At 56.4% G+C, this 226,372-nt stretch carries 234 protein-coding genes, 3 tRNA genes, 1 pseudogene and 1 riboswitch (1 of these 239 only partly in view); of the genes and pseudogenes, 49 read left to right on the top strand and 189 right to left on the bottom strand.

The window, feature by feature from the left end; genetic code table 11:
- From MNODULE_RS05955 to MNODULE_RS05850, 22 genes are all read right to left on the bottom strand, one after another.
- On the bottom strand, nt 1-179 hold the beginning of the coding sequence (locus MNODULE_RS05955) for an NAD(P)H-hydrate epimerase (protein ID WP_202882122.1). It extends 598 nt beyond the left edge of the window; 179 of the gene's 777 nt are visible here — the first part of the coding sequence; it begins with the start codon at nt 177-179; its stop codon lies off the left edge, out of view.
- Nucleotides 158-1,714, bottom strand: coding sequence for a mercuric reductase (locus MNODULE_RS05950; RefSeq protein WP_238339222.1), 1,557 nt, complete (start codon nt 1,712-1,714; stop codon nt 158-160). Before MNODULE_RS05950 ends, MNODULE_RS05955 begins: the two co-directional genes overlap by 22 nt.
- A 58-nt stretch (nt 1,715-1,772) precedes the next feature.
- Nucleotides 1,773-2,816 carry a class 1 fructose-bisphosphatase gene (gene fbp, locus MNODULE_RS05945; RefSeq protein ID WP_168058532.1) on the bottom strand — a complete coding sequence of 348 codons (1,044 nt, stop codon included), beginning with the start codon at nt 2,814-2,816 and terminating at the stop codon, nt 1,773-1,775.
- Nucleotides 2,813-3,802, bottom strand: a complete 990-nt coding sequence (gene glk, locus MNODULE_RS05940; protein WP_168058531.1) for a glucokinase — start codon at nt 3,800-3,802, stop codon at nt 2,813-2,815. The genes fbp and glk overlap by 4 nt, the downstream gene beginning before the upstream one ends.
- A gap of 79 nt (nt 3,803-3,881) precedes the next feature.
- Complete coding sequence (locus MNODULE_RS05935; RefSeq protein WP_168058530.1) at nt 3,882-4,553, bottom strand: TVP38/TMEM64 family protein; 672 nt, start codon at nt 4,551-4,553, stop codon at nt 3,882-3,884.
- 178 nt (nt 4,554-4,731) lie between these two features.
- A complete protein-coding gene (gene pgl / locus MNODULE_RS05930; RefSeq protein ID WP_168058529.1) occupies nt 4,732-5,490 on the bottom strand; it encodes a 6-phosphogluconolactonase in 759 nt (252 codons plus the stop codon).
- A gap of 2 nt (nt 5,491-5,492) precedes the next feature.
- Nucleotides 5,493-7,058, bottom strand: a complete 1,566-nt coding sequence (zwf, locus tag MNODULE_RS05925) for a glucose-6-phosphate dehydrogenase (RefSeq protein ID WP_168058528.1) — start codon at nt 7,056-7,058, stop codon at nt 5,493-5,495.
- A complete protein-coding gene (gene gnd, locus MNODULE_RS05920; protein WP_168058527.1) occupies nt 7,039-7,935 on the bottom strand; it encodes a phosphogluconate dehydrogenase (NAD(+)-dependent, decarboxylating) in 897 nt (298 codons plus the stop codon). Before gnd ends, zwf begins: the two co-directional genes overlap by 20 nt.
- Before the next feature lie 25 nt (nt 7,936-7,960).
- Nucleotides 7,961-10,795 carry a bifunctional transaldolase/phosoglucose isomerase gene (locus MNODULE_RS05915; protein WP_168058526.1) on the bottom strand — a complete coding sequence of 945 codons (2,835 nt, stop codon included), beginning with the start codon at nt 10,793-10,795 and terminating at the stop codon, nt 7,961-7,963.
- Nucleotides 10,792-12,843, bottom strand: a complete 2,052-nt coding sequence (gene tkt / locus MNODULE_RS05910; RefSeq protein ID WP_168058525.1) for a transketolase — start codon at nt 12,841-12,843, stop codon at nt 10,792-10,794. The genes MNODULE_RS05915 and tkt overlap by 4 nt, the downstream gene beginning before the upstream one ends.
- A gap of 173 nt (nt 12,844-13,016) precedes the next feature.
- Nucleotides 13,017-13,334, bottom strand: coding sequence for a hypothetical protein (locus MNODULE_RS05905; RefSeq protein ID WP_168058524.1), 318 nt, complete (start codon nt 13,332-13,334; stop codon nt 13,017-13,019).
- 45 nt (nt 13,335-13,379) lie between these two features.
- Nucleotides 13,380-15,782, bottom strand: coding sequence for a glycoside hydrolase family 15 protein (locus MNODULE_RS05900; RefSeq protein WP_168058523.1), 2,403 nt, complete (start codon nt 15,780-15,782; stop codon nt 13,380-13,382).
- A gap of 18 nt (nt 15,783-15,800) precedes the next feature.
- Nucleotides 15,801-16,043, bottom strand: a complete 243-nt coding sequence (locus MNODULE_RS05895) for a glutathione S-transferase N-terminal domain-containing protein (RefSeq protein ID WP_168058522.1) — start codon at nt 16,041-16,043, stop codon at nt 15,801-15,803.
- Entirely contained in the window at nt 16,043-17,440 is a 1,398-nt protein-coding gene (locus MNODULE_RS05890) for a dihydrolipoyl dehydrogenase family protein (RefSeq protein WP_168058521.1), read from the bottom strand. Before MNODULE_RS05890 ends, MNODULE_RS05895 begins: the two co-directional genes overlap by 1 nt.
- A gap of 46 nt (nt 17,441-17,486) precedes the next feature.
- Nucleotides 17,487-18,467, bottom strand: a complete 981-nt coding sequence (locus MNODULE_RS05885; RefSeq protein ID WP_168058520.1) for a sugar phosphate nucleotidyltransferase — start codon at nt 18,465-18,467, stop codon at nt 17,487-17,489.
- A gap of 99 nt (nt 18,468-18,566) precedes the next feature.
- Nucleotides 18,567-19,076: a hypothetical protein gene (locus MNODULE_RS05880; protein WP_168058519.1), complete on the bottom strand. Its 510-nt coding sequence runs from the start codon at nt 19,074-19,076 to the stop codon at nt 18,567-18,569.
- Between the two features lie 440 nt (nt 19,077-19,516).
- The gene (locus MNODULE_RS05875; RefSeq protein WP_168058518.1) at nt 19,517-20,365 is read right to left on the bottom strand and encodes a DUF3047 domain-containing protein; all 849 of its coding nucleotides are present in this window, start codon (nt 20,363-20,365) and stop codon (nt 19,517-19,519) included.
- Nucleotides 20,366-20,428: 63 nt separating this feature from the next.
- A complete protein-coding gene (locus tag MNODULE_RS05870) occupies nt 20,429-21,151 on the bottom strand; it encodes a TVP38/TMEM64 family protein (protein WP_168058517.1) in 723 nt (240 codons plus the stop codon).
- 156 nt (nt 21,152-21,307) lie between these two features.
- A complete protein-coding gene (locus MNODULE_RS05865) occupies nt 21,308-22,018 on the bottom strand; it encodes a VTT domain-containing protein (RefSeq protein WP_168058516.1) in 711 nt (236 codons plus the stop codon).
- A gap of 91 nt (nt 22,019-22,109) precedes the next feature.
- Nucleotides 22,110-22,541, bottom strand: a complete 432-nt coding sequence (locus MNODULE_RS05860; RefSeq protein WP_168058515.1) for a hypothetical protein — start codon at nt 22,539-22,541, stop codon at nt 22,110-22,112.
- Between the two features lie 88 nt (nt 22,542-22,629).
- Nucleotides 22,630-23,280 carry a carboxymuconolactone decarboxylase family protein gene (locus MNODULE_RS05855; RefSeq protein ID WP_168058514.1) on the bottom strand — a complete coding sequence of 217 codons (651 nt, stop codon included), beginning with the start codon at nt 23,278-23,280 and terminating at the stop codon, nt 22,630-22,632.
- Nucleotides 23,281-23,466: 186 nt separating this feature from the next.
- Complete coding sequence (locus MNODULE_RS05850) at nt 23,467-24,153, bottom strand: Crp/Fnr family transcriptional regulator (RefSeq protein ID WP_168058513.1); 687 nt, start codon at nt 24,151-24,153, stop codon at nt 23,467-23,469.
- A 120-nt stretch (nt 24,154-24,273) separates the two neighbouring features.
- Here MNODULE_RS05850 and MNODULE_RS05845 point away from each other — a divergent pair, with 120 nt between their 5' ends.
- The gene (locus MNODULE_RS05845) at nt 24,274-24,522 is read left to right on the top strand and encodes a helix-turn-helix domain-containing protein (protein WP_168058512.1); all 249 of its coding nucleotides are present in this window, start codon (nt 24,274-24,276) and stop codon (nt 24,520-24,522) included.
- A gap of 57 nt (nt 24,523-24,579) precedes the next feature.
- Nucleotides 24,580-24,849: an STAS domain-containing protein gene (locus MNODULE_RS05840; protein WP_168058511.1), complete on the top strand. Its 270-nt coding sequence runs from the start codon at nt 24,580-24,582 to the stop codon at nt 24,847-24,849.
- Between the two features lie 27 nt (nt 24,850-24,876).
- On the opposite strand, the gene MNODULE_RS05835 is transcribed toward MNODULE_RS05840, so the two are convergent.
- The 66 genes and pseudogenes from MNODULE_RS05835 to MNODULE_RS05505 all read right to left on the bottom strand — a co-directional run bounded on the left by MNODULE_RS05835 (nt 24,877) and on the right by MNODULE_RS05505 (nt 74,426).
- The gene (locus tag MNODULE_RS05835; protein ID WP_168058510.1) at nt 24,877-25,395 is read right to left on the bottom strand and encodes a hypothetical protein; all 519 of its coding nucleotides are present in this window, start codon (nt 25,393-25,395) and stop codon (nt 24,877-24,879) included.
- Nucleotides 25,396-25,896: 501 nt separating this feature from the next.
- Nucleotides 25,897-26,133 carry an SHOCT domain-containing protein gene (locus tag MNODULE_RS05830; RefSeq protein WP_168058509.1) on the bottom strand — a complete coding sequence of 79 codons (237 nt, stop codon included), beginning with the start codon at nt 26,131-26,133 and terminating at the stop codon, nt 25,897-25,899.
- 85 nt (nt 26,134-26,218) lie between these two features.
- A complete protein-coding gene (locus MNODULE_RS05825; protein WP_168058508.1) occupies nt 26,219-26,401 on the bottom strand; it encodes a hypothetical protein in 183 nt (60 codons plus the stop codon).
- A gap of 300 nt (nt 26,402-26,701) precedes the next feature.
- Nucleotides 26,702-27,009 (bottom strand): annotated as a pseudogene (locus MNODULE_RS25415) (hypothetical protein); the annotation flags it as partial.
- 42 nt (nt 27,010-27,051) lie between these two features.
- Entirely contained in the window at nt 27,052-28,014 is a 963-nt protein-coding gene (locus tag MNODULE_RS05810) for an NHL repeat-containing protein (protein ID WP_168058507.1), read from the bottom strand.
- 9 nt (nt 28,015-28,023) lie between these two features.
- Complete coding sequence (locus MNODULE_RS05805; protein ID WP_168058506.1) at nt 28,024-28,956, bottom strand: transporter; 933 nt, start codon at nt 28,954-28,956, stop codon at nt 28,024-28,026.
- Complete coding sequence (locus MNODULE_RS05800; RefSeq protein ID WP_168058505.1) at nt 28,953-29,303, bottom strand: heavy-metal-associated domain-containing protein; 351 nt, start codon at nt 29,301-29,303, stop codon at nt 28,953-28,955. The genes MNODULE_RS05805 and MNODULE_RS05800 overlap by 4 nt, the downstream gene beginning before the upstream one ends.
- Before the next feature lie 10 nt (nt 29,304-29,313).
- A complete protein-coding gene (locus MNODULE_RS05795) occupies nt 29,314-29,577 on the bottom strand; it encodes a thioredoxin family protein (protein WP_168058504.1) in 264 nt (87 codons plus the stop codon).
- Between the two features lie 3 nt (nt 29,578-29,580).
- Complete coding sequence (locus MNODULE_RS05790; RefSeq protein WP_168058503.1) at nt 29,581-30,009, bottom strand: heavy metal-responsive transcriptional regulator; 429 nt, start codon at nt 30,007-30,009, stop codon at nt 29,581-29,583.
- Nucleotides 30,010-30,069: 60 nt separating this feature from the next.
- Nucleotides 30,070-31,734: a mercury(II) reductase gene (gene merA / locus MNODULE_RS05785; RefSeq protein ID WP_168058502.1), complete on the bottom strand. Its 1,665-nt coding sequence runs from the start codon at nt 31,732-31,734 to the stop codon at nt 30,070-30,072.
- A 143-nt stretch (nt 31,735-31,877) separates the two neighbouring features.
- The gene (locus tag MNODULE_RS05780) at nt 31,878-32,258 is read right to left on the bottom strand and encodes a carboxymuconolactone decarboxylase family protein (protein WP_168058501.1); all 381 of its coding nucleotides are present in this window, start codon (nt 32,256-32,258) and stop codon (nt 31,878-31,880) included.
- Nucleotides 32,259-32,280: 22 nt separating this feature from the next.
- The gene (locus tag MNODULE_RS05775; protein ID WP_168058500.1) at nt 32,281-32,649 is read right to left on the bottom strand and encodes a heavy-metal-associated domain-containing protein; all 369 of its coding nucleotides are present in this window, start codon (nt 32,647-32,649) and stop codon (nt 32,281-32,283) included.
- A 23-nt stretch (nt 32,650-32,672) separates the two neighbouring features.
- Nucleotides 32,673-33,335 carry an organomercurial lyase MerB gene (merB, locus tag MNODULE_RS05770; protein WP_168058499.1) on the bottom strand — a complete coding sequence of 221 codons (663 nt, stop codon included), beginning with the start codon at nt 33,333-33,335 and terminating at the stop codon, nt 32,673-32,675.
- A 121-nt stretch (nt 33,336-33,456) separates the two neighbouring features.
- Nucleotides 33,457-33,813 (bottom strand): mercuric transporter MerT family protein, encoded by a 357-nt coding sequence (locus MNODULE_RS05765; protein ID WP_168058498.1) that lies wholly within the window; start codon nt 33,811-33,813, stop codon nt 33,457-33,459.
- The gene (gene merF, locus MNODULE_RS05760; RefSeq protein ID WP_168058497.1) at nt 33,810-34,061 is read right to left on the bottom strand and encodes a mercury resistance system transport protein MerF; all 252 of its coding nucleotides are present in this window, start codon (nt 34,059-34,061) and stop codon (nt 33,810-33,812) included. Before merF ends, MNODULE_RS05765 begins: the two co-directional genes overlap by 4 nt.
- Nucleotides 34,054-34,425, bottom strand: a complete 372-nt coding sequence (locus tag MNODULE_RS05755) for an ArsR/SmtB family transcription factor (protein ID WP_168058496.1) — start codon at nt 34,423-34,425, stop codon at nt 34,054-34,056. The genes merF and MNODULE_RS05755 overlap by 8 nt, the downstream gene beginning before the upstream one ends.
- Before the next feature lie 191 nt (nt 34,426-34,616).
- Complete coding sequence (locus MNODULE_RS05750; RefSeq protein WP_168058495.1) at nt 34,617-34,760, bottom strand: hypothetical protein; 144 nt, start codon at nt 34,758-34,760, stop codon at nt 34,617-34,619.
- 101 nt (nt 34,761-34,861) lie between these two features.
- Entirely contained in the window at nt 34,862-38,716 is a 3,855-nt protein-coding gene (locus tag MNODULE_RS05745; RefSeq protein WP_168058494.1) for a DEAD/DEAH box-containing ATP-dependent helicase, read from the bottom strand.
- A 173-nt stretch (nt 38,717-38,889) separates the two neighbouring features.
- On the bottom strand, nt 38,890-39,315 hold the full coding sequence (locus MNODULE_RS05740; protein WP_168058493.1) for a PIN domain-containing protein: 426 nt from the start codon (nt 39,313-39,315) through the stop codon (nt 38,890-38,892).
- Nucleotides 39,312-39,554 (bottom strand): type II toxin-antitoxin system Phd/YefM family antitoxin, encoded by a 243-nt coding sequence (locus tag MNODULE_RS05735; protein WP_168058492.1) that lies wholly within the window; start codon nt 39,552-39,554, stop codon nt 39,312-39,314. The genes MNODULE_RS05740 and MNODULE_RS05735 overlap by 4 nt, the downstream gene beginning before the upstream one ends.
- 144 nt (nt 39,555-39,698) lie before the next feature.
- The gene (locus MNODULE_RS05730; RefSeq protein ID WP_168058491.1) at nt 39,699-40,499 is read right to left on the bottom strand and encodes a PRTRC system ThiF family protein; all 801 of its coding nucleotides are present in this window, start codon (nt 40,497-40,499) and stop codon (nt 39,699-39,701) included.
- Nucleotides 40,500-40,512: 13 nt separating this feature from the next.
- On the bottom strand, nt 40,513-41,133 hold the full coding sequence (locus MNODULE_RS05725; protein ID WP_168058490.1) for a PRTRC system protein A: 621 nt from the start codon (nt 41,131-41,133) through the stop codon (nt 40,513-40,515).
- Entirely contained in the window at nt 41,117-41,842 is a 726-nt protein-coding gene (locus MNODULE_RS05720; protein ID WP_168058489.1) for a PRTRC system protein B, read from the bottom strand. Before MNODULE_RS05720 ends, MNODULE_RS05725 begins: the two co-directional genes overlap by 17 nt.
- Entirely contained in the window at nt 41,820-42,710 is an 891-nt protein-coding gene (locus tag MNODULE_RS05715) for a hypothetical protein (RefSeq protein WP_168058488.1), read from the bottom strand. Before MNODULE_RS05715 ends, MNODULE_RS05720 begins: the two co-directional genes overlap by 23 nt.
- Nucleotides 42,711-42,835: 125 nt before the next feature.
- Nucleotides 42,836-43,252 (bottom strand): PRTRC system protein C, encoded by a 417-nt coding sequence (locus MNODULE_RS05710; RefSeq protein WP_168058487.1) that lies wholly within the window; start codon nt 43,250-43,252, stop codon nt 42,836-42,838.
- Nucleotides 43,253-43,263: 11 nt separating this feature from the next.
- Entirely contained in the window at nt 43,264-43,746 is a 483-nt protein-coding gene (locus MNODULE_RS05705; RefSeq protein ID WP_168058486.1) for a hypothetical protein, read from the bottom strand.
- 64 nt (nt 43,747-43,810) lie between these two features.
- The gene (locus tag MNODULE_RS05700; RefSeq protein ID WP_168058485.1) at nt 43,811-44,125 is read right to left on the bottom strand and encodes a hypothetical protein; all 315 of its coding nucleotides are present in this window, start codon (nt 44,123-44,125) and stop codon (nt 43,811-43,813) included.
- A 146-nt stretch (nt 44,126-44,271) separates the two neighbouring features.
- Nucleotides 44,272-44,481, bottom strand: a complete 210-nt coding sequence (locus tag MNODULE_RS05695; protein WP_168058484.1) for a hypothetical protein — start codon at nt 44,479-44,481, stop codon at nt 44,272-44,274.
- Entirely contained in the window at nt 44,478-44,888 is a 411-nt protein-coding gene (locus tag MNODULE_RS05690) for a hypothetical protein (RefSeq protein ID WP_168058483.1), read from the bottom strand. Before MNODULE_RS05690 ends, MNODULE_RS05695 begins: the two co-directional genes overlap by 4 nt.
- Nucleotides 44,869-45,090: a hypothetical protein gene (locus MNODULE_RS05685; protein ID WP_168058482.1), complete on the bottom strand. Its 222-nt coding sequence runs from the start codon at nt 45,088-45,090 to the stop codon at nt 44,869-44,871. Before MNODULE_RS05685 ends, MNODULE_RS05690 begins: the two co-directional genes overlap by 20 nt.
- Nucleotides 45,087-45,308 (bottom strand): hypothetical protein, encoded by a 222-nt coding sequence (locus MNODULE_RS05680; protein ID WP_168058481.1) that lies wholly within the window; start codon nt 45,306-45,308, stop codon nt 45,087-45,089. The genes MNODULE_RS05685 and MNODULE_RS05680 overlap by 4 nt, the downstream gene beginning before the upstream one ends.
- Before the next feature lie 46 nt (nt 45,309-45,354).
- Nucleotides 45,355-47,061: a ParB/RepB/Spo0J family partition protein gene (locus tag MNODULE_RS05675; protein ID WP_168058480.1), complete on the bottom strand. Its 1,707-nt coding sequence runs from the start codon at nt 47,059-47,061 to the stop codon at nt 45,355-45,357.
- Nucleotides 47,039-47,920 carry a hypothetical protein gene (locus MNODULE_RS05670; protein ID WP_168058479.1) on the bottom strand — a complete coding sequence of 294 codons (882 nt, stop codon included), beginning with the start codon at nt 47,918-47,920 and terminating at the stop codon, nt 47,039-47,041. The genes MNODULE_RS05675 and MNODULE_RS05670 overlap by 23 nt, the downstream gene beginning before the upstream one ends.
- Before the next feature lie 46 nt (nt 47,921-47,966).
- Nucleotides 47,967-48,383, bottom strand: a complete 417-nt coding sequence (locus MNODULE_RS05665; RefSeq protein WP_168058478.1) for a hypothetical protein — start codon at nt 48,381-48,383, stop codon at nt 47,967-47,969.
- Entirely contained in the window at nt 48,380-48,667 is a 288-nt protein-coding gene (locus MNODULE_RS05660) for a hypothetical protein (RefSeq protein ID WP_168058477.1), read from the bottom strand. The genes MNODULE_RS05665 and MNODULE_RS05660 overlap by 4 nt, the downstream gene beginning before the upstream one ends.
- Nucleotides 48,668-48,759: 92 nt before the next feature.
- Nucleotides 48,760-49,107 (bottom strand): hypothetical protein, encoded by a 348-nt coding sequence (locus MNODULE_RS05655; RefSeq protein ID WP_168058476.1) that lies wholly within the window; start codon nt 49,105-49,107, stop codon nt 48,760-48,762.
- The gene (locus MNODULE_RS05650) at nt 49,104-50,273 is read right to left on the bottom strand and encodes a hypothetical protein (RefSeq protein ID WP_168058475.1); all 1,170 of its coding nucleotides are present in this window, start codon (nt 50,271-50,273) and stop codon (nt 49,104-49,106) included. Before MNODULE_RS05650 ends, MNODULE_RS05655 begins: the two co-directional genes overlap by 4 nt.
- Before the next feature lie 82 nt (nt 50,274-50,355).
- Nucleotides 50,356-52,023, bottom strand: a complete 1,668-nt coding sequence (locus MNODULE_RS05645; RefSeq protein ID WP_168058474.1) for an ATP-binding protein — start codon at nt 52,021-52,023, stop codon at nt 50,356-50,358.
- 35 nt (nt 52,024-52,058) lie between these two features.
- Nucleotides 52,059-54,329, bottom strand: coding sequence for a class I SAM-dependent methyltransferase (locus MNODULE_RS05640; protein ID WP_168058473.1), 2,271 nt, complete (start codon nt 54,327-54,329; stop codon nt 52,059-52,061).
- A 352-nt stretch (nt 54,330-54,681) separates the two neighbouring features.
- A complete protein-coding gene (locus MNODULE_RS05635) occupies nt 54,682-55,701 on the bottom strand; it encodes a hypothetical protein (protein WP_168058472.1) in 1,020 nt (339 codons plus the stop codon).
- A gap of 81 nt (nt 55,702-55,782) precedes the next feature.
- Nucleotides 55,783-55,989 (bottom strand): hypothetical protein, encoded by a 207-nt coding sequence (locus MNODULE_RS05630; protein WP_168058471.1) that lies wholly within the window; start codon nt 55,987-55,989, stop codon nt 55,783-55,785.
- A gap of 13 nt (nt 55,990-56,002) precedes the next feature.
- The gene (locus MNODULE_RS05625) at nt 56,003-56,317 is read right to left on the bottom strand and encodes a hypothetical protein (protein WP_168058470.1); all 315 of its coding nucleotides are present in this window, start codon (nt 56,315-56,317) and stop codon (nt 56,003-56,005) included.
- A gap of 1 nt (nt 56,318) precedes the next feature.
- Nucleotides 56,319-56,513, bottom strand: a complete 195-nt coding sequence (locus tag MNODULE_RS05620; RefSeq protein ID WP_168058469.1) for a hypothetical protein — start codon at nt 56,511-56,513, stop codon at nt 56,319-56,321.
- Between the two features lie 42 nt (nt 56,514-56,555).
- Nucleotides 56,556-57,833 (bottom strand): AAA family ATPase, encoded by a 1,278-nt coding sequence (locus MNODULE_RS05615; RefSeq protein WP_168058468.1) that lies wholly within the window; start codon nt 57,831-57,833, stop codon nt 56,556-56,558.
- On the bottom strand, nt 57,830-57,991 hold the full coding sequence (locus tag MNODULE_RS05610; protein ID WP_168058467.1) for a hypothetical protein: 162 nt from the start codon (nt 57,989-57,991) through the stop codon (nt 57,830-57,832). Before MNODULE_RS05610 ends, MNODULE_RS05615 begins: the two co-directional genes overlap by 4 nt.
- Nucleotides 57,992-58,089: 98 nt before the next feature.
- Nucleotides 58,090-58,506 carry a JAB domain-containing protein gene (locus MNODULE_RS05605; protein WP_168058466.1) on the bottom strand — a complete coding sequence of 139 codons (417 nt, stop codon included), beginning with the start codon at nt 58,504-58,506 and terminating at the stop codon, nt 58,090-58,092.
- Between the two features lie 50 nt (nt 58,507-58,556).
- Nucleotides 58,557-59,018 (bottom strand): hypothetical protein, encoded by a 462-nt coding sequence (locus MNODULE_RS05600; protein ID WP_168058465.1) that lies wholly within the window; start codon nt 59,016-59,018, stop codon nt 58,557-58,559.
- A 29-nt stretch (nt 59,019-59,047) separates the two neighbouring features.
- A complete protein-coding gene (locus tag MNODULE_RS05595) occupies nt 59,048-60,901 on the bottom strand; it encodes an ATP-dependent helicase (RefSeq protein WP_168058464.1) in 1,854 nt (617 codons plus the stop codon).
- On the bottom strand, nt 60,888-61,892 hold the full coding sequence (locus MNODULE_RS05590; RefSeq protein ID WP_168058463.1) for a toprim domain-containing protein: 1,005 nt from the start codon (nt 61,890-61,892) through the stop codon (nt 60,888-60,890). Before MNODULE_RS05590 ends, MNODULE_RS05595 begins: the two co-directional genes overlap by 14 nt.
- A 54-nt stretch (nt 61,893-61,946) precedes the next feature.
- Nucleotides 61,947-63,665 (bottom strand): recombination directionality factor, encoded by a 1,719-nt coding sequence (locus MNODULE_RS05585; protein ID WP_168058462.1) that lies wholly within the window; start codon nt 63,663-63,665, stop codon nt 61,947-61,949.
- Nucleotides 63,662-64,081, bottom strand: coding sequence for a hypothetical protein (locus tag MNODULE_RS05580; RefSeq protein ID WP_168058461.1), 420 nt, complete (start codon nt 64,079-64,081; stop codon nt 63,662-63,664). Before MNODULE_RS05580 ends, MNODULE_RS05585 begins: the two co-directional genes overlap by 4 nt.
- Before the next feature lie 247 nt (nt 64,082-64,328).
- Nucleotides 64,329-64,646: a type II toxin-antitoxin system PemK/MazF family toxin gene (locus tag MNODULE_RS25410; protein WP_422666747.1), complete on the bottom strand. Its 318-nt coding sequence runs from the start codon at nt 64,644-64,646 to the stop codon at nt 64,329-64,331.
- 16 nt (nt 64,647-64,662) lie between these two features.
- On the bottom strand, nt 64,663-64,965 hold the full coding sequence (locus tag MNODULE_RS05570; RefSeq protein WP_168058460.1) for a toxin-antitoxin system protein: 303 nt from the start codon (nt 64,963-64,965) through the stop codon (nt 64,663-64,665).
- An 83-nt stretch (nt 64,966-65,048) separates the two neighbouring features.
- Nucleotides 65,049-65,327 (bottom strand): type II toxin-antitoxin system Phd/YefM family antitoxin, encoded by a 279-nt coding sequence (locus MNODULE_RS05565; RefSeq protein ID WP_168058459.1) that lies wholly within the window; start codon nt 65,325-65,327, stop codon nt 65,049-65,051.
- 24 nt (nt 65,328-65,351) lie between these two features.
- Entirely contained in the window at nt 65,352-65,570 is a 219-nt protein-coding gene (locus MNODULE_RS05560; protein WP_168058458.1) for a hypothetical protein, read from the bottom strand.
- Nucleotides 65,571-65,758: 188 nt separating this feature from the next.
- Nucleotides 65,759-66,214 carry a putative toxin-antitoxin system toxin component, PIN family gene (locus tag MNODULE_RS05555; RefSeq protein WP_168058457.1) on the bottom strand — a complete coding sequence of 152 codons (456 nt, stop codon included), beginning with the start codon at nt 66,212-66,214 and terminating at the stop codon, nt 65,759-65,761.
- A complete protein-coding gene (locus MNODULE_RS05550) occupies nt 66,204-66,467 on the bottom strand; it encodes an AbrB/MazE/SpoVT family DNA-binding domain-containing protein (RefSeq protein WP_168058456.1) in 264 nt (87 codons plus the stop codon). The genes MNODULE_RS05555 and MNODULE_RS05550 overlap by 11 nt, the downstream gene beginning before the upstream one ends.
- Nucleotides 66,468-66,875: 408 nt before the next feature.
- Nucleotides 66,876-69,155 (bottom strand): vitamin B12-dependent ribonucleotide reductase, encoded by a 2,280-nt coding sequence (locus MNODULE_RS05545; RefSeq protein WP_168058455.1) that lies wholly within the window; start codon nt 69,153-69,155, stop codon nt 66,876-66,878.
- Nucleotides 69,156-69,458: 303 nt separating this feature from the next.
- Entirely contained in the window at nt 69,459-69,905 is a 447-nt protein-coding gene (locus MNODULE_RS05540) for a hypothetical protein (RefSeq protein ID WP_168058454.1), read from the bottom strand.
- A gap of 46 nt (nt 69,906-69,951) precedes the next feature.
- Complete coding sequence (locus MNODULE_RS05535; RefSeq protein ID WP_168058453.1) at nt 69,952-70,119, bottom strand: hypothetical protein; 168 nt, start codon at nt 70,117-70,119, stop codon at nt 69,952-69,954.
- A 128-nt stretch (nt 70,120-70,247) separates the two neighbouring features.
- The gene (locus MNODULE_RS05530; RefSeq protein ID WP_168058452.1) at nt 70,248-70,559 is read right to left on the bottom strand and encodes a hypothetical protein; all 312 of its coding nucleotides are present in this window, start codon (nt 70,557-70,559) and stop codon (nt 70,248-70,250) included.
- A gap of 36 nt (nt 70,560-70,595) precedes the next feature.
- Nucleotides 70,596-70,745 (bottom strand): hypothetical protein, encoded by a 150-nt coding sequence (locus MNODULE_RS05525; protein WP_168058451.1) that lies wholly within the window; start codon nt 70,743-70,745, stop codon nt 70,596-70,598.
- Between the two features lie 53 nt (nt 70,746-70,798).
- Nucleotides 70,799-70,969, bottom strand: a complete 171-nt coding sequence (locus MNODULE_RS05520) for a hypothetical protein (protein ID WP_168058450.1) — start codon at nt 70,967-70,969, stop codon at nt 70,799-70,801.
- A 201-nt stretch (nt 70,970-71,170) separates the two neighbouring features.
- Nucleotides 71,171-71,644, bottom strand: coding sequence for an RES family NAD+ phosphorylase (locus MNODULE_RS05515; RefSeq protein ID WP_168058449.1), 474 nt, complete (start codon nt 71,642-71,644; stop codon nt 71,171-71,173).
- Nucleotides 71,641-72,087, bottom strand: coding sequence for a type II RES/Xre toxin-antitoxin system antitoxin (gene parS, locus MNODULE_RS05510; RefSeq protein ID WP_168058448.1), 447 nt, complete (start codon nt 72,085-72,087; stop codon nt 71,641-71,643). The genes MNODULE_RS05515 and parS overlap by 4 nt, the downstream gene beginning before the upstream one ends.
- Before the next feature lie 1,850 nt (nt 72,088-73,937).
- The gene (locus MNODULE_RS05505; protein ID WP_168058447.1) at nt 73,938-74,426 is read right to left on the bottom strand and encodes a thermonuclease family protein; all 489 of its coding nucleotides are present in this window, start codon (nt 74,424-74,426) and stop codon (nt 73,938-73,940) included.
- A gap of 73 nt (nt 74,427-74,499) precedes the next feature.
- Here MNODULE_RS05505 and MNODULE_RS05500 point away from each other — a divergent pair, with 73 nt between their 5' ends.
- On the top strand, nt 74,500-74,907 hold the full coding sequence (locus MNODULE_RS05500; protein WP_168058446.1) for a hypothetical protein: 408 nt from the start codon (nt 74,500-74,502) through the stop codon (nt 74,905-74,907).
- Here MNODULE_RS05500 and MNODULE_RS05495 read toward each other — a convergent pair.
- The 9 genes from MNODULE_RS05495 to MNODULE_RS05455 all read right to left on the bottom strand — a co-directional run bounded on the left by MNODULE_RS05495 (nt 74,893) and on the right by MNODULE_RS05455 (nt 82,849).
- Complete coding sequence (locus MNODULE_RS05495) at nt 74,893-75,732, bottom strand: hypothetical protein (RefSeq protein ID WP_168058445.1); 840 nt, start codon at nt 75,730-75,732, stop codon at nt 74,893-74,895. The genes MNODULE_RS05500 and MNODULE_RS05495 overlap by 15 nt on opposite strands.
- Entirely contained in the window at nt 75,722-77,431 is a 1,710-nt protein-coding gene (locus tag MNODULE_RS05490) for a CHC2 zinc finger domain-containing protein (protein WP_168058444.1), read from the bottom strand. The genes MNODULE_RS05495 and MNODULE_RS05490 overlap by 11 nt, the downstream gene beginning before the upstream one ends.
- A 56-nt stretch (nt 77,432-77,487) precedes the next feature.
- Nucleotides 77,488-79,260, bottom strand: a complete 1,773-nt coding sequence (locus MNODULE_RS05485; RefSeq protein ID WP_168058443.1) for a type IV secretory system conjugative DNA transfer family protein — start codon at nt 79,258-79,260, stop codon at nt 77,488-77,490.
- A gap of 3 nt (nt 79,261-79,263) precedes the next feature.
- Nucleotides 79,264-80,076 (bottom strand): hypothetical protein, encoded by an 813-nt coding sequence (locus tag MNODULE_RS05480; RefSeq protein ID WP_168058442.1) that lies wholly within the window; start codon nt 80,074-80,076, stop codon nt 79,264-79,266.
- 160 nt (nt 80,077-80,236) lie between these two features.
- Nucleotides 80,237-80,683 carry a hypothetical protein gene (locus tag MNODULE_RS05475; protein WP_168058441.1) on the bottom strand — a complete coding sequence of 149 codons (447 nt, stop codon included), beginning with the start codon at nt 80,681-80,683 and terminating at the stop codon, nt 80,237-80,239.
- Between the two features lie 22 nt (nt 80,684-80,705).
- Nucleotides 80,706-80,927, bottom strand: a complete 222-nt coding sequence (locus MNODULE_RS05470) for a hypothetical protein (protein WP_168058440.1) — start codon at nt 80,925-80,927, stop codon at nt 80,706-80,708.
- 44 nt (nt 80,928-80,971) lie between these two features.
- Nucleotides 80,972-81,970, bottom strand: a complete 999-nt coding sequence (locus MNODULE_RS05465; protein ID WP_181070935.1) for an SPFH domain-containing protein — start codon at nt 81,968-81,970, stop codon at nt 80,972-80,974.
- Nucleotides 81,970-82,425 carry an NfeD family protein gene (locus tag MNODULE_RS05460; protein WP_168058439.1) on the bottom strand — a complete coding sequence of 152 codons (456 nt, stop codon included), beginning with the start codon at nt 82,423-82,425 and terminating at the stop codon, nt 81,970-81,972. Before MNODULE_RS05460 ends, MNODULE_RS05465 begins: the two co-directional genes overlap by 1 nt.
- Nucleotides 82,426-82,444: 19 nt before the next feature.
- Nucleotides 82,445-82,849: a transglycosylase SLT domain-containing protein gene (locus tag MNODULE_RS05455; protein WP_202882119.1), complete on the bottom strand. Its 405-nt coding sequence runs from the start codon at nt 82,847-82,849 to the stop codon at nt 82,445-82,447.
- Nucleotides 82,850-82,967: 118 nt separating this feature from the next.
- Between MNODULE_RS05455 and MNODULE_RS05450 the strand changes: the two genes are divergently transcribed.
- Nucleotides 82,968-83,528 (top strand): Uma2 family endonuclease, encoded by a 561-nt coding sequence (locus MNODULE_RS05450; protein ID WP_168058437.1) that lies wholly within the window; start codon nt 82,968-82,970, stop codon nt 83,526-83,528.
- Nucleotides 83,529-83,752: 224 nt separating this feature from the next.
- On the opposite strand, the gene MNODULE_RS05445 is transcribed toward MNODULE_RS05450, so the two are convergent.
- From MNODULE_RS05445 to MNODULE_RS24625, 24 genes are all read right to left on the bottom strand, one after another.
- Complete coding sequence (locus tag MNODULE_RS05445; RefSeq protein ID WP_168058436.1) at nt 83,753-87,142, bottom strand: conjugal transfer protein TraG N-terminal domain-containing protein; 3,390 nt, start codon at nt 87,140-87,142, stop codon at nt 83,753-83,755.
- A 4-nt stretch (nt 87,143-87,146) separates the two neighbouring features.
- Nucleotides 87,147-88,571 (bottom strand): conjugal transfer protein TraH, encoded by a 1,425-nt coding sequence (locus MNODULE_RS05440; RefSeq protein ID WP_168058435.1) that lies wholly within the window; start codon nt 88,569-88,571, stop codon nt 87,147-87,149.
- 57 nt (nt 88,572-88,628) lie between these two features.
- A complete protein-coding gene (locus MNODULE_RS05435) occupies nt 88,629-89,489 on the bottom strand; it encodes a conjugal transfer protein TraF (protein WP_168058434.1) in 861 nt (286 codons plus the stop codon).
- A complete protein-coding gene (locus MNODULE_RS05430; protein ID WP_168058433.1) occupies nt 89,458-89,934 on the bottom strand; it encodes a S26 family signal peptidase in 477 nt (158 codons plus the stop codon). Before MNODULE_RS05430 ends, MNODULE_RS05435 begins: the two co-directional genes overlap by 32 nt.
- Nucleotides 89,912-90,214: a hypothetical protein gene (locus MNODULE_RS05425; RefSeq protein ID WP_168058432.1), complete on the bottom strand. Its 303-nt coding sequence runs from the start codon at nt 90,212-90,214 to the stop codon at nt 89,912-89,914. Before MNODULE_RS05425 ends, MNODULE_RS05430 begins: the two co-directional genes overlap by 23 nt.
- 28 nt (nt 90,215-90,242) lie before the next feature.
- The gene (locus tag MNODULE_RS25235) at nt 90,243-91,340 is read right to left on the bottom strand and encodes a TrbC family F-type conjugative pilus assembly protein (RefSeq protein WP_168058431.1); all 1,098 of its coding nucleotides are present in this window, start codon (nt 91,338-91,340) and stop codon (nt 90,243-90,245) included.
- Nucleotides 91,330-92,337, bottom strand: a complete 1,008-nt coding sequence (locus MNODULE_RS05415) for a TraU family protein (protein WP_168058430.1) — start codon at nt 92,335-92,337, stop codon at nt 91,330-91,332. The genes MNODULE_RS25235 and MNODULE_RS05415 overlap by 11 nt, the downstream gene beginning before the upstream one ends.
- Nucleotides 92,338-92,347: 10 nt before the next feature.
- Nucleotides 92,348-92,929, bottom strand: a complete 582-nt coding sequence (locus MNODULE_RS05410; RefSeq protein WP_168058429.1) for a hypothetical protein — start codon at nt 92,927-92,929, stop codon at nt 92,348-92,350.
- Nucleotides 92,930-92,960: 31 nt separating this feature from the next.
- On the bottom strand, nt 92,961-94,040 hold the full coding sequence (traN, locus tag MNODULE_RS05405) for a conjugal transfer protein TraN (protein WP_168058428.1): 1,080 nt from the start codon (nt 94,038-94,040) through the stop codon (nt 92,961-92,963).
- On the bottom strand, nt 94,037-95,890 hold the full coding sequence (locus tag MNODULE_RS05400; RefSeq protein ID WP_168058427.1) for a hypothetical protein: 1,854 nt from the start codon (nt 95,888-95,890) through the stop codon (nt 94,037-94,039). Before MNODULE_RS05400 ends, traN begins: the two co-directional genes overlap by 4 nt.
- Nucleotides 95,847-98,327 (bottom strand): TraC family protein, encoded by a 2,481-nt coding sequence (locus MNODULE_RS05395; RefSeq protein ID WP_202882118.1) that lies wholly within the window; start codon nt 98,325-98,327, stop codon nt 95,847-95,849. The genes MNODULE_RS05400 and MNODULE_RS05395 overlap by 44 nt, the downstream gene beginning before the upstream one ends.
- A gap of 12 nt (nt 98,328-98,339) precedes the next feature.
- On the bottom strand, nt 98,340-98,792 hold the full coding sequence (locus tag MNODULE_RS05390) for a TraV family lipoprotein (RefSeq protein ID WP_168058426.1): 453 nt from the start codon (nt 98,790-98,792) through the stop codon (nt 98,340-98,342).
- Nucleotides 98,780-99,964: a TraB/VirB10 family protein gene (locus MNODULE_RS05385; protein ID WP_168058425.1), complete on the bottom strand. Its 1,185-nt coding sequence runs from the start codon at nt 99,962-99,964 to the stop codon at nt 98,780-98,782. The genes MNODULE_RS05390 and MNODULE_RS05385 overlap by 13 nt, the downstream gene beginning before the upstream one ends.
- Nucleotides 99,964-100,707, bottom strand: a complete 744-nt coding sequence (locus tag MNODULE_RS05380) for a type-F conjugative transfer system secretin TraK (protein WP_168058424.1) — start codon at nt 100,705-100,707, stop codon at nt 99,964-99,966. The genes MNODULE_RS05385 and MNODULE_RS05380 overlap by 1 nt, the downstream gene beginning before the upstream one ends.
- Nucleotides 100,708-100,711: 4 nt before the next feature.
- Nucleotides 100,712-101,263: a type IV conjugative transfer system protein TraE gene (locus tag MNODULE_RS05375; protein ID WP_168058423.1), complete on the bottom strand. Its 552-nt coding sequence runs from the start codon at nt 101,261-101,263 to the stop codon at nt 100,712-100,714.
- Between the two features lie 11 nt (nt 101,264-101,274).
- Nucleotides 101,275-101,544: a type IV conjugative transfer system protein TraL gene (traL, locus tag MNODULE_RS05370; RefSeq protein WP_168058422.1), complete on the bottom strand. Its 270-nt coding sequence runs from the start codon at nt 101,542-101,544 to the stop codon at nt 101,275-101,277.
- A 58-nt stretch (nt 101,545-101,602) separates the two neighbouring features.
- On the bottom strand, nt 101,603-101,917 hold the full coding sequence (locus tag MNODULE_RS05365; RefSeq protein ID WP_168058421.1) for a hypothetical protein: 315 nt from the start codon (nt 101,915-101,917) through the stop codon (nt 101,603-101,605).
- A gap of 50 nt (nt 101,918-101,967) precedes the next feature.
- Nucleotides 101,968-102,687: a DsbC family protein gene (locus tag MNODULE_RS05360; RefSeq protein ID WP_168058420.1), complete on the bottom strand. Its 720-nt coding sequence runs from the start codon at nt 102,685-102,687 to the stop codon at nt 101,968-101,970.
- The gene (locus MNODULE_RS05355) at nt 102,677-103,234 is read right to left on the bottom strand and encodes an OmpA family protein (RefSeq protein WP_168058419.1); all 558 of its coding nucleotides are present in this window, start codon (nt 103,232-103,234) and stop codon (nt 102,677-102,679) included. The genes MNODULE_RS05360 and MNODULE_RS05355 overlap by 11 nt, the downstream gene beginning before the upstream one ends.
- Nucleotides 103,235-103,389: 155 nt before the next feature.
- Entirely contained in the window at nt 103,390-103,809 is a 420-nt protein-coding gene (locus MNODULE_RS05350; RefSeq protein ID WP_168058418.1) for a response regulator, read from the bottom strand.
- Between the two features lie 517 nt (nt 103,810-104,326).
- Nucleotides 104,327-105,823: a sigma-54-dependent transcriptional regulator gene (locus MNODULE_RS05345; RefSeq protein WP_168058417.1), complete on the bottom strand. Its 1,497-nt coding sequence runs from the start codon at nt 105,821-105,823 to the stop codon at nt 104,327-104,329.
- A 19-nt stretch (nt 105,824-105,842) separates the two neighbouring features.
- Complete coding sequence (locus tag MNODULE_RS05340) at nt 105,843-107,021, bottom strand: hypothetical protein (protein ID WP_238339220.1); 1,179 nt, start codon at nt 107,019-107,021, stop codon at nt 105,843-105,845.
- 474 nt (nt 107,022-107,495) lie between these two features.
- Complete coding sequence (locus MNODULE_RS05335) at nt 107,496-107,753, bottom strand: helix-turn-helix domain-containing protein (protein ID WP_202882117.1); 258 nt, start codon at nt 107,751-107,753, stop codon at nt 107,496-107,498.
- Between the two features lie 254 nt (nt 107,754-108,007).
- A complete protein-coding gene (locus MNODULE_RS24625; protein WP_238339218.1) occupies nt 108,008-108,394 on the bottom strand; it encodes a TraU family protein in 387 nt (128 codons plus the stop codon).
- A gap of 352 nt (nt 108,395-108,746) precedes the next feature.
- Here MNODULE_RS24625 and MNODULE_RS05320 point away from each other — a divergent pair, with 352 nt between their 5' ends.
- From MNODULE_RS05320 to MNODULE_RS05270, 11 genes are all read left to right on the top strand, one after another.
- On the top strand, nt 108,747-109,103 hold the full coding sequence (locus tag MNODULE_RS05320) for an ArsR/SmtB family transcription factor (RefSeq protein ID WP_168058413.1): 357 nt from the start codon (nt 108,747-108,749) through the stop codon (nt 109,101-109,103).
- Nucleotides 109,104-109,218: 115 nt separating this feature from the next.
- Nucleotides 109,219-111,549: an efflux RND transporter permease subunit gene (locus tag MNODULE_RS05315; RefSeq protein ID WP_168058412.1), complete on the top strand. Its 2,331-nt coding sequence runs from the start codon at nt 109,219-109,221 to the stop codon at nt 111,547-111,549.
- Nucleotides 111,546-112,346, top strand: a complete 801-nt coding sequence (locus MNODULE_RS05310; protein ID WP_168058411.1) for an outer membrane lipoprotein-sorting protein — start codon at nt 111,546-111,548, stop codon at nt 112,344-112,346. Before MNODULE_RS05315 ends, MNODULE_RS05310 begins: the two co-directional genes overlap by 4 nt.
- Before the next feature lie 58 nt (nt 112,347-112,404).
- On the top strand, nt 112,405-113,625 hold the full coding sequence (locus MNODULE_RS05305) for a DUF1302 family protein (protein ID WP_168058410.1): 1,221 nt from the start codon (nt 112,405-112,407) through the stop codon (nt 113,623-113,625).
- Nucleotides 113,594-114,367 carry a class I SAM-dependent methyltransferase gene (locus MNODULE_RS05300; protein ID WP_238339216.1) on the top strand — a complete coding sequence of 258 codons (774 nt, stop codon included), beginning with the start codon at nt 113,594-113,596 and terminating at the stop codon, nt 114,365-114,367. Before MNODULE_RS05305 ends, MNODULE_RS05300 begins: the two co-directional genes overlap by 32 nt.
- Before the next feature lie 3 nt (nt 114,368-114,370).
- Nucleotides 114,371-114,721, top strand: a complete 351-nt coding sequence (locus MNODULE_RS05295) for a DsrE/DsrF/TusD sulfur relay family protein (protein WP_168058408.1) — start codon at nt 114,371-114,373, stop codon at nt 114,719-114,721.
- 16 nt (nt 114,722-114,737) lie between these two features.
- The gene (locus MNODULE_RS05290) at nt 114,738-115,892 is read left to right on the top strand and encodes an NAD(P)/FAD-dependent oxidoreductase (RefSeq protein WP_168058407.1); all 1,155 of its coding nucleotides are present in this window, start codon (nt 114,738-114,740) and stop codon (nt 115,890-115,892) included.
- A gap of 10 nt (nt 115,893-115,902) precedes the next feature.
- On the top strand, nt 115,903-116,139 hold the full coding sequence (locus tag MNODULE_RS05285) for an SHOCT domain-containing protein (RefSeq protein WP_168058406.1): 237 nt from the start codon (nt 115,903-115,905) through the stop codon (nt 116,137-116,139).
- A 13-nt stretch (nt 116,140-116,152) separates the two neighbouring features.
- Complete coding sequence (locus tag MNODULE_RS05280) at nt 116,153-116,818, top strand: hypothetical protein (RefSeq protein ID WP_168058405.1); 666 nt, start codon at nt 116,153-116,155, stop codon at nt 116,816-116,818.
- Between the two features lie 105 nt (nt 116,819-116,923).
- Nucleotides 116,924-117,400: a MerR family DNA-binding protein gene (locus MNODULE_RS05275; RefSeq protein ID WP_168058404.1), complete on the top strand. Its 477-nt coding sequence runs from the start codon at nt 116,924-116,926 to the stop codon at nt 117,398-117,400.
- Nucleotides 117,397-117,720, top strand: a complete 324-nt coding sequence (locus MNODULE_RS05270; RefSeq protein WP_168058403.1) for an antibiotic biosynthesis monooxygenase family protein — start codon at nt 117,397-117,399, stop codon at nt 117,718-117,720. The genes MNODULE_RS05275 and MNODULE_RS05270 overlap by 4 nt, the downstream gene beginning before the upstream one ends.
- A 243-nt stretch (nt 117,721-117,963) precedes the next feature.
- Here MNODULE_RS05270 and MNODULE_RS05265 read toward each other — a convergent pair whose 3' ends face one another.
- From MNODULE_RS05265 to MNODULE_RS05245, 5 genes are all read right to left on the bottom strand, one after another.
- Nucleotides 117,964-119,325, bottom strand: a complete 1,362-nt coding sequence (locus MNODULE_RS05265) for a sigma-54-dependent transcriptional regulator (protein ID WP_168058402.1) — start codon at nt 119,323-119,325, stop codon at nt 117,964-117,966.
- 45 nt (nt 119,326-119,370) lie between these two features.
- Nucleotides 119,371-120,900, bottom strand: a complete 1,530-nt coding sequence (locus MNODULE_RS05260) for a sensor histidine kinase (protein WP_168058401.1) — start codon at nt 120,898-120,900, stop codon at nt 119,371-119,373.
- Nucleotides 120,897-121,835 carry an ABC transporter substrate binding protein gene (locus MNODULE_RS05255; protein ID WP_168058400.1) on the bottom strand — a complete coding sequence of 313 codons (939 nt, stop codon included), beginning with the start codon at nt 121,833-121,835 and terminating at the stop codon, nt 120,897-120,899. The genes MNODULE_RS05260 and MNODULE_RS05255 overlap by 4 nt, the downstream gene beginning before the upstream one ends.
- A 72-nt stretch (nt 121,836-121,907) precedes the next feature.
- Nucleotides 121,908-124,025, bottom strand: a complete 2,118-nt coding sequence (locus MNODULE_RS05250) for a M1 family metallopeptidase (protein WP_168058399.1) — start codon at nt 124,023-124,025, stop codon at nt 121,908-121,910.
- A gap of 46 nt (nt 124,026-124,071) precedes the next feature.
- Nucleotides 124,072-125,958 (bottom strand): TonB-dependent receptor plug domain-containing protein, encoded by a 1,887-nt coding sequence (locus tag MNODULE_RS05245; RefSeq protein ID WP_168058398.1) that lies wholly within the window; start codon nt 125,956-125,958, stop codon nt 124,072-124,074.
- A 91-nt stretch (nt 125,959-126,049) separates the two neighbouring features.
- On the opposite strand from MNODULE_RS05245, the gene MNODULE_RS05240 reads away from it, so the two are divergent.
- Nucleotides 126,050-126,328, top strand: a complete 279-nt coding sequence (locus tag MNODULE_RS05240; RefSeq protein ID WP_168058397.1) for a hypothetical protein — start codon at nt 126,050-126,052, stop codon at nt 126,326-126,328.
- A gap of 168 nt (nt 126,329-126,496) precedes the next feature.
- Here the strand turns inward: MNODULE_RS05240 and MNODULE_RS05235 are convergent, their stop codons facing one another.
- Entirely contained in the window at nt 126,497-126,823 is a 327-nt protein-coding gene (locus tag MNODULE_RS05235; protein ID WP_168058396.1) for a helix-turn-helix domain-containing protein, read from the bottom strand.
- A gap of 530 nt (nt 126,824-127,353) precedes the next feature.
- Here MNODULE_RS05235 and MNODULE_RS05230 point away from each other — a divergent pair.
- On the top strand, nt 127,354-127,878 hold the full coding sequence (locus MNODULE_RS05230; protein WP_168058395.1) for a 3'-5' exonuclease: 525 nt from the start codon (nt 127,354-127,356) through the stop codon (nt 127,876-127,878).
- Here MNODULE_RS05230 and MNODULE_RS05225 read toward each other — a convergent pair.
- The 5 genes from MNODULE_RS05225 to MNODULE_RS05205 form a co-directional block, all read right to left on the bottom strand.
- The gene (locus MNODULE_RS05225) at nt 127,871-128,143 is read right to left on the bottom strand and encodes a hypothetical protein (RefSeq protein WP_168058394.1); all 273 of its coding nucleotides are present in this window, start codon (nt 128,141-128,143) and stop codon (nt 127,871-127,873) included. The genes MNODULE_RS05230 and MNODULE_RS05225 overlap by 8 nt on opposite strands.
- Before the next feature lie 688 nt (nt 128,144-128,831).
- Nucleotides 128,832-129,227: a hypothetical protein gene (locus MNODULE_RS05220; protein WP_168058393.1), complete on the bottom strand. Its 396-nt coding sequence runs from the start codon at nt 129,225-129,227 to the stop codon at nt 128,832-128,834.
- On the bottom strand, nt 129,224-131,155 hold the full coding sequence (locus MNODULE_RS05215; RefSeq protein ID WP_168058392.1) for an AAA family ATPase: 1,932 nt from the start codon (nt 131,153-131,155) through the stop codon (nt 129,224-129,226). The genes MNODULE_RS05220 and MNODULE_RS05215 overlap by 4 nt, the downstream gene beginning before the upstream one ends.
- On the bottom strand, nt 131,152-131,325 hold the full coding sequence (locus MNODULE_RS05210; protein ID WP_168058391.1) for a hypothetical protein: 174 nt from the start codon (nt 131,323-131,325) through the stop codon (nt 131,152-131,154). The genes MNODULE_RS05215 and MNODULE_RS05210 overlap by 4 nt, the downstream gene beginning before the upstream one ends.
- 20 nt (nt 131,326-131,345) lie before the next feature.
- A complete protein-coding gene (locus tag MNODULE_RS05205) occupies nt 131,346-133,496 on the bottom strand; it encodes a DEAD/DEAH box helicase family protein (protein ID WP_168058390.1) in 2,151 nt (716 codons plus the stop codon).
- A gap of 195 nt (nt 133,497-133,691) precedes the next feature.
- On the opposite strand from MNODULE_RS05205, the gene dndB reads away from it, so the two are divergent.
- Genes dndB through dndE form a run of 4 tightly spaced genes read left to right on the top strand, consistent with a single transcriptional unit; the run spans nt 133,692 to nt 138,574 of the window.
- A complete protein-coding gene (dndB, locus tag MNODULE_RS05200) occupies nt 133,692-134,807 on the top strand; it encodes a DNA sulfur modification protein DndB (protein ID WP_168058389.1) in 1,116 nt (371 codons plus the stop codon).
- Between the two features lie 2 nt (nt 134,808-134,809).
- Complete coding sequence (gene dndC / locus MNODULE_RS05195; protein ID WP_202882116.1) at nt 134,810-136,207, top strand: DNA phosphorothioation system sulfurtransferase DndC; 1,398 nt, start codon at nt 134,810-134,812, stop codon at nt 136,205-136,207.
- Entirely contained in the window at nt 136,204-138,231 is a 2,028-nt protein-coding gene (gene dndD, locus MNODULE_RS05190) for a DNA sulfur modification protein DndD (RefSeq protein WP_168058388.1), read from the top strand. The genes dndC and dndD overlap by 4 nt, the downstream gene beginning before the upstream one ends.
- Entirely contained in the window at nt 138,218-138,574 is a 357-nt protein-coding gene (gene dndE, locus MNODULE_RS05185; RefSeq protein WP_168058387.1) for a DNA sulfur modification protein DndE, read from the top strand. The genes dndD and dndE overlap by 14 nt, the downstream gene beginning before the upstream one ends.
- Before the next feature lie 59 nt (nt 138,575-138,633).
- Here dndE and MNODULE_RS05180 read toward each other — a convergent pair whose 3' ends face one another.
- From MNODULE_RS05180 to miaA, 13 genes are all read right to left on the bottom strand, one after another.
- Entirely contained in the window at nt 138,634-139,878 is a 1,245-nt protein-coding gene (locus MNODULE_RS05180) for a DNA sulfur modification protein DndB (protein WP_168058386.1), read from the bottom strand.
- Nucleotides 139,879-139,889: 11 nt separating this feature from the next.
- A complete protein-coding gene (locus tag MNODULE_RS05175) occupies nt 139,890-140,396 on the bottom strand; it encodes a hypothetical protein (RefSeq protein ID WP_168058385.1) in 507 nt (168 codons plus the stop codon).
- A 582-nt stretch (nt 140,397-140,978) separates the two neighbouring features.
- A complete protein-coding gene (locus MNODULE_RS05170; protein ID WP_168058384.1) occupies nt 140,979-142,454 on the bottom strand; it encodes an argonaute/piwi family protein in 1,476 nt (491 codons plus the stop codon).
- Between the two features lie 2 nt (nt 142,455-142,456).
- Nucleotides 142,457-143,827, bottom strand: coding sequence for a DUF4365 domain-containing protein (locus MNODULE_RS05165; RefSeq protein ID WP_168058383.1), 1,371 nt, complete (start codon nt 143,825-143,827; stop codon nt 142,457-142,459).
- Nucleotides 143,828-143,983: 156 nt separating this feature from the next.
- Nucleotides 143,984-145,189: a sigma-70 family RNA polymerase sigma factor gene (locus MNODULE_RS05160; RefSeq protein WP_168058382.1), complete on the bottom strand. Its 1,206-nt coding sequence runs from the start codon at nt 145,187-145,189 to the stop codon at nt 143,984-143,986.
- A gap of 72 nt (nt 145,190-145,261) precedes the next feature.
- Nucleotides 145,262-146,293 carry a tyrosine-type recombinase/integrase gene (locus tag MNODULE_RS05155; RefSeq protein WP_168058381.1) on the bottom strand — a complete coding sequence of 344 codons (1,032 nt, stop codon included), beginning with the start codon at nt 146,291-146,293 and terminating at the stop codon, nt 145,262-145,264.
- A 740-nt stretch (nt 146,294-147,033) separates the two neighbouring features.
- Nucleotides 147,034-147,108 (bottom strand) — tRNA-Thr (locus tag MNODULE_RS05150).
- A 55-nt stretch (nt 147,109-147,163) separates the two neighbouring features.
- On the bottom strand, nt 147,164-147,985 hold the full coding sequence (locus MNODULE_RS05145; protein WP_168058380.1) for a helix-turn-helix domain-containing protein: 822 nt from the start codon (nt 147,983-147,985) through the stop codon (nt 147,164-147,166).
- A 175-nt stretch (nt 147,986-148,160) separates the two neighbouring features.
- Complete coding sequence (locus MNODULE_RS05140) at nt 148,161-148,922, bottom strand: tetratricopeptide repeat protein (RefSeq protein WP_168058379.1); 762 nt, start codon at nt 148,920-148,922, stop codon at nt 148,161-148,163.
- Nucleotides 148,923-148,958: 36 nt separating this feature from the next.
- Nucleotides 148,959-149,867, bottom strand: coding sequence for a PfkB family carbohydrate kinase (locus MNODULE_RS05135; protein ID WP_168058378.1), 909 nt, complete (start codon nt 149,865-149,867; stop codon nt 148,959-148,961).
- Nucleotides 149,868-149,974: 107 nt separating this feature from the next.
- Entirely contained in the window at nt 149,975-150,718 is a 744-nt protein-coding gene (locus MNODULE_RS05130; protein WP_168058377.1) for a hypothetical protein, read from the bottom strand.
- 109 nt (nt 150,719-150,827) lie between these two features.
- Nucleotides 150,828-151,703: an S-methyl-5'-thioadenosine phosphorylase gene (mtnP, locus tag MNODULE_RS05125; RefSeq protein ID WP_320412353.1), complete on the bottom strand. Its 876-nt coding sequence runs from the start codon at nt 151,701-151,703 to the stop codon at nt 150,828-150,830.
- Between the two features lie 77 nt (nt 151,704-151,780).
- Nucleotides 151,781-152,707: a tRNA (adenosine(37)-N6)-dimethylallyltransferase MiaA gene (miaA, locus tag MNODULE_RS05120; protein WP_168058375.1), complete on the bottom strand. Its 927-nt coding sequence runs from the start codon at nt 152,705-152,707 to the stop codon at nt 151,781-151,783.
- A gap of 526 nt (nt 152,708-153,233) precedes the next feature.
- On the opposite strand from miaA, the gene MNODULE_RS05115 reads away from it, so the two are divergent.
- Genes MNODULE_RS05115 through MNODULE_RS05105 form a run of 3 tightly spaced genes read left to right on the top strand, consistent with a single transcriptional unit; the run spans nt 153,234 to nt 158,784 of the window.
- A complete protein-coding gene (locus MNODULE_RS05115) occupies nt 153,234-155,825 on the top strand; it encodes a glycosyltransferase (RefSeq protein WP_202882115.1) in 2,592 nt (863 codons plus the stop codon).
- On the top strand, nt 155,822-157,627 hold the full coding sequence (locus tag MNODULE_RS05110) for an ABC transporter ATP-binding protein (RefSeq protein WP_168058374.1): 1,806 nt from the start codon (nt 155,822-155,824) through the stop codon (nt 157,625-157,627). Before MNODULE_RS05115 ends, MNODULE_RS05110 begins: the two co-directional genes overlap by 4 nt.
- A complete protein-coding gene (locus MNODULE_RS05105) occupies nt 157,624-158,784 on the top strand; it encodes a glycosyltransferase (RefSeq protein WP_168058373.1) in 1,161 nt (386 codons plus the stop codon). The genes MNODULE_RS05110 and MNODULE_RS05105 overlap by 4 nt, the downstream gene beginning before the upstream one ends.
- Nucleotides 158,785-158,821: 37 nt before the next feature.
- Here the strand turns inward: MNODULE_RS05105 and mutL are convergent, their stop codons facing one another.
- The 11 genes from mutL to MNODULE_RS05050 form a co-directional block, all read right to left on the bottom strand.
- A complete protein-coding gene (mutL, locus tag MNODULE_RS05100) occupies nt 158,822-160,696 on the bottom strand; it encodes a DNA mismatch repair endonuclease MutL (RefSeq protein ID WP_168058372.1) in 1,875 nt (624 codons plus the stop codon).
- 25 nt (nt 160,697-160,721) lie between these two features.
- Nucleotides 160,722-161,570 carry a tol-pal system protein YbgF gene (gene ybgF / locus MNODULE_RS05095; protein WP_168058371.1) on the bottom strand — a complete coding sequence of 283 codons (849 nt, stop codon included), beginning with the start codon at nt 161,568-161,570 and terminating at the stop codon, nt 160,722-160,724.
- Nucleotides 161,571-161,590: 20 nt separating this feature from the next.
- Nucleotides 161,591-162,166 (bottom strand): peptidoglycan-associated lipoprotein Pal, encoded by a 576-nt coding sequence (pal, locus tag MNODULE_RS05090; protein WP_168058370.1) that lies wholly within the window; start codon nt 162,164-162,166, stop codon nt 161,591-161,593.
- A 175-nt stretch (nt 162,167-162,341) separates the two neighbouring features.
- A complete protein-coding gene (locus MNODULE_RS05085; protein WP_168058369.1) occupies nt 162,342-163,190 on the bottom strand; it encodes a hypothetical protein in 849 nt (282 codons plus the stop codon).
- Nucleotides 163,191-163,234: 44 nt separating this feature from the next.
- Entirely contained in the window at nt 163,235-163,837 is a 603-nt protein-coding gene (gene pal / locus MNODULE_RS05080; RefSeq protein WP_168058368.1) for a peptidoglycan-associated lipoprotein Pal, read from the bottom strand.
- Nucleotides 163,838-163,936: 99 nt separating this feature from the next.
- A complete protein-coding gene (gene tolB, locus MNODULE_RS05075) occupies nt 163,937-165,235 on the bottom strand; it encodes a Tol-Pal system beta propeller repeat protein TolB (RefSeq protein ID WP_168058367.1) in 1,299 nt (432 codons plus the stop codon).
- A gap of 2 nt (nt 165,236-165,237) precedes the next feature.
- On the bottom strand, nt 165,238-166,179 hold the full coding sequence (locus MNODULE_RS05070; RefSeq protein ID WP_168058366.1) for an energy transducer TonB: 942 nt from the start codon (nt 166,177-166,179) through the stop codon (nt 165,238-165,240).
- 251 nt (nt 166,180-166,430) lie between these two features.
- A complete protein-coding gene (locus MNODULE_RS05065; RefSeq protein ID WP_238339214.1) occupies nt 166,431-166,856 on the bottom strand; it encodes an ExbD/TolR family protein in 426 nt (141 codons plus the stop codon).
- A 126-nt stretch (nt 166,857-166,982) separates the two neighbouring features.
- Nucleotides 166,983-167,711 carry a protein TolQ gene (tolQ, locus tag MNODULE_RS25015; RefSeq protein ID WP_168058365.1) on the bottom strand — a complete coding sequence of 243 codons (729 nt, stop codon included), beginning with the start codon at nt 167,709-167,711 and terminating at the stop codon, nt 166,983-166,985.
- Between the two features lie 101 nt (nt 167,712-167,812).
- Nucleotides 167,813-167,889: transfer RNA gene (locus tag MNODULE_RS05055), tRNA-Asp, on the bottom strand.
- A gap of 88 nt (nt 167,890-167,977) precedes the next feature.
- A tRNA-Val gene (locus MNODULE_RS05050) sits at nt 167,978-168,053 on the bottom strand.
- Between the two features lie 113 nt (nt 168,054-168,166).
- Between MNODULE_RS05050 and MNODULE_RS05045 the strand changes: the two genes are divergently transcribed.
- Together MNODULE_RS05045 and MNODULE_RS05040 are read left to right on the top strand one after the other, a co-directional pair.
- Nucleotides 168,167-169,282 (top strand): ligand-binding sensor domain-containing protein, encoded by a 1,116-nt coding sequence (locus MNODULE_RS05045; protein WP_168058364.1) that lies wholly within the window; start codon nt 168,167-168,169, stop codon nt 169,280-169,282.
- Entirely contained in the window at nt 169,240-170,340 is a 1,101-nt protein-coding gene (locus tag MNODULE_RS05040; RefSeq protein WP_168058363.1) for a WD40/YVTN/BNR-like repeat-containing protein, read from the top strand. The genes MNODULE_RS05045 and MNODULE_RS05040 overlap by 43 nt, the downstream gene beginning before the upstream one ends.
- A 15-nt stretch (nt 170,341-170,355) precedes the next feature.
- Here MNODULE_RS05040 and MNODULE_RS05035 read toward each other — a convergent pair whose 3' ends face one another.
- Nucleotides 170,356-170,874, bottom strand: a complete 519-nt coding sequence (locus tag MNODULE_RS05035; RefSeq protein WP_168058362.1) for a hypothetical protein — start codon at nt 170,872-170,874, stop codon at nt 170,356-170,358.
- A 178-nt stretch (nt 170,875-171,052) separates the two neighbouring features.
- Here MNODULE_RS05035 and MNODULE_RS05030 point away from each other — a divergent pair, with 178 nt between their 5' ends.
- The 5 genes from MNODULE_RS05030 to MNODULE_RS05010 all read left to right on the top strand — a co-directional run bounded on the left by MNODULE_RS05030 (nt 171,053) and on the right by MNODULE_RS05010 (nt 175,617).
- Nucleotides 171,053-171,718 (top strand): response regulator transcription factor, encoded by a 666-nt coding sequence (locus MNODULE_RS05030; protein ID WP_168058361.1) that lies wholly within the window; start codon nt 171,053-171,055, stop codon nt 171,716-171,718.
- On the top strand, nt 171,702-173,141 hold the full coding sequence (locus tag MNODULE_RS05025) for a sensor histidine kinase (protein WP_168058360.1): 1,440 nt from the start codon (nt 171,702-171,704) through the stop codon (nt 173,139-173,141). Before MNODULE_RS05030 ends, MNODULE_RS05025 begins: the two co-directional genes overlap by 17 nt.
- A 106-nt stretch (nt 173,142-173,247) precedes the next feature.
- Nucleotides 173,248-174,720, top strand: a complete 1,473-nt coding sequence (locus MNODULE_RS05020) for a DegQ family serine endoprotease (protein WP_168058359.1) — start codon at nt 173,248-173,250, stop codon at nt 174,718-174,720.
- 186 nt (nt 174,721-174,906) lie between these two features.
- The gene (locus tag MNODULE_RS05015; RefSeq protein ID WP_168058358.1) at nt 174,907-175,152 is read left to right on the top strand and encodes a hypothetical protein; all 246 of its coding nucleotides are present in this window, start codon (nt 174,907-174,909) and stop codon (nt 175,150-175,152) included.
- Nucleotides 175,153-175,209: 57 nt separating this feature from the next.
- Entirely contained in the window at nt 175,210-175,617 is a 408-nt protein-coding gene (locus MNODULE_RS05010) for a CBS domain-containing protein (protein WP_168058357.1), read from the top strand.
- Nucleotides 175,618-175,728: 111 nt separating this feature from the next.
- Here MNODULE_RS05010 and MNODULE_RS05005 read toward each other — a convergent pair whose 3' ends face one another.
- From MNODULE_RS05005 to MNODULE_RS04980, 5 genes are all read right to left on the bottom strand, one after another.
- Nucleotides 175,729-176,295 (bottom strand): ferritin-like domain-containing protein, encoded by a 567-nt coding sequence (locus MNODULE_RS05005; RefSeq protein WP_168058356.1) that lies wholly within the window; start codon nt 176,293-176,295, stop codon nt 175,729-175,731.
- Nucleotides 176,296-176,365: 70 nt separating this feature from the next.
- Nucleotides 176,366-176,830 carry a DUF2892 domain-containing protein gene (locus MNODULE_RS05000; RefSeq protein ID WP_168058355.1) on the bottom strand — a complete coding sequence of 155 codons (465 nt, stop codon included), beginning with the start codon at nt 176,828-176,830 and terminating at the stop codon, nt 176,366-176,368.
- A 49-nt stretch (nt 176,831-176,879) separates the two neighbouring features.
- The gene (locus MNODULE_RS24430) at nt 176,880-177,686 is read right to left on the bottom strand and encodes a DUF302 domain-containing protein (RefSeq protein WP_202882113.1); all 807 of its coding nucleotides are present in this window, start codon (nt 177,684-177,686) and stop codon (nt 176,880-176,882) included.
- Between the two features lie 559 nt (nt 177,687-178,245).
- Nucleotides 178,246-178,764: a protein-tyrosine phosphatase family protein gene (locus MNODULE_RS04985; RefSeq protein ID WP_168058354.1), complete on the bottom strand. Its 519-nt coding sequence runs from the start codon at nt 178,762-178,764 to the stop codon at nt 178,246-178,248.
- 13 nt (nt 178,765-178,777) lie between these two features.
- Entirely contained in the window at nt 178,778-179,290 is a 513-nt protein-coding gene (locus MNODULE_RS04980; protein WP_168058353.1) for a TlpA disulfide reductase family protein, read from the bottom strand.
- A 225-nt stretch (nt 179,291-179,515) separates the two neighbouring features.
- On the opposite strand from MNODULE_RS04980, the gene MNODULE_RS04975 reads away from it, so the two are divergent.
- On the top strand, nt 179,516-181,693 hold the full coding sequence (locus MNODULE_RS04975; protein WP_168058352.1) for a trehalose-6-phosphate synthase: 2,178 nt from the start codon (nt 179,516-179,518) through the stop codon (nt 181,691-181,693).
- Between the two features lie 49 nt (nt 181,694-181,742).
- Here MNODULE_RS04975 and MNODULE_RS04970 read toward each other — a convergent pair whose 3' ends face one another.
- The 4 genes from MNODULE_RS04970 to crcB are packed head-to-tail and all read right to left on the bottom strand — an operon-like array spanning nt 181,743 to nt 184,499.
- Nucleotides 181,743-182,852 carry a hypothetical protein gene (locus MNODULE_RS04970; RefSeq protein WP_168058351.1) on the bottom strand — a complete coding sequence of 370 codons (1,110 nt, stop codon included), beginning with the start codon at nt 182,850-182,852 and terminating at the stop codon, nt 181,743-181,745.
- An 11-nt stretch (nt 182,853-182,863) separates the two neighbouring features.
- Nucleotides 182,864-183,652, bottom strand: coding sequence for a hypothetical protein (locus MNODULE_RS04965; RefSeq protein ID WP_168058350.1), 789 nt, complete (start codon nt 183,650-183,652; stop codon nt 182,864-182,866).
- A gap of 46 nt (nt 183,653-183,698) precedes the next feature.
- Complete coding sequence (locus MNODULE_RS04960) at nt 183,699-184,082, bottom strand: hypothetical protein (RefSeq protein ID WP_168058349.1); 384 nt, start codon at nt 184,080-184,082, stop codon at nt 183,699-183,701.
- Nucleotides 184,083-184,124: 42 nt separating this feature from the next.
- Nucleotides 184,125-184,499, bottom strand: a complete 375-nt coding sequence (gene crcB / locus MNODULE_RS04955; RefSeq protein ID WP_168058348.1) for a fluoride efflux transporter CrcB — start codon at nt 184,497-184,499, stop codon at nt 184,125-184,127.
- A gap of 66 nt (nt 184,500-184,565) precedes the next feature.
- Nucleotides 184,566-184,632: riboswitch (Fluoride riboswitch) on the bottom strand.
- Nucleotides 184,633-185,060: 428 nt separating this feature from the next.
- Between crcB and MNODULE_RS04950 the strand changes: the two genes are divergently transcribed.
- From MNODULE_RS04950 to MNODULE_RS25230, 7 genes are all read left to right on the top strand, one after another.
- Complete coding sequence (locus MNODULE_RS04950; protein WP_168058347.1) at nt 185,061-185,534, top strand: fibronectin type III domain-containing protein; 474 nt, start codon at nt 185,061-185,063, stop codon at nt 185,532-185,534.
- A gap of 111 nt (nt 185,535-185,645) precedes the next feature.
- The gene (locus MNODULE_RS04945; RefSeq protein ID WP_168058346.1) at nt 185,646-186,713 is read left to right on the top strand and encodes a LuxE/PaaK family acyltransferase; all 1,068 of its coding nucleotides are present in this window, start codon (nt 185,646-185,648) and stop codon (nt 186,711-186,713) included.
- Nucleotides 186,710-188,068, top strand: a complete 1,359-nt coding sequence (locus MNODULE_RS04940; RefSeq protein WP_168058345.1) for an acyl-CoA reductase — start codon at nt 186,710-186,712, stop codon at nt 188,066-188,068. The genes MNODULE_RS04945 and MNODULE_RS04940 overlap by 4 nt, the downstream gene beginning before the upstream one ends.
- Nucleotides 188,065-189,261: an aminotransferase class III-fold pyridoxal phosphate-dependent enzyme gene (locus tag MNODULE_RS04935; protein WP_168058344.1), complete on the top strand. Its 1,197-nt coding sequence runs from the start codon at nt 188,065-188,067 to the stop codon at nt 189,259-189,261. Before MNODULE_RS04940 ends, MNODULE_RS04935 begins: the two co-directional genes overlap by 4 nt.
- 133 nt (nt 189,262-189,394) lie before the next feature.
- The gene (locus tag MNODULE_RS04930; protein ID WP_168058343.1) at nt 189,395-191,143 is read left to right on the top strand and encodes a cation:proton antiporter; all 1,749 of its coding nucleotides are present in this window, start codon (nt 189,395-189,397) and stop codon (nt 191,141-191,143) included.
- A gap of 160 nt (nt 191,144-191,303) precedes the next feature.
- Nucleotides 191,304-192,101 carry a TIGR00266 family protein gene (locus MNODULE_RS04925; protein WP_168058342.1) on the top strand — a complete coding sequence of 266 codons (798 nt, stop codon included), beginning with the start codon at nt 191,304-191,306 and terminating at the stop codon, nt 192,099-192,101.
- 6 nt (nt 192,102-192,107) lie between these two features.
- Nucleotides 192,108-193,229: a M48 family metalloprotease gene (locus MNODULE_RS25230; RefSeq protein ID WP_168058341.1), complete on the top strand. Its 1,122-nt coding sequence runs from the start codon at nt 192,108-192,110 to the stop codon at nt 193,227-193,229.
- A 2-nt stretch (nt 193,230-193,231) separates the two neighbouring features.
- On the opposite strand, the gene MNODULE_RS04915 is transcribed toward MNODULE_RS25230, so the two are convergent.
- Nucleotides 193,232-193,675, bottom strand: a complete 444-nt coding sequence (locus MNODULE_RS04915; protein WP_168058340.1) for a Fur family transcriptional regulator — start codon at nt 193,673-193,675, stop codon at nt 193,232-193,234.
- Nucleotides 193,676-193,860: 185 nt separating this feature from the next.
- On the opposite strand from MNODULE_RS04915, the gene MNODULE_RS04910 reads away from it, so the two are divergent.
- Both MNODULE_RS04910 and MNODULE_RS04905 read left to right on the top strand, forming a co-directional pair.
- Nucleotides 193,861-195,600: a SulP family inorganic anion transporter gene (locus tag MNODULE_RS04910; protein ID WP_168058339.1), complete on the top strand. Its 1,740-nt coding sequence runs from the start codon at nt 193,861-193,863 to the stop codon at nt 195,598-195,600.
- A 47-nt stretch (nt 195,601-195,647) separates the two neighbouring features.
- Nucleotides 195,648-196,145, top strand: a complete 498-nt coding sequence (locus MNODULE_RS04905; RefSeq protein WP_168058338.1) for an NYN domain-containing protein — start codon at nt 195,648-195,650, stop codon at nt 196,143-196,145.
- Between the two features lie 20 nt (nt 196,146-196,165).
- Here MNODULE_RS04905 and MNODULE_RS04900 read toward each other — a convergent pair whose 3' ends face one another.
- From MNODULE_RS04900 to MNODULE_RS04885, 4 genes are all read right to left on the bottom strand, one after another.
- Complete coding sequence (locus MNODULE_RS04900; RefSeq protein ID WP_168058337.1) at nt 196,166-196,888, bottom strand: CPBP family intramembrane glutamic endopeptidase; 723 nt, start codon at nt 196,886-196,888, stop codon at nt 196,166-196,168.
- A gap of 140 nt (nt 196,889-197,028) precedes the next feature.
- Nucleotides 197,029-197,211 carry a hypothetical protein gene (locus MNODULE_RS04895; protein WP_168058336.1) on the bottom strand — a complete coding sequence of 61 codons (183 nt, stop codon included), beginning with the start codon at nt 197,209-197,211 and terminating at the stop codon, nt 197,029-197,031.
- Between the two features lie 294 nt (nt 197,212-197,505).
- Nucleotides 197,506-197,850 carry a flagellar basal body rod C-terminal domain-containing protein gene (locus MNODULE_RS04890; protein ID WP_168059213.1) on the bottom strand — a complete coding sequence of 115 codons (345 nt, stop codon included), beginning with the start codon at nt 197,848-197,850 and terminating at the stop codon, nt 197,506-197,508.
- 119 nt (nt 197,851-197,969) lie between these two features.
- Nucleotides 197,970-199,658 carry an electron transfer flavoprotein-ubiquinone oxidoreductase gene (locus MNODULE_RS04885; protein ID WP_168058335.1) on the bottom strand — a complete coding sequence of 563 codons (1,689 nt, stop codon included), beginning with the start codon at nt 199,656-199,658 and terminating at the stop codon, nt 197,970-197,972.
- A gap of 317 nt (nt 199,659-199,975) precedes the next feature.
- Here MNODULE_RS04885 and MNODULE_RS04880 point away from each other — a divergent pair, with 317 nt between their 5' ends.
- The 4 genes from MNODULE_RS04880 (at nt 199,976) to MNODULE_RS04865 (ending at nt 205,671) form a co-directional block, all read left to right on the top strand.
- A complete protein-coding gene (locus tag MNODULE_RS04880; RefSeq protein WP_168058334.1) occupies nt 199,976-201,922 on the top strand; it encodes a TolB family protein in 1,947 nt (648 codons plus the stop codon).
- Between the two features lie 39 nt (nt 201,923-201,961).
- Entirely contained in the window at nt 201,962-202,621 is a 660-nt protein-coding gene (locus tag MNODULE_RS04875) for a TolB family protein (RefSeq protein ID WP_168058333.1), read from the top strand.
- A gap of 348 nt (nt 202,622-202,969) precedes the next feature.
- On the top strand, nt 202,970-204,415 hold the full coding sequence (locus MNODULE_RS04870; protein WP_168058332.1) for an Ig-like domain-containing domain: 1,446 nt from the start codon (nt 202,970-202,972) through the stop codon (nt 204,413-204,415).
- Nucleotides 204,416-204,447: 32 nt separating this feature from the next.
- Nucleotides 204,448-205,671: an AI-2E family transporter gene (locus MNODULE_RS04865; protein WP_168058331.1), complete on the top strand. Its 1,224-nt coding sequence runs from the start codon at nt 204,448-204,450 to the stop codon at nt 205,669-205,671.
- A gap of 30 nt (nt 205,672-205,701) precedes the next feature.
- Here MNODULE_RS04865 and MNODULE_RS04860 read toward each other — a convergent pair whose 3' ends face one another.
- The 4 genes from MNODULE_RS04860 to MNODULE_RS04845 all read right to left on the bottom strand — a co-directional run bounded on the left by MNODULE_RS04860 (nt 205,702) and on the right by MNODULE_RS04845 (nt 208,988).
- Nucleotides 205,702-206,148: a hemerythrin domain-containing protein gene (locus MNODULE_RS04860; RefSeq protein WP_168058330.1), complete on the bottom strand. Its 447-nt coding sequence runs from the start codon at nt 206,146-206,148 to the stop codon at nt 205,702-205,704.
- A 190-nt stretch (nt 206,149-206,338) separates the two neighbouring features.
- Nucleotides 206,339-207,460: a chromate efflux transporter gene (chrA, locus tag MNODULE_RS04855; RefSeq protein ID WP_181070933.1), complete on the bottom strand. Its 1,122-nt coding sequence runs from the start codon at nt 207,458-207,460 to the stop codon at nt 206,339-206,341.
- A gap of 105 nt (nt 207,461-207,565) precedes the next feature.
- Nucleotides 207,566-208,009, bottom strand: coding sequence for a surface-adhesin E family protein (locus MNODULE_RS04850; RefSeq protein WP_168058329.1), 444 nt, complete (start codon nt 208,007-208,009; stop codon nt 207,566-207,568).
- Nucleotides 208,010-208,223: 214 nt separating this feature from the next.
- Entirely contained in the window at nt 208,224-208,988 is a 765-nt protein-coding gene (locus MNODULE_RS04845; protein ID WP_168058328.1) for a phosphatase PAP2 family protein, read from the bottom strand.
- Nucleotides 208,989-209,650: 662 nt separating this feature from the next.
- Between MNODULE_RS04845 and MNODULE_RS04840 the strand changes: the two genes are divergently transcribed.
- Nucleotides 209,651-210,880 (top strand): agmatinase family protein, encoded by a 1,230-nt coding sequence (locus MNODULE_RS04840; protein WP_168058327.1) that lies wholly within the window; start codon nt 209,651-209,653, stop codon nt 210,878-210,880.
- An 89-nt stretch (nt 210,881-210,969) separates the two neighbouring features.
- Entirely contained in the window at nt 210,970-212,109 is a 1,140-nt protein-coding gene (locus MNODULE_RS04835; protein ID WP_168058326.1) for a hypothetical protein, read from the top strand.
- An 89-nt stretch (nt 212,110-212,198) separates the two neighbouring features.
- Here the strand turns inward: MNODULE_RS04835 and MNODULE_RS04830 are convergent, their stop codons facing one another.
- From MNODULE_RS04830 to MNODULE_RS04795, 8 genes are all read right to left on the bottom strand, one after another.
- Nucleotides 212,199-212,750 carry a DNA-3-methyladenine glycosylase gene (locus tag MNODULE_RS04830; RefSeq protein WP_168058325.1) on the bottom strand — a complete coding sequence of 184 codons (552 nt, stop codon included), beginning with the start codon at nt 212,748-212,750 and terminating at the stop codon, nt 212,199-212,201.
- A gap of 74 nt (nt 212,751-212,824) precedes the next feature.
- The gene (locus MNODULE_RS04825) at nt 212,825-213,319 is read right to left on the bottom strand and encodes a hypothetical protein (protein WP_168058324.1); all 495 of its coding nucleotides are present in this window, start codon (nt 213,317-213,319) and stop codon (nt 212,825-212,827) included.
- A gap of 109 nt (nt 213,320-213,428) precedes the next feature.
- A complete protein-coding gene (locus MNODULE_RS04820) occupies nt 213,429-214,082 on the bottom strand; it encodes an ankyrin repeat domain-containing protein (protein ID WP_320412351.1) in 654 nt (217 codons plus the stop codon).
- An 85-nt stretch (nt 214,083-214,167) separates the two neighbouring features.
- Complete coding sequence (locus MNODULE_RS04815; protein ID WP_168058323.1) at nt 214,168-215,874, bottom strand: eCIS core domain-containing protein; 1,707 nt, start codon at nt 215,872-215,874, stop codon at nt 214,168-214,170.
- A gap of 41 nt (nt 215,875-215,915) precedes the next feature.
- Nucleotides 215,916-216,629 (bottom strand): DUF6946 family protein, encoded by a 714-nt coding sequence (locus MNODULE_RS04810; protein WP_168058322.1) that lies wholly within the window; start codon nt 216,627-216,629, stop codon nt 215,916-215,918.
- 119 nt (nt 216,630-216,748) lie between these two features.
- A complete protein-coding gene (locus tag MNODULE_RS04805; protein WP_168058321.1) occupies nt 216,749-216,952 on the bottom strand; it encodes a toll/interleukin-1 receptor domain-containing protein in 204 nt (67 codons plus the stop codon).
- A gap of 425 nt (nt 216,953-217,377) precedes the next feature.
- Nucleotides 217,378-218,601: a PPC domain-containing protein gene (locus MNODULE_RS04800; protein ID WP_168058320.1), complete on the bottom strand. Its 1,224-nt coding sequence runs from the start codon at nt 218,599-218,601 to the stop codon at nt 217,378-217,380.
- Between the two features lie 411 nt (nt 218,602-219,012).
- The gene (locus tag MNODULE_RS04795) at nt 219,013-219,549 is read right to left on the bottom strand and encodes a hypothetical protein (protein ID WP_168058319.1); all 537 of its coding nucleotides are present in this window, start codon (nt 219,547-219,549) and stop codon (nt 219,013-219,015) included.
- A 549-nt stretch (nt 219,550-220,098) separates the two neighbouring features.
- Between MNODULE_RS04795 and MNODULE_RS04790 the strand changes: the two genes are divergently transcribed.
- Together MNODULE_RS04790 and MNODULE_RS04785 are read left to right on the top strand one after the other, a co-directional pair.
- Nucleotides 220,099-220,461, top strand: coding sequence for a hypothetical protein (locus tag MNODULE_RS04790; RefSeq protein WP_168058318.1), 363 nt, complete (start codon nt 220,099-220,101; stop codon nt 220,459-220,461).
- 299 nt (nt 220,462-220,760) lie between these two features.
- Nucleotides 220,761-221,687: a mechanosensitive ion channel family protein gene (locus MNODULE_RS04785; RefSeq protein ID WP_202882112.1), complete on the top strand. Its 927-nt coding sequence runs from the start codon at nt 220,761-220,763 to the stop codon at nt 221,685-221,687.
- Nucleotides 221,688-221,801: 114 nt separating this feature from the next.
- Here the strand turns inward: MNODULE_RS04785 and MNODULE_RS04780 are convergent, their stop codons facing one another.
- From MNODULE_RS04780 to speB, 6 genes are all read right to left on the bottom strand, one after another.
- The gene (locus MNODULE_RS04780) at nt 221,802-221,960 is read right to left on the bottom strand and encodes a hypothetical protein (protein ID WP_168058317.1); all 159 of its coding nucleotides are present in this window, start codon (nt 221,958-221,960) and stop codon (nt 221,802-221,804) included.
- A gap of 96 nt (nt 221,961-222,056) precedes the next feature.
- Nucleotides 222,057-222,338 (bottom strand): TFIIB-type zinc ribbon-containing protein, encoded by a 282-nt coding sequence (locus MNODULE_RS04775; protein ID WP_168058316.1) that lies wholly within the window; start codon nt 222,336-222,338, stop codon nt 222,057-222,059.
- Between the two features lie 335 nt (nt 222,339-222,673).
- Nucleotides 222,674-223,570 (bottom strand): phosphatase PAP2 family protein, encoded by an 897-nt coding sequence (locus MNODULE_RS04770; RefSeq protein ID WP_168058315.1) that lies wholly within the window; start codon nt 223,568-223,570, stop codon nt 222,674-222,676.
- Nucleotides 223,571-223,671: 101 nt separating this feature from the next.
- The gene (locus tag MNODULE_RS04765) at nt 223,672-223,992 is read right to left on the bottom strand and encodes a cupin domain-containing protein (RefSeq protein ID WP_168058314.1); all 321 of its coding nucleotides are present in this window, start codon (nt 223,990-223,992) and stop codon (nt 223,672-223,674) included.
- A complete protein-coding gene (locus MNODULE_RS04760) occupies nt 223,992-225,353 on the bottom strand; it encodes an acetyl ornithine aminotransferase family protein (protein WP_168058313.1) in 1,362 nt (453 codons plus the stop codon). Before MNODULE_RS04760 ends, MNODULE_RS04765 begins: the two co-directional genes overlap by 1 nt.
- Nucleotides 225,354-225,400: 47 nt before the next feature.
- Nucleotides 225,401-226,309 (bottom strand): agmatinase, encoded by a 909-nt coding sequence (speB, locus tag MNODULE_RS04755; RefSeq protein ID WP_168058312.1) that lies wholly within the window; start codon nt 226,307-226,309, stop codon nt 225,401-225,403.
- Between the last annotated feature and the right edge of the window lie 63 nt (nt 226,310-226,372).

Here is a 226,372-nt window from a genome sequence, read left to right as displayed (position 1 = left end):
GCGTTCTCCATCATCTGAAAGAGGTTCGGGCCGGTCTCCTCCATTGCGATCCGGTCGATCTCCCGCATCTGATCGGCGGTCACCGAGGGGATCTCGACGCCGGATTCCGTGAAGAAGCGCGGGAGGTCATTCGACCGATCGGCGTTCCGCTGCATGCTCACCGCGTCCAGCCAAACCATCGCATCAAGATTTTTCTCTTCCCTTCGGTGAAGGTGCTCTTCCGCCAGAGCGTCGCCGCCTTCTTGACCACCTCCGCCTGCGTCGGGTAGGGAAAGATTGTTCCGGCGATCGTCCCAAGCCCCGCCCCCGCCTTCATCGCCAGGGTGAAGAGGGAGATCAGATCGCCGGCATGCGCGGCGACGATCGTCGCGCCGACGATCGTGTCGGTTCCCTTTTTGACATGCACCCGGGCGAATCCTTCGTTCTCTCCGTCGAGGATCGCCCGGTCGACCTCATGGAGAGGATAGGTGTAGGTGGAGACCTCAATTCCTTTCGCTTTCGCATCGGCTTCCGAGAGACCGACATGGGCCAGCTCCGGCTCGGTGTAGGTGCACCAGGGAATGATCAACGTATCGGTGCCGGCATAGCCAAGGCCGAGCGGATGGGGAAAGAGGGCGTTCTGGATGACGATCTGGGCGAGGGCGTCGGCGGTGTGGGTGAACTGATAGGGGAAGCAGACATCCCCCGCCGAGTAGATCTTCGGGTTCGTCGTCTGAAGCCGCGCGTTCACCCGGACTCCGGTTTTCGTATTGTAATCAACCCCCGCCTCCTCCAGGCCGAGCCCTTCCACATTCGGAGCGCGGCCGACGCCGATCAGGATCGCCTCGCCGACCCACTCCTTCTCCTCACCCTTCGATCGGTAAGGCAGGACTTTCTCGCTCCCTCGGCGCTCGGCACGTAGCAGGTCCGCATGGAAGACGAACGCAACTTCCTCTTTTTCCATCCGTGTCTGGACGATCCCCGCCGCATCGGCCTCCTCGCGCGGGAGGATTCGGCCGTTCTTCTCGAAGAGGGTGACGCGGCTGCCGAACCGGGCGAAGGCCTGCGCCAGCTCGCAGCCGATCGGCCCCCCGCCGATCACTGCAATCCGGCTGGGGAGTTCTGTGAGACTAAAGACGGTCTCGTTCGTCAGATAACCGGTCTCCTTCAGGCCGGGGATCGGGGGTGCCGCCGCCCGCGCCCCGGTGCAGATGACCGCCTTTGAAAAGAGAAGCCGCTTGCCGCCGACTTCGACGGCATCGGGCGCGACGAACTGTCCCTCTCCGAGGAAAACATCGACCCCCATCTGTTGGAACCGTCGCGCCGAATCGTTCGGGCTGATCCGCGCCCGCAGCCGCCGCATCCGGGCCATCGCTTCGGCGAAATCGTATTTCACGCCGGGCGGGACCTGGGCGCCGAATGCCTCCGCCCGGTGAAGATCGGCCCAGGCGCGCGCGGCGCGGAGCATCCCTTTCGACGGAACGCAGCCGACGTTCAGACAGTCCCCCCCCATCAGATGCCGCTCGATCAGCGCCACCTTCGCGCCGAGCGCCGCCGCCACCGCCGCCGTCACCAGCCCCGCCGTTCCGGCCCCGATCACGATGAGGTTGTATCGCCCCGTCGGCTCCGGGTTGACCCAGTCGGGCGGGTGAACGTTGTGGATCAGCGTCCGGTTGTACTCATCCGCCGGAAGCATCGTGCCGAGCTCATGATGGATCTCAGATGTCCGTGTCATCGATTCTCTCCTCCGCAATGGTTCGCCGCAATCCGGCGCGCATAGTCTTTTTCTCTCCTCACGGGAGACGCTCCCCTCCGGAATCATTGATCCCCTTTCTTCTGCGGCTCCGGATGAACGATTCGGCCCGCGCCACCTCTTCCGGGCTTCCGATGAAGAGCGGCACGCGTTGATGGAGGTTCTTCGGCTGAAGAGCGAGGATCGACTCGGTCCCGGTGCTGGCGCGTCCCCCCGCCTGTTCTACCACCAAGGCAAGGGGGGCCGCCTCATAAAGGAGCCGTAGCTTCCCCTCCGGTTGATCCAGACTCCCCGGGTAGAGATAAATCCCCCCTTCGAGAAGGATTCGATGAATGTCGGCCAAGAGCGATCCCGCATACCGGAGCGCATAACCCCGCTCCCCTTCGTCCCCTCGCCCGCTAAAATCATCGACCAGACGTTGGACCTCGGGGGCCCATCGGCGATAGTTCCCTTGATTCACGCTGTAGGCGCGGCTGCGCGTCGGAATCCGGATATTCTCATGGGAGAGAAAAAACTCGCCCACCCCCGGATCAAGTGTAAAGCCATGAACCCCACTCCCGACAGTGTACACCAGCATCGTGCTGGGGCCATACATGATGTAGCCGGCCGCGATCTGCTCCGATCCCTTCCGCAGAAGCGCCTCCGGTGTCCCGTGCGCCTCGCCTTCTGGTCTCTTTTGAAAGGAGAAGATCGAGCCGAAAATCCCGTTGACATCGATATTCGACGATCCGTCGATCGGATCGACCAAAAGGGTGTAATGGCCCTGCGGGCAGTTCTCCGGGAGATGCAGCGGTTTTTCCATCTCCTCGGAAATCAGCGTGCAGAGGAGCCCGCCGTATCCAAACGCCTCGACGAAGACCTCGTTGGCGAACCGATCGAGCTTCTTGACCGCTTCCCCCTGGACATTGGTTTCGCCGGTGAGCCCCAGGATGTTGACCAAGCCGGCCCGGCTGACCTCCCTGACAATTGTTTTCGCGGCCAGGCCAAGCTGGATCAACAGCGAGGAGAGCTCCCCCGTCGCTTTCGGGCTGTATTTTTGCTGCTCCAGGACATGGCGCGCCAGTGTCATCTTCTTTCTGTTCATGATGATTTCCCCCCTTGAATACAGGCGTAACGCGCCGCCCCGAGCAGGGCCGTCTTCTCATCGAGAATGACCCGGACCGGGATGCGGCTCATCAACGACGCGAAGCGTCCCTTGTCGAGAAACCCCTTCATAAATGCCCCATCGATCAACCTGCTCAAAATCTTCGGCGCGATCCCCCCTCCGACATAGATCCCGCCGGTCGTCAGGGCCTTGAGCGCCAAATTGCCCGCCTCGGCCCCATAGACCGAGACAAAGAGATCGAGCGCTTTCACGCAGAGATCCGCCTTTCCGGCGAGGGCCGCCTCCGAAATCACGGAAGAGGGATCCTCTTTCGACAGCCGTTCGGAGAGCCAGGAAGGCTCTTCCCCCTCCCCGGCGTCCCTCAAGAACTGATAGATGTTCCAAATTCCGGGGCCGGAGAGAACCCGTTCATAACTTACCCGGGTATATCGTTTTAGTAAATATTCGAGCAGTTCGATTTCGAGGGGGTTGCGCGGCGCGAAATCGGCATGTCCTCCTTCCGACGCCGACGGCCGGCAGGTTGAACCATCCCAAAAGAGAATCGCCTCCCCCAACCCGGTCCCCGCCGCGATCACGGCTCTATTTCCTCCCGCGTCCGCCTGACCCGGGTTGAGACTGCAATACCCTTTCTCGGTCAGCCCCAAGGCGCCGTAAGCGGTCGCCTCCAGATCGTTGAGCAACGCCACGGAAGGAATCTTGAACCGCCGGCCGATTTGATCGGCCTCCACGGTCCAAGGAAGATTGGTGGTCTCGCACCGGCCGTTGACGACCGGCCCCGCCACGCCGAAGCAGGCTTCCCGGAATGAGGTCTTCCGGTCTTTAAGGAATTCCTGAACCACCTGTGAAAAGTCGGCATAAGATCGGCTCGGAAAAACCTGCTCGTCCAGCAGGACGGGTTTTTCCCCGTCACAGGTGAAAAGCGCCAGGATCGTCTTGGTTCCTCCGATATCCCCCGCAAGAATCATTCTTCTCTCCTCCCGGGCAGGCGCGCAGGAATAAGGCGCCGCTCCGTGACCGTTGGCATTGGGCCGTCTGGGCGCTTACTCATTTTGAACGAAACTCGTCCATCATCCGATCATACAGTCCCCACGGATTGCGCCGCTTGATCCAGATGGGGACCAAGAAAAACAACACAACCACCAGCGCCCCCAGCAACAATGAGAGCCCGGGAGCGGAGAATAAACTTCTTCCGGAGTAGCTGATCGCAAAGGTGAGCGGTATCATTCCCAAAAGGGTTGCCAGCGCAAATCCACGGATCGACATCCGGGTCAGCCCCGCCCCGTAGCTCACCAGATCAAAGGAGATCATCGGCAGCAGCCTTGCCAAAAAGATCACATAGACCAATTGCCGTTCGGCGCAGAGGTCGCAGAATACGATATCCCTCCGCAGCCATCGTGTCACCGCCTCTCTTCCGAGTCTTCGCGCGATCAGGAAGCTGATCAGCGCCCCGGCTTCCGTCCCAATGATGGAGTAGACCCCCCCTAAAAAGGGTCCGAAAACGGTACCGGCCGCCGCGTCGAGGGGAAGGCTTGGAAGCATGAGGACCACCCCCGCCACTCTGAAGAAGATATAGATGATGGGAGCCAGAAGGCCGAGCCCTTGAATAACAGCGGTGATTCGATGCAGATCGAACCACGCTTCCACCCCGTTCAGCCAAGCGATCGCGCTCATTGCGCCGATGAACAACGCGAGGATGAGCAGTTTAAGCCGATACAAATGATTCCGGCTTGATTCTTTTTCGGTCGGATGGTTCTTATGACTGATCGCAGCCCCCTTCACTTTTTGATCACCTTCCCATCAGGCATTGACTTTTGTAGGGGTTCAACATGTTGAACCCCTACAGGTGAATTCGACGCGCGATGCGTGTTCAATCGTCTTTGGCCCCCGCATCGGTTCATCCTCCTCGGCCTTGATCCAGGAGACTCGCGGCGGAGGGATCGAGGAAAAAGAGCCGCCTCCCCTGAACCGGCCGGATCATCTGGGCCGGGAAGAAGATCTGGAGCGGAACGGATGAAAGCAACGCCCTCACGATCGGGGCCTTCTCTCTCCCGGAGATGAGAAAGAGGACCAAGGCGGCATGATTGAAGACCGGAAGGGTCAGGGTCAACCGGTGGACCTTCAATTTCTCCACGTACGGAGCGATGACCCATCGCTTTTTCTCTTTCAGCGCCGGGGATCCCGGAAAAAGGGAAGCGGTATGGCCGTCGGCGCCAACGCCCAGAAGCACCAGATCGAAGCGGGGCCATTCCGGCGAGGACCCGAAGAAGGCGCGGAGCGTCTTTTCATATTCTTCGGCCGCCGCTTCAGGCGCCTTTTCACCCGGCATCCGATGAACGTTCTCCATCGGTATCGGAACTTGGGAGATCAACGTCGCATCGGCCATGCGGTAATTCGAATCGGGATCCTCCGGCGGCACGCAGCGCTCATCTCCCCAAAAGAGATGGACCCGACTCCACGGGATCTTCTGTTGAATCGATTGGATGGCAAGGCGCTCGTAGAGGAATTTCGGCGTCGCTCCACCCGCGAGGGCGATTGAAACAGACTCCTGACCCTTCAGGAGATCCATGACGAATCGGAGGACGAACTCCGCCGCTTTTTCGCTGAGATCTTCCAGGTCGCGCGCGATTTTAACCTCCATGCCTTGATCGTCCATTTTCAGAGGGGCCTCCAACGGCGTCCATCGCGCGCGATCAGCGCATCGGCCTCTTTCGGACCGGGGCTCCCGGCGGGGTAATCCGGAACCGACGTCGAAGCGGACTTTTCGTTCCAGGCGTCCAGAATCGGCGTGAGGAGAGACCAGGAGAGTTCAACCCAATCCCCCCGCGCAAAGAGCATCGAATCACCCGCCAGGCAGTCCAACAGCAGGCGCTCATACGCCTCGGGCGAGGGGATCTGAAAGACGCCGTCGTAGTTAAAATCCATCGTCACACACCCCAAGCAGAGTTTTGGCCCCGGGTGTTTGGCCTGAAAGGCGAGCGAGATCCCTTCGCCGGGTTGAACCCTCAGCACCAGGGTGTTGGATGCGATCGCGTCCGAAAGGAGCGGTTTGAAGAGAAGATGGGGGACCTGCTTGAATTCGATTGCGATCTCCGTCACCCGCTTGGCCAGCCTTTTGCCCGACCGAAGATAGAACGGAACCCCCTGCCACCGCCAATTATCAATCTGGATCTGTAGCGCGGCGTAGGTCTCGGTCTTCGAATCGGGCGCTACCCCCGGCTCGCTTCGATAGCCTGCGACCGGCGCTCCCTCCAGGATCCCCGGCCCATACTGCCCGCGCGCTGAAAAACGGTCGACTTCTTCGGGAAGAATCGGACGAACCGACTTTAACACCTTTACCTTCTCGTCCCGGATCAGGTCGGCTTCAAAGCGGGACGGCGGCTCCATCGCCACGAGGGAGAGGAGCTGAAGGAGGTGGTTCTGGAACATGTCCCGAAGCGCCCCGGCCCCCTCATAATAACCGGCCCGCCGCTCCACTCCCAGGGTCTCCGCGGCGGTGATCTGAACATGGTCGATGTAGCGCCGGTTCCAGATCGGCTCGAAGATCGCATTGGCAAACCTGAAGAAGAGGATATTCTGGACCGTCTCTTTTCCCAGATAGTGATCGATCCGGTAGATCTGCTCTTCCTTGAAGACCGACCGGACCTTCCGGCTCAGGGCCTGGGCCGAGGCGAGATCTTTGCCGAACGGCTTCTCGATGACGATCCGGGTCCATCCCGCGGACCGGTTCAGGCCGGCCGCACCCAGTTGGCCGACGATCCCGGAATAGAGGGCGGGTGGGGTCGCAAGGTAGAAGAGCCGATTCCCCCCCGTTCCATGCGCTTGGTCGAGCCGGATCAACCGTTCTCGAAGATGCGAATAAAACCCGGCCTCCTCAAAGTCGCCGGGAAGATAATGGAATCGTTTGACGAACCTCTCCCGAAGGGAGGGATCGCCGGAGTCGTTCTTCGAAAACGCATCGAGGGAAGCGTTGACCGATTCACGAAAAGCCCTGTCATCCATCTCATTCCGGCTGGACCCGACGACATACCACCGATCCGGCAGCAGGCCCCCTTGGAAGAGATGAAACAGGGCTGGAATCAGCTTGCGCCGGGTGAGGTCGCCTGCGGCGCCGAAGATCACGAGACCGCCCGGCTCCGGGACACGCTCTTTACACTCCTGCTGCGAGGTGACCCCTCCGGAGACGACGGCAGTTGGGATGTCGCTATTTTCTTTTGGGTTCATGGCCTCCAAACTCCTTTCGCAGCGCGGCGATAAACTTGTCCGAGAACGCCTCCTCCTCACGGGAGCGGAAGCGGCGGAAGAGCGCCGTCGCAATGGCCGGAGCCGGCACCCCCCGTTCCACCGCTTCTAGAACGGTCCATCGCCCCTCCCCCGAATCTTCCACAACCCCCTTGAAACCCTCCAGCGTGGCGTCCTTCGAAAAGGCCCCCTCCGCCAACTCCAAAAGCCAGGAGCGGACGACGCTCCCCTGGTTCCAGAGATGGGCGATCTTCTCTAAATCGAACTCGAAGGGGGAGGCGTTCAGAAGCTCAAACCCTTCTCCATAGGCCTGAAGCATCGCGTATTCGATCCCGTTATGGATCATCTTTGCAAAATGCCCGGCGCCGCTTGCGCCGCAGTAAAGGTAGCCCTCCTTGGGAGCGAGGGTCTTGAATGCAGGCTCGAGTCGCTTAAAACTCTCCTCCTCTCCTCCGATCATCAGGCAGTAGCCGACCGATAGCCCCCAGATGCCTCCGCTGGTTCCGACATCAAGAAAGTGAATCCCCCTCGGTTCAAGCGCCTTTGCCCTTTGGATGGAATCTTTATAATAGGAATTCCCCCCGTCGATGAGGATGTCCCCCCGAGAAAGGTGGGGGAGCAGGGCATGGATCGTTTCGGTCACCGCCTCTCCCGCCGGCACCATGATCCAGACGGCGCGGGGCGGCTCAAGTGGCTTTATCAATTCGGACAGCGTGGCGACGCCGACCGCGCCCGGTCGGCTGATCCGTCGAACCGCGTCGGGGTTGGGGTCGTAGCCGACGACTGTATGTCCCCCCTCGACCAGCCGCTGCGCCATATTGGCCCCCATCCGTCCCAGTCCAATCAATCCGAGCTGCATGGTGATCCTCCTTGTTTTTGATCGTTCATGATCGATTTTCCATCCGGTTCACGACCTTCCGGAGATCCGCCTCGACCTCCCGGCCCAGGCGAATCTCCAGGACGCGCCGCCCTCGATTCGTCAGCGAGAGATAATCCCCCAGCGCCTGCGACTGTTTGAGGAGAGAGAAGCCGTAATCTTCCCCCGGGATCGGAAGCGCTTCTTGATCTTCGGCGGTGATCTGGATAAAGAACCCCGCGTCGGGGCCCCCCTTGTGAAACTGCCCGGTGGAGTGAAGGAATCGCGGCCCATATCCCAATGTCGCGGCCAGACGCGTGCGATCGCGGATCAGCGACCGGAGCCTCTGCAACAGCTCTTCATGAACGGCGGAGCGCTCCAGATAGGCCATCAAGGCGACGTAATCCGATCCCTTCGCCGGACCGAGAAATTTCCAGACCATCTCTTGGAGAAATCCGCCGGGCGCAATCCCGGAATCCGAATAGAGGCGGATCCCTTCCTCCTCCAGGATCGGCTCACGGGAGGGAAACCGGCCGCTCTTCCGGAACGCCTCCAGAAGCCGTTGTGTGTTCTCCTTGCTCTCCGTCACGTTCGGTTCGTCGAAAGGATTGATTCCGAGGATCGCCCCGGCCGTCGCCGTCGCCACCTCCCACCGGAAGAATTCACCGGCGAGATCAAGCGGGTCGCGAAGAAGAATCCGAACGACGGGATGGCCGTGCTCCTGCAGCGTCCGGAGCTTTCGATCCGTCAAGTCATCTTTATCGGAAGCGACTCTAAGAGAGACGAAGAGGCGGTCCTCCCCATAGATCTCCGGCCTTCCCACGGCTTCCCCCTCGATCGGGAGAAGCCCTCTTCCTTCCTTTCCCGTGCTCTCCGCGAGGAGCTGCTCCAGCCAGTATCCGAAGCTGCCGATGGCGGGCGATGCGATCAACGTCACCTTGTCGCGCCCTTCTCTGCCGAGCACGCCGAGAATCGCCCCGAGCCGGATACCGGGATTTTCCTCGGCGGGAACGCACGACTGGGAAGCCTGGACCATCTCAAGGGCACGATCCAGAAAGGCGGCGACATCGACCCCGATGAGCGCCAGCGGAACCAGTCCGAAGTAAGTGTGGGCGGAGTAACGCCCTCCGATATCCCGAGGCGTCAAGAAGATCCTGCGGAATCCATTTTCCTGAGCGAGCTTCTCAAGAGGGGTGCCCGGATCGGTGATCGCGATAAACTGTTCTCCGGGTAAGTCCCGGAGGGCCTGCAGTTTTTTAAAAAAATATCGATATAGCGACTCCACCTCAATCGTCGTGCCCGACTTGCTGGCCAGGATAAAAAGGGTCGTCTCGAGATTGACCGATCGCTCCACGCTCAGAATCGTCGCCGGATCGGTGCTGTCGAGCACCCGCAGGTCGGGATAGCCGGGCGCAACCCCATAGGTCTTTCGGCAGACCTCCGGGCAGAGGCTGCTCCCCCCCATCCCCAGGAGGACCACACGGGTAAAACCCGCTTCTTTGATGGACCGGGCAAACGCCGTCAAATCCGCAGCCTGCTCCAACATCGCCTCCGTAATGGTGAGCCAGCCGAGGCGGTTTTTGATTTTCTCCTGGATCTTTGGATCGCTCTTCCACAAAGAGGCCTCCTTGGTCCAGAGTCTTTCAGCGAACTTCTCTTTCTCCAGCGAGCGGAGCCTCGCATGAACCGCTTCCTCATCATGGCCCAACGAGGCGGAAAAGCGCTCCTCATGCTCCCCCAGCATCCTCTCCCGCTTCGCGGCGATACAACGGGTCAGCTTTTGAAATGAATCGGAGAACGACGCCACCCCCTCTTCCTGAAGCCGCCGAGTCCGCTCTCGGAGATCGATCCCGAGTTCCTCCAGCGTTTCCAAGACAGCCTCCGCCTCTTCGAGGTTCTCTTCGAGCGTAGCGCGCACCTTTCCATGGTCCTGGAAGGCGGTCAGGGTGGCGGGAGGAACGGTATTGACCGTATGCGGTCCGATCAATGCCTCGACGTAGAGGAGATCCGAATAGTTCGGGTTTTTGGTCCCGGTGCTCGCCCACAGAGGCCGCTGGGGCGCGGCCCCCTGCTTCTGAAGATCGAGAAACGCAGGGCCGTGAAAGATCTCCTTGAACTTCTGATAGATCCGTTTGGCGTTGGCGATCCCCGCCTTTCCCAACAGAGACCTTAAAATCTCCCGCTCCGAAGCGGTCTTGGCGGCATGAAGGCGCTCGTCGATGAGACGATCGACGACGGTATCGAGGCGGCTGACGAAAACGCTGGCGACCGACCGGATCGATTCGCTCGACCGACCCTGTTGAACCCACTTTTTCAACCCAGCGATGTAAGCCCTCGCCACCTGCTCGTACTGCTCGACGGAAAAGATCAGGGTTACATTGATGGAAAACCCCTCCGCGGTCAACGCCTCGATCGCCGGAATCCCTTCCGCGGTCGCCGGGACTTTGATCATCACATTTTTCCGATTCAGCAGCGGGTGGAGGTTTTTTGCCGCTTGGAGGGTTGCTTCCGTCCGGTGGGCGAGAGCCGGATCGAGTTCGATGGAGACAAACCCATCCTCCTCCTTCGTCTTCTCATAAACCGGCCGGAAGAGGTCCGCCGCCATCTGGATATCCTGAACCGTCAGCGCGTTCAGGATTTCCGGAACCCCTTTCCCCTCGGAGAGAAGCAATTGCATCTGTTCATCATAGTCTTTGCTCCCCGCGATCGCCTTCTCGAAAATCGTCGGGTTGGAGGTCACCCCCATGAGACCCTCATCAATCAGCTTCTGAAGCGCTCCGGAGGTGATCAGGGCCCGGCGGATGTGGTCAAGCCAGAGGCTCTGGCCGTATTTCCGCAATTTTTTTATCGGATTTGCTTTCATGATCGCTGCTCCTTTTCTCTAATTGCCTGAGACCGATTCTTTAAAAGTTTTAGGACCCGCGTCATCACGTTTTCCGCTGTGAACCCGAACTCGCGCAGGACGACTTCTCCCGGGGCGGAGGCGCCGAAGTCGTCCCGGCCGATCGCATCCCCTTTCAAGCCGACATACCGGCGCCACCCGAAGGTCGACGCGGCTTCGATCGATACACGGGCGGTGATTTCAGGAGGGAGAACGGCGTTGCGGTATTCCACCGGCTGCTTTTCAAAGAGTTCCCAGCTCGGCATGCTGACCACGCGGACGGCCATCCCCTGCGACGCGAGCTTTTGAGCCGCCTCCAGCGCCAGGTGGACTTCGGAGCCTGTGGCGATCAGGATCAGCTCGGCCGGTCTGCCTTGGGTCTCGGTCAAGAGGTAGGCTCCTTTCTCGACAAGACCGGCCGGCGCATATCGGCTTCGATCAAGGAGCGGAAGCTTCTGCCGGGTCAGGACCAGCGCCACCGGTCCCCCCCGCCGCTCAATCGCCAGGCGCCAGGCGGCCTCGGTTTCGGTCGCGTCGGCCGGGCGGATCACCGTCAGGTTGGGGATCGCCCTCAAGCCGGCCAACTGTTCGATCGGCTGATGGGTCGGACCGTCCTCCCCCAGGCCGATGCTGTCGTGGGTAAAGACATAAATGACCGGGAGGTTCATCAGCGCCGCCAACCGGATCGACGGTTTCATGTAGTCGGAAAAGATCAGGAAGGTCCCGCCATAGGGAATCACACCGCGATGGAGCGCCATTCCGTTGAGGATGCCTCCCATCCCATGCTCCCGGACGCCGAAGTGGATGTTGCGCCCGCCGTCTTGGTCCGCCAGAAAATCGCCCATCCCTTTCAAATAGGTATTGGTCGAAGGGGCCAGATCGGCCGAGCCGCCGATCAGGGTTGGAAGAGCGGGGGCCACCCGGTTGAGAACCTCCCCGGAGGCCTGGCGGGTCGCCATCGGGCCTTTCGGCCGGTATTTTTTGATCTCAGCGTCCCATTCTTCCGGGAGCGTTCCGTTCATCACCCGTCGCCACCCCTCCGCCAAATCAGGATACTCGGCCGCGTAAGCCGCAAACCGCCGCTGCCAGTCGGCCTCCAGGCGTTGCCCCTTCTCGACCCCCTTGCGGTAATGCCTCAGCGCGGCGTCCGGGATATAAAAGTCCGGCGCCGGAGGCCAGCCGAGGTTCTGCTTGGTCCGCGCGACCTCTTCCTCCCCCAGCGGCTCGCCATGGGCCTGGGCGGTGTCCTGTTTGTGGGGACTCCCATAACCGATATGGGTCCGGACGATGATCAGCGAGGGCCGGTCGGTCTCGGCCTGAGCCGACCGGATCGCCTCTGAAATCGCGTCGAGGTCGTTCCCATCGTCATGAACGGCGACGACGTGCCAGCAGTAGGCTTCAAAGCGCTTCTTGACATTCTCGCAGAAGGCGAGGTCGGTGCTCCCTTCGATCGTGATGTGGTTGTCGTCGTAGAAGCAGATCAGTTTCCCCAGCCGGAGATTTCCGGCAAGCGAGGCCGCCTCTGAGGTAATCCCCTCCATCATGTCGCCGTCGCCGGCGATGACATAGGTGTTGTGGTCGACGATATCGTAGCCGGGGCGGTTGAAGCGGGCCGCCAGGAAGCGCTCGGCCATCGCCATCCCGACCCCGTTGGCAAACCCCTGCCCGAGCGGACCGGTCGTCGTCTCCACCCCGGGGGTGTGGCCATATTCCGGATGGCCCGGCGTTTTGCTCCCCCATTGACGAAAGCGCCGGATCTCTTCCAGCGGCAGGTCATAACCGGTCAAGTGGAGGAGACTGTAGAGGAGCATGGAGGCATGTCCCGCCGAGAGGACAAAGCGGTCCCGGTCGGGCCACTGCGGGTTTCTCGGATTGTGTTTTAAAAACCGGGTCCAGAGGAGATAGCCGAGCGGGGCGAGTCCCATCGGCGTGCCGGGGTGGCCCGAGTTCGCCTTCTGCACCGCATCGGCCGCCAGAAATCGGAGGGTATTGACGCAGAGCGGGTCCAGATCGTGATCTGTTCGATTCATTTTCTCTCCTTCCGCCGTCCGTAAAGCCTCTCGTTGCCGCGCGGGAACTTGGCCGATCCGGTTCGACGCAATCCTCCCCCCTTGCGCTTCTTTACTTTAAGAGAAGCCCAAAACGGAAAATAATTTCATTCGGTGAGGACAATCCCCGGCCGAACAATAAAACAGGGATGCCCCTATCGGATACAGTATCCGGAGACCCTGACCTGAGGATGGCCGTGGAGGAGATACCACATGACCTTCGTCCGGTAGTCGACCTCCGTATTGACCAGTTCCTTACAGTTGTTCTCCTTCTTCAGCTCCGCCAGCAATTCGTTGGCGGGCGTCGGCTCCGTGACGGGGTAAAAGAAGACATCGGTCCCTTCCGACATCTTCGATACGTACCCTCCCGGCTCCCCTTCCACCGGCCCCCCCACCGACTTTCCGTGCCGGGCCGTCGCCGCGCATCCAGACAGGATCCAAACCGCCATCAGAATCAGCATTCCCTTTTTCATCGGCCCCCTCCGTTTGAGATTGTCATTCTCTATGAGATATTTTAATCAGACCGCCTGCGCCGTTACAGAAAAATCGTTTCCTTCCCATCTGTTTTCTGCCAGCCAGTAGAACGTAAACCGGATCGGCGCTTTCTGGAGCTTCGAGACCCCGATATCGACATAATAGATGCCGACTCCCGTCCCCTTCGCATCGGCGTCGCGGAGGGTCTTCCACTCATCGAGGGTCCAGCGGAGACGAAAGGGGGCCGGCGCCTGGATCCGAAGGGTCTTCCCCCCCTTCGCCGCCCGGATGCGCCGGTTGAACTTCCAAACCTCCAGATCCTTGCGCCCCTTGCGTCCCAGATAACGCTCCGCCACTGCGGGAATCCGGTCGAAAACAGATCCATCGCGGGCGGAGCGGAGCAGCTTGATATATTCCGCATGCGCCCACATCAGCGGCATGGCCGAACCGGTCGGGCGCCCCTGAGACATTCCCCATTCGGGCCGGTCCGGCTCATCCCAGATCTGCTCCGGGAGCATCCCCCCTTTGGAGGCAAAACCTTCGATCGCCCTGATGAACGGGCCGATGTCCCGGCCGGCCGCCAGCTCGTAGTGGGCTCGCTCCCCCGTCAGAAGCGGCCAGGCCCGCCCCTTCCCCCAGCCAATGTAGGGGCCTCCGTCGGGCCGCTGTCCGTAGCCGTCGTGATTGTAGCGCCGCCAGCAGGGGCCGAAATCGGTCTCCACTTTCAGCACCGCATCGACCACCCGGAGGGAATCCTCGATGAGCCGATCACCCCCCTTCCGAATCCCATAGCGGACCAGCTCCAAAAAACCGGCATCGACGATCTCTTTTGCCGGAAATTCAAACTCCCCTCCCGGTGGCTGATTGTGAAGGATCAGGGTTCCGGTGTCGGGATCCTCACAGGGGTACGGATCCTGACAGTCCGCCGGGAGAATTCGGATGAAATGGCGGGGAATCTCCGGCACGAGGGTCCCCTGGGTCGTCACGGTCCAGGCATCGACGTGAGACTCGAGAAAGTCGGCGTACTCTTCGAGGAAACGCGCCGTCTCGGGATCGTTCCGTTTCCGGGCGAACTCGGCCGCGCAGATCAGCGCCGCGATATTCGAGGCGAGGGTCGAAGGAGAGTAGCCGCCGTTCTCCTCCCAGCGCTCCTGCGGCGTGGCCGGCCCCTGGCGGATCAGATAATGCGCGGCGCGCAGCACCATCGGATAGGGATCAAAATCGCGCAAGGCCCCGCGGTGTTCCAGATGCCATGCGAGGAGGATCGGAAAGGCGACTTCATCGAGCTGGATCCCGGTCCAGTAAGGCTGCCCGTCGATCCAGAAGTTTTGATGAAAGCCGCCGTCCGGCTGCTGCGAGGCCGCCAGATAAACGAGCGCGCGAAGCGGCGTCCCGATGCTCTCCGCGGCGAGCAGCCCCGTGGCGCTGTTGCAGAGATCGCGCGTCCAGACCAGGTGATAGCCCCCCAGGCCGTCGTCGTCTCCGTGGACTTCTCCCCAGGGGATGCTCATCGAAGCGATGATCGCTCCCGGGTAGGTCTTGTCTTCATGGGCCATCAGCAGGCTGTGGCTGATGTGATAGAGACGCCCGTCGTCTCCCGACACCTTCTCCATCGGCAGGATATCGCGGCAGGCCCGCTCCCACTGCGTCTGGAATCTTTTTCGGTACTCCTCGTGGGGATTGGAGAGGCACTGAAGCAAGGTCGTTGCGGCGCCGTGGAGACCGAATCCGAATCCGAGGCCGACCTTGAATGTCCGGGTCTTGGAGAGATCAAGCTCTCCCATGAGCGCCACATTACCGTCCCGGGCGTAGTCGAACTCCCAATCCATCCGGAAATTGTCGCGCAGGTCGGTCCAGCCGTCGCTGGCCCCGACATAACCGCAAGAACTTTTGAGAAACGGCACCGTCGCCCCCAGCGCCAGATAAACCTGATTTCGAAACGCCGTCAGGACCTCCCGGCCGGCCACTTTCACCTTGGCGGCGGCGTTCCCCCACCCGCGCCCTTCCACATGCGGCGCCAAGAGGAGATAGAGATGGAGCCGTTTGAGAAATTCCTCCTCCCCCTGAAGCTCGGTCTGGATCAACACGCAGGGGAGATAGGGATCGGCGATCACCTCCTTGACGATCCGGTAGCGTCCCTGCGGATCGCTCTTGACGATCCGATAGCCGAGCGAATGGTCATCGAGATATGAGAGTTCGGTGGCGAGGTCCCGTTTCTCCTCGTGAAAGAAGCTCTCCCCGTCGCTGATCAGGAACTCCATATCCCGAATCTGCGGCAGATCGACGGTGGGGAAATAGACCTCATTGAGAATCCCGTGCGAGAGGGTGAACCAAACCCGGCTCGCCGTATGATACGCCGTGCCGATTCCCTCTTTCTCGCTGCGCGTCCACCGGGGCGGCATCCCCGGCCCGCCGAAGGCCTCCGTTCCACGAAACAGCATCTCCATCTCTCCTCCCTCCATGGTCTATTTTTGATACTGTTCCTCGAGATAACGAATAATCTTCTCGTCATCATCCGGGATAACGACCCCTCTTTCCGGATCGACCAGCGTCGGAACTCCTTTTTGGCCGGAGATCCTCTGAAGCCGCTCCCGCTTCTGTTTATCACGGGGTTCATTGCGGATCAGGTAGTCGATCCCTAAATCGGTCAACCTGGCCCGGACGATTTGACAATAGGGACATTCCTCGAATTGGTAAAGTTCAAGCATCAGTCAGCCTCTTTGTGAATCGGATGGGACAACTTTCGAGCGATCTCTTCCGCCGGATAGGTGAAAATTTCCGAGAGGGCCGGATGAAAATACGGGATCTCAAGCAGTTGATGAACCGTCGCCCGGAAGCGCATCGCGACATTCATTCCGTAAATCAGCGACGCCCCCTCGGGCCCCAAGAGGTGGACCCCCAGAATCTCCCCGCTTCCGGCGTCGGCCAGCATCTTGACGTATCCTTTCGTCTGGCCGGTGCAGATCGCCTTTCCGAGATCATCAAACGGGTAAGCGGCCACGATCACCTCCAACCCCTTCTCCTTCGCCTCTCTTTCCGTCATGCCGACCTTCGCGAAGGTCGGATCGGTAAAGATGATCTGCGGAACCAGCCGGTAGGCGGCCTTGCGTTTGACATGGGAGAAGGCATTGTGTCCCGCGATCTCCCCTTGATAGACGGCGACGTGCGTCAATGGGTAGATTCCCGTCGCATCGCCCGCCGCAAAGATCGAGGAGGCCGTAGTCCGCATCTCCTCATTCACGACCACCCCCTTCGGTGTATAGGCGACCCCCGCCGCTTCCAGATTCAGTTTCTCAAGCGCCGCCTGACGGCCGGTGGCGACCAGGATCTCTTCCGCTTTGAAACAGATCGGCCTTCCATCGACGCGCGCTTCGACCTGTTTTAAAGTTCCGTCCGCTGAGATCCGCTCAAAAACGACATTGGTGTAGACCTCCATTCCCTCTTCACGGAGGTATCCGGCCAGCGCCAAGCCGATGTCGCCGTCCTCCCGGCTCAGAAGAGAGTTTCTTCTCTCAAAGATCGAGACCTTCACCCCCATTCGGGAAAAATGCTGTCCCAATTCGAGCGCAACGGCGCCCCCTCCCAGGACCGCCAGAGATCGGGGAAGATCGATCCGCTCCAGCGCCTCGTCGCTGGTGATGAAGCCGGTTTCCCTCAGCCCGGGGATGGGGGGAATGAAGAGGCTCGATCCGGTCGAAATCACGAATCGGTCACCCTGAATCACCTTCGCTCCGACCTGCACTTCGCCGGGTGAGCGAAATTGCGCAGCTCCTTCGATAAAAGCGATCCGCGGATTCGATCGGACCTCCTCCCATCGATAATCTATGAATCCTTTTATGATTTTATTCTTCCTGGAGATGATCCCAGGATAATCCAGGGTAAGCCCGTGAACCGCCACCCCCAGCGCCTTGGAGGTTCCGGCGAGATGGGCCAACTCCGAAGAACGGAGAAGGGTTTTGGAGGGCATACAGCCCTTCAGAATGCAAAGCCCTCCGAAAGGACCCTTATCGATCAGGGCCACTTTTTTCCCGTATCCTGTCGCGACGCGGGCCGCCGCGAAACCGCCGCTTCCGGCCCCAATGACCACCAGATCGTACCGCTTCATCTCTCCCTTTCTCCAAATCTTCCAAACTCCTGAACCGGCATTTCCATCAGACCGACGCACCGCTTTGCTGAATCTTCTCCCAGTTGTCCTTTTCGGACCCCTCCCCCCGTGAATCAGCCGCTCCCTTCAGACGCAGCGCCTTTCCATACCTCCGCAGGGTCCTTACAATCCGCTCCGGGCTTCCCCAGTCGCTCCAGCCGACTTCCTCAACCGGCGTGACGAGAAGGTGGCCGGGGATCTTCTCAAAAAGATCCTTCGAAATATTCGCGGGCGCCATCTCGGTGTAAATCCGCTGAAGGGTCGCCCCCTCCCCGGCGCCGCCGATATCATTTATCAGGCGATCAAAGCAGCCGACCATCTCCGGCGCCGCGCTTCGGGCGAGGCGATAGAGCGTGGCCGCTCGAGCGGCAAAGATGAGGGTATTCCAGAGACCTCCCAGCTTCATCAAGGCGCGCGCTTTCCTCTTCGCCGGTTTCTCATGAAAAGATCCGACGGAGAGGGCGCTGTAACCGTCCGACTCGCAAACAACCCGCCGAGGCTCAATCCATCCGTACTCCGGCTCAGGAAGATCCGGACGAATGCCGAGAAGCGTCAACGACTCCGGAAAAGAATCGAGCAGTCGAACATTCCACCGGATCGGGTCGATGAATCGCGTCTCCTCCCAGACAAAGTGATCCGATGGAAAGATCACCACCTTCCCTTCGGGGTTCCGGTTCAGGACATGGACCAGCGGCAGAAGAACTCCCGGGAGGGTCTCTCGATTCCGCGGCTGGAATAAAAAACGGGTAGCGGGTCGGGCTTTCGAAAGAGACGCTACATAAGGAGCATGTTCCGCGCCGACGACAACGAAGATCCGATCCGCCCGAATCATCCGCTCCATCCGGTCGAGGGTATGCTCAAGCATCGTCCGCCGACCGGTGAAGGCGAAAAACTGTTTCGGACACGACCGGCCCGACCGCTCCCGGATGAATTCCTCGACACGACGCCCGCGACCTCCCGCCAAAACGATTCCCCACATCCCATCCATGGTCTGCTCTCCTCTCAAGGGCCGCCGCGAAACCGCGGCGAATACGGTCTGATCGATCCCCCTCTCCCATTGTAATGAAGACACCCCCTTTTAGAGTCATCATTCCTCCCGGTATAAAGGCCGACGGATCGCCGTGTCGGAAAAAGATGACCTCAAAATTTCGATACATCCAAACAGAAGGAGCAGGTAGCCGAACAATTCGGAACTTTCTTCGACGATGCGGCCCACCAGCCGCAGGTATTGCTCTTGAAGCGCCGCCCGCCAGAAGAGCTGCTGCCCGATGAGCCGGGAAAATACCATGACGGTGAGAAATCCGGCAAAGAGAAACCCGAACGGCCCGGATGCGAGAACCGGTTGCAGTTGTGCTGCCACGCTCCGGCGGTGACGCCGGATGAAGAAGAACGCATAGAAGGCCGCCATGGCAACCATGATCTGCCACGCACCATCGAATACATAGCGGTCAAGGTTTGCATCCATCTCCCGCACGGCAGAGGCCAAGGGGAGCAGCGCCAGGAGATGGAAAATCTCGCGTCGCTCTTCGATACGGAATGCGGCGGTCTGCAGGCAGCCAAAGCAGGCAAACAGCAGCACGAGTTGAAACCATTCCACCGGCCCGTTCTCAGCGAAAAGGAGAGGGGCATCCACACGGCGGGAGAGGAGAACGACCCCCTGGATCACCGCTGCGGTCGTTAGAAAATAGACAAGGTAGCTCGCGGGGAAAAATGCGATTCGACTGCTTACATGATTTACCCGATCTGAAATCCGTCTGCTATTCTGTCGTCTCTCCAGAAGATCAGTCGTTTGACCCTGTTCTAAGGCGAAATCGGGGAATCTGTCCATTTTTTTACTCCTGCTTTCCCTCGAGATTGAAGAGGGGTGAGTGAATCTGCCTCGTCATTACCGGTTAAGGTTGAACGCCTTTGAGACGATCGCGTTTTCTTATGCAGCGGATCGATCTCCTCCAAAACCATGTAAGAGGAGCGGAAAGGTCAAGCCCGAAACGGCCCGATTACCGAAAAGGGGTATGCCTGCCCCGCATTCCATCGCGGTCACTTTCCTCCTCCCGCCGTCCGAAGAACGATATCGGAATAATACGCGACCGCTTCCTCTCCGGTATTGTCGGTGTCGGTCATCACCGCCACGCCCGAAATGGCCGGCGGTTTTTCCCCGAAAAGCCGTTGATAATCGCTGTAGAGGTTCCGCTCCTCGCAAAGCCACTCTCCGACCTTCTCCTCTCCGCTTTGCACGGCAACCATCTGCGCCCGGTCGGTGTAGGCGTTCGGAATCGTCCTCCCCTTGGGAAGACGGTTGGCCCAGATATAGTTGATCGCCCCTTTCGGCGGGTATTCGCCGTAGACCGCTTTGATGAGGCCGAATTTCGCTTTCTCCCAAAAGGTGGCTCTGTCCGGATCGTACTTGAACGTCACATAGATCCGCGCGGCGTAGTCGTCTCCTTCCTTTCTGGTCTCATCCCCGTTTGAGATGATCCGGTCGATCTTCCAACACCAGGAGAGGACCGAGAAGACTTTCGGGTCACGATCGAGCGGCCGGTAGAGGCCCGACGCCGCGTTTCGGCTGACGGCCCGGATGACCGGTCGTCCCTCCTCGTGAAGCAGGGTATACTCCGTGTGCGCCGGGACCTTCTGAAAGGTTAACGCCCGCCATGCCTCCGGCCAGTCATTCTCTCCGCGACGGTCGCCGATGAGCCGCAACGCCTCGTCTGCGCCCGCGGTCAGCGCCGGCGCCTGCAAAAGCGAGAGGCCGAGAAAGAGCGCGATCCAAACCGGCAGGGCCCCTCCGGCCCCTTTCCATTTTCGGTAAAAGAGAGAGATCAGAGAGATCAGCGCGGTAAATTCGCCGCTTCCCGTCCCAATGACCACCCGGTGATATCGCTTCATCTCCCTCCTTTTCCGTTAGGCTTCACTTTCCATTCCATTCATCGCCACCCCCAGGGCTTTCTCCTATTTTTCGTTTTCAGGCGCCTCCGCTACGGCCTTCCCGCTCCATTTTTTGTAGACGACCGGCAACAACGCCAAGAGTCCCAGGAGGACAAAGGCGCCGATGACCCTGGGCGAGCCGATTTCGTTTAACGAATCGATCGTTCCAAGCTGTCTTCCCGCATTGGCATAGACAAAACTCCCCGGAACAATCCCGATGGCCGTCGCAATCACATACGTCCTCAAACTCATTCGCGTCAAACCCGAAGCCAAATTGATCAGGAAGAACGGAAAAAGAGGAATCAATCGGAGCGTCAGAAGATAGTAAAAGGCATTTTGACGGATTCCCTCATGAATCGGCTCCAGCCGCTTTCCAAATTTTCGTTCCACCAGGTCCCTAAACAGATATCGGGCCGCCAGGAAGGCCAGCGTCGCCCCCGATGTGGCGGCCAAATTCACATACAAAGTCCCCAACAGGGTGCCGAAGAGGAGTCCGGCGGCGAGCGTGAGAATCGTCGCCCCCGGAAGTGAAAGGGCCGTCTGGATGCAATAGATCAGAATAAAAAAGATCACGGTGGATAGATAATGAGACTCGGTATAGCTTTGAAGCGCGTCTCTGTTTTCTTTCAGCGCGTTCAGCGTGAGAAATTTCCCGAGATCGAGATAAAAAAAGGCTCCAATGCCCAGGATAAAGAGGCCGAGTATCAACCATTTTGCAGTGGAGGCTTTGTCCCCATTCTCTGCCATTCGAATCAACCCCCTATTTTTATTTTTGAGGCCCGATCTCGAATATCGCCAGGCATTTCTACTCTCTTCGATGATCTTCATTTCTAAGGGCGGAGTCGTCCTTTTGCTTCGCCGCCGAATGAAGCGGAAAATCGCCGTCTCAGATCGCCTCATTCTTTAGATCTGTGCCAAAAGAAAGGTCGTAGCCATCATCCCCATCCCGGTGGGGAGCGAAGCTTTGGCCCCTCTCCATTTTCGATATAAAAACGGGGTCAATGAAACGAGTAGAAACAGGACAAGCCCGATCAGAAATACGAAGGAGATCTTCCCTTGTATTAAATCGAGAAACGAACTGGAGAAGACGACATAGGCCGCGACGCCGGGGAGCTTAAAGAGTGTCGTGGCGAAGAAGAAGGTTCCGAATCCGATTTTCGTCAGGCCAAAGGCGTAATTCAAAAAATTGAAGGGGAAGAGAGGAATCAACCGTGTGATCGCGACATAGGCCCAACCCCTCCGTGTGACCCCCTCATCAATTTTCTTCCAACGCTCCCCCAAACGTTCTACTACGATATCCCGCATAAAATAGCGGGCAATCAGGAACGCGACGCCCGCTCCAAGACTCGATCCGACCGAGGCATAAACGGTTCCCCAGATCGGCCCGAATGCGAGGCCCCCGGCCATTGCAATGGGAAAACCCGGAAGAAAAAGAGCGGGGGCAACGGAGAAGATCAGAATGTAAACAAGCGGCCCCCAGATCCCCCAGCGGCCAATCGCATCTTGAAGCCGCTGCTGATCGAAGTAATCGGTCAGCCCGGCCGCGCGAACAACTGTGATCAGACCGATCAGAATGAGAAGAAAGAGTGCTGCCCGCGTTTTGTTCGATTTCACTCCGTCTCCTCCAAGAAAATCCGATGATTCCGCTGACGGTGTCCGATCGGATCGACCTTTCGAGCGGAATCATCGGATCATACCGTCCGTTTTATTTCAGATCCCCCTTCAGGGCGATCTCAATCTTCTTCATGTTCTTCGGATTGCCGTCCGGATGAAGCGCGATCTCAAGCAGCTGCCACTTCTCCAGCTCTGACAATGAGATGGTTCCGGTGTAATGGCCTTCTCCCTTGGCATCGGACTTGAAGGAGTAATCCCCTTCGCCGACGCCGGCCATGTCCATCTTCGGCTTCATGTTGACCACCCAGACGGTGTAGACCGAATTCGGCTTCAGTCCGGTGGCATGGACCGTGACCTCCTTCTGATCTTTCCCTTTTTCCTTGATGACCGCCTCTCCTTTGGCTCCTCCGCCGGCCTTTTCCGGAGTCAGTGTTACTTTTTCCGGAATTGCAGCGTGAGCCGTGGATAGGGCAATGAGAAAAAGGGCGATGCCATAAATAATCTTATTACTGATGATCTTCATATGCGTTCTCCTTTAAAAGTCAGGATTTTCTTTCACGCTTCGCGTGTCGCCTGCCGTGACATGTCGGTGGCGAATGATTCACTTTCCTCTAGCCAAGATCGGATTCAACCTTCAACCCGTCGAGGAATTTATTCCACCCATTGTAGAGATCGACAACGGCCATGATCTCCAAGACTTGGGCGTCGTCCGCCCCCATCCGGCGGAGTCCCGACGTATGGGCGTCGATGCAGTAGCCGCAATTGTTCGTCGCGGAAACGGCGAGGGCGATGACCTCTTTGGTTTTACGATCCAATGTCCCCTGCCCCATGACCTGGAGAAATCGCCTCCAGTTCGCCTCCAGAAGGCCGGCGTTGTGCCCCATCGCTTTGAAAAGATTCGGCACAAACGGAATCCCGAATGTCTTCTTGATCTCCTGATAAATCGCTTTTACTTTTTCGTCGGCCTCTTTTTCATCGACGAGTTTAATCGTGGCCATCTGCTCCTCCTTCTCTCTGATTTTTTCCTCCATGGCTTGGACTAATCGCTCCAACCCCGGCTCTCCAATTGAAAAAAGCGCTCCATCCAGCACAAAACTGGGATAAATGAAGATTCCCAATTCCCTCGCCCGCGCTCGGTCCTGGCGGTCGGATCGAACGATCAGATCGACTCGCGGAACGCGACGGACCGCCTCCTCCGCCAGAGCCAGCGCGGAAGGGGCCGAAACGCAACCGGGTGAAATGAAGAGTTCAAGAACAATCATGGGGCAAGAATAAACGATCTGATCAAAACAAAATGTAGGTTAGGCTACGAAATAAATTTTCACCCTCACGGCCCAGAAGGGGTTCAGCGAGAGTCCACGAGAGGGAGTTGATCGCTTTTAAAGATGTCGGTTGACAGGATGGGAAGCAAGGCTACAGCACCTGGACGGAATACGGGGAGGGATGGCTCAGGCGGTCTTCTGCTTGGGGCGGTCCGGATGGAGAAGGACGATCCGCCGGCCGTCGAAATCAATGAGACCCTGATTTCTAAATTCTCCCAACGTAGCGCTGACCGTCTCTCGGATGGATCCGATCAGGTTGGCCAGTTCAAGGTGGGTAATTTTAAGTTCAAGGCGAATCCCCCGGGGGAGGTTCTTCCCATAGTCTCTTGAGAGCTGGGTTAAAAGACGCAGCAGCCGGGAAGGAACATCCAGGAAGGCGAGGTCTTCCACACGGCTTTCAATTTGCTTCGCGCGTGAGCAGATCATCTTGGTAAGGAGAAAAAAGACCTCCGGTTTTTTGCGGAGGATGGAAAGAAAGTGATCCTTCGGGATGACACAGAGCTTGCTGTCTTCCAGCGCTTCCGCCAGGGTGCTCCGTGACGTGTCGTCAAAAAGCTCCGTCTCCCCGAAGATCTCCCCCGGCTCCAAAATGGCAAGGGTTACTACACGTCCGGTTTTTGAAATCCGCCCTATCTTGACGCGACCCTCCTTCAAGGCGTATACATGCTGGCCTGGATCTCCTGGGAAGAAGAGCGCCGTTTTTCTCCTGACCGATACCATCTGGACCTTCCGATCAAGCTCTTCCATCTCTTCGGGGGTCATCTCTTTAAAGAGTCTAATTCTTTGAAGGTACCAGATCTTGCTTTTCAGCATGGCGGGAATCATAATCCCAAATGGGTAGCAGAGTCAATCACCCGATCTAGACTCATGCGGATGTCGGAGGAAAACAGGCTTCAAGTATCAGGGTCAATTTGAATCTGGAAATGTCAGCGTTTGGCGCGGTTTCTCATCGATCTCTGCTCCGAAACTGGAGAACCCGTGGGGAACAACGTGCGGCTCCAATTTAAGGTGACGCACCAGGAGCTTGCGAACCTCATCGGATCGATCCGAGAGACCGTGACCTCGATTCTGAGTGATTTTAGGCGTCAGGGCCTGATTCAGCAGTCGCAACGGTTCATCACCATCCTGGATCTGGAGAGGTTTACCCTGGTTGCCAACCACGGCGCCGACATGGGCCGATGATGCGCTCGGATGACGCCCCCTTGTACAAAAAGCCGTGAACGGATTCGAAACGGAACCATGTTCAAAGTAAGCCTGGTTGATTCTGATGAGAAGACGATCACCCTGAAACTGGAGGGGCGCATCGTTGGTCCATGGGTGAATGTTCTCAGAGGCGAATCCGATCGATGGTTCTCTCAGCAGAGAAGACTGATCCTCGATTTTTCAGAGGTCACTTTCATTGATTCGGAAGGGATCGATCTCGCGCACGCATTGATGCGCAAGGGTATCCATCTTGTGGGGTTTTCCCTGTTCCTGTCGGAAATTCTAGAAAAAGCCCGCCCAGAATGACTGAGATCAACCTCGCCGATTCTTAGTCTACGCGGCCCGCCGCTCCCTTTCCGCCTTGGCCTGACTCTCCGCCGCGGAGGGGAGAAACGCCGGATAGCTCCCCAAAAACCCTCCGAAGATCGCATGTTCGATCGCAAAAGGAAGATAAGGCATCTGCGCCATCATCGGATTGACGATCGGCAGCCAGAAGAACTGCATAAAGAGCCAGATCGCCAGGCCGTAGAAAATGCCCCAGCCGATCGCCCGGCCATAGGAGAGGCGGCCGCCAAGGAGGGCGAAGATCACCCCGAAGCCGATCGCCGTCGCAAAATGGATCATCATACCGGCCAGGATCGGCGTCATCTGAAACCCGGGGCGCTCCATCCATGCATCGTCCAGGAAGGTGACGGCGATCATCTTGGGGGGCGCCCAGATCTCCTGCCCCATCATGACTGCGAACGTCATTGCAATCATCGACATAATAATTCCGGCGATAATCCCGGCGAGGACCCCCGCGTAAACCACCTCCCCCGCTGTTACTTGTTTTCGTTCAAAATAGGTTGCCATAGAGATCCTCCTTCACTGACCTCATTAATTACACGCGCCTTTGATCGCCTGCCAAGATCGCAGGCGACCTTGAGCCTATCCAGATCGCTGAATTAGATCGGATCTACGCTTTACTGTCGTCCTCCAAATCGGCAAAGTTCAAGAAACCACCCTATTCTCTATAATAGAGATTCTTCCAAGTCGAGACGATCCTCACGATCGGATATCCTTCTTTTGGGCGATTCAAAATTTCGATCTGTATCGGTAACTTTCAGCATAATGTGAAGCGTAAGCGAGGGCCGTCGAAAAAGATGTAGGATGGACTACTAAGCGGCGGGGGAGGTTCAATCCTCGCGTTATGAAAATCGGCGACATCGATGAAGCCGTTGGCATCCACCGATGAGGGGGCACACACTTATAAAAATTTAGGAACGAGGAGCGCTCCCCCGTCCGCCGCCAGAAGGCGTGGAAACAAGATCATCGCCGCAACCCTCCCAGAAACCGCAGCGACCCTCACCCCGTTTATGCCGCGAGATCCCTCTTTTTCTCCTCGTACTCCTCTTTACTGATCTCACCACGCGCATAGCGTTCCTTCAAAAGCTCAATCGCGCGTTCGGAAGATCGCGCTTGGGTGGAAGAAAACCCCCATCGGACGACCCAGACGATTCCCGCAATCAATAGGACCAGAAGGGCCAGTCCCACCAGCCCCCACAGGAGCATCCACGCCATCATCCCCGACCCCATCATTCCATCCATCATTGGCAATCCCTCCTCGTATCCTTCTTCTGTGATCCATCATCTTCTCACCGTTTTCCGCCGGGCCAGGTAAGTAGCGGCATGTTGATCACCACACCCGGCTGCTCGACCGTTGCTTCTCCTCCGCCAACATCGATTTGGGCGCCTCGGCCACCTCCAAAACGACGAGAACGGGCGAATCCATCATGTCCGCAAGCAGTTCGGCAATCTTCGGATTGGACGTCTCGGTGGGGATGCAGCGGATCTCGATCCCCTCGGAGAACCCCTTCACGGGCGGGGCCTCGGCCCTGTCATCGCCTCCCCCATCGGTGTGACCGAGGCAGAGGCCAGGACGAACCCAGCCATTAAAAGCACGACAAGCGTTGTGACGACGAGAATACGTCGCATGATCTTCCTCCTAAAAATTTAGGCGACCTGAAACCCCCGCTCGATAATCGCCTCGCGGATGCCGTCCGGGACCGCTTCCCCCTTCCGGTACGTGACCGTCACGATCTGACGTTTCGGATCGCCGGTGACCTCCTCGACCCCTTTGAGTTTGCAGGCCGCCCCCCGAATCGCCGCCAGGCACCCTTCAGTGCATATTGGAAATCTTGAGGGTAAGCTGCGCGGAACGGCCCTGGCACCGCTTCGGCAGCAGCCGCCCGGCGAAGGAGTTGGCAAGCACCGCGCTGACGCTGGCAAGCATGGCCACCATTGCCCAGACCGGGTGAACGAGGCCGGTCGTCGCGAGCGGCCCGCCGATCCCGTTGAAGGCAAAGGCGAGGGATAGGTTCTGAAGGTTTTCCGATACGAGGTTTTGCCGATCTGGTAGGCATCGACGACTGCGCCGAGCCACTCGCCGATCAGGACCACATCGGCCGACTCGATGGCAATGTCGGTCGCGTTTCGATTTTTTTCTTTCATGATCGCTCCTGATCTTTCTTATCGAAACTTTTGAATCCGCGCGTTATGAAAATCGGTCACATAGATAAAGCCGTCGGCATCGATCGCCAGCCCGGTGGGACCGTTGAATTCCCCCTGCTTTTCTCCCTTGGATCCAAATTGTTCGAGGGACTTCCCTTGGGGATCAAACTTCTCGACACGGTGATTGTAGAAATCGGCCACATACACATTTCCGTTGGGATCAAAGGCGATATCCGAGGACACCCGGAAGCGGCCTCCCCAGAGCCCCATCCCACCCCACTTTCGCAAGAATGTCCCGTCGGGTGAGAAGACCTGTACCCGGTTGTTATAGGAGTCTGAGACATAGATTTCATCGTTGGGGCCGGCCGCGATCTTGGCAGGAAAGTAGAATTTCCCCTCCAGACCTTCATCCCAGAAGAAGTTTAGGGCCGATCGGATGTTGTTCACCTTTTCCTGCCCTCCCCATTGCAAGAGAAACGTGCCATCCGAGGTAAACTTCTGGACACGATGGTTGTAGGTGTCGATCACATAGACATTCCCTTTGGAATCGATTGCGATCCCGGAAGGGGAATCAAACTCTCCCTCCCCCTTTCCGTTTTTCCCCCATTGGAGAAGGAATTTTCCATAGGGGGTGAACTTCGCAATCCGATCAAGAAAATAGTCGCTGATGTAGAGGGAGCCATCGGGGGCAATCGCCACGCTGGTCGGCTTTTCAAATTCCCCCTCTCCCTGACCCTCATTTCCAATGACCAGGAGCGGTTTTCCTTCCCGATCCCATTTCTGAACGCGATGATTGTTGGCATCGGTGATGTAAAGCGCTCCATCCTGGCCCACTGCCACGTCATAAGGTCCGTTCAGCTCGCCCGGTTCTTTACCAGGGTGGCCAAACGAAGCGATCCACTGCACCTCCCCCGCAAAGGCGAGGGAGCCGATCTCCAGGAGAAGGAAGATGAATAGCAAGAGGATCGGTCGGCTCTCCATTCTGCTCCTCTAAAAAACCAACCATCGAAGACCGATGTTGAACTGAGCGTCGGTTTCAAGCTGCTCCCCGTTGAGATTCTCGACGGTCGGAATCTGCACCGAGGCTTCCACCAGAAAGGCCCGCCCCGTCGGGACCCACTGGATTCCCGGAGAAAGAAAGATCGTGTTCCCGCCGGAGTCGGGGACCTTGTTGCCGCTGCCGGGGGGACGAAAATCCCGACTCCTCTGCTCCCAGAAGCCGTTGAGCTCTAAGAAGAGGTTGACCTGAGGAGATGGATAGATCTCGTAGATCGCCGGCCAGGGGCGATAACCGACCGCCAGGTCGTAGCGGAGGGTGTCGCCGAATTCAAAACCGCTTCCCTCCGTGGTGATCCGATAGATCAGGTCGGTATAAAATCCCCATCGGGCCGGAATATACGAGAAGGCGGTCCCGATCAGATAATTTGTCGCGCCGCTCCCGTTCCAGAGCCCTGGGGGGAGATTGTGATCGCCATGGGACCCGGTCGGCAGGTCGAATCCGCCGATGACCATGGCGCGGGTGGTCTTCTCCTTCTCATCTTTGATGTAATAAGCATACTCGGCCAAGAGACGAAGATCGCCGAAGCCGTTCTCTTCAAGCCGGGTTGTTCCGGCGGGTCGATGGAGGTCAAGCTTTTTATTGAAATAAGGGATGACACCCGCAATCACCAGCTTCCCTTGCGTGATCGCATAAGGAAAGATCATCGGAACGGCACGGACATGAAGGTCCCCCCGTACTCCCCCCGGCAGATCGCCCGACCGGTCGATCTCTTGGTCGAAGGTCCGAAAGGCGTTGGTGAAGCCGGCCAGCAGGGCAGTCTCCGTGTTGATCGGCGGCCCCTGGGCAAAGGCCGACTCTCCCATCAAGAGGACCACCGCCACAAAAAATAGAACATGGATCCTTCTCCACTTTCGGACGCTCACGGCGCGCCCCCTTCATCTTCTTCGATCTTCACCTTCCCCGGCGTAAAGCTGGCCTCTTTGACCGCCTGCTCGACCTGCTCCTCGGTCATCTTCTTCCCCTCGGCTACATCGATCTCGGCGACCCCTTCGTTCACCTTGATCGTCACCTTCTCCACGCCCGGAAGCTGTTTTAATTTCTTCTCCAGGCCAAAGGCGCAGAAGGGACAAGAGAGACCCGACACCTCCACCGTGATCCTCTCCTTGGCCCAACCGACCAGAGGGGAGAGGAGCGTCGCCAGGATCAGAAGGACAAACACCGTCCGCTGTTTAGACAGCACCGTTTCTCCCAACTTGACGCGCCGGATCATCGCAAACCTCTTATGGCTGTCCCACGCCGGCAGCAGCAAGGGCCGCGCGATCGACCTCTCCCCTTTTGCAACAGTCGATGATGCGGCCGTCGGCCGCCACCGTGGGAGTGGAGACAACCCCAATCGCGCGGGCCCGCGCCATCGCCCCTTTTTCTCTCAGATCGAGGACCGACACCTCGCAGCGGGGGCAGGCGATCTCGTTGACCAGCTGAATCGCCGCGTCACAAAGCGGACAGCCGGCGGTAAAGATTTCAATTTTCCTCTTGATTGCCATCTTCTATTCCTCCTTCTCGTTTAGATTCTCAATCAGCGGGCAGATCTCCTTTGGGGTCGGTCGCGGAAGATCCGTTGTCCATCGCTTCAAGAGCCCTTCGAGCCTGGATTTCATCGCGATCATCTTGGCGATCTGCCGATCGAGATCTTCCGATCGGTGACGGACCCTCTGAAGGACCGATCGACAGGGGGTCTCCCCTTCGTCGGCGATGTTCAAGATCTCCCGAATCTCATTCAACGAAAACCCAGCCCCTCGGGCTGCTCTGATAAACCGGAGCCGCTCCGCCGCTTCCGAAGCGTAGAGCCGATATCCATGGCGATTGCGAACGGGCCGACGCAGAAGTCCCATCGCTTCGTAGTACCGGATCGTTCGGGTAGGAACGCCGGTCTTTTTCGAAAGATCTCCGATATGAAAGAGCGTTTCTGCTTTCATGGTTTTATTTAAACCTTCCAGTCACTGGAAGGGTCAAGGGCTCTTTTCGGCTGGATTCGATCAGGTGGCGCAACAGGAAAGCGCTTTGACATCACGATCGAACGTCAGGGCGGCGAGTTTCAGCCCCTCCGCCATCGTGAGATAAGGGTGAAAGGTGTCGATGAGGTCTTGCTTCGTCAGACCGAAGCGGATGGCCAAGGTCGCCTCCTGAATAATCTCTCCCCCCTCCGCCGCAAGGAGATGGGCCCCCAAGAGCTTTCCTGTCCCTTCCTCCGCAACCAGTTTGATCAGGCCCCGCGTGTTCCGGGCGGCAATCGCCCTGGGGACCTCTTTCAGGCTCAGCGCGCTTGTCTTGACCGAAAGCCCTTTTTCGCGCGCCTGGCTTTCCGTGAGCCCCACACTCGCAATCTGGGGATCGGTGAAGGTCACCCGCGGCACGGTCGATAGATCATAGACCCGGCCGATTCCAGCAAGAGCGTTCTCGGCGACGAGCCCTCCGGCGTAGGCCGCCACGTAGACGAACATCGGATCGCCGATCACATCTCCGGCGGCGTAGATCTCTGGATGGCTGGTCTGAAGATGTTGATTCACCAGGACCTCGCCCCGCCTTCCCATCTGGACGCCGGCCTCCTCCAATCCGAACCCTTCCGTCGTCGGACGGCGCCCCGTCGTCACGAGGAGCTGCTCGGCGGCAAAGCTCCGCGACGCCTCCGCCACCTCGGCATCGACGCGGTATCCGTCCGGGCCTCTCTCCACCCGGATGATACTCGCCCCGGTATGGATCTGCATCTTTTCTTCCTGGAGATACCGGGCTAGGGCCGCTCCGAGCTCCGGATCTTCTCCCGGCGCGATGTGGGGGGCGCTTTCCAAGAGGATGACCCGAACCCCGAATCGGGTGAAGAGCTGACCCAGCTCCAGACCGATCGCCCCGCCGCCGATGACGATCATCGACTTCGGGAGGGCCGGAAGGCTTAACGCATCGGTGCTGTCGAGATACCCCGCTTCCGCAAGACCGGGGATCGGCGGGGTCCAGGGATGGGCGCCGGTCGCGATCACGATCTTGCCGGCGGTGTAGCCTTTGCCGTTCACCCATACCTGTCGGTTTCCCGCCAGCCGGGCCTCTCCTTTGATGATCGAGATGTTCGGATGGGATTCTGCGACACGGACATACTTCCCCTCCCGAAGGGAGGCGACGAGATCGTCCTTTTGTTGAATGACCCGCGCCCAGTCCGAGGGAGGCGGACAAGCGGCCAGTCCTTCGAAATTGGGATAGGCGGAGCGGTAGCAGAGTTCGGCCGCGCGGATCAACGTTTTAGAGGGGACGCAGCCGATGTTGACGCAGGTCCCGCCGATCGTCCCCTTCTCCACGATGGCGACCTTGGCCCCCAATTCCGCCCCTTTGATCGCGGCGGCGAAGGCGGCCGAGCCGCCGCCGAGGATCAAGAGGTCGAAGTCGGCCCCTTTGGCTTTGGGAGCCCGTCGCCCCTTTTGCAGAGACTGGCGCTGCAATACCAGGGCATGATAACCGGCGCGCGCCACGGCGTCGATTAATGGCCGATCGGCGACGTTTGGACCGACAATCGCCTGAGCCCTTCCCGATTGCCAGTTCGAGACGGTCGCCTCCTCCACCCCCGCGACCGATTTGAGCGCCTCGGTCACGTGCCGGGCGCAACCGTCGCAGGTCATCCCTTCAATCCTCAGGGTCACTTGAACGCGATCCTTCATGATTCCCTCTCCTCTTGAAAACCAAAGCCCCATCCACAAGTCAAAAAATAAAATTGATTCGAATGGACCTTGATGCTCCCCATGAGGCTCACATACCTCTTGCCGATCTCGGCCTCGATCCTTTGACTACATTTAAGGGAGCGTCAGTGTCCGCAGCAGGAGGTCTCATTGTCCGAAGGGGCTTTCCCGCCGGCGATCTCTTTATAGGCGGCATAGGCCTTGATCGACCACTCCTCGCCGGGACATCCCTGCATCGTCATCGCTACATTCAGGAACTCGATCAGCTCCTCTTGGGTTGTTCCGCGCTCCACGGCCATCTTCACGTAGGCCCGGATGCAGGGCTCACACCGGATCGCAATGGAGATCGCCAGGGCGGTCAGGAGTTTGTACTTTCCGGGCGCTTTCCCGTCTTCATACGAGGCCTCCCGGGCCCGCATGATTCCCCCGGTGACCCGGGGGGAGAGTTTCCGCATTTCGACGAAGAGGGTGTCGCTTTCTGCTTTTTCTTGGTTTGTTTTCATCATTATTTATGACCTCCTTATATTTTTACTCGATGAGCCGGGCATGGTAGGTGAACATTGAATTGCTCGCCCCTTCCACCGCCTTGATCAGATCATCCACCGTCGTCTTGCTCTGTTCGTATTCGACCACGGCCCGCGCATCTGAAAAATCATCGAAGAAAAGCCATTTCTTCCTGACCTTTACCTCCGCCGTCCTGACACCCGGCCTCTCCATCAGAGCCGATCGGATCTCTTTCGCGCAAGCGCCGCAATCCATCCCGTCGATCTTCAAGGTGATCGTTTGAAGAGCACCGGGTTCCTCCGCAAGGCTGAAGTGATCGGTTGCCGGCGCACCGGTGACCAAGAATAACAGGACTGAAAATAACAGGGAAGCTTTCATAAAACCTTTTATCATGAACGGCCTCCTTCCTAAAAAGATTAACAACACTCAAGGGTCCCACCTATTTCCAAATCGCTCCTGAAAAGGGAGCTCACCAAAATACTTCCGATTCGCCACGCCTCTTGGATGGAAAGAAGCGTCGCTCCGGGGCGTTCGGAGAGCCACGCCGACGCGGCGTCGGAGGAACTGAAGAAGTGGACCTGATTGCAAAAGTTCGCCCGCACATCACAACACGTTTCTGAAAGCTTGGGCAGGGAGACAACGGCGTCGGCGGGTTCGAGGTGCTCCACACCCCCCGGTGTGACCGTCAGCCGGACCGTGATTCCGGTCGCAGGACAGGTCGACGCCACACGGGCCGTTTGGTTGAGAATCATCGGGAAGATCAACGTGTCCATCGCGCACCAGGTGAACAGCTTCCGGCCATTCACCTCAAAACGGTGCCGGGTCGGGTTCAGGGTGATCCCCGCGCCGACAATGTTCCCGTCCTGATCAAACTCGACGTTTCGCAACATACCAAGGGCCGCGGCAACGTCGCTAGGGAAGAGATGAAGCGTGGCGGCAATTTGGCCGAGGGCTACGGGGCTCCCTTTTGCCAAGAGGCGCAAGAGAGGGTGAAAAAGTCCGATCTTGTCTGGGAAAAGACTCTCCCGAAGCCCCTCCTTCAATGTCGTGGCGATCTCAGAAAGATTGAGAGATTGCATTTGATCCGCTCCTTTTCAACTCATCTTCAACTCATCGGACAGGGCGTAAGAAAACGAAAGAAAAAATAAAAAGCGTCCATCTGATCATTACAGCGATGTTTCTCTTATTGTTTGAGCCCCTTTAAGATCCGATGGCCAATAAATAAGGGGAGATCGTTAGGATCAGTGAAATAAGCGCGATCACCCACAGAATGCGCTTTGTCCTTTTAAGCCGCTCCGGAGAGCAGGCCGAGGCTCCACCACAAATAGGCTGCCTTCGGTAAACGCTGTAGAACCCCAGACCCAAAAAGGCAAAGGTTAATAGAACGAAGAGGGGCCGGTAAGGAACCATCGACGCCGCAAAACGGGCCGATCCTCCGAGAAGCCCGGTCGCCCCGGCCCCGATCCCGAGGGCGGAGAGGATCAAAGGACCGATACAGCAGACCGAGGAGAGAAAGGCAGAGAAGAGCCCGCCGATAGTGGACCATCCCTCTTTCATGGACGCCCTCCCTCCGAAAGGTTTTTTTGATCGCAGCAGGCCGCCTGCTCCTTCTTTCGAAGGACGATTCCATAGGCCAATAATCCCAGGCAGATCAAAAGGGCCGGAAGGAGCACATAATCCAGATACCCGGTGATTGCCCCGAGGCCGATGATCCCTAGCAGAATCACCAACACAGGGGTGAAGCAGCAGATCGCGGCAATGACGGCTCCGACTCCGCCGGTTTTAATGTAGGTCTCACTAGCCATGTTTTCCTCCCGATCGTTTTCCTGTGCGCCTCGACGCCCGATTCCCGACCAGGCTACAGGAAAGAATCCGCTCGGCTTGGGCAACCACCTGCTTTTCCGCCCAATCAAGGATCTGATCGATTTCAGGATCGGCAATCCGATAGATTGCCTTTCGACCCTGCTTCTCCACCGCCGCTAACCCGCAGGTCTTGAGACAGTTGAGATGATGGGAGATCAGATTCTGCGGCTTTCCTAGCATTTCATATATTTTGGTCACATGCATCGGCCCTTTCTGGTGAAGCAATTTCAAAATCTGAAGCCGGGTCGGATCGGAGAGCGCCGAGAAGAGGGCCACCTGGGCGGAGAGTAACTCATCCTGAATCATGGACAGACTCCTATATATCAATATAAATTGATTAATTGTAATATAACCTAAACTTTTAGATCCTGTCAAGCCTCGATTGAACCTGGAGTAAGCGCGGAGAGGTTCAAGCACGGTGTTGTTTTAGAATCAACATCTATATAGACGACCCTCCAGACGAAATTGATTCTCATCATCTGCATGCGCGATCGCCCCTAGAAATTTGCGTGGAAGCCACCCGGCATGCCGTGCTGGAACTTCACATATCCCTTCTCTCCGGCAGTATAGCGGTAACTGTTCAGAATCTCCTGGATCGTATCGAACTGATCGTTATCCATCTGATCGGCTTTCACTTTCAATAGATTCCTCCCTTAGATGGTTTCGGCAAATATGCCAGAAAAAAGGCAAAAAAAAGAGGCCCCCCCAACCGGAGGGACCCTTTTTCAAGAACAAAAATCTCTTATGACGCCGCCTGAAGCAGAGGAAGATAGCTCGATGCCTTGATATTCTCGCAGGCGACTGCTTCAATCTCCTCTTCCATCATCTCGATCAGCTCCGAAACCGCAATCTCCTTCCTCCCATGCAGTTTTCCAATATATCCCTCGATCGCTTCTTCGATGATCTTCCGGCAGAAGGTCTCCACCGTTTTTGCGGAAAACACGGGCTCGGTGTCGACATAGTGGAAGACCTCCTCATCAGAGAAGATAGCCGGAAAAGATCGCTGATGGGTCTGGGAGAAAAGAAAGGTATGAAGCAGAAATGCTTTCGTATTCTGAATATCCGGAAAACCCGATATGATCTGCGGCGAGATCACATCGAAGACTTTCACATTCTTCGACAACCGATCCAAATGCCGGATTGCCGACGCTCCCGGCTTCTCTCTTCTCAATACTTGCAACATCCTTTGAATCTCCTCGAGATGCTGCGGAAATAAGGGCCGAAGCCTTCCCGCCATCTGCATCCGCACTTCGGCGTTGTCGAGTCCCTCACTCATGCAGCCGTACTGGGCGTAGAACAGGTTGAATCCCTTCATGATCGACCGGGTGGTCGCTACCAAGACCCGCCCCATCTTCTCATCCAGATGATCGAACGATTCCAAGATGCGATACCGCTCCGCCTTATCCGTCTCCCCGGTCACCGAGTACATCGCCCCGGTCGTTGCCGCGATACTTTTCTGGGAGAAGCGATAGCGGCAGGAGATCAACACTGGAGATTCATGAACCTTCGCCATCTGTGAGAGCTTCCTTGCGAAATTCTCAAAGCTTGCGCTCCTCGCGATGGTCCGCCGGATGCCATCGACATCCTCCTCCCGGAGGGTCAGCTGTATCTCCTTTTTTGCAAAGATCGACCCGAGCTTCTGTAGAATCCGGTCTGCAAACCGCAAGACCAGCGGGAAATTGACCGACTCGGAGGCCTTGAAGATGATCCCGTATTCGGCCAGGGTCTGCGCCAAATCGACGTTCTCACTGCCGATATCCGAAATCACATCCGCGAGAGCAAACTGCTCGGACCCCGGCAGATCCTCCAGCACACTCTTGAGCAGATCGAGGACCTCCTTTAAAAAGATCGGGTATTTCGAGAGGATCGACGGCCGAAAATGCAGCAGGCCGTCTTCTTCCGCTGGAAGCTCTGTGACATCGCCCTCTAAAAGGGCCAGCACCTTTGCATACTCCCCAATCTCGCAAGAGAGCCCCAAGGCGTCGATCAGCATCTCCGTGATCAGGGATCGCTTTTTCTCGATCTCCTCATCGAGCTTCTCCCTCTCTCGCAGGGTCTTTCCTTCGGTCTTCCGTTCCTCCAGAAGATCGACCATCTCAAAAAAACGGACCGGAGCAAAATACTGGGCTAGGTCGTCCAGGAGCCGATGCCCCAATAGCCCCTCTTGAGAAAGACCTCGCAAAAGACGAATGAGGTCGCCCTTTTTATGCGACTCGATCGCCAAGTACGGGTAGCACTCCGTCTCCTCGACGATCTGAAACCCCTTATGAACCTTCCGACGGACCACCTCTTCTTTCTGGATCAGCGGGAAGCCCCGAACCTGCGCATAGGCCGCCACGAATTCCAAGCGCAGCTTCCGGAATTCCGCTTCCACGGCCTCTCCGACCGTCCACCAGGCGCGCTGACTGCCTCTGACCTTTCGGACCAGATTCACGAACATCATCAGATTGAGAAACTCTCTGATCTTCTCCAACACCTCGAGATTGGTAACCGCCTCCAGGAGATTCGATTTCAGCTGTTTGGCGTTGATCTGGAAATGAACTTCTTCATCGGCGTTTAACGCCCGATCGTAGGTCAAGGCAGATGCGATCTCTTTGAGCAGAGGGAGGCAGGGGATCAGGCAGTTCATCTCCCGCGATCCGGGATGGACCAGAGGCCGCTCAAGCCCGATGAGACGCTTCACTCTCTCTTCCGTCGGCTGAGTAATTCTGGTAAAGCCGACGCCGAGCTTATTCATGACGTCAAGCAGAGTCGGCTCGATACTGTGACCCTCCTTATCCTTTCCCAGCCAGGAGGGGATGTTGAAACGATGCGAGTCGTAAACCGCCATGTAATAGAGCGCAAGAACAGCACCTGCGCAGTCGGTATAGACCAGTTCCAGGACGTACTTCTCCGTATCCTCTCCTCTTTTCTCTCCGTTCTCTCCGCCTTTGTCCTGTGTGCTCTTCGCCGATTTTTCGACGAGGTTCATCATCAAGAGAATTCCGGTCCGGGAACTTCCGTGATTCAACAGTCTCAGGAGCTGGTTCAATGTGATCCTGTGCTCGGGATCGGAGCGCTCCTGTCCTGCGGCCAGATGCACCTCCATTTTCAGCGCAATCTCGGGATCGGCATGAAGAAAGGAGCCGATGTTAATCCGATTCGTCGCCAGCAGATAGAGGAAATCGCCTGTGTCATTGTTCGTGGGGGTGGCGGAGAGGCGATAGTCCACCCAGAGAACCCCTCTTCGCCGCAGATAGGCGTAAAGGCGCTCCATCGCATACGAGATTCCGCTCTCGGAGTTCTTCAAGAACGACGATTCATCGGCCACGATCATGAACTGAAACCCTCTTCGGACGAGGATCTCCAGCGGCCGAATAATCTCTTCCTCCTCCTTGAGCCCAAACTCATGGCGGCTGAGGACGACGCAATCGCCGTCCTTCACGGAAAGTGTGGGTAGCTTCTTCATTTGGATCTGATGCAGCGCGTCTTGAGGGACATCGATCTCGACCATGGAGTTGATGACATTCTGGCAGAGGTTCGCCTCGGTGAAATAGAGTGTGAGCAGTTTGATGGGCTGGCGTTGCCGCTTCTCCCATTTTTCACGAATTTGGTCGGAGAACATCTTCAGAAAGATCGGCGTGGTGTAGGTCTTGCCGGCGCCGACCTGGGCGAAGTTATTCAGCCGGAAGGGATCCTTTCTTTTCTCCGATAGGTACGCCTGAAAACTCAGATAGGCATAGTAAAGCGCTTTCTCCTGCATGGAGGTCGGCGCTCCCGATAACCCCTCTATGGTCCGCTTGATCGTCTCCCGGAAGGCAAGATAATCAGGCCGGTAAATCTCAGGGCCTACTCCATCGAGCATCTCCCTCTCGAGCTTCTTTACTTCGGCAGAGATGAAGTTGGACAGAGAGGCCCAGGAGGCGATGGAGGAAAGATACATATTGACGCACAAGGGGGCGATCTGATCGAACGTCGACAAGACCTCCGAGAGAGCGTCGCTGGTCCTGCCGTCGACCTTTAAACTTTTCAGAAATCCGACGATCCCTTTATCCTGAAGAGAATCTCCACCCAGGTGCGATCCGATCTCGTCAAAGAGCCGTCCCAACTTGCTGTTATCCAGGGTCACCGTATGGAGGTATTTGAAGAAGTTGTAATCACTCTCCAGGCGCTCGAAGTTCTCATTCTTCTTCTCTTTGTTGGAATCTTCACTCTGAGAGGCCTGCGCCCTGACTTCTTGGTAATATTGCAGTTCCAGATCCCGCAATCTCTGCATCAGCCGCTTCAGGGATGCGACCTTCTCTCCGAATCGTTCGATGAATCGCTCCCGAAACGTATTTGTGTAGGGAAGGAGGAAGAGCCCCGCTTCATGAGGAGAGGCCTCGATGTGAGAGACTTCTCTCTGCCGCCCGGGGACGAAAAAAGGGAGCCGAATCTCCGGGGCGGCCGGTATTCGGATACGCTGAATCGGATCGACCGGCTTCCAGAGATTGGATGCCTCCTCTTCCACCAATTCCTCGATCTCGTCCGGGCGATCTTCGGCTTCCTTGAGTTTTCTCTGAAACCTCTGAAGTTGTTTTATCGCCTTCTGCAATTCTTTGACTGCGCTCTCGCTCATGCATATCTCCATCATGGTCTGAAAAAGGAAGAGGCCCAGCCTCCCTCTCCGGGAAACCGGGCCTCTTCACGTTAATCTGCTTTCGTCTAAACCTTAATGCCTCAGCGTGGCGACCCTCGACTCCAGGACCGCAAGGCGCTCGCGGATCTGCGTTGCAGCGTTATGCCTTTCACTTATCTTCTTGCAAATCGTTTTACGCCCGCCTTCTTGGCCGCCTTCTGCAGATCTTCATCCAGCGTCGCCAGAGGGATCCCCTCCCGCAACGCCAGTTCAAGATAGGAGGCGTCATAAGCGGAAAGCCGGTAACGCCGGGACAACTGAAGGGTCTCCGACAGCGCATGCGAGAAAGTCGCATCATCGACTTCGATCTCCACCTCTTCAAGCATCCCGAGGAAGGTCTCGCTGCGAGCCTCGGTGACCCATCCCTTCGCTTCCGCCCGGGCGATGACATTCGCCACTTCGAGCCCCCATGTGACCGGGACAAGCGCGCTTCCCTCCCGCATCGCGTCAAGCGCTTCCGTGGCATAGGCGAGCTCCTGCGGCTTGCCGTCTCCGAAGAACCATCGCATCGAAACGGAATTGTCGATGACGAACCTCACGCCCGCCCCTCTTCGATCAGCTCCTTGATGTTCACCCCGCGCACCGGATTCTCCAGCATGAACGCCTTCATCTTTCTCACCGCCGCAGCTTTGTCTTTTGTCTTCGCCCCAGCGCTCGGCACAAGATCCGCGACGGCTTCCCCCCGACTTGTGATCGTGAAACGCTTTCCTGCCCTGACCTGCCTCAGCAACTCTGGAAGCTTCGTCTTCGCTTCGTAGGAACCAATTTCTCTTTTCATGGTTTTTCCCCGTTATTTCGTTTCATATAGACCAGTATATAGACCGGTCGTAGTTAAGTCAAGCCGCCGCGGGAATCAACCCAAACGGCCTGTCCGCTTACACATTTAATTATCTTTTAATTCTCCTCCCATGTCGATGATCACTCAGTCCGCCGCTCTCCTCTTCCTTCTGCGCAAGGTCCGATATCCGAACCGCTCCCACGCCTTCGGATCGATCGGAAGAACCGAGGTACTCCGTGGAGTGAGACTGACATACGCCGCGGAATACTCCAGAAAACCGTATCGAAAGGCCTTCCAGAGCATCTCCGCCGCTTCGATTGCGACAAACTGATTGATGAAGAGATCCTGATGCTCGATCGCCTCCGCCAGAGAGCACGAAGGCCCCTGATCCCACTCCCGCGCAGGGTCTCTGATCTCCGGGTAGAGATCGATCACCGTCGGGAGCCGCCCGATCACATCTTTTATTTTCGGCTGCTCCACCCCGCGCACGGTTCCGAAAACCACTTGTCCCTGGCTTCGGCTGTTCCCACAATCGAGCCAGTTAGAACAGGCGGTTCCCTTCCGGATGACCTCCGCGATTTCCACTCTCGCCTTGCCGGTGTCGACCGCGCTGATCACCAGGTTCGGAGAACGACCGCCCCTGGGGGAGTATCTCATCGGCGCCGCCTCCCAGGAAAACCCCGCGCACTGGTTGATCCGAGTCACCAGGACCGAAGCTTTCGGATGGCCGATGTCCGCAGCATAGAACATCTGCCGGCCGATATTGGCCTCGCTCACCAGATCCGGATCATAAACGGTGACTTTCATCCCTGGATGTCCCAGGGAGATCAGCGCGGTATTGATCTGTGCCAGCCGGACGGCGAGGGCGCTCCCTGTCCCCCCGCAGCCGACCAGATGGATCTCCACCGGCCGCAAGTTGTTGTTGAAACCGACATAATGCCGCACGGGTCTCTCCAAATCAGGTATGGATCCAAGGGACCAGCTCGTCGAAATAGTAGCCCGCAAGACAGAGCCGCAGCTTGCAATCAAGCTGAGTGAGCGGCCTTCCCCTGCCGCAGCGGCCCAAAACCAACGAGTAATGGGGGAAGCCCAGATCGGATTGATCATCGGTTGGGGAGAAGAATGCGGATCCGATTCCATGGCTGTGAAGGTCTACAACAAGTGCGGTATCGGGACCTAAATCGGGCCACGTATATCGTACCGAGACCGCCGCACGAATCAGAATCTCCGGCTCTAGAAGCTCCCAACCAACGTTTGGACCCCAGGTGATCCAGGCTGCGGTCTCACATCCCCATTCGGTCCATTCGTTGGCCAGCTCGGCGAATCGCTCGACCAATTTCCGTGGGATGGGGCCGCAGCGAAGCTCTGATGCTATCTCAACCTGTCCATAGGGTAATTTTCTTCGGCTCTTCCAGAGGGGCCGGCGGAAGTGTCCAAAGTCCCCCTCCGCTTCGATCCACAAACCGTCCTCGGCCATCAACAGCCGCGTCTCCCCTGCTTTCAAGACCGGTAACGGCTCAAACACCGGAACCATCACCGTGGGGAGACGTGTTTGAAGAATTTCATCTTTTGCATTCATCCAATCCGATCCTTTGTAGAAGCTGCCGGAGAGTTATCCCGGCTGGTTTCAAAAGGTGATATGGAAAGCGTTTTAGTTTACCCGAAAGCAGCGCTTCCCAGAGTTCCACCATCGTCCCTTTTTTCAGGAAGTGGTGATCCGGGGCATTGTTGTGGGTGAAAGCGCTTGCGTAAAACGCTTCGGCCCAGGCCTCCATATTCTGAGGCCTGCACCCATTCGGTAGCCGGCTTGACCCCAGACAGACTTCATGATGGACGTCGACGTTAAGAAAAGGGGCCATCAGAAGCGAGGTGGATTGTGTGGGCCGCATGCGGCCCTTCGTCGCGAAGACATAGAGCTTCCGGCAGAATGCCACCATCACCAGCGATGGCCATAGAACCATGCCAGACTTCAGCGACGTCTGCCGGCCGAAATAGATGGGTCTTCGAACTTCCGGCCGGAAGAAGACCAGGGGCCCTTCCACTCCCGCTCCATAGGCCAGCAAAGCGGGATCGATCCATCCGACGTTTTGGATCAGATTCGGCAGGGTTGCTTTGCAAAGAGATTCCAGGTCTTTCATCTGAACGGGCCTCCCTTCCCTCAGGAGCGGAATCCCCTTTTCAGACATCTCGATCGGATGGATCTGCCAGTAATGGATCGCTTCAGCAGGCAGGGGATCTTCTCCCGTGTAGTAGAGCAGTGCGGCGCTAAGATGAAGTGTCTGTGCCATTTTCACCCTCCTCTGGCGCTCGCCCATTGCTCGGGGCGATCGGAGGCCTCTCCAGAGAGCACGCTTTCAGATGCAGCCGAAAGCACTCTCCAAGATTTCTGAGATCCGCGAGGACCTCGGAAACCTGCTGAGCGCTCTTGATCGGAAAGACCGATTTCGATCCAAGACAATTCTCATAAAGCCCTTGCACTTCCTGTTCGAACGCTTCGACCAGCAGATCGGAGGTGGACCAGAGGATCGGTGTAAGATACTCCGGGTAGAAATTCTCGTCGTAGCGGTCCGCAGACTCCGCTTCCTCCCGGATGGGCCGGGTCCACTTCGCGCTGATCTGGCAGACCTCCTCCGCCCAGAGGCGCCATCCGTATAACCAGGAGTCTTCCGGGGAAGGGGGCGGAAACTCCGGAAAGACCGGCTTGTCTTTCCCCCGGAAGAGAAACCGGTACGCCGAGGGGATGCCGTTCTGAAGCCACATGAGTCTCTCCTGAAAATATCTCTCGTCTTCGCTCCCCTTTTCCGCTTCGTGAAGATATTCCTCATAGAGATCCTGGCACCGCTCGATCTGGTCGTCATAGGTGTAATACGACTTCACCCACGCCAGCGTCTGCAAGGCGGCCACCACCGCCTCCACCAATCGCTTGTCGGCCCGCCCGATCTCAGGGAGAACATCGCAGAAGAGCGCATTGCATTCGATCGGATGCGTGACGATCAACGCGCACGATCGCGAGGAGATCGATTTTCCGGTCTCCACCCGATGTCCGCTTTCACCGAAGCATTCCGATCGGATATCATGGCACAGCCCTGTGAGCCACGCCTCCAGTTCCACCTGAATCCGATCCGGCCGCATCGAATCGGTCCACGGACCTGGCATAATGGAGCGGCTCCGGCGAAGAGCCCGAGAGATCCACAAGCCCGCCCGGGCAAGGACGCCGGCGGAAAGGCCGCTGTCGGCGTAGTCGACCGTCGCGAACATCGGATCGAGCTTTGGAAGGGGAATTAATGGAGCAGGGGGAGAAATCGGCCGGGGAGCGGCCCCTCCTGGGGCATTCGTTCTGAATCCCGTTGTATCGTTCCCAGAAACCGCGTGAGTATGTCGTGCGGGCATGCTCCTCCTTTCTCTTCCTCAAGACCTGCTTCCGATATTTCTGCCAACTGCTCGACGGTGAGCAGGACGGAACACTGCATGTGAAGATGGGGGGGCGATGGCTCGCCCCCCTTGGTTCCGACCGCCCGGGTGATCTTGTAGACCTGGGTCGCTCCCCGGCGTTCCGGCTCCCCTACGACCGCCTGGGCCAGTTCCGGGTAGACCGCCGCGTAGAAGTCGCGCACCTGCTCCGGCGTCATCCCGGGGTCCGGATCGCTGAGCCTCAACTGGCCATATTCGAAAAACCTTTCCATTCTTTGAACTTCCATTCTCTCCTCCATTAACCGAACAGATCGAAAGCCGAAGGCTCTTTTTCAGCGCCGGTCTCCTGCTTCTCTATCGATGACGCAACCTTTTGAGGCTCCTCCGACTGTGGAAAATCCGGGTGAGTCGGATCAGACTGAGACCTCTTCTCCTCGTGGCTTGATTCTCTCTTTTGGGTCTTTTCCCTCTCAACCCCTGCGATCGCCTTGCCGACCGCCTCCCGTTTGACCGAGAAGGCGCGGTGCAGCCTCCCCTCTTCCTCGTAGTTCTGCTCGATCAGCGACATAAACCCTTCGTTGAGCTCCTCCGGGGTCGCCTTGAAGACCAGCGGCACCCGCGCCTGCTCATACAACTCCTTCTCCTTCCCGGAGAGTTCCTTCACCTCCGGATACATCGGATGGAAGAGCACAACCAGTTTTCCCCGCTCTCCCGTGGTAATGGTGAAGGTCACTTTTCCCTGGGGCGGGATGAGATTCGCGATCTTGTTAAAATCAAACATGGTGAACCTCCTCGTTTTGGCCGGAAGTATGTTTCTTCTTCCGGCTTTCTTAATTCAAAATCCCTCAGTAGTATTTGACGACTGCTTCGCCAGATCGTAAAGGAAAGACTTCAATCGCCGGATCGCCGTCTCCATCGCCGTCGGTGGTGATCAGAATCCTCGGCTTGCCGGTATCAGAATCGACGGTAAAATAGGCGTCTGCCACACACTTCCCTTTCTCATCGAAAAAGCCAACCCGAAGTTCCCGGTAGGCGTCTCCTTCGACGGCGCTCAGGACAGGTCCATCTCCGGCCGGTTCAGCGACAGCCTTATACCGGGCTGGTTTTTTGGCATAGACGATCGGATCCACAATGATCTTCGGATCATTATTTTTCATCATCTCCTCATGGTTTTGAGCTGGACGAGGCGCGACTATTCTCTCCTGGTCTTGCGAAGAGCCTTTTCCCTAATTTCTGATCGGCGGTTTCCAATAATTGATATGGCGCAACGCAAGAGAAAGATTGCCAGTGGCCTCCACCAGCTTCCTCACAACCCATTTTCGAGCGATTCCGTGGAAATGTCATCGCAGTTGATTTTCTCACACAACGCGTCGATCTCTTCGGTTTTTAACGGTTCGTCCGATTCGAAGTGATAGGGGAAGTCCTCTTTGGGTACAAAACCCCCTTCCTGTACATCCTGCTGCCAATTCCTCAGCGCCGCCAACACCGTGGCGGTTTCCCGTTTTGTCAGTTTCATATCTCTCTCTGGACACTCCTTTCCGCCTCCCACGCCTCCTCGATCGGCCGGATGACGTCGGCGACCTGGGTCCGAGTGTAATCGTGATTGTCATTGAGGCAGGTGATAAGGCCGAAAAGGCCATTTTTTTCATCGCTGCATACTGGGCATCGATACTTCTCTTCTTGCTTCGCCAAGAGGATCGGGAACCACTCCTCCAGATCCCGTGTAATTGCCTCTTCATCCAATGAAACCGAACCCGTGGAGTAATCGTGCAGTTCCAGATAGGCCCCTCCTGCGGCGCACGAGAGGATCTCGACACTCTGGTCGGTTACGGCAATGGCTAAAAACCTGTGCTTGGTCTGCTTCCCTTTGGCGTTTCGGATGGCTTCGTGAAGCCTCTGTTTTCTATTTTTTTCTTCTGTCATGAGATTCCTTTCTCGGAAGAAGAGATTCCCGGCTGACGGCCATGAGGATCTCTTTCCCGTGGAGGGTCTTCTGAGGCTTTGTGTAGACCATGGCCCCTGCGAGAATGATTTGGACGGAATCTTTCAGCGCCGGCAGGACGTCGGCGGAGAGACGATAGCCCTTCTCGCGGATGTAGGCCCGAACTTTGGATTTTTGGATCACTCCGTCTCCTCCTCGAATGCGAGCCGGTAGAACTGAGGGCTTAAGGCCTCCAGATCGCCGTAGCTTCCGGCGAGTTGGGGGCCAGTACTGTGGATTTCGTCGGAGAGTTCTGCATCTCTGTCGATGACGATGTACCGGGCGTCAATGTCGCCGGGAACATAGATGTTTTCGACGACGCCCTCCTCGATGAGGATGATGATTTTTACCGGGCCTTGCATAGTCGCTTCTCCTCTTTTATATGGGTGTCTTAATTACAGAATCGATTTATCCCTTTTGAAAAGCGGTCTCCCGCGTAAGCCAGGCCGGCATGATTGGGGCCGTAAAGCCGCAGGTGAGAAGAGAATCGATGAATTCCTTCTTCGGCCGGGCGGACAGCTTCGAGATCGATTCTCCTCTGCTTTGAAGATAGGCGGTCAGGCCGATCTCCTTCGCGGTGGCCTCGATCTCCGCTTTGGTGAGCAGTTCCAGGTAGGTCCGATCGATCTTAAAAAGAGTCTCCGGGGTGGCTCCAAGATCGGTGAAGACCATCTCCTCGATTAAAGGGAGAGAGAATTTATCGAGCGCCTTTAAGGCCATTCTCCCCGCCGCGGTCATCAACTGCTCCGCGTTCAAGGCGCGCAATTTGGGATAGAGCTTCTCCGGATTGCTTTCAAAGCCGTCGCAGGCCAGGTTGAGTTCTTTCAGAGTGGGATCCCCCGTCCAGATCCTCCCCCAGGAGGTGTCTTTCATGGCAAGGAGGATCAGCCGCAATCGATTCTCCGGGGTTTCGATGAGATGGGCGGCCAGATATTCCCGGTATCTGTTTCTCTTGAAATCCTTCACCCGCTGGGGAGCGTTTGCGGGGGTCATCTTTTTGGGAACCGGACCGGCTGTGGATACATTCTTTAAACCGGGATCTTTTGCGGTCTTGGCTCCCCCCTTTATAGAGCCGGGCTTCCTCTCTGCATTTCCTCCCCGGAACCGCGCCGCGCGCTCCTCATAGCAGGGGCGATTCGTGCAGATATTCTGCCGCAGCGGGTGGCCTTGCGTGGAGATGAAGACGACCAGAAACTTGCAACTCTGGCAGTCCCGCAGATTCTCATCGCCGAGTTCTCCCTTGTTGTGCATGACCGCCTGGGTCTGATCGATCTCAGGGGGAAGGTCGTCGATGCCGATCTTCATCTTCTCAGAGATAACCGCGCGCGGTCCCCTCTCTTCGATCTGCTTGGCCAGCGATTTCGCTTTCTCAAGCTCTTTCCCGCTCCAGCACGGATCATAGAGGCACTTCCCAAGGCCGGAGGCCTCACGGGCGAAGAGATCGGGCTGACCGGCGCTGTTATGGGGGCATTGGAGGCACTCCTTCGTGTCAAAGACGGCGTTGACCAACTGCCGGTCGTTCTGATGGTTCAGCAGATTGGAGAGTTGCACCGCGTTGAGGCCTTGCTCCTCCACCGCGGCCAGCATCGTTTTCTGCCGGTCGTCGGGAAGACAGGAGAGCAACTCGCTGACTGCGAGGCCGATCGCGCCGACTCTCACCTTCTCCCGCGCCTCCGGGATCAGATGAAGCAGCTTTATCCGCCGGCGAATATACTCTTCGCTCCGGTTGATCATCGCGGCGAGGTCCTGAATCGATTTTTGGGCCAACTGCTTCTCAAAGGCTTCCGCCTCATCGATCGGGGAGAGCTCTTCCCGCTGAAGGTTTTCGGCAAGATGGATCGCCTCCACCTCCTCCTCGCCGGCAGATCCCAGGATATGGGCAGCAATCGTCTGATATCCGATATTGACGCAGGCAAGATACCGTCGCTCCCCTGCGATCAAGCAAAACCCTCCCTCCTGCCGGGGAATTACCGTGATGGGGTTGATCAGGCCGTTTTTCCGAATGTCGTCCTGCAACTGTCCCAATGCCCTTGGATCGATAAACTGACGGCTATTCTTGTGGTCCCGATGAATCTCCGTTACAGGAATCGATTTAATCATCGTCTCTACATTCATGCGCGAACTCCTCTTTTAAAGAAGCGAATACTTCCCCCGGGTCAGGAAGACGCTTCCATCCCTTGATGCGAACCCCAAAACAGAGCGTGGGCCCTTGAAGCTCTCTGCCGGTGTAAGCCGTATATCTCTGCCAGACCGTCCCGTAAGATGTGTTCAGATGGGCAAGGCGATCCCAGTTCTCTTCGGTCGGATGATTCAGATAGGCCAAGACCTGCTCTTCCAATGTCGGAGGCGGTTTTTCTTCTTCGGGGGGAAGACCGGCCAATCGACGCGCGCGGGCCCAACCGTTCGCGATCAACACTTCCTCTTTCTTTAGGATCCCACGCGCACCAAACAGATCCGATAACAGGGAGGCCAGACTGTGATTGTTGATCTCCCTCAGATCGATAATGGCCAAGGCAGGATCCAAAGAGAGACTGGAATCGGTCTCAGCCGTATGGTCATCCAGGCTATCGATCCAATCGGCCGGATTCCCCGGATAGGCTTTTGAATACAGTTTCTTGTAATCCAAGCCGTATCGAGAGCAGATCCTCCTTGCAATCAGGTGAATCACTCCACCGGTCGTGCCGTCGCATCCCATCCCCTGCAAATAAGGACGGACGCTCCATTGCACGTATCCGGGAGAAGGGGTTTCTTTTCCCCAGATCCAAAACCAGACGGAAAATAACGTTGCGGGAGAGATCTTCCGCCATCGGGCCGCCCGATCTTTCACCTCCTGGCGGATTCTCTCAGAAAGAATCCCGCCATGGCCCGTGGCGTCCAGATACGGACGAATTCCCTTCCAGGGGCCATCGATCGGCTCTTTCAGAACAAACGTTTTCTCGGACAAGCATGCCTGAATTGTTTTTGATTTTTGCATTTCCGGTCTTTCCTTCTCTGAAGATATCGGGTAGTACCTCCGTGTTCTAGATGACGCCGTGCTGCCGTTTGAAAACCTCAACGGCCTCATTCCACATCTCATCGCTCATGTCGGGGGGCCGGATCATCGTATCCTTGCAGCGATGGCAGCGGAAGCCTGGCTGTCCCGAAGAGATGTCGTATATGACTTGGTGTCCCGCGTCGTCCTGCGGCGGCAGGGGTAGCTCCAGCTTGGCGATAGACGCATCGGCCGCAGGTGCTTCCGCCTTGGAGAGCGCTGCGCGCGCTTTCTCCATCCACATTTCCAATGTCAGACGCGAGAACTTCAGATAGACGCTGCGCGCCCTCTTATCCGTATTTCTGGCCTCGGCATACCCCAGCATTTCCCGCAGCGCCGAAATCAGCTCTCCGACCGCCTCCGGATGCCGTGCTCCGGTGTTGTGGTCTCTTTTCTCCTCAATCATTTTTCCTCCCCTGGATAATGGCGTTCCAAATCCTTCAAACGCTCACAGCCCCTCCGATCCGAGCCGCAGAGATCGAAACCGAAGCATATGAGATTGGAGATGCACAGGAGGTGGTCTCCCTCCACCCGGATAATAGTCCCCCGATCGCGCAAGGCGCGGTAGCGCTTGTGGTGGATGAGTTTTCGGATGGTGAGCCCGGGTGGAGCGGGCTCATCGACGCCTGTCGCCGTCGGCGGCCTCAGAAGCCGCAGAACCTTGCGTTTTGATTTCGATGTGATTTTCATGTTCCCTCTATTCTTATTCCGTCTTATTGTTGGTCTGAAGTCAGGCTCAAGCTGAAAACAGGCGTGATGCAGCTTTCTTTCCCGCTTGGCGATCAGAAATTATCCCGGCGCGCGAGCAGATGCCCGTACCGACGTTGCATCTCCCGGGTTTCGAACTGATAAACACGGATTCGCTTTCGAATGTCCTCCAAACGATGGCGGTCCCTACACATCCATAATTGCCAGTCGGGATCGAATTTCCGGCCCCTCCCATCGAGGCCTCCATATTTGGTGATGCGACGGTCGAGGGCATTGATAAACTCCCTCCGCCAGGCCTGCAGATCCATCGGGCTGTCACTCCAGCGTATCTTGATTCGGCCGCCGGCGCGGGTAATCTCAAACGCCTTGCGGACAAATCTGAGATACTCTTTTACGAACGGATAGGTCCATTTCGTGTTCATCGCTCCTCCGGATAGCAGATCGTCACAACCCACCCTTCAGGGTGCCTCTCCGGAATGCCCCAGATTTCCCCCGTGGAATGCGGATAATGAATGATCCCCGAGATCCCTTTCCCGAAGCTCCGGGAGACCGATTCCAGGATGAGATGACAATCCGGAAGGGAAGCGACAGTGGCGGTGGCGACGAACCGCACGGATCTCGGCGCCGGTTTGTAATGCTCGTATTCCGGCGGGATGGGACAGCACTTCAATCGCAGGAACCGAAGCATCCATTCCACACCCCAATCCCCGCAATGGCCGCAATAGGCCATGCCGGAGACCTCATCACAGGAGGCGAGATAGGCCCGCGCCTCCTCGATCGTCGCCGGATCCTTTTCATAGCAGTTGGCGCAGAACGGGCAGATCGGATGATTACACGCAGGACAGGCCAACACCTCCGATCTTGGGATCGGTCGTTGATACTTCACAGTTCCTCCGTGAATCCCGCAATAAAACCCCTCTATCCGGATTAAGGACAGCACGGTCTTCTTCGATAAACACGACGCCTCCCGATAGAGAGATGCGATCTTCTCGTCGATGGCCCGGTCCAGGCCGTCCTTCGGATCAGGAGATCCGACGCCGCGGCCGGTCTTTCTTGCCAGTTCGTTGGCCTCCTCCATACATGCTTTAATCCGGTTCGCGACATCGGCCGGTATATGCCGGCTGTTTCCGGTCTGGATATAATGGCCGCTTTCATCCACCGGAGGATATTCGATCAGACTGAAACCGAGCGCCACGTCGGCGTCGTCACTTGGATCGACATGATCCCACAGCAGAGGCAGCTGGACGCCACTTTGGGTCTTCGTCAGTGTCGTTGTTAGAAATTCGATCTCCTCTTCCGAATAGGTCCTTCTTAATTCTTCCTCCCGCCCGGGAACCGGATTCTCCAACAACCATTTCGCAAGGTCGTCGCATCCGACACACTCTTTGATCTTCCGCCAATCCCGCGCAGGAAGATGTCCTTCGAGCCATTCCACAAAAGATTGCCTTCCCTCACCCCCGACCTTCGACTGCTGGATATAATATTCAGTCTCACGCTCGATGATCCGATCGAAATCCTCTTCCTTCAGCGCCTCGTACAGATTGCATCCCATTCGGTTCGTCAATTCGTACAAGAATTTCACTTCCACGATATTCCTCCATAAAATAAAGAGGGGCCCTACTCCTGTTTAAGGAGAGAGCCCCTCTTTGACTTTCCGGTTCTTTATGCGGTTATCGCAGTGCTTCCACCCGAATCGCCCCCTGCTTTGCCTCGACCACAAACCGGCCGCCTTCGAGCGCTTCCGCATAGTCCCGAAGGGCGCTTTGAATCAGAGCAGCCGGATCTCCCTTGATAATCGCGAGATTCGCACGGAAGTTCTCCATCGCGGCATCGAAGCCCGATTCGTCGAAATCGTCTCCATCGGTCTGGAAATAAAACGCCTGGTCGATCGGATAACCCCAGTCCAGCGGCCGATCGATGATCCAGAAGGTGTCGTTGAGGAAGGCGTCTTCCGTGATCTCCTTTGTCCCGTATCCTTCCAGGGTCAGGGAAAACTGTTTGCAGACCACCACCCGCTTTCCCCACCAGGCTCCTTCCGCCACGATGTCGCTCTGATTGGCCGATGCCGACACTTCGCGTTTGTAGAACGCCTCGATCTCCTCCCCGAAGGGGGATTTCGAGAACCAGTGATCCGGATCACTCCAGGTGTCCAGAATCGGAAAGCCGAACACATACATGGCGAAGAGATGATCGAGGGTCTCCTCCGATGGGTAGAGATTCGATCTGTCTTTCAGGAAGTACCGTTCCTTGCCGGCGGCGGGAATTTCCACAGGAGAGCCAAACGAATCCTCCTGATCCTCGTATTCGTAATGACGCAGATGCATCGGCGCGATCAGCTGGCCCCAGCGGGAGGCCGGAATCGGAAGATCCTGGATTACCTCATAACACCCCCACTCCAGAAGGCATTCGAAATACTTCTGTGCCTCTCCCGAGGCTTTGATGTGATTCGCGGCGGCTTTCACCACCTTCTCTTGTAGCGTTTTGACTCTCTCCGATGTGTTGGTCGACTGATACAACCTGTCCCGGTCCGGCACCCGCACACGCCATCGATCGCCGGACAGATGCATGTAGACCCGCAGGCCGCTGCGGGAGAAGTTCGGCCAGGTCCGCAAACCGTCTTCCGCATTTGAGATGACCAGGCCCTGCAGGAAAGTTACCCCTTTTGTGGTAGAGTCGAACTCCGGGTTCAATTCCACCAGAGCCACCCCGTCCGGAAGATCGAACCGAAGCCCTCTCCAGACATCCAGCGCGAAAGGCCGCCGGAGCTGCTCGGTATTCAGATACACGGGGACCGGGAATCCGCGGACGATCGCTTCCAGAGACTCTTTGAGCCTCTCGAAAAACTGCTTCATCCCTTGCGGTGATCCATCCCGATCCCCATCGATGATCGATTTCTTCAGATGCAGGATGATCGATGTTCCGGACTGGATTTCGCACGTCTGCAACGTGATCGGCTCGCCCGAGAGAATCCGGCCGCTGTGCAGCACCGCGCGCTGTCCCCGGGATCGGATCTCGACCGTCACGGCGGCATAGAGAGCCGCATAGAACCCCATTCCGAACGGGTTCTCTTGCTCGATCACCTCCGGCTCCCATCCGGAACTACCCAGGGTGAGAAGCGCCTGGAAATCCGAGACGCCGGATCCGTTGTCATCGATCCTAAAATAGTTCGGGTCGCTCCGGTCGGTATGGATGTTGATCCGGGTGGCTCCGGCGCGCCGGGTGTTTTGCAGAAGCTCCCGAATCCAGATCCGCTCCCCGGAGAAGACCTCCCCGAAATTCTTCATCATGGCATTCAGATTCACATCGATCTTAATCGATCGATTCTCTTCGGTTTGCATCCACTACCTCCTTGATTTTCATCTATCAAATCCGGTTATCCGACGACGGGTTGGACCTTTCTCTTCGGCGCCGTTCCATCACCGGACAGAATCCGCTGAGCCTTTTGCATGACGGCGATGGCCTCCTCCGTCTTTTGAACCAGGTTCCCGATCCGCTTTTGTGTCAGACCACCGGAGTTGAAATCCCTCAGATACCTCTGATACTGCTCCTGGATGGCCATCAAATCGAGCGCGGATAGCGCTTCATTCTTCTGCCTGACTTTCACCACATCCTGCTCCGCCAGAACGATTAGAAGCCGTGCTAACTCCGCCGCCAGAGGGTTTCCTGAATCCACCAGAGAAAGAATCCTCTGTCTCTCCGGCAAAGCCCCCTCGATCAAGTCCTGCCGCCAGGGCTCTCCCAGGGCAGATGCGAATTCGGCGCTCGCAGCTCGACTGATCGTATTGAACTGCGCCACATGTGTTGTAAGAAGAAGCCGCCTTCCCCGAATCTTTCCGAGGATCTCCTTTTGCTCCGCCTCCGGGAATGATTCCAGGAGTTCCGCGATCTCTTTCTCTGAAAGCAGATAGAGCGAGAGCGGATACGGCGCCTGTTTCAGAACCGGGTGTGCGGCATCGAAAGAGATCCCGTTGAAGGGGCCATGCCGCTCTGCGATCTCACGCAGGGCCAGGGCAGGGTAGATGGCAGAGAGGATGTAGAACCGGGAGAAGAAGCGATCGGAAGAAGAGAGAATCGCGCGGAAGGCCCTCTTCACTTCGACCGCCACGTCGGAGGAGAAAGATGTCTTTTTTCTCTTCTTCGAGAAAATCTCCCGAAGCGGGTTGGTCCGAAGCGCTTTCTCGATCTCCTTTCCGACCGGAATATTCCATCTCTTCCCCAGTTCTGCCATCCAGTTGCTCAGATCCTCGAATGTCCCGATCTGATGAAACCGCTTATCGTTGACCTCTTCGATCCACTTCTCAAACTGGCCCGCCTCATCGACATCGTATCGCCGCTTCGCGGAAGCCCGCTTCGCCTCTAAGTAAGCGCGTAAGCCCTCTTTCATTCGGCCGAAGATCCGAAGCAAGTTTGCCGATTGCATCATCCGCAAGGAAGGACCGAGCAGCTGGCGCTCCAAGCTCTTCCATCGCGAGGAGGAAAGGCACAAATCGACGAAAGAAGCTAGCTGCTCATGGTGGATCTGGATGATCGCGCACTCTGAAAAAACGCTCTGCTTTCCGTTGGCCTCTCTTGAGGAGAGGAAGACATTGATCGAGATGAAACATTCCGCCCGGATCTGTCTCTTCTCCGTGAGACCCTCTCCATCGAACTGGTAGGCCGGCATCGAGACAGGAACCAGCTCGGCATCGTTATGGGAGAACGGCTGGCCGGTGATCGCCAGGATCATCATCGGGTGGCTGACGTGCCCCGACGCATGGCGAACTCTTTTGAAGTTGCGGGACCGCGCGGAGGTGATCAGGATCGAAATCCCCCCTTCCCGCAGCTTCATCGGCAGGATCTGGCGGGTGTAGGCGGCCACAGAGAATCCCTGCGGATTCCTCGACAGCCCCATCGCCCGAAACTGCCCACCGCTCTTCGGGTGATCGAAGGTATACGGCGGGTTGGCGATCAGCAGATCGAAGAGATGATCCGGCAGATGGGTCATCAGATCGAACGCATGGGATTTTAAAATAACGCAATTCTTCAACGAAGGGATCGTCTCCCTTTCCCGGCAGGCGGTGGCACACGCCGAAGGATCCACCATCGTGGTCACCTCCGTGATCTCCGCGGAGATCGGATTGAGATCGTTCGCGACAATGAAAAAGCCCGGATGATGCACCATCGGCCGGATCAGGCCCCCCTTTCCGACGTTCGGCTCCAGGACATTGATCTGCTGACCCGGGATGGCCGAGAGAGGAGTCAGCCGAAGAAGGTGCTGGAAGACCTCCGGGGAGTAGTATGCGCCGTTTCCTTCGTCGGAATTTAAAGATCTCCCGGCAGATTCGAAGACGCCTCTTGCGCCCAACTCCTCTTCCAGCTCTTGAATCTCTTCCAGAAAGTGGTCCATGCGAGTCGCGGATAGTTCTCCTGAAGAGAACTGCCTCGCCTGGCTTCTCAATGATTCGGCCAGAGGCGCGACTCTCGAGGGAAATTCCGACTCAAGGAGCACATATAGACCTGCAAGCAGCAGCTTTCTTTGAGCGGCCGGGGGCTGCTGATCCCGGATATAGGTCAGTTGCGCCCGAATCAGATCGGGGCTAATGGCGAGTCCCCCCTCGCCGGAATAATCGAGATAAAGCCTCTGCTGGGCGGTCGCCATCCGCATCCAAGCCTCATACAACGCGGGACTGGGGCTCCTTTTCGATTTCGCAATCAATTCGTTTAATCCAGACCTGATGGCCAGGAGTTGATTTACCGCGGCGATATACCGCACGATCCGCTCCTCACTTCCGTTAAAATCCGTCACCCACGCGGAAGGTGCCAGTGGGTAGGAGAGAAACGGGTAAACCTCCGTCTTATCCTGAATATCAGATGGGGTGTAAAACGTCGATTGTGATTCTTGTGATTGCAACACCGGTCCATCCAACAAAGAGAACAGACCCAACTGTTCGGTCATAGATCCTTATCTCCATAGAAAAGGGATCCGGAGGGTGGCCTCCGGATCCCACTTCATCAGTTTATGAAATTTCGCAAGGGCCGGGATCTTCATCGGAGAGGAGGATCCGCCGGGTAGGCTGCTTTCCGACCATGGCATCGAGGCTCTGCTTGACCTCGTTAAAACCCTTTTGAAGGGTTCTCCTCAGATCCTGATCATTTGAGAGGGCCTTGGCATCGATTCCCGCGAGGAGTTCTTTCGCCCGATCGACAAGCTGCGCGAGTTCGGCATCATTGGTGATATTTCGCGCCGCGAACACTCCGAGAAAATCGGTAATCTGGCTAAGAAGTTTCGTTCTGAACGTCTTTTGCTTTCCATCGCTTCGAGGGTTCAATCCATTGATCAACCGATCCACAAATTCTAAAAGACCGAGACGGAGCACCTGGCGCACTTCTTGCGTCGCCTCCGCCCACATCGACTGGGCCTTATTTTGTTCCCTCTGAAAGATCAATGGGCTCGCTTCCCGCAGATTGTCGGGCACCCCGAAGGTAATGTATCGAACGACCATACTGAACAATTCTTCCAACTGCTCGGCGGAAGGATAATCGCTCGGGTTAAAGAGACCCCCCAGCGGCCTCTGCGATTCCCGCACGATCTGGGGAAACTTCCCCGCCAAAACCCGCACCAATCCTTTCCGCTGCTCCGCCAAATTACTCAGCGCCCGGTCGACCTCCTCAATCAGCGGTATCGGAAGAAGGTAAGCCCCCTTGCGCAGCAGAGAGGGAAGACAGCGCGTTTGCAGGTACTTTCCGATCTTCCGATCGATCCGGCAGATCGCATCATACTCGGGAGATTTAAAGAGCACTTTCAGAATGCGGACCATCTGCGGATCCGCGTCGACCTGAACCGGATCTCGGGGTGTCTGCTCCGGGAAAGGAAGGGTGTTTCCCTCATTTTTTAAGATGCGGCTGATCTTCTCTCGCCGGACGGTGCGATGGACACCCAGTTTTCGCAATGAAACCAAAAGGCAGACAGAACGGTTGAGAAGATCGGAGCCGAGGCTTGCGCGGGTCTGATCTTCCATCGTTGTAAACGTCACCATTTTTTCCTCCTGGAAAAAACCGGCGGGCTCTCCGCCGGGCTGAAGGTATCTTCTCAGATAGGCTTTTCGTCGATAGCAAGGCTACGATTTCTGTTTCTGATCAGCCCGCTGACGGTGGATGTGAACCTCGCCGCGGCGTCGGAGCGCCTCAATCTTTCCACCGCTATGCTGAGCGATGAACCTGAAGAATTCATCGGCGGCTTTGTGGTTTGAGACACCGATCTTGCCGCTGACGGTCTTGATCGTGCCATCCTCAAGGATTTCTATTTCGAGAATGTCATCGGCCATGGAGGATACTCCTTTATCTTCTTCTTAAGGCCAGGAAACGGTTCTCTCCGGTTCGCTTGAGTTGAAATCCAAAGCGTTTGGCGGCCGCGATGACGATCTGTCTGGAGTAGGCCTGCTTGATCCGGTCAATGAGGCCCTCACTTCCTCGCGGGACGATGATCCGACCGTCTTCAAAGAAGATCCGAATACCATCGAGAGCCGCCGAAACGAGTCTTCCGCCTCGATAAGTCGCTTTGTATGAGCCGAGGCTGCCAAGGGCCTGAACAAGGAGAGGCGTATTCTCCGCTTTAAATTCGATGCTGCTGGTCTGGACTGTGTCGCAAGGCATTTTAATCCTCCGGGGTCACGCTCACCTGGCGCCGGGGGCCGGCCAAAGCGGTCTGTCGCTCCATCCGGTAGACGCCGGGGTCGCTCGCTGAAAGAAACTTTCCATCGGCCAGGGTGCGAAGCTTCTGAAGAATATCGGAATCGGATCGGACAATCGGGACAATGGAGCTCGCTGCTTCCTTAAGCGACCATCTCAATCTCCAGGCGATGTCGCAGCAGCGTCTGATTTCATCTCCGGTCTACCCCTTATCATTTGGGAGAGGCTGGGGATCGAGATTGTAGGCCTTCAGATAAATCTCCCAGATCTTCTTTCTCTCCTCCGCTGAAGGAAGGTCGAAGAAGAAGGTCCCAAGAGAAAAGCGCCGGCGAAGTTCGGGGGGAAGCGCTCCGATAGAATTGCAGGTCGCGATAAAGAGGACCGCGTTATCGGAAACCGCTGTGACCACACGCAACGCCCGCCGCATGTTCTCCTCGGAGGAGCCGACATAGGCGGTCTTCATCCCGCTCATGTCGAATGTGATCGTCGGAATGTCGGCCTCTCTTCCGGCCGCTTTGGCGACGACCGATTTCGCCGTTCCCCCCGGGCCGATGAAGATCAACCCGGTGGTCTGCCGGTCGGACATGTAGGTCAGAAGGGTCCCGAGCATCGCCTGGGAAACACCGGAAGTGTCACCGGCCACCCCGCCGAGATGCTTTTCAATCTCGTCGATGAAGACGATCGCGCGCGGGGCCGCGTTGCCAAAGAGGATGCGGGTCAAGAACTCCTTGACATAGGTGACGCCGCCGATATTCGAGAATCGCTCCGGGCCGTCCCAGACGGAGAGACCGGGGGTCTGCCGGATCATCTGCCGTTTTCGATCCCAGAGATCGGAAATCCGGACCCCCTTTTTGGTCAGACTCATCGCGGCAACCTGCTCCGCCGGGAAGGCGGCGAGGCCCCGGATCGCGTTCACCGCCCGCTCCAGCGTCTTGGGGTCGGGCTCCGGGACGTCCGCTGCGGCATGCACCTCTCGAATGATCCGGGCGAGGTCTTCGGCCGATGGAAGCGGCTCTTCCAGAAGGAGCACATCCTGACTCAGCTCTGCCGGCAGGGTCAGCTCCGGAGCCAGCAGGACGAGCATCCGGTTATCCCGCTTGAATTGATCGCGCAGGTTCCAGATCGCTTGCGAGACCCCCTCCCCCTGAAGAAGCCGATGCGCCATGTGAAAGAACAAGATGGTCCCTTCCGGGAGCTTCTCGGCTCGGGTCAGCGCGTCGATGGGGTTGTTGGTGAGGGCCTCTGCTCCCAGCAGTCCACCCTCGGAGGCGCCGCCTGATACGGCCGCATTGACCGCATCGATTCCTTTTTCGTTGATGCCAAGCATGCCACGGATGATATCCCACCCAACGAGGGGACTGTCGGCCGCCGACTTCTGGATGGCGCTGATCGTTTCGGCCGGATCCGCGGTGATGATCGCCGCCAGAGGAACGGAAACCCGGCGGGCGGCGCGTAGCTGCTCTATTAATGATGTCGTCATCGTCGCTCTCCTTCGAGCTGTCCTTCCTTCCAGAAAACCGGCGCCCCCGAAACGATCAGGACTTCCTTGCCGAGCGTCTCGAAGGCCCGTTCGGGCTCCACGGTCTGGACATACAGCGCGGGATACCCCGCGCGAAGATACGATTTGAACTCAGGCATCAGTCTCTTCCTCCTGTTACTCATACCCGTAAAAAACGGAGGTCCCGTGGGAACAACCCCCACAGGACCTCCTTGGATGTCTCGTCGTTTATGGCGTTTTATTTATGCAGGATCGATTCGATCCGGTCTCCCCCTACGATTAAGGAATCGATCAGCCTCATCCCCATCAACTCCCCCGCTTCTCTGAGCCGCCTGCTGATTTGTTGATCCTCCTTCGATGGGGTCGGATCTCCGCTTGGATGATTGTGGATAAACATGATTTGCGCCGCGCCGGCAAGCAGCGCGACAGTGAACACGACCCGGGGATCGATGATACACAGGCTGATGCCGCCGACCGACAGGGAATGAATATGCGTCGGCACGTTCTTGTTATCCAAGCAGACGACCAGCGCCTCCTCCCGGTCATGGAACCGGTAGTAGCGCTTGAGCATCGCATGAACATCTTCTCTGTCTCTGACTCGTGTCGCCCATGGGGGACGGGCCTCTTTGACCAGCTTCACTCTGACCCATTGCATCCAGCTTTATCTCCTTGTTGGATTTCACTTGACGACACTGCAAGGGGCGCCTATCCCTTCGGAAGCGCCTTCCCTTCAGCCCTTTGTTGTATATGAAGGATGCTGCCTCCCAGAATCTTTTTCGTCAGATGCATTTTCTGTAAGATCTCATCTAGGAATTTCGCCTGCTTGATTCGATACACCTCCGCAGGCAAATAACCGACCTCCCCCTCCGGGATCGTTTTCAGGAGCGCCTCTGTCCCCACGATCCAGACTTTGTCGTTTAATCGCTTGCTATGGATGAGCACTTTGACCTGTTCTAGGCTCTGCAGATAAACAAGAACGTCTTGCCTCTTTTCCTGGATCCGCCTTTGCAGGTCCTCTTTCATCGCTTCTCTCGCCAAGACCTCGTCATCCGAAACCGGGAGGGGGTCCAACACGATCAGATCCTGATCCCGGATGATCGGATTGAATCCCGCCTCCCATGCTTCCCGGACAAGCGGGTGAATGTCCTTCAGAACATTTTGGGTCATCGCGTTCCTCCACACCCTTTATTTTTTTGTCAGACCTGCGACTTCGGACTGAGCATCCGTCCCATCTCGTCGACAAAGTACGATCGCTGCCGCACTTCGTTCTGGATATACCGGGCATGCGTGATATAGAGCCGCTCTTTCGCCCGGGTCACCCCCACAAACATCAGCCGGCGCTCTTCTTCCAGATTCCCCTTCACATGCGGGATGTTTCCCTGAAAAGCCCCGATCAGAAAGACCACCCGAAACTCCAGGCCCTTCGCCCCGTGAAGCGTGATCAGCCGAATTCCTCCCTTCTCCTTCGGGGTCCCGCCCTGGATCGCCGAGATCGCCATTTCGTTAATGAAATTGGTCAGACTCGGTCCGGATGACAGCTCGAATTGATCGGCCATCTGGGCGAGATCTTTGAGATGACCGAGCCGCTTTTCGTAATCTGAAGGTCCTCTTGAGATTTTCTGCAGATGAGAGAGGTAGTCGAACTCCTTCGCGGCCGCCCGCATCAGATCCGAAATGCACAGCTGCTCCATTCTGGGACGGAGTTGATCCAGCCGGGTCAACGCCTCTTGCAGACTTTTGGAAGCTTCTCCCTGCAGATACTGATGCTCAATCGCCAGCTCCGCCGCCCGATAGAGGCTGACTTCGTTTTGCTCCGCGATATCTTCGAGCAGATCGATCGCCCGGGCGGTGATTCCGGGCGTCAATTTGAAAATCCGCTCCAGCGCGGGAGAGTTCTCCGGCAGCGCGACGGCCGTGATCAGCGCCATCATGTCGCGCACCTCCCGCAGCTCGTAGAAGGAGCGCTCCCCCATCTTCCGGCAGGGAATATTCATCTTTTTCAACGACGCTTCGACGATCGCAAGCGGCGCATGCCGTCTCCCCAGGACGGCGATCTCATCGGAAGGGACCCCCTGGGCCTGAAGGGCGAGGACCTCCTGCGCCACGAAATCCCCCTCCTCCGTTTCGGATCCGAATCCTCTGACCTCCAGATGCCCTTCCGCTTCTTGAGCGCAGACGAGCTCCTTCTCAAACCGCTTCAAATTATTCCTGATCAGAGAAGAGGCCGCTTCCAGTAAGATCCGGGGAAGACGGTAGCTCTTCTTCAGCGTGATGATCTTCGGAGAGAAATCGGCGACGAACAGGGCGATAACCTCCGGGGTCGATGACCGGAACGAGTAGATCGACTGGTCGTCGTCCCCGACCACGGCGATCCCGCGTTCCCGTCCCAGGTGGGAGATCAGCTGATATTGGGCCGGATCACTGTCCTGGAACTCGTCGATGATGATGTGACGCCATTGATCCCTCGCCTCCGCCAGGGTGTTGGGGTCCTCTTTCAATAGCTTCAGACAGAGATAGATCAGATCGTTGAAATCGATACACCCCTGGGATCGCATCTTCTCCTGATAGGCGTTGAAGATCTCCGGAAATGGGTGGGATTCGGAGGCAAGCTGCTCCTCCGGTTTGGCCTTTGACTTGATCCGGGCGATCGTTCCGGCCAGCTCTCTAATATCGAGCAAGGCCTCGTTCAATCCAATCTCGCGGATGCAATCTTTGAGGATTTTATTGCTCTGTTCCATCGAGGCGATATTGAAGGCGGTATTGTATCCGAGTTTGTGGATGTGACTTCTCAGCAGTTGTGCGCAGGTCCCGTGGATCGTACGGATCCAGGAGAGGCGCTTTCCGGTCAGGGAGAGAACCCGGTCTCTCATCGCCTGGGAGGCTTTGTTGGTAAAAGTGATCGCCAGGATTTTCTCCGGATCTTCTCCCTCCCCGATCAATGCGGCGATCCGGTGGGCGATCGTCTCGGTCTTTCCGGTTCCGGGGCCCGCCAGAATCAATAACGGGACATCCCGGGTCAAAACGGCTTCCTTCTGTTCATCGTTGAGCAACAGTCCCCTCCTTCCCATACAGCAGCGCCGCATCCAGGTAACAGTCGTTCACGTCTTTCCCATCCGGAAGATCGAGTTTTAGATGGGTAATCCCCCGCTTGCTGAATTGTTCCGCCAAATAGGCCGACGCCTCACAACCGGCTGGATCGGAATCCAAGCTGAGCACGACCCGTTTCCCAGTGAGCAGATCGAGCCACTCTTCTCTGAAACTCCCGGTCCCCGGGATCCCGACGGCGGGGTAGCCCCCTTGCAAGAGGGTCAGCGTGTCGATCTCCCCTTCACAAAGGTAGAGGTCCCGGGTCGATTCGATGATCTCCTGGTTGTAGAAGATCCGCGCCCGCTCCGTCATGACGAACCGGCTGACCCCCCGCTCCTTCGCTTCCGCTTTCGTCAGAAGGCAGCGCCCCTTGATCGCATGGACACGTCCTTCCAGCCGATACGGGAAGAGCAGAAAGCTTAAACCCTCTTTCGCGAAGAGATAGAACCGGGTGAGGCCTGCCGCCCTCAGGCGGCTTCGCCCGAATCTTCGGCTCATCCTCCAAAAGAGATTCCGGTAATCTTCCGGACGGAGGAAGCCGACCCCCATCTTCCGCGCGATCTCGGTCCGGATCCCTCTGCCCGCCAGGTAGTTGACCCCTTCCTTTTCCAAGGGGGCTTCCGATAAAAGGGCTTGAAGGATCTCGTTTCTCTCTTCCGCTCCGATCTCCGGTTTCCTCTCCGATCTCTTTGGAACAGATACACTCCTTCCGCAGAGATATTCCAATGCCTCATGAAAGGGGACATTCAAAACCTGCATCACCAGGTCGATCACCGATCCGCCGACTTGCGGACAGACGTAGCAGCGAAAGGTGTTCTTCTCGATGTTGAAACGAAGAGAGGGATTTCGGTCGGGCTGATGCGCGAAGCAGTGCGCCGACCGGCCTTTTATTTTCAGCCCAAGCTTCTCCGCGACATTTAAGATCGGAATCGATTTGATCTCCTTGAGTTCCATCTTCCTCCTGAAAAAGGAGGCCCCGAAGGATTCGGGAGCCTCCCGCTTAAAGTCTTAGAATAGGGCATCCGGCACCTGCCCCGGGGCCTTGCGCTGCGCAGTCGTCTGGCTCGGAAGAGCGCCCTTTTCCTTCCCCTGGCAGCTCCGGCAGAGCGCTCGCCGGAAACGCTTGAGGGAATATTGTTCCACCTCACCGGGGATCCCCGCCTGGCAGGCCGAACAGACCTTCGCCCTCTGGGCGCTGCCTGCATCAGGCGTTCCCCCAGCGGGTTTGCCTGCGTCCGTCATTTCCGCCTTGGCTTTCAGAATGTGTTTGTGGAGGATCCTCGCCTCCTCTATCGACAACTCCTTGAAATGGCTTTTCCCAACAGAGCGCAGGTAATTCCAGACCGTCTCCAAAGGAATGCTTCCGATCGGAGGCACCTCTCCCTGAATGGCTACTCGTAACTCCTCCAACGTCATCTCTTCTCCAGTGGCTGTCTCTGCCACAGGGTAATGCGCCGGTTCCGTGCTCCCTTTTTCTTTCTCTTCTTTTCCGGAAGACACAGGCGGAGCCTTCGCCTCCTCTTTGACATCCAGTGTTCCATCCTGCCTATTTTGGGGTTTTTCCCTCTCCCCCTTTTCATGATCTGCATTGGTGTTATCCGGAGTCACTTTCCCCTCCGATGGAAGATCCGGCGGCAGAGCGGGAAGTGTGGTGCCAGGTGCCTCGGCCGCCTCTGGTGGCCGCCCCTTCCCCTGGGCTATCTGAACATCCGATGATCTTCCGGTGGCCCCTCTTGATTCTGGACCGTTGGTCCCTGTCATGGGTAAGAGCGCTTGCGGTTGCCGGATCAATCCAAACCCGGCGCTCTGGACGATCAAATCCGCCAGCGGCAGTTCCGGGCAGTCGATCCGGATGATCCACTGCTTGGTGCGGACCCGGCCTTTCTCAGTATCCCATCGCGAGATCTCCGCCTCGTATTTGAAGAGCTCAAACGGGATTCCCACGATAGACCGCCCCTTGGCTGCGAGTGCTGACTGGAACATGTCGATCTTCTGCATGATGCCCCTCACCGAGTACCAGGAATTCGTCGGAAGCCGCCACACATCCGTTCCGGGCACTCCCAGGATCATGAAATGAAGCACGCTGGAGAAGCGACAATCGCTGGCCATATAGATGGGACACTCGTCGGGAATACAGGCCAGCGTTATCTTCTTCCTCTTGAATTCCCGGCGTGTCTTCTCCTTCTTGTCCTGCTTCTCCCCCACCCGGTCCATATCGGGATCCCGTGTCGCAATCAGCCGACCGCCGATCGGCTCAGAGGAGCAGTAAAGACCCGACTTCCGGAAGGCCATTAACTGATGCGGGATAGATTCCCACCACTTATCCGAAATCAGCGTGATTCGAAGCCGGTGGATTTCTCCGCGCTCGTTACCATAGAGCGCCCGGATCAAATCCGCATGCTCCGGATTGTTTTTACATTCCGATCGGTAGACGGAGAAATATGGCACGTTCGTCGGCCGAAGCTCCTTCTTAATTTCCTTCTCGATCTCGCGCGGAGACCGCCCCTCTGAGATCCGTTTTTCATAAAGTGCTCTCTCTTTCGGGGTCAGCGCGTTCCTGCCGGATTCGTATGGAACTTTGATGCCGGAGCGCAGCACGCCCGCGTAGGTCGGCAGCAGGCGGTGTCCCAATACCGATTCGGGCTCGGCCAGCAGATCGGCCTTCCCATCGGCGACGGCGTCTGAGAAGTGAACCACGTTGCTCTGATCATCGAGCTGTCTTTTCAATTCGCCTCCTTCACATGCAGTGTCCCATCCTGCTTGATCTCTTTAAAGATGGGACAAATGATATCTCCCAACCGTTTCTCAAGGTCCTTCACGCGCAGGTCAAACTTTTCCTCGTGTCGTTCCACCAATTCGCGCGGCAAGGGTTGATTGGGATCCAGTCCGAGCTTTTCGACCTCAATGCACAACGCGCGGTTTTGCTGTCTGCGATAAAGGCGCTTCAGGTCCCGCGCCGCCGAGTCGAGTTTGCCTCGCATCCGCTCGTAGAGTTTCGGATGCAGCCTCCTTAAATAATCCTTGAACTCCGCATCGCTGATGGCGTGAGACAGAAGCCTCTCCTCAAGAGACATATGAACCGGCCTGAAATTCGCATCATGAAGAATGTCATGCAGATATCGTTTTGCTCTCGGTCCTTCCATGGTCATCTCCCGCGTTTCCAATACACTTCGTACACCGCCTTGGAACCTCCTTTTGAAATAAAAAAGCCCTTCAAAGAGGCAGAACCTCTTCGAAGGGCTATCCATTATTCAACCCGGTCGGGTCTTATTCTCGACTACGACGATGTCAGGTCATATCACCCGCCGGCCTTCCCGTTTCAGACTCCTGAAAAAACAAAGGCCTGAAGAAAATGACTCAGGCCTCCTTTGCTCCTTATTTATGATCCGTTTAAAGCGCCATCAGAATCCGAATTCGATCTTCGACCTCCTCCATGACGGCCCCGGATACCCTGCCCAATCTTCTCGAGAGACGTCCTTTGGAAATGGACCGGATCGAATCGCATAGGATGACGCTTGCGTTTTTCAATCCTCCCTCGGGCGGGGAGACCGGAACATGCGCCGGAATACCTCGATGGGTCGAGGTGATCGGCAACACGATGACTAATCCCGCCGGACCCTGGTTGAAAAGGTCCTCCGAGACGATAAGGACGGGTCGCTGACCCGCCTGCTCATGCCCCCGAGTCGGGTTCAAATCGGCAAGCCACACATCACCTCGCGCGGGGCTAACCACGGGGGACACCTTTCTTCCGGCTCACCTTCGCAACTTTACTCGACTTCTCGACCTCCTGAAGGCCGTCCAGAAGGGTCGCGTCCCATTCTCCCCGTTCCTTTTCAATTGCCGACCACGCCTTTTCATCCTGGCGTACGGCGGCATAGGCCGTATTGACCTCCTCCAGAAACCGCTGCCTCCGGTAAAGCTCAATCGCCTTGTCCAAGATCGCCTGCATCGGCTCCCCTGTCTTCTCAGAAAGATCCCGAAGGGCCTTACGAGACAATTCGCTGATTCTTACCGTGGCGCTTTGCATTTCAACACCTCCCCTCTGTATACATATCAGTATACAAAATAGGATATTATTATGTCAACACAGACACGTCCGCGTCGAAAACCTCATCTACGGCCGCGTCGGCGCGATACCGTCTTGGCTTTTCGCAACGCCTTCTCGACCGTTTCGATCGTCTCCCCCTTAAAGGCCCCTTGCAAGCCGCCCACCAATCGGTCGAATTCCGATTCGAGGGCCCGCATCTTGTTGAACAGTTCGATATCGACGATCGCCGCCACCGGTTTTCCGGCTTTGGTGACCAGAATGGAATCGTGCCGATGCTGGATCCTCTTGATCAGGTCGCCCAGGTTCCTGCGCACGGTCGTTGCAGTTGCCTCCTTGATCATCTCGTCTCTCTCCACCTGCCGCATTTATAAAATGTAGCCACTATAATCACCGAGATCAAACCCTGTCAACGATCGGCCCTTAGCACACCATGCAGCGTCCCGTTTATTGCCAGTATCGTTGACGCAGCGATAGGCCTGATCTCGGGAATCCCAATAGAGGGCGACGATCAGGCGGCGATCTCCATCGACGCCGCCCGCCTTACAGTGCGGGGGAACCGGATCGATCCCCTGGGTAATTGACACGGCTGGACTCTCACCAGCTGGGTTGCAGCCTTGTCGGCTGCTCCCCCGGGTACCGGGCTATTTCGTCAAGATTCTATTAAAGCGAGAGAGTCCCCCCGGCAGCGTTCCCCTTGCCGAATCCGAAAAATTAAAAAAGGCCTAAAGAGAAGATCTCCTCAGGCCCCGGCCGTTGTCTTAAAGTAGTTGCCCTATACGTCATGCTCAGGAAGAGATCGTCTAAACTCCTCCAAGAACTCGCCGGGAGTCATAATTTTAAAACGAACCGCTCCCTTGACCGAAGATTTGTGAAAATGTCTTGTGTTCCACGTTACCAAATAATCCGCCTTCGCATTAACCGCCGCCGCGAGGATCGGCGCGTCTTTATGGTGAATCACCCGAGCGGCTTGCGCAATCACACTCCGAGAAGGATCTTCTACCACGACAGGCTCTATTTGCCGAACCAAAAGGTGAAAATCGGAAATCAAAGCCGGAAGTTTTTCTGAAAGGTTCCGGTCCGCCTCGGTCAGAACCTGCCTGGAGAGGAGAGTCTCTATGATTCCCGCCTCAGATAACCGCAATAGCTCTCGCGCTGCGCCGGTTGTTGAAATAATTCCGGCGATAAGGGCACTGGTATCGAGAAAAACCCTCCACCGCCTACCTTCCATACCGTTCCCGGTTATAGCGCTCCCGCTGTTCCTCCAAATCCTTCAAAATATCTTCCAACCTCAAACCTGCTTTTTTCAGCTCTTTCTGGGCCTTCTTGGCTATGGTGTCCCCGACCAGTTTCTTCGTTGTAAGGATCAGTGACTCTCCCACTCTGACAACGCTGACGGTCGCGTCTTCCTCGATGTGAAGCTCTTTCCGCAACGACGCCGGAATCGTCAACTGCCCCCGCCCCCATACTTTAACAACGGCCATCACGCATCCTCCCAGTATTGATACTTTTCTGATAATGTCTGATATTCAGTATATATCAGAATCAAATTAAAATCAACCGACTTGGAAATAGGGGAAAACTGGGGCCCCTGGATTACTCGCTTGGGATCAGATCATGGGCGTTTGCTTATTTGAAATAGCCGCACATGATGCACCGCCAGGCTTGATCCCGGGGATCCCAGTAGAGCGCGATGATATCATCTTTTCCTATCACTCCTCCGGACTTGCAATGCGGACAAATTCCTGATCGATACTTCGATTCTCCTTTATGTTCCGGGAAAGATTCTTCGATAGGTGCTCTCCTCTCCGATTGTGTAATGGCTTCCCTCACGACTCATATCCTTTCAAAGAAAACAGGAGGGGAGCTGCCTCCCCCTCCGCATTGATTCATTAACACTTCGTCCAGGAACAGCTCCCGCAGAGAAGACACCCTTCCTGCATCCGAAGGGGAGAAACACCGCACTCCGGACACGGCAGTTGCATTGTGGTCGCTCCCTGCACGCGGGAGACCACCGTCGTGAGCCCCTTGACCAACGCATACGCATCCGAGCTGATATCCCCGAACTGATCGTTCGACTTCACCAGCTGCTCTAAAACCTCCTCGATCGGAGAGCCCGCCCGGAGCAGCTTGCTTCCCAGACGACAGACCATATCGAGCAACTCTCTGTTCTTGACGTGCGGAGAAGGAGAGAGAAAAAGCTCCCGGATGCTCCCATCAGAGCGAAGGGTTTCGAAAATGTCTCCCATGCTCTCCTCTTTGATCAGGAATCCGACATGGACATAGGAATTGCCTCGTTTCGTCTTGACCTTGATTCTCAGCTCCGGGATAAGGTCGGGCAGTTCCGATGTCATCAGATCTTCTTTTTTACTTTCTGTCGCCGGCATTCCCCCATTGTCAGAGGTATTTTGAGGAATAACTCCGACGTTCATGACCTGATCCACCCGCGCCCCGTCCCGGTAGACGGTGATCCCTTTGCAGCCGAGGCGGTAAGCCAGAAGATAGGCCTTCTTCACCTCCTCGACCGTGGCCGACGAGGGCAGATTGATGGTCTTAGAGACGGCCGAATCGGAGAATGACTGAAAGGCCGCCTGCATCCGCACATGCCACTCCGGCGCAATGTCATGCGAGACCACAAAAATCTCCCGCCATTTTTCCGGAATGGAGCTCAGCCCCTGCAACGAGCCATGGTTTTTGACGATTTGGTCGAGCAGGTCGTCGCTCCAGAACCCTTCTTTTTTTGCAACCTCGATGAAATAATCGAGCACATAGGGAAGGCGCTCCCCATCCAGAACGTTTTTGTACCAGATCAGGGAGAACTCGGGCTCGCATCCGCCCGAAGTATCGGCGATCATCGAGATGGTGCCGGTCGGCGCGACGGTCGTGACATAAGCGTTTCGGATTTTCTCTCCCCGCTTTTCGTGTAATGATCCCTTCCAGTTCGGATAGACCCCCCTCCGCTCCGCCAGCTTGACCGATTCGTCGCAGCCGGTTTCCCGGATGAAGTTCATGACCGTTTTGGCTGCCTCGATTCCCCTTTCCGAACCGTACGGGATCGCCAGCTTGAAGAGCATCCGGGCGAAGCCCATCACCCCCAGCCCGATCTTCCGGTTGGCTTTGGTAATCCGTTCGATCTCTTCGATCGGATAGCGGTTCATGTCGATCACATTGTCGAGGAAGCGGACGGCGGTCCGGACGCTCTTTTCCAAGGCAGCCCAATCGAGCCGGTATTGACCGCTAGCACCCGCCACTGATTCCAGGGTGTCGACTTCAACCAGATGCCGCTCCAGATTGATGCTCCCGAGGTTGCAGCTCTCGTAAGGGAGCAACGGCTGCTCTCCGCAAGGATTCGTCGCCTCGATGATGCCGGCGTGAGGTGTCGGATTGACCTCATTGGCCCGGTCGATGAAGAAAAGACCCGGCTCCCCGGTCTTGTGAGCCTGCACCGCGATCCGGTCGAGGACCTCACACGCCGGCAGGGTCCCAACCCGCTCTCCGGTCCGGGGATTGATCAGTCCGTAATCGCCCCCTTTTTCAAAGGCCTCCATGAAGGCATCGGTGACCGCGACGGAGATATTGAAATTGGTGATCTCACGGGTATCTTCCTTGCACCGGATGAACTCCAGGATATCCGGGTGGTCGACCCGCAGGATTCCCATATTGGCGCCGCGCCGGGTTCCCCCCTGCTTCACCGCCTCCGTGGCATGATTGAAGACCTTCATGAACGAGATTGGCCCCGAAGCGACCCCACCGGTGGTCCGGACCAGATCGTTCTTCGGCCGAAGCCGGGAAAACGAGAATCCGGTGCCCCCTCCGGTCTTGTGAATGATCGCCGTATGCTTGATCGCGTCGAAGATTCCCTCCATCGAATCTTCCACCGGCAGAACAAAACAGGCCGAAAGCTGCTGCAGGTCCCGGCCGGCGTTCATCAAGGTCGGTGAGTTCGGAAGGAATTTTAATTCCGAGAACAAACGGTAGAATTCCTCCTCGACCGCTGCGATATCTGCTCCTGCATCATAAAGCCGCTCGGCCTGAGCGATATTTTGGGCTACCCTTCGGAAGAGCGCCTCCGGGGTTTCAATCACCACCCCCGCTTCATCTTTTGCCAGGTAGCGCTTCGCCAACACACGAAGGGCGTTTTCCGAGATCGAATGATCTGATCGTTGAATCATCTATCGACTCCTCTTATTTAGAAACAGCTCTCACTATGCCGCCTTTCCTGATCCTCCCCGGAGCAACTTCCATGCCACCATTTTTTAAAGTTGTTGAAGTTTCACAAGGCATACCGTGGCGGTCAATACACCGGGAATATAGTGGATTCGAGATGTCCCAGGTTCAACTGAATGATTCTCTCTGCATCGCCGTGGGGCATTCGGATCGGAAGCCTGTCGCCGATCTGCTACAGGTGTCGCTGATCCCACCGCTGAAGCCGTGCAGGAAGGGGTTGCCCCTTCCTGCACGCAACGGTGAATCACTCAGAAATGGGACCCATTGGAAACAACCGCGCCCGGTTGAGCATAGCGGGATCGGACATGGCGGATAATTTCCTTGCGAACGCGCGGACAGGTTCTGACGTTCCTGGGATCGATCCGGCAGACCCGGAGGATGACGATCGCATCGAGGATCTCGCCGATCGACCCTTTCGCCAGAGCAACTTCCCGGACCCAGGTCTCCATCGCCCAAAGAAAAGTCCGATCTTCCTCTCCGTTGACCTCATATATAAAAGAAGAGATCCGATCAGACTCCCTGTATTTCAAACCGAAGTGCTTGATGTAGTATCCCGCGGACATTCTCCAGGCGAGATACCTGCCGGAGCGGCTCTTTTTTGGTTTTCTCGCAACGAGGTTCTCAAGAACCGCGAATCCAGGATGGTTCGCGCATCTCTTTCCGGTTTCCTCGATTTTGATCTTGCTCACGCTCATGTTTTCTCCTCCTCGTATTAATAAGATACGGTTGTGTGTGGGATTCTCAGAAGCTCCAGATCCGCGCCCCTTCCGAATCGAAGGAATACCGAAGACGCCGGTCCTCTTCCCTCTGTCCCTTCTGATAGCAGAGCGGTGAGCTCTCTCTTCCTTTCGGGGCTTCTCCTTGCCAAGTGGCCAAAAACTTTCCTCCGCGAGCGTGTTGATTTTTCATGCGTGTTCCTCCTTGTCAGCTTGTTTGAATGGTTGATTTTTCGATTGACAAGAAGGCCCCAAACCGGTAGACTGACTCTTGGTTGTATAAAGGATGGTCTCCCGATAAGGGGCCTTCGAAGGGGTCAATCAGTTTGCCGCTGGTTGATCCCTTTTTATTTGGACGACCTTTCCGACCGTCTTTTCTTCCGGATGTCCCGCCGGATCGATGAAGGGCATAAAATGCCTGTGGGACAACTGATAGATCCCGCCGAAGAAGAACCCCGAGAGCCCCAGCATGAACACCGAGACCCAAAGATTGCCCCAGGTGCCGGAAGGGTAGCCCAGGATCATTCCCGCTCCCACCCCGATAAACAACATCAGGGTTAAGATCAGGCCGATCCCGCTGATCACCAAAAGCGATACGATGGTGGCGTGGAAAATGTTCTGATACGTCTTCATCTTCACTTCCCTCCTTATGGTGGGTTGTTAAAGTGTTTACCTTCCCAGTACCCGGTCGATGCGCATTTCCCGCCGGTGTCTCTTCAGATCGCTCCAATCGATTCCGCGCTCCATATAGGGAATCGCTTTCTTAATTTCCCTGAACAGGACCTCTTCTTTCGCTGGTTCGATCACGGTTCTCCTCATGCGTGGCTCCTCTCTCTTTTCGGGTTGGATGGTTTATTCGGTTCGGGGTTGGCTTACAGGATCGAAAGGACCTGCTGCCTCAGCCGTGCTTCCTGCTCAAAACCGCGGTGGGGAGCTCGTGTCGGCCGCCAGCCGCAGTTGACGCAATAAGGCATGAAGCACTTCCCCTCATACGTCGCGATAAACTCCCTTCCGACCATTCCTTGGCATTTCGGACAACTCATCAAATCACCTCCTCTCAGAAAATAAAAAAGCCCTGGGGAGAATCGCTCCTCCGAAGGGCTTTCATGATCACCCGGGCTTCGGGCTATTTAGAAACGGACTCTATTAAGGCGAGATGATCCGCCGGCAGTGTTCCCCTTGCCGAATCCGGCGCGTATAGCGACGTAGGCTTTGGACCTCTTGGTTATTGCGTTACAACTCTTCTATTGTTTGGTCGGCTTGTGGAGTCTCTCATCATATATGAAGCTCTCCACATCGAGGATTTTGACGGACTTCATGTCGGGGTGAATCGGGTTGATCAGGATGTTAAATTCATGCATGACAACGGCAGAAGGAACACGGAGCAGGAGGCTTTCCATGCCTAATGCCCACTGGGTTCCGATGTCTCCCAATAAGAAAGGCGCGGGACTCTTACGCCAATCCTTGGGTAAATCAGAGGGATCGATTTGTTTCGGGACAATCGTTTCAGGAATGCCGATCGTGACAATTTTTATTTCAGGAGGAATGTTTGTCAGCGAGACGTGGACGAGGTATTCCATTGCCGCAAGCGATCTGCTCTCTGAGGTGTAGATGACCGCCGTATCTTTTGCATTCCATCGCCCGCCTGTGAGTCGCGCCCCTTTCCCTGACAGATCGTGGGCATGTTTTGCGAGGGCGATCCGATAAACCCTCCTCATGCATACACACCATGCTCGATTCGACCTAGTTCGTCCATGACCATTTGGGTTCCGGTCTTAAGACTGACCAGATCGCTCGGCACGTTCCCCCCTAAAGCCTGGCTGGGCGCATTGAACCAACTCATAAACTTTTCAAGCGACCCAAACACCTCGATCCCTTTTCCCACCAGAAACACCAACTGGATGATGTGTTCGGACACGGTAGGGCTGAACCTCTGCTTGCCGGAGTATCTCTGAATCGTGCGCAGGGTGATCGGAAGCAGACGCGCGAACTGATCCGGTGAAAAGTTTAGAAAACGGACGAAGTCCATGAGTGAGGCCTTTGTGATCCCCTCTTTGCTCATTTCGATGACATCCGTATAGGACTTTAATTGCTTGTGGAAGACCTTTTTAAAGATCTCATCTGCTTGCTTGTCGCGCTCCTTGATTAAAAGCGTTTCCATGAGCGTCTCTCCTTGAACCATATATGACACTTGTCATTATTATAACGAAATATGTCTAGCTTGTCAATAAACCGGACCAGATCATCTCTTACCATTCCATGACACTCGGACTATACATCGAACATCTCTTTCGGACACAAAAAAAGCCCTCGGGAGAGTGACGACTCCAGTTCGATTATGGGAACCAGACGAGAGCCGGGAAGACAACGAAGGAAGTCGTTCAGTGAGGAGGAACGCCGAAAAGGATGTGCCTTCTTACCACGAAGTGAGGTTCGTTCCATCTTTGATCGGCTGCCAAACCGCTCCCGATTCCAAACATCAAAACCGGCAAGCCGCTTCCGAATAGGAGGAAGGTCATGCCGCCATGAACAACAAAGTGAAAAACGATGATAGATGGATCGGGTCAACCTGTGTGCATAATGCCGACCTGGTCAGAAACGATTGTGAACTCGGATCGAAGAACAAAGAGAACATTCAGGGATACAAATCAGAGGGCCATTTGCGCTGAATCGGGAACAAGATTACGAAAACTTTAAAACGATCTGCATCTTCTGGAAACCACTCTGCAAGCTTTTCCGATCACTCCGGCGCCAAACACGGACGGGAGATTGGAAATCTCTGGGCGAGAATTGCGAATACAAAGTGACGAAGCCGAACAAATTAAACCATCATTCGGCGATGAAAATGTAACCGGATTGCGCGGGGATTGAAACCGGGTGAGCAACTCTGAAACTATTTCTGAACGTTCAGTCGCTCAAACCGGTTGAAAATGACATCGACTTTCGAGCGGATAATGACGATTATCAGCGACACCGGTAACCGGAAATGATGACGCGATGACGGCAATGAGTGCGCGTCTGAGGTGACAATCTTCAAATCATCCGGCGAACGTTGAGAGGGATTTACAAAACCATAGTGATGGAAGGCCGCAAATCGAGGAACAAACAGCCGCTAATGTCCATGAATTCAGCCGCATTAACTCGTAATGCGGCGCCCTGCTAAAAACAAAACAAAAGACCCGAAAAATTGACGACCTTTCAGAGGGATTAACGAATGAAAAAGGCTGAAATATTATGATGTTTTAGAAGAGGAAGGACGGAGAGTCATTCTTTAGACACAAGAAAACCTTTCCGCCACACCACAATTTTTCAAAAAGGCAGAAAGGTCTAACGTGTTGACATTTTGGGCTTTCGCCCCAGTCACCCTTGATGAAGGGCCTTGCTATTGCTAAATTATGAGCCAATAAGTACCATGCTCGGGAAAAAATGTCAAGAAAAAAGGAAAAAGATTTAAAAAGATCCGCAATATAATTCACAAAAGGTATAAAATGAAAAGAGTCCCATTACAACAACTCAAATAATAAGGGGTAGTTTCAACTGATTTCTCTTTTAATACAGTAACATGAATCATCTACCAAGGTGAGTGTTGTGTGATAGTGTGTGCATGGGTCTTGGTGAGGGTTAGGGTGAAAGTGTGCGTGAACTTACGTCCACTTATGATATTTTCTAGAAATATTTTCCCCCGCTGGCAGAACGGTCCAAATTAATGGGAGTTTGTGACGCCACTCAAAGAGGGGGTGAGCAACCCTGTGCATACCGAAGTTGACCTCGGCAAAAGCCGCTTTTTTCTCATCTTGAATGGCAATGACTCTGTACAACGGAATTCCTTAATGAACACAAACACAAATTGGGATAGAATTCAGAGATAGAGAGAAATGAATACGGGCGAAAAGATCTCAATATCGATATAAAACGTGCAAGCTTGATGGCTGATTTCACCCGTGAGAGGTTGGCTGAATGGCACAAGAGATTAAGTCCGACTGCAAGATACCTTTGGGACAAGAATATCTCTCAGCGGCTTCCCACTTTCTCCTTTTTCCTGAACTCCCACGGAGGAATCGGGTTCGGGTCAATCCATAATCCTCTTCTGGCGGACCTGGCTTCTTCTTCCAATTCTCCAAGGCTCTTGTCTTTGGAGTATTTGCGATACCACCAGGCAAGACCGGCCTTTACAAGTTTCCGGTTGAGGGAGCGCCCATCCGGGAGGATCACCTCGCCGACGATCCGCCCGTAGCGATCGACATCCACCGCTTGAACCGTGACGACTCTGCCGAAGGCCAGATCAGACGTGAACTTCTTTGCGCGGTTTCCGAAGGCCTGTCTCTTTTCAGGGGCATCGATTCCATGGAGACGTACTTTCTGGGCGCGGCCTTGGTGCATGACCGAGATCGTATCGCCGTCGCTCACTTTGACGACCTTGCCGGAGAACGATTCGGCCAGGACGACAGTCGGAATGAATAGATAGACCGCGATGGCGATGCAGTTCAGTCTCCATCCCATGCGCACCTCTTCCCAGGACTATTCCTGTTGAATAGACGCTCGCCTTGTTATACCATCTGCACCGGGAGGGACCATGGCCGATATTGACTGGGACCGGTTGCAGAAACAGATCAAAGACCTGCATTGGGGGGAGAAGATCGGCGGCGACATTGACGCCAAGTATGCCAGCCTGGTGGCCGATTTTACAAGAGAGAAATTTCAAGAATGGCAGGAAAAGCTAGGCCCTGTCGTGCGGGATATCATCGCCTCCAATAAGGACGATCCGGAAGCGGCAGCGGAGGCGTTGATCCTCATCATCCTGCAAATCGTTCATCATCTGGCCCAACATGAAGTCCTGTTCGAGTACAGTGAGAAGTTAAATGCAAAGATGATAGAGAAAATCCGAGTTCTGGATGAGAGGACAGCAGTACTGTTTAGAATCCTAGCCGCAAAGGGCGTGTTATCAGAGAATGACCTCAATCCGGAATCAAACGATCTTTAAAGGCATTCTTATCTCCTTGAAAATCGTCTCGATTTTTGTCCCATCCGAGCGATACCAGGGATTAAACAGACCCAGACTGTTATCCAGATTGTAAATTGTATTAAATGCGATCCATGGTTTTATCTTCGCAGTGAAAGAGTTCTCCTGGACCGCCCGCTGCAGAACTCGCATGCGATTTTCGGTGTCGCACACAACCAAAATTCCGAAAGGGTCCTTGCTGTTGACGGGAGCTAGGAGTCGATTCACTTGTGTGAAAGCGACCAACTTCCTGGAAAACTCTGTGGGGTGGGTCGATCCCGCATCGACTTCCACGAGAAACGAGAAGTACGATCCGTTCTTCAGTTGAACGGTAAACCGAACATCCGGAATCCGCTGCATCTTCCATCTTGGGGCTAATTTTGACAACATCACGTCATCGTACAGGCGGATAACTTGATAGCGGACCCCGTCGAATTCATAGATCTTTCGGACCAGACGGGTGAGGATCATTTCATGGGGGATGGATCTCTTATTCAGATTGACCAGGCGTATTCGATCCACATTCATGCCTTCACTGGTTAATACCTCCACGCCTCTTTCAGCAATAGAATACACAGGACGATGATTTGGGGCATTCCTTTGACGTAACATTTGAGGATTCATTGATTGGAGGTGGTTTGCATCCTTCAATTTCTTCATACGCTTTTCGAAATTACTGCGATCGATTGGTTTGCCTGATTTCACAAAAAACCGGGCGTGTAGATCGTCAGAAAACGCCGGCCCGTATGCCAGGTATTTGAGAACATCGATGTCACGATCCGTTAAATGCAGTCCTTTAAGACTCATTATCTTCCCCGTCTTCGTTGACCTGTTCTCTGCACAATTGATCGATCTCAGCTTTGATTCTCCCGACATCCTGGATGGAAGATCGGTCAAAAGTCTCGTTTATTTTCTCCAGAAGCAATAAAGACCGCTTCGGATCTTTCCGAATTTGCTTCAGGACAGCGCTATGCCCTTCCGTCAACCGATTCACGTGCCACAACAGTCCGGATCGGGAGAGCTCCCTGATTCGCGTCACACAATGCGCATACGCGCGCAACAACGCTTTATTTTGCGCCGCAAGATTTTGATTTTTCTCTTTCAGCGTTTTGTTCTTTTCTTCCAACTGCTCCATCTTTGCGGAGGTCTTCCTGGGGTCTTCCTCCTTTGATTGCTCCGTCGACGGAACGGATCGATCCGCATTCTCCTTTTTCCGCTGGGCATACTTCTCGATCGTCTTTCGGATGTCCTCCTGGGGCAGCCGGCAGGATTCCGAGAGATACCGGATGATCTCTTTCTTCTCGACCTCGTCCGAGAACCGATCCCATAGACACGCCATCCGATGCAGCGCCTCATCGCGTTGAAGGGCGTTGGTCAGATCCAATTCAGCCCTCATGGAGATCGCAAGCCAGGGACCCGCCTTGATCGGATCGTTGAGAATCGTCCGCGTGATCTGGGGCCCCAGCTTCACGATCAGCTCGTCTGGATCTTTGATGAGGCTCTTCTTGTCGTTGGGATCAGTCGCCGCGATCTCGGCGACATAGAGGTTGAACTTCGGATGCCCATTGAGCAGATGGCGGATGATCCGGGCCGTCGCCTCCCGGCCCGCGCGATCGCTATCGAGCATCAGAATAATTCTCTCAAACCGGGTTGAATCAAGCGCCGTTCCGTACCCCTCCTTAAACGCAGTCCCCCCCAGAGCCACCGTATTCGAGATTCCGATCGTGAGCATCTGCAGACAATCGATGACCCCCTCGACGATGATGACGGCGCGGTCGGTGCGCCGCTTCGCGTCATAGAGGTGATAAGGGGAGTCCGCCTGGAATCCCCAGGCCATCTTGTATTTCGGTTGCGGGTCTCTCCCCGACTCATTGAGTTCGGAGAGCTGCCTTCTTGTGGCGCCCGCCATGAATCCACTCAGCGATCCGGTCGCGCCTCGCCACCCGAATAGAATCCGATAGAAATCGAAATAGCCTTTGGTCAGAATCCCCGACGCTCTGATCTCCTCATAGTGATACCCCTGCTTTTTCAGATCGGCCGTCATCTTCGAGCGATCATGGAGAAATCCGATATCGTGGGATCGGAGGATCTCCTCAGAGAGCTTTCTCTCTTTAACCAGATACTCCCACACCTCTTTGGCCCCGGGCGCCTCCCAGGCCTCTTTGGCCCAACGCATAATGGCTTCTTTCACATCGGGACGGGTGGACTGGGAACGCAGCGCGTATCCGGCCTCCCGCGCCAGCTCCTCCAGGGCGGAACGCTGATCAACCCCTTTGAGTTTCGATAGAAAGGTAAAGACATCCCCTCCGGTCTTATCGCCCGGGCACTGGAAGCATTTGAAGAACTGCTCCTCCTGTTTGATGGAAAAGCAGCCGTGACCGTGGCAGAAGGGACATTCAGAGAGAAGGTAATTATTCCCGCTCCGGCGCGCCGTGAGACCCGTATACTTCTCGATCACCACAACGATATCCAGCCGCTGTTTGACCTCCTGAAAATCGTGACCCATGGAGACCTCCCTGATACTTCCCCATCCTCTCCATCTCTGCCGGAGAGGGATCCAGGCTAAAAGCCGACGCTGTCGCTTGGCCTCTGCGGTGATACGGGACCCGCGAACGGCGCGGATGCCTCGAGGGGGCCCTGATCGGGAAGATCCCTGTACGAGGGAGCAGAGAGCGGCTCCGCGCAGGGCCGGTATGCGCTCGCGGGAAGGCGCGTCCTGCTTTTGAATTCAGGCGTCTTGTACGAGAACAGCCGCTTGACCAGAAACGGGCGCAAATCCCCGGTAAAGCAGAGCGCGACATCATTCGGCAGCATCTGGATCGAATCGGGGGTCATCAGCGGCGCCTCTAAATAAGAGACCGTCGTATTGGAGCGGCGTCCGAAGGCCCGGGAGACCCGCTTGTCTTTGATCAGGGTCTTCCCAAGCCGCTCCGACAGCTCTTTGCAGTGTGCAATGTCACATCCCTGCAGATAGATTTGCAATTTCTGGTTGATCGATAACGATCCGATCTCATGCCGCTTGTACTGATAGAGCTGCTCATGGGTCTGCATGAATGTGATTACGCCGGTGCGGGTGGAGCGGGCGGTATTGACGAAATCGGGCATCTCGGGCAGATGCAGATTGTAGAATTCGTCCAAATAGAAAAAGATCGGAAGGCCCTTCTCCCTCGTCGGCCGCTCGAAGATCTTCAGCATGACCGATCTCAACAGGATCGCCGCGCCCAATCTCGATTTGGGGTTGCTCTGCGGGCTGGCGATGATCAGCAAGGTCGGCTCACGAAAGAGAATGTCGAGATCGAGATCGGGCCGGGAGAAGCCTGCTGCGATCTTCGAGTCGGAGAACATGTCGAGCTTGTTGAGCATCCCGCCGAGCAGATCCTGTACCCGCTGGCGATTGGAGAAGAGGTGGTTGAACTCCTCCTGAAGCTGAGGATTGCGACAATAGGTCACGGCCGATTCCATCGCAGGCACCCCCCGAAGAGCCAGCTGATGAACCATCGGCAGGTTGCACTGCCTTGGATCCTTGTAGGTCTGGACCAGCTGACAGCAAAGGCGAAATAGCCGCCGTTCCTGGTCGTCAAAGAAGACCGTCTGGGGGTCGGCGCCGGTGTCCCGTTTGCCGTAGACCGACTCCTCGATCCGGGTCAGGGTGTCCGGGGTCGCCGTGGCCAGGGGCTCAAAACCGATGCAGTCGGGATGATAAGGATCCCAGAGAATCACCTTCTTCCCCTTCGCACACCAGGCGCCTGCGACCGTATCGAAGAGTTCCGGCGATTTGACGTCCAGCGCCACCACGGAGCATTCCCCCGCCGCGTCGCTGATGAGGCCGGGGAACATGAATCCTGTGGTCTTGCCGACGCCGGCGCGGCCCTGGATCTTGATGTGCTCGAAGCGGTCTTTCTCCGGCAGCCAGAGAGTGACTTTAAAACCAAGATACCGGATCTGCCCGAACGGATAGCGGTTGACCGCCCGCAGTCGATCGAGCAGGATCAGCCGGTAGAGGATAATCGCGATCAGGAAGAGCTCGATGAAAATCGTTGTCAGCCATGTTCTTCCGGTAAGACCATCCCATCCCCATAATGCGTAGAGGATGTATCCGACCGCGACAAGCAAGAACGCATAAATCAGAAGGGTCGCAAAGAGAGAAAGAGGATACCGGCTCCAATCCCCGAAACTACGGACGATATCGGTCGCGCCGGCGAACTTTCCGCTGCCCCGCAGACGGGGTTTTCTTCTCAGGCCGATCCCGACGCAGAGCAGAATCAGAACCCCGATTACGATTGGGAATATCGATCCTGATAACACGCCATCCCGCATTGCCTCAAATTGACTCATGGTTTATCCTCTCCTAAGGAATTTAAAGAATGGAAATCTCCAAGGCTTCGGCTTCTTTTTGAAACTCAGGAACGCAAATTCGTTTAGGAAAACCCCCTGCGGGGGAATCGGACAAGCGGACTCCCCCTGATCCGAAAGAGAAAGAAGACCCACGCACTTCTCTCCCAGGGCGTTCAGGAGGCGGCCTTCAGGAGGAGCAAGCCCTCCCAGATCAATGAAGAGGGGTAGGTCATCCGGCTTGGATCGCCGTATGAGGATCTGATGAAGTGTCCATTGAAAAAGGAAGGGGAGGATTCTATTGACATCCGAATAAGCGGGTGATACGGCGATCGCAAGCAATATGGGCTCTGAGAAGAGGATCGGCAGATACAGTTCCGCACGGGAGAAGGCCGCGGCGATCTGAGAGTCCCCAAGAAAAGAGAGAGACCGGCAGATCCGATCCAATCCCTCCTTTTGGGCGGAAAACGAGAGTCGATTGAAGCGGGTAAGGAAGCGGATATGTTCGGGCCGTCCCCTCAATGAAAAAAGACGCTTCAATTCCTCGGGTCCCAAACCTGCCAGCGCATAAACTCCGGGCAATGTCGCCTCCTGAACGGGTCCGCCGACTGCGATATCGAGCAGGTCTCGAAACAGGCCTTGGTCATCACTCAAAGAGGTCGGCTGCGATCGGTAAAAGAAGGAAGCGATCCAATCCAATGTTTCGGAATCCGCCAGAAAAAGGGGATCGACCCTGACCGATTTCGGATTCCCCGGATCAAAGAGCAGCACCGTCCTGGATTTTTGATGGTCCAACCCGACAATCAGCTGCTCAAGCATCTGCGCATCCCTTGCAAAGACGATCGAGGAGCATGGCATTCCCTTCATCAGGGAATCGATCCGCATGGATCTGTTATTGTTCAAATGATTATTGAGCATGCTCTTGTCACTCCTGAATGATCTCGTGGCGCGATCTTCAGTTGATCTCTGACACAATGTATTAATCGTGGGATCCGAACGCGCGAGCGAGGGCTTCATCTAAATCGATCTGGATGTAGGCGCCCGAGTCATACCGATAGGCCTTCCCCCCACTGTCCAAATTCAGATAGCGCCGTGTGAGAATATGTTTATAGAGAAAGATCCTCTTCTCCCCGGCCTGCACCCGGCCCATATACATAAATGCGGAAAGATTCAGCTGCCCGACAACCCGGCAGAGAGGTCCCCACATCGGCTCTTCCTCTATTCTCTCGTCTCTCTTTTCGGCTCCGGGTATCTCCGTGATGCGCTGTCCTGCGAGCCTTTTTGCGGAGCAGCAATCCCCTTTTTTCATTTCATCCGGATGGGAGCAGTCCCGAACAACGCCATTCACAACCCACACCTGGAGAGAATAGTCATATCCGTTCCACACATGGCCATCTTTGATTTCATCCCGGCTGGACCGCGTCATCGTTTTCCTCCTGAAGGAGGGATCAGCTCTCTGAAGGGGATCCGTTCTTGAATCGGACTTCCACGGTCTCCCGGATAAAGAATCGGATTCCCTCGGCCATAAATTCCGAGATCGACTGCTTCTTCTTGTCGGCCCCTAACGTGATCAATGCCTGCTCTTGAGGCGTGAAGCTCTCGAATGAGACGTTATTTTCTGTCCTGGCTTTTCTTGCTTTCGGTTTTCTGGATACAGTCGCTTGTTCCATCAGAGTCCTTCTCCTTTGTGAATGTGGTTGATCAATAACCGTCCCTACTTCTTCGATGCGCCTGCCCCGTCGATAATCTCTCGAATCCCGCCCAAAGAGCTTAAAACTGCGGACGCCTCATACGGCATATAGACAACCTTGTTATCCTTCCCGGTCACCATCCCCTTGAGCGTCTCGATATATCGGATCGCAATAAGATATTGCGCAGGATTCCCCCGATCTTCCGTGATCGCCTCTTTGATCCTCTTTAAAGCTGCGGCCTCCGCCTCCGCCACCTTGATCCGGGCCTCGGCTTCCCCTTCCGCCATCAAAATCTTCGCCCTTTTTTCTCCCTCAGCTCGGTTGATCTCGGACTCTTTGAACCCCTCCGATTCCAGGATTCTCGCCTGCTTCATCCCCTCCGCCTCCAGAATGGCCGCGCGCCGGTCCCGCTCCGCCCGCATCTGCTTCTCCATCGCGCCGATAATATCCCGCGGCGGATGGATGTCCTGTAATTCAACACGGTTGACCTTCACGCCCCATTTCTCCGTGACCTCATCGAGGATCGCTTTCAGCTTGCTGTTGATCGTATCCCGGGAGATCAGCGTTTGATCCAGGTCCATCTCTCCGATAATATTCCTCAGTGTCGTCTGGGCAAGCTTCTCGATCGCATCCGGAAGATTCGCGATCTCATAGACCGCCTTGACCGGATCGGTGATCTGAAAATACAGGATTGCATTTATTTCTATGACGACATTATCGCGAGTAATGATTCCGGTTTGCTTCGGAAAATCATAAACGGTCTCCCGCAGATCGATCCGGGTGATCTTCTCCTTCTTGATGATCGTTCTGCCGTCGACATCCGTTTTGATGTATCTCCATTCGATCTCTCTGGCTTTGTCGACGATCGGCAATATGATGTTTACCCCTTTGTTGAGTGTGCGATGATAGGCGCCGAGCCTTTCGATCACCATCGTCTCCGCCTGCTGCACAATCTTGAAACCCTCGGCTGCAAAGAAAACGACGAATACCGCAACTAGAATGACGATAATCAATATCCCCATCAGATGTCCTCTCTCTTTGAGATTTGCTTTACGATGAGATGGGTCCCATCGATCCTGACGACTTCAACTCTTGTTTTGGGCTCAATGACGGCGTCATCGATCGAGACTCCCTTCCAGTCTTCCCCGCCGACGATGATCCGGCCTGAATGAGCGATCGGATCGATTTTCTCCAGGACATATCCCTGCTTCCCGATCAAAGCCTCGGTATTGGTCTTGATCCGGGTTTTCGAGTCCAGATACTTTAAAAACAGAGGCCGAAGCATCAGGAATACGAGGAGGGTCACTGTAAAAAGGACCGTAATCTGCACTTCGATCACCCACCCCATCCAATGAGCCAAACCGGCCGCCAGACACCCCATCCCAATGGCGGCGGTAAAGAAGCCGGGGGTTAAGAGTTCTGCGATAAAGAGCCCCATCGCCGCCACAATCCAGAGTTGCCAGAGTTCAATATCCAAAGCGCCAGCCCTTTTGTTTTTATTTTCTGTTCGGAAGGGATAAGAAGACCTTCCATGCGTACTTCGCCCGTTTGTCCGGGCTCGTTGCGTTGTAGCAGCCGACCGCTTCCCAGGTATACCCGTATCGCTGCATACACTGCGCGAGAATCCACGCTCCGACTTTCACATTCTGGCAGGGGTTCCTCAAAGAAGCCCACAGTTCTTCCCCCAGGACGTTTGCCCATGCCGAGTTGATCTGCATGAGGCCGACATCGTAGCTTCCGTTCGCATTCCGATTCATGGCAGAAGGATTGAAGGAGGATTCCACTTTGGCGATGGCCCACAGCAGCTCCGGGGAGACCCGATAGATCGCCCCGGCCTCCTCGAAACAGAAGGCATGAGCACTGTCGGAAATCAAACCGGTGATAATAAGCGAAACCGACACCAAGAAGGCTGTTATTTGCGGAGGTCTCTGATTCTTGCGAGTTCCTATTCGGTTTGACATTCGATTTTATCCTTGTTATTCTTATCCTTAAGAAACATCCATTGAAGTGAGGGATGCCATGTCGCCCCAGGCTCATAAGGTTAAATTCACCTACGAGGACTACCTTCTCTTTCCGGATGACGGAAAGCGCCACGAGCTGATTGATGGAGAACATTTTATGACCCCGGCTCCTTCGACCAAGCACCAAAAAGTTTCCTCCAATTTGCACCGAATCATCAGCTATTTCGTGTATGAGAAGAACCTTGGCATCCTGTTTCCGGCTCCGACTGATGTTGTCCTCTCTGATCAGGATGTTGTGGAACCTGATCTTCTTTTCGTTTCATCTGCCCGGTCCTCCATCATTACGGAGAAGAACATCCAGGGGGCTCCGGACCTTGCAGTTGAGATCATCTCTGAAAACACCCGAAAAACCGATGAGATCATCAAACGTAAACTTTATGAACGGCACGGCATCCCCGAATATTGGATCGTGGACCCGGAGTTAGAGACCGTAAAGGTCTACCGCATGACTGGCCAGGGTTACACTCGTGCTGCCGAGTTGTCTTTGGAATCGAACAACACACTCACAACGCCTCTCCTGCCTGATCTGCGAATACCGCTCTCTGAAATATTCAAATAAGAAAGTGCGGTAACGTTTTTTAATGGGGTATTCTCGATGTCCGACGGTGCTATTTTTCTCTTAGCCATCTTTCTCATTACTCTGAGATTGCTTTATATGCTCGCAACTCGGAAGAAGATTAAGGTAGAACCGTATTATCCGGATGATGAAGACTGGGGAACAGGTGAATTTATCTACCCAGGCGGGAAATATAATCTGCATCGTCATCACAACAATAATGGCGATTAATCCGGCCTATTTTTTAGTTCGTCCACATCGATTCTCTTCGGATCAAACGGGATACTCTCGATTGCGCGTCTAACGCCAGCGCCCGGTGCAGATGCTCCGTAATCTAACGAAGAAGCTGTCCTGGCTTGATCATAGAGGCCCTGTGTGAATTCGCCGACCTTTCCGGCCACATATCTTTCCGTGTCATCTCTCCCAAGTTCCTGCTCTTTGGCTTCTCCGACAGATTGACGGATCCTCTGGTCATATTCCGTTGCAAGCAAGTTATTAGATTCTTCTTCGATTGATTTTCTACCTGCGGCTCCTCCAATTCCAAACACGCGCAAACCTGCCGACCCTTCTGCATAACCAACACTGGCTCCATTTCTCTTTAAAAATCCCCCCACATCCCGCGCCAAATCTTTCGCAGTCGCCGCCACATTCGCGTCGAAAGTTTCAGGCTTATATTTGGCGAGCGTGTGATCCGAGACGAATCTCGCGATCGCCGGGTCCCGATTCAACGCCATCTGCATGGCAGAGCCGATACCGACTCCATGATCGACGGTACTTTTATCGATGTCTTCTGAAATGTTTCTTGAGCCGCTGAGGCTGCTGCTATGAGCCTTGCTGATCTCTTCCCATCCTGACTGGGACAGCGCGAAATCCATCGTTTTTCCCGTTTTCTCATTCGTCACCGCCAATTGCCCCATCTTGCCGCCATGGGCGGGATAGCTGTACTGCACATTGGCCGACATGCCGCGGTCGGCAAGATACTCCAAGGTATTGACCGCCTGATTTGAACCACCTTGAGATCTGAGTGTCTTTGCGAGACCCTTCAGCTCTTCTGAATTAAGCGTCTCATAGCCGTGCACGCCCCCCTCGATCTGAGCCCGGGTGAGATTCAGCCCGATGCCGGTGATATTTCCATCCCGGTCTTTCATCACGCCGGTTCTCAGATCCCCATCCTCTCCATGATCCACCGCCTTCATCTGAAGCTCATACCCGACTGCATCGGGATCGGTGCTGTAATAGGCCGTGCCGTCGGCACTCTGTTTTATTCCAGGGATCAGACGATAGGCGTCCCTCAGGGATCCTTCCAAAGCGATTTTCCTGCCGTCCTCGGAAGTCCCATTGATATAGAGTTGGCCTCCGACCTGCTGGACTTTTCCGGATCTCAATTGATAGCTGCCATAGGGCGTATCCACCGTAAGCCCCTTTCCGGCGGAGAATGTCTTCTCCGCGAAGTCCTCGCTCTTCACCGAGGTGGTGTCGGTGGCGTTGAAAGTCCCCTTTCCGCTCTGAGGATCGATGGAGTAGCTTGCGATCATGCCCGGTTTTAACATCGAGGCCGCATCCTGATGTCCCGCATTCGAGGCGACTTCCCTCACCGCATCGATATTGCCCTCCGTCACAGGACCGGCAAAGGAGATGGAGGCGGCCTTTCCCGACTTCGGATCAAAGCCGATCTCCGTCAGATGCATTCCGGGGATCACCCCTTTGTAGCCTTGCTTGGATGCGACAGCGGCCATCTCCGGCGTGATCGTACGGCCGGTGGTGTTGAAAGCAGCGGCTTCCGTCGGCGTCCGAATCCCCAGGAGTTGACGGGCCAAATCAAACCGACCCTGACTCTCTCCGTATAAAGAGCTCTGCCTGAAATACTGCGATTGCATGCTCGCCGAGACGACATCTCCTCCGGCGACATCCGATGCAAATTGCTTTGTTCCGTACGCCGAGCCGCGCGCGGACTGCCCCTGAATGCCGCCGACCTCGAACGCCGAATCGGCGTCCACCAACCCCAACCCCTCGCCCGTGCTTTTGGCCATCGTATTCGCTCTGGCATGGGTCCTTTGCCCAAAATCAAATCTATAGGCATTGGCCATCACCGGGGGCGCATTCTCTAAAGCGCTGACAATGTCGGCCGCTCCCTCGGGAGTCGCCACTCTCCCGGCCGCCTGGGCCGCGTGCCGGGGAGAGCCGGTGATCTCTCCCGCCAGCATGCTGAGCGCATGGCCTCCGAACCGAACCAGCATGGTCGTGATCACGGTGGCGAGCATCAGACCGGACCAGCGAATCGCCCCGAACGCGGCGAGGGTCTTTAATGAGGCGGTCCCGAATGTGGAGATGGCGGTGAGCCCGAGTTGATACTGTCGTACTTCCGCAAAGGCCTTTACGGCATAATCGATCGCAAATTGATGGGCGATGGCGTCGGTCACTCCCCAGGCGGTCAGCCAGATAAAGAACCCCGCGATCAGCGTCACCGCCTTGCCGAAGAGCGGGGTCGGAATGAAGATCACCAGAAAGGGAAGCAACCCGATCGCAATCGCCGTGATGACGGCCCGGATGATCGGAATCCACTCGTTGGCCACCACCCCTGTCGAGAGCAGGGAGGTCCCGGTGTCTCGTCCGGCCAGGACAGCGATCGCCGTATCGGGGCTGGCCAATTGCGCCACGGAGGAGAGCGACTGAGCCATCGCATTCTGCCGGTAGATCTGTGTGGCGTCGAACACCGCTCCCTGGACCCAGTTGACCAGGCTCGTGAACGTCCCTTTGCACTGGTTGTATTCGCTCGGAATACTCGGATCGAATCCCGCATCGGCGCACCTCGCTTGGGAGGTGTTCTCAAAGAGGGAGGGATTCGTGATCTTCGCCTCGATCGCGGGCATCGCCTCCGAGCATTTCAGAGTCCTCCCCTCCGGTTTGGCGTCTTCGTAAAAGGTCGTATAGATCGCGGGGCTCGCCCCCTTCCTGAAGAGGGGGATGAAGTCGGCATTATTGGCCAGATCGTTGATGGTGAGGGTCGTTCCGGGACGCGCCACCTCGAAATAGAGACAATCCTCGACATATTTTCTCAGCGACAGGTGAATATACTGGTCCGACAGCAGCACCCCTTTGGACTGGATGTTCAGAAGCATGTCGAAGCCGACCCCGCCCGCCTGCTGCTGATACCCGACCGGGTCGGCAGCGTTGGAAACGATATCGATCAGGCCCCGTTCGACCTTGTTGAGGGCGCCGATGAGCGCGACCAGGCCGTCCGGAATCCCTCCGACCGGCTGATATTGGTTTTTCACCGGATCATAGATGTGGAGCGTTCCCTTCGGTAAGACCAGGGCCAGATAGAGGGTGATCCCGATGCCGACCGGCCAGGTCCAGGAAAGGGGCGTGACGCGGGCCCCCGAGAGGGCGAGAAAATAGACCACCACCCCTCCCATGAGGATTCCCAGCACGATCACCGTGAAGAAGAGGCCCTTATAATCGGCGTCGCTGAAGATCAGCGCGATCTTTGTGAACGCGCTGACCACCGCATTAAAGCCGTTGTAAGTGTAGTACTCCATTTCGATCGCATGGGAGGTCGAGTGCGACAGGATCACAACAAGAAAGACAAGCGGCGGAACGTGAAAACTCTTTTTCATTTGTCTACCTTCCGATGGCCCGATTCGCCAGAGAGGGCCGGAACATCTGGGATAAGGAGGCGCGGGCGATGTCGTTGAACTGCTCGAGCCGGGCGGACACCTCCATGATGGTGTTGATCTCTCCGGCTATCGCGGCGTACGCCCGCTGGATCTCCTCCACCGAGGCATGAATCTGCACGACCAGCTTCTCCGTCTGTGCAATCGCCGGCGCCATCAGATCGATCTGGCAGTCGGATTGCGCGGCCTGCCCCTGGGCCGATATCACCGATCGCGCGGTATAGAGACTCTGCAAGGAGAGATGATAGAGGTCCGACATCATATTGAAGGCGTAGGCGCGGGCGGTGATGTTCGACAGGATCGCGATGGTGCTCCCCGGCTGATCGGAAATCACCGCCACCTTCAGCGCGGAGTAGGCCGGAAGTGGGAGGGTGTTGATAAAGCCCTCTTCGTCGGGAGCAAGGGCCAACCCCGATCGCATCTTATTCACGATTCCCTGGAGTTTATTTCCTGCCCATTGATTCAAGTTCGCGTTCGCGTCGGTGATGAGCCGGCAGGCGCTCCCGTCGGCCGGCCGCAGATACGCCTGCCCCGTGAAGAAGTTGTCGATCGCTCCTTCCTTGTTCTGCTCGCACGGGGGGATGAGAATTGGCTCGATTTGCCTGGTTCCATTCGGCGAGGTGATCTCCGTGATGCCGATATCGCCGGTAAACCCGCGGGCGAGGTCGATGTATTCCGTGGGATAGGCTTTTTTCTCGGCGATGGCCTGAAGCACGGTCTTTCCGGGAGTGGCGAAGATCTCTTTGAGGCCGGTGGGGCAGCCCGCGATCTGAGCGTTATCGTTGACCGTCTGCTGGTTGTTATTACTCTTCCAGGTGTCGGTGAGTTTCGCGCGCAAGGTCTGCAGTCCGCGGTTGAGGGTGTAGTCGCTTTCGGCCATGGCCCGGATCTGCGCATTCTCTGCGCCCATGCCTTGAAAGGTCTTCGCCACCAGGACCTGAGAGGCCTGGCAGTCGTTGAACTGAAGCTGATTGAGGGTATCGGTGATCGCCTCGAACGATTTGATCGATTTGGCGCACGGCTCACAGAGCGTATTGAAGGCGAGATCGAAAGCGACGGCCGGGGCGTTGGTCAGCATCGCTTGAAGCTTCTGGACCAGACGGTCGAAATCGAGAAATGAGACGGCCCCTCCAAAGACGTCGATGCCGCCGCAGCCGGTCTTCACCCGCGGCGGATTGAGGCTGGCGATGTAATCGTTGCTGTTGTACCACCGGGCGGAGAAGCTGCCGCCGTTGAAGTAGCCCCGCTTCTGCCCCTCGAAGTATCCGGGCGAAGTCTCTGTTTTCTGATCGATCCAGTCATCGACCCAGCCGGCGTGTATCCAGGCAGGGATTAAAACAATAAATATTACGATCAGAAATTTCCTAGGCATGGCTTCTCCTCCTGGTCAATATAGAGCCTCCTATCGAGCTTGATAAAGGTGCCTCCATCATCGGGAGCCCTCCTTGATCCTCAAAGGCGCCGTCGGATCAAAGCCCCCGCCCCGCTCGAATTCATACATTGAAAACGCTTCCGGCGCGATCTCATTGCCGAGAATCCGAATCCCGCGATAAAGGCGCTCCTCCATATCCGCCAGAGAGACGACGCCGATCGACACCGGCATGAAATCCTTGCTGTCCCTATGGATCAGCATGATGAAGGGGACCGCCCGCACCCGAAACTGCTCAGCAAGCCCGGCATTGCGTGTGATATCGACTTTTCGGACCTGCCAGCCCCGGTATTTCTCCAAAAAGAAGCTCAAAATCTCGTTTTGCTCGGCGCAAAAGTGGCACGTGGGGGAGTAGAAATAAAGGAGCGCGAAGCTCTCTTTCGATTGGTCGATCTTTTGACCGACCTCGGCCGACTGCTCTCTTGTTTTCGCCGCCTTTCCGGGAAGAGCGTTCGGATAGTCTTTCTCCAAGGAGAGCTCCGGGTACTTCTGGACCACCAGTGCCGCCACATTCGCGAAGGCCAACGCCTTCCTGCGGGCAATATCCTGAATGGTGTAATACTCCTTCACATTCTCGACCGTGGGGGACATCACGGCCTTCTTCTGGAACGCCATCAACAGGGGTTGAAAATCGTCCGGATGCATATTCCAGAGATCCTCGGGGGTATGGTCGGAAAGGGAGAGAACCTTCCGCGCATCTCTTCGCTCTTCTTTTTTTTCTTCCTTTTCTTCAGGTTCCTTTTCGTACCACCACCATCCGCGCTTGGAAACGTCCGGCGCCTCTTTGGGAAGCTCCCTGGCATGGACAAAGGTTGCGAGCATCAACACGCTAAAAAACAGGGTAAGCGATCGCGATAACATCTTCTTTCCTCACAAATCCGAAATATCGGGAATCCAGGCTGTCGACATGAGTTCCGAAGACAAACAGGCTCCCTTTCGGGATCACTCCCTCGAACTCAAGGTGCGGCAGCCTCTCTCCTTTCAGGGAGTAATCTTTGGCCTGTCCCAGATAGGTGTCGTTGCAGTAGTAAGATCTCTCTTTGACGGTGAGCATATCCCCTGCCGCGCAGGCCACCTGCTTGAGGGTCTTTTGGGTCTTCGCGCCCTTCAAATATCTGGAGTTCAGCTCAAAGAGCACATAAGCGTTACGGACCATCTGCTCTTTGGAAGGCGCCCGATCCAGAAGATAGATTCGATGCCACAATGAGGGGGTGATCGTCACCGTAAACCGCTGGGGAATCCAGGAGCCCGCCAGGAGGAGCGCCGTCATGAATATGATCAGTCTAAGGGGCGAGGACTTCCGCATGGCTGACAACGGCGTCTCCCATGATCACGATTTTGTTTTTCGGAACCGCATCGATCTTTCGCTGCAGATGTTCCAGATTCTTCTTCAGGCCGGCGTCGTCGATCTTCCCTGAGAGATACAACGCCCTCTGCTCGGCCATGTAGCCCTTGATATCGACGGCGACGATCTTGGGGGCGTAGAAATAATCGTAGATATAGAGCGAGCAGGCGGAAATAAGCAGGGAGAGGACCGCCGTCTGAAGCCAGTGACTTCTGTTGTTTGTCTTCTGATTCTCTTCCATTGAAAACCTCGACGAATGGATTCCTTTCTCATGGATTCAGTTTGAACAAAAGATTCTTGAGAGAGCGACTTTTCGCTTCCCGCTGGATCCGCTCGATACCATAGGCCAGCGATGCGTCCCCGTAGAGGACATAATAAGGAGAGGCCTCGCCCAAACCTTCGCTGCCACCGAGCTCCGTCTCATGGAGTGAGGGAAGGTAGACAAGCGCCGGGACCTGGCGGATTTGGTATCTCCTGTAAAGGAGCGGATCGACGTTGATGTTCACCTTGTGGGCGTCACACCTCCGCTCGATCGCCTTGCAGCCCGGATCCTTCACGATGATGTCCGAGACCAGCCGCAAGGTCGGCTGCGCGTATTTCATTCCCCCCACAAACCCTCTCATCACCATCGTGATATTCGGATCTGAAAGCCTCGCGAGATCGGCCGCATAATTTCGCAGCGTTACGAGCGGCATGGAAGAGGAGACAAAGAGATAAATCCGCTCCGAAGAAGATAGGACTCCGCTCTTTTGATCAGCCTGCTCCGTCTCTTCTTCCCCCGACGGCGCCTCACCCTCGCTTTTCATTGCGGGGATCCCAAAGACCTCCGTTTTGATGCGCTCGGATTCCCGTTGAAGTTTTTTCCGAAATTCTTCGGAGGCAAAATGCCGGGCAAGCCTTTCCGCCTCGGCCCTCCCCTGCTCCTTGTGGTTTTCGTGCTTACCTCCAACCACTTCCCGTAGGTCGGTGACACTCTCCGGAACGCGAAGGGTTTTCTCCATCTCCTTGCTTTTATCAATCACCCCCCGGATCGCATCCAAGTCGACGATTTCCTGTTCCTGCCAGAAGGCCCCATCGACAAAGATCCGAACCCTTTTTAGGGCGGCGTCCATCTCAATCGATATCGGATTCAATTCTTCCTCGCAGGCAGCGCCTTGAGATTTGAGGTAAACCTTTTCCCCTTCGACCTTCTCGATCAAATGGCAGGAAGTCGGTTTTTGGATGAACACCTTCTTTTTGCCGGACTCGGTATGCCCCTTTATTGCGGCGAAGCCGACAGTGATGGAAATAAAAATGATGAAAACGGCCGCTCTCTTTCGACATCGAGATCTCCATCCATGTTTGATGGTTTCCGACTTATGCCGCACAGCAGACCCTCTTTCTGAAGATGACCCAGAGAAAATTGTCACTGGAATTGCCTCCCGCGGAGAAAGGGGGATTTTTCAAGGATCCCCAGACCATGCTGCTTCTTCCGATCGGATGACATGTAAAATCGCGCACCGGCTTGGCGATCTGAATGCGGTAGTTGTGCTTGATCCAGATCGGGGTGGGGATGCAGCCACAGAGATTGACCCCGGTGTCGCAGACGAGCAGTTCGCGGGAGAGCTTGTAGATCAACCTCGCGGCGATCGCCGCATTGGCCTGGATATACGTATCGTCGTTGACATGGCCCGTCAGCGGATAAGCGGAACCCCAGGAACCCATGCACCAATAAAGGGCGCTCAATGGAAGCCCCGCGTTGGCCGCCACGCTGTCGGCGATGCAGGACATCTGCGAGACCGGATTGGCAAAGAGCAACGCCTCCGGGTTGATGGCGAAGGCGAGCATGTCGTTGTTCCACAATGGATCGACCTCGGTGATATAGGCCAGATCGAACCCGCTATGCTCCACACAGACAAAATCGATCAACAGTTCGAGAACTCCCCAGACCGGGAAGATGAAGTAGTGGGCCTGGGCGAACGTGGAGGTATCGATCTGATTGTGGGCGCTGATCTCCGAGTGGGTCCCACCCAGGAACCCTTGGCTCGGATTGGGCAGCTGCACCCCCAGGCTCGGAAAGTAAAAAGGATCCTTGACGGTCTCGATGAACCTGGCAGGCTCCCAGAAGCTGATCGGAATCCCCGGGCGGAAGAAAAGAGGCGGCGGAGCGGGGCAGACACAGACCGGAAGGAGCGCCGCATCCGGAGCGTCCGGAACGTCTCCCGGGATCACCGTCATCCCGGCGATCTTGATCGGGAAGACGCAGTTCCAGCAGATATCGGTCACGGGGTTTAAAGGGGTTCCGAATCCGCGCGCATCGGCATGCCCCTCCAGACTGAGGATCAGAATGGCTGTCAGTACCCCGAACAGGCAGACGTTTCTCATGGAATGGGGCCTATTTTTTTGAAGGGATCGCAATTTCCTGAACCTCCATCATGCTTCCTTTTTGTATCGCGATCGCCGGAGTCGAACGGACTTTCAATCGCTCGATCAGGTTTGCATCGGCGTAATACACGGGCCGCTTCAGGATATCTATTAATGACGAATACGATCCTCCGGTCAGAAGCAGGAAAGCCTTTGGATCGTTCGCATATTCTGACGAGCGAAACCAGGCGACCTGCTCGGCATCCTCTGCGTCGATGATCACAAGCGTATTCGGAAGAGAGACGTATTGAAGCGGATTGAATGTATAGCCGCGCGGGTAGAGGACCCCTCCCTGACCGTCCGGGATATCCGCGGAAAGTGTATAGGTCATCTCCACGGCGCGGGTCCTGGTCGTCGTGGCCCGGGGAAGACGCCTCAGCCCTGAAGGACGGTACGATGCAACGGCTTGTTTCATCTTTTTCTCATTGAAGCGCTCTTCCCAGTTCACCTCTTTTGCGCGGGCTTCTATCTCACTGAGGGCATCCGGCTCGGCGATCGCATAGGTGGCGCCGGCCACACCGAGGTTGCGGCCCATGTCCTCGGAACGCGCCATCCCGTAAGATCCTCCCAGAAAGAGGAGCGCGCTAAGGGCGAAGATTCTGATAAAACTCATTGACCTTATTCTCCATGCCCTGATTGATTTGAGACTGTGACTTTGACGAGATATTGGCGAAATATTCGGATAAATCCATCCGGCTGAAATCGAGCATTTGCATCTCTTCCGGCGCGAAGCCGACGCAATTGGGGCTGTCGGTCGTCCCCCACTGCCCGTCGGGTGCGAACTTCTGCAACTGCCCTCTCCCCTGCTCCTGGATCATCCGGCCGAGCTTTGAGTTGAAGCAGCAATACACCTCCGCCTTCTGCACGCAGCCGACGAGGGGCCACTCTGTTTTGCAGTAATCCCCCACGTAGTGGCAGCTCTCGGCATCCCTTGCGGCGTTCGTCGACCACTCGGCATCAGTGCAATGTTTCTTGAAGACCAGAAAGTCCCCCGATCCGTTGCTGCAGCAGTTGAAGAAGGAGGTCCCCGCCCCTGGAGGGCGGCACTCCGAACCCTTGCCGTTGAAGATGAAGACCGGCCCCTGGCAGAGGCCGGTGTTCGGATCGGCCTGTCCATTGTTCTGATAACTCGTCAGGTTCGGCGTAACAGTCTGCGGGGGCGCCGCGTCTAAATCCACGCAGGCGTTCGAGGAACATTGATACGTTCCGGCGTTATTCATGCAGGCATACTGAGGGCCTAAAGGACAGCTGTATCCCTGCAGGCACTGATCTTCTGCCGGGTCGTACATGCCGGTCGCGCAAGAAGGGGTGGCGGTGCAGACCCCCCCGGCACTGTCATAGGTGTAATTTGAGGGGCAGTGCCAGTGAATCAAAAACCTTCGATGCAAATGAAATCTTCTTGGCGCCTCGCAACGATCACTTACGGTATTTAAACTTCCATCCGGCGGACAGGTTGCAGCCGTGCGGCTTGCGCTGCAGGGGGTCGCCCCAAGGGGGCAGAGCGGCCCCTCCGGCGTCGAAGCGCAGGATGCGGTCTCCCCCGGATCGGATACCGCGCCGTTCCCGTTGGTATCCTCGCCGCAGACGAAGTTGACGGCGTAAGACGGTTCAACAAGGAGAAGTCCGAACGCGACGGCCATGACAAGAAGTCTGATCATCTTCATTGTTTGACTCCGTTGCTGCAGATCATGTCTTTCCCGGCGTTCTTGAGAACCTCCATCAGGGAGGCGGCTTCCGCGAAATCGGACATGCACTGGCAGCTTTTGACCACCTCTTCGCCCGCGGAACGGGGACAGGCGCTATCGACACATTTCTTATAGAAGAAGTCGTAGCTTGCGGTCGTATTTCGGAATTGCGCCGTGTTCCCGGCCACGGAAGCCTCGGTATCGGTCGTCGGCTTTCGGGTCTTGCACGCCATCTCACAGTCCAGGTAGCTTTCTCGACCCGGCAGCCCAACTGTTTCATCTTCCGAAATCCAATTTCCGTTTTGGTCTTTTCGAAGATCCCGGTAGTAAACGGACGCCGTATTGTCGGCGACGCTCCCGATGACCGCTCCGGCCCTTTTCTTTGCGTCGGTGAAATCAAACACCTGATTCGTCTGGCAGAGGTAGGTCCTCTGCTTCTTCCACCAATCCCGGCAGATGTCGTAATTCGAAACGAGCCCGATCAAGGTCGTGCAGGAAGGAAGAGGGGTCAGCCCCGTCGGATTGAAAGCGCCATAGGTGCCGACCGCGTCGACGTTTTCCGCTTGCAGCCGGCAATTCGGATCGGCCTCCAGGGAGCTACAACTATCGGTAACCGATTCAGAAAAAATATCCGATGTCCGCGTGCAGAGGGAGTAATAATCGTAGGCGTCGTACGTGCAGCGGTCCTCTCCCCTCCGCCTGGATCGGTCGCGAAAGTTCTCAGCGGAGGTGCCGAGATAAATCGCTCCCGCTGGGACGGAGGCATAGACGGTCGCGGCCGGCGGAGCGCAGTAGCCGGTCACATTGGAACACCGGCAGTCATTGATCGATCGATTGGATCCTGCATAAACCTTCAGGTAAATGGTTTCCTCCCTGGAGGCGAGAGCCCCGGCAGGCGCCGGATTCTGGCAGAAGGTCTGCTGCGACGTGACTGCGGCTGATCTTTGGATCACGCATTGACGGGAGGAGGCGCTCTGCTGCAACGCCGGAGGGGTGGTGGTCATCAGGCTATAGTGACTCATCGGGTCAACCGATTGAATTGCGATCTGGGATTGAACTTCAGTTGAAATTCCTCCGGGATTATTGAAGTACTGTTCCTGAGAGGATCCGGTCGAGGCACACTGGCCCGCGTTTTGTCCGAAATAGGTCAGCGTGGTTCCATCGATTTTTACGTCGGTAACGGTCATTTTAGGATTGTTGGCCTGAATGGCGCCGACCACTCCCCCGCCGATGTCTTTGAGCACGGATGGAAGATGGGTCATGGCGAGGTTATTGTCGCAGCTGTTGTTGATGCAGTAACAGCCTCCCAGGTTTAATTGAGAGACCTCCCGCAGGTCGGCTCTTCCGCCGGCATCGGCGGTCCACCGGTAATACCGGCAGTCGGCCCACTGTCCCGGGGTACAGGAGACGACCCCGTTGGCGCAGACGCCCGAGATGGGGAAGGGGGGCTGATAGGTCGAATCGATCGTCCCGTCGAGATCGGTATCCTGCCCGATCAGGACCGGGGAGAGATCCCCCGTGATTGTGGGAGAGATCAGAACATTGAGAAAGTCGCTTGAGGAAGGACAGGTCAATTGCGCGTTAAAAGAGGTATTGTTGTCGATCGTCGTCATAGGAACACCTTGGGAGGTCAAGGGATTGGAAGCGTTTTGCCGAATCCCCTCGGGGGAGCCGAATTTCGAGAGCGCGGCATTCGCCGAATCCCGCGCCGCCTGCTTCGGATCGGTCTGGGACAAAGCGGGTCCCCCACAGAGCAGCAAGAGCGTCGCGGCAAGCGCCACCCCATCAGCTCCGATATTTTCGCACCATCTCGCCAATCGCCTCTTCATAAGGCATTCCCCTCGAAACCATCGATTCGATTTCAGCGACCTCTTTTCCATCGGAGGTGTAGACATAATAGGAAAAGGGATCGACCACCAGACGAACGACCCCCACGCCGAAGGGGGTGTCCATGAAGATCTCCGAGTATTTCGGCCGATTGCTCTTGACACTCTTTAACAGCTTCATCGTGAACGGATCGTAATCGATCAGTTTTTCCTCTCTGGCCTTCTCGAAATCGGTCGATTCCAGATAGAATTTGAATGCGGAGTTCGCCCGGATTACATCCCCCACCGCCCCGAACATCTTGGAATCGAGCAGCGACTGGGTGATGATCGTGAAACTGGCGCGGTATTTCCGCGCCCTCCGGTATCCTTCTTTGATCACCTCCTTCAGCGCCACGCTGTCAGCGCCGCTCTCTAAGAATTGCCAGGCCTCGTCGAAGATCGCCATCCGAGGCCGCATGCGGTCCGAGAGATAGAGATCGCGGGTGACCTCGTTGATCACCTGGAGCGTCACCACCTTGAAGAGCTCTTTCTGCGGTTTTAAATACTCCAGCTCCAGGACCACCCACTCGTCCTGGGAGATATCGAAGGTCGATTTCCCGTTGAACCACCTTCCATAGCTGTTCCCGGAGGTGAATTCGGTCAGATTGAACGCGAGTATCTGAGCCAGATCTGTGAAATTCTCGTTCCCGGTGAACTCCTCATCCATGTATTTGGGAAAGGAGCGCAGATAGTGACGGACCGTATCGATCTGCGCGTCGTTCCCCTCGGACTCGTAGGCCCACTTCACCGCCGATTTGATCAGCGTCATCGCGGTCTCAGCCGATTCGGCGGGGGCCGCCCCCGTCGTTGAAAAGATCATCTGAAGCACGATCGACGCAATGACCGAAAGGTCTTCCTTGATTTCCCGGATATGGGTGAAGGGATTGAGGCAGATCTTCGAATCCTCTCTGAAATCGAGGTAGCGTCCCTTGAACATCCGGGCCAGTTTTTTATAGGAGCCGCCGATATCGATGATCCTGAGCATCGCATTGCTCGCGAAACAGCCGAACCCCTTGCTATTTACGAAAAACGATTTCCCTTTGCCGCTTCCTCCCGCGATAAAAACGTTATGATTGCTGGCGCGTTGATCGAAAATGTCGATTCGAGCGGCCTGTCCCTTCCGGCCGGCGAAGCTCATCACCGGAGCCCCTCCTCCCGCGAAATCGGATTGGACCGGGAGAATGGAAGAAATCGCATCCAACGGGGCGATGAAGTCGCGGTCGAGAAGATCGATGGCGCCCCCCTGATCGTAGAGCCCGAAAGGAAGGGCCGAGATGAACAGAATCGGGAGAATCCCCCTGTCCTCCTGCATGATATAGCCCTGGCCCTCCCAGAGCCGCTTGGCCCGGATGATCGCTTCCGACGCGCTCTTCTGATCCTGATCCCACACCCATAAGATCGGGATCACCCGCAGAAAGCGGGTCCCCTTCTCCAGCTCGTCGGTCGCCCACTGAAATTCGTCCTGCTTGCGGGCGAGGGTTCTGGCAAAGCTCCCAAACCCTTTTTGGAACAGGATCATGTTGCACTTCTTGTGCAGCGCCGCTTTCAGATTGTGGAAGAGGATGTTGAGCGTATAGAGAAAGGGGGTCTTCATCTGATCTCCATCCATCCCCCAGCAGCCTCCGAAGAGCTGGCCGGTCTGAAACAGGTCGACCTCTTTCGGAAAGATCTTCGGGGTGGCGCAACGGAAGATGCGGTCTCCGATCTGAAGATGGGCCGTCTGCTTTTTTATTTCCGTTTCGGAGAGGATGATCTGCTTTCGGATCGGAATCCCATCGGCATAACGGGTATTGTTCACCGACCCCTTCCCGTTGAAGAGCCGTCTCATCCAATCGAGCAAGGCCTCCGGGGGGACCTCCTCCGGAGAGAGAGACGCTCCATGAAGCGTCTCTCTGATCGTGATGTGGATTTCCTCCAGTCTCCGGGGGGTCAGTTCCTCCTTCGGCATCTTCACCGCCACGAAGAGTCTGAAGTTGCGGATCGGAATGCCGGAGAGAGAGGCCATCCCCTTCACTCCTTTCAAGAGGAAATCGCACATGGCCTCGGTCGCGTTCCTGACGATGGGGCTCTCTCTCCCCCTCGATCGCCGGATGGCGTCAAGATACGGATCGATGTTGTCGTCGGCGTAGAGAATGAATTGAACGATCGATCTTTCCGGGAAATCGATCCGAAAGAGCGCATCGAGCGTGGTCTGCGTGCGGGCGCCTGCGAAGGCCAGCGGCACGCATTCGAAGAGAAATCCGACCGTCTCGTCGGTGTTGTAATAGAGCGTCGCCCGCTCATCGTAGGCGGCCCACGGCAGATAATCGGAGAATTTATTCCGATGGCTCATCGATTCCAGTTCGGAAATCGTCAGCCCGCCGTTCCTGCCGAAGATATTAAACAGATTGGGAAGCATCATCACGAACCTCCCTTACTTCTGGAGAGGCAATGCCGTCGCCCTGGCGGCCGCTTCCTCGTTGAGCCACTGATTTCCCAGCACCCATTTCGGCTCCTCGATAAGGATGTAGACATACCGGGACATGTAGAGCCGGGCCCCTTCTCCTTTGTAAGGGAGGATCAGCACCCGCATTACCTGGGGAGGGGCGATCATCGGGGTGGTCGGCTCGCGCAACAACCCCGTGAGCTTCTCGTACAAGGCGCTCTGATAGCTCGCCTCGCTCAAGGAGAGTTCTTTCTCACTCCCCCTCTTCAACGGCCCCTCTTCTTCCTTCTCCTTGCCCTCCAAGGACTCCTGATAGGCGGAGGCGGGCGAGACGCACTTTCCGTTGTAAGTCTTGGGACAGGTGAAATTGTCGTTATAGGGATTGAAGATGGCGCAGCCTGACAGGAAGACCGTCAGCAATCCAACGCTTATTTTTCGCATGACTGCCCTCCGATGCAGATCTCTTTAATGACCAGATCGACCCCTTCGGTCACGACCAGTGTGACCGTCTTTGTCGCCCCGACTTCGATGATCGGGGTGGCCTGGCGGGCCAGATCCAGATAGAGCTTCTCCAACTGGTCCGATCCCCCGGAGAGGCCCCCGCCGATCGCGGCTTTGCCTAAATCTTCCGGCTTGATCAGCTGAGTCGCTCCAAGAGGACTGACCGCCGTGGCACTCGCTGAAGCCCGAAAGGCGTCTCCCGCCCCTCCGAAAAAGCCTGCAAGCGCCCCCCGCGCCACCGCCGATCCCATTCGGGAGACGACGTTTCCTCTCAAGCCGTTCTTGCCGTCTTCGTCCGCGACATACCCTTTGATCCCCTGGTCGATCACCGCCTGGCCGTTCTTCGCCAGGCAGGAGAGGGTCACCAGTCGCAGCTCGACGCGCTCTTTCGAGAGTTTCCCGAAACCGTGCGCGATGACAAAACAGCCTTTCAGATTGGCCTTGATCTGATTTGGAAGGACCGCCAGGTCGCGAATTCGCAGCAACACCGGCTCGGGATTCCCCTTCGCGGACTCCACCGTCTCGGCATCGAGCCCGGTCAAGAGCGTCGCCTCCATGAAGGAAGGGGGGAGATAGATCGTTCTCTTTTCTTTTTTCCGATCGGCCCCTTCTTCCTCCCTGGCCGCTTTGGCGTAGGGATTGGAGATCACGGCGATTTCTCCGAGCACTTCCCGCTCCGGCCCTCCGGCCGCCCCCTCCCGTCCCGGCGAGGGGGGTGGAGGAATCCGGACTTCGATCGGAGGGGGAGGCGGAGGCGCAGGAAACGCGTTTCTCTGAGATAACGTCATCTTCGGGGGATGTGCCGCATCCTTCCCGGTTTTTTTCTCCTCCTTTTCCTTTTTTAACGACTCAAGCTCCTGGCGCAGTTGCGTGATGCTTTCCTCCTGGCGGCGCAACTCCTTCTGGGACTCCATCACGAGCGATTTCTCCAGCATCTTCGGCTCCAGAGAAATCTCCTTTTTCTGCTCAACAGGAGGCGAGGTGGAACCTCCCCGGCTCAATCGGTATCCCCAGACCCCCACGCCCAGCACCGCGACGACCAGGAGGGCCAAAATCCCCTTGCGTTTCTGCTTCGCAGTCAAGCCGCTCCAAAACGCTTCGATCCAATTCATCAGTTCCCCTCCCCCCGCCGCTCGACGATCAAGAGGCGCGCCGTCTGGCCGGAGGTCAGCGTGAGACGATCGATGGTGACCGCGACCGGCCGGAGCGCAAGCTCGACTTTCAGAAAATCCTTCTCGCGCATCTCCACACGCGATCCCCTCGGTTGAACCAGGTACTCTTTGACCTGAAGGCCTTCTCCCTCCACCGAGATGGTCCGCGTGAGGGTGATCTCGATGTCTCGAAAGAGATCGAACGTCTTCCGGATCGGCGTGATCGCAAAGCTCTCCGGGATTTGATCGGTATAGACCGCCCGGATCAGGGTGAGCAGCTTCTCCTCGTAGGGCATCCCCCGCATGAGCGAGAGGTTCGATTTGATCCGGTCGGAGCCTCCGGTCATCAGCCGCACCGTCTTGGAGGGGACGCGCTTGGGGATTGCGATGATCCGAAAGACATGCTCTCCGCAGACCACAAAGAGCTCCGCAGGGGTCGTGGCGTAGATCATCTCTCCCCCTTCCTTGACGATCTGGAATTTCAGGAAGGCGTCTTTCTTCGTGTAATGAATGGAGATCCCTTTCTCCTTCGAGAAGATCACATCCTCAATCGTGGCGCCGCAGACGATCCGGTTGGCGTCGGATGCGCTCATCTCCACGGGGGTGGCCACCTCCGGCAGGATGCGGATATCTTCGGAAGGGGCCTCCTGGGAAAAGGCCGGTCCGGATAAACCGAATAAAAAGAAAGCGATGAGAAGAGCCATATCGTCACTCCTCCTTTTCGGTGATGCTCAATAGGGTGAACCGGCCGTCGGTGATTCGGTAATGGAGGATGTACGACTTCACCGCTTCATCCACCCGGGTCGCCTCGATGAACTGCCTTCTCACCCCCCGCGCTTCGAGGGCGGAAGGGGCGATGAAGATCCGCTGAATGTAAAAAACACTGGTGATATGCGCGGTCTCGATCCGGTCGGCCAGCTCATAGAAGCTCTTCTTCGCCTCCGGATACGCGTCGGGGGCATATAGGCCGAGCAGCTCCTCGAACTGGCCGCGGGCGGTCGCCTCCGTGTAGTTTGCCGCCAATCCGAGCGCATACCGGGCATAGGCGCGCAGGCTCTCCTCGGAGGCGCGCTCCCCCGTAATTTCCAGCCTCGTGTTGAGGCCGGCCGGGATGAGAATCGTGCGCGCCGTATTCATGGCCCGCGAGAGCAGGATGGTATTGAAAAGCACGGCGCCGCCGATGAGGACGACAATGAACTTGAGCAGCCGGTTCTCGGCGACCTTGTTCGAGGAATTTTGCAGATAGGTCTCAAGTTTCATCGCATCCCTTTTTATTCCCGGAATTCATCTTCGAAAAAGGTCGGATACCCTTTCATGCGGGCCAGACCGATAAAATAAAAACTGTGCTTTAAAAATCCCCTTGGATAGCGCTTTTTGGCCGAGGAGTAGAGATAGGGGCCGCCGATGACCAGCGGCCAGAAGAAGCTTCCGAACAAAAGCGCCAGCGTATAAAAGATAAGGGCAAGGACCAACTCATCCGCCTCCAGCCAGAGCACCTGGAAAGGCTGGGAGAGATATTGGGGAAACCGCTTCTTCTCCATCGAGAAACCTCAGATGTCGCCCCCCCTCCCCCATCTCAGGGGAGAGGGGACGCTCGGCTCAAATCAACGCCCCGAGACTGGTGACCAGGGCATCCGCCTTCAGGAGGACCCCTCCTCCAAGAATGGCCGGAATGGCATACATGACTTCCCCCATGATTGCCGCCGCGGCGCCCATAATGATCGCGACCACTCCTGCCACGAAGCCGATCGGGCCTTTGAGCATCTGGTTGACGCCGATGTCGTAAACGTCGTAGGCGAATGATCCGGCCGCAGGCGCGGTAATCGCCATCGCAAACGGGGCGATGGCGAGGATGAAGAGCAGCGCCAGGAACGCCACCTGAAAATCCTTTCGACTGAATAGACTTGTTTTCATATTTCCTCCTGTTTTTGGATTCCTCCCTGCCGGCCGGCAGGGAATGTGGCTTATGATTTCGGCTCCAGAATCTGGAGTATCTTCTCGAAGTTCGCCCCGGAGACGAACTGGCCGTTGATCCACATCGTGGGCGTGCCCCGCACCCCCAACAGTTGGCCTATCCGTTGATGTTCCAAGAGCAATTCCTTCACTTCCGCGTCGTCGCAGAGTTTAAAATCCTCATCGTCCAGCCGGCCTGAGAGCGCTTCCGCATAGGCCCCCGGCTTATCCTGGGCGCAAAGGATGTATTGCGCCTTTCGCTCCGCATCGGGATGAATCTGCGTGATCGGAAAGAGAAAGATGTATCGGGTGACATCCTTCCTCTTCTTGAAAAAGGCGGCCGTCTTTCTGCAGAAGGGACAGTCGGGGTCGACGACTTCGATGACGGTGTGCTTTCCGCTCCCGATCTTGATCGCTTTCTCTAACGGAAGGTCTTCGATCCGCGAAGCCGTCATCTCCGCCTTTTTCCGGGCGGTAAGACTCATCCCCTCTTGGGTCAGGATCTCTCCCACGAGCGTCAGCCCGCTTTGGGGGTGGTAGTAGACGATGTTGTCTTGGAAGGCGATCTCATAGAGGCCGTCGATTTCCGTCTTTCGAATGCTCTCGATCGGAAGCTGCGCGAATTGAGCCCGGATCGACTCCTCCACCGTCTGCTCCTCCCCCGACTCCGCAAAGAGCTGCAAGGGATGAAGCAGCGCAATGAGCATCATCAATAAAAGGCTATTTCTCATGGTCCCCTCCGTTTTTCATGACAAGAATCTCCACCCTGCGATTGAACCGCCGGTCGGCGGACCGGGGGCAGCAACTCCCTTTCCCCACTACTTCGGCCACCACGATTCCGCGCTCCTTGAGAATCGCGGCCACACGTTCGGCCCGCGTAAGCGATAGCCGGTCGTTTTGCTCCTTCTTCCCAAGATCGCAGGTATGGCCGACGACTCTGACCTTTCCTTCCGATGTTTTGATCCGCTCGACGGCTTGCAGTATCTCTTCCTCTTGAGTCGGGGTGATGCGGTTCTCGTTGAGTCCGAACTGGATGATGGCAGGCTCTACGGTGTCTTCGGATAAAGCCACCCCGCCATCTTCGCTCACTTCTTCCTTATCCTGAATCGGCTCTTCCTTGACTGGGGACGGGAGATGGAACGGTTCCGTCATCCTCAACGCGATCGGGATCTCTTTTGGTTTTACGGCCAAGGCCGGAGCGCTCTTGCAGTCGCAGAGGACGAATGTCTCGACGGCCTCTATGGCGACCCCCATGTCGGATGAATACTGGTAAGGCATCTTGGAGATTTCAGCGGCAAAGGAGGATGCTAAAGGGAAGGAGAACAATACTGAAAAGAAGATAGGGGCCATCCCCTTGCAAAGCCTCCGGTTCCTTCCTTGCCGATACATATCCCCTCCTGACAACCCCCGATTACTTCGAGGATCTTCCCCGCTTAATTTCCCGCTCCCCGCCTGTCCATCCAGGAATCCCCGATCAGGAACCTCCTTAAAAGCTGTTTTAACTCCTCCCTCTGAATGGGCGTTCGCACCACCATGTCCACTCCATATCCTCTGGAAATATCGATCAGATAGTCCACCATGCAGGCGTGGGCGGTGATGATCCTTGCTATGTTTTTCCATCCTCGGATGTGAACCGTTCTGATCAAGTCCAGGCCGTTCATTTCGGGCAGGTCGTAGTCCGCCAGTAACAGATCGATCGGCTGCCGCTCAACGATCTCTATCGCTTCATGAGACGAGCATGCAGTGAAGATGGTACAGTCATGTAAATGGATTTCCATCAGAAGGCTGTGCGTCAATACCGCGAGCGCCTCCACCAAATCCTTTTCGAGGTGAACGAGAAGAAGGTTTCTCATCTGTCGCTCCGATGATGGTGATATCCGAGTACGGTTATGAGCCAATAGCAAGGACCATGCCGGTATAGGATTTTATTTGTTAGGGCAATGCAAACCGCTTCTATGATGGGAATTCCAGACCGGATCACATCCGCGCGACCTTTGAGATTCAGATCGGCAGTGTTACCAGATGGAGGAATATCTATCTTTAGAGGAGGGGTCGGAAATCCTGGTGGTCCCATGCGAAAACCGTCTCGGTCCACCAGTCACGAGATTACACGATATTTCAATCGGTTAGATTGCAAGGAAAATTATTTCCCTGTCATTCGGATAGCAATGATTTTTAGGAGGGGGAGGTTCGATTTAGCGACACCGGGATCGGTCCGACCGATAAGGGCGCGCGGCGATCGTCTCAGCCGAAGGTTGAATCGACATTCGCATTCTGCTCAATCGAAAACAATCCTGCGGTCTTCTCTTGCCGAAGATCATTGGGATGATAGGCCGGTATAATCAAACACTGTCGGTTTCTCAAACGGTGTTAGATTTTTCGAACAGCTTGTTCGATTTTTCGAACAGTTTGTTGGTTTTTTCGAACACTGTCGGATTCAGCTTTTATTCCGAGCTTATTTATCAGGTTGGAAAAATATGCGCGACTCAGATCCAACTGCTTTGCGGCAAGGGTCTGATTCCATCTGTTTTCTTCCAGGGCAGTCAGCAGAGTTAATTTCTGGAATTCAGCCAGGCGCTCTTTGTAAGTACCAAGATTATTTTTCTTGATTTGCTTGAAGGTGTTCTCTCCTCGACAGGCGCCGGTGTTCAATGAAGGATCGACTGGGGCCGTCTCGGCCTGGCCTGTAGAAGACTTTGAACCCAAGAAATCGAAATACCCCGGCGCTAAATCGGGTGATGAATTGGTGGTCAGAACTTGTTCAAGAGCATGGAAGAGCTCCCGGATATTCCCCGGCCAGTGATATTCGATCAGTTTATCCATCGCCTGCGGGAGAATCACTCTTCGGCCAAATTGTTTTTCATGCCGGTCCAAATAGTATTGAACGAGCAGTGGGATATCCTCTTTCCGCTGATGGAGCGGAGGAAGAACGATGCTGACCACGTTCAGTCGATAATAGAGATCATTTCGAAATCGACCGGCATCGATTGCAGATTTCAGATCTACGTTTGTAGAGGCGACGACCTGCGCTCGAAGGGGAAGCGGCTTCTCACGGCCCAGCGGACAGAACTCCCTTTCCTGAAGGACCCGTAATAAAGAGACTTGCAGATCGACGTCCATATTGCCGATCTCATCCAACAGAAGCGTGCCGTCTCCCGCCACTTCCAGTTTGCCGATCAGCCTCTTTTTGTTGTGCAGGCCGGGATAGTTCTCGCAAACGCCGAACAATTCGCTCTCCAGGAGCGTCTTCGTAATAAATCCGCAATTGATCGACACAAAAGGGGTCTGTTCCCCTTTCCAGGTGTGAATGGCCCGGGCGATGAGCTCTTTCCCGGCGCCGCTCTCCCCAAGAATGAGCGCCGAGGAGCGATTTTCGGCGACCTTTTGAATCAGTTTATAGACGCGCCACATGTCCGGCGACTTGCCGATGATCCTTCGGCCCGATCCGATCTCCAAACCGCCGTCCCTCTCCACGGTTTCCTTCAGACGGATCTCACAATCGATCTTCTGTACGATTTCCCGAATGCGGGATTCGATCTGATCAGGAGAGGTCTTGACGATGTATTCGGCGGCGCCTTGATCCAAGGCTTTCGCTCTTGCGTCATGGCCGCTGATGCGGCTGATGACATAAATGGTCAGATTCGGCCGCTCCCGGCGGGCCTCTTCGATGAAATAAAGCCCTTCCTCGGAACCGCCGCTAAGTTTGATCTCGGTGAAGACCCCCTGGGGATTCTTTCTCGTCAGGAGATCCAGGCCGCTTTTCCGCCCCGAGGCGATCAGGAGGTCATAACCGGCGCGTCCTAATATACTGCGATAAATCCTGCAAAAAGCGGGATCCTCCTCGATGATCAGAATCGACTTATTCATGGCGTACCGGTTTCACCCTTCATTGTGAAAACACGCTATCTCCGTTCGGCGGCCGACCCCGTTCCCGGGCCAGCCGCTTGAGCACGGTGGTGAAGAAGCGGGCCCGGGAGGTCCGGATCTGGCCGTGATACTCCGCATCCTTTGTCTCGGAGAGGGCGCAATAAACGAGGGTCTCCGGCAGACAACGGACCATCTTCTCGTAGTAAGGACGGCTATGCCGGTCGTTCGTGAATTCGAGGATCTGTTCGACCAGATCGAGTTGTTTCGGATCGGCGCCTTCGATGGGGAGGGATCTGGTCGGCCTTTTCCTCACGATCAGCTTGTAATCTTTGTCGTCCTTTGTCTTGACCATCGCCAGTTGGAGGAGGCCGGTGGAGATCGGCTTCCCCTCCAGTTCCTCGATCGCGCGCCGGATCAATCGAAGCCGCTCGGATGGCCAGACATATTTTCCGCGAACGGAGAGATCTTCTTCTAAAAGTCGTCCTGCGCGACGCTGCCAGGCAAACTTGTCGGCCATCACCACATCGAGGAAGGCGTAGAGCGTAAGAGCGATCTCCCCGCGGATCTCCATCACGACGTCGACTAGGATCGGTTTTGTATGCTGCCGCAACAGGTTCTTCTCGATCTGTTCATTGAAGCGGAAATAGCTCACCCCCTCGTAACCGTCGCTTCGGGATCGAAGATTCCGAGACTCGTAAATTCTCAGCTTGGAGAGAAGGTTGATCGGCTCCTCAAAGAGATGGTGGCGGCCGGCATCCTTGTCGAAGAAGGAATATTGCCAGGTGATCGGAACCTTCCGAAGGGACCGAAGCGACCGCTTCAGAAGGAGCAGTTGCTTCTTCCCCCATCCGAGCTTCATGATGCGGGCCAACTCCCTTAAGCGGATGGCGGTCCATCCTTCCGCAGGATCCCGGGGGCGCTCCCACCAGAGCTTTTGAAGGGTCAGGTAGGTTCGATAGTCGAAGGTGTTCAGGATCTGCCTATCGACCGGTTCGACAAGGATCTTGGCCAAGGCTTTCTTTCCGTTGATGTCGATTACCCATGTCTTCACGCGGGCCAGGACGTCGTTCCGCGCATGGGAGGGGGTGAAGATGAACGAGGAGAACTTCGCGATGTTCATCTCGACCGGGAGGAGATCCTGATTGTCGATGAGACCAGGGATCAGAGGGGCACCCAAACTCTTTCCGTTCCCACCCATCTTGTCACCCACCAGAGTTGTCTCGCCGTCTGTCTCAGGTTTTGATGAAGGTTAAAATACCGTTTGGCCCGCCTTAAAAAGCGTTAACGCTTAATGTTTAAAACCGTTAAACGCTTAAATAAAACGCTCCGCTCGCCAAAAAGGCACTTTTCATTTGTTTATTCAATGCGTTGGAATTTTCCTTCCTGCATGAAGTACACCAGCGGCCTGCACAAAGTACACCGGGGAGAATCCGCATCCCTGCATGAAGTACACCACCTGACCTGCACGAAGTACACCAGGCAAACTCTGATCCGCCAAAACTGTGGATAAGCGAAAAAACGAATGGAATCTCACCCGCTTCGGGTGGATGCTTCCTGCACAAAGTACACCGGAGCGCTGATCGGCGGGGTCGGCCCACGCTACTATTGATTTCACGTTTCCCATGCCGCCCCCAAGGGTCCTCTTGGATGAGGATTAAATCGCGTCGACTTCTCACATCTCCGAGGTGGAGGCTTTGAGATGTTGCTCGATCCACGCGATGAGATCGCGCCTCCTGTACCGGACACATCTCTTCGAGATCCGGACGAACTTCGGACCGTTTCCTGTAAAGCGCCAGTACTGAAGGGTCTTTTCCGACACTTTGAGAAACTGCGCTGCCTGTCTCTCCACGTATAGCTCATCAGGATCCAAATCCATGACCTTCAATCTCAGACGCTCCAAATCTTCTTGCACAATCGACGGGTCAGACACGGCGGCCTCCTGAAAACAATGTTCCTCTGCTTCGCTCTGCACGATCTCCCAAAAGAACCGATCTCGCCCCCCATAGAGCAAAGAATGTGCCCCTGCATATTCGATTTTCCTTTACTTCGAAGGACGCCATGTATCGAGCCGATTCTTTTTAAAGATCAATGGAATAGACGAACAGGCCCAAAAACGCATTTTTATCGGAGAGGGAAAGAAAAAGACTCATGCGGGATTGATGGCGTTGCGGATGTGTGACTATGTTAGCAGAACTGCGACGCAAAGATCAGGTAGGCATAGAAGTGGACCGGGTAGAAGGCATGATGGATGCCGTGGCTCTCCGTCGTCGTGTTGGACCCGAATCCCTGGATCGTGGGCGAAAGATCGACCCCCCCAGGTACGGGAAGCAGTAGGGATCGCACAACCTCGATCAGGCAGACCGGCACCCAGAACGAGACCGGGATGCCGGGGACCACGTTCAACGGAGGGGCCGGTCGGCGCAAAAACAGACGGGAGACTTGTTCACCGTTTCCGTGTCTTCCTGTCCGAAGCCCGCCGCCGTGACCCCGCCGATCTTGATCGGGAAGATCCCCGTCCAGTCCACATCGGTGATCGGATTGAAGATCCGCCCGGGACGGCGGAGGCGTCATCGGCTGCTTCAAACAAAAAGAAGTAAATGATGGGGATAACAGTTCTCAGAATTCTTACTTTTCCTACACCCTGCGCCCCTAAATCGATTCGACTGCTGGAAACTCGCCTTCTCAGGCAAGGATCAGTCTAAAGAAAGAAGAAATTATCCGAAGAGAAAATGCGGTCAGGAGAAAGAAAATTGGGCTGTTTTTCGAAATATTGTCCAATCCAGCAACTCAGATCGGCAATTTCCCTTATCTCAATCTGCCTGTCCGTGGGGCACCACACTTGCGCTTGACAAAGTTGTAAGGACTTGGATATTATTAATATAAGTTTCGATATATCGAAACTTATATTAAGGAGACCCTCTGAATGACCCGACAACGCAATCATGACCTGGAAGATCAGGTCTATCGACTCCACGCGGATATCTGCCAGACCTTGGCCAACTCCAAGCGCCTGAAGATCATCAATATTCTGCGGGAGAAGGAAGTCTCCGCCGCAGAGATCCTTTCGATCCTTCAGGTCCCCAAGGCCAACCTTTCCCAGCACATGACAGTCTTGCGGCAGAAGGGGATCGTGGTCGCCAGGCGAGAAGGGAACACTGTCTGCTACCGGCTGGCCCGGCCGAAGATCCTCAAGGCCTTCGATCTGATGCGGGAGGTTCTCTTCGAGGTCCTGGAGGAGCAGCAGAGACTTCTGAAAGAATACGGCAAGAAAAAGAAATGATGGAAGACCCTCTGTTGACCGGAGGGGTTTTTGACCTGATCCCATCGCGAAGCGATAGAGGGCGCAACAGGATGGGACACTGCATGTGAGTATCCTCATCCGCCGGGAGAATTGAATGGACCGATCTGACCATCATGCACCCTGGCTGACCCGCTTCTCGGTCGAGTACCCCCGGCGGGCGATTGTCCTGATCCTGGGCGTGACCTTCCTCTTCCTGATCCCGTTCCCACAGGTTCGTACTGACACCGACCCCAAGAACATGCTTCCCCCGACCTCCGTTGTGCGGCTCTCCAATGACGAGGTCGAGCGGTGGTTCGCCCTCCACAAGGATGTCATCGTCCTGGGGATCGTGAACGACCGGGGAATTTTCAACCGGGAGACCCTGGAGCGTATCGCACAAATCACGGGGGAAATCCTCACGATTCCCGGCGTGGTCGTCCGGGATGTGACCAGCCTCACGACGGTCGACAACATCCTGGCGGAAGAGGGGCAGTTGGCGGTGCGGCCGGCTGTCTCCGAGATCCCGCAGACACCGGAGGGGATGGCGGCTCTGGAGCGATCCCTCCTCTCAAATCCCCTCTTCCTCGGCAGGCTCCTTTCCGAAGATGGAACGGCGACGGCGATCTACATCCCCCTAGAGCGGGGCGCCAACGGCAAGGCGGTTGCCGACCGGATCAGAGCGGTCCTTCCCAAGGAGGGGGAGAAGGACCGATACTATCTTGCCGGCGACCCCGTCGCGCGCGACACCTTCGGCGTTCAGATGTTCTACCAGATGGCAATCCTTTCCCCAATCGCCGGGATGGTGATGTTTCTCCTTCTCTGGCGGATGTTCCGGAATCTCCCCCTGGTCTTCTCGGTGATGGGGGTGGCGATGGTGAGCATCATCTGGAGCATGGGGCTGCTGATCGCTCTGGGATATCCGGTCCACATCATGAGCTCGATGAGCCCCGTCTTTCTGATGGCGATCGCGACCGACAGCATTCATATCTTCAACGAGTTCTCCTTCCGGTTCGCCGAGGGAGGGGAGAGGCGGCGGGCGGCGCTCGACACGATGGCGGCGGTGGCCGGTCCGGTCTTCTACTCCGATGTGACGACAGCGGTCGGGTTCGCCTCGCTCGCCACCGTCGCGATCGTCCCGGTGAAGATCTTCGGCCTCGCGGTCGCCTTCGGCACCCTGGTGATCCTCCTGATGAGCTTCACTCTCATCCCCGCCGTCCTGACGCTGCTGAATCCGCACCGCGCGCCGCACCCTCCGGTAGGGGTTCAACATATTGAATCCCTGCAAGGGTCAGGGCTGGCGCGTCTGGGAGAAATTTCCGTCCGGCATCCCAAATCGATTGCGATCGCGGGAGGGGTGTTGCTGTTGGCGGCTGGGGTGGGATTGTCCCGCATCGAGGTGAACAACAACATGGTCCACTGGTTCAAATGGAATAGCGATGTCCGGACGGCGGACCGGGTCATGAACGCCCGCCTCGGAGGGACCTCCACCGCTTATCTGGTGGTCCAGGGCGCCGCGGAGGACGCCATGAAAGATCCGGCGATGCTCCGCGCCATCGAGGGGCTGCAGCGGGAGTTGGAGAAGGACCCCCGCGTCGGAAAAACCTTTTCGGTCGTCGACTATGTCAAACGGATCAATCGGGTTCTCCACAGCGACGACCCCGCGTTCGACCGGATTCCCGAATCCCCGGCAGAAATCGGACAGTATCTCTTTCTCTTCGGGATGTCGGCCAAGCCAAGCGATCTTGACAACGTCGTCGACTACCCCTTCCAGAAGGCCAATCTCTTTCTGCAGCTCAAGAGCTGGGACGCCGGGGTCATGGCCGATCTCCTCCGGCGGACGGAAGCGTACCTGGCCGGACACCCTCTTCCGGGAGGGGCGACGATCCGGCCCGCCGGCATCGCCTACTTCAACCTCGTCTGGAGCAACGAGGTCCTCTGGGGGATGTTGGAGAGCTTTATCGCAGGCCTGGTACTGGTCTTCCTCATTCTGATCGTCCAGACCCGCTCCTTCCTCTGGGGCCTCCTGACCTTCGTCCCGCTCTTCTTCACAATCGCCCTCATCTATGGGGTCGTCGGCCTCGTCGGAAAGGACTTCGACATGCCGGTTGCGGTCCTCTCGACCCTGTCGCTGGGAATGGCGATCGACTTCGCCATTCACTTTGTCGGCCGGTTCCAGCAACAATATGCGAAAGAGCCCAACCTGGAGGGAGCCCTCCTCTGGACCGTCGCCCGTCCTGGGAAGGGAATCCTCCGAAACGCGCTCCTCTTCGCGGTCGCCTTCTCGGTGATGGCGGCTGCCCAGCTAACCCCCTACATCACCGTCGGCGTCCTCATCGCTGGAATCATGCTCCTCTCCGCCGCCGCGACCCTGATCGGACTCCCCTCCCTGATCTTGATTTTTCAAAAACATTTAACCTTCCCGTCCGGAAAGGAGAAAGTACCATGAAGACGATACGCGATTTCCGCGCCATTTTTCTGCTGGTCCTCTCGGCGGCAGGCCTTCCCGACGGCGCGCAGGCCACCGATGCGGCCGACATCGTCCGAAAATCCCAAGCCGCCTTCTTTGAGGCGGGCAAAGATCTTCAGGCGCGGATCAAGATGACGCTCACCACGCGGGACGGCCAGCGGCGGCTGAGAGATCTCACCATGCTCCGGAAGAACGGTCCCGCCGGCGAGCAGAAATATTTTATCTATTTCCACGGCCCGGCGGATGTGGCGGGAACCACATTCATGGTCTACAAATATCCCAACCGGGATGACGACCGCTGGCTCTTCATCCCGGCGATCAACCTGGTGAACCGGATCGCGGCCCGGGACAGCCGGTCGAGCTTCGTCGGTTCGGACTTCACCTACGAAGATGTCTCCGGCCGGGACATCGTCGCCGACACGCATACCCTCTTGAAGGAAGATCAGGTCGATGGCCGGAAGGTCTACCTGGTGGAGAGCAAGCCGAACCGCCCGGCCGAGTACGCGCGAAAGCGCGCCTGGATCGATCAGACCACCTTCCTGCCGTTGAAGGAGGAGTACGACGATATCCAGGGAGCCCTTTACAAGGTTTTTACCGCAGACGAGATCAAAGAAATTCAGGACCTTCCGACAGTGATGAAGCGGACGATGGCGGACGTCAAGACCGGCCACAAGACCGAGGTGGTCTTTGAACGGGTTCAATACAATGTCGGAATTGGAGACGATCTCTTTTCCGAGCGATATTTAAGAAGGCCGCCGGAGAAGTGGATCAAATAAAAACAGTTGTGAGTTGAGAGTGGTGAGTTAGAAAATGTTCAAGATAAGGATGACATTGGTGCTATTTCTTGTTTCGGTCACTCCTGCGCTTGCGGAGGAGGTTTCTCTGCATGGTTTTGCGCAGGGAAATTATGCCGGACGGATCACGGGTGAAGAGTTGCCTGGACCCGAAGGGGGAGATTTCCTCTTGGGGGAGGAACGGTTTCAGATCAAGCTTTCAGGCGCTTCGGAAGGGAGCCGGTTTTTCCTCAAGAGCGATTTCTTCAGAGACGCCGTCTTCCGCAAGACGGAGACCGACCTGCGCGAGGCCTACCTCGACTACGGCGGCGGCTTCTTTGATCTCCGCCTGGGCCGCCAGATCATCACCTGGGGGGTGGGGGACCTCCTCTTCATCAACGACATCTTCCCGAAGGATTACGCCGCCTTCTTTTCCGGAAGGCCTCTCGAATACCTGAAGATCGGCTCCGACGCCGCTAAGGTCGATCTCTTTTCAAACGTCGTCTCCGCCGAGCTGGTGGTCATCCCCTTCTTCCAATCGGACACCCTTCCGGCGCCGGAGCGATTCTTTCTCTTCGATCCCTTTCCCGGTCTCCCCCGGACCGCCGAGGAGCCGCGGGCCGAGTTCGAAAATACCGAGCTGGCGTTAAGGCTCTACCGGAGCCTCTTCGGTTTTGACACCGCGGTCTACGCCTACAAGGGCTTCTTCAGGACGTCGGGGATGAGACCCGATTCTCCGTTGGCGCCCAGCAGGGTTAATCTCTTTTTTCCCCGGCTCGCCGTCTACGGCGCCAGCGGCCAGGGAAACGCCCTGGGAGGGGTGACCGGTCTGGAGGCGGCCTATTATGACTCCCTGGATGATCGATCCGGGCGCGATCCCTCTATTCCCAATTCCATGGCGAAGTATCTGGCTGGCTATCAGCGGCAGCTCTTAAGCGATCTGACCGCCGGCATCCAGTACTACGGCGAGTATCTCCTCGATCATGGTTCGTACCGCGAGACGCTCCCCGCCGGTTTCCCCGCTCAGGACCGGCTGCGACAGCTTCTGACCCTCCGCCTGACTCAATTTTTCCGCTACCAGACCTTGAGGCTTTCCCTTTTTGCTTTCTATAGCCCGACGGATGAGGATTATTATTTCATCCCGGAGGTTCGGTACAGCTTCACCGATGCGCTCTGGGGGGCGGTGGGGGCGAATGTTTTTGGAGGGAGCAAAAAGACAGCCCCCTTCGGACAACTGGATAAAAATGACAATGTCTACGTCACAACGCGCTATGAATTTTAAAGATGTGGCCGATCGGTACGATGCCTGGTATCAAACCCCTCTTGGCTCTCTGGCGCACGCCCTGGAATCGGAAGTCATCTTCAATCTTGCCGAGGTTAAACCGGCCGAACGAGCGATCGACATCGGGTGCGGGACGGGAATCTACACATTGGAGCTGGCGCGAAGAGGGAGTCGTGTCGTCGGGGTCGATCCTTCGATGGAGATGATCGCGATCGCGCGGGAGAAGTTCCGGCGGGCGGGGCTCCCCGGCCTCTTTGTTCTCGGATCGGCGGAGGCCCTTCCCTTTCGCCCGAGCTGCTTTGATCTCGCCTTGGCGGTGACCTCTCTCTGTTTTGTCCGCTCGCCCGATCAGACCATCGAAGAGACGCACAGGGTCTTAAAGCAGGACGGACGGCTGGTCCTCGGCGAGCTGAACCGCTTCAGCCCCTGGGCGCTCTGGCGGAGGTTGAAAGGGCTCTTCACCGACACGATCTACAATCAGGCCCATTTCTGGGGGAGGCGGAAATTGGAGCGTCTTCTTCAGCGAAAAGGATTCCGAATCGGCGCTACGCGCATCCTGCTCCACTTTCCGCCAGTCCCTTCCAGAACTTTTTTGAAGGGTTATCGTTTGTTCGAAGTCATTTTAAAAAAGTTGGCGCCGGGAACAGGCGCGTTTATCGCCATGAAAGCGGAAAGGGGAGGATCGAATCAACGCGTGAAGCGCCTCCCTTTCCTTGACGAGCGAAGTGAGCAAAGGAGGTAACTCATGGACGCCATCACATTGATTGTGCAAGAATCTCCTTACGGAACGGAGAAAGCCTGGAACGCCCTCCGGCTGGCCCAGGCGCTTCTGGCCGCAGAGAGCCGGGTCAACCTCTTTCTGTTGGGAGACGCCGTCGGGATGGCCAAAGCGGGCCAGGAGGTCCCGACGGGATACTACAATCTCGGCAAGATGCTGGAGCAGCTTGGCGCCAAAGGGGCCGAAATTCTGGCGTGCGCAACCTGTTGCAAGGCGCGGGGGTTCAAAGGAGAAGATCTGATCAAAGGGGTCCGCATCGGAAGCATGGCCGATCTGGCCCGATGGACGAAGGAAAGCAGACAGGTCATCACATTTTAGGAGAGGAGAATCCATCATGGCAGGGAAAACGATTCTCATCTTGGGCGGGGGGATCGGCGGACAGGTCGCCGCCAATCTCTTGCGCAAGAAGATTGCCCGCGATCACCGGGTGATCCTGATCGACAGAAAACGGGAGTACGTCTTCTCCCCCTCCCTCCTCTGGCTGATGGTCGGCCAGAGAAAACTGGAGCAGATCCGCCGGCCGCTGGAATCTCTCGCCCGGAAAGGGATCGAGGTGGTCCAGGCTGATGTCACCCGGATCGATCCGACGGGGCGGACGGTGGTGGCTGATGATCGGGCCTTTTCTTATGACGACCTCATCATCAGCCTGGGGGCCGATCTGGCCCCGGAGACCATCCCGGGCCTGCGCGACACGGCCCACCTCTTCTATGAACCGTCGGGGGCGGAACGGCTATGGGAAGCGGTGCGCGGCATCGAAGGAGGCCGCGTGGTGATCCTGATCGCCGCAACGCCGTTTAAATGCCCCGCCGCCCCTTATGAGGCGGCGATGCTCCTCGCCGATTATTTCAGAAAGCGGGGCCTTGAGAAGAAGTGCGACATTTCAATCTACACGCCGGAGCCGCTCCCGATGCCGGTGGCCGGACCGGTGATGGGGAACGCCGTCAAACAGATGGTCGAAGAGAGAGGGATCGCCTTCCATCCGATGATGAAGATCTCCTCGGTCGAATGGTCCACCCGGGAACTCCTTTTTGAAAACGGCCAGCGGACCCGGTACGACCTCCTTGTCGCCGTCCCGCCCCATCGGGCGCCGCAGGTGACCAAGGATTCCGGGCTGGCGGGGGAGTCGGGATGGATTCCCGTCGATCCCCGCACTCTCAAGACTCGCTATGAGGGAGTCTACGCCATCGGAGACATCACCTCCATCATGCTCCCCGTCGGAAAACCGCTTCCCAAGGCGGGGGTTTTCGCCCACCATCAAGCGGAGACGGTGGCCAAAAACATCGCCGCCGAGATTGCGGGAGGCAACGCCTCCGAAGCCTTCGACGGACACGGCTACTGTTTTTTGGAGATGGGCTCTGGCCGCGCCGGTTTCGCCGGCGGGAATTTCTACGCTCTGCCTGCGCCGCAAATCAAATTGAGAAGGCCCGGCTATCACTGGCACTGGGGAAAGGTCCTGTTTGAGCGCTGGTGGCTGAAGCATTGGTTTTAGGAGATCATCAATGATGTCCAACGGCATGATGGGCTATGGCATGGGCCTCTGGATGGTGCTCAACCTCCTCTTCTGGCTTCTGGTGATTGTGGGAGTTGTCCTTCTGGCGGTCTGGGCGGTGGATCGGGGTAGTAGAGGCAGAAGCGATCGGGAAAGCGAATCGGCCTTGGAGATCCTCAAGAAACGGTACGCCCGGGGGGAGATCTCAAAGGAAGAGTACGAAGAGAAAAAACTAGACCTTATTTAGAGAGAATCACCTCATGAAAAGAAATACATTACTGTGGGTCTCCCTCTGCTTCATCGGGATCGGTCTGATCGGGATCGCCGCCACCGGAATCGGGAATCAGGGTAGGGTCTGGAGGATGGGAGGTCCCATGATGGGCGGGATGATGGATCAGAGGCTGATGAACGAAATGATGCGGAAGATGATGGGAGGAATCCTTCCGGCAGGCGTCACCCTCCAGGATCTTCCAGATCCCGCCAGCCCGGGGGCAAAACTTCTTTCCACCTATTGTGCTCAGTGCCACAATTTGCCCTCTCCCCGAATGCATACCGAAGAAGATTGGCCTCGTATCGCCGAACGGATGCTGGCGCGGGATCGGATGATGGCCAGCATGCCGGGGATGATGCAGGTCAGATCTCCGACGGCCGAAGAGGGAGAGGTCCTGGTAGACTATTTGAAGGCCCACGCCATGAAAGGTTTGCCCCCAGGTCTCGTTCCGGAACCGGATTCTCCAGGAGCGGTCCTTTTTCAACAGACCTGCGGCCAGTGCCACACCCTGCCGGATCCCAGGCAGCACACCGCGCCCGAATGGCCCGGCATCGTCGAGCGGATGCAGTCCAACATGCAGGTTATGGGAAAACGGGTCATCACCGAGCGAGAAAAGGTCGAGATCACCGGTTATCTGTCCAAACATGCCGGATAAACATGTGGTCTTTCCAAGGTGGCTTACCTTTTTTGTCTCATTCAAAAAAAGCTTGACCTTGGATACGGTTCCAAGATCTAGAATGTTTACTGAGGGAGGCCAAGCATGTCGCTTCACAAATTAACGGTCAGCCAACTTGCTCGTATCGCCGGCGTGGGGCCGGATAGTATCCGCCACTATGAGCGAATCGGACTCGTGCCGAGGGCGGAGCGCTCTCCCGCCGGATACCGCCTCTGGAGTGCGCGAGAAGTCCAGTACCTCAAGTGGGTGGCCCCAGCCAAGCGGGCAGGTTTCACGCTTCATGAGCTGGCCGAAATCTTTCGGATGTACCGCGCGGGAAGTCCCCCATGCCGCACAGTTCGGGATCTCCTCCAGCAGAAGGTCGCTGATCTCGATCGGGTAATTGACGATCTGTCGACGCTGCGCACCCATCTAAGACGAGTGCTCATTCGATGGAAAGGACGACTCGGCCGGGCCTCGTCCGGCGACTTCGTGCCTCTCTTTGATGACCTGTACGACGTCCCTGTCACACAATCAACAGCGGCTTTGAAGCGGAAAGGCCGCAAAGGAGGAAAGTCATGATGCACACTCTGGTGAGTTTTTATGTCCAGCCATCCAAGGTCCAGGAGTTCGAATCCCTTCATCGCGCGCTTGCACAGTTGATAAGCGGCCAACCCGGATGCATTGAGGTCAAGGTTCACCGGTCGCTGAAGCATCCTCGGGAGTATGTGGTCTACGGAACCTGGGAAAGCAAAGAGGCCTGGGAGCGCGCGCATCAGACCGCAGAATTTAAGACAGCGTTTCAGAATCTGCCGATCGAAGAGCACACGCTTTCAAGCGCGAGCTTCTTTGAGTTGGCCTACGCCTATAAGGGAGGGGGTGGCGCGGTTTGTCCTGAATGATGCGCCATATGGCTTTGGAAAGGCGCACAAGACACTCCGACTGGTAATAACTACCCGGCACTTCGTCCCCACCGCATAAAGGACGAGCATCGATCTCTTGCCGTCGCCGATGTGGTGGTAAGAGAGCCGAAGGCCCTGGATGGCTCGCTTCCTCCGTCATTCCCTGGGCGAAAAAGAACCTTCCGGACAGTGCCACCTATCCGGATTGAAAGGGACGTTCGCGCTCATATTGGCAGGCATCGACTACGAATCGGTCGACTTGTTCTGGAGGGGGAGATGGGTCTGTAACCCGAGGTTTTTTATTCTTCGCAGGAAATCGGTCCGATGGAGCCCGAGCCGCTTGGCCGCCTCGGTCCGGTTGCCATGACATTCCCTCAACGCGGAGAGAATAATCTGTTTCTGGTATTCAAGGAGTTGCTCATGATAACGACCCTGCGGCGACTCCTTTAGATCATCAGCCAGGAAGGGGAGGTCGCTCTCGCCGATCGTTCCATCCGTCGAGATCACCGTGGCCCGCTCAATGACATTCCTCAACTCCCGGACGTTTCCGGGCCAGTGATATTCCATCAAGCGCTCCAGGGCTTCCGGCGTGATGGTGAAACCGTTCCGGGATTGCTTGCAGGCCATCTGCGACAGAAAATGGCCGACCAGGTCAGGGATGCTCTCTCTCCACTCCCTGAGCGGGGGGATGTACAGCGAATAGACATTGAGGCGGAAGAAGAGATCCGGACGGAACCTTCCCTCCTTGGTCTCCGCCTGCAAATTGCGGTTGGTCGCTGCAACGACCCGCACGTCCGTCTCCCGCTCCTTGACGCCGCCGACGCGGGTATAGGTGTGCATCTCCAGGAATCGCAAGAGTTTGGCCTGAAGCGCATACGGCATCTCTCCGATCTCGTCCAAAAAGAGGGTCCCCCCGTCGGCCGACTCCACTTTCCCTTGCTTGACCTTGTGGGCACCGGTGAAGGCGCCTGACTCGTGGCCGAAGAGATCGTCATCAATCAGCTGCTCGGTGAAGTTGGCGCAGCTCACCGCGACAAAAGGGCCATCGCGCCTCGGACTTACCGCGTGAAGATACCTTGCCAAGATTTCTTTGCCGGTTCCAGTCTCACCGAGAAGCAGCACCGTGGTGTCTGTCTGGGCCAGACGCCGGCAGGCCTCCAGGCAGGAAGTCATCTGCTTGCTTTTGCCGACGATCGGGGGTGTAAATCCATCGGTCCTTCCCGCCGATCTCCGCTTCAAACCTCTCAGCTCAAGCGCCTTTTTGATCCGCGCGACCAGATCGCTCATCTCTCCCGGCTTGGGGACGAAGTCGCAGGCCCCCTTCTGCATCGCCTGGACCGCCTTCTCGATGGTCCCATGTCCGGAGATCATGATGACCTCCACCGCATCCCCCATCTGGGCGATCTCGTCGAGCAGGGCCAAACCATCCCCATCCGGAAGTTGCAGATCGAGCAGGATCAGGTCGAGCTCCCGGCTCTTCAATATCTGGCGGGCTTCCGCGCATGATCCGGCCTCGGTGATCCGATAACCGAGATGGGCCAAATAATCGCGAAGAGAAAACCGATAACCTTGATCATCATCCACAATCAGAATGCGAGCAGACATACTTTCCCCGAAATGAATATTAACCGAAGACAATGCCGCGACGGCTCACACCCTTTTTTCCACATGCGCGGGTGAATTGGGCAGCGTAAAGTAGAAGGCGGTTCCTTTTCCCTCCTCCGCCGTGTACCAGATCCGGCCGCCGTGCAGCTCGACCAGATAGCGACTGATATACAGCCCGACACCGCCTCCTTTCTTTACATCGGACGACAACGGCTCCAAAAGGAGTTTGGGCTGTATCTCCTTGGGGATTCCCATGCCGGCATCCCTGACGCCGATGACGACCTCGGATCCGGTCTCTGTCGCTTCGAGCGTCACCGCGCCGCCCGGAGGGCTCGCCTTGATGGCATTGTGGATCAGATTGAAGAGGATCTGGTCCACCAGGACCATGTCGGCCTGAACCGTCTTCCCGAAGACCGAGTCCCCAAGGATGCAGGCGACCTGTCTCTCTTCCTGAAATGCGAGGAGCGCAAAGCAGACTTGCCGGACCACGTCCGACACGCGCACCGGGCAACGATCGATCTGAACGTGGCCGGTCCTGGCGACGGCATGCTGGAGCATGGCCGCGATCACCCGGTTCACCCGGTCGGTATTGCTCTTGATCAGGGCCAGATACTCCTTTTGACGATCGGTGACCGGTCCGGGGACCCCGTCCTGAAGGCCCGCAATCAGATTCGAGACGGTCCCAAGAGGGGTCTTCACCTCATGGGAGAGAAGCCTGAGAAAATCATTTCTCTGGTTCAGGACATCGCTCAATAACGTGTTCATCTCCTCCAGATCCGACCGCTTGTTCACGGAGTCCTTCAAGTGGCGCTGCAGTTCGACGATCCGGTCGGTTTTCTCGTCAAGGGACCTTTTCATCGATGCCATCAGGCTCAAGACCATCGCGATCTCATCCTCGGACGGCAATCCCCTTTCCCCCGCCGCATCGCCGTCGGCGAGCCGCCGGGCATGGTCGGCCATGCGGCGCAGCGGGGAGACCATGGCCCCGAAGAGGGCCCAACCGAGCAGCAACCCCGCCCCCAGCACCCCTCCCAAAATAAGCGCCGTCCGGACCAGCAGGGTTTGAACCTGAGCAAAGACCGGCTCGACCGACAACAGGACGACCGCCTGGCCGTTCTCCCGGCGCTCTCTCTCCGTCCGGAAGGGAATCCCATCCGTCAGGGCCTCCCCCTGGAATTGAATCGAAGCATGCGATTCGACGGCCCGAAGACCGTCGGCCGTCACGAGGCGCGAGGCGCCGCTGACGATCTTCTCCGGCGCATCCGTCGATTCGATCCGGATCGCTTTGCTTCGATAATTTTTATCCCCCAGGCGGATCGCTGCGGAGAGGATGTCCGGCTGCCCTTCGATCTCCTCCAGAATTTCCTGCAGCGCCGTGTCATCCCCCGCATAGAGCGGCCCGCGCGCCTGCTCCGCCAGCCTGCCTGCGACGGTTTGGGACCGCTTGACCGCCCCTTCGAGCAAGGTCCGCCTCCCTTCGGAAAAGAGATGGAAGGCGAGAAGGACGGTGCAGGCCGTCAGCCACAGGGCCCCGAATAAAACCAGTCGCTTTCGAATGCTCAGCTTCGAGATCATGGCATCCTCAGATCCGGATCTGTCGGATAGATACGGTCGGCGAACGCCAGGAACGTTCCCCCGACAGGAAGATTCAGAATCCGGGCGACCCGGACATTAATGAACGTGTCGAGCTGCCTCGGCGGCTGGATCCTCAGAGGCCTCTCCCCGGAGATGACACGTCTTGCCGTCTCCGCGGCCTGCCGGCCCATGTCTTCGTAATTGCCGGCCACCGAAAGGACCGCTCCATTCTTGGTCAGCGCCTCAGAAAAACCGAGAATCGGGAGACGCTCGTCGATGGAATACTCGATGATGGCCCGCGCCGACAGAGAATCGATGAAGCTCCCGTCCGGAAGAAGCCAGAGCGCGTCGAACTGCGACCGCATCGTCCGGAGGACGGGGGCGATCTCGGACGGCTTCCGGATGATCATCGGAACCAGTTGAATCGATGTGTCCCTGAAATGGGCGACGAGCGCTTCAACGAGGGCCCCCGTCCTCTCCGGATTGTAGGGGATCGCGATCCGGCTCCTTGGGAACACCTGCCGGATCCGATCATACGCCTCCCTCGGGAGGGGATGCATCGAGATCCCCCACGATTGCGGGACCTCCAATCCGTCTTCATGGTCGATGACCAGACAGAAAACGACGGGTGCGTCGATCGGATTCGCCTTGAGGGCAAGGATCGCCTGGCTTCCGATGGCGATCACCGCCCTGGGGGAAACCAGAGAGACCTTCTCCATCGTATGGAGCATCCGATCCGGGCTTTCATCCAGGAGATAAGTCAGCGTGCGATGACCGCTCAGGGCCTCCCTTGCTCCCTTCGCCGCGCTCTGATACGGCGCGATATCGGCGCCGACCAGGATCGCGATCGGGCGCTCCGAGCCTTCCGCAGATCGCCACTGCAGAGAGACAAGGGCGACGATGATGATCAGGATCGATACGACTTTGGTGCGCACATGACCTCTCTTGTAGAACGAAGCGTGACTCGGAAACGGATATCGGGCTGGTTCACTCATCCCTAACCAGCCCTATCCCTGAGAAAACGAGACGTGGAGCGGCCTTTCGTTCGACTTCCACTCTCCCCGGAACGGCGACTTCCCCTCGCGGAGCAGCACATAGCTCGACGCCGTAAAGTATCCCAACCGCATCGCCAACGACCCGAAGCCGTCACGGCTGTATCCGACGATCCAGACGACCGGCTGATCGCTCCCCTTCGGACCCCGCCAGGCCAGGACGGCCGCCTCTTTCCCGCCAGCCACCCTGGCCCCTTCGATCGCGAGCGATCCCCCCTCCCATTTCCAGGGGACCCCTTGGGGCGACCACCCTCCGATCTCTCCGGTTTCTGAAGGGGGCCCCATCAGGAGGGTCGGACCTTCCGCCTCCTCCACCCTTCGGATCTCGCGATATCTGATCTCGGAGACCTCCAAGAAATACTCGTAGATCCCGCGCTCTTCCTCGCTGAGGGCCTCCGAGAAGACGACCGGAAGCTCCGCATCGGTCTCCAAAACGGAGGCGATCGTCGTTGGCAGCTCTTCGGAAAGGAGCTTTCGAAGAACGATATAGTCCGGATCGACAGTCACGGCCTGAATCGTCGAAGGGGCCTTCAATATCACCGTCTGCGGAGAGCCGTTCACCGCGACAACCGTTGTGATCGTCTCGCCATCCGTCTTGATCTCGATCGGCACCTCGTATCGGAAAGGCGGTTCGGAGATCAACGTGAGGGATGCCTCGCGTCGATCCGGACTAAGATTCGCCTTTTCGATCCGGAGGGTCGGGGCGCCCGCGCCGTAGATCCATTGGCGGAAAAACTCGTCCAGCGAACCTCCAGAGGCCGATTCAAATACCGATTGCAGATCCCTCCATGACGCCGCCCGGAACATTCTCTCTTTCGCCAGACGCCGCAAGGCCTGATCGAAACGATCCCGGCCCAGTTGCCGTTCGAGCATCCCGAAGACGAACGCCCCCTTCTCATAGCCGACCGCCATCTGCTCCGGGGTCTCCCTTTCCTGAAAGTCGGTCAGGCTAGGCTCCGGGCCGGATCGTGTGTAGATGGAATAGTGCTCCAGCAGCCCCCGCCGCGCCGCGGCACCCCCCTGCCGCTCGATCGAGAAGTGATGATCGATCAGATAGGTCACCAGCCCCTCCGACCAGTTGCCCTGATCGATATCGACATAAACGCCGTTCCCGAACCAGTTGTGGAGGATCTCGTGGCCCAGACTGGTCTGAGGTAGATTCGGGATGCGCAGGAGCCTCTCACCGATCAAGGTGAAGCCGGGGAATCCCAACCCCTCCATGAGCGGGGTCGCCACCACCGACATCGCCTCATAGGGATAGGGGCCGAATCGCTCCTGAAACGTCTTGAGGTGCGCCTTCATGGCCTCGAAATAGATCTTCTCCAGTTCAGGATCTTCTTTTGTAAAGAAGGTATAGAGCGCGATCGATCCGGCCTGTTGTTTCTTGACATGATAGGGTCCGCTGACAAGATTGATCTCATCGGTCGGCCGGCGCATTCTGAAGAGCGTATAGTCCCTCTTTGAAATGAATCCGCCCGGAGGAATCTTCTCTCCGGCGCTGATCACCTCCTGTCCGGCCGGCGAGTGGACCTTCAGGTCGTAGGTGATCAGGGCCGTCTGTTCCGGGATTCTTAGATACCAATGGGCGTTCGAGAGCAACAACGCGGCATCTTTGTTGATGTAGGCCCGCACTTCGGTCCCGCGGTGGCGTGCATCGCTGAAATCGATCGGGGGAAAGCTCCCGTGATATCTCACAGTGATTTTGACGGTCTTCCCGACCGACTCCTCCGGAAGCCGGACGGCGACCGTGTCCCTCTCTTCCTTGTCCGTTTCGACGACGGCATGCTGCAGGGGTTGATCCCGGTAAGCGATCGACTCGATCTGCATCGCTTTATTGAGATGCAACTTGACATCGGCGGCGACCACGAACATCTCGATTTCATCCACCACGCGTATCTGGCCGGAGGAAAGCTCCAGATGAAGCGTCAGATCGTGGTGGCGGATCGTATTTCCCCGGACCGCCTCGTTTTGGAATTCCCCCGCAATCGAAGGGGTCGGTCGAGAAGAACGTTGACCTGCACAGGCCGAAAGAAAAAAAAGAATGATGAAAAGGTAACCTGATCGAATCTTCATACAAGACTCCCTTTGTGTGATCCGTGACGACATCGGGCTGAATCGTTCAGACTCGGTAATTGATCGTGAATATCAGCTCCATCGGTATCTCTTCCCCGAGCGCGGGAAGTTCACGGTGTTTCCTGTTGGTGAAGTTGTAGGCCTCGATCTGCCCGCCCAGGCTCTTCGTGAATTGATAGCCCAGGAAGAGATTCAGGGTATAGTAGGCCTCCTGAACCGGCGAGAAATCCGGACCGCTGGGGAACGGCCACTCGGCCCGATCCCGGTAATGCACCGTCAGCGCCCCCGTCAGCCGGTCGCTGTAGAGAAGCCCCGCGTTTACCTGGTTCGGCGCGGTCGCCCTGTTCTCGACCCCGTTCTCGCGGAATTTACGATAACCGTAATTCGCGATCAGACGGAGGGAGGAGGTCAGCTCATATTGTCCCCATAACTCCCCTCCTCCGCCTTCGACCTTGTCGTTTGAATTGACGAAGGTGAGGGTGTCGGGGGGAACGAACGCCGCCCGAATGAAGCGGTCGGTGACGACATAAAAGAGATCGAGCCCCAGCGTCAGGCCGGGGACAAACCGCCCGAGATACCCGGCCTCGTACCAGATCGATTCCTCCGGCTTCAGATCTCTGTTCCCCTTGATGAAGACCGTCGCGTCGGGCCCCTCCAGAATCGCAAGATCGAGAAAGTTGTCCGCCAGGGTCGGATTCCGGTAACCGACATTGACGGCGGCCTTCAGCATATGCTTCGGATGGATCTGATAGGAGAGCCCCGCCCGAGGAGAAAATTGATATCCTGCCTCCTCATGATAGTCCAGGCGGCCGGCCAGTCGGAGGAGGAGACGATCGGTTACGTTGTACTGCTCATCCAGAAAGAGGCCGGCCGTGACCTGGCCTTCTTCGCCCCCGATGCTGTCGGCCTTGACCTCGGTGAACCGGACCGTCCCGCCCCAGGAGAAGCTGCTCCTCCCGAACCGAATGACCCGATGGACCGCTTCGAGATCGTAGAGGTTTTGCGTCCGGGTACTCACGAACTCTCCGGTTTCCGGATCATTCGAATCGATCTTGCGGTGGTTCCAGTACGATCGGATCGAATACGACGGATGCTCGTACTCCAGCCGGAGATGATCGGTCGATTGATCGTTGCGAAGAAGGATCCCGGAGGTCGTCGTCTGAAGAAGCTCTCCCCTGTTCGTCCCGCCCCCCAACCTCAGTTCGGCCCCTCCGGAGAGTTCCTTCGCGACCACCGTATTGAAGCGCCAGGTCCGAGCTCCCTGATCATCGGACAAAGAGATATCCGCGAAACGATCCCAGATCTCCGCCTGGTCGTAACCGCCGGTCACCTTCCATTTATAAAGCCCCTCCGATGAGCCTGCCGCGATCCGCTGACGAAAACCTTCACGCCCGGCGAAGGAGGTGTTTGACTCGAACGGCGGGAGGGCCTCCGGTGGTCTCGTGATGATGTTGATGACGCTTCTGGCCGCGTTCGCCCCGTGGATGGCCGACGCCGCCCCCCGGAGAACCTCGATCTTCCCCACATCTTGCGGAAAGATGTCGAGCGTTTCCCACTCCACGCTTCCCGAAAAGTCATCATAGACCGTCCGGCCGTCTACCAGGACCAGGACATCCCTTGGACGGAAATTGCCCCGATTAGCAAAGCCCCGTATGCCAACCGTGAATTCGGTCCTGGTGATTTGAAGGACATCGATCCCGGGAAAGAGGCGGAGGACCTGGGGGAGATACCTCGCGCTGAGCGGCCGAAGGTGATCCGAGGAGACCACAGAAACAGCCGTCGGCGCCGTCCGGATCGCTTCGACCCGCTTCGATGCGGTGAAAACGCGATTCTCGGAGGCGAGGAGAGCGAGTTCGTTATAAAAGCCCGTCGTTTTCAACTCGGATTCCCAGGTTCCATCCTCATCCTTTACCTCTTCCGCTTTCGATAACATCTTGGACTCAATCTCCTCGCCCCAAACCGAGGCTTGGACGCTGCATAACAGAATCATGGAAACAAAGAGTAGTCGTCTTTGGTATCGGAGCATGGCAATCATTTTTCCTCCATCGGGTTATCTTCCGGTTCGTAAGATCAAGAAGCAGAGACGGAGCGCCTATCAGCAACTCCTGTACCAAACACGGTATACCCCGGAAGTCGATGGTTCTCAGCGGCGCATCATCGATGAAATTTTCGGACGGAGGATTCAAAAACCTTCGGCGTTTCATATGCTTCCGCGCCACGGTCCGACAACGGTGATTCATAAAAGCGGAGGATATCCGAAAACCGCAATCAAGATGCGATCCGTCGAGAGAGAGCAGGCGTAGCGAAGATGCGACACCCCCTCCTTGACCGAGATGCCATTGAACTGAAAATGCCTTTAAATTCAATTAAATCGGATGTGTGTAGCAGATCCGCGACTGAAAAGTCGCTGATCCGCTACAGTAAAAAGTCGGGGATCGACATTCTCCCTCGACGGAAAATTTCAAACCGATTTATATTAGAATCGCCCTTAAAACCTTTACCGCAATCTTCAACTGCTCCTCGGTCGCCTCCTTCATCAAACTGTTCAACACCTCTCTCAACTCACTGGAATTTCCGGACTCATGAGCGAATTCAAAAAAGTCCTTCATTTCGATATTCAATGCCTTGGCCAGTTTCGCCAGCCTATCCAAAGAGGGATAGCTTCCACCCACCTCGATTCGGCTGAGGTGTTTGGCTTCGATTCCGACCCTTTCGGCGAGATCCTCTTGTGACAACCCCCTCGCTTTCCGAATCTCTTTGATCCTGGCTCCGAGCTGCTTTCTGATTGGTTTTTTCATATGCTGTCCCAAGATGGTTAATATTCTTCTTCGGGAACAGCTTATGGAACACCATAATATGTCGAGTTACGTTTAATACTCTACATTTAAAGTATACTTATCCGTATTTTATAAAGGTCTTGTTTCCATTTATCCCCATTCCAGAGGGAATAAAACGAACCCGCCCTCCCACATGGCGCACCCAGAACCGCGTTCCTAAAACAGCTACCGCCGCCCCTTCGGAGGGGTCGGCCTCTCCGAAGACAAAGTTTTTGATCAGCGACGCAGACCAGGGCCCGCTTCACTTGGATTTAGGAGATCTTGAATCCGGGAGAAAGGGTCGACTGAATAATGAAGGATGGCAGGAATCCTAAACGAGAACAGAAGTTTGGTTTTGGGAGAGTGTGATATGAAGGCCATTTTCTCCTTGACGGAAGATCGCAAAACAATTATCGTCAAGGCCCTGCTGCGGAACATACGGATTCCAAATTGAAGCTCCCCCAGAGAGGGAGGATTCTTCGACCCGAAAGAAAGACCTTCTGGCAAGGGGAATGATTCGCTTTGTCGCAATCGATTTCGAGATCGCCGATTACGGTCCTGATAGCGCCTGCGCCGTCGCGCTGGTGACGGCGGTCGGAGGGGAGATCGTCCGGCGGGAGCAATATCTGATCCGGCCGCCGAGGCGTTCCTTTGTCTTCACATATCTTCATGGGATCGACTGGCGGCGGGTCGCCGGGGAACCGACATTCAAAGACCTGTGGCCAACTATCCGAAAGGGGCTTTCCGAAGCCGACTTCCTCGCCACCCACAACGCCCGTTTCGATCAAAGCGTACTCAACGCCTGCTGTGAGGCGGCGGGGGTCGTGCCTCCGCCTCACCGTTTCGTCTGCACCGTGAGGCTGGCCCGGTCGGCCTGGGGGATCTACCCGACCCGCCTGCCCGATGTCTGCCGCTTCCTCGGAATTCGGCTCCACCACCACGACCCCCTGTCGGATGCCGAAGCGTGCGCTCGGATCGTCCTCGCTTCTCAAAAGCATGGGAAAAAGAGCGCACTGGTCCCGATGCCGGTCAGATGATCAACTTGAACTCGGCGCGCGCCGACCATCCGGATTGCATCTTGCCTGCCGCCGAATGGGTCCCGGAAGCACCTCCCCCGGCAAAGAAGTGAAGATTGAAGTAAGAGATTTTTTGCCCTGGTCTAAGCCGCACCCCCCTTCTGGCAAGCTCCTTCGCCACGATCGCCGTCAGACTCTCTTTCTGATACTCCTCCAGAGCGAGAGACAATGTCCTTAAAACGGCCAGATCACCAGAAGGGGACCTGCCCCGATCTGAGCCAATCATGGTAGTCTTCGAACACATCCCTCGCCTTGGTGCGAGCAAGGCCTCATACTCTCCCCGATTTCTTGCCCCGGTGAGAATCTCGATCATCTCCGTCTGGGCTTTCCTGTGAAAGGCACAGCAATCGGCAAGAAGTCAGGGTTCTCAGGCTGAAGGATCAGACATCCTTTCTTTTTGATCAAAAGGTCTTCAAAACATTTCTGCTGTGATCACGGGGGAGAAGGGGAGAAAACCGATTTGGTCAGTTGGAGAAAGATCCCGGCGGGGATCATTTTAGAAGCGGGAAAGCCGTTTTCCTTCGCCGGCCTGTGGGACAGGCGGATCGATCGGAGCGGAGACGCTATTTTCCCCTTTCCCCCTTATCCTTATATAGAGGCAAAGAGGAAAATGCCATTTTAATTTCAGGGATCTGTACGCGGAAGTCGGCTTCCACGCAATAAGTACAAATTAGAAGCGCTTTTACAACGTCTAGGGATAGTAGATCGATTATTGTTCAACATTTTTCTCGACTATGGGATACCCGCTCGGGTTCATTCAATCGGTTTTAGAGCAGCTACCGAAGTGGTTCGAAGACTACAACAACCACGATCCTCACAAGGGATTGAAAATGATGGTCACCATCCTTAACCACCACTTCTTTGTGTCCGGTTTAACAGGGGCAACTCCAATCCTATCCGGACCCGGTTTTGGATTAACTCTCCTCTAGAATTTTGTTGGCTAACATAAGTGACGGCATAGTGGATGATAACAGTTCACGTTCTAGCTCCTCTATGCCAGTGTTTGCATATTCTTCTAAAAGATCTAGGATCTTTCCTTGCTCTAGCAAAATGTCGATCGGCTCACCAATGCTTAAAACCAAGGCATAAAGAAATGGGATATCTTCTTGTGATGTAAACACCGACCACGCGAAGATTGATGTTGGCTTCTCTATCGCTTTGCGAATTCCCTTCTCCACACCAATCGCAGCTGATGTAAGAAATAGATCCTTCATCGTCTTAAACGGCGACGTCGGTCCCTCTGTCAGGTGTTTATAAGTATCGTGTTTTTCAGAAGAGATATTAATACGATCACTTCTTGTATTTGTCATTTCCTTAATTCCTTCTCTGCTATTGTGGTACAGCCTGTAGCTTTATCCCAATTCAAGGTATATTCTCTTCCAATCTGAGGTTTTAGAATCTCACGCGCTTTTGAATGGAGTTCTGTTCCAGTTACGAACAGAATCAGCTGTTCAGCGAGTTCAGGTAGGTGCATGCAAATATTTTCGCGTGGTATCGCATCTAAGCGACCAAATGGCGTGTCCATTACTATTGAAGCAGAGTCATCAGATGCTCCCGACAGTGCCATAATAAAGGACAGGCTAAGCAGCTGGCGTTCTCCTGCCGAAAGTTCAGGTCGAGCGGGAGTGCCCCATCGGTCGAGAATCGTCAACTGATAATCATCAGTAAGATCCACTTTTGTAAATTGACTCTCCTTCCAAATCAGCTTCCCAAATATTTTCTGTGTTTCCTGTTCAATTTCTTTCCGTTTCTGTTTCGCAAATTTTTCATAGACTTCCGTGATCGCCTTGACTGTATCATGGATTAGAGCGAGCTTTTTCTGGATGAGTTTTGCTTTCCCTTCCAAGCCCTCAGCGGTTTCAATTTCCTGATCCAGTTGACTAATTATCTCTTTTTGATGTTGAATGTTTGCCTGCTTGTATCCAATTTCTCCGTGGAGATCATCGCATTTCTTTTGTGCCGTTTTACGCTTCCCCTCAAGTTCCTCAATCTTTTGAATGCCAACATTCATTAGCCTTGAACTAATTTCATCAGCTTCCTTTATAACTCGTGCTAAGCGGTCCTCAAGGTCTGCTTTTTTCTTTTTTAACAACCGTAATTGAAGGATGTTTTGTTCTGATTTAGTTTTGATCGCTTGCAAAAACCCTCCTGTTTCAAGTATCCGATTCTCAATATTGTTAGGCATAGCACGGTCCATCAATCCAGATAAGGTATGCCACTCCGGGCCCTCCTTAGATATTGTCCTTCCACAAATACAAACCAATTTTTCAAGCAGGTCGCGAATAAACTGCTCTCGGATCCCTGCAGGAATTTCCCCACGCCGCCTCTTCTCCTCAATGATTGCAATTGCCTTTTGAATCGCCTTTGCGCCGAGCAAAATGGCCCCTGAACTTCCAATCGCTCTGATTCCATCAAATATCATATCCAATTCTTCCTGAATTCTCTTTCCTTCGGCTTCCAACTCCTGACGTCGCTGATGATCGGTTTGAATCTCTCGCTGTTTTGAGAGTTCCTCATCGAGTTTTCCAATTAAAAGTTGAGCCGCATTCAATTCAGTTCGTGCATTCTGAAGCGCCTTCTCTTCTTTACCAAGCTCATCTTTCAGTGTTTCTTTTCTCTTCAACAACTCTTGGATGTGTTTACCCGTCTCCATTTTTTTTAGTTCTCGTTCATAGTCGTCACCGACACTTGAAATATGACCTTTTGCACGATCTAGCACCTTTAGCTTAAGAACGCCGTATACCGCCTGCTTCACCTGTTTTTCATGCTCTGGTTTTGCGAAATCATCAATTTTCTCCCCATCAAAAAGAAAGTAGGTTCGGACCTCTTTCGGCAAAATGGTATTTAAGACAAGCGTCGGATTTGGAAGCTTCTCTGAGCCCTTTCGGGTTACACAGTAGAGGTGAAGAACATCTGGCTCGTAGGTACTCCTTTTTGCCACGAAATTAGTTTCAGATTCATCGGGGCCTTTATGCTGGAACTTAAGCTCTACTTCGGCGTCGACCGTTTCGTCCTCGGTAGATTCGGAAGCCGCTTGCTTATTTACGATTTCACCGACCTTATCAATGATTCCTTCGGAACCATATAAACACCAGTTGATGGCAAGAAACATATTAGTCTTACCAGCGCCCGTCGTTCCGTTGATAACCGTGACGTTCTTTTTACCTGTGGCAAACTCAATTTCTTGTTCACCATAATATTGGCGAAAGTTTTTTATCTTAAGCTTCTTTAAGATCATTTCTTGCGCGCCTCCTGCTCGATTATTTGGCGTATATCATCTTTTACGCGCGGGCGTTCGCTGTCGATCTGCTGCTGTTCCAATTCCAATACTCTTTTTACGATTCTTTGCACGGCCGGATCATAATCCTTGAAAAAGTCTTCCAACTGCTTCCGCTTCTCTTTGACCATGCAAGGCTCCTTTCTAAGGGTCAAAAATCCAATACGTGGAATCGGCTTGCAACCTCTAGGATTTGCGCAGTAGCTTCATACTCATTGTCCGCGGCGGAGGCAAACTCCTTGAACCTGGCTAGTTCGCGTCGTAACAAGACCCGCTCACACTCTTTGAACAGAGTCTGCCCCTCCGATATTGGCGGAACAGCTATGAGATCATGAATGACGGCTCGACGTTTGTTCGGATGGAGTCTTAATATACGGCCCCGTCGCTGAATGAATTCGCGAGGATTGCTGCTGCTTGCAAGAATATAGGCGGTTTTCGTTGCTGGGAGGTCCACGCCTTCATCTAGACACTTCATCGCCACCAAGCCCTGGATCTCACCATTCTCAAAGTTCGATAGAAGCCCCTGCCGTTCTTGACGACTTTCCTCTGCGGTAAATCGTCGAACGCGCATCGAGAGTGTATCAGCTAAGAGGTGAATGACATCATCAATCTGGCCGTGCGTGCAATAAAAGAGGACGTGCGTCATTTCACTTGGTTCAGGAAGCAAGACTTTTAAAAGTGGGATTTTGCCCCTCGCGCAGTTTAAAATATTTGCCCGCTCTCGCAGAAGGAAATCCAGTTTTGTCTGCGCCCGTTCATCTTTCGAGGCCTGAACCCAAATTCTTGAGATTTGGAGAGAGATATCCTCGTATCGACCCATTTCATCTGCATCCAGGGGTACAATATGAGCGTGATACTCATAGTGGCAGAGAAATCCCCTGGCAATAGCATCTTGTAAGGGAAACGAGAACACGACCTTTCTGAAATAGTCCGTTAGAATTTGGTTTCCTGCAGGATCTAACCAACGGCCCGGTGTCGCGCTTAGACCTAGCCGAAATTGCGCATTCGGAATCAATCCTTTTGAGAATATACTGGCCCCTAGATGATGTGCCTCATCGGCGATGAGCAAAAGTGACCCTTTTATTCGCGACACAATTTCGGTAAATGTTAGCTGGCATGCCGTCGTATGGGTAACGATTACACAGATTATTCTGCGGCCCCCGGTGTTGAGATCAGTTACCTGGTCTTTTAACTTTTCCCGCCACGAAGAGGTCGACTCATAGCACTTAACCGGGAAGAGTCCAAACTCTAGGACGATGTCTTCCCATTGATCGATTAGATGGATATACGGCGCCAGGATAATAATGCCTAATGTCTGCTCTCTTTTAAAAAGCTCGACCGCGGAGCTAAGGGCCGTCACTGTTTTTCCGGTTCCAGTCGCCATTTCAAAAATACCCCGGAAGTCATTCTTAACCCACTCCTCAATGGCCGACTTCTGGTAATCCCTCAATGTAATGCTCTCTGGAACACCAAAGGAACGTTGCCTTTCCTTAAGAGGCACGACGGCCGGGCTTGGCGGGACTGACTCGGGGTCAAATAGCGGAGGGAATTCTTCTTTGAATTTTAGCAACTGTTCATATGCGGCTCTAGGAAAAGACAACACCTCAAGGCTGGGCGTTCGATCATTCCAGAGGTCGTTAAACTGCTGCTCCTTTGACACCACCCTTCCTTGAGGGTCATCCCAGGACCAAAAAATATCGAGCGTTTCAAAATTATCTACGAGTCCTCCTACTGTCTCGTTGGAAGATCCTGAGAAAGCAACTTTATGTCCCCTGGAGTCCTCAAAAATCCCGATCTTTTCGTGATAGAGGCCGCCGCGGAAGGGTGTACCAGCTTGTGGTTTTCTCACTGCGATCTTAATTTCGAGGCGCTCATTCGCAATCAGCCACGCCAAACATGAAAGTCGGTTCCGGACCAGGGTGTCCATGTCTGAATCAAAAAAGCGAATCAATGCCCTGGTGATTACGTCGTTGCGTGCCTCATAACCTTGAGAGATTGCCCTGCAGTCATCCTCATTCATATATGGGCTGGCAACCAGCATCATTTTGCCTGAGCCCCTTATAAAACTGGAAAGCCCTCGAGCAGCGATTGCCAGTCCGCCGCTGGTGAAATATCCTACCGCTCTTCGATAAAGGATTGATCGCTCCAGGCAAGGATTGTAGAAGAGGTCGACAATGCTTCCCATGTCGGAGCGATAAGTGATTCTCAGATCCAGGTCTTTCAGAAGATTCATAGGGTGAGTTTTCACACTCTGAAGACTTTCAAAATCGTCACGCTTAGGGAAAAAATACCAAGAGGCCATTAATATGAGACTGCTGAGGGGAATGATTCGCTTTTTTAACGAGGCTGTCAATCATTTTCAGACAAAAAGACGACGATTAAAAAATTCTTGACATCATTTTATACTTAATGTAATTTGTTTTTACTTCCAATAAATAAAAATAAACTTCCAAATGAAAAAACTTAACTTCCATCTTGAACCATACTATGGGTTCAAATGCATCTGGAGCCGGAAAATTTAAGTGATTCGTTTTCATATGTCTTCTCAGCACTCCGAGGTATTCAGGCCGGCCGTGAATACTTTGTTGCAATGTGTCCTCTTAATATCATTCCGAAAATATTTCTCTTCGATGAAGGTGAAATCCCTCCGAATCTGAGAGCTCAGCGGTCACTAAATCGCACTCGAATTCCAGAGATCTCGCAATACATTATCGAAAATCCGAAAGAGTATGTTTTCTCATCCATTACGGCATCGATCGACCGCGACGTCTCTTTCGAGCCTTTTGAAAAGAATGGCCCTGGGAAAAACGTCGGCCAATTGAAAATTCCAATGACGGCGAAATTTATCCTCAATGATGGCCAGCATCGAAGAGCAGCAATTGAAGAAGCCCTTAAAGAGCGACCTGGATTAGGAGAAGAAACAATCTCGGTGGTATTTTTTATTGATAAGGACCTTCAACGTAGTCAGCAGATGTTTGCGGATCTGAATCAGCATGCCGTTCGGCCGACCAAATCACTTGGGATCCTCTATGATCACCGAGATCCGCTGTCACAACTTTCAAGAAAGCTCCTGGAGCGGGTCTCGATTTTTAAAGGAATGACGGAAACCGAGAAAACGACAATATCGAATCGCTCGATAAAGCTTTTTACTCTGAGCAGCATTTATCAAGGAACCAGAGCCCTGCTCAATAAACCGACGAATGGCCAGATTTCATCACAAGAAGAGGCCCTGGCTATCGATTTTTGGACAGAGATCAGCAAATACATTCCAGAGTGGCAACTCGCCCAGCAGAAAGAAGTGAGCGCTGCGGAGCTGCGTCGAGATTACATCCATGCGCATGGGATCGCTCTCCATACTCTTGGAATCGTGGGATCGTCTCTAATCGCCGCAGAGCCAAAACGATGGAAAGAGCGCCTAAAGCTATTGACAAAGGTAGACTGGTCACGATCTAATACCAGACTTTGGGAAGGTCGGGCGATGATTGGCGGCCGTGTCAGCAAGGCCCACAATAATGTTATATTAACAGCGGCAGCTCTTAAACTGACGCTCGAACTGCCTCTCTCACCTGAAGAGAAAAAGGTTGATTCACACTTCAAAAAGCGCGGGGGCTGAAGATGGAGATGTTTCCAACACAGATGCTAGAGAAGGAGCGGCTCGACGCGCGTTATGACGAGATTCGAAGCGTCTACCTCGAGCATCCTCAGCCTTGGGTGATCGGTTACAGCGGCGGGAAGGACTCAACGACCGCATTGCAGCTTATCTGGTCGGCTTTATCGAAACTTCCCAAGGAAAAATTATCTAAACCGCTCTATATTATCTCGTCTGATACACTCGTCGAGACTCCGAAAATTGTGGACTATATCGACTCTTCTCTTGAGAAGATGAACGTGGCGGCCCGCGAGCAAGGCCTTCCATTTACCGCTCATAAAGTAAAACCTCTTTTGAAGGATACATTCTGGGTGAATCTGATCGGGCGTGGCTACCCTGCTCCTTCCAAGAGATTCCGATGGTGCACTGAGCGATTAAAGATCGATCCTGCGAACCATTTTATACTCGATAAAGTGGCCGAACACGGCGAGGTGATCGTTGTTCTCGGTGTTCGGAAATCAGAGAGTGCAACCCGGGCTCAAGTCATGAGCCTGCACCGAGTGAAAGGGAGCTTGCTCTCTCGCCATACGACTCTACCGAATGCATCTGTCTATACCCCTATTGAGGACTTCACAGTCGAAGATGTATGGACATATCTCCTTCAGGTCCCGTCCCCCTGGGGAAGCAACAACAGAGATCTGGTAACGCTCTACAGAAATGCGCAAGCAGGCGAGTGTCCGCTTGTAGTCGACAAAACTACTCCTTCCTGTGGAAATAGTCGGTTCGGTTGTTGGGTCTGCACCGTGGTCACGAGAGATAAATCAATGGAAGCAATGATCGAGAACGGCGAAGAGTGGCTTGAGCCGATGCTCGAGTACCGGGATTTGCTGGCATCTACACAAGATCCGGCCGTCAAGGCGCAAGTCCGGGAGCTGAAACGGCGTAACGGCAGAGTGATGGCAAAAGCCGGAGGCGGCATCATCTTTGGGCCTTACAAACTCGAAGTGCGGAAGGATCTTCTCCGCCGGCTGCTACAGGTGCAAAAGCAGGTGCGAACAACTGGTCCAAATCCCAACGAGGGTTTAATCGGCGCCGAAGAATTATTCGAGATTCGGCGATTATGGCGATCAGAGGCACAAGATTGGGAAGACTCCGTTCCTAAGATTTATCGTGAAGTGATGGGAGAAGATTTGGATTGGATTGCCGATGATCAACCCACCTTCTCTTCTGAAGAGCGTCGAATGCTGGATAGTATCTGCGAGAGGCATGACGTTCCATCGACGATGGTGGCAAAACTCCTCGACATCGAGCGGGAGCTGCATGGGATGAGCCGGCGATCCTCTATTCACCAGAAAATTGCATCCGTGCTCGAAGAAGATTGGCGTTCCGAAGAGGAAATTATCTCTGGCGAGTCCGAATCATGATTCTGACCAGTTTGACTTTGGTTGACTTCGGACTCTTCCGGGGCCGCCAAACCGTTCAACTTGCTCCTCGCCCCGGCCGACCTATTGTTCTCTTTGGCGGTAAAAACGGGGTGGGGAAAACGACCCTCCTTGAAGCCATCCGACTCTGCTTGTACGGCCCCGGTGTTTTAGGGGACCGCGTTTCGAAAGAAACATATCTTCAATATCTGAAAAGCCGGATTCATTCCAATCCCACCTTGCTCATTCAGCCGACAGTAGCTTCAGTGACTCTTGAGTTCAGATATGCAGACGTCGGGGTGATTCATGCCTATGAGGTAACACGATCATGGGAGCTCCGAGGGACTCAAAAAATCATAGAATATTTAGAAGTAAAACGCGCTGGAAGTCTACTAAACGATGTCTCTGCGGATCACTGGCAGGATTTTGTCCGGGAGTTGATCCCCCCCGGTGTCTCTCAGCTCTTCTTCTTCGATGGGGAGAAAATCCAACAGCTCGCCGACGATACCTCTGACCAACAAACCCTGGCGGATGCGATCAAATCGCTCTTTGGGCTGGACGCCGTCGAACGGCTCCAGACCGACCTTGGAACTTATCTGTCCCGAATCATAAGGCCACTCCAGGGAGGAAAGCAGAGCGAAGAGGTTGAGCGGCTTCAACAGGAAATGGAGGACATCCGAAACAAGTTAGCTCATTTCCGCAGCAATCGCCAGGAATTAGAGACGAAATTTTCCGAGCGGCGCTCGGCAATCGCTCGAGTAGAGTCGAAAATTACGTCTGAAGGTGGGCTCTTTGTACGAAACCGGAACAGTCTTACTCAGAAAAAGGCAGAACTCAAAGCCCGGATTAGTCAACATGAGGGGACAATTCGCCAATTATGCGCCAACCTTTTGCCCTTTGCATTGGTTCCAAAACTCTGTACTCAACTGAAAGAACAACTTCTCTTAGAAGAGCAGGCGGTTCAGTCGAAAGCTGCCAGCGACCATCTAAAGTCGTTGAAGAATCACCTCTTCAGTCAACTCGATTCGACCGGCTTTTGGAAAGGAATCCCAAAGCTGCCGGCTGGAGCCAAAAAAGCCGTTATCTCGAAGATTAGAGATGCCGTAAAAGACCTTGTCGCCTTTAAGAAGCCCCAAGCGACACATCTCATTCACCAAATATCTCCGGCTGAAAGCCAGCGACTCCAACTTTGGATTGATCAGATTGGAAATGACATCTCAAAAAAGGCGCAAGTAATCTCCCGCGAATTAGAAGATAGCTATCGTGATTTCCAGAAAGTGGACGAGGCCCTGCGAAAAATTCCGGCTGATGATGTGCTAAAACCGTTACTTGAGCAACTCAATGGTTTACATCGTGAGCTTGGCGAACTTGGAAAGCAAACACTGGTTTTAGATCAAGAGATTAAATCGGCCGAATTAAAATTGGCTGAATATCAACGAAACTATAATCAAGCAACGGAGGTGCTTGCGGAAAAGGCCTCGACGTCGTCGCGAATTCAACTCGTACCTAGGATTCACAGAGTCCTCGAGGAATATAAGTCGGGCCTTATCCAAAGCAGAGTCAATCAGCTTCAAGAAGAAGTCACAACAAGTTTTAACCAGTTATGCCGTAAAAAAGATGCGCTCCGCACAATTGCCATCGATCCAAAGGATTTCTCTGTCACCTTTTACGATCGGCAGAACCGGTCACTCCCAAAGGTGCAACTCTCGGCAGGCGAGAAACAAATCTATGCGATCTCTATGTTATGGGCTTTGTCGAAAATTTCCGGCCGGCCTTTACCTATGATTATCGATACTCCTCTTGCTCGACTGGATACCGATCACAGAAAGATCCTCGTGAATCAATATTTCCCGACCGCAAGCCATCAGGTCATTATTCTGTCGACAGATACCGAGGTGGATCAGTCTTACTTTGCGCAGCTTCGGAAGAATATTTCAATGAATTACCGGTTAGAGTTTGACTCGGTCGAATATTGTACAACCATTCATTCAGGATACTTTTGGAAGGGCACAGATGAAAATCACTAAACTGCGCCTAACGAAGGAAGCCTCCAACCGGCTACGCTTTCTAGCAGGTAAAACGGGGTTGACACCTAATTTGTTATGCCGCCTTGGGTTCTGCCTTTCCCTGAACGAGCCATCGATCCCGAACCCAACTGACTACCCCGAAGAGGACCGTGAGTTCAATCGATATACCCTTTTGGGAGAATATGATCTTTTATTTGTATCCTTACTCAAGCAGCGCTGTTACCAGGATGGTCTCGAGCTCTCGGACCTTTCTGATCACTTCCGCGCCCATATGAACCGTGGAGTCGTCCTACTTCAAAAAAGGATAAAAGGTGTCGGCGATATTGTGGAGTTACTTCAGTAGTGCCGCCTCGAGAAACTCCAGAAAGCAAACTGCGATGCAGTTAGTATTACTGGAACATCCTACGAATGGCGTCTAGGTAGACGCTCGTTATCAATTCCTGTGGCTCTGCGATACTGAGCGAGAAGATCGTAGTTACTAGGGACTGGTTTCTCGCCAACCATGTGCAAGAATAAGTTCACCACAAGTTTTTTGTTTTTCACAATCATTGTCATTGCTGAGGGATTCCACAATACGCCGATCCAGGGTTTGGCGGAGAGATCAAGCGGACAATCAGCCAATCTCCTCACAGCAACCTGAAGCTTTTCCCCGTGGTCTACCAAAGCCCGAGCCGCTCGTGCAAACCCCTGCAATCCAGCAGAGCGGAACATCAAGTGACCACCGGTCTCAATTCGAAAATCTGCCGCTAATTTCTTGTCTGGCAGCGACCGGAACACTTTTCTTACAGGAGGAACATGGGTCTGAACGGCATCCCAAAATAGAACGACCGTATCATAAATTTCATCTACACGAGCCCAGTTCGGAGGTCCTTTTTCGAGAAGCTTCCGTTCTTTGCTGCCTGCCGGAATAGAGATCGTTTTCACTAATTCATAGAGGGAGATCACAGTGGTAAAGGCGGTTTCATTCCCTGCTGGTATGTTCGCTGTTGGAACGAGTGGCACGAATTCACTCTGAAGTCCCTGGTAAGATTCGATTAACCGTCGCGTAACGATCGCGAAAGCATCATCGTCGTTCAGCGCAATCAACTCAGCCGGAGAAACTGGTTTTGCATATTTATTCAGTGTGGTGAACAGCCGTCTGGTTCGCTCCCGCCCTTCAACAGTGCTTTTGTGAGCAACAAATATGACGGTCAATTCATCATCCTTTAGCGCTTCGTTCTCACTTAATGCCTGCCTTATTCCCTCGACCCTGTGCTGGCCATCAATCGCGAAAATCTCCTCGTTACCTGAAAGCTGCAGGAATCCGAATGCCGTAGATTGTCTTTGACCCAGTTTGATCTCCTTCAAAGTTGGGCTGTCGCCCACCTCAACAGGAAGCCACTCGGGGTCACCCCCATATATTCCAACAACAATTGCATTGAAGAATCGCTGCTCCTGGTTAAGAAGGTAGGTGGCAATCTCTTCTTTGCGCTCCGAGCGTAACACTCTTTGAATCCACGTTTTGAGTTCTTTTCGTTCATGAATCTGATCTACAGGTTTGATCCATTGCGCGACTTCACTCAGAGTAAATGTCGTTACATAGTACCAGCGGTCACCCATTTTGGCGCGAAGAGCGGGAAACAAATTTGACGGGGAATCGTTCATCATTTATTCTCTTCTCAATGTGCGAACAGTTTAGCGACCGCGCGCCTTATTTTACTTGGGTAAGTCCGGTTTGTCGGAGGAAGATATGCCGCAAGAAGCTCCTCCTCCACTTGTTTGATCATTGTCGTGTCAGCGATTTCCGCATAGTAGAACCACAGAAAATCACTCCACTTCAACAACATTTCTGTGACATGCGGTCTGCGAGATAATTCACCCTTGGCCTTCTCTGTGAAGTATTGTGAAAACCTCAAGCGAAGGACCTGTTTCTCAGCCTTTCCCACGTACATAAGATATGAGCAACTCGGATGATTGGCGATGCCAGGCTTCACGACAAATGTGTATATTCCTTTTGCTTTTTCAGGCACTCGGTTCACATTGGCTGGTTCAAATTTCACTGCACGCCATTTCAAGGTAACAGGAAGCCGGCACATTTGCCAATGAGATGGTGATAGAACCATACGCAACATTCGAAAATCGTTCAGACCATATTTACTAAATGGTTTTGAGAAAATGTCGTCCAAAGCCTTATTCCTGATTACTCCTGCCTTTCTAAACTCAGATACACCTCTGGCGCCTACTTAACTATGCCACTGCCGACATTTCGAAATTATCCCTCCAAGAAATCTCTTAAAGCACTCATCACTTCAACATCGATGTCTAGATTTTCTAAAATCTCGTTTTCTCTTCTTAAACTCCCGGTAACATACCCGGTCAGATTTGCGGTAGTGTTGGTTCGTCCATGAAAACTCTGTATTCAATCACCTTAGGGATAACATTCAGATTCAATTGTAATTTGTTACAGAGCTCTATATTTTCACTGGATTGGGTGCCTTCTGCTATTCTGATTATCTTGTTCCTATCTTCTTCGGTAAGTTATCTTCTTTTAAACGTCGCAAGGCTTCACTGAAAAACTTCTCAAGCTCCCAGCTCTTTCAAAAGGGATAGAAGGAAATCGTAGTAGCTGCTCATTATTGAAACCGCCCCATTCCGAATGGATCAGACATACTCGTTGAGAGGGTTACCTGGACGGGACCCCTCACCCGCTGGGATAGAAACCTCCGCCTGGCAAGCTATTTAAATCGTTTTCGGATCCCAATATCGCCTTACATGAAAAAGCGAAAGCTCGGCTTTACTTCTTCTTCTCGGATACATTTTAGAATCTCCCCTACGCGGCGCGCCGCGCGAACCGTAATCGGCTCCCCACCGTCGAACTGGGTATTATTCCAATTCAATTTAGACAGGGATAAAATCTCTTGCGCGTGTCTCTGCGGCGAAAGTTCCGTTTCTGCTATTGAAAACTCCAGGGGCCGAGGAACATACATACCTGGATAGGTCTCAAAGAAATTTACACTACCCCGCAGATATATTAATCCACTTACATCATCCATCTCAAGAAAGGTTCCTCTCAGAGGTGGATACGTGCCTTCTCTAAATAAGCGTGACAGTGACCGTCTCACGCTCAGCAACTCGAGAGTATCGATCCGTTCCTCTGCTGCGGCATTTTGAAACCCTTCAACCTCCGCGGCGCTGAATTTAGACGTCTTATGAATTACTAAACGTGCGGGAAAATTCTTGTGTTCCCTCCTGTAAGTTTGAATCGCTTGCCTGAGAAGTGAATTTGCATCCTCTGCCGAGAGATGCGGTTGCCTATCATCTTTTTCAATAACTGCTTCCCCACCTTTGACAATTACACCCTCTCCACGCTCATTAAAAACCTGCGCGACACTCGTCAGAAGCCGTCCACCATCCAGCGACTTGTAAAAGCTTACACCGACATAACAAGCGGTTAACTCCGTGGAGTCCCTAACACACCTCCATGGGATTCCACCTGCCTTATAGTAGAGAGCGGTATGAAAATTCCACGCTCGGGTGGCCTCGTCCTGAAGTGGACGGATTTGCTCCGTATTTTTCTTTTTTCTTTTAATTTTAATGGCGGAATACGTGTCAGGTCGAACCATCTGAATTGGAATGCCCAAAATCATGCCACGCGCCTTGAGAACGTCATGAAAGTATGGCTGAGAGAGACTCTTCTTAATAGCTGGAGGATCAGATCCTTCATCCAACTCTTCATCGATCGCGTCGGGCCGCCCTGCAATCTTACTTTCCAAAGCAGCAAGAAGTTCTCGTGGAGGAGCACAGATCAGCACCATTGGCCCCCCTTGCTGAGTCAAATCTTTTGCATAATCCAGGAAAAGATCGGCCGCATCCTGAACCGCTTCGTTTGATTTGGCGTTGGTCACTACGCCGTCAATTTCCCGTTTGTGAATTGATGCGCACCACCGCTCGTGGAATATGAGCGAAGCGCCAAAACATGAATTTTCAGAAAAACCAGGAAAAGGGGGAAAGAGATTCGATAACTTACTATTTTTTGCCGGAATTCCATTTCTCGAACGGAGCAGCCAGGAGCGCACGCCGTCAATGGTCTCATCTGTTCCGATGAATCCGACTTTCAGTTGAGAAGGCGCAAGTGGAGTCCCCCGATCAAGAGGGCCATGCTGCATGATTCCAAAGCGGACATCTACGTGGGTTCTGCCGTTCGCGAATTCCAACTCCGGTTCAGGGAAAAAAGATATTTTCATCACTATATCTCTAAATCAAGGTTCGGAAGGAACAACTCCTCAGTGATAGGAATCTCCTCAAATTTCCCTTTCGGGTCATGTGAGAGCCATTGTTTATCATTAATTCCAACTTCCATCTCAAAACCAAGGAGCTTTCCAAAACGAAGTGGAGCATCTCGATCCTCAAAAAGATCCGTTCGAGGGCGAAGGTAGTCCGCCCAGAAGAGTAGGACACTTAAGACTGCGCGGTTGCCTTCAAGCCTTTTAATTCCTTTTAACCAGTCCTCGTGCAGGCGGGCCAAATAGTGACCATCACGCGTGAAACGGTAAGTCGGAGTAATTTCCAAATACCACTGCTCCCCAAGGCGGCGGAATTGCCCACGGAAGGCAAGATGGCGCAGCCATTGAAGGGTTCTTCCATCCCGAGTGGTCGTTTTAAATCTTGATACAACGGAGATGTCACTTTTTCGTTTCAGTGACCTGTACGGAAGTTTTAATGGTCCTTCGTCTATCGTGCGTGCGTAGGCGTAGCAGTCTTCGTCAGGCCAATAACGCACACTTGGATACAAGTGTGCCCGGAGAGTCTGATTAAGTAATTGAGTAAATTGTCGACGCCGATCGATATCTTCAGAATCTGACCATTCTGCTGTATCAAAATCTTCGAGTGTTCCTAAATCACACACCGTTGACCAAGGCATTTCGGAAAGATCGTGAAAAGCTATCAGTCGCTTATCTCTTAGAAGCCAGGCACCGTCAGTCTCATGGCCCGTTTGGTGAAGTTTGGTCCAGATTTCCCGTGGTTTTCGAAGATCTGTGGAGGCGACATAGATTTTTGCGGGACAGTTCTCTAAGAGAAGCAGGTTTGAATGCAGGCGCTCTCCACGTGGAACCGGGGCCAGATACAATCCGATCTCAGGGGAGCGTCCTATCTCGAGAAGGCTGCGATGGCTGTCGGATGTGAACCGCTGTGTCTTCTTGAGGAAAGTAATTTTAGTGGAGTTTTTATGCTCAGGATCCGAAAAGTAATCTTTGATCGATACCCAATATGCTTCATCCGACGCAGGTCGAGATATGATAAGAATAACGGGGGCATTCCCTTGGAGCCAATAGTCAAGATCTCGCCGATCACACCAATAGTCGAAGGTATCCGGCGAATCATTCAGAAAATCGGAGACAGCTTTGCTTTGGACCGCGAGCGTTCGCCCAAGCGGAGCACCGTTTCCGGGGTCAAATAGCTCGATATATCCATCAATGCCTACTTCGTTTGGGCCGCTTGGAGTCCATCTTGATGCCATCTCCAAGACAATGCCCTCGATTAAGTTTATCCCTTTTTGGCCAAGCACTCCTTGTCTTGAAAGTGTCTTGCCCTTATGAGACTGACGAGTGGAAGACATCCTATCCATAGAGTTGAGTTTACAGCTTTCTTCGTTGTCTTCTTCTAATTTGCCCAGATGAGTCTTTCAACAATTTTAGGCCGCCGTAAAAAATTAGTTTCATTTTGTCTTATTACTGTAGCCTTTGAAAAATGTTTTATTTACAGTTATAGACTATCACTGATCAAGAAACGATCTTGCTTTTCGTCGTATGCGAGAAAGTGCTTTTGAGACAGGGCTGTGGTTCGCATAACCCAGAATTCGTCCGATCTCACCTATTTTAGTAATGCCATTGCGCAGACATACTATGATCCTTCTCTCCTTCGGATCGAAAACCGCCAGAAAATCTTCCCAGAGAAGATTCTCATGCACTTCGGATTCTGGTCCATGTACCGGGATTGTGTCATCCAACTCCACGAATGTGACCTTTACCTTTGATCGCTTATGGTAGAGCTTTCTTTCAAAGTCTTCACGTGCGTAAGACCAATGTGATGAAAAGTCCTCCTCAACTCTGTGGGATCGAATCGCATCGATTATGTTTCTCAGCTTTCCAAACCGATCCGCTGCATGAATCAATTCTTTAGTGGCTTCCCATGCTTCTTCCTCTCCATACCAAACACTTCCCCCGTGGAGCGGTCTAGACGGGATGTAATCGGAAGATGCCTCAGATTTTAATTTTCTAAGTAACGTCGCTTGTTTTTTATCTTCGGCTCTCACGCGACCAAGCGATTTCATGCGAGATTGCGCAACAATATCGATATAAGGAAGCCAGAAATCAAGATTGTGCGCAAGAAGACGAAGAGAATCCGCTCTACTGAATGCAGAACTCTTGGATCCTGAATTCATTAGTGGCCAGATATAATAGGCAAACGCTTGGGAAAGACGGCACTTGAAGTCTTTTGGTAGAACCCGATCAATCGTTTGATGAGCCATCCAGATCGGCCAGAGTCCTCTTTTCAGCAGGGGAAGACGGTAATGAGCAAGGACCCTTCTGGGCAGAAGATGAAAGAGAGGCGCATATGCTTCGTAGCCGTGCCAGCTGCCCCCCGGTATAAGACACAGGTTCTGATTCTCATAGTCTATGAGCCATTGAAGCGATTTTGGCAGCTTCTCGGCGAACAGTGCTAGGCGAAGCGGTCCTGCCTCCCAGGCCGAGTTCCATTCTGCGATCGCCAGCTCTTGCTCCATATCTTCCTCATCCCACCTCCGAGGATGCCGTACGGGCACAAATATAAATTCCGGAGGTGAGATGGGACTTTTTGGAACCGGCAAAAATTGCCAAACGAATGCGGCCGATAGGTTATCGAGCCGTGGATAACAGTGCGGGTCAAGATCCTCTTGCTGGGCAAAATGTAAGCTTACGTTTTCGGTGACATTTTCCATGGTTCCCTCCTCAGATTCTTTACTATCCAAAGAGGATACGACAGTTTGTCTCCATTTCGTTCCATCCTTTTTCTATTCCGGCGGCGTGACCGCCGACAGATCCGCCTTTTTGCCAATCTGGACGTGATGCTCCGCGCCATCGTTCAATCTTTTAGACATATGGATATAATTCTCCGTCGTAGCAATTGTTGCATGACCGAGCATTTCCTGAACGTCTTTAAGGGTGGCCCCGTTTAACAATGCATTCGTGGCGGCGTGGTGCCGCGCGGAGTGGGGACTCACATGCGGTCGTTCGATCCCCGCCTTCTTCATATAGGAGGATATGATCGCCCGGATCCCCCGGACCGACAGCCGGGCGCCCTTCCGATCGGGTCGTTCGGAGAAGAAGAGCGGATCGGTCGCCTTCTGCTTTCCACGAAGCCGATAATAGAGATCGACCGAATCGGCCAGGTCCTCCACCAAAACGACCGAGAGGTCCTTCGCCCGTCGACCTTTCCTTAAAAGATAAAGGATTCCGATCCCTCCGCGTCTGGAGTAATCCCCTATGTCCGCGAGGTGCATCTCATTCTCACGCAGCCCGATCCGGACCGCCAAGGCGACCAGGAGGTAATCTCTGAGGCCTCGAACATCTTTCACTCGCTCGACCATTCCGAGGAGCTGCTCGCTCTCCTCATGCGTCAGGGAATCCCTTCGGTACCTCCTGGAGATCTTCGGCAGCTTTACCTGGACGGCCGGATTGCTCAGCAACCACCCCTGCTCCACCCCCCACGATAAGAAAGAGCGCAGCGCGGAGAGGAAAACCTGGACCGTCGCCGGCGAGAGCTTCCGAAAGCGATCGAGCTCCCGGGCGTATTGTCGAATAAAAAGAGGGGTTAATCCTGGTCGTTTGTGTTGGTCCCAGAAGGAGATGAATTGGGAGAGGGCATAGCGGTAAGTCTCAATTGTCGGCTTCGCGAAAACCCCTTCCTTCTCAAGGAGCCAGATATAGACGTTGTCGGAGAGGTCCTGCCCTTTAAGAGGTGGCCGCCGGCCGGAAAGAATCTCCGGATCGTCTTCGGCGAGCGCGCTGTTTGATCCATTAAACCCGGGTGTGTCTTCTTTCATCGGATCAAGGCCCAGGGGATTAGTGCTCAAATATTCCGCCTACGATATAACAGGTCGCCCCCTAGGTCAAGGAGTTTTATTGCCTATAAGGCTTCTTCTCCGCAATTACTCTCTTGATCTAATCCCATTATGGGATGCAGTCACTTGAGGGCTGTTGCGGTACCACCTCTTCAGGCCGCATAAGCTTTTGAGATTCAGGACTGGCAAATGGTTGGTAAGCTAAAACGACTACCCGCATTTCACACAGCACACCGGCACCCCCGGGCCGATCTCCCAGAAAAATGGAAAGGCGTGATACGGTCAGCTCCGGAAACACTTTTTCCGGGGCTACGATGAGTTTTTAGGCATGAGTAGAAAAAGGGGGGCTAAAAGAAAGTATCCATTAAACAATGAGTGTGCTAATTCCAGTTTGTCTCAACAGAGGGGTTCACCCGAAACGACTGTGATAAAATTCGTCGAATCATCCCCCCGGTGAAAAATTTTGGACAGGGTGGGCGTCTTCCGGTCGAAGCCGAGATCGGAGAGAGCGGGAGTGTTCGGCGCTCACCTTCGACTGTTTCGGTCCATCCCGACCTTCCATTGTCGGAGACGTGAACCCCGGTGGATCGGAGATCCAGGATCGTGGCGACCCGGCAGCTGTGGGGGATCTTGAGCTTAACCCTATCTGACCGACTGGTCACCGTTTGGTCACCGTTCCTATTCCATATTCTGGCGTAAGCAACGTAATTACTTGAAATATCTGGAGCCGGCGGTCAGGATTGAACTGACGACCTGCTGATTACGAATCAGCTGCTCTACCACTGAGCTACGCCGGCGTCGCCCTTCTTAATACACGGAGGGATCGGGAAAATCAAGTCCTTTGTGCGCGCTTTACCGCTGCGCCACAATCTCCCTTCTCACCACCTTTCCGCTCGGACCCAGAGAGCCAAGCTCCCGCCCATCGAGAAAGAGACGGACCCCCCCGGCGTTTCCGACCGTAAGAGCGAATTTCTCTTTGGCTTCCCATCGAACGCTCTCACCCGCCTGGAGAAGGGCCTCTTTGATCTCGGTCCCATCGAGGGTGGCATGGATCCATGACGGCTCCACCGCCTCAATCAGAAGAACCAACGGGATAAAGGACTCCTGCGAGGGTGGCGAGGGATCGGCGGCCGAAGAGAGGGTTGGAGCGGGTGAAAGGGGCGAAGGAGGTTCAAAGGAGGAGGCCCCTCCACCCTCCGGGGGCGGAGGAATCGGCGACGGCTCCGGGGGAACCGGCTCGTCGGAGAGGATCTCTTCGGGCGGCGGAGGGAGCGCGGCCTCTTTGTTCTTCGGCATTAAAAAAGCAAGCACAAGGAAGAAAACGATCACGCCGACCACCGCAAGGGCGGCCCAAAGAGGAAAGGGAAGGCGATCGGGTTGCTTTCTCTGAATGTAGGAAGGAACCTTCTCCTCCGAGCCGCTTGCAGCCGAGGTCTCCGGCGACTGAACGGTCTGCGAAAACCGGCTCAGAATGGGCGCTTCCTCAAGACCGAGGCAGCGGGCGTAGCTTCTCAAAAACCCCTTGGCCGAGACCGGGTTGGGAAGCTGGTCGAATTGGTTCTCTTCGATCAGCTTGATAAACCGGACCCCGATGCGTGTCCGGGTCGCCAACTCCTCTATTGAAATGTTTTTACCTTCCCTTTGTTGCCGAAGGAACTCGCCTAAATTTTCCATCCAGTAAACCTGATCCTCTTCGAAACGCTCTCCACTCGCCTGCTTTATTGAGCCGGGCGCCGTCGAATGTTTTTTGCATCGAATCGATCCGCGGCGCCGGAAGGTTGAATCGGGACGTCACAGGAAAAAAATCCCCATTCAACACGCACGACGACCGGCCGGCGGGCGAAGCGGTTTAGCGAAGCGCATCCAAAAATTTCTGCGCCTCTTTCGCTTGTGAACTTTTGGGAGAGAGCTCAACGACTTTTTTAAACGAACCCGCTGCAAGCCCTTTCGAGCCCTCTCTCAAATACGCGGAGGCTAGATTGAGATGGGCATCGACGAAATCGGGCGCAAGACGGATGGCCTCCTGATAAGAGGCGATGGACTCTTTGAGCTTTCCCATCTGAAAGTAGGCTCTTCCAAGCCCATTCTGGGTCAGCGCGATAAACTCGGGACGGGGATTGATCCTCAGAACACTTTCAAAGGAGCGGACCGCTTCATCATATTTCTCTTGCTTCAGGTAGACCAGCCCGAGGTTCAGATAGGGTTTTTCAGGGGTCGCGTATTGTAGATTTTTGAGGGCCGCCTGATACTCCGAGATCGCCTGATCGAATTTGCCCTGCGCCTCATACACCTTTCCGAGATAATTATGAGCATCGGAGAATTCCGGATCGGCTGAAAGCGATTTCTGCAGGGAGATGACCGCTTCCTTGTAGTTTTCCTGCATAAAATGAACATGCCCCAAGGCATAGTGGGCGTCGCGATAACGCGGATCGAGCTCGATCGCCTTCTGAAATTCGATAAACGCCCTTTGGAGGGAATTGTCGTTGATATACGAGATGCCGAGCTTGTAATGGGCCGATGCCTCCCTTTCTCTCTTGAGTTGCGCCTCGCCCATCCCGCAGGCGGTGCAAAGCGGAATGAGAATCCAAATCATCGCCCTTTTCCAACGCATCCACATTCCTCCGTCGTTTAAATCGGGGAGCCCGTTCTAGGCACTTTCAAAGAAGGTCAACGACTGAAACTCTTTATACCGCGCGTTGATCTCTTCCCGGGTGAGGGTCCGCATCCGATCGAGGCTGAAGGCCTCGACATTGAAAGAGGCCATAACGCTCCCGTAAATGACCGCCTGCCGGAGGGCCGCTTCGTTCATCGACCCGTTCTGCGAGAGGTATCCCATAAATCCCCCCGCAAACGAATCGCCGGCGCCGGTCGGATCAAACACATTCTCCAACGGCAGCGCGGGCGCGGCGAAGGTGGTCTGCCCGTTGAACATCAATGCCCCATATTCGCCGCGCTTGATAATGAGGATCTTCGGACCGAACGAGAGGATCTTCTTCGCCACCTTCACCAGGTTGAACTCGCCGGCCAGTTCGCGCGCTTCGCCGTCGTTGATGATCAAGATATCGACTTCTCCGAGGGTTTTAATGAGCGCGTCGCGTTTTCCCCCGATCCAGAAATTCATTGTATCACACGCAACGAGTTTTGGCTGCTTCACCTGCTTGAGAACATCAAGCTGCAACTCCGGGTCGATGTTCGCCAAAAAAACGACGGCGGCGTCGCGGTACGAGGAAGGAAGTTTCGGCCGGAACGACTCGAAGACATTCAGCTGCGTATCGAGGGTCTTCGCCTCGTTGAGCTGATAGCCATACTCCCCGCGCCATCGGAAAGTCCGGCCCGGCCGGCGCTCCAGCCCTTCGAAATCGACCCCCTTCTCTTTTAAAAACGCCAGGTGGGACTCCGGAAAATCTTCGCCGACCACCGCCACCAGCTTCACCTCAGTAAAATAGCTCGCCGCCGTGGAGAAGTAGGTCGCCGATCCTCCCAATACTTCTTTCGCCTCACCGAACGGGGTCTTGACCGAATCAAACGCCACCGAACCGACTACCAATAAACTCATAACACCTCCTTAATTCAATGAAGCACTAGGAATGACGAATTAAGAATTGAAACCGGGCTTTTTGCATTTGATTCCTGATTCCTAATTGAACGATTCCCAATTGTCTTTTATGGACATTCCTCCGAGGGGGCCTTCGTCGTTTTAATCGACTTCGTCAGGGAAGCGATTAGGTTTCTCCCTGCGGCCATGAAGATGTCTTCCACGCGGGTTATCTCATGCCCCACCGTTTCCATCACCTCCGCCTCCCCTCTTCCCATCCAGACCATCCGGCCGCACCGGCTGTCCCAGATTTCGCCGCGCAGCCGCACCTGTTTGCTCACCTCTTCCGGAATCATGCTCGGCCCCGAGGCAAAAACGGAGATCTTTCCCGCCACCAGATCCTCCCCGCCTCGCATCATCCGCGCCTCGGTATGTTTATTCACCATGCCGAGCTCTCCGATGAAAAGATAACGGACCTCCTCCAACTCGCCCCACTTTTTGAGCGCATCAAGATCCATGATTCTTTTCTCTCCATAGGCCTTCACAAAGGCTTCATACGCCGGAAGCTGGTCGGCCGAGGCGATCTTTTTGACGGCATCCGACCGCGGGATGATATGGATATCGCGAAACGCGGAACGCAACCCCTGGAAGATTTCATAGGCGGCGTTCTGCTCCATTCCTTCCGGATCGTTCGGAGAGAAGACCGCCAGAATCGCCAATTTCCCCGACGCCAGCCCCTCCTTGGTCAGATGGGGGGAGACAAACTCGGTCTCAGAATAGTCCAGAACGGGGGAACGGGCGACGGGCGGAGACAAAAGGGCCGCACAGCCGAATGAAAAGAGGACAAAAGAAAAAAGCAGGGTGTGCTTCATGCGCCGATCCCCCAGATGCGGCCCCGTCGATCCGATGCCGACGCCGGGCTCACGGGGGAAGACCGAAACATCCCTCCCCTCCGAAGTCCTCGATCGAATCGCGGGCGCCTCAAATATACTTCCCGATGATTGGCTTTAAATCGGCTTTGGTCTTTTTGGGAATGGCAGAGGCGGGGGTCACGATGGCGTGCTTCAGCGCTTCGGCGCAAGCGCACCGCCTCCCCTCTCCCATCCGAACCACCGCCGCCTGAATGATCTTCTTTGAGAGGGCGACATTTTCCAGAAGGGTCTTGATGACCATCTCGACCGTCACCGGCTCCTCGGAGACGTGCCAGCAGTCGTAATCGGTCGCCAGCGCAATCGTTGTATAGCAGATCTCGGCCTCCCGCGCCAGCTTGGCCTCGGTCACATTGGTCATCCCGATGACATCGACCCCCCAGCCTCGGTGGACCTCCGATTCGGCGCGGGTGGAGAATTGCGGCCCCTCCATGCAGAGATAGGTCCCCCCGCGATGAATCGTGGCCCCAACCGCTTCACTCGCCTCCGCGACGATGCCGGCCAGCTCGGAGCAGATCGGGTCGGCCAGGCTGACGTGCGCCACGATCCCCTGTCCGAAAAAAGTGCTCTTTCTTCCCTTCGTCAGATCATAAAACTGGCTCGGGATCGCGATATGGCCCGGGGCGATCGCTTCTTTCATGCTGCCGACCGCGCTGACGGAGAGAATCCGCTCCACCCCCAGCTTCTTCATGGCAAAGAGATTGGCCCGATAATTGATCTCCGAGGGGAGAAGCGTATGGCCCTGGCCATGCCGCGCCAAAAAAGCGATCGGAACCCCCTCCAGGGTTCCAAGAATGAACTTCCCGGAGGGCTTTCCGAACGGGGTCGAAACCGCCATCTCCCGGACCTCTTTCAGCGATTCCATCTGGTATAGACCGCTTCCGCCGATGACGCCGATCCGCGCCTGCGGCAATTTGGATCGACTCACTGAGCGCTTCTTCGAACCTCGCTTCTCCGCCATCTTTTTCCCCACAACTAATCTGCTACGGCCAAAATTGAACAGGATTATAGCATACTCTTCAAATACTTCAAGCGCAGAATCCGGTCGGCGGCCTCTTCCGGCGCTTCCTCCGGGCGAAGATCGATCCACTCGATCTTCGGGTCGGCCCGAAACCAGGTCATCTGCCGTTTCGCGTAGTGACGGGTATCACGTTTTAGCGTCGCGATCGCCTCTTCCCGCGTCTGCTCGCCCCGAATGTACCGGGCCATCTGCTTGTATCCCAATCCCCGCATGGAAGGAAGCTCCGGCGAAAAACCGGCCGAGAGAAGGCCCGCCGTCTCGTCGATCAGCCCCTTTGCAATTTGCGCCTCAACCCGTTGTTCAATCCGCTGATAGAGGTCTTCGCGGTCGCGCCGCAATCCCACCAGAAAGTAGTCCCCCTTCGGGGGCTCGGCGAACCGGTGGGCCGCATGGACCTCGGAAATCGGACGGCCGACCCGTTCATAGACCTCCAGGGCCCGAACCAGCTTCGGGAGATCGCGCGGATGGATCCGCTCCGCCGCCGCGGGATCGACCTCGGCCAGCCGCCGGTGAAGGGCCCCTTCGCCTCTCTCGCTCTCTTCTTGAAGCAGCCGCCGCCGGAGATCCCAATCGGCGGGCGGTCCCTCCCACAATCCATACAAGAGGGTTTTGATATAAAGGCCGGTCCCCCCTTCGATAAAGATCGGCTTTCCTCCCCGGGAAAGCGCGGCGATCTTCTCTTCGGCCAGCATCTTGAACTTCCCGGCCGAGAAGGAACCGTCGGGAGGGACGAGATCGATCAGGTGACGCGGCACCCGCGCCCGCGACTCGGGCGACGGTTTATCGGTCCCGATATCCATCCCCCGGTAGATCTGGCGGGAGTCGGCCACCAGGATGTCGGTCTCCAGCGCCAGCGCCAGCCGCTCGGCAACGGCGCTCTTGCCGACGGCGGTCGGGCCGACGAGAATCAACCAAAGATCTTTCTTTTCCTCACTTGAAGCTGGAATCGATCTCCCCTCCTTGACACAGCTTGGACGCAAAGCCTACCATAGTGATAAACGATTGCATCGCGTGCAGAGGGAGGCGATGCGGCGAACGGACTGAAGTGTCGGCCGGCGTCGCCCCTTTATACCATCTTCGCTCTATGGAGGCCAGCCTCTTTCCCGTAAACCATCTGTAGAAAGGATGTTATGGTCCATTTCCCTCTTAACTTCCCGGCCTCTCCCGTTTTTATACCGATCTGCGCCACCCCCGCCACCGGCCCCTCCGGCCGAAATCATCCCAATGAAGAGGTCCTCTTGTGATGCAGATCACCTGACCCCTTGCAGACCGTCGTTCACCCCCGCGTCCCGTTTACCGGTGATTCAACATCATCGGCACGATGACTTCCGCATCGAGCGATGCGTCATCACTTCAAACCGGCGCCGGCGGAGTGTACGCCTACATGTTGAGCCTAAATGCAGAACCCTAGCTGAATAGAGAGAAGGGAAGCAGAAGATGATGCCTGAGATCAAGACCTTTCACCCCCCGAAAACCGGCGCCCAGATCGCTCACCGGATCGTTCCGGCCGATTCCCGGTTTCAGCGGCCGACGATCAAAGGAAAATTCCTTTATGTCGGAGACGAGAAGTGGTCTCTGCGCGGCGTGACCTACGGCACCTTCCGCCCACAGGGGCCGCGGCAAGAAGAGTACTCTCCCGATCGGGCCGAGGCCGATTTCGCCCTCATGGCTGCGAACGGGATCAATGCGGTCCGGACCTATACGGTTCCTCCCCGCTGGCTTCTCGATTCGGCGCTGCGGCATGGCCTGCGGGTGATGGTCGGCCTCCCCTGGGAACAACATGTCGCCTTCCTCGATGAGTTCGACCGGCCCACGCAGATCGAAAAACGTCTCCGTTCCGGTGTGGCCGGCTGCGCAGGGCATCCGGCGCTCCTTTGTTATTCCATCGGCAATGAGATCCCGGCGCCGATCGTCCGCTGGCATGGCCCCGCCCGGGTGGAGCGTTATCTGGAGCGGCTCTACCTCGCGGCCAGGGAGGAAGATCCCGGGGCGCTGGTCACCTATGTCAACTATCCCACGACCGAATATCTTCAGCTCCCGTTTCTCGATCTGGTCTGCTTCAATGTCTACCTCGAATCACAGACCGCTCTCGATGCCTATCTGGCCCGCCTCCAGAATATCGCGGGGGAGCGGCCGCTGATCATGGCCGAGATCGGCCTCGACAGCCGCCGCAACGGGGAGGAAAATCAGGCGCGGACCCTCGACTGGCAGATCCGGACCACCTTTGCCGCCGGCTGCGCCGGCGCCTTCATCTTCTCCTGGACCGATGAGTGGCACCGCGGCGGATATGAAATCGAAGATTGGGATTTCGGCCTGACCACCCGGGAGAGAAAGCCGAAGCAAGCTTTGGCCGCCGTCGGAAAGGCCTTCGCGGAGATCCCCTTCCCGCCCGATCTCCCCTGGCCGATGATCTCCGTAGTCGTCTGCAGCTATAACGGCGCCGGAACGATCCGCGATTGCTTCGAAGGGCTCCTACGCCTCGACTATCCGAGCTTCGAAGTGATCGTCGTCGATGACGGCTCCACCGACGAAACGGCCGCCATTACAAAAGAGTTCGGCTTCCAGTTGATCCGGACGGAAAACCGCGGCTTGGCAAGCGCCCGGAACACCGGCCTCGCGGCGGCACAGGGGGAGATCGTCGCCTATATCGATGACGACGCCTACCCCGATCCCCATTGGCTCACCTACCTCGCCTCTACCTTTATGCGGACAACCCATGTCGGGGTGGGGGGACCGAATCTCCCCCCGCCGGGGGATGGACCGATCGCCGAATGCGTCGCCAACGCGCCGGGCGGCCCGGTGCATGTCCTTCTCTCCGATCAGGAGGCGGAGCATATTCCGGGGTGCAACATGGCGTTTCGGAAATCGGCCCTGCTGGAAGTCGGCGGCTGCGATCCCCAATTTCGCGCCGCGGGAGATGACGTCGATCTCTGCTGGCGGCTGCAGCAGCGGGGGGGGACCCTCGGCTTCAGCCCCGCGGCGATGGTCTGGCATCATCGCCGCAACTCCGTGGTTCGTTATTGGAAACAGCAACAGGGGTACGGCAAGGCGGAGGCGCTCCTTGCGCGAAAGTGGCCGGAAAAATATAACGCCGCCGGTCATCTGACCTGGGCCGGACGCCTCTACGGAAGGGGCTGGACCGCGCCGCTCGGCCGATGGCGCGCCCGGATCTACCACGGCACCTGGGGAAGCGCCCCGTTCCAATCGCTGTATGAGCCCCACCCCACCACCCTGGCGTCGCTTCCGCTGATGCCGGAGTGGTTCTTCCTGATCTTTTTCTTGGGCGGGCTCTCTTTGCTGAGTCCCCTCTGGAGCCCGCTTCGGGCGGCCATTCCCCTCTTTCTTCTGGCGGTCGGCATCCCGATCCTCCAGGCCTGGTTGAGCGCCGGGCGGGCGCTCTTTCACGGCGCCCCTCGTGGCGCAACCCGGCTCAAACTGCGGACGATCACCGCCTCGCTTCATCTGATGCAGCCGCTGGCGCGTCTGATCGGCCGGCTGCGCCACGGCCTCTCCCCCTGGCGGCGTCCGGACGACGGGGGCAGCCAAGTCGGTAAAGAGGCCGGGGGTCGAGACGGGTGGCTCCTCCCTTTTCGCCGGAAGGCGGTCTCCTGGAGTGAAACCTGGAAATCGGCCGAATCGCGACTCGGCGCCCTGGAGGCGGCCTTGAAAGAAAGCGGCGCGACACCCCATCTTAGATGCGGCGGGGACTTCGATCGGTGGGACCTGGAGCTGCGGGGGGGGCTTCTGGGGACCGCCCGGCTGCAAATGGTGATCGAAGAGCATGGCGGGGGAAGACAGCTCGTTCGTTACCGTCTCCAACCCGGAATCCGATCGGAAGGGGGAATTCTCCTGATCCTGGCGCTCCTCCTCTCCGCCGCCGCGGCGGGAGACGGGGCCTGGATCCCCGCGGGCCTCTTCGGCGCAGCGACCCTTTTCCTCTTCTGGCGGACGATCCGGGAATGGGGCCGGGGGCTCTCGGCCTTTCTCGCCGCCATCGAGCGAACCGAGGAGGAGCGCTGTAGCAGATGAGACGGCTCCGATCGACCGATCTGAAGCTTTATGGAAGAATTCTCGGTCAGGCCCGCCCGGCTTGGCCCCTTCTCGTCTTGATTCTCATCGTCGAACTCCTCGCCTCTCCCCTCTTTCTTCTGACCCCCTTTCCGCTGAAGATCGCCGTCGACAATGTCATCGGCGGGGCCCCGCTTCCCCGGTTTATCGACCTCCTTCTCCCCGATTGGTCCTCCGCGACGCCGCTGCGCCTCCTCGGGACCGTCGCCGTCCTGCAAATCGTCATCGTCCTTCTCGGCCAAGCGCAGGAGCTGGCGACCTATTTTTTAAAGACCTATACCGGCGAAGCGCTCACCCTCCGCCTCCGATCGGCCCTCTTTCGCCATGCCCAGCGCCTCTCGCTCGCCTTCCATGATGCGAAGGGAACCGCCGATTCAATTTACCGAATCCAATACGACGCCCCCTCGATCCAGTGGGTCACGATTCATGGCGCCATCCCGCTCCTCACTTCGATCGTCACCTTGGTTTCGATGATCCTCATTACCGCCCAAATCGACCGATCGCTGGCGCTCATCGCCCTGGCCGTCTCCCCTTTTCTCTTTCTCCTCTCCCTGGAATACAATCGCCGAATGCGCGCCGACTATCACGAGGTCCGAGGGCTGGAGAGCAACGCTTTGAAGGTCATTCAAGAGGTCCTCACCGCCGTCCGGGTCGTGAAGGCCTTCGGGCAGGAGGCGCGGGAAGAGGGACGCTTCTCGAAAGAATCGGGGGCCGGAATGAGGGCGCGGCTTCGGCTCACCTTGGCGGAAGGGCTCTTTGGACTGGTGATCAACTTGGTCATCGCGGCGGGAACCGCGGCGGTCCTCTTTATCGGCGCCCGGCATGTGTTGTCGGGGCGGCTGACGCTGGGGGAGCTGTTGATCGTGATCACCTATCTGACGCAACTCTACGGCCCGCTGCGGTCGATCATCCGGCAGGCGGCGACGGTCCAATCGTCGCTCGCCGGCGCGCAGCGCGCCTTTGAGTTGATCGATGAGCTTCCCGAGGTGACCGAGCGCCCCGACGCCCGCCCCCTCCGCCGGGCCGGCGGAGCGGTGGCCTTCCGCGAGGTCTCCTTCGCGTACGATCCGGACCATCCGATCCTGCAAAAGATCTCCTTTGCCATCGAACCGGGGATGCGGGTCGGGGTGGTCGGCAAAACCGGCGCCGGCAAGACGACCTTGATCAGCCTGCTGATGCGATTCTACGATCCGACCGAGGGAGAAATCGCGCTCGACGGCGTCGATCTGCGCGACTATCGATTGGCCGACCTGCGCAGCCAGTTCGCGATCGTGCTGCAGGAGCCGGTCCTCTTCTCGACCCGCATCGCGGAGAACATCGCCTATGCTCGTCCCGACGCCGGACGGGAAGAGATCGTCGCCGCCGCCCAAGCGGCCCATGCCGACGACTTCATCACCCGCCTCCCCGAGGGGTACGACACCCTGGTCGGCGAGCGGGGGATGCGTCTTTCGGGAGGGGAGCGGCAGCGGATCTCGCTCGCCCGCGCTTTTCTGAAAAATGCGCCGCTGCTGATCTTGGATGAGCCGACCAGCTCCGTCGACACCGAGACGGAGGCCGAGATCATGGAGGCGATGGGGCGCCTGATGCAGGGACGGACCACTTTCTTGATTTCGCACCGGCCGAGCACCCTGCGGCATTGCGATCTGCTCCTCGTGATCGAACGGGGACGGTTGGTTTATCTCCATTCCGATCCCGCCGAGTATGTCGCCGCGGCGTCGCGTTTCGGCGAGCCGAAGATCCCCCTGAAAGAGGAAATGCCGTGAGGAAACAGCGTCTCATCGTGGTCGGAACGCTGGCCAACAATCCCTATGCCGGCATGGCCTGGATGCACATGCAGATCGCGGTCGGCCTGCGCCGCCTGGGCCACGAAGTCTACTATTTCGAGACGACCTCGCAGTGGCCGTATGATCCGCTCCGTCAAATGCACGTGAACGATTCCGACTACGCGGCCCCGTACCTGACGCGGGTGGCGGAGGCGTTTGGGATGAAGGGGCGGTGGGCCTATCGCCGCAGCTACTCGGACAAAGGGTGGCTCGGGATGGCGCGGGCCGAGGCGGAGACCCTTTTGGCCGAAGCCGACGCCGTGCTGAATGTGGCGGGGGCGACGAAGTTCGCGGAAGAGGGGCTGAAGGTCGGCCGGCTCGTCTATTTCGGAACCGATCCGGTCGGCGATGAAATTGCGGTCTCTCATGGAGAGAGAAAATGGCTTTTGGAAGAACACGACGACTTCGTCACCTACGGCGAGAAGATCGGAGATCCCGACTGCCCGATCCCGCCCCTCCCACGGCTTCGCGCCCGGACCCGCCAGCCGGTCCTTCTCGACCTCTGGGAAGGGGCCCCTCCCCCCGGCGAGGCGTATACTACGGTGGCGAACTGGCGGCAGCGGGGCGAAATCGAATTTTGCGGCGAGGTCTACTACTGGAGCAAAGACCGCGAATTCCTGAAGTTCATCGACCTTCCCCGCCGGATCGCCCCGCCGGTCGAAATCGCGCTCGGCCTCGCCGGTCTCGACGCCGAGAGCCGCTCGCTCCTTGAAACAAAAGGATGGCGGCTGGCCGACGCGCACGCGTTCACCCTCGATCCCTGGCGCTATCGGGACTACCTCTGGGCTTCCCGGGGGGAGTTTACCGTCGCCAAGGACCAGAACGTCCGGCTTCGGAGCGGCTGGTTCAGCGAGCGGAGCGCCTGTTATCTCGCCGCCGGCCGTCCGGTGATCACGCAAGACACCGGCTTCGGAGACCGCCTCCCGACCGGGGAGGGGCTCTTCGCCTTCAACACCCTCGAGGAGATCGTCGCCGCGGTGGAGGCGATCGAATCGGACTATCCGCGGCACGCCCGCGCGGCGCGTGAAATCGCGAAAGAGTATTTCAGCGCGGAGCGCGTTTTGGAAGCGCTTCTCCGGGCACTGGGGCTGTCATGAGGGGATGATTTTCATCCGCGGCAGACACCGAGGCAGGTTATTTTCTTCGGAAGAGTTTTTCCAGTTCTAACAGGGGATATCGGAGGAGAATCGGCCGGCCGTGCGGACAGGTCGGCGGGGTCTTCATCTCGAAATAATCTTTCAGGAGCGCCTCGATCTCCGGCGGGGTCAGCGGCTGGTTCGCCCGGATCGCGCCGTGGCAGGCCATCGAAGCGATGACGTTCAAAATCGGCTGCTCCGCCTTCGAAGAGACCTCCGTCTGCGCCAGATCGTCCGTCAAATCGTGGAGGAACGATTCGAGACGGATCTTCGAGATCAACGCCGGCACCTCGCGGACCAGGAAGGTCGTCTCCCCGAAATGCTCGATCCCCCACCCGAAAAGGGCCAGATCTTTCAAATAATCCCTCAAGAGACCCGCCTTCGTGACGGGGAGATCGATCTGCTGCGGAACAAGCAGCGGCTGCACGGCGCTGAACGGGCCGGCATCGCCTTTTCCTTCGATCGAAGGATGCTGCAGCGCGCGCCATCGCTCGAGGAAACGCTCGTAGAGAATCCGCTCGTGCGCCGTGTGCTGATCGATCAAGGCAAACTCCCCCTCGATCTCCGCCAGGAGAAAGGTTCCATAGATCTGCCCCAGAGGGCGAATCAGAGGGGATGGGGAATGAGAGGGAGGGAATGCGGAGTGAAAACCGATCTGCTCTTGATTCCGTATCTGTTCTGTCTGAATGATTCCCTTTTCAGCCGACCAGTACGCTGCCCCGGCTTCTGCGGCCCGCTCGGGCCATCCGACCCATCGCAATTGCGGCTGCTTCGTACGATCCAACGGATTCGGCTGGATCGGGATCAGCCGCTCGAGCGGCACCGCCACCGGCAGTTCATCCATCCCGGCGAAGGAAAGGGTCGTCCGGATGACGCGGCGGACCGCCTCATGGACCGGATCGGACTGCTGGAAGCGGACCTCCCGCTTCATCGGATGGACATTGACATCGACCGCCGCCGGATCGATCGAAAGAAAGAGGATGAAGAACGGATGCTCTCCCTTCATCAAATAGCTTCCATAGGCGTCATAAACGGCATGGGAGAGAAGGGGGCTTCGGACCGGACGTTGATTGACGAAGAGATATTGATCCTTTCGGTGGTTCCCCCGAAGCGGCGGGCGGGAGAAAAAAGTATCGACGTAGAGCCCCTTCTCCTCCCCCTCCTCCAGAGACTTTCCGGTGGAGAGATGGCCCTCCCCATGGGCCTCCATCAGCCGCACGAAAACTTCTTCTCCGAAGAGCTGGAGAATTCGGTCTTTCAGATCGGAGACGGCGGGAGCGTCGAGAAGGATCTTCTTCCCGTGGGTGAGTCGAAAATGGATCATCGGGTGAGAAAGCGCCAGGTGGAAGAGGACATCGCTGGCATGGCTCAGCTCGGTCTGCGCCGACTTCAGGAACTTCTTTCGCGCGGGGGTGTTGTAGAAAAGATCGGTCACCTCGAAGAGCGATCCCTTCGGCGCACCGACCGCTTTGACCCCCAACACCTGCCCCCCTTCCAAAAGGACTTCGGTCCCTTCGGTCTCCGCCGCGGCTTGGGTGATCAGCCGAATTTTTGCGACCGACGCGATGCTCGGCAAAGCCTCCCCCCGAAATCCGAGGGTCGCGATGGTGGAGAGATCGGCCTCTTCCGCCACCTTGCTCGTCGCGTGCCGCTGGAAGGCGAGGAGCGCATCTTCGCGCGCCATCCCCTCCCCGTCGTCTTGCACCGCAATCCGGCGGATCCCCCCCTCCAAAAGGGAGACGAAAATCCGGCGGCTGCCGGCGTCGATGGCATTCTCAACCAGCTCCTTCACGACGGAGGCGGGCCGCTCGACGACTTCGCCGGCGGCGATTTTGTTGGCTAAGCCTTCTGGAAGGATATTAATTTTCGGCAAAACATGCTCCTGAATCGATTGCGGATTACCGGAGGCTGGCGAGCTTGTCCTTGGCGAGGTTCGATTCGTTGGAATTGGGAAAATTCTCGATGACCTTTTTCAAGAAGAGCCTCCCTTTGATCCGGTCGCCCATTTCCAGGTAAGCGAACCCTTCCTTCAAAAGGGCGTTCGGCGCCTTCTCGCTCTTCGGATAATCTCGAAGAACCAGCTCGAATTGCTCGATCGCTTTGTTGTACGACCGTTTATTGTAGTAACTCTCGCCGGTCCAATAAATCGCCTGCGGAATCAGCCCCGAGCCGGGATATTGTCGGACGAAATTCTGGAACCCCATAATGGCGATGTCGTAATTCCCCCTGAGATAGTCGTTATAGGCAAGATTATACGCTTCAGTCGGCGTCAGAGAGGCGCCACTCGATTTCGGATCGATCGTCCTTCCCGGCAGAATCGTTTTTCCCTCGTTGGGATCGGGGGCCTTGACCGGGGCCCCCTTCTCCAACGCCTGGACCCGCGCCTCCAAGGCATCGAGCCGGCTCAACAACTCTTCCGTTCGGAACGATTGGTCCTCCATCCGCTTCGACAGGGAGGAGAGGAGATGATTCCCCTCGTCCACCCGGCCGGTCAGCATCTGCAGGTCGGTCCCCAAACCGTCCATCCGGACAACCATCTCCGCCGGGAGTTTCGAACCGGAGGCGGGGGTGCCGGGGGTCAGCGCCCCCTTTTCAAGCCGCTCGAGCCGGCCTTGAAGCTCTCGATTATGCCTTCGCATCGTATCGACATCACTTTCCATCTCGACCATGCTCGACTGAAGCGCGCACCCCGTCAGGGAGATGAATAAAACCATCCCCCCCAAAATACCGTTTCGAAGAGAATCCAAGCGTCTCCTCCGTGACATGTTTATGGCGTCAACACAAAATGGGCCCGGCGATTCTCTTTGTAGCAGTTCTCGCTCGGCTCTTTGCAGAACGGCCGCTCTTCGCCGAAGCTGATCGTGTTGATCCGGTTCTTATCGACGCCGAGCGCGGTCAAGAAGCGCTTCACCGCTTGGGCCCGCCGCTCCCCGAGCGCCAGATTGTACTCCTCGGTCCCCCGCTCATCGGCGTGTCCCTCGATTCGAATCTTCACCCTTTCGGTCATCAGACGCTGGGCGTTCTTTTGCAGATTCATCTTCGATTCTTCCTTCAAGATCGCCTGGTCGTATTCAAAGAAAACATCGAGCAGCTCGCCGGCCTCCTCAGCCGCGGACGCCGCCATCGGATCACCCGCTCCGTCCTGCATCGCCATGGAATCGCTCTGAACCCGCTCTTCCCGAATTCCTTCCTCCGTCACCCCTCCCGAAGGAAGGCTTGAAGAGGCATTCTCCTCGCTCAATGCCGCCGTGCCCGACGTGGGGGTGACTTTTTTCCCGCATCCTGCTTGCGCCAACAGCAGACCGACTCCAACCAACACCCAAAAACCTGATCTCATTTTCATTAAAGGACCCTCCTATGACAAACTGATGACCGATTGTGTTGCGACCCGAACTCTTTTTGTCTCCTTGATGTTACCCGGACGGGTTCGCGCGATCGCGCATCCTTCCGATCGCCCCGTCGTCCAACGGCCCTCCCTATCGAACAAGGATCAGCCGAAAACCCCCGATTAAAACCATTTACTCATGCCAGGCGGCGTTGACCGTTTCACCGGCTTCTCCGGGACTCGCTCCGGGCGGCGTCTCTTCCTGAACCGACGATTTCTTTCCCTTCGGCGCCAGCTTCGACTCCAGCGCCTGGAGCCGTTTGGTTGTTTTGTTCAACAGTTTTTCCTGTTCATCGACCTTGGCCGTGATCTTCTCGCCAAGCATGTTCAGCGCGCTGGAGAGATCGGCCAAGCTTTTACCCAGCTGCTCGACGTCTCCATCCCGGCTCACCCGCTGGATTTGCCGGCCCAACTCGTCGAGCTGCGCCGCCTGGGCGGTGAGGGAGGAGGGGATCTCCTGCGCCAGTCGGCCGATCTGCCCCGTCATCTCTTCGAGCCGTTTCTCCTGATCTTCGGAATGCTTCTGAAAAACGGCATGGACCTTCTTCATCTCTTCGATCTGCGCCTGGAGGTTTTTTTGAAAGCCCTCCCACTTTTTTTCCTGCTCGTTCAAGCGGAAGGCGGCGTTGTCGACCTGCTGGAGGAGGTCGGCGCGCCGGCGCTCCTCCCGCTCCAGCCGCCCCTGAACCATTCGAAGCTGAATGTCGCTCTCATCAAAACGGACATCCATATCGGCCCGTCGTTTTTGAATGTCGGCGACGGCCTTTCGGCTCTCCTCCCGGGTCTGCTTTAACTCGGCCTGAAGCTTCGCCACCTGCGCTTGCACTTCCTTCATTTGACCGTCGAGTTGGAGAACCAGCGCTTCCGTCTCCTGTTTGCTGCGAAGCTCGCGATTCTCCTCGGCGACATCGACCATTCGGAGAGAATATCCGCATCCCTGAAGCAAGATCATTCCCGCCAGCAAAAATACGGAATAACGCATCACATTCCTCCTCCCGTTCACGACGGCTCCATAGATCAATCGATTTATCGCGGGGCGATTACAAAATGGGCCCGGCGGTTCCGCTCATAACAACTCTCCGACCGTTCGCTGCAGAAGGGTTTTTCCTCGCCGTAGCTGATCGAAGAGAGCCGGGAGGGGCTGACCCCCAGATTAACCAGAAAGTTCATCACCGACTTGGCCCGCCGCTCACCGAGGGCCAGGTTGTACTCTTCGGTCCCCCGCTCATCGGCATGTCCTTCGATCTGAATCTTCGCCTCCGGATGGGCCGCCAGCCATTCGGCATCGGCCTCCAAAAGATTTCTCGACTCCGGCCCGATCACCCACTGATCAAATTCGAAGAAGACATCCCGAAGCGAGGCGACCCCCTCTCCTCCTTCGGCCCCGCCGGACGGCGTCTCCTCCGGCATCGGCGCCTCTTTTGCCAGCGGGTCGAGCCGCTCTTCCGTCGGAGGGGGAGGAAGCGACCGGGCGTCCGATCCCGGCTCCCCCTGATCTCCCGTTCCTGACCGCTCCCTCGAAAGCCCGGCCGACCCTTCGGTCGAGGGGACCTTTTTAGGACACCCGATCAACACAACCGATGAGAATAAGATAACCAGCGCTGCAAAGGTTGAGAGACTTCTTCTCATTTATTTTCCTCCGTGAACGATTTCGAATGCGTTCGAAGCAGAGAATGCGGGGTCGAAATCCCCTCAATTCCGCATTCCTCGTTCCGAACGCTTCTTTACTTACCTTGGCGACCAGGCCGGGGCGGTGTTGCTCGCCCCGTTCGAGGTCAGGCGGATCAATCCGGTTCCGTCCGCATGGATCGTGTAGATCTGATTTTTCCCGGTTCGATTCGATGTAAAGGTCAAATCTCTCCCATTGAGGGCCCAGGAGGGAGATTCATCATCCCATGATCCGCTTTCGGTCAGCCGCATCGATTGCTGACCGTCGACGCTGTCGATACAAATCTTCAGCCATCTCTCTTCGTTCCGGCAGGCGTAAGCGATCCAATCCCCTTTCGGTGACCACGACGCAGAAGTATTGTAGTTCCCGTTGAACGTCAGGCGGCGGGCGTTCGATCCGTCGGCATCCATCACATACACTTGAGGGGTTCCCCCCCGGTCGGAGGTAAATGCGATCTGCCTTCCGGTCGGAGACCAGGAGGGAGAGAGGTCATCCGCCGTATTGAAGGTGATCCGTTTTAATTCGGTGCCGTCCGGCCGCATGGTGTAAATTTCCGCATTGCCGTCTTTCGTCGTCGCGAAGGCGACCCGGTCCCCCTTCGGCGACCAGGCGGCCGAGATATTGAGCCCCGGGAAGGAAACCATCCGCTGCCGCCGCCCGGTTCCGAGGTCAAGAAAGTAGATATCGGGATTCCCCTCCCGGTAAGAAGTGTAGGCGATCTGCCCGGCATCGGACGACCAGCGGGGAGAGATAACGATGTTTCGATCGGCGGTGATCCGCATTTCATTGGCGCCGTCGTAATCCATCAAATAGACCTCTTTCTTGCCGGTGATATCCGAAATGTAGGCGATCTTTGTCTGAGCGATCCCCGGTTCCCCCGTGAAGTGGGAGACGAGTTTATCCGCGAAGCGATGGGCCATCATCCGGACCGATTTCCGATCGCCGATCATTCGCACCGCGACCACCTGCTCCCCCTTGGCGGTCTCATAGGCGTAACTCTCCAGGGCCCAATCGTCCCCTTTGGGGATCAATTTGGCCCAGGCCAAGACCTGCACGCCCGCTTTCCCGGCATCCGCGATGAGGGTCGCTTCCGGCGCGCCGGTCTTTCCTGTGGCGGAAGCCACCTTGCTTCGCTCGACGATCGTGAAGAATTGCGATCGCTCCAGATCGGCCCGAAGGACGGTCTCGGCCAGCAAGACCTGCTCGGCGCTCGAACCCTCCCCCTGAAACGGAACGATCATCAAAGGAATTTTCTCGTAGCCGGAGCGGGTCGTCCCGATGAAGACATCGGCCGCATCGCTTCCCCCCGCCGCCGCAAAAAATCCTAAAAGAAGTAAAACGAAAATCCTGACCCGCACGCCTATGATCCCCTCTGGAGGGTGAAACTGAAATGGACCTTCAACGGGTCCTCCGAAAGCCCCTCTGGAAGCGGCGGGAGCGGATTCGAATTCTTGACCGCCCGCATGGCGGCCAGATCAAATTGGATGTTGCCGGAGCTCTTTTCGATTTCAACCGATTCGATCGACCCCCTCCGGGTGACGTTGAACTGGACAATCGCGTCGACGATCTGTTCATCGAGGAGGACCGGCGGCGGGGACCATTGCCCGCTGATTTTGTTCTCGAGGCTTTTGAGGTAATAAGGATATTTAAATAAGGATGTATTGAGCGAGGCGCTTCCGCTCGCAACGAGCGACGGATTGCTCGCCTCCTGGCTCGGCGCGCCGCCCGGCCCGGAAGTGGACGGCGCGGCGGGATGCGCCGGCGAGGAGATCTCTTCCGGAGGCGCCGTCGGGTTTGTTTCCGCGGGAGCGGGGGTAGCCATGGGTCGTTTCACCGTTTGTGCCGGCGCCGGAAGGGCCGGATCGTTTTTCGGTTTTTGAACCGTCGGCATTTTAATTGATCCTGCTTTTTTTTTCCACCAGTCTTGCAATCGCTCCGGATCTTCTTTGACCGGGGGAACCCCCTTTGAAGAAAGCGGCTTTGATGCGACCACCGGCGGGGTTGGGGGCGGAGAAGGAGGCCGTGAAACAGGGGTCGCCGGCGCCGGCGCGCGCGGCGCGGGAGCGACAGACGGCATCGACGGCGCGGGCGACGGGGAAACCAACGTCACCTGATAGCTCTGGAATGCCGAGGGGGAGAATCCCAAAAAAGATCGCCCATACAATGCAAAGGAAAAAAACGCGACATGAAGGACCAAAGAGAGGACCATCATTTTGGAAAGACCCTCCGCGCGGCGAAGGATCGCCCCATTCCCGGAGATCCAGTCCGAATTCCAACGGACGGCTGACATCGATCCACCCATTCAATCCCCTGAAAAACAGCCGATGCGGTCGCAACGTCGATCACCGGGAACACCTGCGGGACGATGACGCTGCTTCAAATTGATCGCGAACGGCGAATCGGGGGATGCGCCCCCGATTCCGCTCGTTCACCCGCCCTTAAAAGGGAGGTGATCTTAGGTTCTGGCGGAGAAGGCCTTTGTCCTTGCGCGCCGTGCGCTTTTCATCACACTGGCACAATGGATAAAAGCGCGCGATGGGGCCTCACATGAGTCTAACGGGAAGGAGAATCTTGCTGAAGCGGTTCCGTCACAATACCGAGCTTGTCGATTCCGGCGCGTTTGATCAAATCCATCACTTGGACAACTGTACCATAGGGAACCTCCCGATCGGCACGAAGATAGATCGACACCTCCGGAGAGTTCCCTTTCAGCGCCTGAAGCCTTCCCTCCAAACGGGCCAATCCGACTTCTTCCTTATCTAAATAAATGGCTTGGTTCTTTTCGATCGTCAGAACTTTTCGCTCTTCCGGCTTGATCGTGTTCGTCGCCGCCTGCGGCAGCTTGATGTCCATCCCTCGGTAAAGGAGCGGGGCGGCCACCATAAAGATGATGAGCAAGACGAGAACGACATCGACCAGGGGGATAATATTGATCTCGGCCAGCAATCTTCTCTGGCGGCCTGTCGACGAAGACATCATCGGTATTCTCTCTGGTATTCTCTCTTGCGCATTCTTTTATAGAAGGGCACCCGGCTCAGCCGCTTGCCGTATTCCGCTTCCCGTTGAAGGATCCTCTTCTTCACGGTTTCGAGATTCGGAAGGAAACTATCTCACCTTCCGGCTGCTCTGCAGGCTAAACAGCTTCTCTTCCACCAGGGAGGTGATCTCCGCCGCAAAGACTTCCAACTGAACTTCCATTTTTTGGATTTTATTTATGAAGATATTATAAGCCATCACCGCCGGAATCGCCACAAAAAGGCCGGCCGCCGTGGCGACGAGCGCCTCGGAAATGCCCGGGGCGACCGACGCAATGTTGGCGTTCCCCTGCCGGCCGATCTCCTGAAAGGCGTTAATGATCCCCCAGACGGTTCCGAACAGTCCGACGAAGGGGGCGGTGTTCCCGACGGTTGCGAGAAAATGAAGGTAGCGTTCTTGATGGGCCATTTCGTCTTGCACACCGCTCCTCAGGGTGCGCTGAAGGCTGGTCAAGAGCATCGGGCGGTTTCCATCGATGGCGGGGGGAGCATTTTCCCCGTCCTTCTCAAGGTAGGGGCGCATTTTGTCGATCGCCGCCTGATAGATCATCACCATCGGACCCTCATTCCGTTGGAGGGCCTTCTGTTGGATCTCAAGCAGGTCGTCGATTTTCGAGAAGAGGACTAAAAATCGCCGGTTCTCGGCGTCGGCTTTTCGAAGGGTCATCCACTTGTACAGGATAATCGCCCAGGTTACGATCGAAGCGATAAGGAGGAGAAGAAGGACAATCTTTGCGACAATACCTGCGGAAAGAACCAGATCAAAAATAGAAACTTGTGAACCTGCGCTCAGAGGCAAAACAGTGGGTTCTCCCTTCGATAAGCGCGCCCACCTTCGGGATGGGCGGAAAGAATTTCAATCATGATGGGGAGGCCTGCCGCTTTTCCATAACAGCGAGGTGGCGGGGCCGACGAGGATCGAACTCGCGACTTCCGGCGTGACAGGCCGGCGTTCTAACCAGCTGAACTACGGCCCCCCAGGACCTTTCCAAATTTTGATGGAGCGACGCCTGAACCGGTTTTTTATTGCGTCTCAACGATCAATCCCGACCTCCCCACCCGAAGTGGTAGGCGGAACAGGGATTGAACCTGTGACCTTCGGCTTGTAAGGCCGACGCTCTGCCAACTGAGCTATCCGCCCGACGTTCGCCCTGAAAAACAAGCGCAACGTGCTTGTTATTCGAGCAATGTTTTTGTAGAATACTACCAACTTTTTTGTTTGTCAACAAAAACGGAGCCGATGACGCATTGAAAATGCGACTTTCTTTCATTTTCCTTACCCTTCTTCTCACGGCCTGTTCCCAGCCCGCCCCCGTTGCGCCCCCTGCTTCGACGGCTCCGCCGGCTCTCCCTCCCCGCTTCGTCAATTTTGAGACCGGCGCGAATGTGAAGAGCCTCGCATTCGAGGGGGATGATCTCTGGCTCGGTCTGGCGAGCGGTCTGATCCGATACGACACCCGCACCCCCGATCGCCACGAAATCTTCACTGTTCGATCGACGCAGGGCCTCCTCGCTAAAGGAATCTATAAGGTCGCGGTCGATCGGCAAGGAAGAAAATGGGTCGGCACTTACGGCGGCGGCCTTTCCCGATTCGACGGGAGGGAGTGGGTCACCTACACACCGTATGGCGGCGGTCGGATCACTTATGACGCCGCCTGGACGATTTATCCCGCCGGCAGCGGGTTGGGCGATCTCTGGGTGTATGATATCTATTTCGATCCGGACGGCACCGCCTGGATCGCCACCTGGGACGGGGTCAGCCGCTTCGACGGAAAAACCTTTAAAACGTATAACGAAGCGGACGGTCTCCTCGACAAGTGGGTCTATGCCATCGCGAAGGACCGCGACGGAAATTTCTGGTTCGGGACCGAAGGGGGAATCAACCGCTTCGACGGAAAGAACTGGACCGGTTTCACCCATCGCGACGGTCTGGGGGCGGAGATCGGTCCCCCCGCCATCGCACGACCGAAGGATGAATCGTACGAGGAGGGCCATCACGGCCGAGGAAGCAAAGAGAACCAAACCGCGAATCCCAATTTCGTCCTCGACATCGCCGTCGACCGGGAAAATCAAGTTTGGGTCGGCACGTGGGGGGCGGGGCTCTCCCGATTCGACGGGAAGCGCTGGACAACCTACACCGCCGGCAGCGGGACGATCGGCGGAAATTTCGTTCACGCGCTGGAGATCGACTCCAAAGGAATTCTCTGGGCCGGGACCGACCGCGGCGTCTCCCGATTCGACGGTCAGTCATGGCGGACCTACACCACCGCCGACGGCCTCCAAGACAACAATGTCTTCTCGATTGCCTTCGACGCGCAGGGGAACAAATGGTTCGGCACCTGGACCGGCCTCAGCAAAATGACAGAGTAGAGGCATTGCGGATTTCGGATTGGGGACTGCGGATTAAAAGAAAAAATCTTTTCGCTCTTCAATCCGCAATCCGAAATCCCCGATCGGCAATCGCCCTCTTACTCCTCTCTTTTTTCTTAATGGCCGGCTGCCAAAAGGGGGTCGGCACGATCTACTCGATTGCGATCCATCCGACCCGGCCCGAGGTCATTTACCTTTCCTCCGAAAAAGGGCTCTATAAAACAGTCGACGGCGGGACTCTCTGGAACCGGATCGAGGGGGGGCTTGGGACCTTTCCGGTCCTCTCCATCGCGATCAGCCCGGCCCTCCCCTCCATCCTCTACGTCGGCACCTTCTCGGACGGGGTTTATCGAAGCACCGATGCCGGAAGGAGCTGGCTCTTGATCAACGCCGGGATGCGGGATTATGTCTCGGTCGTCAACGCCGTCGTGATCGACCAGAAAAATCCACACATCTTATACGCCGGGACAACCATGGGAAGCTACAAGAGCGTCGATAACGGCGTGATGTGGGAGCGGATCAGCACCGGACTCAACAGCGTCTTCGTCGTCTGCATGGCGGTCGATCCCCAAAATCCCTCCCTCGTTTATGCCGGCACCAGCGGCGGGGTTTATAAAAGCAGCAACGGGGGACAACGCTGGACCCCCTCGAACAACGGGATCATCGAAAGGGAGCGCGAACATGCGATGGCGCTCGGCGTCAATGCCTTTGCTTTCGATCCCGCCACACCGGGCCGGCTCTTCACCGCAACGGCGCAGGGCCTTTATGAAAGTCGAGACGGCGGAGAGCGATGGATTGACCGGAAGATTCCAGATCCCTTTGTCCTCTCGGTCGCGGTCCGGCCCGGAACGCAGCCCTCCCTCTACGCCGGAACCAACCGCGGCCTTTATGCGAGTCGAGACGAGAAGGGGGGATGGGAGAAGCTTAGCGAACAGGAGGTCCGGGCGATCGCCCTCGATCCGAACCGACCCGAGGTGATCTACATCGGCACCGGGAGCGGGCTTTTTAAAACGGAAGACGGCGGCAAGGGATGGACACGGTTTGAATCGCTTCAGTAATCGATTTTTTCTCTATCAATTCCCAAGAAAAACAGAGAAGCCGGCGGTGATCAACGTTGCTTCTTGATCCTCTAATCCCGGCTCGCCTGAACGGGTGATCCGGCTTCCGGTAATCCGAAGCGCTGCAGAATCGCCGATGAAGATCTTAATCCCAGCCCCGACCGACACCTCATCATCGAATACATCGCCCAAATCCCCGCCCAAGAAAAGGAACGAACCGGTGATAAACGGCGTCGCCGAAAGATCCGGCAGAAAATTGATCTCCGCGCGAGGTCCGAAACCATAACCGTCGAAAAAGGACCCATCATCCCCTTCAATACGGGCGTATGAATAAACCGGCCCGATCTCGAAGTAACCGCCGGCCAAGATAAACAAAACCGATCCATTCACGGAGATGAACGTTCCGATATCCTCTTCATCCTGAAAGGTCAAATCGAGGGTCGCTTCGCCGCCGCGTTTTTCGAATCCCCCCGCAAAGGCGGGGGAGACCATCCCCATCCAGACGAACAAGAACAAGCTCAACAATCGACACACCGCTTCCTCCTTTCATCGCGCCCAGGCGATCGACTCCGACAAACGGCCTCAATATAATGAACTCTTCGGCGGAATACAACCCCAAAATCTTGCGCAGTCATCTTCCCGGAACCGGCCGACCGGGCGGCTCCTCGGCCCGCCGTTTCAACGCAAAATAAGATGTGTTATACTCACCCCTATGCGTTTTTTAGTCGTGGAGGATGAGGAGAAGGTCGCCCGATTCGTCCGACGGGCGCTTGAGGAGGAAAGTTATGCCGTCGATGTGGTCGGGGACGGGGAAGCGGCCATCGATCAGATCGAGGTGGTTCCATACGATATGATCTTTCTCGATCTGACCCTCCCGAAAAAAGGGGGGCTGGAGGTTCTGCAGTGGCTGCGGCAGAAGGGGCTCAAGGTTCCGGTCCTCATCCTCACCGCCCGGACGGCGGTCGGCGACCGGGTGAAAGGACTCGACCTCGGCGCCGATGATTATCTCGTCAAACCGTTTGCGATCGAGGAGTTTCTCGCCCGCGTCCGCGCGCTGCTGCGACGGGGAGGGGTGACGGCGCCGCTGCTCCAGGCCGACGACCTCACCCTTGACCCGGTGACGCACGAGGTCCGACGCGCGGGACAGAAGATCGAATTGACCACCAAGGAGTACGCCCTTCTCGAATACTTCCTGAGAAATCCGAACCGGGTCCTCACCCGATCGATGATCTCGGAGCATGTTTGGGACATCCACTTCGATACCTTCACCAATGTCATCGATGTCTACGTCAATTACCTTCGGAACAAGGTGGACCGCGGCTTCAAGCGCCCCTTGATCCAGACCGTCCGGGGGGTCGGCTATGTCCTCAAAGCCTGAACTCAATCGATGGGGCTGGCCCGCCTCGATCCGGGGACGGCTCGCCCTCTGGTACGGCACCACCCTGGGGGTGGTCTTCCTTTTCGTCGGACTGCTCCTCTTCGTTTATCTGTCGAGAAATCTTCATTCCGATTTCGACGTCTCGCTTCGCTCCACCGCGGAAGCCCTGGCGCGCGCCTCCCTCGACCGCAGCCCCCCCCTTCCGGAGCTCGACATCGAGGCCCTCCTGCAACAGCTCGACAACCCCGATCCCACCAGCAATTTCTTTCAGCTCTTCGATCCCCGCGGCCGCTTCGGCGCCCGGTCGCGCAACCTCTCCAAACGGACTTATCCCTTGACGGAAGTGGCCCTCAACAACGCCCTCCAGGGGAAATTTACTTATGAGACCTTCTTCGATCCCGATCGGGGGAAGATTCGATGGGTCACCTATCCGGTGATTCAAAACGGGCGGTTGGTCAACATTCTCCAGGTCGGCGGCTCGCTTCGAAACTTGGAAAAGGTGCTGAAGCGGCTTCGACTGATCCTCCTCTTTCTCTTCCCCGCCACGCTCCTCCTGGCGGTGGCCGGCGGATGGCTCCTCACCCTTCGGGCGCTCCAGCCGGTCGATGCGATGGCGCAGGTGGCGCGTCGGATCACGGCGGGCGACCTCTCCCGCCGGATCCCGGTCCATGCGGGCCAGGACGAGCTCTCCCGGCTGGCCGAGACGTTCAACGCCATGATCGCGCAACTGGAAGAGTCGATTCAGCGCCTCCGCCAGTTCTCCGCCGATGCCTCCCATGAGCTTCGAACCCCCTTGACGATCCTCAAGGGGGAGACCGAGCTGGCGCTCCGCCAGGCCCGGTCGATGGAAGAATATCAGGAGACCCTCGCCAGCTCGCTGGAAGAGATCGACCGGATCTCGCGAATCGTCGAGGAGCTCTTCCTCCTCTCGAAGGCCGATCTCGGCGAAGCCCGGCTGGAGAGGAAACCGGTGGCGCTCGCCCCGCTCTTTAAGGAAACCCTCGCGCAGATGGAGCTTCTCGCCAAGGAGAAAGCGCTTTCGCTCCGCTTCGACTGCCGGGAAGAGGCGACGATCACAGGCGATCCCGACCGGCTGCGGGAGCTTCTCCTCAACCTCGTCGAAAACGCCATTCGTTATACCCCGCCGGAAGGGAGAATCGTCGTCACCCTCTCCCGGGAGGGAGGCCACGCGCGGGTCACCGTCTCCGACACCGGGATCGGCATTCCGAAAGAAGACCTCTCCAAGATCTTCGACCGCTTCTATCGCTCCGATTCCGCCCGCGAGATCCATCCGAAAGGGAGCGGGCTCGGGCTCTCGATCTGCCGGTGGATCGTTCACGCACACAGCGGAACGATCCAAGTCGACAGCACCCCCGGTCTGGGGACCCTTTTTACCCTCCGCTTTCCGCTCCGCAACGATTAGAGTTTTTTAATCTTCAATTAATCCTCTCTTAACCTGAATGATTTAAAGTCATCGTTACGATAGTGACGTTTCGATCATTCATTTTTATCGGGAGGTTTCTTTTATTATGAAAGGCAGGAAATTTTTCGTTTCAACTTCGCTCCTTCTCTTCGGTTTGATCCTCGGGAGTCTTCTCACCTCTCATCTCGGTCTCTTCTCCCTCGGCCAAGCGGTCGAGGTCCATCGGGAGGGTGCGCCGCTGCAGGTCGCCGTTCCGCCCGACGATCTCTTCATCGACATTGCAAAGCGGGTCACGCCGGCGGTGGTCAATATTTCCACGACGCGGGTCGTCAAAGGCCGGGAAGATGACGACCCCTTCAACGATCCCTTTTTCAGACGATTCTTCGGAGACCGGCCGTTTGAGCGGCAAGGCCCTCCGCGACAGCGGCGATCGCAGGGGCTCGGCTCCGGCGTGATCGTCGATCCAAGCGGCATCATCATCACCAATAACCATGTGGTCGCGAATGCCGACGAGGTGGAGGTTCTCCTGGGCGATAAGCGGGAATTCAAAGGGAAGGTGATCGGCAGCGATCCGAAGAGCGATCTGGCCATTGTGAAGATCGACGCCGAGAATCTACCGACCGTCCCGTGGGGCGACTCCGATCAGCTCCAGGTGGGAGAGTACGTTTTGGCGATCGGCAACCCGTTCGGTCTAAACCAGACGGTCACCATGGGAATCGTCTCGGCGGTCGGCCGCGCCAATGTCGGCATCGCCGATTATGAAGACTTCATCCAAACCGACGCCGCCATCAACCCCGGCAACTCCGGCGGAGCCCTCGTCAACCGGCGGGGCGAACTGGTCGGAATCAACACCGCGATCTTCAGCCGCACCGGCGGCTACATGGGGATCGGCTTTGCGGTGCCGAGCGAAATGGCGAAATCGATCAAAGAGAGTCTGGTTCGAACCGGCAAGGTGACCCGCGGCTGGCTGGGGGTCTCGATTCAGGAGGTCACCCCGCAGTTGGCCAAAGAGTTCGGCCTCAAAGAATCCAAGGGGGCCCTCGTCAGCGACGTCCTCCCCGACAGCCCCGCCGAAGCGGCCGGGATCGAGCGGGGCGACATCGTTCTCGGAATCGACGGAAAAGAGGTTGAGAACACCGCCCAGCTTCGAAAGTGGGTCGCCGGCGCGCCGGTCGGGGAAAAAATCCGGCTGACCCTCTTCAGAGATAAAAAAGAGAAGGAGATCGAGCTCTCCCTCGGCGAGCAGCCGCAAGAGGTCGCCCAGGCCGGAGGAGGAGAGGAGGCGGAAACAAGCGCTCTGAAAGGAGCGCAGGTCCGGAATCTCACCCCGGAGGCCGCGAGGGAGATGAATCTTCCCAAGGGGCTCCAGGGGGTTGTTATCAGCCGGGTCGAGGCCGGAAGTCTCGCGGAAGAGGCCGGACTCAGAGCGGGCGACGTGATCCTGGAGGTCAATCGAACCGCGGTCCGGAATACCCGTGAGTATGAGAAGGCCCTCTCCGGGCTGAAAAAAGAGCAAAGCGCGCTTCTCCTCGTCCACCGCGGGGGAAACACCCTCTTCGTGACGCTGGACGCCGCTTAACAAGATCGGTTCCCGCCGACCGGCGAGGCGGCATGCGACGCACCCCCGTCGCTTTTCCTCCCCGTCCGCCTCGCCGGTCACCTCTCTTCCTCCGCTTCAGACCGGACGGAGGGAGGGAACGGAACGCCCCTTCCGGTCTTGCCGGGAGAAAATCGTTTCGGGAAGGAATAGATGAAAGGAGGAGAAATGAAAGAGCCGATATGGATCCGCGAGAGAAGGCCCCCCGAACCGCCCCCCCTCTCTCTTCACCCGGTCCTCACGATTCGGAAGAGAGGGATAAGACAGATCAGGGAGGTTCGCACGCTCATCGGTCGGCTGCCCCATCTTCTGGCGCATGTCGGGGGGGAACGCGATTCCGCGTCGATCGAAATCATCTTGATGCGTTATCGCCTATTGATCCTGCTCTTTTCCGTCTCGATCCTCAAACCTTGAGCGCTTCGAGCAGAGAAAGAGCGTCATCAAACGAAAAAAATAAAAGGAGGGAGAATCATGAAGGTGAAATCCCAAGAGGTCGGCCAGATTCGTCTTGCGAAACCGCGCTTCGTCAAAGAGTACGAATCGGCCTTTGATATCGCCGCCGAGCTCCTCGACAGCGGTCACGCCGCGATCCCGGTCGTCACCCGGGAGGGGCGCGTCATCGGAATGGTCAACGACCGGGACCTGCTCCGGGTGCTTCCCGGTCCGCGCCGGTTGGAGGAGATTAAAGCAAAAGAGATCATGAGCCGGGTTCCGGTCATGATTGATGAGGAAACCTCCCTTGCCGAAGCGAGCAAAATCATGGAGGACCTCCAACTCCAGCGGTTGCCGGTCGTCCGGGAAGGGATCTTGATCGGAACGATTACCCGACATGATCTCCTTCGCGCCCGGCTCGATTGGGGAATGGGGGTGTGGGAGTAGCTTTTCGGCACTTTATCGTGACGGAGAGGGCGGCCGGTCACCGCGACCGCCCTCCCTCCGGCCTGTTTCCAACGTCTTTTTTTCCCGAGCACGATCCCGGACCCTTCCCCATCAGGCCGCTTTCTCCTTGAAGAGTCCCTGATCGAGCGTCTCCAAAAGGGTGACCAGATCTTGCGCGTGCTCCTCTTCTTTCGCCAGGACCTCCTCCATGACCCGCCGGCTGGTCGGATCTTTCTCACCGAAGTAGCGGACCATCTCGGTGTAACTTTCAATGGCGATCCGCTCGGCGACCAGGTCTTCTTTAATCATGTCGATCAAGGAATCGGCCTCGATATATTCCGAGTGGCTCTTGGTTGCAAGCCCTTGAGGAGAAAAGTCGGGCTTGCCGTTTAATTGCGTGATCCGCTCCGCGATCTGATCGGCATGCATCTGCTCTTCATTGGCATGTTCCAGGAACTCCTGGGCCACCGATTGAGCATGGATGCCGCTCGCCATGTAGTAATGATTTTTATACCGGAGCGTGCAGACGATCTCCGTCGCCAACGCCTCATTTAAAATACGGACGGCCGTCTGCACGTCCCCTTGGTAGACCGGCGTGATCGCCCCGTTCTCAATGTGCTGTCGGGCGCGCTCACGGAGGGTCTTGATGTCGGTCAGAAATGGCTTGTCCATGAACATCCTCCTCTTCATCTGTTTTATCGAATCGCTCATTCATCGTGGACATATCCAAAAAGCAATGGTTGTTCCCTCACCGTCGAACGGTCTGGAGAAGCGCTCCGATCTGGGCAAACAACTTTTCATCGGTGATGGCCGGCACATTTTTGAAATCGCCGCGAAGCGCCTTCAGCGCATACCGCTCCTGGTCAATCTCGGTCCGGGTCCGAAATCCGAGCCGCCGAAAGAGCGGGACCGGCGGACACCATCCCTGAACCGCATGCTGGAAGAGAAAACCGGCGACCACCGTCGGAAGAAGGAACCATTTTCGATCGACCGTCCTTCCCAACCCCAATCCCAAGAGAGAGAAGAAACCGGCGTTCGCTTCAAGCGTTCGCTCGATATCCCACTCCCGCTCCAGCTCCGCCAGACGCCGATCGAGCGCCGCCGGACCGGCCAGGGCGGCGGATGCGATTTTTTTTATTGTCGTCTGTTCAATCTTCCGGTTGACCTCCTTATCGGTATGGGCCGGAACACGCAACGTCGATGGCCAAATCATTCTATCTGCTCCTTCACATAAAAACCGGGAAAGTCGAGACCTCACCCCTTCAGCTCAGCGATTGAATCACCCGGGCCAGCCGCTCCCGCGCCTCCTTCGCAACCGGCGCCACGGCCGGATTTCCCACGACGGAGAGGGCCGCCTCCGGATCTTGGGCCGAGACGACCGTCTTCCCCTCCCTCTCATAAACGATCACGTTGCAGGGGAGGAGCAGACCGATCTCCGTTTCGTTGGTCAGCGCCTGGTAAGCGAGCTGCGGATTGCAGGCGCCGAGAATGATGTACTTCGGAAACTCCTTGTCGAGCTTTTTTTTGATCGTCTCCTTGACGTTAATCTCGGTGAGAACACCGAACCCCTCTTTCTTCAGCGCCTCGGTCACGCGGGGGATCGCCTCTTCATAGGGAACATTCAACGTGGTCCGGATGCCGTATTCTTGCCGCTTCATCAAGCTCCTCCTTCGCGTATGTTTGGATGACGACTCGGTCGGAAGGCCGGCCCTCTTCCAGGCCCCCATCCCGCCGAGAACGTTGAAGATCTCTTCTCGGCCCGCTCGTTTCAAAAGGCTCGACACCACCGAGGAGCGATAACCGCTGCCGCAGATGACCGCCACGGGCCGATCACGGGGCACCTCGCCGATCCGGTCGGGCAATTCCCCTCCGGAAATGTGAACGGCCCCCCTGATCCGCGCGCAGATCTCCCAGAGATCCGCCGGGCCTTCCAGGACGAGCAAGACCTTCGCCCCCTCCGGCAGAACCGTCCCGGCCCAGGTCGGAAAGGCGCTTCCGATGCCGACGTTGAGCGCGCCGGGAATGTGCCCTCCGCCGAACGCCTCGGGCGCACGGCAGTCGAGGATCACCCCTCCCTCCTGCGCGTTGCAGAAGGGGGAGAATTTTTGTCTGAAGTGTATGACAGAGGCTGCACGCCGCCTCCCGCGTCGCCTCCGCCCCCCCGAGGAGATCGGGACGGGCGACATCGCCGACTAAGAGCGATCCGCCGGAGAGGAGGAGCACCGGCTCTTCCCCCAGCGACCGATCGCGGACCAGAAGGCTGATATGCTCCGGCGTATGGCCCGGGGTCTGGAGAACCTCCAAAAAAATCTCGCCGATCTCCAGCCGCTCCCCCTCTTTGAGCGGACGGGCGGGATAACCGATCTGCGCCGAGGCGCTCGCCAAAATCTCCACCCCGCCCCGGTGGGACAGCTCGCGGGCCCCGCTCAGATAGTCGTTGTGCTGGTGCGTATCGACGGCGAAAGCGATTAGAACCCCTTCCTGCCGGGCGTTTGGAAAGTAGACATCGACATCCCGCCGGGGATCAAGAACGAGCGCTTCTCCGGTCTCCTCGGAGCCGATCAGATACGACGCATGGCCGAGACTTTCCAGATAAAATTGTTTGAACATCATGGCCGATGCTCCTTATTACACTCCGGGAGGCCGATGAAAATCACCCGGGAGAACCTCATCGTCTTCGGGAAAAGGAAGCGCCTCGGGGAAGGGCGCTTTGGGCTGGATTTCATAGGCCGGGCTGTTCTTCCGAAGATATTCCTTGGCGGTCTCCGGAAGACTCAAGCCGAATTGGCCGGCGGTCGCTTCGGTTTCCTCCACCGTGCGGGCGCGCTGAATCGCATCCCAGACCAACGCCAAGACCCCCGCCCGTCTTCCCCGGGGAGAGCAGATCAACGCCGGTCGCGATTTTTGAGGGAAGAGAAGCTGCTCCAGCAGCAAAAAACTTGCTTCCGACCAGGCGTGAGGATTCACCGGAATCTCGACGTAACGGAGTCCCGCCTGCTTCGCCTTATGCCGCTCCCCCTCCTGGATTTCTTCCGGCAAAGCGGCTTCGGTCAACATCCGATATCCTTGCCGCGGCAGGGCGCTTAATTCTTCCGCGGTCAGCCGGCCGCTAAAAGCCACCTCTTCATTTATTTTCCTGATTTCCATTTCAATTTCCTTACTACGCCGCGGGACGATCTCCGGCCGGTTTATGTTCGGCTTCGTTGAGAAGCCGCTCGACCATCCGTTCGACCGGCTTCTCCGCCTGATAACCGGTGTGGCGATACCGGAGGAGCCGATCGCGGTCGTAAATGAAATAGGTCGGAACCGCATCGACCTGGTAGGCCGATGCGACCTCCCCCTCTTGATCGAGCGCGATCGGATGTTGAAGCGCAAGGGCTCGAACCATCCGTTCGACCATCACGTCATCCTGATCGTCCCTTGTCAAGGGGGTATGAACGCCGATGACCCTAAGTCCCCTCGGCCCGAATTGCTCGATCCACCGCCGGACGGTCGGCATCTGCTCTTTGCAGAGCGGACAGCTCAGCCCCCAAAAATGAATCAAGGTTGCCGGCGCCTCGGAATCGGTCCTATCCACCGGCCCTCCCCCTGAGGCCGTGACATCGGCCGCTTCATTGATCCAGCCGCGGACCGGCGCGATCGGCCGGATCGGCGTGCGCAGTCTTAATCCCATGGTCCCGCTCTCCAATGTATCTAGTCTAACGATTTTGGACGGATCGAGGCAAGGGGAAGACCGTGCACCCTGGGGTGAGCCGAACAAAAATGAGACGCCCCATCACGGCGCTGTAAAGAGCCTCCATTGTCCTCCTTCGCGCCGAATCCTTTCTTGCTTTTTGAGGTTGAGACCATTAATATGGATGGAAGGCGCCGCTCTGTATGAGCCGCCGGGAGGATCGCAATGACTAAACTACTGGAAGCGTTTCCCTGGGAGTTGGCCTTTCTTTTCGGTTTGGCCGGCGTGGTCATGGCTTCGGCACATTTTCTCCGAAAGTTTCTACTGCGGCAACTCACCGCTTCGGAAGATCTGGGGGATCTGGCCCGCCGGATGGGGCGGCTCTCCTATTACTGGCCCTCGGTTCTCGGCGTTTATGTCTTGCTGACCCACCTCCCAGATCAGCCTCGGGCATTGAAACATGCCGACAAACTTCTGGACCTCTACCTCTTTGCAACCGGCACCCTCATGGCGATCGAGTTCTCGATTTGGGTGATCCGGCGCTTCTTAAGGGAAAAGGGGATCGCCGCGCCGATCAGCAAATCGGTCTTCAACGGGGTCTATGCTCTCTTCGTTCTCCTCGGCGTGTTGCTTCTTTTTCTGAAAATCGATTTCCCCATTTCTCCCATTCTCACTGTAATCGGCATCGGCGGCCTCGCCACCGTTCTCGCATTCCAAGACACCCTCTCCGACACGGCCGCCGGATACCACCTTCTTGCGGAAAGACGTCTTCGGGTCGGGGATCGGATCCGACTCCACTCGGGGGAGGAAGGAACCGTCCTGGAGGTTTCCTGGCGGACGACGCGGATTCAATCCCCCTCCGGACAGACCTATCTCATCCCCAACCGCCGGATCGCGCATGGCGTGATCACCACCTCCTCCCGCGATGAAATCTGGGACAGCGCCAAGGTGCGGCAGGGGATCGAGGCGAACTTCTCCCATCGAATGCTGGTCTTGGTTTCAAACCGCGAGCCGTATGTCCATCGTTGGATGGACGAAGAGATCCGCTGCGACCGTCCCGCCGGCGGTTTGACGTCGGCCCTCGATCCGGTGATGCAGGCGGCGCGCGGCCTCTGGGTCGCCTGGGGAAGCGGCGACGCCGATCGCGATGCGGCCGATGCGGAAGGAAAGGTCGTCGTCCCCCCCCACCAGCCCGCCTACACGCTGAAGCGGATTTGGCTGACCGAGGAAGAGATCGACCACTACTATCACGGCTTCTCAAACCGCTTCTTCTGGCCCCTCTTCCACAAGGCGATGGATAAGGTTCAATTTATGGAGGAGGACTGGCGATATTATAAAGAGGTCAACCGGCGTTTCGCGGAAGCGGTCCTCGCCGAAACCAAAGGGCGCGACCCGATCGTCTGGATTCAAGACTATCATCTGGCGCACGCTCCGATGATTTTGAGAGAGCAGCGGCCGAACGCGACCCTCTCCCTTTTCTGGCACATCCCCTGGCCTTCGTACGACGTTTATCGAGTCGCCCCCTGCCGGAAGGAGCTGCTCGAATCGCTCCTCTGCTGCGACCTGCTCGGCTTTCAAACCACGTTCTACCGAGACCAATTCCTTGAATGCGTCCGTCAAATCCTCAACCTTCCGGTCGACTCCGGACGGGGGTCGATCTCCTATCGCGGACGGACCGTCTGGGTAAAGGCCTTCCCGATCAGCATCGATGCGGAGGGATGGATCCGTCTCGCCACCATCCCGCAAGCCGAAGAGGAGATGAAAGCGCTCCGGAAACGGCTCGCCCTGGGGGCGGAGGGATCGATCGGAATCGGCGTCGATCGGCTTGAATATACCAAGGCCCTCGTCGAGCGCTTTAACGCGATCGACCTCTTCTTTACCCGCTATCCGCAATTCAAGAAAAAATTCACCTTCATCCAGATCGCGTCGCCCAGCCGGACGGAGATGACCGATTACCGGACGTATGGGGAGACCCTTCTGAAAACCTCCCAGGAAATCAACGAGCGCCACGGGGTCGACGGATGGAAACCGCTTGATTACCGGCCGATCTACATTCCCCCTGAAACCTTGGCGATCTACTATCGCGCCGCCGATCTGGCGATCATCAGTTCTTTCGCGGACGGAATGAACCTGGTGGCAAAGGAATTCATCGCCTCCCAAACCGACGAGCGGGGGGTGCTTCTCGTCAGCGAATTGGCCGGCGTTTCCGATGAGATGAAAGGGGCCTTCTTGATCAATCCATACGACGTGGAAGGTCTCGCGGAAGCGATCAAGACCTCGCTCGGGATGCCCCCCTCCATCAAGAAGGTCCTGATGGAGGAGATGCGGGAGCAGATCCGGGTCAACAACGTCTATCGATGGATGGGAAATATCTTTGAAGAAATCCGCCGGATCTCCGGATAAAGGACACGGCGGGCTCTTCTTAATCTTATCTCTGATAAACGCTTCTTCCTCAACTCCCCGAATGCCCGGAATGGTCGGCCTCTTTTTTGAGTTGGTCGACCTTCTCTTTCCGTTTTTCCGGCGACATCTCCAGGAAATCCAGTTGTTCCTCGGTCGTCATCATCATCATCGCCATCGCCTCCTCCGGATCCATCTGAAGCAACGTCTGTTGCTGCTCGATCGGGATCGGCGGCAGGGGGTGAAGCGGCATCGTCTCCAGATCTTTCCTCGGCGCCTGCATCAGATCAAGCTGCCGATAGACGGCGTCCCGTTTGTTTCGGACAGCCGGATTCGTCAAAATGTCCATGTAGATGTCGTGGAAGCTGTGAAGATTGTCAAAGGTGGCGGCGATCTCCGGGAAGCGCTTTGCGAAGGTGGGCGAGATCTCGTGCGCCATCGGCATATGCTTCGGAAGGCGCGAGGGATCTGCGAACATTTTTTTGAATTCACCGACGGCGGTGTCGATTTTTCGCCGGCGGGCCTCCGGGTCGGGCTCCAGCAACGCTTCGTTCGCGGCGAGCTGCAGCCAGTGATAGGCCCAGATCGCCCCGTTGAACCGGGGATATCTCTCCTTCCAGTAGCCGGAGAATGACTGTCCCTCCATCAACTGCATCGATTTGATCTTGAGCGGAAAGGTCCGCTCCAGCTCGGTGAGATAGTAGCCGAGCGCCTCGCGGATCGATTGATCCTTATCCGCTACCCGATCGTCGGAAAGAATATCATACACCTGACGATGAAGGTAATGGGTCCAATCGAACGCCTTGTTCACCCGCCAGGCGAGCTTCACCCCCTCCGGCGCCACGGTCTCTTCCGAGGGCGAAAACCGGGGACGGGGTTCTTTTCCGAGAAACATCCGGGTAACCCGATTGAAGAGATCTTTTTCGATCAACTCGATCGCCCTGGCTTCGTCTTTCGTGGTGATTAAGACCTCTGCAAGCGCGCCATGGCCGATGTCGATGACATTGAGCATGGCATTCAATTCAGGATAGACCCGCTGCGTGGCAAAATTGTAGCGTCCCGGCAGATAAAAGATCGCCTCCCTTTTTTCAATCCGCGCCTCGACTGGAAGAACCGCACAAAATATAAGTAAAGCGACGGTGAAGACCTTGAACATTTTCATCCTACCTCCCATCAGAGTCCTTTCGGGAAAATCGACCGCGGAGAAAAAACATACGAAAGACCGGCGGTCACGCCGAAATCGAGATCTTCCGACCGGATTGCATGAAAGAAGCCGGCATCAAAGACCCAGGTCGGTGTCATCTGGATGCGGGTCCCGAGGTCATAGATGATCTCCCGCCGACCCCCATCGATCGGAGCCGCCGCGTAGAGATCGAACAGCAGCACGAAGAATTCGATGGGAGCGGTCCGCTCATAGGCGATGCCATACAAATACCGGTTGACGAGATCCCCCCCCCTCCCCGAGATCTCCGTGGGGCCGATCGTATAGGAACCGTTGAGGTGAACCCGGTTGAATCCGAACGTTTTGCTGACGATCACTTTGAAGGCGCCGTGCGGATGGTCGGCTCCCAAATCGCCGGCGCCGAAGGTCAACTCCGGGCGAAATGCGATCGCGGGAAGATCAAAATCCTCCTGATTGAGATTATAGAGAAAGTGAAACTCGGTCCCGGCTAACACGTCGGTTCGTTGCCCGTCGTCCAGAACCGCGCGCTCTCCGCTCACCCCGACCTGCCAGTTTTTTGCGAATCCCCACTTTAGCTCCGGCTCAAAGGAAAGTTCATACCCCTCCTGATGCCGGCCATAACGGGAACCGAATGAAAATTCAAATGCCCGGAACTCGATCGGCTGGGCGTCTTCAATCGTGATCGGCCGCCCCGGATCGAGATTACGATAGTCGGCTTGTCCGAAAGCCGGCGCGGATAGGCTCGCCAGAAAAATGAAAATTGATAAGAAATAGAACATACGATCCCCCCTCCATAAGGATTGAACCTCTTCGGTCGGAGGAAAATCAAATCCGATAGACGGAATAGAGTTGATAGTAATCGGTGAATAATCGGGGCAGGAAGGACAATTCAAAAAAATAAGAGGGATCATTCAATCGGACGGGACAATCAGGAACCACAACCGTTATTCCGATCGGTTCCGTTTGGCTCAAATAACGCTCCGAACCAAGATCGCTCTTGCTGTACGAAATGGAGCCGGAGCAGGAATGTTCGGTTCCTTTGGAGGCGTGGTGAGTGTCGGTCGCCTCCGAATGGCCATGCGCGCCGGGGTTCCCCGCCTGAGCGGCGGAAAGGGTGTTGTCCCAGGGACAGATTCCCCAGATGAAAAACCAGATGACGAGAAAGAGTGGGTTGAGATAGATGAATGCGGCTTTTTGTGTTCTCATCATTGTTTCCCTTTTCTCAACTCTAGCCGAGGGGCAAAGCGATTGTCAACCCATTCTCCCCAAAAGGATGCCGAAGCGAACTGCAATCAAACCGATCGCCACGCTGAGCAAGACGTTGAGCAGCGCCAGCCCGAAACTCCCCTCTTCCATCAACTGATGGGTTTCATACCCGAATGTTGAAAAAGTCGTATAGGCCCCCACAAAGCCGACGCCGATCAACAGGCGCCAGTGGGGGTGGACAACCCACCGCTCGGTTATCGTGGCGGCAAAAAGGCCGAGGATAAAACTGCCGCTCACATTAATCGCCAAGGTCCCATAAGGAAAGAGCCCCCCCATCCTCCCGCCGATCCAACGATCGACCAGATAACGCGCAATCGCCCCGAAGAATCCTCCTATCCCGACCATTAAATAGGGAATCAATGCGTCTCCTTATTTATCACGAAGCAATCCTCATCGGATATAAAAAAACTCCTACCCAAGTTGCACACTCAAGTAGGAGTCATCAGCCCGTTCGGTCAGGGCGGTTCCGGCGAACTCCATCGCCGCTTTTTGAAATGATCCAGATTATATTCCGACCGCCTGGTCCTGTCAACCGCCCAAGAGGGCCACAGGAGCCCCCCTTTTTGCTTAGATCGTTCTTTCCTCGCATCAATAAGCCGGTCCTTCCGACGGAATAAGGCCTTCCTTAAATGATTTTTCCGGCACATAGACAAATTTGTAACCCTTCTCGGAATGTTTCTACATAGTGTTCGATTATTTGTCCTTCATTTTTAGAGACCATTTTCACTACACCATTGAAATAGCGGCATAAAATATTTGATCCCACATTGGCATTTGAATTGCTTCATGTAAGGACCTGTCGTAGACAGTCATAGGGCGCGTCCAAAAGAAGGTCAATTCAAAATGGAATTCGTCCCCTTTTTCTTTAAAAAAAACAAACCGAATTTCTGGAATAAAGATCGCCGATTATTTAAAACTAAGATGATGAAATTTTTAGTCGTGCTCATCATCTTGGTCGGCCCGGCTCCGCTCCTCTTTGCGGAGGAGGCCCTCCTTACATGGGACCCGAGCCCGGATGCCAATGTTGTCGGCTACAAGCTCTATTATGGAACGGGCTCCGGTCAATACGCCGACTCAATCGACGTCGGGAACGCGACCAGCTATACCCTCTCGGTGACCACACCGGGCACCCACTACTTCGCCGTCACCGCCTACAAACTCGGCCCTCATGAAAGCGGTTTCTCCAACGAGGTCTCCAAAGAAATGAGCGGCGCCGCATCCGCCTCACCCAGTGGAGAGGGTGGCGGCGGCGGAGGATGCGCCCTTCGCCTTCCATTGCACGGGGAAAGAAGTCCCCTGGATGCCGCCGAGATGCTGGCACTGATCGCGGCGGTCCTTTTCCGGACGGTAAAGAGGATCTTCCGTCCTATCCCTCCCTCTCGGATTCAGCCATAGAAAAAAAGCGCTCTTCTCTCGCGCCCACCGGAAAGAGCCCTTCCCTTCGATCGGACTCATTTCTTCTTCGACCTTGACAGTCGCTCAACCCATGGTGTATCTCTCAATACTATGAGAGATAAAATCGTAGCGCTGATTCGCGCGAGAAAAGAGGCGGTGCCGGAGAAGGACTTTAATGAGATCGCGTTGCTTCTCTTCCGTTATCAATTCGACCGCAATCCCCGTTACCGTCAGTTCTGCCTTTCCATGGATAAAGACCCCGCCGCTGTCCAATTTTGGGAAGAGATCCCCCCCCTCCCGGTCATGGCCTTTAAGCTTACGGAAATCTCGTGCCGCCCCATGGAAAAAGCGGCCCGGGTGTTTCGATCGAGCGGAACGACCGGAAGGGAAAAAAGCCGGCATGCTCTTTTCGACCTCGACCTCGCCAGGGAAGCGATCCTCGCCCACTTCGGACCGCACCTGGTCCCGGAGGGGAAGCGGATTCGGATGGCGATCCTGACCCCTTCTCCCGAAGAGGCCCCCGACGCTTCTTTTTCCCACATGATGGGAGTCGTTCGCGACGCCTTCGGAGCCGACGAAAGCCGCTACTATATTGAAAAAAGCCGGCTCGATACGGAGCGGCTGGCGGCCGATCTCTCCAACCTGCGGGAACCGGTCGCCCTCTTGGGGACCTCGTTTTCATTCGTTCATTTTCTCGATTTCCTGCAGGCGCGAGCCGCGCCGCTCTCCCTTCCGGAGGGAAGCCGGTTGATGGACACCGGCGGGTTTAAGGGAAAATCGAGAGAGATCCCACGCGAGGAGCTCTATCGGCTTTATGAAAAGTATCTCGGTCTTCCTCCGGAGAATTGCGTCAACGAATACGGCATGGCCGAGCTGACCTCGCAGTTCTATGACGCCGTCGCCGGCCGGAAAAACCCGCGCGTCTATCTCGCTCCGCCACAGGTCCGCAGCCGGCTTCTTGATCCGGAGACGCTGCAGCCGGTTCGAAAAGGAGGGGCGGGGCTGCTCGCCCATTATGATCTGGCGAACATCGATTCGGTGATGGCGATTCTCACCGAAGATCTCGGGCGAGAGGCGGAGGGGGGATTTGTCCTCCTCGGCCGGGTCTCCGGTGCAGCGCCCAAAGGATGTTCGATCACCCTCGATGAGCTGCTTCAAGTGGAGGCAAGGAAGAAATGAAAGGATATTATCTTCCCGAACGCTCCGTCGCCGAGGAACAGAACGAAGCGCACGGCATCCCGCTGGCGATGCCGCTCGTTTCGGAATCGGACTTAGTCGAGATCTCAGACTTCCTGATCGATTCCCAAAAAAAACTGGCGGCGGAATCGATCTTCAAGATCGTCGACTGGATCGATGCCGCCGCCCGTTGCTGGGCCGATCCGGCCGATTCGATCCGACAGGAAGCCGAATCGATTCTTCCGATCCTCACCGGCGATTCGCGCGAAATGGTTCGATTCACCCTCGACGATCTCTTCAAACACCTGACCCGCCCGGTCCTCCTCCAACTGTTGGAGGCGGAGGTCGGCGACCCGACCCTGCTCGATCAGTTTCGTCCGAAACCGAAGGGGGTCGGATTTACCCGGGCATTCGGCCCGCGCCTCACCGCTCATATCCTTCCGGGGAATCTGGCCGGCACCGCGGTCTACAGCTTGGTTTGCGGTCTGCTGGCAAAATCGGCCAATTTGGCGAAGGTGAGCCGGGAGGAATTTCTCTTGCCGGTCCTCTTCGCCCGGTCGTTGAGAAAAATCCGTCCCGATCTGGCGCAGAGTCTGGCGGTGCTGACCTGGGAGAACAGCGCGATCGATCTGACCCGGGCGGTCTTTCAAAAGGCCGAACTGGCGATTATCTACGGCGGCGACGAAACGATCGAAACCCTCCGGAAGGAAATCCCCCCGTCGACGCGGACAATTTTCCACGGCCATCGGTTGAGTCTGGGGGTGATCGCGCGGGAGTCGATCGACAAAGATCGCGCAGAGCAGGCGGCGACCGATATTGCCCTCTTCGATCAACGCGGCTGCCTCTCGCCGCATCTCTATTATGTGGAAGAGGGGGGCGCCGTCTCGCCGGTCGAATTCGCCCAATGGCTCGCCCAATCACTCTATGTCGCCTCTTATCAGCTTCCGAAAGGAGTCACCTCATCCGCGGAAGCCGCGCAAATCCAGCAACTCCGGGGGGCGATTCCGCTCAAGGGGGGGAAAGTTTTTCCGAGCCCCTCCGGCGTAGATTGGACCGTGCTCTACGATCCCGATCCCCACTTTTCCGTCTCACCCCTGGCGCGGACCATTTGGATTAAGCCGGTAAGAGATCTCTCGGAAATCGCAGGCCATCTCGAATCGATCCGGCCCTATCTTCAGGGGGTCGGCCTTGCCATCCCGCAGGAGCGTCAGACGGAGGTGGTCCTCTCTCTGGCGAGAATGGGGGTCAATCGCATCTGCGCGATCGGAAAAATGCAGAAGCCGCCGCTTACCTGGCACCACGACGGCCGCTTCCGGCTGCTCGATCTCCTCCGTTTCGTCGACTGGGAGAATACGTGACCTCCCTCCGCCGCCGCTTTCGACGATACGTCTGTCAAACCTCCCCCCACCCGATCGGACTGGAAATCGACCGCGCCTCCGGCTCTTATCTTTATACGACCGACGGCAAGGCCTATCTCGACTTCATCTCCGGGATCGGCGTCGCCAACATCGGCCACACCAACCGGGCGGTGGTCAAAGCAGTTAAAACACAGGCCGAAAGATACCTCCACGTCATGGTCTACGGGGAATACATCCAATCGCCGCAGGTGGAGCTGGCGACCCGATTGGCGCAATGTCTGCCGAAAAACCTCTCCCAAGTCTACTTCACCAACAGCGGGACCGAAGCAAACGAAGGGGCGTTGAAGCTTGCGAAAAAATGGACCGGCCGAAAGCGGCTGATCAGCTTTGAGGGAAGTTTCCACGGCGACACGCACGGCGCCTGCTCCGTCACCGGCCGGGAGATTTACCGAAAACCGTTCGAGCCGCTCCTGCCCGGCGTCGCCTTCCTCCCCTTTAATGATCTCGACGCGCTCAAACAGATCGACGATTCGGTCGCCGCCGTGATCACCGAGCCGATTCAAGGAGAAGGGGGGATGCGGATTCCCGACGATCGCTTCCTCCCCGCGCTCCGGGCCCGCTGCACCGAGGCCGGCGCGCTGCTGATCTTCGATGAGGTCCAGACCGGCTTCGGCCGGACCGGGAAACTCTTTGCGATGGAACACTCGGAAACGGTTCCCGATATTCTCACCGTCGCGAAATCGATGGGGGGGGGCATGCCGCTCGGCGCTTTTATCTCCAGCCCCGCGATCATGAAGAGCCTCTCGGTCGACCCGCCCCTCTCGCATGTGACTACCTTCGGCGGCCACCCGGTCTGTTGCGCCGCGGGGCTGGCGAGCTTGAACTTCATCGTTGAAAACGATCTTCCCGGACGAGCGAAAATGATGGGGGAGAAACTCCAGGCCGCCCTTCGGAAACTCGGCCGGGAATGCGATGCCATCCGGGCCGTCCGCGGCAAGGGCCTGATGATCGGCCTGGAGCTCGCCAGCCCGGAGCAAACGGCCCGGTTCGTCCAACGCTGCCTCAAGGCCGGATTGATCCTCGGCTGGACCCTCCACACGAATACCGTCGTCCGAATCGCCCCTCCGCTGACCCTCTCGGAGAAAGACCTGCGGGAAGGGCTTCGGATCATCGAAAAGGCCCTCAAAAAATAATCGGGGCTACAAACCAGGGGTTTGCGCCCGGCTTCACTCCATTCCGAAATCCGGAAACCGAATTCCTCATTCAAAACCCTCTATTTCATAAAAGTCTGTTACAATAATAAAATCCCAATAGGAGATATACCGGATGCAATTAGACCTCCAGATGAATCTCCTGACCAGCATCGCCGTCAGCATCATTTTTGCCACGCTCGCGGCCTTGGTCGCGCGGGAATTTCGGCAGCCGTTGATCCTCGGCTATATCTTCGGCGGAATCCTCCTCGGCCGGGAAATGGGGTTCGGGATCATCTCCGACGAGGCGAGCATCGATCTTATTTCCGAGATCGGCCTGATCCTTCTTCTCTTCATGATCGGTCTGGAGATCAATCTTTCCAAACTGCTCGACGCGGGGAGGCGGGTCGCCCTGACCGGCACGGCCCAATTCTTCGGAGCGGTCTTTCTCGGTTTCCTCTTTCTTTGGCTTTTTCCGCTCGTCTCCAATGAAAACCCGTTCAATCCGTTTTACCTGGCCCTCGGCCTCGCGTCGAGTTCGACGATGATCGTCGTGAAGCTCCTCCACGACAAATACGAGCTCGACAGCTTCGCCGGCCGGATCACGCTCGCCATCCTCATCGTGCAAGACATCTGGTCGATCGTCTTTCTGGCGATCCAGCCGAATCTGCTCCAACCGAGCTTCATTCCGGTCCTCTCCTCGTTCCTGACGGGAGCGGGACTCCTCTCGCTGGCTTTCCTCATCAGCAAATTTCTCCTACCCCGGCTTTTTCACTCGGTCGCCAAAGCGCCCGAGTTGATGCTGATTACCTCCATCTCGTGGTGTTTTCTGGTATCCGGCACGGCCAATGCGATCGGGCTTTCAAAGGAGATGGGGGCGCTGGTCGCGGGTCTCTCGATTGCGGCCTTCCCCTATAGTCTGGATGTGGTCGCCAAAATCACCGGCATCCGGGATTTCTTCATCACCCTCTTTTTCGTCTCGCTCGGCCTGAAGGCGCCGGCCGTGACCCTTCCGCTGCTGGGTATCGTCTTGGCGGCCACCAGCTTCGTGGTGATCAGCCGGTTCATCACGGTCCTTCCCCTTTTCCATTCCAATGTCGGTCTGCGAGCCAGTTTGATCACGGCGCTCAATCTCTCCCAGGTCAGCGAATTTTCACTCGTGATCGTCTCGCTCGGCTTGGCGTACGGCCATATCGGGCAAGAGGTCGTCTCCATCGTCACCCTCTCCCTGATCGTCGGATCGATCCTTTCCACTTATCTTATCCTCTACAGCGAGCAAATCGTCTCGTCGATCATCCGATGGACCAGAGGGCGGGAGACGCGAACGGAGGCGCCGGCCGACGCAACACCGCCGGGCATCCAGAAGGAAATCGTTCTCCTCGGTTTTTTCAAGGAGGCAAGTTCGTTTCTTTTTAAGATCAATCATGAGATGCCCTCCTTGAAAGAGCGGATCTTCGTGATTGACTTTAATCCACAGACGTTGGAGATCCTAAAAAAAAACGGGGTCGCCTGCGTCTATGGAGACATCGCACATCCGGAGACCCTGCGGCATGCCGGGATCGGCGGGGCAAAGGTGGTCCTCTCGACCATCCCCGACACCTTCTTGAAAGGAACCACCAATTCCCGTTTGTTGAAGCAGATCCGGACACTCTCCCCGCAAAGTGCCGTGATCGTCACTTCCGAGACCCTTCGCGAGGCAAGGCGCTTTTATGAGGAAGGAGCCGATTATGTCTTCCTTCCTCGGCTCCTCTACGCCAGACATCTTTTCGAAATTGTTCAAACACAGCTACTCGAGGGCCTCGACACCCTCCGTGATCGGCAGATCGCCGATATTTCAGATCGGCCGGCCGACGCCTTTACCAAGAACCAGCCTCAAGATCTTTGATCCTCCCCTTTTTATAGCCCCCCAAAAACGGCTCCAGTCCTTCCAGATCGATAAGTCGGATCGGACTTGAGATCGATGCCAATGATGGATATAATGCTGCCTACGCGTCCTTTCCCGGTTCCCGGGAAGGTAAACTCAAAAACGTAAATAAGGAGTCACAATGGCACGGATGGATGTAGTCGATTACCAGATTTTCGGCGCCGAGATGCAATATGTCGAAATCGAGCTCGATCCCGACGAGGCGGCGGTGGCCGAGGCGGGCGGGATGATGTTCATGGAAAACGGCATCGAGATGGAGACGGTCTTCGGGGACGGCTCCCAGCAGCAAAAGTCCGGGTTCATGGGCGCCCTCCTCGGCGCGGGAAAGCGCCTCCTGACCGGCGAGTCGCTTTTCATGACGATCTTTATCAATCGGGGAAGCGGAAAGAAAAAGGTCGCCTTCGCCTCTCCTTATCCGGGAAAGATCATTGCCATGGATCTCAGAGAATTGGGAGGCCAGATCGTCTGCCAGAAAGACTCTTTCCTCTGCGCCGCGAAGGGGGTCTCCGTCGGGATCGCCTTTCAGAGGAAGCTCGGGGTCGGTCTCTTCGGCGGGGAAGGCTTCATCATGCAGAAACTCGAAGGGGACGGTCTGGCGTTCGTGCACGCGGGGGGAACGTTGAGCGAGCGGAACCTTGCTCCCGGCGAGATGCTTCGGGTCGACACCGGCTGCATCGTCGCCATGCAGCCTTCGGTCACGTATGACATCGAATATGTCGGCAAGATCAAATCGGCCCTCTTCTCAGGGGAGGGATTTTTCTACGCCACCCTTCAGGGACCGGGGAAGATCTGGCTGCAATCGCTTCCGCTCAGCCGACTGGCCAGCCGGCTCTATTCGGCGATGCCGGGGGCCGGCCGCGGGCGCGAGGAGGGCTCGCTGCTCGGAGGATTGGGCGGTCTGCTCGATGGGAACAACTGACCGGTCGTGTTTTCATCCACCTCTCAAACGGAATTATTCGAGGTTCTCTCCTTCGGGCCGGGAATCCCCCCCCAGGGGGAGCGGATTTCCATTCGGATCACCTCGGAAGGGGTGATTCTACGTCCCGGCGGGCCGGATGAGGAGACCCTCCTCTTCGAGCGCCTCCGGATCACGGCCGGCGGATTCGATCATGACCAGATTACGCTGACCTGGATGAAGCGGCAGGAAACATGGTCGCTGATCCTCTCCGATCCCCGCGCCAAAACGGCCTTCCTCGCCGCCGCTCCCTCCTTTCTTGCACCGCAGCTGAGACAATGGCAAAAGCAGACTTCCCGCGTCGGACGGGGAATGCGGTTCGGTTGGTTTCTCCTCGGACTTTTGATCCTCTCTCCCCTCCTTCTCGGACTGGCGCTCTGGTGGCAGTCGGATGCGATCGCCGAATGGGCCGTTCATCGCATTTCCCACACTTCGGAGGTGAAGTTCGGAGATCTGATCTACGCGCAAACCCGGCCCGGCCTGACCCTTCTTCCGGAAGGGGAAACAACGAAGATGATCGAGGAGATCGGAAGCCGATTGACGCAGGGGTCCCCCTATCCCTTCAAATGGCATGTCGCCGACGATCCGACGATCAACGCCTTTGCCATCCCGGGGGGGCATATCGTCGTCTTTACCGGGCTGATTGAAGCGGCCGAGTCGCCCGAAGAGGTCGCCGGCATCCTTGCCCACGAAGCCGAACATGTTCTTCAACGGCACAGCCTGAAGGGAATGGTTCACCAGCTCGGATGGCGTGTCGTTCTCGCCCTCCTCCTCGGCGATATCGGCGGGGGCCGGTTCGGCCAGGCGGCCGCCCAGCTGCAAATATTAAGTTTCGGGCGCGATCAAGAATCCGAGGCCGACCTCAAGGGTCTCGCCCTCCTGAAAGGGGCAAAGATCGACCCGAAGGGAATGATCACCTTCTTTGACCGGCTCTCAAAAAAAGAGGGAGCATCGATCGCTCTCCTCTCCACCCACCCCGCCAGCGCCAACCGCGCCGAGGCAATCCGGACCGAAATCGCCCGGATCGGCCCCTGGAAAAGCGAGCCGCTTCCGTATGACTGGGATGCGATTAAGAAAGGCTTGATGAAGTAGCGCTATCCCGCCTCCACCGCCGTCTGACACTTCGAACAAAACCCATAAAACGTCACCGACAGATTCGCCTTCTGAAAGTCGTGAATTTCCTTCAACGCCTTCTCGACCTTTTCGAAGAGGTCTCGATTCCCCTTGACCACCTTCCCGCACGCCTTGCAGATAATGAAATGGTGCACCTGCTGCTCGAAGATGAATTGATACCGCTTTCCCTGCCCCGGGACGGTCAGCTCTTGGATCACGCTGAGCTGCTTTAACATCTCCAGGTTACGATAGACGCTCGATCGATTGATGCCGGGGAGCTTGTCCTGAAGATGCGCCTGGATCTCCGGGAGGGAGAACTGCCTCGTGGAATGATCGATGAAATATTGAAGCAAAAACCGTCGGGCAGGGGTAATCCGCTGCTGATTGTGACGAAGCACTGCAATTAAATCTTTATGTTTTTTCATTGCCTCTTCTCCAGCGCCGATTCATGGCTGCTTACCCTTGACGATGCGCTTTCCAGATGCTACATGACTCGCCACGCAAATGCAACATTTATTTAATTGCGACATGTTGCATTAAATGGTATCTTATACGGTGGGCGGGAGAGGACCCTCCGCCCGTTTTATTCTCCGTTAAGATAAGGACTTGAATGAAGACTCACTTCTTCACACCGCCGGCTATCCCCGCCGATCGATTCTGGACCTTTTTGAAATCGAACTACCTCGTCGATGTCTCCGGCGACTTCTGGGGAGGGGTCACCTCCGCAGTCGTTGCCCTCCCGTTGGCGCTCGCCTTCGCCCTCGCTTCCGGCGTCGATGCCAAATACGGCCTCTACACCGCCATCGTCGCCGCCGTGGTGGCGTCGGTTTTCGGGGGATCGAAGGTCCAGATTACCGGCCCGACCGGAGCGATGGCGGTCATCCTTGCGGGAATCGTCGCGCAATATGGCATCGAGAAGCTCTGGGTCGCCGCCGTCTTGGCCGGGATTATCCAGATCGCCCTCGGCCTCTCCCGGATGGGACGGTTCGCTCTCTACATTCCCCATCCCCTGATCGCCGGCTTCACCAATGGGATCGCCGTCATCATCTTTGCCGGCCAGTTGAACAACGCTTTCGGCCTTCAGATTCCCGCCGCGGGCGGGTCAACCTTCTTTGAAGGGCTTTATACGACACTGACACACCTCCCCGGCTTGAATCTTTCAGCCCTTCTCCTCACCGCCACGGTCGTCCTCATCATGCTCTTTATGCCGGTCTCCATCACCCGCCGCGTGCCGGCTTCTCTTATCGGTCTGACCGCCGCCACGGCCGCCGCGGCCCTCTTTCAACTGAATGTGCCGACGATCGGCGCCATTCCGCATGTTCTTCCGATGCCCCATCTTCCCGCCGGCGCTTGGGGAGACCTTCACACACTCCTCCGTCCGGCGTTGGCGCTGGCCGCCCTTGGCTCCATTGAGTCGCTCCTCTCGGCGGTGGTGGCCGACAGCATGATGGCCTCCGAACGGCACGACAGCAACAAAGAGCTGTTCGGACAGGGGCTGGCCAACATCGTCACCGCTTTTTTTCAGGGAATCCCGGCGACCGGGGCGATCGCCCGGACGGCGGTGAACGTGAGGAGCGGCGCCAAGTCGCGCCTCTCCAGCATCTTCCATAGTCTGGCGCTGATTCTGATCATGTTTTTTTTCGCCGAATTCGCATCGCATATCCCCCTTGCGGCGCTGGCTGGGATCTTGATGGTCACCTCTATTCGGATGGTCGAATGGGAAAACACCCGGGCGATATTCCGCGCCCCGGAGGCGGATCGGATCGTTCTGCTGATTACGTTTGCGGTGACCGTCGCCTTCGATCTGATTCTGGCCGTCGAGATCGGACTGATCGCCGCGGGGCTTCTCTTTATCCGCCGGATGAGCGAGCTCGGCATCATGAACCAATCGGTGGATGAGATCGTCCAATCGCCTGAGAAGGCCGCCCCGATTCAGGTCTGCCCCTATGTGGTCGTCGTCCGGATCGCCGGTCCCCTCTTTTTCGGCGCCGCGGAAAAGTTCATGAATGAGATCAAGAAGCGGATCGACATGAAAGTGTTGATCCTGCGCCTGGGGCAGGTCAATATGATCGATGCCACCGGGGCGATGGCCTTTCGGGCCATCATTGATCATACGGAGCGGATCGGCGCAAAGCTCTACATCAGCAGCCTTCAGCCCCAAGTCCGGTTCGTTTTGACGCAGATGGGATTGATGGAAATGATCCCGGAAGGTCGGGTCTTCGATCACGCCGACCAGGCGATCCGGGCGGCCTCAGAGCAGATGGAGAAAGAGGTCTGCACCGGCTGCCGTCATTACGTGAACGAGCAATGTGATCTCTTCGAAAGACCGCCGGAGGCCGCCGGCGTGTAGTTCGATTCCCCCTTGCCAATGAAGCGTCCCCGGCATACAATCATCTCATGCATCTGATCATCGACGGTTACAACTTCATCGGGAGGCAGAAGGGGCTTCGGGGGGATCTGGAAGGAAAACGGGCCCGCCTCATCGAACAGCTGACAGCCTACCGCCAGATCAAAAACCTTCCGGTTACGGTGGTCTTCGACGGAAGCGCGAAGGGAGCGGCGGAGCGAACGGGCGGGATTGAGGTGATCTTCTCGGGGTACGGAGAGTCGGCCGACGACGTGATTGTCCGGATGGCCGAAGATTTCCGGGAAGGCTGCACCGTCGTCTCTTCCGATCGGGCGGTGCGGGATCAAGCCCAGCGGAGCGGCGCCGTCGCGCTCTACTCGGGAGAATTCGAGACCCGCCTTCACGCCGCCCTTCACCAGGAGGGAACCCCGCCGACAGAAAAACCGCTTGATGAAACGGAGCCTCCCCGGCCGGCCGAGAAGAAGGGGAATCCGCGCAAACTTTCCAAAACAGAGCGGCGTCGCCAAGGACGTCTGAAGCGGCTCTGATCCACTTTCGAATACACTGCTCACTTCAGATCAAAAAACAAGAGAAGAAAGATGGCAGTCAAGTCCTGCAGAAAGTGCATGACCATCGGCGCGACGAGGCTCCGCCGCCAGAAATAAACGAGGCCGAAAACAAAGCCCATCACCCCCACCGTGACGACCCCGGCCGTCCCTTGATAGCCGTGCCCCAATGCAAAGATCGCCGACGAAAGGAAGAGCGAGACCGTTGGATTCCGGGTAATCGCCGTAAAGCGGAGGAGAAGATACCCCCGGAAGATCGTCTCCTCGGCGACGGCGACGACGATCACCAGCGCCAGGGCCAAAAGCATCTGCCCCGCGGTCCGCTCCGGCAGAAATGCGGTGGGCGGGGTGGAAGGGGCGGAGAGTCCCGCCTCTTGCAGGGCGCTCCCAAGCAGCGCCGCGCCGAAGAAGAAGGGGATGAAGAGGGCGACGCCGAGGGCGGCCTCCCGCCCAAAACGGTCGAACCGCCAGCCGATCCAATCGACCGGTTCGGCATTTCGCCAGAGAAAATAGAAAATCAAGCTCACCAACGCAAGATCGCGCAAAATGGTTCCGGATGCCATCAGGGCGAAGCTCAGACCCGCTTGCCTCGACGAATAAAAAGAAAAAATCATCGAGGGGACAACCAAGAAGAGAAAGACCGCCGCCTCGATCTTCTGCACCTTCAGTCCGAGCGGGCGGCCCGGCGCTGAGACGAACTCGTCTTCCTCCGACGGCACAAGCATCTTTTGCTCCTCACGGACAAACCGTTCGAAAACTCCCGACAGCTTTTAGCCTAAAGGAGGGAAGGGTGCGGAGTCAATGAAGGGTCTTTGAAAGTAACCGCCTAACGGAAGGATCTCATGGACCAGGCGGAAAGATGGACTTAAAAATACTGGGCTTTCTCTTTGAAAACCTTCATAATGGCGATCGTCAACCAGATTGTTCCCCCTCCCCAAATCAAGGTCCAGATGAGAAGCTTCAGCCACTCTTTCATGGAGCGACCCGGCCGATCTTCTCCCTCCTCGGATTCCTCATCCTCCGGCTCAAGAAGTTTAAACCGCCTCATTTTTCATCCTCTGATTTGGCATTTGGATCTATACGATCACCCAACGTCGATCGGAGACACAGGACTGTTTCTATATACCCTATCTTGAATCGCTTCGCAATCCATTTTCATCCATCCGCGATCGCCAAAACAGAGGGTCTGAAGAGAGACCGTCAAATGGCCGTTGTTTTGTCATTCTGAGCAGCGCGAAGAATCTTTTTTTTGTCCGATGACGAGGAGAGGAGATGCTTCGCCTTCGGCTCAGCATGACAAACCATAATATCAGTTAGTGAATATCGGTTGGAACAGGTGGAATCAGGCGAGGAGATCAATCACACCCTTTTGCATTTCATCGGTGGTTTTGAACGCGGCGAGGCTCATACTGAAGGTATATTTTGCGAGGATCTGCTCGACGGCCTCTTCAGCTAGATCGACATTGGAAGCTTCGATCACTTCACCCTGGGGGGATCGATAGGAAGGTCCTGACTCCGTGCTCTTTCCGATCTCAACGACAACGCCGCCGGTGACCCCTTCGCTTAAAAGGACCCGATCTTTCTTGAAGCCGTCGGTGCTGAGATTGGCAACATTATTTGCCGATGCTTCGAGTTTTTCCAGACCGGCACGGAGACCTGAAAGAGAAGCTCCTAATGGTGAAAGCATCTTTTCCTCCTTACCTCACTTATCGGCAGGCCTTGAGAAAAACTTGAGGAGGAAAAGAGGTTTTTTCTGATGTCCTCGAAATAGCTTATAAGAAATTGAATTTGCTGAAATATAGAAGTCTAAGTCAGGGTATATTGGGGGCCGCTTCCCCCCTCCGGCGGGGTTAAACGGCCTCCCTTGGCTCCGATGGCGCCGCATTGGACGCAGTTGGTCGGGTTCATCCGGACGACCTTTTTCCCTTCGGCATCGGTTCCCCATTCATAGACGTTGGCGGGGCACATGTGAATCCAGGCTTCCCCCACCTCCTCCGGAACGCGCACCTCCAGACGGAGGTGGTTGGGCTGGTTGTCGCGGCTGCTGTTTCCGCTGGCGTGGACGCTGGTCAGTTTGTCGAAGATGTACTTCCCATCGGGCTTGGGATACTCCCTCTTTTCCAACAAAAGCGGCTCGTCGGCATCCCGCCGCGTCTGAAAGCGCCACCCCGGAAAAGCCCCGCCGGTGACCGTCATCAGCCCCGCGAGCAACATCCCCGGCACAAACCCGTGGTCGAACGCCTGGCGCATGTTCCGGACACGATGGAGGTCTCGGAGAATGAAGCTCTTCCGAACGGCGGCATCGTATCCCGAAAGCGCATCAGGCTGACCGAGATCCTTTCCCGATTTCAACGCCTCGAAGATCGCCTCGGCGGCGAGCATCCCGGAAGCCATCGCATAGTGAATCCCCTTCAGCGCCGGGACATTGAGGAACCCCGCCGAATCGCCGACGAGCAATCCCCCCGGGAGATGAAGACGATCGGGAACCGAATAATAGCCTCCTTCCGGGATCGTCTTTGCTCCCCATCCGTTCTCAAGCCGCCGGCCCCCTTCCAGGATCTTCCGGAAGAAGGGATGGGTTTTCATCAATTGCAGCAGATCGTGGACCGACGTGCAGGCGTTGCGGTATCCGAGGCCGACGACAAGGCCGAGCGAAACCAGGTTTCCCCCCATCGGATAGAGGAAACTTCCCCCGAACTCGTTATATTTCTTTTCACCCCGGAGCGGCCATCCCATCGTGTGGATGACCTCTTCAGGAGGATGGGGAACTTCCCAGATCTCCTTTACCCCGAGCGAGTAGGTCTGTGGATTTAGGCGGGTGATCTCGAAGTGGGCAATCGCCGTTTGCGTCAGGTGCCCCTGCGCCCCTTCTCCGAGAACCGTCGCCTTGGCAAGGATCTCGGCCCCCTCCTGAAAATTCTCCATTGGCGCGCCGGTCCGATCGCGTCCCTTGTCGCCGCTCTTTACCCCGCGGATGGCGCCGTTTTCGACCAGGAGCTTCGCGCCGGCGGTCTCGCTAAAGATGGAAACGCCGAGCGCCTCGGCCTGCTCCGCGAGCCACTTTCCGAACCGGCTGACCGAGATGACGTAATTTCCATGGTTGCGCATCGTCGGCGGGAGGGGGACTTTATACTCCTTCTCCTGGGAGAGAAGATAAAGCGCCTCTTTTTGGACGGGGACTTCGAGCGGGAACTCCCCTTCTTTCAAACCCGGGAAAAGTCTTTTCAGCGAGACCGGATTGAGGATCGCTCCGGCCAGGAGATGCGCCCCCGGATATTTTCCCTTTTCGACGATCGCAATCGGGAACTCGCCAAGGGCCGCTTTCACCTCCGGCGCCTGATCGAGCAATTGCGCAAGCCGGATCGCCCCGGCGAGGTTCGCCGGACCGGCCCCGACAAAGAGAATGCCGACCTCGATCCGGTTCTCCGGGCCCGACGTGACCGGCGAGATGAACTCCCCCGGCCGCACGGGGGGAGGAAATTCGGATGGCTTCATCGATGCTCCTTCATCGGAAAGACAATCTCTATGATACCTTCTGTCTTCGGTCCGCGCAAGTTGATTGTGGCTGTGCTTGAGTTAAGAAGTAGACTCTATATTTATCCGCTTCATTTATCCGCTTCCTATTGACGAGGTCGCGTTCGAAGCGATATGCAAAGAGGAACCAAGCAGGATCAATTTCTGCAATCGCTTTCATTCTCATTTTGGGATATCCCTTACCTCGTTCTCCCTTTAATCCCAAAACAGTGATTTCATTTTATGGTATGGAACTTGCGTTTAGACACACGCATCAACCGTTCGCTCCATCAATGTAAATGTATTCTGTTTGTCGTCGAATATCTTTTATCACCCTTCTTCCAACCCTCGCCTTTTTACTCTCCGCCTGCGGGAGCGGCGGAGGGGGCGACCCCTCCCCATCCGGGAATGCGCCCGGGCCGATCTCAATCCAAATCAGCCCGAACGCCCCGACGATCCAGACGCAGGAGACCCTTCAGTTCACGGCAACGGTGACCGGCAGCAACAACGCCGCCGTCACCTGGAGCCTTTCGGAAACGGAGGGTGGGTCGATCAGCGCCGAGGGACTGTATACCGCGCCTGAGATCCCCGGCGTTTTCCATGTTGTCGCAACCAGCCAGGCCGATCCAAGCCGGCAGGAGACTGCTACGGTCACCGTCGTCGACCTCTCCGTCCCCCCGCCCCTCTCGATCCGAATCACCCCCGAGGCGGCTCAGATCGCAACAAACCAGAGTCTTCATCTTACGGTGACGGTTGGCGGCTTCGATTCGAACGTTGTCTGGGAAATCGAAGGGGGTGCGGCGGGCGGCTCCCTCATGCCCGAACAAGGAGGCGCCCTCTATACAGCCCCCGGCGTGGAGGGAACCTTCCACATTGTCGTCTTCCCGGAGGCCGATCCCTCCGTCCGGGCGGTTGCGGCGATCACCGTTGTGACGGCGCCTCCTCCCCCTCCTGGAATCGCAGTCCGGATCATCCCGGAGGCGATCTCCATCGAAACCGGCGAGACGTTCCGTTTTCAGGCCTCCGTTACAGGAACCGCCGACGCCTCGGTTTCCTGGACGGTCCAGCAGGGGCCGCTCGGCGGATCGATTGATACCGCCGGAGCCTACACCGCCCCCGACCGCCCCGGCAGCTATGATGTCATCGCCACCAGCCGGGCCGACCCCTCAAAGAGCGCCCGAGCAACCATCACCGTAACCGCTCCGATCATGGTCAGCCTCACTCCGGCGGCCGCGGCGATCTCGATTTGGCAGCAGCAAACATTTCAGGCCGCCGTCACCGGGAGCGACAACCGGAACGTCGTCTGGTCGATCCAAGAGGGCGCGGCCGGTGGAACGATCACCCCGGGCGCCGGGGGCCGGGCAACTTACACGGCGCCCGGCGCAGAGGGGATCTTTCACGTGGTGGCCACCAGCCAAGCAGACCCTAGCCGAACGGCGACCGCCGCCGTCACCGTCACCGCCCGGCCGGTCATTTCCGTCATGATTCAACCCGAGACGGTCTCCCTTTCTTCCAATGAACAACAGCCATTTACCGCCACCGTTAATGGGCATTCCAACCGATCGGTTGTCTGGAGCGTCCAGGAAACGGAGGCCGGTACGATCACCGAGAACGGCCTCTACACGGCTCCGAACCGGGAAGGGACATTCCATGTGGTCGCGGCCAGCGGCGCCGATCCGGCCCGCCGGGCGATCGCGACGGTGACCGTACGGACGTCGATCCCGGGACGCACCGTGGAGCGGGTCAGCGTCGGCCCCTCCGGGACCGAGGGAAACGGCCTCAGCCGGCGCCCGTTCCTCGGCGGAGACGGCCGCTATGTCGCCTTTGAATCGATCGCATCGAATTTGGTCCCGGGAGACACCAACGGTGTCCAGGACCTCTTTGTTCGGGATCGGGAGGCCGGCACCACCCGGCGGGTCAGTGTCGACTCCGCCGGACGGGAGGGAAACGACATCAGCTTCGGCTCGAAGATGAGCGGCGACGGCCGGTTCATCATCTTTGAATCGCAAGCGAACAATCTCGTCCCGGACGACACCAACGGGTTCACCGATATTTTCCTTCATGACCTTCAAACCGGGACGACCGAGCGGGTCAGCGTCGGGGCGGGCGGCGCCCAGGCCGACAGCGCCAGCGGCTACGCCTACGTAAATCGGGACGGTCGCTATGTGGTCTTCTACTCCTTTGCGGACAACCTGGTCCCTGGAGATACCAATGCGGTCGGAGACATCTTCATTCGCGACCGGTAGACCGGGGAGACAACCCGGCTCAGCGTCGGCGACGCCGGGGTGCAGGGGAACGAGATCAGCTTCTGCCCTTCGATCAGCGATGACGGCCGTTACGTCTCCTTCATTTCCTATTCGACCAATCTGGTCCCGGGGGACACGAACGGCTCCCCCGATATCTTCGTCCATGACCGTCAGACGGGGAGCACCCGGCGCGTGAGCGTCGACTCCCGCGGCGTGGAAGGAAACCTGCCGAGCATCGACGCCAAGATCAGCGGGAACGGCCGGATCGTCGCCTTCTACTCCGAGGCTTCCAACCTGGTCGCGGGCGATACAAACCGGGTCGGAGACCTCTTTGCCCATGACCTTCAAACCGGGACGACCACGCGTGTGAGCATCCGTTCAAACGGCGCGCAGGGGAACCGGATCAGCTACGATGCCCGGATCAGCCGCGACGGGCGCTTCGTCGCCTTCGACTCCGATGCAACGAATCTGGTCGAGGGGGACACCAACGGACAGGGAGACATTTTCGTTCACGACCGGCAGACGGGAACCACCACTCGGCCCAGCACCGATCGGAGCGGCGTCGAAGGGAACAACGGCAGCCATGCCAGCCGGATCAGCGGCGACGGCCAATTCATCGCGTTCGATTCGGAGGCAAGCAACCTGGTCCCGGGCGATACGAACCGAGAGACGGACGTCTTCATCGCCTCGCTTCCATGAACCGTCCCGGTGCACATCCACGTTGAGTTCGACCCGAATTTTTGAGAGCGGATGCCCAGCCGGGCGATCCGTCCCATTTGCATTGATTTAGCAGAGATATGCATCCGCTTGCCTCCTTGTGCCCTTGCACCCTTGGCGGCAGGAGGGCGCTCCCTTTGGAAGCGGATGCTAAATCCATTCACAAAGACGTAGTTTTCCTCATCTTTAAGACCTATTCTTACACGTACATACAAGAGGCACTCCCTTTGCAAACTTTACCAACTTAGCAAAACGCGATCCTCCTGACGGAGCAAGACAAATACCAGGCAAAACAAATACCGGAATAGAAGGGAAAGATCTGGTTTAAACATGAAACTCAACGAACCCCTTTTTTCAGATGGCAAGGTCGGCCGATCGATCCGCTTTGGGAAAGGGATCGGATACGGTCTGGCGATTCTCTTCTGTCTTGTACTGTCTGCATGCGGAGGAGACGGAACGGAGGATCTCAACGGGCCCCGGGTGATGGAGACCAATCCTGCACCCGAAGCGACCGGCGTTCCCCTTTCGGCCCCGATCGAGGCCACCCTCTCCAATCGCGTCGACCCCGCCACGGTCAACAATGACACCTTTATCATCACAGGCGTTTCGGGAGAGGTGAGCTACCAAAATGGAAAGGCTGTCTTCACCCCGTCCATTCCGCTCTCCGACGGAACCACCTACCATGCGGTTCTGACCACGGGGATCAGAGATCTCGACGGCGTTCCGCTTCCGGAGAATTTTATCTGGTCTTTCACCACGGGAGGCGCCGGCGGCGGGGGACCGGATCAGACCCCGCCTGAAATCGTCTCAACCGCTCCGGAGGAAGGGGCGACGAACGTAGCGATCGATGCGCCGGTCCGGGTGGTTTTCTCCGAATCGATCCGTCCCGAGACCCTTCGGACCGATACCTTTTTCATCCGGGGGGTTCCCGGCGAGATCCGCTACGACGAGTCGACGCGCACCGCCACGCTGCAGCCGCTGACGCCGCTCGCGCTCCAGGCCCGATACGAGGTGACGGTGACCAACCAGATCACCGACCGGGCCGGCAATCCCCTGCCCGCCGCGCAATCATGGTCCTTCACCACCGCCTCCCTTCTCGATCTGTCGCCGCCGTCGATCCTTTCGACCGCCCCCGGAGACGGAGAAACCGGCGTTGCGGTGAACACTTCCATTCAAGCGGTTTTCAATGAAGAAATCGACGGACAAAGCCTTTCGTCCAACTTTGTTCTGCAAGGCCCGGGCGGAGGAGAGATCGCTTCGTCGATCCGCTACGATTCGCGGACCGCAACCCTCACCCCCAGCGCGGCGCTTCAACCGGAGACAACCTACCAGGCGGTCGTCCGGAGGGGGGTCTCCGATCTCAGCGGCAACGCGCTCGCAGCCGACGTTCGATGGTCGTTCACCACCGCGCAGACGAATCCTCCGCCCCCGCCGGCGGAAGACCGGACCCGGCCGACGGTGATTGACCGGCAGCCGACCGGGATCGATATCCCCCTTTCAAGTCTCGTTACCGTCCGGTTCAGCGAGGCGATCCGGCCCGAGACACTGGCGGGCAACTTCATCATCACTACGCGGGGGAGAGCGATTTCCGCCGAGATCGGGTACCATGCCGCCTCACGGACGGCGACGATGATCCCCTCCCGGTTAAGACACGGCACCACCTACACCGTGGTCCTGACGCACGATATCAGAGACTTGGCCGGAAATCGCCTCGAACATACCAGTTGGACCTTTCGGACTGCGAATCGTTCCGACAACGATGATGACGACGATTGAGCATGCCCGATTTTTGACGCCGTTTGCGAAGGATGCCGCTCGCCATTAAAACCGTAGAGATCAAAAAAACATCGGAACCTGTCTCCTCCCCTTCCACGCCCAAACCGCCGGTCCTGGCTCGCGTCGGCCCTCTCGGCCCCTTTCCCCTGAATCTGATTTCCGCGTTGGTGGTGATCTTCACGCTGCGGTGGACGCGGGAGGTCCTCATTCCGCTGGTGATCGCCCTCTTTATCAGCTATTTTCTCGATCCGATCGTCGCCCGGATGGAAAAACGGAAGATTTCCCGCGCGGTCGGGACCGCCGTTTTGCTGACGGCGATCGTCGCGGGAATCGGCTCCGCAATTTACGGATTGGGGGATCAGGCCGATGCGATTTTGGAACAACTCCCTGCGGCGGCGAAAACGTTCAGTCAATCGCTTCGGGAAGGCCGCAGCGACCGGGAAGGGACGCTGAACAAAGTTCAGAAAGCGGCCGCCGAGATCGAGAAGGCGGCGGCCGAAGCAGCCAACGGCGCCGCGCCCCAAGGAGTGAAGCCGGCCCCCGCGCAGGCCGCCCGGCCGGGATTGGATCTCCGCAACTATCTCTGGGTCGGAACGGTCGGCCTCGTCGGGATGGCGCTGCAAGCGGTCATGATCCTCTTCTTGGTCTACTTTCTATTGGTTTCAGGGGATACGTTCAGGCGGAGGCTGGTTAAAATGGCCGGCCCCTCTTTCGCAAAAAAAAGACGGACACTGGAAATCCTCGATGAAATCAACCTGCAGATGAAACGGTTTTTGTACGTGCAGGTAATCACGAGTTTGTGGATGGGGGTCGCCCTCTGGCTGGCCTTTCGGTGGATCGGCCTGGAGAATGCCGGCATGTGGGGAATCGCCGCCGGCATTTTGAAATCGATCCCGTTCCTGGGGGGGACGGCGATCATCGGAGGGACCGCGCTGGTCGGATATCTTCAGTTCGGAACCCTTTCGATGTCGCTGCTGATCGGCGGGGTGTCGATGGGGCTCAAAAGCCTGGAAGGACTTCTCGTGAGTCCCTTGATGACAAGCAAAGCGGGCCGGATCCACACGGTTTGGATCTTTGTCGGCATCTTTTTCTGGGGCTGGATTTGGGGGGTCTGGGGACTGCTCCTCGGCATTCCGATCATCATGGTCGCCAAGGCCGTTTGCGATCGGATCGAGGGCCTCCGGCCGATTGGGGAATTATTAGGAGATGAACGCCGCGCGCATTCGTCAGGGGGCAACCGCAATGTCACCCCCTGACGTGCCGCTCACCGGCAAGTGTTCACCCGCCTAGGCCGCTTCCGCCAGTTTTTTCTTTTGGGCTTCCATTCGCTTGCCGAGATCTTCCAGCTGCTCTTTGGAGAAGGCCTCCCGCGCGCTTTTGAACATCTCCCCTTCTTCTTCCTCGACATGGTGCTCCACGTTTTCCTGAAGCACGGAGAGTTTTGCCGTCCACTGCTCGCTGTCCCTCGACAAGGCATCCATCTCGTGCAGGAGCTGCTTGATCACCTTGTGTTCCTCAAACCCTTCCAAGGTCACTTCACGCGTTTCATTCGCCTTCTTCAGCGCCGGATAAAAGATCTGCTCCTCGATCTGGGCGTGAATCTCCAATTCCGTCATCAACTTATTAAAAAGCGTCTCCCGTTTTTTGATCGCCTTCTCTGTCGTTGACTCCAGCTCTTCGAATAGATCGGCGACCTTCTCGTGATCCTCTTTCAATAGTTTAAATGGGTCCATGTTTCCTCCTGATTCTTTTAACTCGAACTCAACTTTGACCGGACCCGAAGGTCCCGGCGCTTTTGGTTAACGCAATTTCAGTGCCCGGCATTACAGTCGGTTATTTCTTTTGTGAGCGTCCTCACATATCGCCGAACGGAATTTCTTCATCCCTTATTTGCAAACGTTTTTCTACGCCCTTTGGGTAGCGTTAGATTGACGCCATCCACCCGAGGATCGCTCCCCCCACAATCAGCCAGGTCGAATTGACTCTATAGCGAACGAGCAACCCGAAAGAGATCAGGGCGATCAGAATCGTCAAGGGATCGGTGAACGAAGCGCGCCCCAACTGCCAGGTCACCGCGGCCATCAAACCGAACGATGCGACATTGACGCCGTCCAACAAACCGCTCGCCCAGGCCGAGTTTCGTATCCGAGGGATCAACGGATTTGAAACGGCAACGAAAATGAAGGAGGGAAGAAAAATACCGACAGTCGCCAGAAAGGCTCCCGGCAAATCGCCGAGGAGATAGCCGATGAACGTCGCCGTCGTGAAAATGGGCCCCGGAGTCACCTGCCCGATCGCGACGGCATCCAATAATTGCCGATCGGTAAGCCAGCCGAAGCGGACGACGAAATCGGCGCGCAAGAACGCGAGGAGAACATACCCGCTTCCATAAAGGACCGCGCCGATCTTGAGGAACGTCACGAACATCAAGGGAAGGCCGAAAGGAACCGAAACCTGCGACAACCCCGCCGCCGCGGCCGGAATCAGCAGGGCACCCGACGACCGGCCGCGAAGCCGCCGAGCATTCTCCACCAACATCACGACCCATCCGCCGGCAAAGAGCAAGGCGATTTCATGAATGCCCGCAAAGTAGAGGGCGAGAACGCTTACTCCCACAGCGAGGGTCAGCGGGCCTTTGACCGCTTTTTGTCCCAGGCTCCAAAGGGCCTGAACGATGATCGCAATCACGACCGGCTTGATGCCGTAGAGCAGCCCTTCGGCCTGCGGGGTGGCGCCGAACCGGACATACCCCCATGCCAGCGCCAGGACGATGAGCATGGCGGGGACGATGAAGCAAACCCCGGCGACGATCAGCCCCGGCCACCCGGCCCGACGAAAACCGATGTGAATCGCCATCTCGGTGGAGTTCGGGCCGGGAATCAGATTCGTCGCGCCGACCAGATCGAGAAACTCTTCATCGCTGAGCCATTGGCGCCGCTTCACCGTTTCGTCGTGCATCAGGGCGATGTGGGCCGCGGGGCCGCCGAAGGCGGTCACGCCGAGCCTGAGAAACAACGCCGCCACTTCGGCCACTCTCTGGGACAACGATCGGTTCCTCTGATGAGGTTGCTGGACGAATCGGTTTAGACTGTGGCGGAAGCCGCTCCACGCCGGTATTCGGTCCGGAGAGAATAAAGACGCATTGAAATCCTATTTCTTACAAAGTGCCTTTTTGTAGAGGCCATGGACCGATTCGGGGGCGATGGCGGCCCACTTCGGGTTTTGGGGAGAGACGGAATCAAGCTGCTCCCCTTCGCGGGTATAATCGTCGCTTTGTAGGATGCGCTTTACATCATTCACGCAGTCGATCTCCATGACGGTGAGGCTGAATCCGTAGTTCTCATATCCCTCCAGGTTCATGCCGATCTGCTTTCTGACGTTCAGCAAAAAGTCGCGCCCCTCTTTTCCCTTGGGGTCGACCTTGATCGCAACGCGAACGAGCCCCTGAGGAGAGTGAAAGATGCTCTGCTTGTCATAGAAATGCTTAAATCGCTGATCCTCCACAAAGAGGGTCCACTCCGCCGCGTCGGCGTTGAGCCGAAACGCGCCGAGTAAAATAAAAAGGGCGAGAAACCCTGTCGAGATCACTTTCATTCGAAAATACTCCTTCTTCTATTCAAGTCGACCGTTCCGGGACACGATCTATGTACCATATTTCAACAAAAATAAAAATGCCGCAGATGGCTTCATCTGCGGCATTTTTATCAAACAGTTCCGGTAGGGGCAGACCTGCGTGTCTGCCCTGATCTTACAATTCAAACAGCAAAGAACAAAGACGGGCGCACACACCGGTGCGCCCCTACTTGTTTCAGAATTTGAAGCGGAGCAGATAAAAGAGGCCATGCTCCCCCGGGGCAACCGCCAGCTCCACCGATCGCTTCTCGTCCAGCCCGAGAAAGGCGTCGTGGATGAACCCGGTGATAAATGAAGCGAGCGCGGCGCCAGCCAGGATATCTCTCGGATAATGCATGTGGCTCTCCACCCGCGCCCACGCCGTCAAGGCGGCGGTGGTCCTCAACCCGACCCCCAAATAGAGCCGCTCTCGGCGGGAGAGGGGAAGCGATTCCAGATTGCGGAGTGATAATTTTGTAAAAGAAAAAGCATGCGCGCTGTGCGCAGATGGGAAACTTTTATCGCTCAGTCCGTTCGGTCGCTCCCGTCCCGTCGCACTCTTTAGGCCCGCCGTCGTCTGGGAGGTCGCCCAAAACGCGGCCCCGCCGACCGACAACCCTTTCAGCTTCCAGAGCGCCCACCTCCCCGGATCATCCCCGCTGGGAGTGAATAACGAAGATCCGACCGCTCCCGCGGCCGTCGCCATCAGAAGGTAATCACTCGCCTTTTGTGCATTCTCTTCGGAACCGAAGACGGGGGTCTTCTCGTAGGCCCACTCCGACACCCGTTTATCCCAGTCGCCGATGCTGAAGACGCCAGCCCCGGCGGCCGGAACCCAGGTGTCCGGATCTTTCAGCGCATTGACGGCGGCCTTCTTAACCCGTTCGCCGTCCGGGAAGAGGGTTGCATCCTCCCCCCAGCCCCGCCCGTTCGGCAAGGTGCCGCAGCCGGAAAAACTCACCCAAATCATCAGGTGTAAAAACAGGTGTAAAAATATGACGAACCAGTAACGTCGGATATCGGTGTCTCGCTAAAAGTTTCTTCGAGAAGTGTAACAAGGATTTCAAAAAATGGAGGCGGGTGGGGGGAAATAGTTCATTGTTTAGTCGGAATTTTAGAGACTTTTGAGGGTTTTACGATCCTTAGTCACTGCCGAACCGGCAGACAAGCGCCCCTCTGTGAAAACTTGACCATACGTCCGCAGCATCGAACGAACAACCCGGGCAATATCTATCCAACAAGGCGACAGCGAGTGGCCATTCACCGCTAAAACAGGACTCAAGAGGGCCCATCCATCGTTCTTCGATCGCGTCAAACGCTGAAATTCCGGAAGAAGCATTGGAACAATTCTTGCTTTTTCCTATCTGAAAAAACGCACGGCTTACGATGCGCATGAATCTTCAGAAAAACCGGATGCCGGCACACACCCGATCACTCAATATGAGTACGGTGCGACGCGTACTCATCGATATCCTCTGTCAATATAGCGTGTCCAAATAGCGTGTCCAACACTGCTCAGGATAAACCATCCTGATCCTTGGCGCGGAGAGGTTTACAGGTACCGGTGGAAGCCGGGCGCATCCACCGCGCCCGATCGGAGCGGATCGCTGGACGGAAAGGAGTATGATGATGGCAAACCAAAAGGATAAAGAACAGAAGAGTAAGGAGGAGAAACAGCCGGAAGAAATAAGGGGGGTCAAGACACAAGATCTGCAAGGCGAAAAGGCCAAGCGGCACGAGAAAGAGCTAACAGATGAAATGCTGAAGAAAGAGCAGGAGCGCGCCCACAAGCATGGACTGGAACCGGCAGAGTCGATCGAGAAGCCGGAGGAAGCGAGCACATTCGTTCGGGGTGAGCTCCCCCACTTCGCGGGGATCAACACCTTCCTCAAAGCCCCTTTCTTGGAAGACATCAACCAGGTGGGAGAGCACGAGGTTGCCGTAATCGGCTGCCCGTTGGATACCGGCACCACCTATCGTCCTGGACCGCGCTTCGGTCCCGAAGGGATGCGCCGCATCTCCGGGCTTTACACCCCCTATTACTATGAGCTGGGGATCGATCTGCGGGAGCAACTCGATATCGTGGACGTCGGCGATATCTTTATCACGCCAGCCAATATCGAGAAGGCATTCGATCAAATCACCAAAGCGGTCGAATATGTCCGGGGTCAAGGAGTTTTCCCCGTCATTCTCGGCGGCGATCACTCGATCGGATTTCCAACTGCGCGGGGGATCATGAACGCCTTCGGCAGAAAGATCGGCATCATACACTTCGATCGCCACATAGACACACAGCGTAAGGATCTCGACGAGCGGATGCATACCACCCCCTTCTACTGGGCCGCCCACGAGAAACATTTCGACATGGGAAATCTGGTGCAGATCGGCATCGGCGGTTGGCAGGTGCCGCGTCCCGGCGTGGAAGAGGGCCGCAAGCAAGGCTCGCTGGTCATCACCGTGGAAGACATGGAGCGTCTCGGCATCGAGAAGACGGCCGAAATGGCGCTGGAGACAGCCTGGAGTAATGGCGCGGAAGGGGTCTATCTCTCCTTCGATATCGACTCTATCGATCCAGGCTTCTGCCCGGCGACCGGCTGGCCGGAACCGGGAGGTTTGTATCCTCGTGAAGCGCTGGCGCTCGTGAAGCGTTTTGCGAACGAAGGGCTGCTCGGCATGGAGATCGTCGAAGTCTCACCGCCATTCGACGTGTCGGATATCACATCGCTGATGGGGGTGCGGCTGATTTGCGATGTCTTGGCCGCTCAGGTGGTTGCGGGTAAATTGGGCCGCACCCGCGCTGGAGAGCCGCAGACAGAAAAAGCGCGGCAAACCGATCAGCGTAAGGCGGCATAAGAGCCGGACCGATTCACCTAAAAAGCGCGTTTTATCCGGGGGGCGGCCGTCGAGGTAAGACGGCCGCCCCGCCACAGCAGGAAGATCTGATGTTCGCATCAATTATCGCCGCCATCGGAATGTGCGCGGACGGTGTCGCGGAGGGACTCTATGCCGCCCGACATCGCTTTAGCGCCCGCGCGGCAGGAATCGGATACGCGATCGGCGCCATCCTGGCCTGGTTTTACAGCGCGGTCACCCCGATCACCTTCACAGTCGAAAGTATCACCGTCGCGGCGAACGGCCTTAAAAAGCGGCCGCAGATCTTGTATGTGGTCGCGCTTTCCGCCGTCCCGAGCATTCTCCTTGGCCTGTTCGGACTTTATTCCACCTTCGTCAGCCTGCTCGACCCGGCGGTCATCGCCGGGGTCATCGCGGGGGTCGGCATCATCTTGACGCGCGTCGGCGTGCAATACCTTGGCGAGAAACCTGCGATCGCAGGCGCATCAACGGCGGCCGGGATCACCGCGTATATCATTACAGACGATCTGGTGCCGGTGATCGTCGCTTCCGTGGTGGTCGGCGCGGCGGCCGCCCACTTCTTGCCCGATCGCTTCCTCTCAAAATCAGGCGACAAAGAGGAGGAGGGTGGAGAGCAAAACCAACAAAACAAACAAAATAAAGAAGACACGGAAGAAAACGAAGAGACGGGCGATCAATGGGGGCTCATCCCGTTCAACTGGCGCGAGATGTTTACCCGTCCGGTTCTCATCGGGGCGTTTTCTGTCTTCGCTCTGCGTACAGGGGCCATCTTCTCTTACGACCGGGTCAACTCAGAGCTCGCCGGCACCGAACCGACGCTCGACGGCGTGACACTGATGGCCGGACTCGGCAGCCTCCTCAGCGCGCTCTTCGGCGGGCCGCCGGTGGAAACCACTCCGGCGCCGATGGCGGCGGCGCCTCAGCCGGTTTTCTCAACCGTCCTCTTTATGGCGCTCATGTCCGTTATCACCCTTCTGGGATGGGTCACCCGCATCGGAAAATATGTTCCGCTCCAGGCAATCGCAGGGTTTCTGATCGTATTGGGTGTCCCTGTGATCATGCCGGAGAACCTCCCCGGCGTGGCGGAAAACCCGCTCGCCGGCGGCACCGCCCTGGCGGTAACCGCCCTGACCAATCCGTTTTACGGTATCCTCGTGGGTGAAGCGGTGGCCCTGCTGATAGAATATGGCATCGTCGGCGGGGGGTGATTTCCGGCACCCCCATTCTGAACCATCGTTGAGGATCGCGCTGGCGCATGATCGCGGGAGACCGGCCCACGATCTTACACAACATTACACTAAGGCTTCGATACAAATGGATTGCCTTTGATATAAAACCGTAAAAGCCGCCTCGCCCAGTGCCGCGCGTAATCGACGCCAACGCGGGGCCGCTTCACAATCACCCGAGGTTTCTCCTCCGGTACCGCAGCGATATAAAAATGATCGCTCACCAGGTCGTGCCCGTTGAGGCGGCGGTCGATCCGCATCGCCCGGCAGAGGAGGCCGGGGCCTTGAGTTCGCCCCTCGATATTTTTCACCGGTTCGACGGCGCGTATCAACACGGCGGAGGCATGGCCTTCCCGCTCGGTCACGACGTTCATGCAGTCGTAGATTCCGTAGATCATATAGACATAAGCGTGGCCGGGGGGACCGAACATGATCTTCGTCCGTTCCGTCCGCCCTTTGGAGGAGTGCGAGGCAAGATCGTGCGGGCCGAGATACGCTTCGACCTCTACGATCCGCCCGATCCGCTCCACGCCGTCCGATAGGTGAACGAGGTATTTTCCAAGAAGATCTCTTGCGACGGTGACGGCATCTCGATCATAAAATGCGCGTGTCAGCTTTTGCATGGTCGTGAGGAGGACCTAAAAGAAGTTCTCTTGATTGTTCATCGGATACGTCCGGGATGAGGCGCGCGTTCAGCTTAGAACAGATATCGGGCAACCAGCATCGGGCCTTCCGGACCGACGTTCAGGCCGAGATTGAAAGCGTGTTGCGTCTTTTCCTTTTTATCGTCGCTAAAAAAAGAGGTCGCTCCGACACCCAAAGCGAACAGATGCCAGCCGATCATGTTGTGAACAAAAATCTGTGAGCGCGACAGATCCCTCCGGTCGGGCACAACCAGATTATAGACGCAGAGGCCCGCAAAGAGGGAGCCCCCGGCGATGCGCTCTTTGGAGCCCCCGCTTTGGGAAAATGTAAGGGGAAGGAGGACCAATCCGGCCGCGCCGTAACCTCTCGGCGAGAGGGCCGCCAGGCCTGAATTGAGCGCAAAGAGACCTTCATATACGCCGATCAGCACGGCGGCGTTGAGCGTCGGTTTTTTCGGCGAATCATCCTCTCCTTGTGCCTCGGCGCCGTTTGGAAGAAAGGCGAGGAGTGAAAGGGAAAGAAACACGACCGCACAGAATTTCATCATCCTCGTTCCCCGTCCATTTCCCGGAAGAGATTCCCCGACCCGTTGTCATGACGAATGAAGCGCGGTTCAACAGATTGAACCCGCTGGAAGCGGCCGACCGGCGCGCCTGCTACGGGCGGGCGCCTGCGGCCTCCAGGAGCGCTTGGATCTTTTTGTAGCCGCGCTCCCTGGCGTGACGAAGCGGGGTGCGGCCTGCGCGGTCGGGAATGTTGACGTTCGCCCCGTGTCGGATCAGCAGCATGACAATTTCCTGATGCGTCGGGCCGCCGTCGGACAAAACGATCGCTTCCAGCAGCGCGGTCCATCCCAAATTGTTCACGTGATTGATGTCGATGTTGGTATGGGCCAGCAGATATTTCACCACTTCGACGTGACCCCGCTCCGCGGCGGGAATCAGCGCCGTCCCGCCGAAGCGGTTCGTCAGCTTCGGATCGGCGCCTGCCTTGACGGTGAGCTTGAGGATATCGAGGAGGCCTTCCGCTCCTGCCAGGAGAAAAGGATTGTTCAGGATGTCGTCGCGGAGGTTGACGTCGGCCCCTGCCTCGATGAGGGCAGCCACCGTCTCGACGTGATTTCCATAGGCGGCGGCCATGACCGGTGTGCGTCCCCGCGCGCCGCGGGCGTTGACGTCGGCCCCTTCCCGAAGAAGCTCGACGATCCGGGCCGTGTTGCCGTTCGAGGCGGCGGCGACGAGCCGTTGATTGAGGTCGTCATCGCCTCGGACCGGATCAGCGCCATTTGCGATAAAGAGCGCGGCGAACACAAAAAGAACGATAAAGCTTTTAACTAAAATAGACCCCTCTTTCAAAAAAGGAGACGGACTGTAAAAAACGAATCATTTTATCATTTTACTTGAGCAGGTCAAACGTCCCTGTGATCTGCACCCCCACCGGTACGAAATCGAAGCTTCGCGGCTCCACCGCGCCGGACGGTCCTTTAAACGCGGGGGGCGCTGAAAATCCGGTCCCGACCTGCACCCAGACATGGCCCCGTTTTGTTTCGATCGGAATCGCCGGCCCGAATAATTTGAGATTGGAATTCTTGCTCGCCTCGATCGATCTCAGCGGGCTTAAGATACACTGGTTCTTCGTGACCGGTGTTTTCGCCATTTTTTCTTTGATCGATTTTTCCATCTCCTTCCCGCCCGAAGCGCGAAGCCCTTCCCACCACTTATCGCTCTCCTCCGGCGGGCGAAGGAATCGCTTCACCTTGGCCATGATGACTTCGCGCACCTGTTTCACTCGGGCGTCTTTCGCCGTCAAATCCCGGACGACGCTGATCTCCGCTCCGATCTCTTTGATGACCAGAGCCGCCAGCACCACTGCCTGCATGTAATATGGATTTGACTTGTAATCTTTGGCCATTCGCGCGTGCGCGTGCGGGGGCGATTTGGCCGTCTCTTGTGCCGCTTGTTGACCGTAAAAAGGGGCGGTCTCTTCGCTGCTGACCGATTCCAAAATTCTTAGAACGGAAGTGTCCCCTGATCCTCCCCCGCCGGTCACGAGCTTTCGGCCGAACCGGAAATCGCCGTGGATCAGCTCGACGAAGTTGGAGTGCGCGAAGAAATCTTCGATTGTATGGAACGCATTCCCGACATGCTCAAAGGCCGTCGGATCAGGCAATGCGTCGGCAAACCGGACCAGCTCTTCGTCGATATAAGAGATCGGGCTTTTCTTGCCGAATGCGTCCGGGTTCTTCTTCGATTGCCACTTTTGCAACTGCTCATTCCACTGATAGTTGTCGAAATGCTCTTCGGCTTTGTAGCCGCCGTAGGCGTTTGCATCGCACAACAGAAGAAGATTGGCGACCGCCCCCGTTTGGCTGTAGTCCCGTTTGACGTTTCCGGCGTGGATCTGCTTAATGTCGCCCGGCGTCAGCTTGGTCAGCTCCAACGCCGCCTCTTCGAGAATATGATGGTCGGTGTCTGAAAACCGGGAAATCCGATCAACCGGTCGCCCCTCCCCCTGCTGGACGACGTGCGCCAGCTCATGGGCCAGCAGTCGCTTGCCGCGCTCCGAATGAGGCGAATATTGATCGGCGGCGAAGACGATGTCGCGGCCGGCGGTATACGCCAGCGCCTGGATCGATTGGGAGGAGGTTGCCGCTTTGGGATCGGTGTGGATTCGGACTTGGCTGAAGTCATGGCCGAAGCGGGGCTCCATGAAGGCGCGGATGGCGGGGTCGAGCGGCTGGCCGGAGGAGCGCAGCGCATCGTGGACGACCGGCGGCGCCGTGGTCTGTTCCGAGCGGCCCGATTCGATCCGCTTCGTCTGCAATGGTTTCGTTTGACACTTGGGACAGCTCGCCCCGCAAGCGCAGGCGCGCTGGAGTTGCGGCGCAGGGGTGCGCATCACCCGTTCGGCGATGCGGTCGGCTTCCTGTTCGTAGAGGTCTCCGGGGGAGCTGATCGTTAACTTTGCTTGAAGCCGCTGAACGGCTTGATTTCCGACGGTGCGCTGCCGATGAAGCGATGGAGGTTTTGGGTGATTTGCTGAAGGAGTCGATCGCGCGACGTTGGAGAATGCCCGCTGCGGGGGTTGATTCTTTTTTTGCATAGAGCGCATCGTCATTCTTTTTCCGTCAAAGCGGTTTCCCTTTAGAGTTTACCGGCTTGCTCGGCGTCATCGCCGGAGCGGAAGCGCTGATCACCCGCGCACCAGCCGAGAAACAGCGGCATCCCTTCGAACATCCCCGCCGGGACGATCCGGCCGATTTCGGGCGCTGCGTTGAACAGGCCCGCAAAGGCTTCGAAATCGGAGAACCCTTTGTTCGTGGGGCTGAAAGAGTGCACCAGCATCACGGCGGCCTTGGCGTCAAACTGCCGGGCGACGATCAGCGCCGACGCGGTTCTGTGCAAAAATTGGTATCGGATGGTTTGAGGAATAGAGGGGGGGAGCTCTAAATATTGAAGCAGGAAGACATGGCGCTCATTAAATCCGTCGGAGGGTTCGATCCTCTTTTCTCTGAGTGTGGGACCGAATGTTTCATCAACCTTTCCCTCCACGACCACCGCGACCAATCCTTCCTTCCCGCGCGCCAGAGCAAGGACATCGGTCTGCGACGAACGGACGCCGCCGGGAAGCGGAACCTGAAATTCAGGAAGGGCCAGCAGCGGATCGAGGTCTGTCAAAAGCGGCGAACCGGAGGTTTCGAACGCGGCCTTGATTTCCGGCGGAAAGCCGGTCGCTGCCTCCGCCTCCCACGAACGGGCCAGCGTCATCGCAGAATGGCCATCTTTCCAGTGAAGGTTCGGATTCGCTAACAAACGTTGCCAGTCCTGGAAGGACTGTGTTGGAATGAAGATTTTCATAACAGTGCGTCTCCGGGAAAGAGGTCTAATGACGGAGGCCGAGACAGCGCGTCAGGACGGCGAAGTAAAAACCATCCAGACGTATAGAATCATCCGGTAAGAGATTTTACTCTGACCCTCTATGAGAGGCAAGGCCAAGAATTAAGTATGGTGTCCCCGGAATTACTGATCCTGTCGAGCCAGATGTGTCCGGCGAGAATCTGGGTCTGGTCGGCGGAGAGGAATACATCCGCTTCGAGCTTCAGCGTGTCGACCAGCAACGACTGAATCGCCTGGACGATCTCTTTGTCTTCGTGAACGTAGCTGACGAAGACTCTCGGCATGATCTCGCTGTGCGGCGACGAGTGTCCACTACTCTCGGCACCGGCGCTGATTGTGTCCGTCTAACATATAAATAAGGCAGAAATATTTCTGCCTTATTTTACGGAAATTTTTCTGTCTATTTCTTGGGAATCATCCCTAAGCGATTGAAAATACGAAACGGTCAAGAACCGATCCCCGAGATAGACAGAAAATTCTATGACCTGAAATCGGGCGGATTTGGTATATCACACGGAGAACATTAAAAGCAACGCAGCAGGGACAAACCCAATCCGTCGAAGGGTTGAATAGAACCGGATACCAGGATAGTTCGGTCTCTGCCCTTTACTGCGGCGTGTAGATCTTCACCGGACCGAGACGGTTGTCTCCGCTGTCGTCGCCGATTGCGTAGATCTTGCCGTACAAATCTGTCGTTGTTGTGGCAAAATCAATTTACTTCAAGCGTGTAAACGATTCTCCCGTTTGGGGTGATAAACGCCTGAACCCCGATGTAATAGGTGCCGGCCGCCAGCAAAGCCTGGATCCGCTCCGTCGGATTATCCGTGGAGCTGTTATCGCCCAGGCTCTCGCCGATTTTATCGAGGTTGCTATTGAAAAAATAGAGATCAAGATCGGCCTGAATATCCGCAGAGATATCTTCGAAAGAAAGATCGATTGTAACGGTTTGGCTCGAATCCAGCGTGAATTGATACCAGTCGGCCAGTATTTGATCGGGATTGTCCAGATTTGCCGCCACCGCCGCGTGGACTTCCCCCGGGTCATTCCGTTCTATATCCCCCAGCGTCGTAGAGGCGAGCCCCAACGATTTAGCCTGAGCGGAGGAGTCATTCGGCTCTTCTTCAAGATCCAGCCCCAGGGCATCCCCCCTTAAAGAAGCGGCGACCATTCCGATATTTTCCTTGATCGTGACAGCCTGGGGAAAACTTCCCCCAAACGACTGGCTAATCTCGCGAAGATAACCGATCGGGCCGATCCCTTCTTTGTAAAACTCCTGTTTCGTCACGCTAAACGGATCGTCGCTCCCGCAAATCGTGCCGATGCCCGGAAAGAACTCGCATTGATCCTTGCTTGCGGATGCTTCCACCTTTACAGCGGCTTCATTGATATAAGCGTTGCTGATCGATCCGACCCCTGCCTCAAACAGAACCGCGGCGTCGAACGTTGTGAAATAGCCGCTTCCCGGCCATCTTCCGGTCCGCCCGTCGAAAATAACGGACAAGGACATTCCATCCTCGGACCCGAGAATCTGGTTGTTCGCCACCGCAATATATTTCCAGCGGGGGGCAGAGAACTCCAATGATTCGCTCGATTGGCCTCTTCCTGTAATTTTGACTTCATAGGCAGTAATGTTGTTAATGACCTTGGGAGCGCCCAATGTCACAAAAAACCGGCCCCTGTCGGTCGTTGTCGTGGTTCCGCCGCTGGTCGTCGATTTGAGTTCGTAATCCCAGAGAAATTCCCAAAAATCACCTTCTTTGAGAGAGAAATTAAATCCCGAGAACTTCGGCGGGCCGGTCGCTTCCCCGCCTGTGTCATCCCCCGCCGGGGGCGAACCTGCCCCCCCGCCGCTCCCGCCCCCTCCGCCGCCGCAGGATGAAAAGAGCAGAAGCAGGGCTCCCAAGAGGAGCCCGATCCTAAGCTGGGAGATCATTTTTCCCTCCTAAGAAATGGATGTTTTCAGAAACAATCTCAATGCAGCTTCCAACGGGCGCCGGAACGGGATGCGCGAGGAAAGCACACGAGAGTTCGCTTGCCTTTAAGAGTAAGAAGCCGGTCGCAGAGCGGGGCGGATGAGGAAGCCGAGGATCGGAGGTGGCCGTTTAAAAGCGCTTTTCTTTTCGTTCGAATACCAACACACTATCCGGTCGATACCACATTGGTCTTCTATGGCGGATTTAACCACATCCTACGGCATTTCGTCAAATGATTTTATCGGGTTTCCGGATTTCTTCGCGGTAAAAAGAGGGACCGGTAAAAAGAGAAAAAAGAGGGAGAGACACTATTTTTTTCTCGAGCCTTTCAGCCGACAAGTGTACGCGGAATTCCGCAAAGCGCAACAAGACTAAATGACCTCCCGGCCCGGCGGCGCCTGTTCCAGGACTTCATGGAGATAATTCGTCCAGATGTGACGTATCCCCCAGCGCTTCGCCGCCTGTACCAGCAAGTCGTGTCCTTCGTGCGGTTCTTCCGGCATCTGGAGGTAAGTTCCGTTCCGGAAGACCACGTACATTTCGTTTGCATAGTCAGAGTTATATTTGGTCACAATGTACTTCGCTTCCGAGCGGACGAACGAGAGGGACTCGCCGTCCAGCGCCAGAACAATCTGGTCGCTTTGTGGGTAGTGGTGCGCCCGCAGGATCGATGCGCTCGCGAACAGCGGATGCGCCTTCCAGGCGAGCACCGCAACCAGAATCACCGCAACTCCGCCCAGGAACGGCCGGTCGGAGAGAAATGGGACTCTGAAGAAGATCCCCATCACCCCCGCAAATAGGATCAGCGCCGGCAGTTGATAGCGCTCGGGGCGATAGATAACGCGTTCGATGGTGTCAATCATGTCTTGGAAAGAAACGAGGCATTCACGGTTTGTAACCTGTCTCACAGGACCGCTTGTCCGCGGAATTCCCCGCTGAAACACATCGCGGTCGAGAAACCCCGGGGCAAGGCGGAAAACTTTATGAGCTAAAATGATGGACGGATTTAGTATACCATGCAGGAGAGCATTAGAAATGCGGCGCCGCACGTCTGCCGGCACAGAATTCCGAAGGCGGTCTCCTCGATCCGAAACCGGGGAGCGAGGAAAGACGGCCATAAGACAAGAATTTATTTGAGTAAATCATTTCTCGTGTCATTTTTTTCACCTCGATTGCGCCCGTTCTCCTGAGCGGAACAAAGAGGGGCTTGACCGGGGCAATACAAGAACGGTAATCTGAAAAGAGGTGATTATTTGTTTCCGGAGAATCGATTATCGGGCATGTCGCGGGATGTGGGGGGTCCTTTTCCGCCAAGGGTCGGGGCGGCTTTCGAATGCGGCGCAGACCATCGACGGATCGAGAGAGGCCGAACAGGATCTGAATCCTCGATGTTTATCGGGGCCTTGTTCGGCCTTGTTCGATCCGAGAAACCTTCAAGATCGTAAGGAGGAAAATAAATGAAAAGCAATAAAACGTTCAGAGTTGTCCTCGGGATATTTGCGGTGTGGTTCTTGATTCCGGGAGGCGCGGTCCTCAATGCAAACGCAAAAGAAGTGATCGATATTCAGCAGCCTCAAGAAGGGACCACGCTCAGCGCGGAAGAACCGATCGAATTAAAATACGAGGTCAACACCAGCCCGGATGGGGATCATATTCATATCTCGGTGGACGGGCAAAAGCCCGACATCGTGAAAGACCTAAGCGGCGTCCATGAGATCGGCCCGCTTCCTCCCGGCGAGCATACCATCCAGATCGTCGAGGTCACCAAAGATCACCGCCCGACCGGGAATGAGGAATCGATCGACGTCGTCGTGAGATAACGTTCATTGGATCCGATCATCTGAGAACCGGTCCGCTGCGGGCGGCGCGCGCCCGCAGCGGACCCCTCTTTACGTCTCCGCCGGCCCTTTTCATTTAGCGGAGATTTTATTCGGACGCGCTCCCCCATTTGATCTCTTCGCATCTTCGGACAGACCCCTGAGGAAAAAACAAACTGTCCTTCTTTCTCTCTGAATTCTCCCGCCACAGATATCTTCCTTCCAGCCTGATTTGCAATTTAATGATGAGCTTGATATACAATCCCTAAACCATCCTGAAATCTTTACAGAGGGGGGAAAGAATGGGAGAAATGACAATAGACCGATTGAAAGAGTTGGCGTTGAGCACTACATTCGCCTTTGCGCAGTCCGGGTTTCGAATTATTTTACTGATCGTGGCCGGTTTGATCGGCATCCGGGTTGTGAATTTTCTTCTCTGTCGGATGGAGGACATTTTGATTAAAACCCGAGAGCCGGTCGAGACGGTGAAAGGCTCCACGCGGAAGCGGGTCACCACGCTGGTCGGGATTCTGAAAACCATCGGGTATTTTTCCATCTGGTCGATCATCCTGATCAGCTGTCTCGATCAGGTCGGGGTGAATGTGGCCCCCATTCTGGCCGGCGCCGGGATTGTCGGACTCGCCGTCGGGTTCGGCGCGCAGAACCTGGTGCGGGACGTGATCGCCGGCTTCTTCATGATCCTGGAGAATCAGGTGCGGGTGGGGGATGTCGCCATCATCAACGGCACCGGGGGGCTGGTGGAGACGATCACCTTTCGGACGATTGTGCTGCGGGATCTGGCGGGAGTGGTCCATGTGATCCCGAACGGGGCGATCTCCTCCCTCGCCAACATGACGAAGGAGTGGTCCGCGTATGTGATCGACGTCCGGGTCGATTACAAGGAGGATACGGATAAGGTGGTCGACGTCATGCGGGAAACGGCGGAGGCGCTCCGAAAAGATCCGGAGTTCCGGGACAGGATCATCGAGCCGATCGAGATCTTCGGCGTCGATGACTTCAACGAGTCGGGGCTGACGATCAAGGCGCGGATCAAGACGGAGCCGATCCAGCAATGGAGCGTCGGGCGCGAATATCGGCGAAGACTGAAAAAGGCATTCGACGCTAAAGAGATTGAGATCTCCTTTCCCCATCGCTCTTTATTCATGAATGAGGCGAGCAAGCCGCTGGAAGTCCTGGTCAAACAGGTCGCGGCGAACTCAAACGGCTGAGGCCGCTTGATGAAAGCGCTCGAACGCCGACCGCGGCAGCGGGCCGAGAATGCCGCTGTCCCGCTGCCGCTTTTTGCATTCAATCTGCAGAAAATTTCTTCCTTTTGAGGAAGATCAATCGGTGGCATCCTCTACTTTTTCTTTTGTCTCTTCCGCCGCTTCGTCTACATTCTCGCCCGCCCGCTCCATCGGCCCTTCTTGCTCACAGGCGACAAGCGACCCTAAGATGGAAAGCATGGCCAGGGTTAAAAACATTTTTTTGAAAAACAGCATAGCATAACCTCCCTGAGTGATTAAAACCGGTCTCAGGAAGGGTACATATGCAAAACGCGTACGTTTAAATCGGGGAATGAAAAAGGTTCGCTTTAATTAATCGAAATCGAACAGGTCGCCGAGAAACCCCCGCTTTTTCTTTTTCCGGCGGTAGTCGTCATCGTAATCCCGGTGCTCACGGTAGGCGCCCGCGCCGGAATCGCGCGGCGCGGGCGGCTGCTTTTCCGGCGCGCCCGTGGCCGCCGCGGCGCGCTCGATCAATTTGTCGAGCTCGCCGCGGTCCAGCCAGATGCCGCGGCACTGCGGACAGTAGTCGACCTCGATCCCTTGCCGATCGGTCATGACCAGCGTGACGTTCTTGCATACCGGACAGTTCATCAGTTCACTCCTTAAAATTGCCACCGGATCTTTCATCTTCCTGGGGCAAATAAAAATATGGATGGATAAATAAATAAATCCGATAGATATCACACGATTTCATCAAAAGCAAGCCACCGGCTCGGCAGGTAAAAAGACTTCTACCCTCTTCGGCGATCCGCCGGGAAGCGGGTGCCGTCCATTCTCGCTTCGGTAGGAACGCCTCAGGATGTATCTTGCGTTCGGCCGTGTGGGTTCAAGTGGCGGTGTCCAAACCTCCTCCGCCGGATGCGGCGTGACCGGCTGACGGGCACGGTCGGCCGCGCAAGCGGAAGGGAAGGGTTTCGGCGGGCGGATCAAGTCGCCGTGGGCGACCGCCCGCGCCGATGCCGGCGCGCGATTTCGGCTCCGGCAATGCAGGTGGCAAGCCAAGCCATTCCGGCCACATAACCGGCGATCACATCGCTGAAGTAATGGACCCCCAAATACATCCGGCTGGCGCCGATCAGCAGGACGAGAAGGGCGGCTGTCAGGACGATCCACCGGCGCCCCCTCCCATTGAATAAAATCACCAAGACGTATGCCAGCATCCCATACGCGATCAGCGCCCCCATGGCATGCCCGCTCGGAAAGCTCCAGCCGCTCTCCGTGACAAACGGACTGGGAAGCACCGGACGGGCGCGCCGGAAAAGCGCTTTCAGCGCGACATTGAGCAGCCCGCCCCCCATTAATGCCGTCATCCAACCGGCCAGGAGAAATTTTCGCCGAAGGACGACCAGCAGCAGGCCGACTGCAATCCCGAGCGCCGCGAGCACCGACACGTTTCCCAGCCACGTGATGGCGGAGAAGACCCTGAGGGCGGTCGGCGTCGCGTGTTCTCGAAGCGCGCGGGCCAGCGCCTGATCGAAGAAGGCAATTTCATCTCCGCTCCAGATCTCCTCGGCCAGGTCGGCAAAAAGAAAGAGCGCGGCCAGAATCAGCGCGAGACCGATCGTGAGATGAAGCCCCAGGTAGCCTTCGGGAGAAAGCCGCCGGCCCAGAAATGCCCAGAGCCGGGGGAAACGTCTGCGAAGCCGGATCAACGGGGGAAGGTCGAGGGTGGCACGCCAGAGGAGGCCGATCCACTCCCAAAGGGTCTGGCCATACCTCTCGATCCAATGCCAAAGCAGAATCGCCGTCCCGAGAAAGAGGGCCAGGATGCAGACCAGCACCGCTACGGCATAGGCGCCGATCAGCTCTGCCAGTTGCTCCAAATGCAATCCTCCTCGTTAAGCTTACCGAACGAGTGATATAACACACGCAGGATGCAGGAAGCAAATTCAGTAGAACCGTCTCCGATTCATGGAAAACAGCTTTACTTTTTTTTCTTCTTCAGCGCAATCAGCCAGAGAAGGCTCTTGTCGCCGAGGACCTGGAGGGAGTAGTGCGTGTTCGGAGGGAGGGTGATTCGGTCGCCGTCGCGGAGAGTGTCGGTGTCGGCGCCGAGGGTGATCTTGGCTTCGCCGCGCAAGATCCAAAGGACTGTTTCAGAGGGATACTTTCGGTGGGTGTAAGCGGTGCCCGGTTTATCGACCCAGAACTCCGGTTGGTAGCCCTGGGCTTTTAATTCCTTTTCGAGGGCGACCTTCTGCGCCGGCTCGCCCGGCTTCTCCCATCGGCGGATCGAGAGGGGCATTATCTCGGCGTTCGCTCCCCTTCCACTTCGGCAAGAACCTCCTCGAAGATCGCCAGCGCCCGCTCCGCCTCCGGACGCTTGATCACCAGCGGCGGAACGAAGCGGAGGACGTTCTGACCGCAGCCTAAGATAAGCAGTCCCTTCTCGAAGCAGCGCTGGATGATCTTGTTCCGCTCCGGGATCGCCATCTTTTTCGTTTCGCGATCCCGAACCAGTTCGACGCCGATCATCAGGCCGAAGCCCCGAACATCTCCGATCAGGCGATGTGTTTTCTGCATGGCGCGAAGCCGGGAGAGAAGGTGGTTTCCCATCTTCTCCGCGTTCCGCATCAGGCCGCCGTTTTCGAGAAGATCGATCGTCGCCAGCGCCGCCTCGCAGGCGATCGGGTTTCCGCCGAAGGTATTGGCGTGCGCCCCCGGCGCCCAGCGCATCAGCGCCTCCCGGGCAATCATCGCCCCGAGCGGCATTCCCGAGGCCAATCCTTTTGCGAGCGTCATCACATCGGGAACCAGATTGAAATGCTCCGAGGCGAACATCTTCCCGGTCCGGCCCATGCCGGTCTGGATCTCATCGACGACGATCTGAATTCCGAATTCGCGCGCGAGGTCGGAAAGCTCCCCCAAGAAGCGCTTCGGCGGAACGACGTAGCCTCCCTCCCCCTGGATCGGCTCGACGAAAATCGCGGCGACCTCTTCGGGGGCGACCAGATGCCGGAAGGCGACCTCCCGAAGCCAGTTCAACGTGTAGCGATCGCACTCCTCCGCGGGAATACCGGCGGGCGGGCGGTACGGATTGGGGTACGGCGCATGGATCACCCCCGGGACCAGCGGCGCGAAGCCGGCCCGATGGACCACCTTGCTCGCCGTCAGAGAGAGGGCCCCCATGCTCCGGCCGTGAAAGGCGCCCAAGAAGGCGATGTAATAGGGCCGTTTTGTTTGATGGCGAACCAGCTTCATCGCCGCCTCGGTCGATTCCGTTCCGGAGTTGGTGAAGAAGACCTTCTTCCGCTCCCGGCCCGGCGCAAGCCGGTTGAGCTTCTCGCCGAGAAGGACTTCGGAGGAATAGTAGAAGTCGGTCCCCGACATGTGGATGAGCCGCTTCGCCTGATCGACGATTGCTTTGACGACTTTGGGATGGCAATGACCGGTCGCCGTCACGGCGATCCCGGAGGTGAAATCGAGGAAGCGGTTTCCGTCCACATCGGTGATGACGATCCCTTTGGCCGATTGAACGACCAGCGGATAGGCGCGGGTGTATGAGGGAGAGATCACCGCGTTGTCCCGCTCGACCCACTTTTGGGCGTTCGGTCCGGGGGGGGTCCCCTTGAGAGAGGGAATCTTATTGTTATTTTTCTTCTTCATGGGAAAACCTCTTCCGGCGGCGATCGGCACCTCGACGCCTGTTCAATCTAGATGACGCTCAGCCGCTTGCGCTGCTCTTTTCTCCGATGGACCAGGCCGAAGATTTCGGTAATGATCCGAAGGGCGGCGAAACTGGTAATGTCGGAGACATCGAGCGGCGGGGCCACCTCCACCAGATCGGCCCCGACGATCGGGAGCGGGTGGAGCCTGCGGATCAGGGTGATGACATCGCGCGTGGTCAGTCCCCCCGCATCGGGAATACCGGTCCCCGGCGCGAAGGCCGGGTCGAGCGCGTCGATGTCGATCGAGAGATAGACATTCTGCATGTCGGCAAACTGCTTGACGATCTCATCGGCGACCGCCCGCATCCCCCGTTCGGCCACTTCGTAGGCGGGATACATCGTCATCTCACTTTTCTGGATGAACTCCAACCCGGACATCTCGAAGCAGCGGGTGCCGACCAGGATCGTCTTTTTCGGATCGAACCGGTCGGTCTCCATCGTCCGTCGAAGCGGACAGGCGTGCGAGTAGGAAGACCCGTCGAAGGTGTCGGAGAGATCGGTGTGGGCATCGACAAAGATCAACCCGATCTTCTCGGTCGCCCGTTTGCTGAAGGCCCGATGGACCGGGATGACGACAGAGTGGTCCCCGCCCAGCGTCAAGACAAACGAGCGGGCCGCCCGCTCCTCAACCCCCTTCTCGAGCTTCGGGAAGGCGGCGACGAAATTCTTCCCGAACGGAAGGTTGCCGTCGTCCCGGATGACCAGCCCCCGGAGGAGCTCCCCCGTTTCCAAGACCGGCGGGATCTCGCTCGAGACCTTGCGGATCGCATCCGGCCCCTTCGCCGCTCCTTTTCGATAACAGACCGCGCCGTCATAGGGAAGGCCGACGATCGTAATATCGGGCGCCGCTGCCTTCGGCTGATTGAGACCCGCCCACCATTTTTCTTCTTTCAATTTCGACTTCCTTGCCATGGTTCTATTTTATCATTCCTTTCCAACTTCGGCTTTTCGCCAAAT

The sequence above is a fragment of the Candidatus Manganitrophus noduliformans genome, from assembly GCF_012184425.1.
GTDB classification, from domain to species: domain Bacteria; phylum Nitrospirota; class Nitrospiria; order SBBL01; family Manganitrophaceae; genus Manganitrophus; species Manganitrophus noduliformans.
This window is presented reverse-complemented; position numbering and strand designations above follow the sequence as displayed.

What these genes read in the sequence shown, in the direction of transcription:
- MNODULE_RS05140 (WP_168058379.1), bottom strand. Translation starts at nt 148,922, where the DNA reads ATGCGTTGGAAAAGGGCGATGATTTGGATTCTCATTCCGCTTTGCACC.
- traN (WP_168058428.1), bottom strand. Translation starts at nt 94,040, where the DNA reads ATGAAGATGATCAGACTTCTTGTCATGGCCGTCGCGTTCGGACTTCTC.
- MNODULE_RS04975 (WP_168058352.1), top strand. Translation starts at nt 179,516, where the DNA reads ATGACTAAACTACTGGAAGCGTTTCCCTGGGAGTTGGCCTTTCTTTTC.
- MNODULE_RS04765 (WP_168058314.1), bottom strand. Translation starts at nt 223,992, where the DNA reads ATGCCCCTCTCGATCCGCCGATGGGAGAAGCCGGGCGAGCCGGCGCAG.
- MNODULE_RS05410 (WP_168058429.1), bottom strand. Translation starts at nt 92,929, where the DNA reads ATGGCGCGTTCCGAGGACATGGGCCGCAACCTCGGTGTGGCCGGCGCC.
- MNODULE_RS05220 (WP_168058393.1), bottom strand. Translation starts at nt 129,227, where the DNA reads ATGACAAATACAAGAAGTGATCGTATTAATATCTCTTCTGAAAAACAC.
- MNODULE_RS05835 (WP_168058510.1), bottom strand. Translation starts at nt 25,395, where the DNA reads ATGGCAACCTATTTTGAACGAAAACAAGTAACAGCGGGGGAGGTGGTT.
- MNODULE_RS05045 (WP_168058364.1), top strand. Translation starts at nt 168,167, where the DNA reads ATGCGACTTTCTTTCATTTTCCTTACCCTTCTTCTCACGGCCTGTTCC.
- MNODULE_RS04945 (WP_168058346.1), top strand. Translation starts at nt 185,646, where the DNA reads ATGAGAGATAAAATCGTAGCGCTGATTCGCGCGAGAAAAGAGGCGGTG.
- dndE (WP_168058387.1), top strand. Translation starts at nt 138,218, where the DNA reads ATGAAAATCACTAAACTGCGCCTAACGAAGGAAGCCTCCAACCGGCTA.
- MNODULE_RS05440 (WP_168058435.1), bottom strand. Translation starts at nt 88,571, where the DNA reads ATGCCTAGGAAATTTCTGATCGTAATATTTATTGTTTTAATCCCTGCC.
- MNODULE_RS05280 (WP_168058405.1), top strand. Translation starts at nt 116,153, where the DNA reads ATGAAAAGAAATACATTACTGTGGGTCTCCCTCTGCTTCATCGGGATC.
- MNODULE_RS04790 (WP_168058318.1), top strand. Translation starts at nt 220,099, where the DNA reads ATGAAAAGCAATAAAACGTTCAGAGTTGTCCTCGGGATATTTGCGGTG.
- MNODULE_RS05860 (WP_168058515.1), bottom strand. Translation starts at nt 22,541, where the DNA reads ATGAAGATCATCAGTAATAAGATTATTTATGGCATCGCCCTTTTTCTC.
- MNODULE_RS05355 (WP_168058419.1), bottom strand. Translation starts at nt 103,234, where the DNA reads ATGCCTTACCAGTATTCATCCGACATGGGGGTCGCCATAGAGGCCGTC.
- MNODULE_RS05615 (WP_168058468.1), bottom strand. Translation starts at nt 57,833, where the DNA reads ATGACGACATCATTAATAGAGCAGCTACGCGCCGCCCGCCGGGTTTCC.
- MNODULE_RS05565 (WP_168058459.1), bottom strand. Translation starts at nt 65,327, where the DNA reads ATGATCAAGGAGGCAACTGCAACGACCGTGCGCAGGAACCTGGGCGAC.
- MNODULE_RS05515 (WP_168058449.1), bottom strand. Translation starts at nt 71,644, where the DNA reads ATGAGGAGGGTTTATCGGATCGCCCTCGCAAAACATGCCCACGATCTG.
- MNODULE_RS05210 (WP_168058391.1), bottom strand. Translation starts at nt 131,325, where the DNA reads ATGGTCAAAGAGAAGCGGAAGCAGTTGGAAGACTTTTTCAAGGATTAT.
- MNODULE_RS05450 (WP_168058437.1), top strand. Translation starts at nt 82,968, where the DNA reads ATGTCGCCCCAGGCTCATAAGGTTAAATTCACCTACGAGGACTACCTT.
- MNODULE_RS05270 (WP_168058403.1), top strand. Translation starts at nt 117,397, where the DNA reads ATGATGCACACTCTGGTGAGTTTTTATGTCCAGCCATCCAAGGTCCAG.
- MNODULE_RS05855 (WP_168058514.1), bottom strand. Translation starts at nt 23,280, where the DNA reads ATGATTGTTCTTGAACTCTTCATTTCACCCGGTTGCGTTTCGGCCCCT.
- MNODULE_RS05950 (WP_238339222.1), bottom strand. Translation starts at nt 1,714, where the DNA reads ATGACACGGACATCTGAGATCCATCATGAGCTCGGCACGATGCTTCCG.
- MNODULE_RS05705 (WP_168058486.1), bottom strand. Translation starts at nt 43,746, where the DNA reads ATGTTTGATTTTAACAAGATCGCGAATCTCATCCCGCCCCAGGGAAAA.
- MNODULE_RS05160 (WP_168058382.1), bottom strand. Translation starts at nt 145,189, where the DNA reads ATGGAAAATGTCACCGAAAACGTAAGCTTACATTTTGCCCAGCAAGAG.
- MNODULE_RS05720 (WP_168058489.1), bottom strand. Translation starts at nt 41,842, where the DNA reads ATGGCACAGACACTTCATCTTAGCGCCGCACTGCTCTACTACACGGGA.
- MNODULE_RS24625 (WP_238339218.1), bottom strand. Translation starts at nt 108,394, where the DNA reads ATGACGCCTCCGCCGTCCCGGGCGGATCTTCAATCCGATCACCGATGT.
- merF (WP_168058497.1), bottom strand. Translation starts at nt 34,061, where the DNA reads ATGGCTAGTGAGACCTACATTAAAACCGGCGGAGTCGGAGCCGTCATT.
- MNODULE_RS05375 (WP_168058423.1), bottom strand. Translation starts at nt 101,263, where the DNA reads ATGAAACTTGAGACCTATCTGCAAAATTCCTCGAACAAGGTCGCCGAG.
- MNODULE_RS05415 (WP_168058430.1), bottom strand. Translation starts at nt 92,337, where the DNA reads ATGAGAAACGTCTGCCTGTTCGGGGTACTGACAGCCATTCTGATCCTC.
- MNODULE_RS05505 (WP_168058447.1), bottom strand. Translation starts at nt 74,426, where the DNA reads ATGGGATGGAGACTGAACTGCATCGCCATCGCGGTCTATCTATTCATT.
- parS (WP_168058448.1), bottom strand. Translation starts at nt 72,087, where the DNA reads ATGGAAACGCTTTTAATCAAGGAGCGCGACAAGCAAGCAGATGAGATC.
- MNODULE_RS04950 (WP_168058347.1), top strand. Translation starts at nt 185,061, where the DNA reads ATGATGAAATTTTTAGTCGTGCTCATCATCTTGGTCGGCCCGGCTCCG.
- MNODULE_RS05170 (WP_168058384.1), bottom strand. Translation starts at nt 142,454, where the DNA reads ATGAAAATATCTTTTTTCCCTGAACCGGAGTTGGAATTCGCGAACGGC.
- MNODULE_RS05630 (WP_168058471.1), bottom strand. Translation starts at nt 55,989, where the DNA reads ATGGCCGATGACATTCTCGAAATAGAAATCCTTGAGGATGGCACGATC.
- MNODULE_RS05490 (WP_168058444.1), bottom strand. Translation starts at nt 77,431, where the DNA reads ATGGGTCACGATTTTCAGGAGGTCAAACAGCGGCTGGATATCGTTGTG.
- MNODULE_RS04800 (WP_168058320.1), bottom strand. Translation starts at nt 218,601, where the DNA reads ATGATCTCCCAGCTTAGGATCGGGCTCCTCTTGGGAGCCCTGCTTCTG.
- MNODULE_RS05285 (WP_168058406.1), top strand. Translation starts at nt 115,903, where the DNA reads ATGATGTCCAACGGCATGATGGGCTATGGCATGGGCCTCTGGATGGTG.
- MNODULE_RS04910 (WP_168058339.1), top strand. Translation starts at nt 193,861, where the DNA reads ATGAAGACTCACTTCTTCACACCGCCGGCTATCCCCGCCGATCGATTC.
- MNODULE_RS05215 (WP_168058392.1), bottom strand. Translation starts at nt 131,155, where the DNA reads ATGATCTTAAAGAAGCTTAAGATAAAAAACTTTCGCCAATATTATGGT.
- MNODULE_RS05525 (WP_168058451.1), bottom strand. Translation starts at nt 70,745, where the DNA reads ATGAGGAGAACCGTGATCGAACCAGCGAAAGAAGAGGTCCTGTTCAGG.
- gnd (WP_168058527.1), bottom strand. Translation starts at nt 7,935, where the DNA reads ATGCAGCTCGGATTGATTGGACTGGGACGGATGGGGGCCAATATGGCG.
- MNODULE_RS05025 (WP_168058360.1), top strand. Translation starts at nt 171,702, where the DNA reads ATGTCCTCAAAGCCTGAACTCAATCGATGGGGCTGGCCCGCCTCGATC.
- MNODULE_RS05885 (WP_168058520.1), bottom strand. Translation starts at nt 18,467, where the DNA reads ATGGATGGGATGTGGGGAATCGTTTTGGCGGGAGGTCGCGGGCGTCGT.
- MNODULE_RS04915 (WP_168058340.1), bottom strand. Translation starts at nt 193,675, where the DNA reads ATGAAAAAACATAAAGATTTAATTGCAGTGCTTCGTCACAATCAGCAG.
- MNODULE_RS05780 (WP_168058501.1), bottom strand. Translation starts at nt 32,258, where the DNA reads ATGATGAAAACAAACCAAGAAAAAGCAGAAAGCGACACCCTCTTCGTC.
- MNODULE_RS04840 (WP_168058327.1), top strand. Translation starts at nt 209,651, where the DNA reads ATGATGATGGCAAACCAAAAGGATAAAGAACAGAAGAGTAAGGAGGAG.
- MNODULE_RS05550 (WP_168058456.1), bottom strand. Translation starts at nt 66,467, where the DNA reads ATGGCCGTTGTTAAAGTATGGGGGCGGGGGCAGTTGACGATTCCGGCG.
- MNODULE_RS05890 (WP_168058521.1), bottom strand. Translation starts at nt 17,440, where the DNA reads ATGAAGCGGTACGATCTGGTGGTCATTGGGGCCGGAAGCGGCGGTTTC.
- MNODULE_RS05165 (WP_168058383.1), bottom strand. Translation starts at nt 143,827, where the DNA reads ATGTCTTCCACTCGTCAGTCTCATAAGGGCAAGACACTTTCAAGACAA.
- MNODULE_RS05800 (WP_168058505.1), bottom strand. Translation starts at nt 29,303, where the DNA reads ATGATCCGGCGCGTCAAGTTGGGAGAAACGGTGCTGTCTAAACAGCGG.
- MNODULE_RS05365 (WP_168058421.1), bottom strand. Translation starts at nt 101,917, where the DNA reads ATGAAAACAAGTCTATTCAGTCGAAAGGATTTTCAGGTGGCGTTCCTG.
- MNODULE_RS05235 (WP_168058396.1), bottom strand. Translation starts at nt 126,823, where the DNA reads ATGAAAAAACCAATCAGAAAGCAGCTCGGAGCCAGGATCAAAGAGATT.
- MNODULE_RS05400 (WP_168058427.1), bottom strand. Translation starts at nt 95,890, where the DNA reads ATGAAGAGGCGATTGGCGAGATGGTGCGAAAATATCGGAGCTGATGGG.
- MNODULE_RS05295 (WP_168058408.1), top strand. Translation starts at nt 114,371, where the DNA reads ATGGACGCCATCACATTGATTGTGCAAGAATCTCCTTACGGAACGGAG.
- MNODULE_RS05250 (WP_168058399.1), bottom strand. Translation starts at nt 124,025, where the DNA reads ATGAAGATTCGATCAGGTTACCTTTTCATCATTCTTTTTTTTCTTTCG.
- MNODULE_RS04780 (WP_168058317.1), bottom strand. Translation starts at nt 221,960, where the DNA reads ATGCTGTTTTTCAAAAAAATGTTTTTAACCCTGGCCATGCTTTCCATC.
- MNODULE_RS05795 (WP_168058504.1), bottom strand. Translation starts at nt 29,577, where the DNA reads ATGGCAATCAAGAGGAAAATTGAAATCTTTACCGCCGGCTGTCCGCTT.
- MNODULE_RS05390 (WP_168058426.1), bottom strand. Translation starts at nt 98,792, where the DNA reads ATGCGAAAAATAAGCGTTGGATTGCTGACGGTCTTCCTGTCAGGCTGC.
- MNODULE_RS05680 (WP_168058481.1), bottom strand. Translation starts at nt 45,308, where the DNA reads ATGCAAGGCCCGGTAAAAATCATCATCCTCATCGAGGAGGGCGTCGTC.
- MNODULE_RS05545 (WP_168058455.1), bottom strand. Translation starts at nt 69,155, where the DNA reads ATGATTCAACGATCAGATCATTCGATCTCGGAAAACGCCCTTCGTGTG.
- MNODULE_RS05590 (WP_168058463.1), bottom strand. Translation starts at nt 61,892, where the DNA reads ATGGAACTCAAGGAGATCAAATCGATTCCGATCTTAAATGTCGCGGAG.
- MNODULE_RS05015 (WP_168058358.1), top strand. Translation starts at nt 174,907, where the DNA reads ATGAAAGAGCCGATATGGATCCGCGAGAGAAGGCCCCCCGAACCGCCC.
- MNODULE_RS05840 (WP_168058511.1), top strand. Translation starts at nt 24,580, where the DNA reads ATGTTCAAAGTAAGCCTGGTTGATTCTGATGAGAAGACGATCACCCTG.
- MNODULE_RS04805 (WP_168058321.1), bottom strand. Translation starts at nt 216,952, where the DNA reads ATGCCGAGAGTCTTCGTCAGCTACGTTCACGAAGACAAAGAGATCGTC.
- zwf (WP_168058528.1), bottom strand. Translation starts at nt 7,058, where the DNA reads ATGAACCCAAAAGAAAATAGCGACATCCCAACTGCCGTCGTCTCCGGA.
- dndB (WP_168058389.1), top strand. Translation starts at nt 133,692, where the DNA reads ATGCATCTGGAGCCGGAAAATTTAAGTGATTCGTTTTCATATGTCTTC.
- MNODULE_RS05275 (WP_168058404.1), top strand. Translation starts at nt 116,924, where the DNA reads ATGTCGCTTCACAAATTAACGGTCAGCCAACTTGCTCGTATCGCCGGC.
- MNODULE_RS05360 (WP_168058420.1), bottom strand. Translation starts at nt 102,687, where the DNA reads ATGAGAAATAGCCTTTTATTGATGATGCTCATTGCGCTGCTTCATCCC.
- glk (WP_168058531.1), bottom strand. Translation starts at nt 3,802, where the DNA reads ATGATTCTTGCGGGGGATATCGGAGGAACCAAGACGATCCTGGCGCTT.
- MNODULE_RS05300 (WP_238339216.1), top strand. Translation starts at nt 113,594, where the DNA reads ATGTCTACGTCACAACGCGCTATGAATTTTAAAGATGTGGCCGATCGG.
- MNODULE_RS05570 (WP_168058460.1), bottom strand. Translation starts at nt 64,965, where the DNA reads ATGCAAAGCGCCACGGTAAGAATCAGCGAATTGTCTCGTAAGGCCCTT.
- MNODULE_RS05905 (WP_168058524.1), bottom strand. Translation starts at nt 13,334, where the DNA reads ATGAAAAAGGGAATGCTGATTCTGATGGCGGTTTGGATCCTGTCTGGA.
- tkt (WP_168058525.1), bottom strand. Translation starts at nt 12,843, where the DNA reads ATGAATCGAACAGATCACGATCTGGACCCGCTCTGCGTCAATACCCTC.
- fbp (WP_168058532.1), bottom strand. Translation starts at nt 2,816, where the DNA reads ATGAACAGAAAGAAGATGACACTGGCGCGCCATGTCCTGGAGCAGCAA.
- MNODULE_RS05315 (WP_168058412.1), top strand. Translation starts at nt 109,219, where the DNA reads ATGGACCGATCTGACCATCATGCACCCTGGCTGACCCGCTTCTCGGTC.
- MNODULE_RS05320 (WP_168058413.1), top strand. Translation starts at nt 108,747, where the DNA reads ATGACCCGACAACGCAATCATGACCTGGAAGATCAGGTCTATCGACTC.
- MNODULE_RS05735 (WP_168058492.1), bottom strand. Translation starts at nt 39,554, where the DNA reads ATGAAAAGAGAAATTGGTTCCTACGAAGCGAAGACGAAGCTTCCAGAG.
- MNODULE_RS05340 (WP_238339220.1), bottom strand. Translation starts at nt 107,021, where the DNA reads ATGGGTGGGAACGGAAAGAGTTTGGGTGCCCCTCTGATCCCTGGTCTC.
- MNODULE_RS05775 (WP_168058500.1), bottom strand. Translation starts at nt 32,649, where the DNA reads ATGATAAAAGGTTTTATGAAAGCTTCCCTGTTATTTTCAGTCCTGTTA.
- MNODULE_RS05265 (WP_168058402.1), bottom strand. Translation starts at nt 119,325, where the DNA reads ATGTCTGCTCGCATTCTGATTGTGGATGATGATCAAGGTTATCGGTTT.
- MNODULE_RS04860 (WP_168058330.1), bottom strand. Translation starts at nt 206,148, where the DNA reads ATGGACCCATTTAAACTATTGAAAGAGGATCACGAGAAGGTCGCCGAT.
- MNODULE_RS05675 (WP_168058480.1), bottom strand. Translation starts at nt 47,061, where the DNA reads ATGAATGTAGAGACGATGATTAAATCGATTCCTGTAACGGAGATTCAT.
- MNODULE_RS05555 (WP_168058457.1), bottom strand. Translation starts at nt 66,214, where the DNA reads ATGGAAGGTAGGCGGTGGAGGGTTTTTCTCGATACCAGTGCCCTTATC.
- MNODULE_RS04900 (WP_168058337.1), bottom strand. Translation starts at nt 196,888, where the DNA reads ATGCTTGTGCCGTCGGAGGAAGACGAGTTCGTCTCAGCGCCGGGCCGC.
- MNODULE_RS05005 (WP_168058356.1), bottom strand. Translation starts at nt 176,295, where the DNA reads ATGTTCATGGACAAGCCATTTCTGACCGACATCAAGACCCTCCGTGAG.
- MNODULE_RS04825 (WP_168058324.1), bottom strand. Translation starts at nt 213,319, where the DNA reads ATGATGAAATTCTGTGCGGTCGTGTTTCTTTCCCTTTCACTCCTCGCC.
- MNODULE_RS05810 (WP_168058507.1), bottom strand. Translation starts at nt 28,014, where the DNA reads ATGGAGAGCCGACCGATCCTCTTGCTATTCATCTTCCTTCTCCTGGAG.
- MNODULE_RS05380 (WP_168058424.1), bottom strand. Translation starts at nt 100,707, where the DNA reads ATGGCTCTTCTCATCGCTTTCTTTTTATTCGGTTTATCCGGACCGGCC.
- MNODULE_RS04905 (WP_168058338.1), top strand. Translation starts at nt 195,648, where the DNA reads ATGCATCTGATCATCGACGGTTACAACTTCATCGGGAGGCAGAAGGGG.
- MNODULE_RS04960 (WP_168058349.1), bottom strand. Translation starts at nt 184,082, where the DNA reads ATGATGAGAACACAAAAAGCCGCATTCATCTATCTCAACCCACTCTTT.
- MNODULE_RS05580 (WP_168058461.1), bottom strand. Translation starts at nt 64,081, where the DNA reads ATGGAAGGACCGAGAGCAAAACGATATCTGCATGACATTCTTCATGAT.
- MNODULE_RS04850 (WP_168058329.1), bottom strand. Translation starts at nt 208,009, where the DNA reads ATGAAAGTGATCTCGACAGGGTTTCTCGCCCTTTTTATTTTACTCGGC.
- MNODULE_RS05605 (WP_168058466.1), bottom strand. Translation starts at nt 58,506, where the DNA reads ATGCAATGGGTCAGAGTGAAGCTGGTCAAAGAGGCCCGTCCCCCATGG.
- MNODULE_RS05010 (WP_168058357.1), top strand. Translation starts at nt 175,210, where the DNA reads ATGAAGGTGAAATCCCAAGAGGTCGGCCAGATTCGTCTTGCGAAACCG.
- MNODULE_RS04830 (WP_168058325.1), bottom strand. Translation starts at nt 212,750, where the DNA reads ATGCAAAAGCTGACACGCGCATTTTATGATCGAGATGCCGTCACCGTC.
- MNODULE_RS05495 (WP_168058445.1), bottom strand. Translation starts at nt 75,732, where the DNA reads ATGAGTCTTAAAGGACTGCATTTAACGGATCGTGACATCGATGTTCTC.
- MNODULE_RS05480 (WP_168058442.1), bottom strand. Translation starts at nt 80,076, where the DNA reads ATGCTTGAGCAGCTGATTGTCGGGTTGGACCATCAAAAATCCAGGACG.
- MNODULE_RS05830 (WP_168058509.1), bottom strand. Translation starts at nt 26,133, where the DNA reads ATGATGGATGGAATGATGGGGTCGGGGATGATGGCGTGGATGCTCCTG.
- pgl (WP_168058529.1), bottom strand. Translation starts at nt 5,490, where the DNA reads ATGGACGATCAAGGCATGGAGGTTAAAATCGCGCGCGACCTGGAAGAT.
- MNODULE_RS05425 (WP_168058432.1), bottom strand. Translation starts at nt 90,214, where the DNA reads ATGGAAGAGAATCAGAAGACAAACAACAGAAGTCACTGGCTTCAGACG.
- MNODULE_RS04930 (WP_168058343.1), top strand. Translation starts at nt 189,395, where the DNA reads ATGCAATTAGACCTCCAGATGAATCTCCTGACCAGCATCGCCGTCAGC.
- MNODULE_RS05020 (WP_168058359.1), top strand. Translation starts at nt 173,248, where the DNA reads ATGAAAGGCAGGAAATTTTTCGTTTCAACTTCGCTCCTTCTCTTCGGT.
- MNODULE_RS05520 (WP_168058450.1), bottom strand. Translation starts at nt 70,969, where the DNA reads ATGAGTTGTCCGAAATGCCAAGGAATGGTCGGAAGGGAGTTTATCGCG.
- MNODULE_RS04940 (WP_168058345.1), top strand. Translation starts at nt 186,710, where the DNA reads ATGAAAGGATATTATCTTCCCGAACGCTCCGTCGCCGAGGAACAGAAC.
- MNODULE_RS05395 (WP_202882118.1), bottom strand. Translation starts at nt 98,327, where the DNA reads ATGATGCTTCCCAATCTGTTTAATATCTTCGGCAGGAACGGCGGGCTG.
- MNODULE_RS05745 (WP_168058494.1), bottom strand. Translation starts at nt 38,716, where the DNA reads ATGAGCGAGAGCGCAGTCAAAGAATTGCAGAAGGCGATAAAACAACTT.
- MNODULE_RS04785 (WP_202882112.1), top strand. Translation starts at nt 220,761, where the DNA reads ATGGGAGAAATGACAATAGACCGATTGAAAGAGTTGGCGTTGAGCACT.
- MNODULE_RS05030 (WP_168058361.1), top strand. Translation starts at nt 171,053, where the DNA reads ATGCGTTTTTTAGTCGTGGAGGATGAGGAGAAGGTCGCCCGATTCGTC.
- MNODULE_RS05870 (WP_168058517.1), bottom strand. Translation starts at nt 21,151, where the DNA reads ATGGCAGAGAATGGGGACAAAGCCTCCACTGCAAAATGGTTGATACTC.
- MNODULE_RS05245 (WP_168058398.1), bottom strand. Translation starts at nt 125,958, where the DNA reads ATGTTATCGAAAGCGGAAGAGGTAAAGGATGAGGATGGAACCTGGGAA.
- MNODULE_RS05690 (WP_168058483.1), bottom strand. Translation starts at nt 44,888, where the DNA reads ATGACAGAAGAAAAAAATAGAAAACAGAGGCTTCACGAAGCCATCCGA.
- MNODULE_RS05350 (WP_168058418.1), bottom strand. Translation starts at nt 103,809, where the DNA reads ATGAGAAACCTTCTTCTCGTTCACCTCGAAAAGGATTTGGTGGAGGCG.
- MNODULE_RS05665 (WP_168058478.1), bottom strand. Translation starts at nt 48,383, where the DNA reads ATGATTGAGGAGAAAAGAGACCACAACACCGGAGCACGGCATCCGGAG.
- MNODULE_RS04970 (WP_168058351.1), bottom strand. Translation starts at nt 182,852, where the DNA reads ATGAAAATGTTCAAGGTCTTCACCGTCGCTTTACTTATATTTTGTGCG.
- MNODULE_RS05635 (WP_168058472.1), bottom strand. Translation starts at nt 55,701, where the DNA reads ATGGTGACGTTTACAACGATGGAAGATCAGACCCGCGCAAGCCTCGGC.
- MNODULE_RS04985 (WP_168058354.1), bottom strand. Translation starts at nt 178,764, where the DNA reads ATGGAAATCAGGAAAATAAATGAAGAGGTGGCTTTTAGCGGCCGGCTG.
- MNODULE_RS04980 (WP_168058353.1), bottom strand. Translation starts at nt 179,290, where the DNA reads ATGGGATTAAGACTGCGCACGCCGATCCGGCCGATCGCGCCGGTCCGC.
- MNODULE_RS05135 (WP_168058378.1), bottom strand. Translation starts at nt 149,867, where the DNA reads ATGAGTTTATTGGTAGTCGGTTCGGTGGCGTTTGATTCGGTCAAGACC.
- pal (WP_168058370.1), bottom strand. Translation starts at nt 162,166, where the DNA reads ATGAAAATGAGATCAGGTTTTTGGGTGTTGGTTGGAGTCGGTCTGCTG.
- MNODULE_RS05670 (WP_168058479.1), bottom strand. Translation starts at nt 47,920, where the DNA reads ATGCAAAAATCAAAAACAATTCAGGCATGCTTGTCCGAGAAAACGTTT.
- dndD (WP_168058388.1), top strand. Translation starts at nt 136,204, where the DNA reads ATGATTCTGACCAGTTTGACTTTGGTTGACTTCGGACTCTTCCGGGGC.
- MNODULE_RS04895 (WP_168058336.1), bottom strand. Translation starts at nt 197,211, where the DNA reads ATGAGGCGGTTTAAACTTCTTGAGCCGGAGGATGAGGAATCCGAGGAG.
- MNODULE_RS04890 (WP_168059213.1), bottom strand. Translation starts at nt 197,850, where the DNA reads ATGCTTTCACCATTAGGAGCTTCTCTTTCAGGTCTCCGTGCCGGTCTG.
- MNODULE_RS05445 (WP_168058436.1), bottom strand. Translation starts at nt 87,142, where the DNA reads ATGAAAAAGAGTTTTCACGTTCCGCCGCTTGTCTTTCTTGTTGTGATC.
- MNODULE_RS05040 (WP_168058363.1), top strand. Translation starts at nt 169,240, where the DNA reads ATGGTTCGGCACCTGGACCGGCCTCAGCAAAATGACAGAGTAGAGGCA.
- MNODULE_RS05260 (WP_168058401.1), bottom strand. Translation starts at nt 120,900, where the DNA reads ATGATCTCGAAGCTGAGCATTCGAAAGCGACTGGTTTTATTCGGGGCC.
- MNODULE_RS05600 (WP_168058465.1), bottom strand. Translation starts at nt 59,018, where the DNA reads ATGACCCAAAATGTTCTGAAGGACATTCACCCGCTTGTCCGGGAAGCA.
- MNODULE_RS05700 (WP_168058485.1), bottom strand. Translation starts at nt 44,125, where the DNA reads ATGATGAAAAATAATGATCCGAAGATCATTGTGGATCCGATCGTCTAT.
- MNODULE_RS05915 (WP_168058526.1), bottom strand. Translation starts at nt 10,795, where the DNA reads ATGAAAGCAAATCCGATAAAAAAATTGCGGAAATACGGCCAGAGCCTC.
- MNODULE_RS05645 (WP_168058474.1), bottom strand. Translation starts at nt 52,023, where the DNA reads ATGCAAACCGAAGAGAATCGATCGATTAAGATCGATGTGAATCTGAAT.
- traL (WP_168058422.1), bottom strand. Translation starts at nt 101,544, where the DNA reads ATGGAGAAGAAGCGGTTTCCCCAATATCTCTCCCAGCCTTTCCAGGTG.
- MNODULE_RS05180 (WP_168058386.1), bottom strand. Translation starts at nt 139,878, where the DNA reads ATGATGAACGATTCCCCGTCAAATTTGTTTCCCGCTCTTCGCGCCAAA.
- MNODULE_RS05065 (WP_238339214.1), bottom strand. Translation starts at nt 166,856, where the DNA reads ATGATGTCTTCGTCGACAGGCCGCCAGAGAAGATTGCTGGCCGAGATC.
- MNODULE_RS05115 (WP_202882115.1), top strand. Translation starts at nt 153,234, where the DNA reads ATGATGCCTGAGATCAAGACCTTTCACCCCCCGAAAACCGGCGCCCAG.
- MNODULE_RS04815 (WP_168058323.1), bottom strand. Translation starts at nt 215,874, where the DNA reads ATGCAAAAAAAGAATCAACCCCCGCAGCGGGCATTCTCCAACGTCGCG.
- MNODULE_RS05875 (WP_168058518.1), bottom strand. Translation starts at nt 20,365, where the DNA reads ATGAAGCGATATCACCGGGTGGTCATTGGGACGGGAAGCGGCGAATTT.
- MNODULE_RS04865 (WP_168058331.1), top strand. Translation starts at nt 204,448, where the DNA reads ATGCCGCTCGCCATTAAAACCGTAGAGATCAAAAAAACATCGGAACCT.
- MNODULE_RS05470 (WP_168058440.1), bottom strand. Translation starts at nt 80,927, where the DNA reads ATGGAACAAGCGACTGTATCCAGAAAACCGAAAGCAAGAAAAGCCAGG.
- MNODULE_RS05465 (WP_181070935.1), bottom strand. Translation starts at nt 81,970, where the DNA reads ATGGGGATATTGATTATCGTCATTCTAGTTGCGGTATTCGTCGTTTTC.
- MNODULE_RS05900 (WP_168058523.1), bottom strand. Translation starts at nt 15,782, where the DNA reads ATGGAGATGCTGTTTCGTGGAACGGAGGCCTTCGGCGGGCCGGGGATG.
- MNODULE_RS05535 (WP_168058453.1), bottom strand. Translation starts at nt 70,119, where the DNA reads ATGAAAAATCAACACGCTCGCGGAGGAAAGTTTTTGGCCACTTGGCAA.
- MNODULE_RS04885 (WP_168058335.1), bottom strand. Translation starts at nt 199,658, where the DNA reads ATGAAGCCATCCGAATTTCCTCCCCCCGTGCGGCCGGGGGAGTTCATC.
- MNODULE_RS05660 (WP_168058477.1), bottom strand. Translation starts at nt 48,667, where the DNA reads ATGAAAATCACATCGAAATCAAAACGCAAGGTTCTGCGGCTTCTGAGG.
- MNODULE_RS05725 (WP_168058490.1), bottom strand. Translation starts at nt 41,133, where the DNA reads ATGAATGCAAAAGATGAAATTCTTCAAACACGTCTCCCCACGGTGATG.
- MNODULE_RS05110 (WP_168058374.1), top strand. Translation starts at nt 155,822, where the DNA reads ATGAGACGGCTCCGATCGACCGATCTGAAGCTTTATGGAAGAATTCTC.
- MNODULE_RS05385 (WP_168058425.1), bottom strand. Translation starts at nt 99,964, where the DNA reads ATGAATTGGATCGAAGCGTTTTGGAGCGGCTTGACTGCGAAGCAGAAA.
- MNODULE_RS05755 (WP_168058496.1), bottom strand. Translation starts at nt 34,425, where the DNA reads ATGATTCAGGATGAGTTACTCTCCGCCCAGGTGGCCCTCTTCTCGGCG.
- MNODULE_RS05000 (WP_168058355.1), bottom strand. Translation starts at nt 176,830, where the DNA reads ATGATTTGGCCATCGACGTTGCGTGTTCCGGCCCATACCGATAAGGAG.
- MNODULE_RS05475 (WP_168058441.1), bottom strand. Translation starts at nt 80,683, where the DNA reads ATGACGCGGTCCAGCCGGGATGAAATCAAAGATGGCCATGTGTGGAAC.
- MNODULE_RS04810 (WP_168058322.1), bottom strand. Translation starts at nt 216,629, where the DNA reads ATGAAAATCTTCATTCCAACACAGTCCTTCCAGGACTGGCAACGTTTG.
- MNODULE_RS05715 (WP_168058488.1), bottom strand. Translation starts at nt 42,710, where the DNA reads ATGCCAGGTCCGTGGACCGATTCGATGCGGCCGGATCGGATTCAGGTG.
- MNODULE_RS05435 (WP_168058434.1), bottom strand. Translation starts at nt 89,489, where the DNA reads ATGTTATCGCGATCGCTTACCCTGTTTTTTAGCGTGTTGATGCTCGCA.
- MNODULE_RS05765 (WP_168058498.1), bottom strand. Translation starts at nt 33,813, where the DNA reads ATGAAAGAGGGATGGTCCACTATCGGCGGGCTCTTCTCTGCCTTTCTC.
- MNODULE_RS04925 (WP_168058342.1), top strand. Translation starts at nt 191,304, where the DNA reads ATGGCACGGATGGATGTAGTCGATTACCAGATTTTCGGCGCCGAGATG.
- MNODULE_RS05230 (WP_168058395.1), top strand. Translation starts at nt 127,354, where the DNA reads ATGATTCGCTTTGTCGCAATCGATTTCGAGATCGCCGATTACGGTCCT.
- merA (WP_168058502.1), bottom strand. Translation starts at nt 31,734, where the DNA reads ATGAAGGATCGCGTTCAAGTGACCCTGAGGATTGAAGGGATGACCTGC.
- MNODULE_RS05625 (WP_168058470.1), bottom strand. Translation starts at nt 56,317, where the DNA reads ATGCCTTGCGACACAGTCCAGACCAGCAGCATCGAATTTAAAGCGGAG.
- MNODULE_RS05240 (WP_168058397.1), top strand. Translation starts at nt 126,050, where the DNA reads ATGGCAATCATTTTTCCTCCATCGGGTTATCTTCCGGTTCGTAAGATC.
- MNODULE_RS05640 (WP_168058473.1), bottom strand. Translation starts at nt 54,329, where the DNA reads ATGCGGATGGCGACCGCCCAGCAGAGGCTTTATCTCGATTATTCCGGC.
- MNODULE_RS04835 (WP_168058326.1), top strand. Translation starts at nt 210,970, where the DNA reads ATGTTCGCATCAATTATCGCCGCCATCGGAATGTGCGCGGACGGTGTC.
- MNODULE_RS05430 (WP_168058433.1), bottom strand. Translation starts at nt 89,934, where the DNA reads ATGCGGAAGTCCTCGCCCCTTAGACTGATCATATTCATGACGGCGCTC.
- MNODULE_RS05070 (WP_168058366.1), bottom strand. Translation starts at nt 166,179, where the DNA reads ATGGGTGGATCGATGTCAGCCGTCCGTTGGAATTCGGACTGGATCTCC.
- MNODULE_RS05540 (WP_168058454.1), bottom strand. Translation starts at nt 69,905, where the DNA reads ATGAGCGTGAGCAAGATCAAAATCGAGGAAACCGGAAAGAGATGCGCG.
- MNODULE_RS04965 (WP_168058350.1), bottom strand. Translation starts at nt 183,652, where the DNA reads ATGTTCTATTTCTTATCAATTTTCATTTTTCTGGCGAGCCTATCCGCG.
- MNODULE_RS05850 (WP_168058513.1), bottom strand. Translation starts at nt 24,153, where the DNA reads ATGCTGAAAAGCAAGATCTGGTACCTTCAAAGAATTAGACTCTTTAAA.
- MNODULE_RS04870 (WP_168058332.1), top strand. Translation starts at nt 202,970, where the DNA reads ATGAAACTCAACGAACCCCTTTTTTCAGATGGCAAGGTCGGCCGATCG.
- dndC (WP_202882116.1), top strand. Translation starts at nt 134,810, where the DNA reads ATGGAGATGTTTCCAACACAGATGCTAGAGAAGGAGCGGCTCGACGCG.
- MNODULE_RS05710 (WP_168058487.1), bottom strand. Translation starts at nt 43,252, where the DNA reads ATGGAAGTTCAAAGAATGGAAAGGTTTTTCGAATATGGCCAGTTGAGG.
- MNODULE_RS05145 (WP_168058380.1), bottom strand. Translation starts at nt 147,985, where the DNA reads ATGGAAAATTTAGGCGAGTTCCTTCGGCAACAAAGGGAAGGTAAAAAC.
- MNODULE_RS05790 (WP_168058503.1), bottom strand. Translation starts at nt 30,009, where the DNA reads ATGAAAGCAGAAACGCTCTTTCATATCGGAGATCTTTCGAAAAAGACC.
- MNODULE_RS05205 (WP_168058390.1), bottom strand. Translation starts at nt 133,496, where the DNA reads ATGGCCTCTTGGTATTTTTTCCCTAAGCGTGACGATTTTGAAAGTCTT.
- MNODULE_RS05290 (WP_168058407.1), top strand. Translation starts at nt 114,738, where the DNA reads ATGGCAGGGAAAACGATTCTCATCTTGGGCGGGGGGATCGGCGGACAG.
- merB (WP_168058499.1), bottom strand. Translation starts at nt 33,335, where the DNA reads ATGCAATCTCTCAATCTTTCTGAGATCGCCACGACATTGAAGGAGGGG.
- MNODULE_RS04775 (WP_168058316.1), bottom strand. Translation starts at nt 222,338, where the DNA reads ATGAACTGTCCGGTATGCAAGAACGTCACGCTGGTCATGACCGATCGG.
- MNODULE_RS05345 (WP_168058417.1), bottom strand. Translation starts at nt 105,823, where the DNA reads ATGAATAAGTCGATTCTGATCATCGAGGAGGATCCCGCTTTTTGCAGG.
- MNODULE_RS05530 (WP_168058452.1), bottom strand. Translation starts at nt 70,559, where the DNA reads ATGAAGACGTATCAGAACATTTTCCACGCCACCATCGTATCGCTTTTG.
- MNODULE_RS05225 (WP_168058394.1), bottom strand. Translation starts at nt 128,143, where the DNA reads ATGATTGGCTCAGATCGGGGCAGGTCCCCTTCTGGTGATCTGGCCGTT.
- MNODULE_RS05310 (WP_168058411.1), top strand. Translation starts at nt 111,546, where the DNA reads ATGAAGACGATACGCGATTTCCGCGCCATTTTTCTGCTGGTCCTCTCG.
- MNODULE_RS05895 (WP_168058522.1), bottom strand. Translation starts at nt 16,043, where the DNA reads ATGCTTGAACTTTACCAATTCGAGGAATGTCCCTATTGTCAAATCGTC.
- MNODULE_RS05610 (WP_168058467.1), bottom strand. Translation starts at nt 57,991, where the DNA reads ATGCCTGAGTTCAAATCGTATCTTCGCGCGGGGTATCCCGCGCTGTAT.
- MNODULE_RS05485 (WP_168058443.1), bottom strand. Translation starts at nt 79,260, where the DNA reads ATGAGTCAATTTGAGGCAATGCGGGATGGCGTGTTATCAGGATCGATA.
- MNODULE_RS05655 (WP_168058476.1), bottom strand. Translation starts at nt 49,107, where the DNA reads ATGAACACGAAATGGACCTATCCGTTCGTAAAAGAGTATCTCAGATTT.
- MNODULE_RS04760 (WP_168058313.1), bottom strand. Translation starts at nt 225,353, where the DNA reads ATGAAGAAGAAAAATAACAATAAGATTCCCTCTCTCAAGGGGACCCCC.
- MNODULE_RS04880 (WP_168058334.1), top strand. Translation starts at nt 199,976, where the DNA reads ATGTATTCTGTTTGTCGTCGAATATCTTTTATCACCCTTCTTCCAACC.
- MNODULE_RS05130 (WP_168058377.1), bottom strand. Translation starts at nt 150,718, where the DNA reads ATGAAGCACACCCTGCTTTTTTCTTTTGTCCTCTTTTCATTCGGCTGT.
- MNODULE_RS05695 (WP_168058484.1), bottom strand. Translation starts at nt 44,481, where the DNA reads ATGAAACTGACAAAACGGGAAACCGCCACGGTGTTGGCGGCGCTGAGG.
- MNODULE_RS05085 (WP_168058369.1), bottom strand. Translation starts at nt 163,190, where the DNA reads ATGCGTTATTCCGTATTTTTGCTGGCGGGAATGATCTTGCTTCAGGGA.
- MNODULE_RS05155 (WP_168058381.1), bottom strand. Translation starts at nt 146,293, where the DNA reads ATGAAAGAAGACACACCCGGGTTTAATGGATCAAACAGCGCGCTCGCC.
- MNODULE_RS05500 (WP_168058446.1), top strand. Translation starts at nt 74,500, where the DNA reads ATGGCCGATATTGACTGGGACCGGTTGCAGAAACAGATCAAAGACCTG.
- pal (WP_168058368.1), bottom strand. Translation starts at nt 163,837, where the DNA reads ATGAGAAGAAGTCTCTCAACCTTTGCAGCGCTGGTTATCTTATTCTCA.